The organism is Corynebacterium testudinoris (assembly GCF_001021045.1).
In the GTDB taxonomy this organism is placed as follows: Bacteria; Actinomycetota; Actinomycetes; order Mycobacteriales; family Mycobacteriaceae; genus Corynebacterium; species Corynebacterium testudinoris.
Genome location: NZ_CP011545.1, coordinates 625893 through 855497, shown reverse-complemented (window position 1 = coordinate 855497; position 229605 = coordinate 625893). Strand labels below are relative to the sequence as shown.

Below are 229605 nucleotides of genomic sequence, written 5' to 3'. Positions count from 1 at the left end.
CCGCCTCACCTACTGGGTCGACGCGAGAAGACGCCGCAATCACCTCGTGGCCCGCTGCGATGAGCTCCTGGACCTGCGGGTCGAGCTCGTTCGTGCTGACCAGCACGCCCTCCTCCCCCTCGACGAGGAGGGAATCGAAATCCCAGCGCACGCTAATCGGCACCTCATCGGTGAAGGACACCGGACCTGACAGCCGACCTACCGCATGAAGCGGGATGAGGGTGGGCCAGCGGGCGTCGAGAAGCAGGACGGTCATGGACACATCCTAGGGCGAATTCAGCGGTCGGGAGGAACCGGGCCTAAAGTAAGCGGGTGACATTGAACCGGACCCACACAGTCACTGTGTGGACACTCGTTGCCCTCATCGTCGGCTCCACCGTCGGTTCGGGCATATTCTCCCTGCCCCAGAACGCCGCCTCAGCAGCAGGCCCCGGCGCGATGCTCTTCGGCTGGGTCATCTCCGGCATCGGAATGCTATCGATAGCCTTCGTCTTCCAAGTGCTGGCCACGCGGAAGCCTCACCTCGACTCCGGTGTCTACTCCTATGTACGTGCCGGTTTGGGCGACTACATCGGCTTCACCTCGGGGTGGGGCTACTGGCTCGGTTCGGTCATCGCTCAGGTCGGGTATGCGACGCTGTTCTTCGGCACCCTCGGCCACTACCTCCCGTTCTTCAGTGCCGATAACCGCATCGTGACGGCCGTGTCCGTCTCGGCGATGACGTGGATCATCTTCGCCATCCTCTCCCGGGGCATCAAGCAGGCTGCATTCATGAACGCGGTGACCACGGTGGCGAAACTCCTCCCCATCGCGGCATTCATCATCCTGGTGGCCTTCCTGGGATTCAGTTGGGACCGTTTCACCTGGGATTTCTGGGGTTCCCAGGGATCGACCGGCACCGTGTTTGAACAGGTCCAAGGCGTCATGCTGTTTACCGTGTGGGTGTTCATCGGCGTCGAAGGTGCATCCGTCTACTCCAAGCAGGCCCGTTCGCGTCGCGACGTCGGCCGCGCCACCATCCTCGGCTTCCTCACCGTCCTCGTCCTCCTGGTCACCGTGTCCACTCTCTCCTACGGTGTACTCACCCAAGAGGAACTGGCCGCACTGCCGGACAACTCGATGGCTGCTGTCCTGGAGGCCGTCGTCGGCCCGTGGGGAGGGGCGCTCATCTCGCTCGGTCTGTGCCTCTCCGTGCTCGGCGCCTACGTGTCGTGGCAGATGCTGTGCGCTGAGCCGATCGTGCTCATGGCCGTCGATGGCCTCCTCCCCCGTCGACTCGGGTCGACGAACATCGCCGGCGCCCCCTGGGCAGCTCAGCTTGTCTCCAGCGCGGTCATCCAGGTGACCATCGTCATCTTCTTCCTCAACGAGACTGCCTACATTTCGATGGTCCAGCTGGCGACCGTCCTCTACCTGGTCCCCTATCTGTTCTCGTCGCTCTACCTAGTGCTGTTGACCATCCGCGGTCGGGGCATTACTCACCCCCACGCGGGAACGCGGTTCGACGATTCTGGTCCCGACGTGTCTCCCCTAGATAATCGACGCCACCGCGTCCTGGCGGTAGTCGCTCTCATCTATTCGTGCTGGCTTGTCTACGCGGCGGATCTGACGTTCTTGTTGTTCGGCGCCCTCGCGGTAGTCCCGGGTCTGGTGCCCTATGTGTGGACGCGGCGGAAGGCCGGCGAGCGCGCTTTTAACTCTTTCGAGTGGTGCGTCGTCGCCGTTATTGTCGCGGCCGCTGTCTATGCGGTGTGGGGCCTGACCCAGGGCACGTTGAGTCTTTAGATCAGGGCCGCTGCCGATAGGTTGCGGATGGGGTGTCGGTTGCTTTCTGGTGGCCGTCCGTCTGGTGGGTGGAAGATGACGCCTCCGGTGTCTCGTTCGAGGTGTCCGTTGCGGGGTGGGGCGTGGGGGTCGTCATCGTTGCGGGCGTTGTGGACGCGGCAGGCCATGGTGAGGTTGGTGAGGTTGGTTTCTCCGCCGTTTTTCCAGGCTGTGAGGTGGTGGACTTGGCATTCTTCGGCGGAGGTGGTGCATCCGGGTTGTGGGCAGAGGATGGTTTCGGCGGCGAGGAGGATGCGTTGTTTGTCGTTGGCTAGTCGGCGGGATCGGTAGAGGTTGACGGGGCCTTCGACGGGGTCGTATATCCCGACGAGGTGGTGGTCGGCCATGTGGGTGCGGATGAGTTCGCCGCCGGTGATGGTGGTGCCGTCGGTGATGGCGAAGATGGTGTCGTCGGCGTCGTGGCGGTGGAGGGCGGCCCAGTCTGGCAGGCCGATGACGACGAGTGGGGTGAGTTCTCGGGACACGGGCCCGTCGCTGGGTGTTCCGTTGACGTGGGAGAGGAAGGCGTCGGCCATGGCTTGTTCGTAGCTGAGCATGGGTTGGGCGCCGCGGAGTTTGCTGGCGGTGGTGCGCAGGTGGGACAGGGTGGTGGTCATGAGGCGTTCGGGCAGGGTTACTGTGATGGTGCGTAGGCCTTGGGCGTCGGTGTTTTTGCCGCCTTTGAGGGATCGTCTGCCGAAGGCTTTCTTTTCGGCGTCGGCGACGGCCCGGTTGATCTCGCGGACTCGGGCGGCGGCTTGTCGGTCGATGTCGTCGACGCTGCCGGTGAGGGCGCAGAGTTCGGCGCGTAGTTCCCATTCGCTGAGGGAGGCGTCTTTGAGTAGTTTGCGGGAATGCTTATCGACGACCAGCAAGGCATCAATCGACAATCGTCCCGCTTGGGCGGCCCTCACCGCCTCCGACTGCAGTCGACGCTCACGGACGGGACCGAAGAAGGTGTGGGCGAGGCGGGTCCATTTCCCGGACGTGGTGCCGGTGTGCCCGAGCTCGATGAGGCGCTGGCGGGTGAGGCGGCCGGTCGAGATGGTTTCTAGTATCTCGATGCCCCTGCCTTCCAGTGCTTCCAACGCGCTCAGGATGTCCATGAGTTGGAGGCTAGGGGAAGAGGGTGGGGGCGTCGATTAGCGGCGACCTCAACCTGTGGATAGTGGGAGGTTATCCACAGGTTGGCTGGGATTCGCCGGTGCGGACTTGCGCAACGTCAGGATGAGTGGTCCGTGGGAGGGGCAGCCGGTGGTGCAGGATCCGCAGGATCCGCCGGGGCAGCTGGCCAGGACTTCGGTGTCGAGTTCGCCGGTGCGGGTGAGGTGTTCGAGGATGGCGTCGACAGTTGCGGGGTGCAGGCCGGTCTGCTTGGCGATGAGCACCCTGCCCAGCACTCCCTCGGCGAGGGCGTCGCGGACCGCCCCCAGCGGGTTCACAGTCCCACCAGCTTCAGGAGTTGGAACGCGCCGGTGGCCAGCAACCACGCGAAGGCAAGTTGGACGCCGAAGCCGAACAGTGTCCAGCGCCAGCCAATTTCTCGCTTCTGGGCAGCGATGGTGGCCACGCAGGGGGTGTAGCAGAGCATGAACAGCATGTACGCCCAGACCGCGGCGAGGGCGTGCCCGCCGGACGCCTCATCGAAGTCGCGGGTGACTTCGCGGGCGAGCGGGCTGGCGGCCTGTTCCTCGGGGGCTTCGTCGGTGACGTCCTCGACGGCGTAGGTTTGCGCCCACGTCGAGATGACGGCCTCCTTGGCCACGAACCCGGTCAAGAGCGGGCCGGTGAGGGACCAAGAGCCGAAACCAGCGGGCTCGAAGACGGGGGCGATGGCGTGGCTGACGGCGCCGTAGGCGGATTCCGCGGGGGCGGGGGCCTCTCCCGGGGCGACGGTCGCGCCACCTACCGGGATCGACAACATCAGCCAGACCACGATGACGGTGGCGACGATGATGGTGGCGGCGTCCTTGAGAAAGCCGCGCACACGCACCCAGACGACGGTCGCGGCAAGGCGCGGGGTGGGCCATTGGTAGGTGGGCAGGTCGATGAGCAGTGGTTCGGAGGGCATCGTGCGCCAGAGGGTGTGCCGCAGGACGAGGCCGGTGAGGACGACGAGGGCGATGGAGATGACGTACATCGTGAAGACGACTGTGCCGGCGTGGTCGGGGAAAAACACGGTGCCCAGCATGAGGAAGACGACCAGGCGGGCGGAGCAGGAGGTGAAGGGAATGAGCAGGGAGGTAAGGATGCGTTGGCGCGGGGAGCTCAGCGTGCGGGTCGCGGAGATGGCGGGCACGTTGCAGCCGAATCCGATGACGATCGGGATGAATGCCTTGCCGGGCAGGCCGATCGATCGCATGACGCGATCCGTGACGACGGCCGCGCGGGCCATGTATCCCGAGTCCTCCAGGACAGCCATGCACAAAAACATCAACGCCATGAGCGGCAGGAAGCTGGCGACCATGCCAACGCCGGAGATCAGTCCGTCGACGACAAGGCCGGTGACCAACCAATGGTCGATGCCGAGGAAGGCGAGTCCGGCGCGGGCGGCGTCGGCAGTCGGCCCGGTGAGCAGCCACTCGGCCCACCCCTGGAGGGGCGCGGCGAGGTAGATCGTGATCTGGAAGACGAGCCACATGACGGCGAGGAAGGCGATCGGCCCAAGGACGGGATGCAGGGCGATGCGGTCGATGCGTTCGGTCCAGTTGGTGCGGGCCCCCTCGACGGTGGAGGTGGCGGAGGTGGCGGCGGCGTCGATAAACGCGAAGCGCTCCTCCTCGTCGAAGTGGCGGGGATGGTGGTGCTGATGCGCCGAGAGGACATCCTCGAGTTCCCGCAGTCCTTGCCGGGTGCGGCCATTGACCACGACGACGGGGACACCGAGCTGCTCGGCAAGGGCCTGGGCGTGGACCTCCTCACCCTGGGCGCGGGCCACATCCGTTTTGGTCAACGCGACGACCACGCGGTGGTCCAGCTCCAGGGCTTGGGTCACCAGGTAGAGGCTGCGGCCCAAGGCGGTCGCGTCGACGGCGACGATGACAGCATCGGGGCGTTCGTCGGGTGGGGCGTCCACGAGGAGGGTGCGGGTGAGCGCCTCGTCGGGGCTCAACGGGTTGAGCGAGTAAGTGCCGGGGAAGTCGATGAGTTCGCGGCCTCTCCCCCAGGCGCCGCGGCTGACTGCCACGGAGGTGCCAGGCCAGTTGCCGGTGTGCACGCGGGCACCGGTGAGGGCGTTGAACAGCGTCGACTTGCCGGAGTTTTGCGCACCGACAAGAGCGATGACGGTGGCCCCGGCTTCGGCTGGCTTCGGCGCCGGACCACAGTGGCTGCAGGTGTTGAGCTCGGTCATGACAGCAGGCCGTCGAGGGTACGCCTGTCTAAGGCGTAGCGGACATTGCCCACCGCCACCACGCGCCCACCGCCTGCGGTGGGCTGACCTAGACGGATCGTCGTGCCCGGCCGCAGGCCGAGCTCGTGGAGGCGTTGGCGGAGTTCGGTGGGTGTGGCGGCGGCGTCGCCAAGCACGATGTCGGTGTCCATGATGATCCTCTAGTCAGGGTAGCTATACCTTCGTTTTACTCCCCACCTAAGGCCGTCGACGAACAGTATGAATATTGTCACCTAGTGGAAGCTCATCACCGTGGACTCCACGGGCTTGCCGCTGACGGAGACGTCCGGCAGGTCGAACATCTTGGAGAGGAAGTCGGCGACCCATTGGAGGAGGTCGACGTCGCGGAGGTTGGGTTGGCCGGCGCCGCTGCGGGTTTTGGGGAAGGACACTTGGATGGCTTTGGCGGCGGCTCGGTAGGTGGAGCCGGGGAAGAGGCGTTTGAGGCGGACTTGTTTGGAGTCGGGCAGGTCAACGGGGTGGATCTTGATGCGGGTGCCTTGGACGATGATGTCGCCGACTCCGGCGCGGCGGGCTTGGTGGCGCAGGCGGGCGACGGCGAGGAGGCGGGAGACGGGTTCGGGGATGGGCCCGTAGCGGTCTTCCATTTCTTCGACGACGAGTTGGAGGTCGGTGTCGCCGGTGGAGGAGGCGAGTTTGCGGTAAACCTCGAGACGGAGGCGTTCGGAGTTGATGTAGGACTCGGGGATGTGGGCGTCGACGGGGAGGTCGATGCGGATTTCTTTGGGGCCTTGGTCGGTGGCGTCGGGCATCTCGCCGCGGGCGAGGGCTTTGTAGACCTCGACGGCCTCGCCAACGAGGCGGACGTAGAGGTCGAAGCCGACGCCGGCGATGTGGCCGGATTGTTGGGCGCCGAGAACGTTGCCGGCGCCGCGCATCTCAAGGTCTTTCATGGCGACGGCCATGCCGGCCCCGAGGTCGTTGTTTTGGGCGATGGTGGCCAGCCGGTCGTAGGAGGTTTCGGTGAGTGAGGCGCCCTTGGGGTAGAGGAAGTAGGCGTAGCCGCGTTCGCGGGATCGGCCGACGCGGCCGCGCAGCTGGTGGAGCTGGGACAGGCCCATGTGATGGGCGTTTTCCACGATGAGGGTGTTGGCGTTCGCGATGTCGAGGCCGGTTTCGACGATGGTGGTGCAGACGAGGACGTCGTATTCGCGGTCCCAGAATCCCTGGACGGTGGATTCGAGTTGCTCCTCCCCCATCTGGCCGTGGGCGACGACGATGCGGGCTTCGGGGACGAGGTCGCGGAGTTCGCGGGCCTTCTTCTCGATGTCGGCGACTTTGTTGTGGATGAAGAAGACTTGGCCGTCGCGGAGCAGTTCGCGGCGGATGGAGGCGGCGATCTGTTTTTCTTCTTGGGCGCCGACGTAGGTGAGGACGGGGTGGCGGTCCTCGGGGGGTGTGAGGATGGTGGTCATTTCGCGGATGCCGGCCATCGACATTTCCAGGGTGCGCGGGATGGGGGTCGCGGACATGGTAAGGACATCGACGTTGGTGCGCAGCGCCTTGATGTGTTCTTTGTGTTCGACGCCGAAGCGCTGCTCCTCATCAACGACGATGAGGCCGAGGTTCTTCCAGTGCACGCCCGTCTGCAGGAGGCGGTGGGTGCCAATGACGATGTCGACGGACCCGTCGCCCAGGCCAGCGAGGATCTCCTTCGATTCCTGCCGGGAGGTGAAGCGGGAAAGCCCGCGGATGGTGATCGGAAAGCCTTGCATCCGCTCCTCGAAGGTGGCCAAGTGCTGCTGGGCGAGCAGGGTCGTGGGCACGAGGACGGCGACCTGTTTGCCGTCCTGGACGGCCTTGAACGCAGCGCGGACGGCGACTTCGGTCTTGCCGTAGCCGACATCGCCGACGATGACGCGGTCCATGGGGACGGTCGCCTCCATGTCGGTCTTCACGGCGTCGATGGCGAGCATCTGGTCTTCGGTCTCGACGAAGGGGAAGTTGTCTTCCATCTCCTTCTGCCAGGGAGAATCGGGGGCGAAGGGGTGGCCGGGGGCGGCTTGGCGCTTGGCGTAGAGCTCGACGAGTTCACCGGCGATTTCGCGGACGGCGGCGCGGGCCTTCTTTTTGGTGTTCTTCCAATCGGAGCCGCCCATCTTGGACAGGGTCGGGGATTCGCCGCCGGAGTACTTCGACAGTAGGTCGAGGGAATCCATGGGGACCCACAGCTGGTCGGCGGGCTGGCCGCGCTTGGCGGGGGCGTATTCGAGGACGATGTATTCGCGGCGGCTCTTTTCATCGCCGGCGTTGATGCTGCGTTCGGCCATCTTGAGGAAGCGGCCGATGCCGTGGGTTTCATGCACGACGAAATCGCCGGTCTTCAGGGCGAGGGGGTCGACGCGGTGGCGTCGCCTGGCGGGCCGTCGCTTAGCCCCGGCGATGTCGCCGACGCGGTTGCCGGTGAGGTCGGTTTCGGTGATGACAACTAACGGGAGGGCTTCGGCGTCGCGGTGTTTGCGCACCTTGGGGAATACGACTCCGGCGTGGCTGAACGCCTGGTAGAGGGTGACTTCGCCGGGGGACGGTTCCCACCCGGGTGTGGCCACGCGGGCGGGGATGCCCTGCTCGGCGAAGCGATCCACCATGCGTTTGATCGCGCCCTGGGCGGGGGCGATGAAGGCCGCCCGTCCCCCGGAGGAGGTGTGGGCGAGCAGGAGGGACATCATGGCGGCGATCCCGTCGGCATCGCCACGCGGGGTGGGGCCAGGCTCGAAGTCGAGTGGCAGGGTGTCCCCCTCCGCGCCTTCGAACATGCCGGGCGGGGAGAAGGTCCACCAGCTCAGGCCCGCCTGGCGGACGCTGACCTCGAGCGATTCGAAGGAGCGGTAGGAGGAGGCCGACAAATCGAGGCCCTCGGCGGCGATCGGGCCGGTTGCGCCCATTGCGGCAGCCTCCCAGCCCGCGGCGAGGAACTCGGCGTCGGTGGCTTCCAGGTCGGCGATGCGCCGCCGGATCTTCTCCGGCGCCACAAGCACCACGTGCGTCCCCGCGGGCATGAGCTCCGGCAAGGTCCGCATCTGCTTATCGACGAGCGCGGGGATCAACGCCTCCATCCCATCCGCAGGTATGCGGTCGGAGAGCTTTGTCAACAACTCCACCAAGGTGGCGTTGCCGGGATGCTCGAGGGCGAGCTCCCCGGCACGCTTGGCGATGGCCTCGGTGATGGGCAGCTCCCGGGCCGGATAGATCTCCACCTGGGAGACCTCGGCATCGGGGATGGTGCGCTGATCGGCGACGGCAAACAGACGGATGTCGCTGACCTCGTCGCCCCAGAACTCGACGCGGACCGGGTGATCGGCGGTCGTGGGAAAAATATCTAGAATGCCACCACGGGTGGCGAACTCACCACGCCGAGCCACCATGTCCACGTGGTGGTAGGCGCGGAACACCAACTCCTCGGTGAGGGCGGAAAAATCGTACTCCTGGCCCTGGACGAGCCGAATAGGCTCGCGGCCCTCCGCCGACTCCAGGAGGGGTTGGCAGAACCCGCGGGCGGCGGTGACGACGACGGACACACGGGCGTCGATAAGCTGGTCTAAGACCTGCGCACGACGGCCGATCGTGTCGGCGCCCGGGCTGAGCCGCTCATGCGGGAGCGTCTCCCACGACGGGAACCACGCCACCTTGTCACCGAGCAGCGCCCGCAACTCCGCCGTGAGATCCTCCGCCTCCCGGCCCGTCGCCGTGACAACGAGGACCGGCGACTGCTGCGCCAACGCCCCCACCGCCCACGGCCGCGCCTGATCAATACCCTGCAGATGCAACTGCGGCTCACCACGATGAGCGAGCATGCCCTTAAGCTTCGGATCGGTCGCCGCCACCTTGAGCAGCCCCGCCAACATTGCCGTCACTACTTCTCCCCTGAAAGTTCCTGCATAACCGCCTCGGAGAGTACGGGATGCGGCTCCATTCCCGCCAAACCATTCCAACTCAAATTGACGATGTGCGCCGCCACCACCTCCTTCGCCGGCTCCCGCTCATCCAACCACCACTGCGCAGTCATCGACACCATCCCGACCAATGCCTGCCCATACAAAATCGCCGCATCCGGATCAAGACCCTGACGCTCAAAAGAATTACCCAAAATATGCGACACCTGCCCCACCGCCGTATTCAACAGAGTCGAATAAGACTTATCCTGGCCCGGCACCGAATCACGAACCAAGATCCGGAAACCATCCGTCTCCTCCTCGACATAAGTAAGCAACGCAATCACCGCCTGCTCAATCCGATGCCGCGAACGCCCCTGCGACAACGCCTGCATAATCAACCGCTCCAGGCTGAGCATCTCCCGATCGACCACGACCGCATACAGCCCCTCCTTGCCCCCAAAGTGCTCATAGACAACCGGCTTCGACACCCCCGCACGCTGCGCAATCTCCTCCACGCTCGTGCCCTCGAACCCACGCTCCGCGAAAACAGAACGGCCGATGGAAATCAATTGCTCTCGGCGTTCCTTGCCGGTCATACGCTGTCGAACCATAGCTAACACCCTATCCTGCCGGGCGTTTCGGTTCACAGAACGGTGTCAGGTATCCTAGTCCTGCGAAACAATCGCAATTCCCCATGGTGTAATTGGCAACACTCTGGTTTTTGGTACCAGCATTCAAGGTTCGAGTCCTTGTGGGGAAGCTTTTCGTCACACCCCTGAGCAGCGGTTTAGCGCCGCTGCCAGGGGTGTTAGTTTTTTCGTCACTGTTGCTTGCGGTCAGTTAAGGCCACTTATGGTCACGCTTGTCGTGGGATTGTCGTGGGATTGTCGTGGCGTCCTCGCGACCGGCTGATCGCGACCGGAACGCTTTCCGGGGCCTCAGTCGGACTGAAAGCCCAGGTCGCTTCTCGCCGATGTGGCTAAATGTCGGGAGGAGGAGGTCGCGATCACCTAGTGGGCGTGGCCCTCCATCGCCTGGATATTCGCTTCCCCACCGGGTTCGACGATGACGAACTGGCCCATCATGCCCTGGTCCTCGTGGAGGAGCATGTGGCAGTGATACATGTACGGCATCGTCGGGTCGGGGTACCAGCCGAATTCGACGGCGAGTTCGGCGGTGGCTCCCGGGGGAATGGCGACGGTGTCTTTCCACCCGCTGGTCATGACGGCGTCGGTGTCGGCGCCGTCGATGGACACGACCTTGAACCGGGCGTTGTGGATGTGGAAGTTGTGAGGCCAGTCGGAGTTGCCGTTGGTGACAGACCAGACCTCGGGGCCGAGGTGGTCGATGGTGAGGTCGACGCGGTTCATGTCCATGAGCTGGTCGTTGATGGTGAAGGTGTTGAGGAGGAAGTCGCGGCGCTTCGAGCCGGCGGTGTTGGGGGTGTCGGCGGCGGCGGGGTCGAGAGTGGTGGGCAGGGCGCCGACGGGCGGGGCGTCCTCAGCGGGGCCGGTGAGGCGGAGGAGGGTGAAGCCGTCTTGGAAGCCGAAGTTGGTGTAGTTGTCGCCCTCGGGGATGCCGAAGTTGCCGTCGAGGGGAATGGATTCGAGGTCGAGCTCCTCACCTGGGGAGAGGTCGACGAGGATGTCGATGCGTTCGGCGGGGCTGAGCAGCACGGATTCGACTTCTTCCGGGGCGGGGAGGAGACCGGAATCGGAGGAGATGACGTGGAAGGGGCGGGCGTCGGAAAGCTGTAGGTGATAGAAGCGCATGCTGGCACCGTTGATGATGCGCAGGCGGACGCGGCGGGTGGTAGCCGCGAAGGCGGCGTTGGTGATGCCGTTGACCAGCGGAGTGTCGCCGGTGAGGCCCAAGGTGGGGTCGATGGTTTCGTCGAGGCGGCCGTCGTCGTGGAACTTGGCGTCGGTGATGACGACGGGAATGTCGTCTACTCCATAGGTGCGCGGCAGGTCGAGGGAGTCGCTCACCTCATCGTCGAGGATGAACATCGCGGCGAGCCCGCGGTAGCAGTGCAGGGCGGTGCGTTCGTGGGGGTGCGGGTGGTACCACAAAGTCGCGGCCGGTTGGTTGACCGTCCACTCCGGTGACCAAGTGTCCCCCGGTTCGATCGGCGAGTGGGGGCCACCGTCGGAGGCGGCGGGGAGTTTCATGCCGTGCCAGTGGATGGTGGTCATCTCGTCGAGGTCGTTGGTGATGTCGACGCGGATATCGTCACCCCGGCGGGCGCGGAGGGTGGGGCCGAGGTGCGGCCCGTTGAAACCCCAGGTGGGGGTGGCGGGGCCGTCGGGGAGGATGGCGGATTCGCCGGCCTGCGTGGACAGGGTGAAGGTTCGCAGGCGACCGTCGACACTGCCTTCGTCGATAGGCGGGATCGGCAGGGGCCGAGGGGCGCTGTCGTAGCCGCGGGGCGTGGGCTGGGTCGGCCCCGAGCAGGCCGCCAGCGCCGCCATTCCCAGCAGCACCGCCGTTCCACGGAAGAAGACTCGACGGGACATGCGCAGGCTCGGGGTCATAACGACCAGCCTAACCCCAGACTCGAGCGATCTCAGCGTGATATTTTGCGGTGGTTTCCGGGTGGGCGCGCAGGCGGGACTTGAGGGTGTTGAGGCCGGAGATATCGAAAATCTCTTGGTCATTCATGTCCTTGCCTAACCCCCTGGCCGCTGCGGCGAACTCGGCAGGAAGGTCCACGCGGGGAAAACGGGCATCCAGGTTGGGGGTAAGGAAGAAAGGAATGGAATAGCGGGAGGTGCCCGGCGCGGAGGGAACAACGCGGTGCGGGGTGGCAACGAGGTAGCCGTCGGTGGCGGCCTCGAGGAGCTCGCCGATGTTGACCACGAAGTGATTGGGGATCGCCTCCACGTCAATCCACGATCCGTCCTTGAGCACCTGCAGCCCACCCGATCCGGGCTCCGGCAGCAGCAAGGTGAGCACCCCGGCATCGTGGTGGGCGCCGACCCCCTGGGCCGCCTCCCCATCCGAGGGAGCCGGGTAGTGGGCGAGCTTCATCATGGGGTGAGGATGGTGGAAAATCTCATCAAAATAGGTGGGCTCCTGGCCCAGCGACTCAGCCCACGCCCGCAGCAGCTCCAGCCCGACCTCCGACAATAGGTCCTGCCACTCATTGATCAGCGGCTCCATGCGCGGCACCGCACTCGGCCACGGGTTAGGCCCCTCGAGGATGCGCCATGGGTTCTCCTCCACCCCGTCCACCAGTGCCGGACGGTCGGCCCCGTAGTCGATCTGCTCACGCCAATCGGTCTTACCCTGGGTGAGTTCCTCCCCTAGCCGGGAATAACCGCGGTAGTGGGGATTGTCCGTAAAGGCGATCTCCTCCTTCGCCGCCAAGGGGAGGGCGAAGAACTCCTTGGCTACCTGGAACAGCTCGTCTTGCAACTCCGGCGGCACCCCGTGGTCGGCGAGGTAGAAAAAGCCAATCTCGTGGGTGACCTCGCGTAGCCGGGCGATTTCCCGGTCCCGACTAGCAGCTCCAGAGTCACCGAGAAGAGTCGACAGCGAGATAACGGGCAGGGAGGATTTCGGTTGCGTCATGGGCTGTGTTTTCCTAGGTAGAGGCGAAAAGGGTCCGTGGGAACACAGGCTAGACTAAGCGGTCCATTTCTGAGACTTTTTTATTCACCACCACAAGGGACGAGCCAGCACCGTGGACAACCTCGAAGAACACAATGCCCGCCGATTTATCTGGTCGAATGGCCTGCAAAACGTGGGCGATCAGATCGTCGCGGCGAAGACGGTCCTGCCGTGGCTCCTGCAGGCAGCCGGCACGCCGGGGTTCTTCATTGCCCTGCTCGTGCCCATCCGCGAATCGGGTTCCATGCTCCCCCAGGCGGCCTTCACCCCGTGGGTGCTCACGCAGCGTTCGCGCAAAGGGATCTGGGTGGCGGGTTCGTTGGGTCAGGCGGGAGCGGCGGCAGGCATCGGCGTCGCAGCGCTGACTCTTTCGGGCACGGCCCTGGGTGTGGCGGTTACGGTGCTCCTCGCCATCCTCGCGGTGTTTCGCGCCATGTGTTCCATCGCTTCGAAGGATGTCCAGGGGCGGACGATCTCGAAGGGGCGGCGCGGGCTCATCACGGGTCGGGCGACGGCCGTGGGCGGGGCGGTGGCTCTGGCCGTCGGCCTGTTCCTGGAATATCTGGGCTCTGATATTCCGACGTGGATCCTGGCGGCGCTCATCTTTGCTTCTGCGGGGGCGTGGGTGGTGGCGGGGTTGGTCTTCCAGACCATCAAGGAGCCGGAGGACACCGCGGAGCCGGAGAGCCTGGCCACGTCGTGGTGGGCCGACACCTGGCTGCTTTTTACCCAGGATCGCGATTTCCGCCGCTTCGTCATCGCCCGCTCGTTGTTGCTGGTGACGGCCTTGTCGACGGCGTTTATTGTCACGTTGAGCCAGGAAATTGGGCATGGCCTCACCGGCCTGGGCGCTTTCCTCATCGCCTCGGGGTTGGCGTCGGTGATCGGCGGCCGGATCTCAGGCATCTGGTCGGATGCCTCCTCCCGCAATGTCATGGCCTATGGGGCACTCATCGGCTCGCTACTGGTCCTGGGCCTAGTGGCCTCGGCGCAGTGGCTGCCCCATGGCGTCAACGCGTGGGTCTTCCCGGTGGGGTTCTTCCTGGTCAACCTCACCCACACGGCAATTAGGGTGGCGCGGAAGACGTACATCGTGGATATGGCAGAGGGTGATCAGCGGACTCGCTACGTGGGGGCGGCCAACACACTCATGGGCGTGATCCTCCTGGTCGTAGGCGCATTGTCGGGAATCGTGGCACTGGCGGGGTCCTCGGCGGCACTCATCTTCCTCGCTGTCATTGGCCTGATAGGGGTGGTTGCGTCCCTCCGACTGAGGGAAGTCTCCGCTTAATGTCTGGGTGCGGTTATATGCTGGTTGCGAACGAGCGCCCATTTATTTAGAGGAGACTCCCCCACGTGACTACCTTCACCGACTGCGCCGTCGTCGTCTTGGCGGCCGGCGCTGGCACCCGCATGAAGTCCACGAAACAGAAGACTCTGCACGAGATCGGGGGGAGGTCGCTGCTCTCCCATGCGCTCCATGCCGCCGCGGGGGTGAACCCGCAGCACATCGTCGCGGTGGTCGGCCATCAGCGGGAGCAGGTTGCCCCGGCGGTGAGCACCGTCGCCGAGGTGCTGGGCCGCGACATTCTGCAGGCCGTTCAGGCTGAGCAGAATGGAACGGGTCACGCTGTCCAGTGCGGGCTCGAGCCGATCCCGGGTTTTGCTGGCACGGTCATCGTCACCAATGGGGATGTTCCGCTGTTGACGTCGGAGACGATTCAATCGCTCATTGATGCTCACTCGTCCGCAGCCTCCGCTGTCACCGTTCTCACCATGCGGTTGGCAGATCCCACCGGCTACGGCCGCATCGTCCGCAATGATGACGGTGAGGTCACCGCCATCGTCGAGCAGAAGGATGCCACCGACGCGGAGCTGGAGATCGACGAGGTCAACTCCGGCGTCTTCGCCTTCGACGGGGCCATCCTGCGGGATGCTTTGACCAAGCTGGATTCCAATAACGCCCAGGGCGAGCTGTACCTCACCGACGTGCTCGGTATCGCCCGGAGCCTCGGGCACCCGGTCCGCGCGCACATCGCCCGGGACCCCCGCGAGCTGGCTGGCGTCAACGATCGGGTCCAGCTCGCCGACGCCGGACGGGAACTCAACCGCCGCACCGTCGAGGCGGCCATGCGTGGCGGCGCCACGGTCATCGATCCGGCCAGCACCTTCATCGGCGTTGAGGTACAGATCGGCCAAGATGTGGTCATCCACCCCGGCACCCAGCTGTGGGGCACGACGACGATCGGCGATAATGCCGTCATCGGCCCCGACACCACGCTTAGCAACATGGTCATCGGCGAGGGCGCCTCCGTCATCCGCACCCACGGCAGTGATTCCACCATCGGCGCCAACGCCACCGTCGGGCCGTTCACCTACATCCGCCCGAAGACTGTCCTCGGTGAAGGCGGCAAGCTCGGCGGCTTCGTCGAGGCGAAGAATGCCCAGATCGGGCGGAACTCCAAGGTCCCGCATCTGTCCTACATCGGTGATGCCACCGTCGGGGACGAGTCGAACATTGGGGCGTCGTCGGTGTTCGTTAACTACGACGGTGTCAATAAGCATCACACCACCATCGGTTCGCATGTGCGAACCGGATCGGACACGATGTTTATTGCTCCGGTGACCGTGGGTGATGGCGCGTATTCGGGGGCAGGTACAGTAATCCGGGAGGACGTTCCCCCGGGAGCTCTCGCCGTTTCGGGCGGGCCGCAGCGCAACATTGAAGGCTGGGTCGAGAAGAAGCGGCCAGGCACTCCGGCCGCCGAGGCGGCTGCTCACGCGCGTGCTCAAGACGCGACCACTGACGCAACCAACCAGGAAGGTTAAGCGGCAACCATGACTGCCCACTGGACTGAGAGCCACAAGAATATGATGCTGTTCTCCGGGCGTGCGCACCCGGAGCTCGGCGAAGCTGTGGCTCGTGAACTCAACTACGAGCTCACCCCCACCACCGCCCGCGACTTCGCCAACGGTGAAATCTTCATCCGCTTCGAGGAATCGGTACGAGGCGCAGACTGCTTCGTCATCCAGTCCCACACCCAGCCGTTGAACAAGTGGCTGATGGAACAACTCATCATGATCGACGCCTTGAAGCGCGGCTCCGCCAAGCGCATCACCGCGATCCTGCCGTTCTACCCTTACGCCCGCCAGGACAAAAAGCATCGCGGACGCGAGCCGATCTCGGCCCGCCTCGTCGCTGACTTGCTGGCCACCGCCGGTGCGGATCGCATCGTCTCCGTTGACCTGCACACCGATCAGATTCAGGGTTTCTTTGACGGCCCCGTCGATCACATGCACGCGATGCCGATCCTCACGGATTACATCAGCAGCAAGTACCCCTTGGACAACCTGTGCGTCGTCTCCCCCGATGCCGGCCGCGTCAAGGTCGCCGAGAAGTGGGCCAACACCTTAGGGGCCGCCCCGCTGGCGTTCGTCCACAAGACCCGCAGCGTCGACGTGGCCAACGAGGTCGTGTCCAACCGCGTCGTCGGTGACGTGGAGGGCAAGGACTGCATCCTCCTCGATGACATGATTGATACCGGTGGCACCATCGCCGGCGCCGTCCGCGTGCTCAAGGAAGCCGGCGCGAAGTCGGTCGTCATCGCCTGTACGCACGGCGTGTTCTCCGACCCGGCCCGCGAGCGCCTCTCCGAGTGCGGCGCGGAGGAAGTCATCACCACCGACACCCTCCCGCAGTCCACCGAAGGCTGGAAGAACCTCACCGTGTTGTCCATCGCCCCGCTGCTGGCCAAGACGATCCATGAGATCTTCGAAAACGGCTCCGTAACCACCCTCTTCGAGGGCGAAGCCTAGTCATTTCGCTTATCAACGCCGCGCTGCGTCCCCTCGCCGACCCCGTCCGCGCGGCCGCCATGTCGGCCTACATGCGGGAACGCTTCGCGTTCCTCGGTGTGCCCGCGCCCGCCCGGCGGGCGGCGGTCAAGGAGGTGCTACGGGGGCGTCGACAAGCAGTTGACTGGGACCTCGTCGATGATTGCTGGGCCCGGCCCGAGCGCGAGTTTCAGTACGTGGCGTGCGACCACCTCAAGGTGGTCCCCCTCGGTCCAGATGACGTCGGGCGCCTCAAGGGCTTGGTCACGACGAAATCGTGGTGGGACACCGTCGACGCCCTCGCCACCACAGTCGGGCGGGCGGCGACTGCGGACCACATGCTGGAATGGGCCCGCGACGAGGACTTCTGGGTCCGGCGCGTAGCCATCCAACACCAACTGGGCCGGCGCGAGGCCACCGACACCGCTTTGTTAGACGAGATCCTCACCGCAAACCTGGGCTCGCGGGAATTCTTCATCAACAAATCCCTCGGTTGGGCCCTGCGCGACTACTCAAAAACCAACCCCGACTGGGTTCGCGGCTTCCTGGCCAGGCACGAAGTTTCGGCGCTCACGCGGCGGGAAGCGTCGAAGTATCTTTAGTAGGTATGACCCACATCTACTCCCCGCTGGACATCTACCTCGACACGGAAGCCGACCGGCAAGACGTGTTCACCATGGTGTTTACCTTCAGTTTCTCCGGGAACACGCCACCGCGGTCGTTGCTGCTCAGCCGCGGCCCTTCCGATCCGCCCGGCGAGGTGTGGATCCAGCCCGATGACGAAGAGCACGGATTCCGGGCGAAGAACGTGCAATGGGAGACCCGCGGGCTGTTGCTGACCATCACCCTGTCGGAGGAAGACCGCTTCTACTGGGACAATTCGCGTTCGATGACGATTGAGCTGTTTGAGACCCGCGTCGACGGCATCAATAGCTGCCTGACCTCCATCTTTGAGCCGCCAGTTTTGGAGCCGCCGACGCAACCGTGATAGGGTGGTCGCGTCTCGGCGAGGGCCCCTTGGAGGGCCGTTATCGACGCGATCATGAGGTCTTTTCTAGGCCTGCGATGACTCGACGAGGACAAGTACCTCAGACCAGAGTCGGTCGCGGGCCCTCGGGCTGCGGTCGGCCGTAAAATACCTTTGAAGGAGCTGGAAGCCTCATGGCTCAGTACCCCACGTTGACCGCTGCCACCCGCGAAGAGTTCGGCAAGGGCTTCGCCCGTCGTCTCCGCCGCGCAGGCAAGATCCCCGGCGTCATCTACTCCGGCCACACCGAGAACGTTCACTTCGCTGTGGACCGCCTGGAGTTCACCGCCGTCGTCCGTAACCACGGCTCCAACGCCATCGTCGAGTTCGACATCGATGGCGAGAAGCACCTCACCATGGTCAAGCACATCGATCAGAACGTGCTGACCTTCGACATCGACCACGTCGACATGCTGGCCATCAACCGCGACGAGCGCGTTGAGGTTGAGGTCCCGATCGTCGCCGAGGGCGAGGTCTTCGCCGGTGCCATGCTCATCCAGGAAGCCGACACCCTCCTCGTCGAGGCCGACGTGCTGTCCATTCCGGAAGAGCTCGTCGTGTCCGTCGAGGGCATCGAGGCTGGCAACGTCATCGCCGCTGGCGACATTGCTCTGCCGGAGGGTGTTACCCTGGCCAACGATCCCGAGCTGCTCGTCTTCAACATCACCTTCGAAGAGGTTGCTGAAGTTCCCGAAGAGGGCGAAGAGGGCACCGAGGACGCTGTCGGCGATGCCGGCAAGGACGAGGGCACCGAAGAGGGCTCCGAGAACGACAACTAGTTTCAGCGTGATTACCCCCGCTCAGGCGGGGGTTTTCCCGATTCTAGGGCCGGGTTGTGGTTTGCTGTAGGGCGTGACTGATTCCCCCCTCCTCATCGTCGGCCTGGGCAACCCGGGCGCGCAGTACGCCCCCACTCGCCACAATGTCGGTGTCATGCTTATCGACGAACTCACCTCCCGCACCTCCCCCATGCCCGCCACGTTGGCGGTGCACAAGCGCACTAACACGGAGATCGCCGAGACGCGGTTGGGTGGGCGTCGGGTGATCCTCGCCCGGATGCGGTCGTTCATGAACGTTTCCGGCGGGCCGGTGAAAGCCCTGGCGAATTTTTTCAAGGTGGAGCCTGAGAACCTCGTCGTGGTGCACGATGAGTTGGAGATGGATTTCGGTCAGGTGCGCCTCAAGCTCGGCGGCGGCGATCACGGCCACAACGGATTGAAGTCGGTGTCGAAGTCCTTGGGCACCAAGGAGTACCAGCGGCTGGCTATTGGCATCGGTCGCCCGCCGGGCCGGATGGATCCCGCGAGCTTCGTTCTCAAGCCCTTCACCAGCAAGGAAGCGGCCGAGCTTCCCTTCGTGCTTGGTGATGCTGCGGACGAATTGGAGAGAAGCTTGTAGAAAGGGAACATGCGCCTCGCCACTCTTCGCTCAGACCAAGGTACTTTCGCCGCCCGGATTGAATCTCCGGGCACGGCCATCCCCCTGGACGGCTATGCCGATGTGGGCTCGCTCCTCCAGGAGGCCGAGTGGCGGGAGATCGCCTCGCGGGAGGCTGAACCGATCGCCTTCGCCGAGCGTGACCTGGCCCCTGTCATCCCCCATCCCCGCAAGATCATCTGCGTCGGGGTCAACTACGCCGATCACATCAAGGAGATGGGCCGGGAGACACCGCGGGTGCCCACCCTGTTCATCAAGTTCGCCGACGCCCTCACCGGGCCGTTCGATGATGTCCTCGTCCCCGACTACGCCAGGAACGCCCTGGATTGGGAAGGTGAGCTGGCGGTCATCATCGGCCGGCGCGCCCGCCGAGTGGCGGCAGCCGACGCTTCCGACTACATCGCCGGATACGCAGTGATGAATGACTACACCATGCGCGATTACCAGTACCAGACCTTGCAGTGGCACCAGGGCAAGTCCCTCGAGGGCTCAGCCGGGTTCGGCCCGTGGATGACCACGGCCGACGACTTCGACTTCGGGGACAACCGGCTCACCACTCACCTCAACGACGAGCTGATGCAGGACGCCCGGATCGATGACCTCGTGTTCCAGCCAGCCACGCTCATCGAGCACATCTCACACATCTACCCGCTCGATCCCGGCGACGTCATCGTCACCGGCACCCCGGGTGGCGTCGGCCACGCCCGGGACCCGAAGCGCTATATCAGCGACGGCGATGTGGTCACCATCGCGATCGACAGGCTAGGCCGGATCGCCAACACCACCGTGTTTGAGTAGCGTCAGCGATCCAGTGGGGTAAACAGCCACCAGCGGTAAAGCTCCACGGTGTCGTCCCAGAGGTAGCGCGCCAGGTCTGGGAGCCACGTCATCGTCGAGGATGCTCGGTCGGACGTACCGAAGTAGGTGTCAAACATGTCCCGCAGGGTGACGATGGTGTCTGGATCAGGCATAGCGTTCATCTCCTCTAGCTCAGCTCAGCCGCTTCGATGCGGCGGGGGTAGATCTCCGGGCGGGCCCCGGCGACCTCTTCGACGATGCGCACGACCTGGTTGGAGTAACCGAACTCGTTGTCGTACCAGACGTAGACCACGAGGTGCTTGCCGGAGGCGATGGTGGCCAGGCCGTCAACAATGCCGGCATAGGTGGTGCCCACGAAGTCGGTGGAGACGACCTCCGGGGAGTGGATGTAGCTGATCTGCTGGCGCAGGTCGGAGTGCAGGGAGACCTTGCGCAGGAAGTTGTTTACTTCGTCGCGGTCCACTTCCTTTTCCAGCGTGAGGTTGAGCACGGCCATGGAGACGTCCGGGGTGGGGACGCGGATGGCGTTGCCGGTGAGCTTGCCTTCGAATTCGGGCAGCGCCTTGGACACGGCCTTCGCGGCCCCGGTCTCGGTGATGACCATGTTGAGGGTGGCGGCGCGGCCGCGACGGGTGCCCTTGTGGAAGTTGTCGATGAGGTTTTGGTCGTTGGTGAACGAGTGCACCGTCTCGACGTGCCCGTGCTCCACCCCGTAGCGATCATTGAGCACCTTGAGCACCGGCGTGATGCCGTTGGTGGTGCAGGAGGCAGCCGTGATGATCTTGTCTTCGTCGGTGATCTTGTCGTGGTTAATGCCGTAGACCACGTTGAGCAGGTCGCCCTTGCCCGGCGCGGTGAGCACGACGCGGCCCACGCCCTTCGATTCGAGGTGCTGGGACAGCCCCTCCCGATCGCGCCAGCGCCCGGTGTTGTCGACGACGATCGCGTTGTCGATGCCGTAGGCCGTGTAGTCCACCTCAGCCGGCGAGTTGGAGTAGATGACCTGGATCTTGGTGCCGTTGGCCCAGATCACGTCGTTGTCTTCGTCGATGGTGATGGTGCCGTCGAAGGCGCCGTGGACCGAGTCGCGGCGCAGGAGGGAGGCACGTTTAACCAGGTCGTCATCGCTGTTTTTGCGCACGACGATGGCGCGGAGGCGGCAGCCGCCGTAGGTGGCTTCGCGGGAAATGAGGATGCGGGCCAGCAGGCGACCGATGCGGCCGAAGCCGTAGAGGACGACGTCGGTCGATTCGTTGCTGGAGCGGGTGCCCACGATCTCTGCGAGTTCCTCGTCGAGGTAGGCGCGCAGGTCGGCGCCGCCGGACTTGGCGAAACCGGTGGCCAGGCGCCCGATGTCGATGGAGGCGGTGCCCAGATCCATGTCGGCGAGCTCGCGCAGAACCGGGATCGTCTGGGACAGCGGCATCTCATTGTCGGCGACGCGGCGGGCGTAGCGGTGTGCCTTGATGATGTCGATGTCGGTGGCCCCGACGAGCAGACGTCCGAAAATGGAAACGACGACGTCATGGTTGCGGTGAAGCTGGCCGATGAGCGGCAGCATCTCCTGGGCCAGGGCGATCTTCTCGTTCCAGTTGTTTTGCTCAGCGTGCGCGTTCGCGGTCACTGCGATCCTTCCAAGATGGGGCGGGTGTGCCCGTCCAACCTTAGTAAACTACCCCCTGGTGGGGGCCCAATCGGCGCAAAATCTCGGCCACAGAACCCCCACTGAGCTTTGCGACGTCCGTTCCCACCAGGCAGTAGGCATTTCCCACCGGATCCGCCTTCCGCAGCCCCGAAACCAGGGGTGAAAGATAGGGGTAGATCGCCGGCATATCCTCGTGCGTGCGGGAGAAGTCGGTGGCCAATCCGCGCGCCACTCGGCCCGAGAACGCCCGGCTGGCCACGGACTGCCCGCCCGCGGCGAGCAGTTCCCGGTTCGCGGGTGAGGTACCGGCTTCGTCGGCAAGCAAGAACGCCGAGCCGCACGAGACCGCAACAACGTGCGGCAGCTGCACAAGCTTATCGACGTCCCCCTTCCCCCGCACTCCGCCCGCCGCCACGATCGGCAGGTGCGTGCGCTCAGCTACCGCGCGGATGAGTTCTTCGAGGGGCCTACTGTCTGGTTCTTCCTCGACGGTCCAGGTCGAACGGTGCCCGCCAGCATCCGGCCCCTGCACGACGAGCGCATCGGCCCCCACCTCAGCTGCCGTGACCGCATCCTCGGGAGTGGTGACCGTGATCCACGCTGCGATGTCCCTCTCGTGCAGCGCGTCGATCTCCTCGGGAGCGAACGGCCCAAACGTCGACGACACCACCACCGGCGGATGCTCCGCTGCGAGAATCGCGGCGAACTTGGCGTCCCACTCATTGGAGTAATCCACCTCCGGGAGGGGCTCGCCTGGGGCGAGCTCGGCGGCGACCCGGCGGACGTCGATAAGCGAATCGAAGGGCTTCTGCTTAGCGAACAAGTTCACCCCATAATCCCCCTCCACCTGCGACATCCACCCAACAAGAGTGCTGGCAGGTCCGCCGCCGGGAGCGAGAAAACCCAGCGACCCAGCGCGCGCGGCGGCGCTGACCAACTCCGGGCTCGACGGGCCGCCAGCCATGGGTGCAACGAGAACTGTGGGGATCTTCATGGCTACAGGCTATGTGAGACACTAGCTTCCGTGTTCAACCTCTTTCGCCGCCTCCGCCGCCCCGCCGCCACTCCCCCAGTTGATCTCACCGCCGATTGGATCGTCGTGGGCTTAGGAAATCCGGGCGCCCGCTATGCCGCGACCCGGCACAACGTCGGCTACATGGCGCTCGACGACCTCCTCGCCCCCGGCGGCGATCTCCTCTCACCACTACCCGGAACCCCCGCCGAGGTCGCTCCCCTGAACATCGACGGCCACTCCGTCCTCGCCGTCCGCCCAACGACTTACATGAACCTCTCCGGCGAAGCCATCGCCCCCCTCGCCGAACGCCTCGGCATCGCGGCCGACCACATCATCGTCATCCACGACGAACTCGACCTCCCCGCAGGGAAAGTCCGCCTCAAACTCGGCGGCAACGAAAACGGCCACAACGGCCTGAAATCCACCACCGAGCACCTAGGAACCCGCGACTACCTGCGCATCCGCATCGGCATCTCCCGCCCGCCCGCCGGCATGCCCGTCCCCGACTACGTGCTCGGCACCGTCGACAGCGGCCCCGAACTCGACTCCTCGATCGCCACCGCTGCAGACGCGGTCCGATTGATCATTTCCGAGGGAATGCCGAAGGCGCAGAATGTGATTCACTCGCGCTAATGGGTGTCGGGCTGCTTGACATTCTGTTGGGTTTTTACAACACTTGGTGGCATGAGCCCAATCCGAAGAGGTGAAAAACTACCGATCCACAACCGGATCGGAGTCCTAAGAGCCGAACATGGCCTCAGTCGCGCAGAACTAGCCGAGCGCATCGACGTCAACCGACAGACGATCGGAGCCCTTGAACGAGGAGACCACTACCCCAGCCTCGACCTCGCGTTCCGCATCTGCGAAGAGTTCGGCGTCCCGGTGGAAGCCGTCTTCTCCCGCACTCCGTTCACGCCCATGTCCGCTGAGATCTACCGCAGTTCGCACAGCTAAGGAGAACGCCATGACCACGACAACCCACCTCACCTCGACCGAAGAGAAATTCCAACGGCGCGTCGATCAGCTCTCTCACTCGCTGCCCGCGTGGCGGACTCCCCAACGCCGTCAACTCCTCGTCCGAGGCCTCTGGGCGACGATTATCGCCATGGCCATCACGTCCCTCATCAGCTACTTCTGGTTTCCCATCGCCCTCGCTTGGGTCCCCCTGGGCCTGATGGGGATGGTGCTGTGGACCATGCTGCGCACGGTTATCGACTGCAAGGACACCGCCCCGCTCCGTTTTCTCGACGAATTCGAAGCCGAAGAACTGCTCAAGGCACGGTCCCGGGCGTTCAACTTTGTGTCGGGTGCACTGCTCGTCATGGCGTTCGTCTTAATCTTCGGAGCAGCCTTCACCGTCGGCGACGGTCATCGCCTTGCATTCGCGGTCGGCGGCTTCGGCATCTTCATCTTCATGGCTGGCAGCGTGATCCCGGCGGCTCGGATGGCTCGCCTCATGGACGACGAGGACTAGCCGCGCACGAAAAGTGCAATTCGAGAACCCTCATTAATCGAGTAGCTTCTTCCGCCCACTCGATTAATGAGTGAAGTCAAATCGCACTTTTGGGTCGACCACCCGCCGCCCTACTTGGCCAGCTGCGCAACCAACCCTTCGAGGTCTTCCAGCACCCGGGCGACTTCTTCGGCGCGGCGTTCCTGGGGTGCGAAGCCGTTGTCATCCGCATCGTGGAAGAGGGAGAGGGAGACCTGGTTGCGGACGTCGTACTGCTGGAAGTTGGCGACGATTTGGCGCCATTGTTCGACGGCGCGGACGCCTCCGTCGGCTCCGTAGGCGACGAAGGCGACGGGCTTGCCGCGCCATTCGGCTCCGAGGCTGTCGTAGGCGTTTTTCATGGGGCCGGGGACGCCATGGTTGTATTCCGGGGTGATGAAGACGAAGCCGTCGCAAGCGTCGACGGCCTGGGACCAGGCGGTGACGGCCGGGTCGTCGTACTGCTTGTTCGCTGCGCCGGGGACGGTGGCGGAGGTGAGGAGGGGGACGCCGAAGGCCTTGAGATCGATGAGCTCGTAGGTGGCTGGGCGGGCGTCGGAAAGCTCTTTGACCCAGTGGCCGACGGATTCGCCGAAGCGGCCTTCGCGAATGGACCCGATGACAATGCCTATTTTCATGGAGTTCATCGTACCGAGTTCACCGGCTACGCTGTTCAATCATGAGCACCACCACTACCGAGGCGTCGCGTCGCCGCACCTTCGCCGTCATTGCCCACCCCGACGCTGGTAAGTCGACGTTGACGGAGGCGTTGGCGTTGCACGCGCACATTATTAATGAGGCCGGAGCTGTCCACGGCAAGGGCGGGCGCAAGTCGACTGTCTCTGACTGGATGGAGATGGAGAAGGATCGCGGCATTTCCATTGCGTCGTCGGCGCTGCAGTTTGAGTATGCGCCTGAGGGGCATGTGGGCGAGCCGTACATGATCAACCTGGTGGATACGCCTGGTCACGCGGATTTTTCGGAGGATACCTACCGGGTGCTCACGGCGGTGGATGCGGCGGTCATGTTGATTGATGCCGCGAAGGGTCTCGAGCCGCAGACCCTCAAGTTGTTTCGGGTGTGTAAGGCGCGTGGGTTGCCGATTGTCACGGTGATTAACAAGTGGGACCGGGCGGGGCGGGAGCCGCTGGAGTTGGTCGATGAGATCGTTCAGGAGATCGGTTTGCAGCCGACGCCGCTGTTTTGGCCCGTCGGCATCGCGGGTGATTTCCGGGGCCTGGCGCGCGTGGGGGATGAGGGCGAGGTGGAGCAGTACATCCACTTCATCCGCACTGCCGGTGGTTCGACGATCGCCCCGGAGGAGCTCTACTCCCCCGATGAGGCGCTGGATAAGGAAGAGGAGTACTGGGAGACGGCGGTCGAGGAGACTGAGCTGCTCACGGCCGATGGCGCGGTGCATGAACAGGAGTTGTTCGAGCAGTGCATCACCTCCCCCCTGATTTTTGCTTCCGCGATGCTCAATTTCGGTGTCCACCAGATCCTGGATACCTTGTGCGCGATTGCGCCTGCTCCGCGGGAGCGGACGGGTGACGCGGCGGTGGTGGCGGCGTCGGCAAGCGCGATCGATGAGGTGCGCAAGGTCGACGATCCCTTCTCCGGTGTGGTGTTTAAGGTGCAGGCGGGCATGGATAAGAACCACCGCGATACCCTCGCCTTCATGCGCATTGTCTCCGGTGAGTTTGACCGTGGCATGCAGGTCACGCACGCGCAGTCGGGGCGCAGCTTCTCCACGAAGTATGCGCTGACCGTGTTCGGCCGCACTCGTGAGACGGTCGAGTCGGCCTTCCCGGGCGACATTGTTGGTTTGGTTAACGCCGGTTCGCTCGCCCCGGGCGACACTATTTTCGCTGGCCGGAAGGTGCAGTATCCGCCGATGCCGCAGTTCGCTCCGGAGCATTTCCGGACGTTGCGGGCGAAGTCGCTGGGCAAGTACAAGCAGTTCCGCAAGGCGTTGGAGCAGCTCGATTCCGAGGGCGTGGTGCAGATCCTGCGCAACGATGCCCGCGGCGACGCGAACCCGGTCATGGCGGCCGTCGGTCCCATGCAGTTCGAGGTCATGCAGGCGCGGATGGAAAATGAGTACAACGTGGAAACGCTCGCCGAGCCGATCCCGTACACCGTCGCCCGTCGCACCGATGCGGCCTCGGCGGCGGAGCTGGGTCGCCAGCGCGGGGTGGAGATTTTCACCCGCACCGATGGTGAGCTCATCGCCTTGTTCGGCGACAAGTGGAAGCTCGCTTTCGTGGAGAAGGAGCACCCTGAGCTGACGATGGATCCGATGGTGGCGGATTAACGTGGCGCTGTTTCGGCGGTCCACGCTTGTCGACGTCCCCGCGGGCATCGACCGAATCCCCGTCCCGGGGATTTCGGTGCACACCGCTGAAACAATGGTGGTTCTCACCATTGCGTCGGCCGCTTCCGCCCTGCTTATCGACGCCGTCGTCTCCCGCCGCCCGGCAGCCCTCACCGGGGAGAACGTGGTGGTCAACCTCGTTCCGGTGAAAGACCGGCGACTGAATCCCGCCTTCGACCCGGACCTGGGGTGGATCATCCCGCTCACTCCTGTGGTGGCGGAAGACCTCGCCCGGCAGGTGGCGGGCGGGCCGGGTGGCTACGAGATCGCCGGCCTCAACCTGGGCATCATTGTGGAATAAGGGACCCGCCGCGCAGCTCCATCGCTGCCCGCACCCGACGCTGGGCTAGGGCGCGGGCAGCCTCGTGGGTGGTGGCCCCCGACTCGCTTGCTTCCGCCAGGACGTCGTGCGCGTTGGAGCGCAGTTTCTCCGACACCATAGTGAAGATCTGGTCCGTGGGCGGCCGGAACGGGGAAAAGCGGTGCTCCATGGCGAAGGCCGCGCTGACCACTCCCCCGGCGTTGGCGATGAAATCGGGAACCACGGTCACACCCTTGTCGTGGAGGTAGCGCTGCGCCTCGGGGCTGGTGGGCAAGTTGGCACCCTCGACGATTAATTGGGCGCGCATCTTCCTGGCCACGTCCACGTCGATGACGTCTTGTAGTGCCGCCGGGACGACGATCTCCGCGTCTGCCAGCAGCTCTGCACCGGGATCGATCCTTGTTCCATCGCAATGCTCGACCAGGTCGTCGCCGAATTCTTCCCGCAGGCGGAGGAGCTCGGGGATGTCGAGGCCGCTGTCATCGGCCACGGCGCCCCGGGCGGTGGAGATCGCCACTACCGGGTAGCCGAGGTCGTGCAACCGGGCAGCCACGGCATGGCCGACGGCCCCGAAGCCCTGCACCGCGACCCGGGCCCCAGCCAGCCCCTGGAGGGCCGCTATCTCGTCGACGACTTCGGCGACGCCATAGCCGGTAACCCCCAGCTTGTCGTAGGGTACGCCGTTGAGTTCATAGGGCGTGCCCACCGCGCTGCCGCGACCGAGCTCATCATTGATGATCGCGGCGTCACGTTCCGTTAGCCCCATGTCCAGGCCGAATACGTACTCCTCGGGGACCTCGTTGCGCAGGCGGCGCACGAAGGATCGCAGGATGGCCTCCTTGTGGGGCGAGTTCGGATCAGCCTGGATTCCGGCCTTGGCACCGCCGTAGAAGAGGTCGACGGCGGCCCACTTCCACGTCATCACCCGGGCGAGGCGGGCAACCTCCGGAACCGAGACGGTGGGTTGCATCCGGGTCCCGCCCTTGCCCATACCCCGGGCGGTGTTGTCGATGACCAGCACGCCCTTCATCCCGAGCTTCGGGTCACTGACCGCCACGATCTTCTCAGGGCCCCACTCGTCCATGAGGCTGAACACATCTGCGGTCACAGGAATTTAACTCCCTGGGCCAGCGGCAGTTCTCCGGAGTAGTTGATGGTGTTGGTGGCGCGGCGCATGTAGGCCTTCCAGGAGTCGGAGCCGGATTCGCGGCCGCCGCCGGTTTCCTTCTCGCCGCCGAAGGCACCGCCGATCTCTGCGCCCGAGGTGCCGATGTTGACGTTGGCGATACCGCAGTCCGAACCCGACGCGGAGATGAACACCTCCGCTTCCGCCTGGTCGGTGGTGAAAATCGCCGAAGACAAGCCCTGGGGGACGGCGTTGTGGAGCTCGATGGCCTGGTCGAGGTCGGAGTACGTCATCACGTAGAGGATCGGGGCGAAGGTTTCCTCGCGGACGACCTCGGTCTGGGCGGGCATCCGGATGACGGTCGGCTCGACGTAGAAGGCCTCGGGCGCGTCATCCTCGAGAACGCGCTGGCCACCCACGAGCACCTCGCCGCCCTGCTCCACTGCCTTCGCGATCGACCCCTGCATGCCCTCAAAGGAGGCCCGGTTGATCAGGGGACCGACGAGAACGGACTCATCGCGGGGATCGCCGATGGTCAGGGTGCGGTAGGCGTCGACGATGCGGGGCATCAGCTCCTCGACGACCGATTCGTGGACGAACAGCCGCCGCATGGTGGTGCATCGCTGCCCCGCCGTGCCTGCCGCGGCGAACACGATGCCGCGCAGGGCCAGGTCCAGGTCGGCGCTGGGCGCGACGATCGCGGCGTTGTTTCCGCCGAGTTCGAGGAGGCAGCGGCCAAAGCGCTCGGCCACGCGGGGCCCAACCTCGCGGCCCATGCGCGTGGACCCGGTCGCGGAGACGAGGGCTACTCGCGGGTCCTCGACCAGTACGTTGCCGACGTCGCGCCCGGCGACGACGAGCTGGTGGATGTCCGCGGGTGCCCCGGTATCGGCCACCGCCCGGGCAAGTAGTTGGTGGGCGCCCATCGCGCTGAGGGCACAGAGCTCGGAAGGCTTCCACACCACGGTATCGCCGCACACGAGGGCAAGCGCAGTGTTCCACGAGTACACGGCCACGGGGAAGTTAAACGCGGAGATGATCCCGACCACGCCGATGGGGTGCCAGGTCTCCATGAGGCGGTGACCCGGCCGCTCAGAGGGCATGGTCTTGCCATAGAGCATCCGGGACTGCCCGACGGCGAAGTCGCAAATATCGATCATTTCTTGGACTTCGCCCTCGGCCTCCGACAGGGACTTGCCGGCCTCTGCCTGGACCAAGATGGCGAGGTCGCGCTTGTGCTCGGTGAGCAGTTCACCCCAGCGCTTGACCACGCCACCGCGGACCGGCGCCGGCACGTCCCGCCAGATAAGGAAAGCCTCTTGAGCCCGCTCGATCGCCGCGCGCGCCTGCTCAATGGAGGTCTCCTCTACCTGGATGAGGTTCTCGCCGGTGAGCGGCGATCGGGTCTGCAGCCCCGTGGCTACCTCGGGGGATTCGACCCCACAAGCCTTAAGTGCGGAAAGGACGAGGGTGTGCAGCTGAGAGGTGGTCATGGTGTTCTCCTAGGTGTGGTGGTTAGACGAGGTGGTTGCGAAGCTCGCGCAGTGATTGCTCTTGTTGCTGCTCATAGAGCTCATACGGGTCCGCGATGCGGGTGCCGATGATCTCCGACAGGCTCTCCGGCCCGTAAGCGCTGCCCTGCTGTTCGTTGTCCCTCGTGCCCGCGTCGGTGAGGTTGGACTGGAAGATTCCTGCCGCGGAACGCGGGAGGAAATCCTCGTAGACGATGGGGACGGCGCGGACGACGCGGGCGTCGATAAGCTCATTGAGGGAGCGGTTGTCGGCGGGCTGGGGGTCGCCAACCAGCTCGTAGGTGAAAAAGGCCAGGCCTTGGGCGCGCAGCTCCTCCTCGGTGCGTGGCAGATTTTCCCGCCACACCTCGACGGCGATGTCCACGCGCGTGGTGCCCTCCCCCGCTTCGGCGAGTCGACGATCAGTCTCCGCCAGCATCGCATCGTAGAGGTCACGGCCCTTGCGGGTGAGCGCGATTCCGCGCTGCTCCACCTCGCCGAAGCGTACGCGCAGGGAGCCTTCGCCGACGGTGCCATCGGTGAAGCGGAAGACGCGTTGCTCTTCGAGGGCGCGGAAGGAGGTCTGCCGGAGCAAGACATCCGGGCCTTCCCAGGCTGGCGGGCCTTGGACCTCATCGATCATCGTGATGCCCATGTCGCTCATGCGTCGGTAGAGATCATCGATGTCGAGGACGCGCGGGGTGAGGTGATTGATGTGGGTGGAGCTAATGCCCCCGATGTCGGCGGCGACTGCGGAGATCTTCTCCAGCTTGCGGTACCAGCCCTCGTCGACGGGATCGGTGGACAGCTCATAAGCCCCGGCGGCCAGCTCGACGAGCTTCTCCGCTTCGGTGTCCTCCAGCCCGCCTTCCGCCGCGGCCTTGTCGGCCAGGGCCAGGAGCTCCTCGCTGAACAGGGTCCGGGCAGCGAGGAACTCCCGCAATTCCTGCTGAAGCTCTGCGGTGAAGAACCGAGGGTCATCGACAGTAAGCATTGACGTAAACACCCGAAAGGGGTTGCGGGCCAACTCCTCGGGATCGATGGGCCGAAACGCCGTGGACACGACGGGGACCGAGGAACTGGAAGCCTCCCGCAGATCGTAGAAACCAACCGGGACCATCCCGAAAGCGGCGAACACCCGCGCGGCCTGCGCCAACTCCTCCGGCGTGCCCACCCGAATCGCCCCGTGGCGTTCGGCTGTGACCCGGTCGATGGAACCGAGACGCTCGGCGGTGTCCCCGTGGGCGGCGACGAAGTCCGCGTTCACCGCGGTGGAAACCTCGACGAGGGTGTCATAGGCGGGGACTTCCGTGCCGTACATCTGGGACAAAGCGACGGCGAAGCGGCTTCTCAGCTCCCACGTGTCGATAAAACCCATGCTTTCTTCCTTCCTAAATAATGTTGACTTCACGCAGACCGGAGTCAGCGCAGTTGAAACGATCAGCCGAGAACGGCTTCGGGTCCATGAAGGAGGACTTCCCCTCATACAGGTCCGTCACCAGCTCACCTGCCGCCGGGGCTTGGAGGAACCCATGACCCGAGAACCCAGTGATGTAGAAGAACCCCGGAAGATCGCTGGCCTCGCCGATCAGGGCGTTGTGGTCCGGGGTGTTTTCGTAATAGCCGGACCACCCAGCCTCCAGGTCAGGGTTTTCCAGGGAGGGCGCGCAAATGGAGGCTGCCGCGTCGAACTCTTTGAGCCACTCATAGGAGTACTCGCGGCAGAAGGCGCTCTTTTCCAGGTGGGAAATGCCCAGCAGCAGCCCGTTATAGAAGTTGTGAAAGTACATGGTGGTGGACAGATCGAGGGTGAAGGGGATCTGCGGGTAGGGCGTGGGTTGCTGCCGGGTGAGGCCGATCATCCGGCGGACGGGTTCGACAGGCAGGTCCACCCCCACCATCTCCCCGATGGCGGCGCTCCAGGCCCCGGCCGCGCAAATGACGGAGGAGGTCCGGATCTGACCGCGGTTGGTGATCACCGCGTCCACGCTGTCCCCGGTGCGCTGCACGTCCAGGACCTGGGTGCGATCCAGGATGGTCACGCCCAGTGCCAGGCACGCGCGGGTATATCCTTCGACGACCTTGGCCGGGGCGGCATGCCCGTCATTGGGGGTGAAGGAAGCGCCGGTGAGGGCATTGGCATTGAGGAACGGATTAATCTTGGCGGCTTCGCCGGGGCTGACCACGTGGGTCTCAATGCCGAGGTTCGCCTGGGTGACAGCCGAGGATTCCAGCTGTTCTAACTCTGCGCCGGTCCGCGCAAGGAACAGATAGCCCACTCGGCTGAGTTCGATGTCCACGCCGAAATCATCCTCGAAACGGTAATAGGCCTCGAGCGATCGCTTCCCCAGCAGCACGTTGCTCGGGTCTGAGAAGTTTGCCCGGATTCCACCGAGCGGTTTCGCCGATGAGCCGCTGCCCAAGGTGGACTGCTCGATGACGACGATGTTGGTGATGCCTCGCGCCGCCAGTTGCCACGCGGTGCTCATGCCCATGACCCCGCCGCCGATGATGACGACGTCTGCGGTGTCAGGTTGACGGGCGGTGTAGGTCAAGTCCAGAGGAACCATGATTTGTGCCAAGGTCTCCCTCCCTTCACTGCGTTCAAGAAAGGATTCGTATCTCACCGCTTAGCGGTTATCGATAACCATACGTGACGCGTGACACTTTGTCTCTAGAAATGTGAAAGATGGCGTCTGTGGAGAGGTGCTATGAAGCGACAGTCGGCTTGGCATAGGCCAAGTGACCAGCCATGATCTCCGTTGCGCGCTGCACATCGCGCGACACGATCGCGTCCGCCAGATCCACATGCTCCTGTGCCGTCCGACGCACCATTCCCGCCTCGCGCAGGTGCATATAGAAGCCGTTGATTCGAGACTGATCCCGCAGCCTCTCCACCATGTCCACCCAGCGATGATTCCCCAACAGCTGCACGACGTACATGTGGAATTGGTGATCTGCCTCCAGGTATTCCGACATGGAGCCGCGCTCATCGTCGTGGATGGCATCGACCGTGGCCTGGGCGAGATCACGGAGGCGGGCACCGGCGGCGCCGGAAAGCTGCATGCCAGCCACCCGACGCACCGCTTCCACCTCGATCAACCGGCGCAGCTCGTAGACTTCCAGCCGGTCGTCCACGCTGAGTTCGACCACCCGAAATCCTCGGTTGCGCACCAGCTCGAGCAGCCCCCGCTCGGACAGCGTCATCATGGCTTCCCGGACGGGGCTATTGGAAATCTCCAGGCTGCGAGCGAGGGCGTTGGCGGAATAGACCTCCCCCGGGGACATGACGCCGTCCAACAGGGCGCGGCGAATGAGCATTTCCGCGGAGTCTTTGAGGGTCATCTTCGACAGGCGAATGTCCTCCATGCCGCGCATGACACCCTCACCAACGTCCACCGTGACCACTCCCCTATCCTGTCCAGCACTTTCTGGAACCTTCCTGGGACTATACCGTGAGCGCCGCGATGCCCTCGGCGGCCCCAGGAAACTTTTCCCGTAATTCTACCCTTAGCGGTTATATATAACCTACAATAGGATCCACATCACATAAGGCTAGAACTTATGACCCCACTCACGAGCATCCGCTAAAGATTGCACCCACGAAGGTGCACCGAAGGGAGATCTCCCCTTGAGTACCACCATCACTCTCGCCCAAGAAGGCGCCCAACAAGGTTCCATCGACCAAACTCTCCAAAACGTCTTCGGCCCCATCGTCGACGCCCTCGAAGCCTTCGTATTCTCTGCCATCCCGATCGGCGAGGCAAACGTCCCCATCGTCGTCATCTGGCTCCTCGCCGCTGGCGTCTTCCTCACCGTGTACCTGCGGGTCCGGCCTTTCGGCGATGCCGTGCAAACCGGACGGGTGATCAAAGGGCAGCTGACCAGACGCTCCGATCCAGGTGAGGTGTCCTCCTTCCAGGCGCTGGCCACCGAGCTTTCCGGCACGATCGGCCTGGGCAACATCGCCGGTGTCGCGGTCGCCATCACCATCGGCGGTCCCGGTGCCGCGTTGTGGATCATCATCGCCGGATTGCTGGGAATGGCCGTCAAGCTCGCCGAGGCCACCCTGTCGCAGATGTTCCGCCGAGTAGATGAGAACGGCAAGGTATCCGGCGGCCCGATGTACTACCTCAAGGACGGACTCGCCTCCACAGGGCGGCCCAAGCTCGGATCCGCCTTGGCCTTCGTCTACGCCTTCTGCTTCATGTTCGCCGCACTCGGTGCCGGCAACATCTTCCAGTCCAACCAGCTAGCTGCGCACATCGTCGATACCACCGGCGGCGAGGCCAGCATTTTCGCCGGTCGCACGTGGCTCATCGGTGTCGCCCTCGCCGTGGTCACCGGCTTTGTCATCATCGGTGGCATCAAGTCCATCGCCAAGTGGACCAGCCGCCTCGTGCCCTGCATGTCCGCCATTTACGCCGTCTCCGTCATCATCATCCTCAGTGTGAACTTCACGGCGATCCCCGGCGCGTTCAAGCTGATCGTCACCGGCGCATTCAACCCGGAGGGCGTGGCCGGTGGCATCATCGGCGTGGCCATTATCGGCATCCAGCGAGCTTTGTTCTCTAACGTGGCTGGTGTCGGTACGGCTGGTCTCGCCCACTCCGTGAGTAAGAACCGTCGCCCCACCGAAGAGGGCCTCGTCGCCGCGTGGGAGCCGTTCATTGACTCCGTGATCGTCTGTACGATGACCGCCTTGGCCATTATCGTCACTGGTCAGTACCTCAACACTGATGCCGACGGCGTCGTCCTCACCACCAACGCGTTTGCCACGGTGCATGAGTACTTCCCGCTCCTGCTGTCCATCTGTATCGTCCTCTTCGCCTTCTCCACCATCCTCAGCTACTCCTACTACGGGCAAAAGGCTGCCGGTTACCTGTTCAAGGGCAACGCCAAGGCCGAGTGGGGCTACAACATCCTCTACCTCGTCATGATCATCGTCGGATCCGCTGTTTCCCTCGACACCGTTGTGCGCTTCTCCGATGCGATGTTCTTCCTCGTTGCCATCCCCAACCTCCTCGGCATTTACCTCCTCGCCGGCCCGCTCAAGCGGGAGATCGAGGGTTACCGGGAGGATGCGCGCTGCGGCCGCATCAAGATCGTCGACAAGGAGGACCGGGCTCCCCTGCTCGGGGGTTCTACGACACCGTCATGACACCACCTCTCCCCCGCCACCTGCGGCGCGACATGCCCACCCGCGCCGCGTACAGCTCCGACGCTTCCGTCTACCGCCGAGTTCCCGCTGCCATCGTGGAGCCCGAGTCCGTCGATGATATTCGGACGGCGGTGGTCTATGCCCAGTCACGCGGATGGCCGATCATCGCCCGCGGGGGCGGGTCGTCCGTGGCAGGCAATGCCATCGGGGACGGGCTGATCATTGATACCTCGCGCCACTTCAACCGGATCATGTCCATCGATCCGGAGGCACGCACCGCCACCGTGGAGCCGGGCGTCGTCTGCGACCAGCTTCGCGACGCCGCCGCAACATTCGGCCTCACCTACGGCCCGGACCCGTCCACGCATTCGCGCTGCACCATCGGTGGCATGGCGGCAAACAACGCCTGCGGCTCCCATTCGGTCGCCTATGGCACCTCTGCGGACAATCTCGTCGCCGTCACCCTCCTGCTTGCCGACGGCCGCGAAGTCCAGTTCACAGCCAAAGGCTGCGATGATCCGGGCATCGATGCGCAGTTGCGGAAGCTCGCTGCGGACAACCGTGACCTCATTGCCGCCGAGTTGGGCCGCTTCCCCCGGCAGGTGTCTGGGTACGGCCTGCACTACCTCGCCAGCGATGCGGCGAAGGCCATCGCTGGAAGCGAAGGCACCCTCGGCATCATCACCCAGCTCACGGTCTCCTTGGTGGAAAAACCCCACCACACAGCCCTGGCGGTCCTGGCCTTTGACACGGTGTTCGACGCCGCCCGCGCTGCTGTCCGAGCGCTCCTCCCCGGTGTCGCCACCGTGGAAGGAATGGGCGGCGACCTCCTGGCGGCGTTGCGCTCGAAGAACGGCCAAGAACACGCCGGAGAGATGCTGCCCGGCGGAGAAAAGGCAGGCGGGTGGTTATTTTGCGAGACCTCCGGCGCCACCTTGGCGGAAGCACTCGCCCTGGCCCAGACCGTCACCGATGAGTGCGCGCCAACCGACTCCCTCATCGTCTCGGACCCGAAACAAATGCGGGAACTCTGGTGGATCCGAGAGGCATCCGCAGGCCTGGTCACCCGCCTACCCGACGGCAGCGAAGCGTGGCCCAGCTGGGAAGACTCTGCCGTTCCCCCGGAGCATTTGGCCGACTACCTGCGTGACTTATACGCCCTCATGGAAAAGCACGGGCTTCGCGGCATCCCCTTCGGGCACTTCGGTGAGGGCTGCGTCCACGTCCGGATCAGCTTTGACTTCTCCACCGACGAAGGAGTCCGAGTCTTCCGCCAATTCATGGAGGACGCCGCCGTTCTGGTCACGTCCTACGGCGGATCCCTCTCCGGGGAACACGGGGACGGTCGCGCCCGATCCGAACTTCTCGGCCACATGTACTCCCCCGAGATGTTGGCACTGTTTCAACAATTCAAAGCGATCTTCGACCCCACCCGGGTATTCAACCCCGGAGTGCTCGTCGACCCGGACGCCGTCACTCAAGGAATTCGCCTGGACCAGGGACAGCGGTCTTTGGAGATCACCCCGATCCACGCCCTGAGCCACGACCAAGGCAGCCTCATCAACGCCGTCAACCGCTGCGTCGGGGTATCCGCCTGTCGCTCGGCGAGTGACGCAATGTGCCCCACCTTCCAACTCACCGGCGATGAACTGGACTCCACCCGAGGGCGAGCCCGCGTGCTTTCCGAAGTCTTCCGCGGCGAGAGCGTCGACGTCGACGATGCCATCGAGGCCCTTGACCTTTGCCTTTCGTGCAAAGCGTGCGCCTCCGAATGCCCGGTCAATGTCGACATGGCCACGTACAAAGCGGAACTGCTCCACCATCGCTACGACAAACGCCGCCGCCCCATGGCCCACTACGTCATGGGCTGGCTGCCCATCTCCGCATTCCTCATGCAGAAGATTCCAGGAGCAGCCCGCCTGGTCAATGCGGTGTTCGGCGTTCCACGCCTCGCCCGCACCGTCGCCACCGTTGCCGGATTGGATGCGGGCCGACCCCTCATCCGCTTTGCGAATACTCCACTGCGCCGATGGTCAAAGAAGCGAGCACACACAGGTGGCGGTTCCCGAGTGGTGCTGTGGCCGGATACCTTCAATTCCTCCCTCGACACTGGTGCCTCGACCGCCGCGGTCGAGGTGCTCGAACGCCTAGGATTCGACGTCATCATTCCGCGGGAGTTCGTCTGCTGCGGCCTCACCTGGCACTCCACCGGGCAACTAACCACCGCCCGAAAGGTGCTGCGCCATTCCGCACGGGTCATGCGCCCCTACCTGGACGAAGGATTGCCAGTCATCGGGCTAGAACCCTCCTGCACCGTCATGCTGCAACGCGAAGCAACCGAACTCAGCGATGACGTCGACGTCGCCCGACTATCAGCCGCGGTCATCCCCTTCGCGGACGTGATCGCCCCGAGGATCACTGAACTAGTCGAAGAGGGATTGCTCGAAGCGGGGAACCTATCTGTACTCACTCAGGTCCACTGCCACGAAAGGTCCCTGGGCACTCCCGAGAACACCTCTGCGTTGCTTGACGCGCTGGGAATCAACGAAGAACAAATCCAGACCGGCTGTTGTGGGCTGGCAGGAAACTGGGGATTCGAAAAAGGCCACGCAGAGATGTCCTTCCAGCTCGGCGAACGAGAACTATTCCCCCGCGTCCGTGCCACGGAGGGCGACGTCCTCGCCGACGGATTCTCCTGCCGCACCCACATCGAGCAAGGAACAGGCGCCCAGGCGAAGCACGCAGCCGAGCTCGTCCTGGATGCATTGGTGCGCGCCGGCAGGCAAAAACCGATAGAGCCGCTCTCATTTAGGGCCAGATTATTTTGACTCAGGATTCCCATACGGGCGAGACTTGTCTCCAATCGATGTGACGAGACTCAAGATACATCCGGCCAATATAAACCCGCTGACCTGCATTTGAGTTGCCCAATTCCCGCCATCCCCAACAGTAACCAGGAAAATGGTGAATGAAACTGCAACCAAGCAATGTAAGACGAGACGACTATGTGCTCGTAACCGATGCCTATTTGATGACATAGTCTCCACGGCCCAGTTAAACGCTGAGAGGATGAGGTAGAATGCGACCCCAGCTAAAAATCCAGGCACCATATAAATCATTCTTTTTCCTTTCAGCTAACAGAGCTGAGCGATTTGCTTCAGCACAAGAAACCCTAACATTTCAGGCAGATCACCTCAAGGATTCATCAACTCCTGGGCCGACTCGTTCGGCGCTTCAGTAATAACCTCATCATTCTCGATACCTCTAGTTCCGGATTCCTCGTTCTCAAGATTTTCCAAACCGCCGCCATTGTTATCCTGCGGTCCCGTCTCCATTCTCCGAGATTCTTCCGGAATGGAAATAGAGGAGGGATTTGCTGTTCTGAGATACTCCTCCAATTCAGCATCATCAGTGCCCACCGGAAACAAAGGTACCTTGTTCGTAATTCTGGAGGTGTCTACATTTGCCGGATCAATGACGTCTACCTCTCCCCCGGGGTCGAGTGGGGAGGAAGGTGTCAACTGCGGAGAAATAGCTCGGAATGATTGAGCGGGAGGAGTAAATTTGTCACTAGTGATATAAGTGGTCGACGCGTTGTTGATCCGATTCTGCAGGTTTTTCGAGAAAGTCGACCATGAATACCGAGCAATGGTTTCCGAGTTAAAGGGGCCAAGGTAGGACGCTCCGGACACTGGTCCAGATGCCTGCACTCGAAGACGGATGTTTGTCGCCCCATTGTAGTAATAAGTGGTGAACTTAAAGTTGATCAGACGATCAGCGCCCTCGGGGTGCCCCTCCAAAGAGCGGATGCTAAATCCATCCGCAGAAATTGCTTCGATCCGAATTGGCGAGTCTACACCTCACACTGTCTCTAGGTCGCATTCTGCCCCAACGTAAAGTTGCCCAGGACAACCAGTGAACGTGAAATACTGATTAAAATGTGTTATGACTTCTCTATTTATCGATTGCGGTGTCCAGCGCTCATCCTGGTCAAATAGTAGATACTGCTGGTCGTAGCTCGCATAGCCAGGCCTATATGGAGCGAGCTGCGACGAATTCGAAGGGACCCATTGGAGGTTTTGCCCCTGGAAGCTTTGCTGGATCCCTCCGCCACTAACTTGATATTCTTCGCCCGTAGGAAAGCCGAAACGGCTGTTTTCCCATCCGACCTTTGCCCAATAGTCACGGATTCTCCCTTGGACAGTGTGAGCACCAGTCGCAGCACTCCAATAGATAGAGCCACCCTGAAAATGATTGTATTTTCCTGCTCCGTTAGGGGTAAATCTCTCATCTGTAGTGGGCAATCCGAGTGACCCCGCTTCCCAATCCTTAGTGGCCCAGCGGTCACGGATCGCGCCTTGGACGGTATGCGCACCGGTCGCAGCACTCCAATAGATAGAGCCACCCTGAAAATGATTGAAACGTCCACCCGCGGTGCGAGTTGGGAGTTCATCTGTGGTCGGATATTTTAGATGTCCATGTTCCCAGTTGTAGTCCGCCCATTTGTCTCGAATCTGCCCTCCGATTTGGCGAGCAGTCCCGTTCGATACTGAAGGATGCCAGTAGATCGAAGCGTTGTGCTGAAAATACTGAAATTTCCCGCCGTTAGCAGCATTTCGTTCTTCGGTATTAGCGTTTCCAAAGGTCGTGTAGCCGCCAAGCCTGTTGTAGGTATCGAGAATTCTTCCTTTCACCCAATAGCCGTGAAATTCGTCAGCAGTGGCCACGGAGGTAGCAATCAAAGAAAGCGAAAAAATAACGCTGAGAGCAGATATGACTAGGTACTTAAGCTTCATCATTTTCCTCACATTGGCGTACGGTTGGCTGAATTAGGATCAGCATAGCAGGTCACGGAGAGCATTGCGCGTGGAAAATGGGTGTTGGGCCCGTTTGCTCATTCGATTTCATAGTGTGTTGTTCCAGTCCTGCAACTGATCAAAGGGATTGGGACACTGCAAGATAGAGTTTCTAAGGTTTCGAAATGCGTGGTGTCGCCAGATTTTTAGTGGTCGCGGACCAAGCTGCGCAGGGTTTCACGGTTGAGTCCGAGTTATTCAGCAAACTGACCAGCTGCCCCATGAGCGTTGGTCGGGTCGGATTGGGCGTGGATGACGATTTTGATATCGCTTGGTTCGAATTCGTCCGGGCACTACTTTGACATTGAGAGGTTCGGTGGGATTCGCAGATTTGTCGGCTCCATTAAACACGGCACATAATGCGGCTCATTAGGCGTCTGCTAGCTCTGAGAAAAGTACGTTCCTGACGCATTGTCCATCCTGGTCACGCCGTCCCACCCCAGAGCCAAGTAGCCGTCAATCTCTCGGGAGACTAATCCGCGGGTGCCTCCACCGGCGCCTCGGTGACCACGATGCCGTCCGAATCGGCGTAGAGGATGTGCCCGGGGACGAAGTCGACGCCGCCGAAGGAAACGGTGACGTTTTTGTCTCCGACCCCGTCCTTGGCGGACTTGCGGGGGTTCGTGCCCAGTGCCTTGGTGCCAAAGTTCATGGTGCCGATGACGGCTGAGTCGCGGATGGCTCCCAAGATCACGACGCCGGCCCAGCCGTTGTCTACTCCCGCAGCGGCGATCATGTCGCCCATGAGGGCTGTGTGCACGGACTCCGAGCCGTCGACGACGAGCACGCCGCCCTCACCAGGGCTGTTGAGGGTTTTCTTCACCAGACCGTTGTCGTGGAGGCACTTAATGGTGGTGATCGGCCCGCAGAAGTCGGTTACCCCGCCGAAGTCGCCGAATTGGGTATCGCAGGAGCGGACGTCGTCGCCGATGATGTCAACGAGGTCGGCGGTGGGGATGAAGGTGATGGTCATGATGGGTCTACCTTTCAGCGAGAGTAGGAGAAAGCCAACAGCGGCGTGCGCCGTGATTTCTCACGATGCACGCCGCTGTTGTACCAAGGCTGTTATATCAGGCTAGTTCTTAGTGGAACTGGCCTTCCTCGGTGGAGCCCTTGAGGGCGGTGGTGGAGGATTCCGGGTCAACGGTGGTGGCGATGGTGTCGAAGTAGCCGGCACCGACCTCGCGCTGGTGCTTGACGGCGGTGAAGCCGCGCTCTTCGGCTGCGAGGAACTCACGGTTCTGCAGCTCAACGAAGGCGGGCATGCCTTCGCGGGCGTAGCCGTAGGCCAGGTCGAACATGCCGTAGTTGAGGGAGTGGAAGCCTGCGAGGGTGATGAACTGGAAGGTGAAGCCCATCTTGCCCAGTTCCTTCTGGAACTTGGCGATCTCGTCTGCATCGAGGTGTGCGGACCAGTTGAAGGACGGGGAGCAGTTGTAGGACAGCAGCTGGTCCGGGAACTCCTCGTGGACGCCGTCGGCGAAGCGCTTGGCCAGCTCGAGGTCCGGGGTGCCGGTCTCCATCCAGATCATGTCGGCGTAGGGAGCGTAGGACTTTGCGCGGGCGATGCAGGGCTCGAGGCCGTTCTGGATCTTGTAGAAGCCTTCTGCGGTGCGCTCGCCGGTGATGAACGGCTGGTCGCGCTCGTCAACGTCGGAGGTGATGAGGGTGGCGGCCTCGGCGTCGGTGCGGGCGATGACGACGGTCGGGGTGTTGGCGACGTCGGCAGCCAGGCGAGCGGAGGTCAGGGTGCGGATGTGCTGCTGGGTCGGGATGAGGACCTTGCCGCCGAGGTGGCCACACTTCTTCTCCGAGGCGAGCTGATCTTCCCAGTGGGTACCAGCGGCGCCAGCGGCGATCATGGCCTTCTGCAGCTCGTAGACGTTGAGGGCGCCACCGAAGCCGGCTTCGCCGTCAGCGACGATCGGGAGGAGCCAGTTGTCGACGGAGGTGTCGCCTTCGACGCGGGCGATCTCGTCGGCGCGCAGGAGAGCGTTGTTGATGCGGCGGACAACGTTGGGCACGGAGTTGGCCGGGTAGAGGGACTGGTCCGGGTAGGTGTGGCCGGAGAGGTTGGCGTCGCCGGCGACCTGCCATCCGGAGAGGTAGACGGCCTGCAGGCCGGCGCGGGCCTGCTGGACGGCCATGTTGCCGGTGAGGGCGCCGAGGGAGTTGATGTAGGAACCGTCACGCTTGGAGACCTTGTCCCACAGGATTTCGGCGCCACGACGTGCGAGGGTGTGCTCCTCCACGACGGTGCCCTGGAGCTTCTCCACCTGCTCTGCGGTGTAGTCGCGGGTGATGCCTTCCCAGCGGGGGTTCTCGTCCCAGTCCTTCTGGATCTCAGCTGCGGTACGTGCCTGGCCGGTAGTGGTCATGAAGAGGACTCACTTTCCTGTATTGAGAGCGCCGGTGCCCGTTGGGCTGTCCGGCAAGGGGATGAAGGGTCTCCACCTGCGGTCGATGTCGTCCGTTTTCGGTGGCGTGACTCACAGAGTGCTGCATGGAGTGCGCCACGTCAACGACTTTTCGGGTCCAAATTGTGTGCGGGGGTAACGGGGGTTTTTGCTAATTTTGCAAATCTCACACCCCGCGAAGCCCCCGTGTCCGATTGTTGAAGTTTGCCCCGGCCTGCGGAAATGAAACCAAAAGAAAACCGCAGGTACGGGCCACAAGCCCACGTGAAGTCACATCGCAGGCAAGTGAGACCCTAGACACAGCAGGGGTAGTGAATGGCTAAATCCGCGAAAGCATTTACGCCGTGACGCCAATCACTTAGTGTGGAGTCATCGCAATGACGCGATCCACCCGCATTTTCGTACATCCCCAAGGAGCGACAGATGACTCAGACCGAGTTGAAGGACACCACAGAGCGCATCGAGGTTGCTGGCCTGCAGGTGGACAAGGTTCTCCACGATTTCCTCACCGGCTCCGTGCTGCCCACCGTGGGCATCGACGCGGATGAGTTCTTCACTGGCTTCGCCGAGATCGTCAAGGATTTCACCCCGCGCAACAAAGCACTGCTGGCCCGGCGCGATGAGCTGCAGACCCAGCTCGATGAGCACTTCCGCGCCAACCCGGGGCAGCCTGATCCGGCCGAGCATGAGGCCTTCCTGCGTGAGATCGGCTACCTCGTCGATACCCCGGAAGAGGGAGAGATCCGCACCCGCGGCATCGACGATGAGATCGCCACCATGGCTGGACCGCAGTTGGTCGTCCCGATCCTCAACGCCCGCTTCGCACTCAACGCAGCGAACGCCCGCTGGGGTTCTCTCTACGACGCGCTCTACGGCACCAATGCCATCTCTGAAGACGGCGGTGCGGAGAAGGGTAAGGGGTACAACCCTGTGCGCGGCCAGAAGGTTATCGCCTGGGGTCGGGATTTCCTGGACAAGGCCGTCCCGCTGGAGGGTGCTTCCCATGCTGACGTGGACCGCTACGCCGTCATTGATGGCTACCTTGCTGCTCACGTGGGTGACCAGGAGCATCGCCTCCTGGACAAGGCCGCCTACCGGGGTTTTTCCGGCAACCTGGATGATCCGGCGTCGATCTTGCTGCGCCACAATGGCCTGCACATCGAGATTCAGATTGATCCCTCCCACGTGGTCGGCAAGGACGACAAGGCTGGCGTGAAGGACATTGTTCTCGAGGCTGCAGTGTCCACCATCATGGATTTCGAAGATTCGGTCGCCGCCGTCGATGGTCGGGACAAGGTCGTCGGCTACCGCAACTGGTTCGGCCTTAACACCGGTGGTCTGCAGGAGAAGGTGGCTAAGGGCGATAAGACGATCACCCGCGTCCTCAACCCGGACCGCGAGTTTATCGGCCGCAATGGCACCGATATCCGTCTGCACGGTCGTTCCCTGCTGTTCGTCCGCAACGTCGGTCACCTCATGCAGAACCCGGCGATCATCGTTGATGGGGAGGAGATCTTCGAGGGGCTTCTCGACGCCGTCGTCACCGTCGTCTGCGCCATCCCCGGCTTGGACGTCCGCAACCCGCTGCGTAACTCCCGCTCTGGCTCGATCTACATCGTCAAGCCGAAGCAGCACGGTCCCGAGGAGGTTGCCTTCACCAACGATCTTTTCGCCCGCGTCGAGGACCTGCTGGGCCTCCCGCGCTACACCCTCAAGGTCGGTGTCATGGATGAGGAGCGTCGCACGTCCGTCAACCTGGATGCCTGCATCATGGCCGTCGCCGACCGCCTGGCGTTCATTAACACCGGCTTCCTCGACCGCACCGGCGATGAGATCCACACCTCCATGCAGGCGGGTCCCATGGTCCGCAAGGCTGATATGCAAAAGGCCATCTGGAAGCAGTCCTACGAGGATTCCAACGTCGATGCGGGCTTGGCTCGCGGCTTGTCCGGCAAGTCGCAGATCGGCAAGGGCATGTGGGCGATGACTGAGCTCATGGGTGAGATGCTGGAGGCGAAGATCGGGCAGCCGCGCGAGGGCGCCAACACCGCGTGGGTGCCCTCCCCGACCGGTGCTGTCCTCCACGCCACTCACTACCACGAGGTGGATGTCTTCGCGGTCCAGGAGGAGCTCAAGTCCGCTGGTCGCCGCGACACCTTCACCGGTTTGCTCACCGTCCCGGTGTCCCCCACCACGGATTGGTCAGCGGAGGAGATCAAGGAAGAGCTGGACAACAACTGCCAGTCCATCCTCGGTTACGTTGTCCGCTGGGTCGAGCAGGGTGTGGGATGTTCCAAGGTCCCGGATATCCACGACGTCGATCTCATGGAAGACCGCGCTACCCTGCGTATTTCCTCCCAGCTGCTGAGCAACTGGTTGGTGCACGGGATCGTCACCGAGGAGCAGGTCGTCGAGGCCCTGGAGCGCATGGCCGTGGTCGTCGACCGCCAGAATGAGGGCGATCCGAACTACCTGCCGATGTCGCAGAACTACGATTACTCCATCGCATTCCAGGCCGCGAAGGATCTCATCCTCAAGGGCACGCAGTCGCCGTCGGGTTACACCGAGCCGATCCTACATGCCAAGCGCCGCGAGTTCAAGGATCGCGAGCGTATTTAGTACCCCGGTTGTCACCTGAACGGGCCTGCGTCATTCCTTCCTGGCGCAGGCCCGTTTAGTATTGCCTCATGGTCATGACAGCTCCCACGTCTCTCGCCGATGTCGTCTCGGACGGCGCCCTTGTGCAACCCAACGTTGATGCCGCCTGGCGCGCGCAGTTTGGGGCGTTCACCGATGGGGTGGAGTTCTCCGGCACCCAGGTTCGGTTGCATCGCCACGCTGGTGGGCCGGTGGACCTCGAGGCCATCCCGGTTGCGACTATCTCGGGTGGAGAATGGACGTGGATCTCTCCGCTCGGCGAGGAGCTCGATATCCCGGAGCTCCGCGGCACGGTGCCGGCGAGCGATCAGCTCATCGCCGCTGCCCGCACACTGCATGCCAACTCTCCCGTGCTCCTCGCGCCCACCCCGACGGAGACCCACGTCGTCGCCGTCCGCTTCGCCCCCACCCTGGCGCCCGTCCTGCCGGCTCTGTCGCTCGGGTTCGCTGACATGCCGGAGGACACGGATGTTCGCCGCGCGCTGCGGGGTTTTGCCACCGCTTATGACCTGGACACCGATGAGGCGGACGATGAGGTCACCCTCTCCGACGGCACCAGGGTCACGCTTGTCGATGGCCGCGTCGCCGCCATCTCCGGCGGCATGTCACTGGCGGAGGTGCGGGCCGATGCTTTCTACCTCGCCGTTGAGCACCAATTACTGGTCGAGGGCCGTTTCCCGGAGGGGTTGCGCGTCGAGCCGACCATCGCCCACTCCACCGCCCTGCTTAACGGGTCGATCCCGGCGCAGGCGATTGTCGTGGCCACGGTCACCGATGACGTGTGGACCTGGGGGTGGGCCGACCCGAATCTCCCCCCAACCTCGGCGGCCAACCTCCGCCGCTTTGGCCTTGACAACGGTATTCCCGAGCTTTTCCGCCCGCAGATGCCGGCGATGGAGGCGCATCGCCTGGGACTCGTGGACGCAATCAAGCCCATCCTGGGCTGGTGGACCCATTCGATCGTCCGTCTCACGGAACACACCGTGGGCATCGTGCTTATCGACGCCCCCGAGCTCCATCTCCCCGCCCCCACCGACGCCGCTATCGCGGCGACATTGCAGGCTCCCCTGCCGGTAGGCCTGGATGCGGTGCGGGCCGAGGCTGCCTACCGACAGCGGCGCGGGCTTAGCTAAGCCACTTCCGGTACGACTCTGCCGAGTGCGCAGGGGTGAACTGCGCGTCCTGGGTTTTGTCCACCAGGACAGCGCGGACACCCTCGGCGAAGTCCGGTTCCCGGCGGATAACCTCACCGAGGGTCTGCTCATTATCCAGCCCCTCGCGCAGGGTGGGGGCGGTGCGGTTGGCATCAAACAATTCGGCGGTGGCGACCACCGCGGACGGGGAGGCCTTGGCCATGAGGCCCCGCACAACCTCGACGTAGTCGTGGTTGGGGTGGTTGTTCAAGGCGGCGTCGATAAGCATCCACGAACCTTCGCCGAAGGTGGCATCAATGTCGGGGACCATGTGTGCAAGGGCGGACTCGCCCTTGTGGGAAACGGCGTGCTTGGCAAGGGCGGCGTCGATGCCCACCTCCACCACAGCCTCCGCGAACGCGTCGGGATTGTTCACGAAGTGCGTAGCCAGGCCCAGGTACAGCATGTCGGCGGCGGTGAGACGGTAGCCGGTGAGGCCGATGAACGCGCCGATCGCCGGGGAAGAATCCGGCCACGCGTGCTGGGATGACCAGGAAATGCCAACGTCCGTGACGTAACCAATCGCCATTTCCGGCATGGACGCCCAGGCACGCTCGGTGATGACGCGGTGGGAGCCGTGCGCACTGACGCCCAGGCCACCACCCATGACGATGCCATCCATGACCGCGATATAGGGCTTGGGATACGTGCCGATGAGATTGTTCATCGCATATTCCCGGCGGAAGAACTCATCCACCGGGGCGTGCTCACCCTCCACGATGAGCTCGCGGGCATGCCGCACGTCCCCGCCCGCGCAAAACGCCTTCGGCGAGCGGGAGGTGATAAGCACCTGGGTGACCCGATCGTCATCCCGCCAGCGTTCCAATGCTCCGGCAATGATGTCGATCATCTCCGGGTTGAGGCTATTGAGAGCCTTGGGGCGGTTGAGTTCCAGAACGCCGGTACTGTGGCGAATGGACGCAAGGACGGGAACATCGTTCGGTGTGGTCATAGTCACAAAGTATACGGATGGATGGCATAAGCAATGGAATACCAGTTGATCGCGCTGGACATGGACGGAACCCTGCTCGATGGCGACGGCCATATCCCCGACGGCTTCTGGCCCATCCTCCGCGAGCTGAAAACCCGCGGCGTTGCTGTCGCACCCGCCTCCGGACGCCAACTGGCCACCCTCCGGGATATGTTCGCCGGTGAAGACGACCCGGGCACCTACATCGCCGAAAACGGCACCTGCGTCTTCCACGGCGGTCGCGTCGTCTCCACCACGGAGTTGGACCAGGCCGACGTGCACGCGATCATCGACGCCGCCGAGGGCTTCGACATCGTCGTCTGCACCCCCACCGTCGCCTACATTTCCCCGAACCTCTCCGCACCGTCGTTCGCCGAGATCATCAAGTACTACCACTCCCACGAAGTCGTCGAAGACCTGCACCAGATCGTCGATCGCGGCGTGATCAAGGTAGCCGTGTACACCGACGACGACGCCGAAGCAGTCGCCTACCCCGTCGTCCGCGACGCCGCCCCCGACGCCAACGTCGTCGTCTCCGGCGCCCACTGGATCGACGTCATGCACCCCTCCGCCGGCAAAGGCCGGGCGTTAACCGATCTTGCCCAGGCCCTCGACATTCCCATCGCCCGCACCCTCGCGTTCGGCGACTACCTCAACGACTACGAGCTTCTCGACGCCGCCGGCACCTCCTACGCCATGGCCAACGCCCACCCGGACATCAAAGCCCTCGCCGACCACATCGCCCCGCCCAACACCGAGGCCGGCGTGGTGACGGTGCTGGAGGACATGCTCGGGCCTTAAGTTATCCAGCCACCGATACCAGGACCGCGATGAGTATCCCCGGCAATAGCAACGCCGCTAGGACAACCCAGGCCATCGGCCGGGCGAAATTAAGGGTGAGGTTCGTTCCACCGAGCTGGTCAATGAACACCCGCTCATCGTTGCGGTTGAAGTAGATCACTCCCCCATAAAACCTTTCCTCCGTGGGAGGGTCAGGGTGCTCGTCGTAGATCTGGCGATTGACCCGGCTGCCGGTCCACATCAGCCAGCCGGTCGCCAGGAAAATTGCGGCGAGGGTCCACCAGACGCTCAGCTGGAAATCGCCGAATAGCCCGAAGGACTGGTTGACGGTGAGGGCAATGATGGCCGTGATCAGGAGAATGAAGATCGCCAACGGCTTTTGCATGGCCGCTAACCTGCGGGACGCGACTTCCCGTTCGGCGGTACTACGCTGCGGGTATTTGTCCTTGAGAACGGAGCGCGCTTGGACGCTGATCATCGCGGCGCTGGCAACACCCGACAACAAAATGATGGCCAGGGGCACCACCTGGATCCCGAGGTAAGCCGGGAGGCTTTTGTCGACGATCCCGTCCGCCTCGCCGCTGGCATTGAAATGGATCGGCATCGGGTCCGGTAGTGAATCGTAGGACAACCAGGCCGCCACGAAGGACATGACTGCCATGACGAGTCCCAGTGAGTACAGGAACCAAGGGATGGGGGCGATGTCTCTGGTGGCGGTGGTCATCGGCGAGCCCTACTTCTTCTTTTTCTTATCCTTCAGCCGTTGCGCCTCCAACTTAGAGGCCACATCGGGGACGTAGCGGAACTCTGCACGCGGGGGGCGCTCATAGTTGTCGGAAGAACCGGGGCGCTCGGGGATCTCGGGCAGGGGGCGCTCGATCTTCTCATAGGGAATCGTCGACAGCAGGTGGGAGATGACGTTGATGCGTGAACGCTTCTTGTCCTCGGATTCCACGGTGTACCAGGGCGCGGAGGGGATATCGGTGTGGATGAACATCTCATCCTTCGCGCGCGAGTAGTCCTCCCAGCGGGTGATGGACTGCAGATCCATCGGGGACAGCTTCCAGCGGCGCAGCGGATCTTCCAGGCGGGACTGGAATCGCGCGAGCTGTTCTTCATCCGAGACGGAGAACCAGTACTTGCGCAGCAAGATGCCGTCCTCGACGAGGAGGCGCTCAAAGATGGGGGCCTGGTGCAGGAAGCGGCGGTACTCCTGGGAGGTGGTGAAACCCATGACGCGCTCCACGCCGGCGCGGTTGTACCAGGACCGGTCAAAGATGACGATCTCACCGGCGGTGGGGAGTTTTTCCACGTAGCGCTGGAAGTACCACTGGCCTGATTCGCGGGAGCTCGGGGCCGGCAGGGCCTCGATCCGCGCGGTGCGGGGGTTGAGGTACTGGGTGATGCGCTTGATGGCGGAGCCCTTACCAGCGGCGTCGCGGCCTTCCATGATGATGACCACGCGGGCTCCGGTCTCAACGACCCACTGCTGCATATCCACCAGCTCGGCCTGGAGTCGCTTCAACTCCTTTTCATAGGCCTGCTTGGATAGCTTGGCGGGTTTGACCACGTGTTCGTCGTTGGACTTGTCCTTCTTTCCCATGTATTTGACAGTACCTTGCAGCTAGTCCCACATGGGGCTGAGTGTCACTTCACTTGGAATTCGGCCATCCGGTCCCATTCGGTCTTGCCTTCGATGAGGGTGTTGATGATCTCGGGGGTTTCGGTGAGCACCGTCGGGAACAGTTCCGTCGCGGCGCGGAAGTGCTCGGAGTTGACGTGGGCCTCGGCGGCGTCGTCGTGGAAGGCCTCGAGGAGGATGTACTCGCCGGGGTCATCGGTGTTGCGGGACCAGTCGAAGAAGATGCAGCCGGGCTCTTGGCGGGTGGCTTCGGTGAACTCGGCGACGACCTCACGGAAGTTGTCGGTGTACTCGGGCAGGGGGCGGAATTTCACATTAATAAGGATCATGGCACCCATCCTAACGGCGCTTATGTCCCACCAACGACAGCACCAACAGTTCCGCGCACACCGCCGGGTCGCTCAGCACCACCTCCGCCACCCGCTCCACTGTTTCCAAACGGGTGCGCACCGTGTGGCGGTGGACTCCCAAGGTTTGGGCAGTCACGGCGACACGATTGCCGGAACGAATATAGGCATCGAGGGTGTCCACGAGGTGCCCGTTGTGCTCGGCATCGTGGTCGATGAGCTGCTGATAGGTCTCTGCGAAGCGGGTGGCCAGAGCGTCGTGAACAGCTGGGTTATCCACCCACCGCAGGGTTCGGTTGTCGGGCCCGGCATGGTGGCCGATGCGGAGGGACGCGGCGACCGCGGCGAGTTCCTCCACCGTGCGCATGCTCAGCTCCTGCCAATGCACCGGGTTGCCTAAGGCCAGGCGCAGGTGCGAGGCCCCGATGCCGAACAGCGAGATGATCTCCGCGACTGAGCGGGAGCCCCGGAACAGGACCAAGGCGGTCGTCTCATCCAGGTGGAAGAGGAACATTTGCCGTCCATCGAGCATGAGGCGTTGGTCAAGGCGGTTGAGGTCGCGGCGAAAACGCGCCGGATCATCACCGTCGACGACGACGGGGCGGACCCTGCCGGCGGAATCACTCGCGATAGAAAAGACCCCCACCATGGCCTGTTGGCTTTGTTCCACACCGAGCAGCAAGGACATCGCCAACGTGTTGAGCTCACTGGAGGCTTGCCGCAGGCCAGCGGGTCGCTGGAGGATGATGTCGGCCAACCCCGCGCAGTGTTTAATCAAGCTGCGTTCCTGGGCGCTGAACGGGGAGGGCGATTGCGCCACCAGCAGGTGGTAGCGCTCCCCCTCCCCGCTCATGCGGTGGATGAGTACGTACGCATCGCCGCGGCGGTACGCCGCGCTGCGCCCACCGTTAGATAAGGCGGCGTCGATAAGCGGGGTGAGATCGGCGGTGCGGGCGATGCTGCGCCCGTCATTGTCGGCGACGGCGATGGTCGCGTCGAGGCGTTCGGCGGTGGCGGCGACGAGTTCGCTGACGCCGGAGTCGATGGCGATGTCGTTGAGGAGCTCTTGGGCATCGAGGAGTTGCTGTTGCGCGCGCAGGCGGCGGCGGGCGTATTCTTCCTGCACCGTGGACAGGATCGCGGTGAATGGGGTGCTGCGGGGGACCTCGAAGATGCTGATGTTGTTCGTACGGGCGGCGTCGATAAGCGCGGGCGGGACGGTCGGACTGACCAGGCCCGTGCCGAAACCGATCGCGACGGCCCCGGCGTCTTTGAGGCGGCGGACGTAGGCCTCATAGGAATCGGGGATGACCACGCCGACGGTGAGGATGACCGAATGCGGCTGGACAAACTCGGCGGTATCGACCAATTCGCTCGGCTGGATGATGCGAAAATTGTCGCCGCTGAGGTGCCATGATCGCAGGTCAAGGTCCTTCTGGCGGTAGAGCCAGGTCAAGGAAAGGCCAGAAGCCGCCACACTATGTCCAATCGGGATAGTTTTTGCCCTATTTTTCGCCCCATCGTACATGGCCTAGGTCTCAGTGACACCGCATACTCAGGGCAATCACAACGCACTCTTCAGGAGGACCCATGCAGGATTTCACTTACCGTCTGCCCCAAAAGCGCGAGCTCGTCACCGAGCTGCCCGGCCCCATCAGCGCCGCACTGGCCCAGCGCTGCGAGGCCGCCGTCACCGGCGCCATCAAGCCCAGCCTGCCCGGCTACATCGTCGACGCCGATGGTGGTGTGCTTATCGACGCCGACGGGAACTCCTTCATCGACTTCGCCTCCGGCATCGCCGTGACCAGCGTCGGAGCCTCCAACTCGCGGGTCGTCGACGCCGTGCGCGAGGCCGTGGGCCACTTCACCCACACCTCCTTCCCCATCTCCCCCTACGAGTCCTACGTCGCCGTCGCCGAGAAGCTCAACGAGATCACCCCCGGCACCCACGAGAAGAAGTCCGTGCTGTTCAACTCTGGTGCCGAGGCCGTGGAAAACGCCGTAAAAATCTCCCGCGCCTACACCGGCCGCCGCGCCGTCGTCGTCTTCGACAACGCCTACCACGGCCGCACCAACCTCACCATGGCCATGACCGCGAAGAACAAGCCCTACAAGACAGGCTTTGGCCCCTTCGCCAGCGACGTCATCCGCGTACCCATGTCCTACCCACTGCGCGATCAGCTCTCCGGTGCCGACGCCGCCGCCGAGGCCATCCGCGCCATCGAACTCGAGGTTGGCGCTGAGAACCTCGCCTGCGTGGTCATCGAGCCGATCCAGGGCGAAGGCGGCTTCATCGTCCCCGCCGACGGCTTCCTGCCCGCCATCAGCCAGTGGTGCACCGACAACAACGTCGTCTTCATCGCCGACGAGATCCAGGCGGGCATGTGCCGCACGGGCGCCTGGTTCGCCGTTGACCACGAGGGTGTCGTCCCCGACCTCATCACCACCGCCAAGGGCATCGCCGCTGGCATGCCACTGTCCGCCGTCACCGGCCGCGCCGAGATCATGGACGCCCCCGTCGTTGGCGGGCTCGGCGGCACCTACACCGGCAACCCCGTCGCCTGCGCCGCAGCCCTCGCCTCCCTGGCAGAGATGGAAGAGCATAACCTCTCCGGCCGCGCCCGCGAGATCGAATCCATGATCCGCGAGATCCTCGAGCCCCTGACCAGCGAAGGCACCGTCGCCGAGGTCCGTGGCCGCGGCGGCATGGTCGCCCTCGAGCTTATCGACGCCGCCGGCAAGCCCGCCGCCGCCCTCACCGCCACCGTCGCCGCAGAACTGAAGTCCCAGGGCATCCTCATCCTCACCTGCGGCATGGACGGCAACGTCATCCGCCTCCTGCCCTCGCTGGTCATCAGCGAAGACCTCCTGCGCGAGGGCCTCGACGCCCTCGCCGCTTCGATCCGCGCCAATGCCTAAGCGAGACACCTCCATGATTTATCCCGATTCCCTCCCCCACGACCTGCCCACCGGCGTATGGCTCGGCCTGGACAACCGCCCGGCAGCCTCCGGCGAGACCTTCCCCGTCGAGGACCCTGCCACCGGCTCCGTCATCGCTGAGGTGGCCGACGCGGATTCTGCTGAATGGAACGCAGCCCTCGACGCCGCCGTCACCGCCCAGGATGAGTGGGCCGCCTGGGCCCCGCGCCGCCGCGCCGACGTGCTCTCCGCCATCTTCGCCGAGATCACCCGCCGCGCAGAAGACTTCGCCACCGTCATGACCTTGGAGATGGGCAAGCCTCTCGCCGAGTCCCGCGGTGAAGTCGCCTACGGCGCCGAATATTTCCGTTGGTTCGCCGAGGAAGCCGTCCGCCTCCCCGGCCGCGTCAACCAATCCCCCGGCGGCCTCGGCTACATGAGTGTCACCCGCACCCCCGTCGGCCCCGTCCTAGCGATCACCCCGTGGAACTTCCCACTGGCGATGGCCACCCGCAAGATCGCCCCAGCCCTTGCCGCCGGCTGCCCCGTCCTGGTCAAGCCCGCCATGGAAACCCCCCTGACCATGCTGCTGCTGGGCCAGGTCTTCGCCGAAGTCTTCGCGCGTTTCGACGTCCCCGCCGGCCTCGTCTCCATCATCCCCACCACCCGCGCCGCCGAGATGTCCGCCGAGCTCATGGCCGACCCCCGCCTGCGCAAGGTCACCTTCACCGGCTCCACCCCGGTCGGCCGCCAACTGGTCCGCCAATCCGCCGACAACCTGCTGCACACCTCGATGGAGCTCGGCGGCAACGCTCCCTTCGTCGTCGCCGCCGATGCCGACCTGGACCAGGCCGTCGAGGGCGCCATCATGGCGAAAATGCGCAATGGCGGCGAGGCCTGCACCGCCGCCAACCGCATCTACGTCGACGCTACGGTTGCGGGTGAGTTCACCGAGCGCTTCGCCGCCCGCATGGCCAGCTACCGCACCGGCCACGGCCTCGAAGAAGGTTCCACGCTCGGCCCCATCATCACCGCCAAGCAGCGAGATCGCATCGCCGCGCTTATCGACGCCGCCGTCACCGACGGCGCCACCATCGTCACCGGTGGGCACGCCGTCGACGGCCCCGGCTACTTCTTCGAGCCCACCGTCCTCACCGACGTCCCAGCCGGCGCCGACATCCTCACCCAGGAGATCTTCGGCCCCGTCATCACCGTGACCACCTTCTCCGGGTTGGAAGAAGGTGTGCGCCTGGCCAACGACACCGAATTCGGCCTCGCCGCCTACGCCTTCAGCGGTTCCTTCGAAGGCGCCTCCTACCTCGCCGCCAACCTCAACGCCGGCATGGTCGGCATCAATCGCTTCGCCATTTCTGACCCCGGCGCCCCCTTCGGTGGCATCGGCCAATCCGGCTTCGGCCGCGAGGGTGGGGTGGAAGGCATCGAGGAGTACCTCGACGTCAAATACATCGCCACCCCCAACATTGAGAAAGGTCACCTGTTGTGACTACCACCCCCACCCCAGTAACTAAGGCCGCGCACTCCGCGGGCCTGACTTTCTGGCAGGGCGTCGCCCTCATCTTCGGCACCAACATCGGTGCCGGCATCCTCAGCCTGCCCTACGCTGGCCGCAACGGTGGCTTCCTCGCCCTCGTCGTCGCCCTCCTCATCGCTGGCACCTTGACCACGATCTCCATGCTCTACGTCGCCGAAGTCTCCCTGCGCACCCGCGAACCCTTCCAGCTGTCCGGCCTCGCCGAAAAGTACCTTGGTCAGCTTGGCCGCTGGCTCGTCTTCGCCGCGATCGTGGTCAACGGCGTCGGCGCCTTGATTGCCTACGCCGCCGGATCAGGCATGCTGCTCAACAACATCTTCGGCCTCAACCCCGTCCTGGGCACCTTGATCTTCTACGCCATCGGCTCCCTCATCATGTGGAAGGGCCTGCACGCCACCGGAGTCGTCGAAGCTGTCATCACCATCGGCATGGCCGTGATCATCATCGTGCTCGTCGGCTGGACCATCCTCGGCCCCGGCATCAGCATCACCAACTTGGCAGTGTTCCACCCCTACTTCATCATCCCCATCATGAACCTAGCGGTGTTCACCTTCCTCGCCCAATACGTCGTCCCCGAACTCGCCCGCGGCATGGAACACTCCCCGCAGACCCTCCCCCGCGCCATCATCGTCGGCATGCTCGCCACCGGCGTCACCCTCGCGTTGGTGCCATTTGCGGCCCTCGGCCTCATGGGCACCTCCGTCACCGAAGTGGTCACCATCGCCTGGGGCGAACGCCTCGGCCCGGTCGCCTACTACCTGGCCAACATCTTCGCGCTCGCCGCCATGTTGACCTCGTTCCTCGCCATCGGCTTCACGATGATGCGCAACGTCATGAACATGTTCCACTGGGAAGAGTTCGGCTGGAAACGCGTCGCCGCCCTCGCCCTCACCGTCATTCCCCCGGTCGCGATCGTCTTCGCCGGAATGGGCGGCTTCGTCGCCGCACTGACCTACGCCGGTGGCTTCGCCGGAGCCGTCATGTCTGTTATCCCCGTCCTGCTCCTGCGCGTCTCCCGGAAACACGGCGACCGCATCCCCGTGTGGACCGCCGGCTGGGTATCCAACCCTGCCATCCAATGGACGATCATCGTCGTCTACGTGGCAGCCTTCATCTACTCGGTTCTATCCCTCACCGGCGTCGTCCCGGAGGGTTGGGCATAACCAATTCATCTCCGTGAATAGGTCAGGCTTCGGCCTGGCCTTTTCTGTTCATCAGAATCGTCTAGAAGGGTGGTGGTTCCTCTGGAGGTGGCGGAGGTGGCGGCCCCTCCCGCTCGACCTCCTCCGCCCGCTGGGTCTGAGACTCCGAGCGGATCCTTGCTCTGCGTTTGCTGATGCGCTGAGATACCGTCTGCATCCACCGTCGCTCGCTAGGAGCTAGTGGGCCATCACCTTCAGACTCCGCCCACGACCCATCATCAAACAGAAAATACTTCCGCCTCGTCACCGGATCCAACACATAAGTCACCCGCCGGTCAGTTTTCATCACATGATGCCTCACACACAACGGCGCAAGGTTTGCTGCTGTCGTGGGCCCACCATCAGCATGATTCACCCGATGATCCATCTGCGCCCGATGAGCCGGAATATCACACCCCCCCACCGCACACGTCCCATCAAGACCAACCACCAGGCAACGAATATCAGCAGGGGTGGAATACGCAGACGAAACCTTTTGGGCGATCGCATCAAGATCAATCTCCGCATCCACCCGGTTCAGCAGATCCTCAGTCTGCTGAAGCGTCAGATACCCCACCCCAGACACCCACCCCGGGGCAGTCGGGATATCCGATGCCCGATACAGGTTGAGGGTGACATTCGTTGCCCCCTCCCCCCTGATCAACGCTACGAGTGCGTCCGCCTGGCTGACCCCGTGAATGATCGCATACCTGCGGATACGCAGGTCTATGTCTTGGGCGGTGATCCCATCAAGATCAGCATGCAGCAGACCACGGCCATCCTGGAAGGTTATCGAGACACTATCAACCGGTGGTGGTGCGGGATCCTCAGCAGAGATCGAATCATCAAGCATCGTGATGATCGCGTTCAGACGGTTCTTGATCTTGCCTACCGTCGGCAGAATCTGATTCGCCCGGGTGGGAGTCAAAAACTCCGCTAGTTCAGTATCAATGAGATCGAGGTGCTCTAAGACGGTCGTGTCTGCTTTGCACAGGACACTATCGATGACCTTCAGCCGTGGCAGGTCAAGATGGAAGTGCTGCTCTTGGACTGCCTTTAACTGGGGCAGTTCGTTGAGACGATGGTGGGCACTGATCGCAGACATCAGGAACTGATCCCCACGCCCCAACGAACGCCGCAACCGAGCAAGCACGACGTCGATGTCGTCATCATCACCGGGGAGGACTGATTGCCAGAGTTCGTGGTCCTCGCGTCGCATCTGTGTTCCCCGACGAGCAACAGGATCATCAGGCGAACTGACAGCGTAGTAGTGCTGGGGGCGGGCAAGTATCTCTTTAAGGTGCGCCTCTACCAGTGACGTGCTGGGGTCGAGAGTAAGCGCTCGTGGCTTTCCTGAGTAGACAATCTCAATACTCACGTGCGTTCACCCCCTCCACCCTTCGCTTGCGTGTTCTAACCCCAATGTTAGAACACGCAAGCGATCCACGCAAGAGGTAAAAGCAACTTTCTAGAAAGTTTTCTGAGGTCACGGGCCGGGCAAAAGGCGGAGCACGAGAGCAACCATCCCGTCTTGGCTAGATACACATGCGCAGCACTTCACCTGGGACTTCTGAGGCCGCCACTCGCAAGTCCCAAGTGAACTGCTCCCTACTTCTGGACGTAGTACAGCTGCTTATTCACGAACTCATCCATGCCGAGCGGGCCAAGCTCGCGGCCGTAGCCGGAGCGCTTGACGCCACCGAAGGGGAGTTCGGCGCCTTCACCGGCGGGGGTGTTGACGTTGGCCATGCCCACTTTGAGCTCGCGGGCGATCTTCTCGGCGCGCAGCTGGTCGCGGGAGAATACGGCGCCGCCGAGGCCGAAGGGGCTGTCGTTAGCCACGGCGAGTGCTTCGTCGTCGGAGCTGACGCGGTAGACGACGGCGACGGGTCCGAAAAACTCGACGTGGTGGGATTCCATGTCGGGGGTGATGTCGGTGATGACGGCTGGGGAGAAGAAGGCGGCGTCGCCAAGCACTCCCCCGGCGCGCAATGTGGCACCTTCCTCGATGGCCTTTCGGACCTGCTTATCCAGTCCTTCCGCCGCGGAGCGGGAGGAAAGCGGCATGTAGACGCCGGGACCAGCAGTGTCGGGGGAACCCGGTTCCATTGCTTCGGCGAGGCGGACGAGCTCGGCAACGAAATCATCGTAGATGTCATCCATGACGATGAGGCGCTTATTGGAGTTGCAGGCCTGGCCGGTGTTGTACATGCGCGTGGACCAGGCGAGTTGGGCGGCGGCGGCCACGTCGTCGGTGTCGAGGACAACGTAGGGGTCGGAGCCGCCGAGTTCGAGGACGGCCTTCTTGAGGTGCTTGCCGGCGAGGGCGGCGATGGTGGATCCGGCGCGCTCGGAACCCGTGAGGGAGACGCCCTGGATGCGGGGGTCGGCGATGATGTCGGCGATCTGATCGTGGCTGGCTAAGACATTGACGTAGCCGCCGACCGGGACCCCAGCATCGCGGAAGATGTCTTCGACGGCTTGGGCGGAGGTGGGGCAGATTTCGGCGTGCTTGAGCACAATTGTGTTGCCCAGCATGAGGTTCGGGCCGGCGAAACGGGCGATCTGATAGTAGGGGAAGTTCCACGGCATGATGCCCAGGAGAGCGCCGATGGGAAGGCGCTTGATCATGGCGGTGGCGCCGTCGACGGTGCTGATCGACTGGTCGGCGGTGAACTGGGCACCGTTGTCGGCGTAGTAGCGCAGGATGGCGGCGGAGAACTCGGCTTCCTCGACGCCTTCGGAGATCGGTTTGCCCATCTCGCGTGAGATGATCTCGGCGAGCTCCTGCTTGCGGGCTTCGAAGAGGTCGGCGGCGCGGTGAACCACGGCGGCCCGCTCGGAGATGTCGAGCGCTGACCAGTCCAGGTAAGCCGCATGGGCGGACTCGATGGCCGAGGTGATCTCGGCATCAGTCGCGGTAGCGAAACGCTCCAGTACCTCCCCGGTTGCGGGGTTTTCTACGCGGTAACCAGTTTCCTTGTTGGACATGTTCGGTACTCCTAGAGGTGGTGGGGTTTAGACGAGGACGGGGGTTTCGGGTTGGCGATCAGAGCTTTCCTTCCGCAATGTCTCGCCGCGGAAGAAGGCCGGGTGCCGGAAGCGGGTGAATATCATGAGCACGACGCCGAGTAGCAGGACTCCCATTCCGAGGACGAAGACGGTGCCTACGCCAGCGATGGAGGATCCCGAGCCATAGGACGGATCGATGGAGTCGATGGCGGTGATGAAGAACATCACTAGGAGGAACATGCCACCGAGTCCCGGGCAGATCAGCTTGAACAGGATGTTGCGGGGCGAGCTCAGCAGTTCGTGGCGGAAGTACCACACGCAGGCGAGGGCGGTAACGCCATAGTAGAAGCAGATCATCAGGCCGAGGGCGGTGATGGTGTCCCACAGGGCGTTTTCGGAGAGCAGCCGAGTGACGGTGTAGAAGACGGCGGCGCCTGCGGCAGAAGCGATCGTCGCCACGCTGGGTGAGCGGAAGCGGGGGCTGATTTTGGAGAATACCGGCGGCAGGGCCCGGTAGTAGCCCATGGCCAGCAGGGTGCGGGCCGGGGAGACCATCGTTGATTGCAGGGAGGCAAATGAGCTGGATACGACGGCGATCGACATGAGGATCGCCATCGGGCCGAGCACCGGGTTGGCCAGGGCGGCGAAGATGGATTCCTGGTTGTCGGGGTTGCCCGCACCAAGTCCCTCGGTGCCCGTTCCGGCCCAAGCGATGACGGCGACGGCGGTGAGGATGTAGAAGGTAATGATGATGAGGATGGTCAAGGTGGCGGCACGACCGGGGGTTTTCTCCGGGTCTTTGGTTTCCTCATTCATGGTGAGGGTGACGTCCCACCCCCAGAACATGAAGATGGAGAGGGAGATGCCGGCGGCGATGAGCGAGAAGTCGCCGATGTTCAACGGGTTGAACCAGGAGGCGTGCACCGGGGTGAAGTCGAATCCGCCGTTGTTGTACGCCTGCCAGAGGGCTGAGACATCGAATACTGCCAGGGCGAGCAGCTGCGCGCCGACGAGGATGTACTGGACTCTCTGTGTGGATTCCAGGCCGCGATAAGAGATGTAGGCGGCGAAGGAAATGAGCACGATCGTCGTGGGGATGTTGACCCAGAGGTTGTGGGTGAGGTCGGCGATCTCCGGGCGGCCGGTGATCTGCGCAATGAGGAGATAGAGGAAGTCGACGGCAACGGCCGCGAGGTTGGACAGCACGATGACGGTGGCGGTGATAAGCCCCCAGCCGCCCATCCAGCCGACCCACGGGCCAAACGCCTTGGTGGCCCACGTGAAGGACGTACCCGAGTCGGGCAGCCGGTTGTTGAGCTCGCGGTAGGCAAAGGCCACCAGCAGCATGGGGATGAAGCCCAGCAGGAGGATCGCGGGAACGTATTCACCGACGGCTGCGATGGTGGGGCCCAGGCCCGAAGTCAGCGTGTACGTCGGGGCGATGCAGCTGACACCGATGACAACGGCGCCGATGAGCCCTACTCGGCCCGTGGCCAGGCCCTTCGCGGAGGTTTTCTGTTCGCTCATGGTGTCTCACCTCCTTCGTCGTAGATGTAGCCCGCCGGTACGACGAGCATGGGCACGGGGATGGTGCGCAGGATCTTCGCCGCCGTGGTGCCGATGAAGATGCGGCCATTGGCCGCCATGCGGGAGGAACCCGCCACGACGACGTCGCCTTGTTGCCAGTCGAGCTGCTGCATGGCCTGCTCGATGGACTCACCGGCAGCGATGATCGTCGTGGCAGCGCCCGACTCGACCATCTCCCCCGCCAACTCGGTGAGGCGTGCATCGCCGAGGGCGCGGACGTCGTCAAGCACTGTCGCATCGCTGAGCACGAGGGAGGCCAGGCGCAACGGGACTCCGCGGCGCCGGGCGCGGTCGACGGCGAGACCGACGACGTCGGGGGCGCCAGGTCGGGAACCGAACATGGCGGTGAAGCGGGTGGTGGGGCCGGTGTAATCGAAGCCGGCTGGGGCGAGCGCCACGGGCACGCTGGAGGAATGCAGAAGCGCATTGGCCACCGAGCCGACGCGGAAGCGGCTGAGGATAGCTCCGTCGCGGGCGCCGACGACGATGAGATCGGCTCCCAGATCAAGAGCGGTGCGGTGGAGCGTTTCGGCCTCCGACTCGCCCGCGACGATGCGCCCGGTGGCTGAGATGCCCTCCGGCACGCGGTCGAGGGCGTCTTGCAGCCACTGCGCCATCTGCTCCTCGACGATCGACGCGTAGCCGCGATCGTGCGGATAGATGCCGGAATAGGCGTTGTCGACGGGGACCACCATGACGATGTCGATGTGGACGTCGCGGCCCTGCGCCAGCGAAATCGCCAGGTTGAGCGCGTCGCGGCCGAAATGGGTTGCCACGTAGCCGACGAGGAATCGTCCCTTGGGGGTGCGCATCGCACTCACTCCTGGTCCAGGATGTGCTTTGCGACGCCCTCGCCCATGCGGATGGCACCATCCACATGCTGGTAGCCCTCCCCAGCGATGTCCGAGCAGGCGTAGTGGATCGGTCCGGTGGGTTGGTTCTGCAGGTAGCCCCAACGGGACAGCCCGCCGAGGTCATAGCTGGTGGCGTAGGCGCCGCGGGTCCATTCCTCGGCGGCCATGTCAGAGAGGTAGAAGGCGATGGGGTTTTTTGTCTCCTCGCCCAGGTAGAGCGACATCGCCTCGAGGATGGCGGCCTTGCGCTCCTCGGCGGGCAGGTGCCACATCTGCTCGGCGTAGACGTCGGAGACGAAGCCGACGAGGGTGCCATAGGGGTCTTCCTCGCCGCCGGAGTAGTTGGTGTTGTCATAGACCTCCTGGACCAAACGTCCGCCGCCGAAGCCGGTGCCGGACAGGCCCTTTTCCCGCCAGAAGGGGGTGTCATACACGGCGTGGACCTTGATGACGAGGCCCATGGAGATGTGCTGGTGAGCGATGTGCTGATCGCGGGGCAGCGGCGGGGTGTAGCTGATGCGGCTGTAGAGGTTCGGTGGGATGGCGAGCACGACGTAGCGGGCGTTGACGATGGCCTTGTCCGAGTAGGCGGTGACGTTGCCAGGGCCGCCATTGTTGTCGACGCCGTTGCGAACATCGGCTTTGACCTTGTTCAGCGGGTCGGCGGTGGTGGCATCGGGGGTCGCCCAGGTAAGCGATCGCACCGGGGAACCGAGAATGACGTCGTCGCCCAGCTCATGCGCCATGGTCAGGGAGACGGACTGCATGCCGCCGTCGACGCGGGCATCAAGGATGAAATCTTCATCCACCAGGTTGGAGAAAGAGCCTGCCGACGCCGCCATCAGCGCCGCCTGCAGGGCGGAAAAGGTCCGCGAAGGCTTGGTGAGCATGCCGGAGGCCACGTAGATGGAGACGTTGTCGATCGCCTCTTCGTCGTCGCAGCGCTCGGCGAGCCAGTCGCGGAAGGAAATGGCGTCGAGTTCGGCGGCGCGGGGATGCTCCCACGGCTTAGCCGGATCGATCTCGGCGACGAGCGCGTCGAGGTCCGCGATGAGCTTGTCGGAGGCCTCCCGGGTGGTGCCGGAGGTGGGAAGAACCTCGCCCTCGTATTCGTGGCGGGTGCCATCCGGGGAGACGTAGATGGACTTGCCCTCGCGGTAACGCTGGAAGGTGCTCAGGCCCAGCTCGTCGACCAGCTCAATGAGCCGGGTTTGGTCGGGGGAAATCCACTGGCCACCGAGCTCGATGAAGTGCTCATTGCCCTGAGCATCGGCGACGACGCCGTTCCACGTGCGGCCGCCGACCCGCTCACGGGCTTCGAGGACGGCAACGGACAGGCCGTTTTTCTTGAGGGTGCGGGCGGCCATGAGTCCGGCCGGGCCGGCTCCGATGACGACGACATCTCGGTCGAGAGTCTGAATATCGTTGACGTTCACGATGTCTCCTGTCATTCCCGCGTCTGGCGGGGTAGTGATGTACGACAATGGGGTCTGAACCCCAGGACATAATGAACGGCATTCATTATGTGTTGCCGGTCACTGTATATGATCCACATCACGAAGGGAAGAGTCTGCCCCCAATGAATAAAACCCGGCGACCCCGCGGCCGAGGACGCCCAGCTCAGCCCGCCGTAACCCGCGACACCATCGCCGCGGCAGCCCTTGAGCTCACCCTCGAATCCGGCTACGACAAACTCACCATGTCCGCATTAGCCCGCCACCTGGGTGTAGCCCCCAGCGCCCTGTACAACCACATCGCCAACAAAGCCGAACTATTGGTTCTCCTACAGGACGCCGTCATGGGACTCGTGGATACCGAACCCCTGCTGCGCGCCACCCGCGACGAGATCAGCGTCGCCGATGCCCTGCGCGCCTGGGCCCGCTCCTACCGCGACGTCTTCGCCGAACACACCCCGCTCGTCCAGGTCATCGCCACCCTCCCCGTCGCTGGCGCACCCAGGACACAAGAAATGTACGACGCCGTCGCCGCCGCACTCTTCCACGCCGGCGTCCCCGCCCCCCAGGTCATGCCGCGAGTCGTAGCAATGGAATCATTCATCTACGGATCTGCCTTTGACACCCACGCCCCCGCGCACATCTTTGAAGTCCCCGCCGAAGGAAGCCAGGAGCTACCGGAGTTGCGGCGGGCGACGGAGGCCTTTAAGCCAGGGGCTGCTGGAGCTGCTGGATCGAACCCTTATGCCGAGGAACCCTTCACCGTGGGACTGGATTTGCTGCTGGCGGATTTGTAGACCTCACGTTTGACCCTGCTGCAGCGTTTACTGGGTGACAGCTACTGATGGAGAGGTGATCACAATGGCGACGAGGCACACGCTCGTGCAGACGGCCCTGGGTGAATTGACCGTCGTCGCGGAGGACTCTGGGGTAAGTGGGATCTTCTTCCCCGGACACCGCTACCTGCCGGAAGCATCCACCTTTGGGGCAATGGTGATCGCCGACGAGGACGAGGTGTTATCTCAGGCAGCTGAACAGCTCACCGAGTACTTCGCCGGTGCCCGCCGATCCTTCGATGTGCCCCTAGCGGCTCACGGCGACGAGTTCTCCGAACAGGTGTGGGCGCTACTGCGCGAAATCCCTTACGGCGAAACCACCACCTACGGCGAGTTGGCTGTGCAGCTGGGCAACCGGCACTTGGCGCAGCGGGTTGGCCAAGCCGTGGGACACAATCCCGTCTCCATCATCATCCCCTGCCATCGCGTCATCGGCGCAGACGGCTCCCTGACCGGATATGCCGGCGGACTAGAGCGCAAGCGGTGGCTGCTGGAGCTCGAAGAGCCCGCCGGGCTGCGCTTGTTCTAAGTAGGCTGCGAAAGATGAAAGGTCCATTCGAGCAGGCAGTGCACCAGCACGGGGCCACGGTCCTTCGGGTCTGCCGTACCGTCCTGGGCTACGGTGCCGACGCCGACGACGCCTGGTCAGAGACTTTCCTCGCCGCCCTGCGCTCGTGGCCGGACCTACCCGACGACACGAACGTGGAGGCGTGGCTGGTGCGGGTTGCCCAGCGCAAGGCCATCGACATCACCCGTGCCCGGCGCGCCATCCCGACTCCTGACGTGCCGGAGCGTCCCTCCTCGCGGGGCAACCCCGGCGCGGACGAGGGCATCTGGCAGGACGTGGCCCAGCTTCCGGAACGGCAGCGCCTGGCTATCGCCTACCACTACCTGGGTGGGCTGCCGCACACCGAGACTGCCCGGTTGATTGGCGGGACGGCGGAGGCCGTCCGGCGGGCGTCGGCGGACGGCATCAAGAACTTGCGGAAGAACTATGCGATGGGAGAGCCCTCATGAACCTTGCCTCTTTCCCCATTTCCAGCGCGGACCTCGACCGCCTTCACACCTCACTTGGACGGCTCGCCGCGGCGGACGGGACACTCGACGTCGCTTATCGCACCGTGGATTCCCCCCTCGGCCCGCTGTTGTTGGCCGCCACGAAGAAAGGGATCGTGCGCGTGGCCTTCGAAGTCGAGGGTTTCGACGCCGTCCTGGAGACCATCGCCGCCAAGGTCAGCCCACGGGTGCTGGAGGCTCCCGCGCGATTGGATATGGCGGCCGCAGAATTAGATGAGTACTTCTCAGGCCACCGCCGAGCTTTCGATCTGCCCCTAGATTTCGCCCTCTCCACGGGATTTCGCCGCGAGGTGCACAGCTTTCTTCCCCGCATCACCTACGGAAACACCCGTTCCTACAAGGAGGTCGCGGCGTTGGTGGGCAAGCCGACGGCCATTCGCGCCGTCGGAACCGCCTGCGCCACCAATCCCCTGCCGGTGATCGTGCCGTGCCACCGCGTGCTTCGTTCCGATGGAACCCTCGGCGGATATCTGGGCGGGCTGGAGGCAAAATCGATCTTGCTGGACCTCGAGAAGGGAGAACCCCATGGAACCGCTGTTCGGTGATGACCTCCTCGGGCCTCCTGCGGTGGAGCTCCCCGCGGGTGCACACCATGTGCCGGGCTGGCTCACGATGGAGCAACAGCGGTGGATCGTCGCCCGCTTCCACGAATGGATCCACGGCCCGGTCCCCCTCCACTCCCCAAAGATCCGCGGGCATGACATGAGCGTGCAAACGGTGTGCCTGGGCTGGCATTGGCGCCCCTACGAATACACTCGCAACGCCATCGATGTGAACGGACAACGAGTCCTCGACTTCCCCGAATGGATGGTGCGGCTGGGCCGCCAGGCCCTCATTGCCGCCACCGGCGACCACGACGCCGGTGCCAGCTACACCCCCGACACCGCGCTGGTGAATTACTACTCCGACACCGCCAAGATGGGCATGCACCAGGACCGGGAGGAACGCTCCCCCGCCCCGGTCATTTCCCTCTCCATCGGCGATACCTGCAAGTTCCGCTTCGGCAACACCACCAACCGAAATAAGCCTTATCACGACATCGATCTCGCCTCTGGCGATCTCTTCGTTTTCGGCGGCCCAGCCCGGCTGGCCTATCACGGCGTGCCAAAGATCTATCCGCAGACCGCACCGCCCGACTGCGGGCTGGCGTCGGGCAGGCTCAACATCACCCTGCGGGAAACAGGGTTGACTGGCTAACTGCGCGTCCGTGGCTATCCGTGGGTTAAGGGCACGGGCGTAAAGTAGCTGGGGAACAGATACTTTTCCGCTCTTGGCAACCCGAGGAAAGCCCGTGCATCGGCCCCCAGCAGTCCGCACCGTCCGCCACGACATCAACACGAAGCCGTTCATCGTGATTTGGGAGGTGACTCGAGCCTGCGGCTTGGTGTGCAAGCACTGCCGAGCCGACGCCCAACATGAACCGCACCCCGATCAGCTCACGACGGACGAGGGTAAGCGACTGCTCGATGCCCTGTCCTCCTATGAGAAGCCCCTTCCCCTGGTCGTGCTCACGGGTGGCGATCCCTTCGAGCGGGAAGACCTCGAAGAACTGACTGCTTACGGCACGTCCAAGGGACTCAACGTGTCGCTCTCCCCATCGGTCACTCCCAAGCTCACCCCGGAGCGCATCCGATCACTGCGGGAAGCCGGCGGCAAAGCCATGTCCATGTCGCTGGACGGAGCCACCGCCCAGACCCACGATGCGTTCCGCGGATTCTCCGGCACCTTCGAGCAGACCGTCGAGATGGCTCCCGTGATCAACGAGGCCGGCTATCGCCTACAAATTAACTCCACCTTGACGCGCGACAACATCCACGAGGCCCCAGCGCTGCTGAAGAAGGTCATCGAGATGGGCGCGAAGATGTGGTACGTCTTCTTCCTCGTACCCACTGGCCGAGGAGCAGCACTCAATTGCTTGTCACCGAAAGAGCGCGAAGACGTCCTCAACTGGCTAGTCGACATCTCTGACCGCATCGCCATCAAAACCACTGAGGCCCCGCAGTACCGGCGGGTAGTCCTACAACGCCGCGAGGCCGAGGAGTCCGGCGCACCGAAGTATGAGGGCGGGCCGCTCTACGAGAACCTCACCCAACAGACCACCGCCCTGCTCGGCGAACACGCAGCGAAGCCACGTCCGCCGCGCTCCCCCATGGCAGTGAACTCGGGCTCTGGTTTCGCCTTCATCGACCACGTCGGCGACGTCTACCCCAACGGTTTCCTTCCCCTGCACTGCGGAAACGTCAAAGAGACCAATTTCCCGGAGATCTATACCGAGTCACCCGTATTCAAAGAGCTCCGTGACCCCGACAATTGGCACGGAAAGTGCAGCGTGTGCGGATTCCACACCGTTTGCGGAGGTTCACGGTCAACGGCATTCGCGCTCACCGGTGACTACCGAGCTTCCGATCCAACCTGCGTCTACGTCCCACCTGGGTGGGACACCGATGTTGATGGTGTGGAGCCGGGCGGGCACACCCCGGCGTTGAAACTCACTGTCGTGGAAGATTCGACGTCGGTTTAGGATCGGGTGCACCCTCCAAAGGCTGTTCTACTTCGTGCCTGCCACTATTGAACGAACCGCCATCGCTCGTTGGTCGCCGCATCTACAAGCACCAGTGTCGAAGTATCGGGCTGCTCGACCAAACGTTGACCATTCAATGCTTTTCGCACGTCTTCCTGTGCATTGGTTGTGTCAGGGCAGGCCATGCGGGTCGACCCCAGTAATCCGAATTCGATGGACGCTGGATCGCCGCTCGAGATAACAGCCTCGCCGAAGATCCGGTTGCACGAATCCGTACCGCTCAGCTTGTCGCCCTCGATTCGGAAGCTTGCGTTACGATCCGTTTCTAGGTGCCAGTCAATGTCTGAGATCGATGCTGGTCCGCGGCAGGCCGCCAGCATCACGGGCAGGGCTACCGCTAGCCCGACAACGGTGGCGCCCACCACGAATGACCGTATCCTCATTCCTTCACCTGTCTTTCCTTGGAAGCGCTCGATCGACCGTGGCAAGATTTCATTAATCAGTGCAGGTGGAGAAGTAGTCGCGAGTGACGATGTGAGGCTCTAGCTCACTGCCATCAATATCAATGGTATCGCCGATGAGAACTTCCCCTTCGTTGAGGTTTGCGACGCGATTCCATGTAGTGAGGATGCCCCCAACTTGCGAGTCACCCCATTCCTTAGCTCCAGTAAATCTCACCGTTTCACTATCACTGAATTTCAGCACTACGTCCCCACGAGGGGCCCATGGTTCATCAGCATCCATGAGGTCGACGATAAACTCTCCACCCGGAGGGCTCTCAGTTAGTAGATCAACGTCAGTTCCCTCATTGCCGCCTACAGAGATCCAGTCAATCTTCAATCCACATGGCTGCACAATCACCTCAGGATGCCCGGCTTCATTCCATGTCACGCCGAGGGTTCCGCGAATATCGGTGGTAATGATATTTCCACATGCGGTTAGTAACAGTACTGAACTCAGCATCAAACCGGACGACAATTTGACAGTCGGAAACGTTTTCATTCGTTTAAACAACAGCCAATCCCCTCTCTAATATTTGACTAGCGCGGTTGAAGCATCCCGAAGCCTGGACACTATGATCCGCGGAGGGAGTTTCGTGGCTCCATTCTCAACGAAGCTTTCTCCCAGGATAGCAGCGAAAAACCCAGATTACCGATCAAATGTGTCAGAAGTTGAGATGGTAGGGAAAGCGGCAGGGCAGCAAGCACAAAACAAATCAAAAATTTATCGTGCCAAGATCCGGCCACAGCGCCAGCTTTAAGCCTTCGAGTTGCCTAACCCTCAAGCTTCTCCCCCACCTCGAGCCATTCCATCTCGAGGGCTTCCCGCTCGGCGTGGGCTTCTTGGAGTGCAGCATTGGCGGAGGAGATGAGGGAGTAATCCGGGTCGGCGGCGGAGGAGGCGACGGCCATGTCTTGCTCGAAGGTGGCGATGCGTTCGTCGAGCTTGCTCATCTTCCGTTCGAGGCCGTTGAGCTGCTTTTTTAGCTCGCGTTGCTCTTGGGAGCTCAGGCCCGAAGAATTCACGGAGGCTGCGGCTACTGTCTTTTCACCGAAGTCCAGGGGGCCGGAGCCAGCGGCGGCGGCCATGGCTCGGCGTCGCTCTAGGTATTGTTCGATGCCGCCGGGCAGGTTGGTGAGGGTGCCGTCGCCGAACAGCGCCCAGGTGTTGTCGGCGATGCGCTCGATGAGGTAGCGATCGTGAGAGATGACGACGAGGGTGCCCGGCCAGGAGTCGAGGAGGGATTCGAGTTCTTGGAGGGTGTCGATGTCGAGGTCATTGGTGGGCTCGTCGAGAAGCAGGACGTTGGGTTCGGCCATCAGGACGCGGGTGAGTTGGAGGCGTCGGCGTTCGCCTCCGGAGAGGTCGCCGACGGGGGTGCGTTGGCGTTTGGCGGAAAACCCCAGGCGTTCGGCGAGTTGGGAGGCGGAGATTTCCTTCTTGCCTAGCTGGACGTAGCTGGCGACGTCTTCGACGGCGTCGAGAAGCCGCATGGAAGGGTCCAAGTCGTCGAGTTCCTGGCGCAGCCACCCGAGTCGCACGGTCCGGCCTTCGATGCGCTTACCAGCGCTGAGCTGGTGTTCACCGGCGAGGGTGCGCAGCAGGGTCGTTTTTCCGGAGCCATTGACGCCCACGAGGCCGATTCTTTCGCCGGGGGCGAGGCGCCAGGTGAGGTCGTCGACAAGCAGACGCCCATCGGGCGTTTCCACCCGGGCATCTTCCAGCTCGATGACGACTTTGCCTTGGCGTTGGCGGGAGAATGCGGTGAGTTCGACGCTGTCGCGTGGGTCGGGCACGTTGGCGATGAGGGCCTCGGCGGCCTCGATTCGGTAACGGGGTTTGGAGGTGCGGGCCGGGGCGCCGCGGCGCAGCCAGGCCAATTCCTTGCGGGCGAGGTTCTGGCGGCGCTGCTCGATGGCGTCGGCTTGGCGGGCCCGCTCGGCCCGGGCGAAGGTCCAGTCGTTGTAGCCGCCCTCATAGGCATCAACCTGCCCATCGTGGACTTCCCAGGTGAGGGTGGCAATCGTGTCGAGGAACCAGCGGTCGTGGGTGACCACGACGACGGCGAGTTTCCGGCTGATGAGGTGGTCGGCCAGCCATTGCACACCTTCGACGTCGAGGTGGTTGGTGGGCTCATCGAGGACGATGAGGTCGAGGTCGCGGACGAGCGCGGCGGCGAGGCTGACGCGGCGGCGCTCACCGCCGGAGAGCCCGCCCACCGCGGTGTCAAGGCCGAGTTCTGCCACGCCGAGGCCGCCGAGGACTTCGCGGACACGGGCGTCGGAGGCCCATTCGAAGGTTTGTAGGCCGAGTGGCTTGAGCACGACGTCGGCGATGGAGTCGGTGTCGACGAGCTCGGATCGCTGGGTGACCACGGCCATCCGCAGCTCGGAGTTGTGGGAGACGCGTCCCTCATCGGGTGGCTCGATGCCCGTGAGCACCTCCAGAAGCGTCGTCTTGCCGCCGCCGTTGAGCCCCACGACCCCGATGCGATCGCCAGTTTGTACGCCGAGGCTGACGCCGTCGAGCAGGGTTTTTAGGCCCCACGTTTTGGAAACGTTCTCGAGGTTGATGAGGTTGACCATGCCGGTGAGCCTAGTCGAATGGTTAGTCGAGGACGTACGCGCCCTTGGTCGGGCCGTGTGCGACGGCCCCGGAGTAGAGTCCCTCGGCCAAGAGGTCGTCGAGGAGGTCGCGGGCGTGCAGCTCGGAGGAGCAGAGGAAGGCGCAGGTGGGGCCCGATCCCGACACGATCGCGGCCAATGCCCCGGCTTGTTGGCCCAGCTTCAGGGTGCGGGCAATATCGCTGCGCAGGCTGACGGCCGCGGCCTGCAGATCATTGACCAACAGCGGTGCGAGTTGTTCCGGCGAACCACTCATCAGCGCCTTCGACAGCTCCGTCGTGTCCAGGGAAGGCGGGAGGTCGCGGCCCTGGGCGCGTAGTTCGTCGAGGTGGCCGAACACCCGCGGGGTGGACAGGCCCTTCTTGGAAAACACGAGCGCCCAGTGGTACTGCCCGCGCGAGAGCATGTGGGTCAGCTGCTCGCCCCGCCCGGTGCCCAGCATCGTCCCGCCGCGCAAGGTAAAAGGCACGTCGGAGCCGAGTTCGCCGGCGAGGGCGTCAAGCTCTGTTGGATCGAGGGGCGGGAGGTAATCGCTGAGCAGGGCTTGGGTGGCCACCAGCGCAGCCGCCGCGTCGGCCGATCCGCCGGCCATGCCGCCGGCCGTCGGGATGCCCTTGCGGATGTGGATGCGCACCGAGGGAGCAGATTCGAGCCCCCGGGCCCGGTAAGCATCCACCAGCTTATCGACGCCCCGCCACGCCAGGTTCGTCGGATTGCACGGCACGTACCTCGCGTCGAGGCCGGTCACCGTCAGGTCAGAGACGATGCTGCCCTCGCGCACCTCAACCTCATCATCAACGATCAACGAGAGAGTGTCGTGGAGGTCGAGGGATTGGAAGACGGTGACCAGTTCGTGGAATCCGTCCTCGCGCGCGTCCCCCACCCCGAGGTGGAGGTTGACTTTGCCGTGCGCGCGGGCAACGATCTCGCGCATCGCTACAGCCCAGCCAGCCGGACGAAGTCGGCGACGGAGAGTTTCTCTCCGCGCAGCTGCGGATCGATCCCGGCGGCGTGTAGCGCCGCTTCGGCGGCGGCTCCGCCGCCGTAGTGGCCGGAGAGTGCGGCCCGGAGGGTCTTGCGGCGCTGGGCAAAGGCGGCGTCGATAAGCGGCCACACGCGGGCCCGGGATTCTTCCGTGATCGGCCACGGCGGATTGACGTAGCGATCGATGCGGACCAGGCCCGATTCGATTTTCGGGGCGGGCCAGAAGACGTTCTTGCCGATCGCCCCCGCGCGCTTGACATCGCCATAGAAGGCGGCTTTGACGCTGGGCACGCCGTAGATTTTAGAGCCAGGCGTAGCTGCGAGACGATCGGCGACCTCGGCCTGGACCATGACGAGGACGCGGCGGATCGACGGAAAGGTAGCCAGCAGGTGCAGCAGCACCGGGACCGAGACGTTGTACGGGAGGTTGGCCACCAGGGCGGTTGGTTCCTGCAGGTCATCGGCGGTGATCTTGAGGGCGTCCCGGCCGACGATGGTCAGGCGGGAGGCGTAGGGGGCCGCCCTCCAGGCCACGGTGTGCGGGAGTTCGGCGGCGAGTCGATCGTCGATCTCGACGGCGGTGACCTTGTCCGCCGTATCCAGCAACGCCAGGGTCAACGAACCCAAGCCGGGGCCAACCTCGACGACGTGATCGCTGGGATCCAGCTCCGCGGCCGCGACGATCCGGCGCACCGTGTTCGGATCGTGCACAAAGTTCTGGCCGAGCTTCTTCGTCGGAGTGACGTTGAGCTTCTCCGCCAGAGTGCGGATCTCCACGGGGCCGAGGAGGTCGGCGGGCTGCGCGCTGCTGGAGGTCATAGAGACCAATCTAGTGCACGCCTCAAGCTGCTTAACGCAGGCCCATGCGGGAGGTACACGCGGGCCACGCGCCCCAACCCTGGGAGGCCTGCACCTTCGAAGCGATCTCGATCTGCTGCTCGCGGGTGGCCTGGTCGGCGGTCGCCGCGTACTGGCCGCCACCGTGGGCAGTCCACGTCGACGCGGAGAATTGCAGGCCGCCGTAGTAGCCGTTGCCGGTGTTGATGGACCAGTTTCCGCCCGCCTCACACTGCGCGAGGGTGTCCCACACGGAACCGGACGCGACCGAGGGAGCGGCCTTGGTGCCACGGGAGATGGTGGCCGGGGTCGACGGGGTGATGTCGACCTCCTTGATGATGTCGCGGGCGGTTTCCACGCCGTTGACCGTGGTGATGCGGTGGGTGGTCTCCCGCACGCCCGGCACGGCCGGGGTGACCACGGTTTCCTTGCCCTCCGCGGTCTGCGGATCATCGATGTAGTTCGGCTCGGCTTCGTAATCGCCGGTCTCCGTGGACTCGGTGATATCGATGCGCTGAACATCAACCTTGAGGTTGTTGGTCACGGGCGTGTCCAGGGCCGGGCTGACCTGGTCATGCTTACCCAGGGTGATATCACGAGCGGCGAGCAGGTCCTTGACCGTTGCCGCAGGGACCTCGGTGAACACCGTCTGGCCGCCATCGGTGACCGAAACGATCTTCGGAGTGGTGACCTCGACGCGCATCTGGTCGGTGAGTCGGGCATCAGCGTTGTCCACGTGAGCAGCCGGAGTGACCCCATCCAGCTCTCCCACGAGGTCCTGCACGGTCAGCGCGGTGGAGGTGACGTCGGTCTGCTTGCCATCGATGACCACGGCGACCGGCTTCGCGGTGCGAACGGTGATGGTTTCGCCCTTGGCCAGCGATTCGCTGGGGGCGGGGTAGACGAGATCCTGATCAGCGATGGTGACACCGGCGGCATCCAGAGCGCCAGCCACGTCGCGGGACAAGGTGGTCAGCTCGGTGCGGTCACCGTTGACATCCACCACGACGTCCTTGGCCATCGCGGCGGTGGTGATGCCACCGACGGCGAGCACGCCGACGACTCCGCCAGCTGCGATGCGAGCGGGCAGGGAGATGGTCGAGGGGTTGAGGCGCTTGATCTGGTTGTTGTTATGAAGACCCATGGGGAAATTCAGTCTCGTTTTCTCAGTCTAGTTTTCTCACTGTGGAAAATCGGCCAATGGTCACAGTACGGTAACATTCGCCGATCGTCCAGTATCATTTCCCGTGCGATACCTCTTGAAACACTCAAGCCACATGCGCACCTAGAAATACACAGCGTCGAACGTCTCACTCAGTTCCGCCGCCAATTCCGCCGGCTCCATCCCCCGCGCCGCCGCCACACACAACGCCGTGTGCCCAATTATCGCCGGCTCATTCCTCCCGCCCCGGAACGGCTCCGGCGTCATGTACGGAGCATCCGTCTCAATGAGCAACTGTCCCCGCGGAGCCAACCTCGCTGCCTCCCGCAACTCCTCATTGCGCTTAAACGTCACGTTGCCTGCAAAACTCAGCACATAGCCGCGAGCCAACGCCTCCTCAGCCATCGCCAGCGGCGAAGAGAAACAGTGCAGGATCGTGTACTTCGGCCGCGGCGCATCAGCGAGGACCCGCATGAGCTCCTCATCGGCCTCCCGATTGTGAATCATCAACGCCTTCCCCGACTCCACCGCCAGGTCAATGTGCCAGCGCAGCGCCTCCTCCTGCACCTCCAACGGTGCCGTCGACTCCGGCTCGTGGCGAATCCAATACGTATCTAAACCGGTCTCCCCCACCGCCACGCATCGCGGGTCCGCGGCCATCTCCCGCAAGCGCGCCCGAGCTGCCTCATCGAGCTCGTGGGCCCTCGTCGGGTGAATCGCGCAGGCGGCAAACACCCGCTCGTTGTGCTGGGCGGCGGCCAGCGCCAACTCGGCCTCCGCCAAACCGTCGCCGACGGTACACAGCTTATCGACGCCCGCCCCTACCGCCCGCGCCACCATCGCATCCACCTCTTCCGGGGTCCGGGCCCCCGCCGAGGCGAGGTGCGTGTGCGCGTCGACGATCCCCGGGATCGTTTCTGCGGGGACCGGTACCGGACGGGGCTTCTTCTTCGACATGGCTGTCATTGTAGGGATTAGCGTGGGAGCCATGTTCACTGCCAGCGACTGGGTGTTCCACGATCTCACCCGCCCCCTGCACCCGGACCAGGAACGCTTCCCCACCGACCCGCCAATGTCGGTTCACCTCCTGAGCACCGCCGCCGACGATGGCTTCGAGGTGACCTCTTACCAGGTGGTCGGGCCCACCGGCACGCACGTCGATGCCCCCTCCCACGTCGTGCCAGGCGGGCGAACACTCGAGCAGATTCCCGCATCTCAATCACTCCTGCCGTTGATCGTCCTCGATTCCCCCGATGTCAAGGCCTGGGAGGAACGCCACGGTCGGGTGCCCGCCGGGTGTTTCGCGGCGCTTCGCGGCGGAGGCTGGACCGTGCCCGCGCTGGAAGTCCTCCACTCACGCGGCGTCATCGCTATCGGCCACGACACCCTCAATGCCGACCCAGCCGACCTCGCTGCCGTCGGCTCTTTCCCCGCCCAACGCTGGTGGCTGGAGCATGACCATTGGCAGATCGAGAACCTCCGCCCGTTCACCGGCTTGCCCGCCACTGGCGCCTGGATCATGGCCACCTGGCCCCTCCCCGCCGGAGGCTCTGCCTTCCCGGCGCGCGTCATTGCCCTAACCCCTACTGGCCAGCGCGAGCGGTAGCACCACCTGCCCGGAGATCCTGGCCAAGGCTTCTCCCGCCACAGTCACCGACCACCCGGTATCCACCAGTTCCGTGACCAGCAGGATCGGGCCGTCCACATCGGGCAGGCCTGTGAAGTCCCAGTGTTCCAGGAGGCCCTTCACCCGATAGGCCGAGTTCTGCGCGGTGACCTCTCCGGCACCGGGACGCACGGGCAGGGTCCCCACAAAGTCCATCCGGCCGACCGCGGCCACCGCTTCCGCCAAGGCCGTCACCTGAGCCGTGGCCTCCGGATCGACCGTGCCGAGCGCAATGACGCTGGTGGGCCGTTGCTCCCAATCCCAGTCCGACAACACCGCGACAATGCGGGGCAACCACGTGTCTTCTTGCCACGGCGACGTTGGCCGCCACGCCTTGTTGCCGAGCAATTCCCTCAACGCCGGTCCCCGAGCGATGTCGTTGAGGCGACCAAGAGCTCGACCGGGCTCCACGCCGTGAATTTTCCCCTTGACGCTAATGCCGGTTGGCCATTGCTTGCGCTGGGTCAGACGCACTCCCGGCGCCGTGAGTCGGGAGGAGACCCGGTTGGCCACGGACGCGTCGACGCCTGTGGCCCAGGTACGGCCCGTGCAGTTATCGCAGCGGCCACAGTCACTGGTTGCGGTGACATCATCTAATTGGCGGCGCAGGAACAACAAGCGGCAGCCGGTGGTCCGCTGGTAGTCCACCATGGCGTTTTGTTCCGCGATGCGGGCGGCAGCCAGGCCTTGGTAGCGCGCGGCATCGTAGGTCCATGGTTGGCCGGTGGACACCCAGCCGCTGCGAACCCGGTTGACCGCGCCATCGACGTCGAGGACTTTGAGGACTTGCTCGAGGCGAGAGCGGCTGAGATCGACCTGACTTTCCAGGCGGATCGTCGATTGCGCTTCATCTCCCAGCGCCGAAAGCAGCCGCTGGACTGTCTGCTCATCCGGGAATGACACGGAGGCAAAGTAGCGCCAGATATCGCGGTCTTCCGCACCGGGGAGGAGGATGACCTCGGCCCGGTCAGTGCCACGGCCGGCGCGGCCAATCTGCTGGTAGTAGGAGACCGGGGAGCTCGGCGCCCCCACATGGACGACGAATCCCAGGTCTGGTTTATCAAATCCCATGCCCAACGCGGACGTGGCCACCAGCGCCTTGAGTTCATTGCCAATCAACGCCTGCTCCAGGCGTTCCCGCTCCCCGGCTTCCGTGCGGCCGGTGTACGCCGCAACGTTCCAGCCCGCCGCCTCCAGTGCTTCCGCCAAGTCCTCAGCCGCCGCGACCGTCAAGCAATAGATAACCCCGGAGCCTTCGAGTTCGCTGAGGTGAGAGGCCAGCCATGCCGGACGCTGGGTCGAATCCTCCAGCTGGACCACGGATAAGTGCAGGGATTCTCGATCCAAGCCGCCCCGGAGCAGACCAGTCTCGGCCCCCAGCTGTGCCTGGACATCGGCGACCACGCGGTCGTTGGCCGTCGCTGTCGTGGCCAACACCGGCACTCCGTCCGGGAGTTCAGCCAGAAGTGTGCGGATGCGCCGATAATCCGGCCGGAAATCATGCCCCCAGTCCGAGATACAGTGCGCCTCGTCCACGACCACCATGCCCACGGCCTGGGCGATGTGCGGCAGAACCTCCTCGCGGAAGCCGGGGTTGTTCAGCCGCTCCGGCGAGATAAGCAGGACATCGACCTCACCCGACACCACCTGGGCTTGAATCTCTTCCCATTCGGTCATGTTCGCGCTGTTGAGCGTGGCCGCCGCAATCCCGGCCTTTCGAGCGGCCTCCACCTGGTTGCGCATAAGCGCCAGCAGCGGGGAGATGATGAGCGTGGGGCCCCTCCCCGCCTCACGCAGCAGTTTCGCCGCGATGAAGTACACCGCCGACTTGCCCCAGCCGGTTCGCTGCACCACCAGCATCCGCCGCCGCTGTTCGACGAGTGCCTGGATCGCCGTCCATTGATCATCGCGTAAGTGGGCACCCGCCCCCGCGATTCCGACGAGTAACTCATTTGCCTGGCCCCGAGTAAGCTCCATGAACTACACGCTAGACCATGCCCCCGACATTAGCCCTGAGCTGCTAATTCATCATCAATGAACCCCCGCCGCGCGGCCCGGAAACCCGCCGCTCCCATGAGCGCACACAGCGCCGCCAGGACCGGCAGGATGAGGTCCCAGCCGCCCAGCGCTTCGCGCGCCATGCCTACCGCGAAGGGGCCGACGGCGGCGATGAGGTAGCCGACTGGTTGCACGAAGCCCGACAGTCGAGCGGTGACCATGGGGGCCCGGCTGCGCGCCGGGATGAGCGCGATGGCCATGGGGAATGAGAAGCCACCCACGCCGAGGAGCACTGACCACACCACGGGGGCCGCTGTGGCATCCCACCACAGTCCGAGGTAACCCAGGGCCATGAGGACGGCGAAGAGGATCGGGAGCCATTGAATGTTGCGCCATCGATCGATCACCACGGGCATGACGAGCCCGCCGAGGATGCCGCAGCCCGCGGCGATGGCAAGTGCCACGCTCGCGGCGTTGGTGCTCGCCCCACTGTCCACGAGGATCTTGGGCAGCCATCCCATCTGGATGTAGGCGTTCATGGATTGCAGGCCGAAGAAGAACATGAGGTAGACGGCCGTCGGGGCGCGCCACAGGGAATTCCGCTTCGCCGGGCCGTCATCCGAGAGATCGACTGCCCCCGAGCGGGGCACGTCGCGCCCCACCTTCGGCAGAATCACTAACCACACCAGCAGTTGCACGGCGGCAGGGATCGCCCACAAGAACAACGCCCAGCGGAAGTCGAGCCCCAGCAGCGCGGTCAATGGTCCCAGGGCGCCAGACAGGCCCAGCACTGAGCCGTAGATCGTCATTAAGGCGACGATGTGTCGCCCGCCGTGGTTCTTTATCCATGCGGGGAGCAGTACGTTGCCCAGCGCGATGCCCACGCCGACGCAGGCGGTGAGCAGGATGAACAGCGAGATGGAACCTATCCACGGTCGCAGCGCCAATCCCAGCAGGGTCAGGGCCATGCCCAGCCACAGGGTCCTGGTCAATCCCAGCCGCGTGGCCACCGGGACCGCCACCAGCCCGAAGAGAGCAAAGAGGAGGCCGGGGATGGCGGTGATGACGCCGGCGAGGGTGCCGCCCGCGTTGAAGGCCAGGAGGACGTCGGCAAGCACTGCCCCGAGCGAGGTGATGCCGGAGCGAAGGTTGATTGCCGCGATGAACACCGCGATGAAGAGCAGCGCGGCGGGAAGTGCTTTACTCCTCACCCCGATCAGCTAGCTTTCGCTGAGGATCGGTGCCCATTCCGGGCCGGTCTCGGCGAGCTCGGGGTCCAGTTTTTGGATGAGGGGCTGGGGCTTGTCCAGCGGGGTGCCCGCGACGACATCGATCCGCTTCCACACGGCCTGCTGCGAGGTGTAGTCGCCGGTGATGACGGGGTAGGTCTGGCCTGCTTCGGGCAAGTCGACGCCGACGAGCTCAACCGGCATGTCATCGGTGACTTCCTCGATAACCGGGGTGGCTGCCCACACGCCGTCGCGGCCGAGGGTCTCGTGGACCTGCTGCGCGATGTGCGGCAGGTAGGGGGTGAGCAGGACGTTGCAGTCGGAAACAACCTGCAGAGCGGTCCACAGCACGGTGGCCAGGCGCTCGCGCTGGGTCTCGTCCTTGGCCAGCTTCCAGGGCTCCTGTTCCGCGATGTAGGCGTTGGCTTCGCCGACGACGTGCATGGCGGCGGTGATGCCTGCCTTGAACTTGGAGGCGGCCAAAGCCTCGCCGACGACGTCGAACGTCGAGGCCGCCAGGTCGAGGATCTTCTGGTCTGATTCGGTCAAAGCCCCGGGGGCGGGCACCTCGCCGAAGTTCTTATTCGCCATGGCGACGGTGCGGTTGACCAGGTTGCCCCAGCCATTGGCCAGCTCGTTGTTCACGCGGCGGACGAACTCATCCCAGGTGAAATCGGTGTCGGTGTTCTCCGGGCCTGCGACGGCGATGAAATAGCGCAACGGGTCGGGACCGAACTCAGCGAGGAAGTCCTTGACGTAGATGACCACGCCTTTGGACGAGGAGAACTTCGAGCCGGACATGGTGAGGTACTCGGAGGAGACGACCTCGGTGGGGAGGTTGATCTCGCCGTACTCGTGGAGGGTGCCACCCTTGGATCCCTTGCCGGCGTAACCGAGCAGCTCGGCGGGCCAGATCTGGGAGTGGAAGGTGATGTTGTCCTTGCCCATGAAGTAGTAGCCGGTGGCCTCGGGGTTTTGCCACCACTGCTTCCAAGCGTCGGGCTGGCCGGAACGCCACGCCCACTCGATGGAGGCGGAGAGGTAGCCCACGACAGCGTCGAACCACACGTAGAGCTTCTTGGCGTTGTTGTCCTGCCAGCCCTCCACTGGGATGGGCACACCCCAGTCAATGTCGCGGGTCATGGCGCGGGGGCGCAGGTCGTCGAGGAGGTTGAGGGAGAACTTCAGCACGTTGGGGCGCCAGTCTTCGCGCCCGCGCAGCCACTCGCCCAGCGCGTCGGCGAGGGAGGGCAGGTCGAGGAGGAAGTGCTCGGTTTCGACGAACTCCGGGGTCTCCCCGTTGATCTTGGACACCGGGTTGATCAGGTCGGAGGGGTCGAGCTGGTTGCCGCAGTTGTCACACTGATCGCCGCGGGCTTCGGGGTAGTTGCAGATCGGGCACGTGCCCTCGATGTAGCGGTCGGGCAGGGTGCGCCCGGTCGACGGGGATACCGCGCCCTGGGTCGTCTCCTTGATCATGTAACCGTTGTCGTAGAGGCCCTTGAACAACTCCTGCACCACCGCGTAGTGGTTCCGGGTGGTGGTGCGGGTAAACAGGTCGTAGGTCAGGCCCAGACCGGCCAAGTCTTCGACGATCTGGCGGTTGTAGCGATCGGCGAGTTCCTTGACGGTCACGCCTTCCTTGTCGGCCTGCACCAACAAGGGGGTGCCGTGCTCGTCCGTGCCGGAGATCATGAGGACCTCGTTGCCCACCATCCGCTGGTAGCGGGCAAAGACATCAGAGGGGACGCCGAAACCGGCGACGTGTCCGATGTGGCGGGGGCCGTTGGCATACGGCCAGGCGACGGAGACAAGCACAGACTGGGTCATGCCCTACACCCTATTTCATCGGGTCCCTTTTGTTGATTTTGGCCATCCGCTGCTGACGGCGGGCCTTGTTCCTCGCGGCACGCTGGTGTTCCTGGTGCACCCGACGCTCCCGCGCGAGGCGGGCGGCGAACTCCTGTTGGGATCGGTAGTCGAGGTAGATGACGTCGTTGCGCAGGTCCTTGACCAGGGCGACCATGAGTCCGATGATGACCAGGAGGAAGGGGCTGGCCGCGATGATCGTGATGGATTGGAGGTTGCCCAGCGAGTCCTCCGAGGAGGTGAGCATGACCATGCCAATCGCGGCGGTGAGGATGCCCCACAGCGCGGAGACCCAGGGGGTGGCGTTGCTGCGGCCGTGCTGGGAGAGGGTGCCCATGACGGTGGAGGCGGAGTCCGCGGAGGTGACGAAGAAGGTGCCCAGCAAGATCATGGCCACGACACCCATGATGGTGCCGCCGGGCAGCTGGTGGAGCAGATTGAACAGCTGGGACGGGGCGGAGCCGTCGCCCCAGATGGAGCGGCCTTCCTGCTCGAAGGTGATGGCGGTGCCGCCGAGGATGGAGAACCACACGACGGAGACCAGCGAGGGAACGACGAGGACGCCGATGGTGAATTCACGGATGGTGCGACCGCGGGAGATGCGTGCGAGGAACATGCCCACGAAGGGTGACCAGGAGATCCACCAGGCCCAGTAGAAGATGGTCCAGGAGTTAAGCCATTCGCCGGCGGTGCCGTCTGCGGAGACTCCGGTGCGGCCGGCCATCTCGAAGAACTGGGAGAAGTAGCTGGCCATGGAGGTCGGCATGAGGTTGAGCACGGCGACGGTCGGGCCCATGATGAAGATGAAGATGGCCAGAATGGCCGCGATCACCATGTTGGTGTTGGACAGGTACTGGATGCCCTTGCCCACGCCCGAGAGCGCGGAGACAATGAACGCCAGGGTGAGCACGAGGATGATGCCGATGATGGTCCAGGTGCCCGGATCATCAATAATCCCCGAGGCGGACAGTCCCGCGCGGATCTGCAGCGCTCCCACACCCAAGGAGGTGGCGGTGCCGAAGACGGTGGCGATGATCGCCAGGATGTCCACGAGCTTGCCCCAGAATCCGCGGGCACCCTTTTCACCCAGCAGCGGCACGAAGGCCGAGGAGATCAGCTGCGGGCGGCCGAGCCGGAAGGTGGAGTAGGCAATCGCCAGGCCCACGACGGCGTAGATCGCCCAGGGGTGGAGGGTCCAGTGGAACAACGAGGAGGCCATGGCGGCCCCGACCTCGTGCTCGGAGCGACCCGGGACGCCATCGCGGTAGAAGGTCAGCGGTTCGGTCGCGCCGTAGAACATGAGGCCAATGCCCATGCCGGCAGCGAACATCATGGCGATCCAGGAGACGGTGCGGAATTCTGGTGCCTCGTCGCTGGCCCCCAGTTTGATTTGGCCGAACTTGCTCGCGGCGATGATGATCATGAACGCCACGAAGACGGTGCCAAACAGCACGAAGGCCCACCCGAGGTTGTTCACCACCAGGCTCAGGGCGGAGGAGGCAAAATTGGCAAAGCTGTCGGGGCTCAACAGGCCCCACAAAACGACGGCGACGATGACGCCGGCGGTGGGAAGAATAACCGCCCAGTCAAAGCTGGGCTTGTCGTCCTCCTCGTGCCGGTCAACGGCGTCGGAGGTTTCATCGAGGTGGCCGCCGATGAGCTCAGCGTCCGACATCATCGATGCCAGCTGTTCAGTGGCGGTGCTGGGTTCCGCCTGCTCAGGATTGGTCATGGGTATAACTGTTGAGCATTCGTGTGTACGTCACCAACTGCGCGCCCACCGTCGCGCTCCCTGAAAACAGCGTATCGACGCCCCCGTTACCTCCCCGTAACACCCATCACCGCAGGTGAGTCCCCCAAGGGGACCATGAGATCACAAAAGCATAACCATTTCTTTTCGTATGATCTATCTCGCGTTCAGCACGGCCTCATACAAGTCACGGTTGGACACCCCGCGCCCCGCGGCTACCTGGCGGCAGGCCTCTTTCAAGCGCACCCCATCGGCCACCATCGCCTCCACCACGGCAACGAGCTCCTCCACACTCACCTCGGCGGCGCTGCCGCCTTCGATGACGACGGTAATCTCGCCTTTCACTCCCTCAGCCGCCCACTCGGCCAGCTCTGAAAGGCTGCCGCGGCGGACTTCCTCGTAGGTCTTGGTCAACTCGCGGCACACCGCCGCCCGGCGCTGCTCCCCCAGCACGTCGGCTGCCACCTCGAGGGTGTCGGCCAGGCGGTGCGGGGATTCAAAAAAGCACACGGCCCGCGCCTCCGCCCGCAGGGATTCCAACCACGCCCGGCGCGGCCCACCCTTGCGTGGGGCGAAGCCATCAAAAATGAACCGCCCCACCGGCAGGCCCGACAGGGCCAGGGCGGTGGTCACGGCCGACGGGCCGGGCAGACAGGTGACGGGGACGCCGGCAGTGTGCGCGGCGTCGACAAGCGAGAACCCGGGGTCGGACACCAACGGCATGCCCGCATCGGTGACGACGAGGACGGTGCCGGTCCGGGCGGCGTCGATAAGCTGACGGGCGCGGCCGACCTCATTGTGATCGAAATTGGAAATCACCCGGCCGGATATCTCCACCCCGAGCGCCGCCGCCAAGTTGCGCACGCGGCGCGTATCCTCCGCGGCGATGACGCCCGCGGTGGCCAGGGCGTGGGACAACCGGGGCGAGGCGTCGCCGATATTGCCCAGCGGAGTTGCGGCAAGAACCACACCATGGGGAAGAGATTCGACCTGAGACATGCCTTGTACCTTAGACTCTGTGCCGTGAGCACCGCCATCGCCGCCGGGTACCCCGGCCCCCGGTTTGCGCCCTCGGTGCGCCCCATCCTCCCCCGCCCTGCGGCGTGGACCCGCCAGGACACCTGGTCGGTCCTAGTCATTGGCATTCTCGCGCTGTTTACCCGCTTCGTCGGCCTCACCAGCGCGGTAGCCTCCGGCACGCCCGTCTTCGACGAGAAGCACTACGTGCCGCAGGCGTGGGACATGGTGCGCTCCCAGTTCAATCCGCTCATCGGCGGCATCGAATCCAACCCCGGCTACGGGCTCGTGGTGCACCCGCCGCTGGCCAAGCAGATCATTGCGCTCGGCGAATGGGTCTTCGGGTACACCCCGTTGGGCTGGCGCTTCATGGTGGCACTCTTCGGCGCCGGGACCGTCGTGATGACGATGTTGCTGGTCCGCCGCCTCGCCGGCACCTGGCAGGTCGCCTTCTTCGCCGGGCTGCTCGCCGTGGTTGATGGCGTGTTGTTGGTCAGCTCCCGCTTCGGCATGCTCGACATCTTCCAGGTGTTTTTCATCGTGTCCGCCGCCTGGGCCCTGGCCTGCGACCGCGAGCAGATGCGCGCCCGGATGCACGACGCCTACACCCACGGCATGCTCGGCACCTCGCCGTGGGGACCGCGCCTGGGCTTTCGCTGGTGGCGGTTTGTCGCTGGCGTATTCCTCGGCCTCGCCCTCGGGGTGAAATGGTCGGGCCTGTACTACATGGCGTTTTTCGGGATCATGAGCGTGGCACTGGACTGGGCCCTGCGCCGCCGCTACGGCGTGCGTCGCCCCTTGCGCGGCATGCTGCTTCGCGACGCCCTCCCGGCCTTCGCCTCCCTCGTCATCGTCCCGGTCCTGCTGTACTTCTGGTCCTGGCGGGCCTGGTTCGCCTCCGAGACCTCCGTCTACCGCCACGCCGTCAAAGACGCCATCCTGCCCGATTCCCTGGGCTCCTTCTTCCTCTACCACCGGTCCGTCCTGGAATTTCACGCCTCCCTGACCACCTCTGGCGGGCATTCGCACCCGTGGGATTCCAAACCGTGGTCATGGCTAGCGGGCACCCGACCGGTGCTCTACTTTTCCTCCACCGACATCTCGTGCCTGGGCGGCACATGCCGACGCATGATCTACCTCTTCGGCACCCCGGCCATCTGGTGGCTGACCGTCCCGATCCTGCTGTGGGGTCTGTGGAGCCTCATCATCCGCCGCGACGATCGCTTCCTCATCCCCCTCGTCGCCTTCGCCGCCGGCTTCCTCCCGTGGCTGGCGGGGTATGACCGGCAGATGTACTTCTTCTACGCCACCGCCCTGGCGCCGTTTACCATCGCGCTCATCGCCCTCACGCTGGGGCAACTCCACGGCCGAGGAAAGCTCGTGACATGGCGGTGGCTGAGCATCCTCGCCGGCGGTCCCCTGAGATCAGGCACCCTCGCCGTCATCGTCTACCTGTCGGTAGCGGTGGCGATGTTCCTCTACTTCTCCCCGATTCTCTACGGCTACATGATCCCGGACTCGTGGTACTACGGGCTCATGTGGCTGCCCAGCTGGAGTTAGATCGGGCTCGCGCCCAACTCCCGCCACCCGGTGCGCAAGAGCAAAAACCCGTGGTGGTTCAGCCACGCCCACACCAAGGCGATGAGGGTGAGCAGGAGCAACCCCAGGCCCAAGACCTGACCCTCGCTGACCGTCCCCAGCACCATGTCACGCACGAGGAACCCACACTTAAACATCCACAACGCGCCCATGATCGGCACAACCCCGGACGTCACGCCCGGCTTCCAAGCCACGGCGAACAGTCCGAAGGCGAAGGCGAATCGGACAGCGGCAGCATCGACGAGGAGATCCGCGGTACGCGGATCCGAGTCGACGCTCAACGTGGAGCCATCGGCGGAGATCTGGGTGAGCCCACCGGCATCGCCAAGCAACTGCACTCCCCACACCACCCACGCAACACCTGCGAGAATAAGCAACGTCCGGGCAAGGACAAGGCCGATGGCCCGGGCATTGGCGGTACGCCGCCACTCCGGCTCCACACCCGCGATGATCACCGCCGACAAATCCGGCGGCGACATTCCACCATCAGCAGGCTCGGCGAAATTGAGCTGCCGACTCAACACCAACGAGTTCTCCCAGAACTCCCGGCACTGCTGGCACCCGGCAACATGCGCATCAACGACATCATCACTCAACGGCGCCGGTTCCCCATCAATGCGCGCGGACAGCGCAGCCTGAACCTGATCATGGCTAATCACGAACCAACACCCGGTCCAAGCTCGCCCGACCCGCCCCAAACACCACGACCATGCCCAGCGCAGCAATGAGGACCACGGGGTACTCCACTCCCCCATCACTGACAAAGAACCCCTGGGGGACGTGCACGAACCACAGTGCAGCCGCCATGAGCAGGGCGAGGATCCCCGCCACGAGGGTGGTCAACAGGCCCACCACCAGCATCGCCCCGCCGAGCAACTCCACGACCATCACCGCGTATGCCGACAACTTGGGTTGGGGAACCCCCCACGCACTGAACTGGCCGGTGGTCTCCGTGAGCCCCGTGATGAGCAATTTGTCCCACCCGTGCGCCACAAACACGGTGCCCAGGACCACACGCAGCAACAGCAACGCAGCATCCCTCACAGCCGGTTTATCCATGTGGATAGACTACCCCTAAGCATTCAACGGGAGGAGTTCATGGTGATGCCTACGCGCCGGGGAACCGGAAGAAGCCTGGCGGAGTCCAATAGACCATGACTGACTCACCTGATCTCATCATCGGAGCCGATGGCCTCGCCCGCCCCCGCTGGGCCGCCTCCTCCGACCTGCTCCGCACCTACTACGACACCGAGTGGGGCATGCCCGTCCGCACGGAGCAGGGGGTCTTCGAACGCCTCTGCCTCGAAGGCTTCCAGGCCGGCCTGTCGTGGGAGCTCATCTTGCGGCGGCGGGAGAATTTCCGGGCGGCCTTCCGTGGCTTCGACGTCGACGCGGTAGCCGAACTCAGTAGCGCCGACGTGGATCGCCTCATGGAGGATGCGGGGATTATCCGGAATCGGCGCAAGATTGAGGCCACCATCCGCAACGCCCAAGCAACGATTCGGCTGCGAGAGAAGGATGGCCTCGCGGAGTTCGTGTGGTCCTATCAGCCCACTCAAACCCCAGCGCCCCGGACCGCGGCGGAGGTGCCCTCCCACTCACCCGAGTCAGCAGCGCTAGCGAAGGCCCTGAAGAAGGAGGGGTTTTCCTTCGTCGGGCCGACGACCATTTTCGCGCTCATGGAAGCGATCGGGGTTGTTGATACCCACCTGGTGGGATCGTGGCGGCGCGGTTCCTCCGGGGTGTGGGACTTTTAGAGTTAGCCCACGCGGCGGCTGTCGTGGCCACCGTGATTGTCGGGGCGACGGAACGGGCGGCGGCGCGCCGGGGCAGAATCCAGCTCCTCATCGAAGTGGGCTTCCGTCACGGGAAGGTAAGCAAAGTCGGGGGATTCATCATCCAGCTCCAGCACGAGGGCGCCCGGGCGACGGAGGTTACGCGGAATGGATAGTTCTTCATCGACGACGCTGCGCACACCCAACCGGGCGCGGCGGAGCTGCTGGATCCGGCGGCGGCGCAACGCTTCCTCCTGCCGGGTCTGCGTGCGCAGAGCCGCCAGGTACACGGCCGTAGCCAGGGCAGCAACGCCAGGCAGGGCCCATGACCATCCGCCGAGGAAGAAACCGGCCACCAGAGTGACCACGACGAGCGCGACTAGGCCCAGGAGGGTGCGCTGGCGGCGCTGGTAACGGGTGGTGGAGTGCTCAGCATCGGCGACAGGGTCGTAGCCACCGCGGCCGCGTCGGCTTTCGGCGAACTCGATCTCTTCGTCGGTGAGATCCTTATCTTCGTCACTGAGGTCCTCGTCCACGGCTTCGAGGGCGGTGTCGTCGTCGACCGGCTCGTCCTCCAGCACCTCAACGACGGCGTCGTCCGGGTACATGAGGTCGGCCGGGGAGGTGTAGGAGTCGTCGTAGGCGTACGTTGCTTCGCCATCGTCATAGTCATCGTCGTAGTAGAAGTCGTCGACCTCATCCACGGGCTCCTCGACGGTGTCGGACGCGGCAGCGAGTTCGTGGACGACGGCGCCGTCGATGATCTCCGCTGGTTCTTCATCAGCCGCGTCGCGGCGGGTGAACATGCCCAGGAATGGGCGGGAGGGGCGGGCATCATCAAGCAAGACGTCTTCCGCGGGGACTTCCTCGTAGTCGTCGATATCTTCCGACTGGTTGCTCACCTGCGGCAGCTTCGGGCGACGGCGCATGCTGCCCAAGAGTCGGCCGGAGCCGCCCTCGTAGAGCACGCGGGTGTCGTCGAAGGCTTCGCCCGCCTTGCGGATCGGCTTTTGACCACGCAAAAGAAGAGGTGCCAGCACAAAGAGCCACACCACGATGATCAGGACAATGATCAGGCTTCCGGACACGCGTCGTGCCACCTTCCTGGGGACGGGGACGTCGAATGCTCTCAGACTAATCCGGCAGTTGAGCGTCACTGCCCTGCCACGCCGCCGAGGTGACGGGCAAGTTTGTCTACAGCAGGCGCCCTTGTTCCCGCAGGCGGGAGACGCACGTGCCGCGGTGATCCTCGCGGTTTTGGGCGACCAGGTGGTGGTCCTGCCAGCGGCCATCGATGTGGAGGTTGCCATGGAGGAAGCCCGCCTGGCGGAAGCCGTTGAGGGCTAAGACTCGACCGGAGGCGGGGTTATCGGGCAGGTAGGTGGCGGTCACCCGGTGCAGCCCGATGCGGAGAAACGCATGGTCTGTCCCTAAGGCGCAGGCGGCGGTGGCCACCCCGCGCCCCATGAAGGCGGAATGGACCCAGTAGCCGATCCAGCAATCGGAGATGCTGCCGTGTTGAATACTGCCGAGGGTGACTTGCCCGGCGAAGGCACCATTGAGCTCGATGGCAAACGGGACGACTTGACCGCGCTGGGCGGCGGAACGCAAGCCGGTGAGGAAACGCCAAAAGGCGGAGGGCGAATGGGCTATCTCCCACTCCTCGGGCATGGTGGGTTCCACCGGTTTGAGGAACGACTCGTCGAGGGTGCGGTACTCGGACCAGTCGCGGCCGTCGCGACGCATGAGGGGGCGCAAGCGCAGGCGGGAGCCGTCAGGCAGCTGGACCACCGGGGTCGATTCGGGCCAGCCGGGGTGGACGAGGTCGCGCGGGCCGGAGCCAGGACGGCTCACGCGGCGATAGGACAAACCAAGCGGGTCGAGCACTAGCTGCCCTGCGATAAGAACATGACGTCAACGACGTCGCCGGGGCGGATCTCCGTGACCTCCTCGGGCACGCGGATCATGGCGTTGGCCTCAGCGAGTCCCGCCAACAAGTGGGCGGGGGCGCCGGTCGCGCCACCGAGACCCTCCACCAGATAGTCGTGGGTATCGGCATCGCGCATGAGGCGGGCGCGGACGAACCCGCGGCGCCCCTCCCGCGAGGCGACGTGGTTGACGGCGCGGGCCCGGACCACACGGCGCTGGGCATTACGCTTGCCCAGGGTAAGGCGGATGAGCGGGCGGATGAACACCTCAAAGGTGACCAGAGCCGAGACCGGATTAGAAGGGAGGAGGAAAACGGGAATCTGTTCTTCCCCGAGCAGGCCGAAGCCCTGGACGGAGCCGGGGTGCATGGCCACGCGGGAGGTATCGATGGACCCGAGTTCCTCGATGACGGTGCGGAACATCTCGGACCCTTGCCCGCCCACGGCGCCGGTGATGACGATGACCTCGCTGCGCAGGATCTGCGCCTCGATGATCTCCTTCAGCCGTCGCGGCTCACCGATGGCGATCCCGACGCGGAACACATCCGCCCCGGCCTCTTTGCCAGCGGCGGCCAGCGAATAGGAGTTGACGTCGAAGATTTGGCCCAGGCCGGGGTCTCGGTCAATGTCCACGAGCTCGCGGCCCACGGAAATCACCGAGAGGCGCGGGCGCGGGTACACCAGGACCTTGGAGCGGCCGACGGCGGCCAGCAGGCCGATCTGGGCGGGGCCCAGCACCGAACCGGCGGTGACGGCAACATCACCCGGTTGGATGTCATCGCCCGCGCGGCGGACGAAGTCACCGGACCGGACGACGCGGTGGGCAGTGACGCGCCGACGTCCGCGATCGGTCCATTCCAGGGGTAGGACGGCGTCGGCAAGCGTGGGCAACGGTGCGCCAGTGTGGACGCGGACGGCCTGCTTGGGCTGCAGACGCAGAGGCTGTTGGGAGCCTGCGGCGACCTCGCCGACGACGGGGAGGGAACGCTCGATCGGTTCGACGGGCGCCTCCGGGTCGGGCTCGGGCACCCCAAGACCCCGTTCTCCGCCGACGTCAACGGCGCGGACGGCGTAGCCATCGATGGCGGCCTGCGGGAAGCCCGGTAAGGAGCGGGTGGCCTGGACTTCTTCGGCGCACATGAGGCCCAAGGCGTCGGCAATCGCGATGCGGACCGGCTCAGGGGACACCGTGGCTTCGGTAACCAGGGCAAGCTGTTGCTCCACGGAACGCATGGCGAACTCCTTATCGGTCAGGCTGGCAAGGACAGTCGTGGTCAGTCTTGAGCTGTCAGGGCCTCGCCGGCATCATGCTCCGCGAGGATCTGCGTGATCGCTCGGCGCAGGGCAGGACCATACGTCGGGTTGCCCAGACCAAAATCAACGCACGCCGGAATGTAACCGGCGGGATTGCCCAGGTCGTGGCGTTTGCCCTCATGGATGACGATGTGGACGGGGTGGCCCTCCTGGATCATCAACTCGATGGCGTCGGTGAGCTGGATTTCGCCGCCCTTGCCCGGCGGAGTGCGGCGCAGGGCATCAAAAATAGCGCGGTCGAGGAGGTAGCGGCCAGTGGCCACCAAGGTCGAGGGCGCGTCTTCGACGGCGGGCTTTTCCACCATGCCGACCACGCGCTTGACCTCGCCCGCCGGGAGCGGACAATCGGCGGGAATCTCCTCCACGTCGAAGACTCCGTAGTTAAAGACCTCGCTGCGAGAGACGTTGAAAGCACACAGGACGGTGCCACCCAGCTCAGCGCGCACGGCGGCCATCTTCTCGAGAGCACCGACGGGCAAGACGAGATCATCGGGCAGCATGACCGCCACGACGTCCTCATCCTCATCGAGCACAGATTCCGCCAGACCAACGGCGTGACCCAAGCCCAGGGGCTTTTCCTGCTCCACGGCCACGGGGGAAATCAGCTGGCCAGCGCGCTGCACCTTGGCCACCTGCTCGTCCTTGCCCCGCTCACTGAGGGTTTCCACCAGACCGGGGAACTCCCCAAAGTGACGCATCACGTCCTGCTTGTCGGGGGCCACAATGATGGCCATCCGCGAGGCCCCGAGCGCGGAAGCCTCCTCCGCGATCAGCTCAATACCCGGGGTATCAACCACGGGGAGCAGCTCCTTGGGGACGGTCTTGGTTGCCGGCAGAAAGCGGGTACCCATGCCCGCGGCAGGGACAATGACCGTCTTCACCCCGTGGGGGTGTTGGTGAGATGACAAGCTCATAACAGCTCATCCTACCTTCCGCCATCGGGTGGTTGAGCGACCCCCGCCGCGGTTAGGCTGGTGCCCATGGACACCCGGGAGAGTAAGGCACGCTTACGCGAACTTCTGCAGCAAGCCCGCCGCGACATGTCTGTCGAGGAGACTCACCGGGAAAACTCCGCCCTCATTGCGCACGCCGCCGCGTTGCTGCGCTCCCTCTCCCCCGCCGATACGGCGGTCGCCGCCTATTCTCCCCTCGCCGGTGAGCCCGGGGGAAAACTGCTTCTCGACGCCCTGCATGGCGAGGCATCCTCGCTCCTCCTGCCGGTCTCCCTCCCGGGCGGACAATTGGATTGGGCCCGCTATGAAGGCCGCCTCGCGTTGACCCCCGGCGCGCTGGGCATCGCCGAGCCGACGGGCGAGCGCCTGGGCGCGGACGCATTGAAGTTCTGCAGCATCGTTTTCGTGCCCGCTCTCGCGGTGAGTCCGCGCGGCATTCGTTTGGGCAAGGGCGGCGGATTCTACGACCGCGCGCTATCAGCGCTGCGCGATGCCGACAACCCGCCGCGCACGGCAGTACTGCTATATAACGGTGAGATTCGGGATGATGTCCCCGCCGAGGACCATGACATGCCCGTCGACCTCGCCATCACGCCCACGGGGGTACGCACGTTCCGTTAGCTCAAGCGGGGAACCCTGCACGCCTGTGGGCAGTCCAATAGGACATGGTGCCCATTCGCGAAGTCTTGCTCACGCCCGGCTGGCGGCGCAGCCTCCTCCTGCGCCGCACCCTCGCCGCCGCCCTCCTCGTGGCCGCCCTCGTGGTCTCCATCATGGAAGTCGCTCACCGGGACCCACCGGCGGTGGTCTTCATCCGTGATGTCGAGGCGGGCACAACGCTGTCGCTTGATGATGTCGCGGTGGCGAACGTCCCCGCCCATCTACTCCCCCGCACGGCACTGGTCGATGTGGCCGAAGCCGCGGGCCAAGTCGTGGTTGCTGCCGCCGAGGCCGGAGAGGTAGCAACCACGGCCAAATTCGTCGATGTGGCCTTCTCTGGCAGCCCTGTGGGTGAAATCACCAACATAGTTCCGGTGCGTCTCGCGGAACCCGAGATCGTTCCCCTGCTGCGCCACGGCGACACCGTCACCATTGTCACTCACCGCGGCGATGAGCTCACCCCAGACATCGTTGCCGCAGGTGGCAAGGTCCTTCTCGCGACCACCGACGCCACCCCCAACACGTTACTCATTGCGTTGCCCCACGATGCGGCCCGCGCGGTCGCGGCGGCTTCCCTGTCCACACCACTGGCGGTTGTGTTGACAGGAGACCGCGCACATTTGAGCGCTATGGACTAAAGTTTATGTGTCCTCATTTTCAAGCATTCAAGGAGAACTCACCATGCTGCAAGGCTTCAAGGACTTCATCATGCGCGGTAACGTCGTGGACCTGGCCGTTGCCGTGGTCATCGGCGGCGCTTTCACCGCCATTGTTACCGCCTTCTCTGACAACCTGATCAACCCGCTCATCGCCGCCCTCGGTGGCTCTGACGTGAGCGGCCTCGGCTTCCACGTCATCTCCGGCAACCCTGCCACCTTCCTCGACTTCGGCGCTGTCATTACCGCCGCGATCAACTTCCTCATGATCGCCGCCGTCGTCTACTTCGTCATCGTCATGCCGATGAACAAGATGAAGGAGCTGCAGGAGCGTCGCCGCGGAATCGAGAAGGAGGAAGAGGCTCCGGCCCCGACCGACGTCGAGCTGCTCACCGAGATCCGCGACCTGCTGCAGAAGTCCTAAGATCTCACTCGTAGTGCGGAGGGCGCTGCTCGCGCCAAAACTCCTCATCTACTAAAGATTCCTCGGCCTCCGGGTCGAGGATGACCTCCCGCTGCTCGTCAGCGGGTTTTTCTTTGCCCAAAAATGCACTCGGGGAATCCGCCGTGCGGTCATAATCCACGGCGTCAGACGGCCGGTGGACCCGCCGCCTTTTTCTACTCAACGCTGTACTTTTGCAGCTGATCAATGAGGTGGTGCACTAATGGCGTCAGCGTCGCCATTCCATCGCGCACCGCCGAACGGGAAGCCGCGAGGTTAACAATCACCGTCGACCCGGACACCCCGGCGATGCCGCGCGAGGTGCACGCATCCACCGCCCCACAGGCCAGGCCGGAGGACCGCAGCGCTTGGGCAATGCCCGGCACCATCTGATCCAGCAACACCCGGGTGGCTTCCGGGGTCTTGTCGCGCGGGCCCACCCCGGTACCACCAATGGTGAGAACGAGGTCCACGCCCCCGACCACGCCGGTCTCTATTGCCTGACGGATCTGCGACTTCTTGGATTTCACCGCCACCACGGCATCCACGGCGAAGTCTGCCTCAACGAGCAGCTCGGCGACGACCCGATCCGTGTCCTCCCCCGAACCGATGGCGTGATCGGAGACCAGGACCACGAGGGCCCGGCGCTGCGCTTTCCGCCGTTCCTCCTGTTCAGAGGCGAAGAGGAACTCCTCATCCGGCTCCCCAACATCGAGCAACGTCGAAGAACGCGACACATCCGGGGATGAAATCATCATTGTCTATCCATCCTGCAATTCATAAGTGGTGGGGCGTGAGTGGGGGCTAGTGGAGCTAAATCTACTCCGAGGTCAGCGTAACCTCTACCGTGCGGGTCTGTCCGGTATCTGATTGAACAACCTCAAGTGTGACCGTATCCCCAAACCCCTGCGAACGCACGGCAGCAATGAGCGCATCGGGGTTATCGATCCTGCGATCGTTGAGGCGGGTCACCACGTCACCAGTAGCCAGCCCAGCTTGAGCGGCCGGACCATTCGGCTCCACGGACGCGATGAGCGCCCCATCAACATCGGTGCGGGCGGCCACCTGCACACCCAGCAAGGGCTGCGTTGCCTCGCCGGTGCTGATCAGCTGATCCGCCACCCGCTTGGCAAAATTCGACGGGATAGCGAAGCCCAGGCCGATGGAACCGGCCTCCCCACCACTGCTCATAGAGGCAATAACGGAGTTCATGCCGATGAGATGGCCATCCATATCCACGAGCGGCCCACCGGAATTGCCCGGGTTGATAGCGGCATCCGTCTGGATGGCATCAATGAGTGAGGATTCCCCGCCACTGTCAGAGGCTCGCACCGGGCGGTTCATCGAAGACACAATGCCCGAGGTCACGGTGGAGCTCAATCCCAGCGGCGAGCCAATGGCCACCACTTCCTGCCCCACACTGAGCGAGCTGGAATCGCCGAATTGGATGGTGGGCAGACCGGAGACATCCCGCATCTTGATAACCGCGATGTCGGTCGCGGCGTCGGAGGCGACGTAGTCGGCGGGGACGACGCGGCCGTCGTTAAGCGTGACCTGGATCTGTCCACCATTCTCCCCACCGGAAACGACGTGGTGATTGGTCATGACATAACCGTCGGAGGAGATGATCGAGCCAGAACCTTCGCTCTGGCTGGTGCGGGTGGCGATTTGAATGGACACCACCGTCGGCAGGACCTCGGCGGCCACCCGCTCCACGCCACCGGCGGGCGCGGAGGCAGCGGGCTGGCTGGGCTCCCGCAGCGAATTAACCACCTCGGTGGAACCATTGTCCGCCAGGTTGGTGGCAACCACCCCTGTGATGCTGCCGGCGGCGACCGAACCAACCAGCATGAGCGCTAGCGCGGTGCCCAGGCCAACCGTGCGCTTGGGCTGCGGTTCGGGTGCCTCGGGCGGTTCGGGCGTGTCCTGCGGCGGTTCGGGTTGCTGGCCCCACGAAGAATAAGGTGAGCGGGCCGTTGGCCCATTAGTGGGAGTGGTCTCGTCGTTCATGGTGCCTCATTGTTCTCTTGTCCACTGAGGGAGCGCTGGAGTCAATCTGTACGTTACCTGGGTGACTCTACTTCTGCCTAGGTCAATTATTCGCCCGGCCAGGAAGCACCAGCCGCATATCAGTCCCACTGCTATCCGAGGACTCCACCCGAATACTGCCACCATGACGCTCGCTGACCTGCTTGACAATGGCCAACCCTAAACCGGAACCGGGCAATGCGCGGGCCTCGGGGGCGCGGTAGAAGCGTTCAAAGACGCGATCGTGGTTTTCCGCCTTGATGCCGGGGCCAGAATCGACGAAAGAAATCTCCACATTCTCCCCCACCTGGTGCATGGTGATGACCACCGTGCCGTCCGGCGGGGACCACTTGGCGGCATTGTCCATGAGGTTGACCACGGATCGTCCCAGCGCGAACGGGTCGCCGCTGAGCGTCCACGGCATCGTGTGCAGCTCAAACGTGACGTCGGGGCGGCGGCGCTTCACCCGCTCCAGCGAAGAATCGATGATCTCCTCCATATCCACCTCTTCGGTCACGGCACCGGGGGCATCCTCGCGGGCCAGATCGACCAGATCTCCGATGAGGGTGGACAGCTCCTCCATCTGCGCGATGACGTCACGTTCCAGATCTTGGCGGTCCTGCTCGCTGAGCCGGTTGGGTTCGCCGGGGCGGTTGAGCATCATGAGGAACTCAATATTCGTCCGCATGGACGTCAGTGGGGTCTTGAGCTCGTGCCCGGCATCGGCCACGAGCTGGGCTTGGCGCACCCTCGATTCCTGGAGGGTCGCCAGCATGGCGTTGAAGGAGCGGGTGAGGTGGGCCAGCTCGTCATTGCCCACGACCGCAATCGGCCGCAGGTCATCCGTGCGGGTGACGTAGTCCACCGCCCGCTGCAACCGCCACAGCGGTGTGAGCCCGGCCGTAGAAATGACAACACCCGCGGTGATAGCAACGAGCACGCCAATCAACGAGATCACCAGCAGCACCACGCCCAGCGACGTAATGAGCTGGTGAGTTGGATCCATATTCTGGGCGACAACAACGGTGGTGCCCAGGGAGTCGTAGCGGGCGAGAATGCGTTCGCCGGCGACCGTCCGAATGGACTGAATCGAGGCGTCCCCCATGACCTTGAAATCACCACCGATGGGAATAGTGTCGCCCGTGCTAAACGTCCACCCCGGCGGCGAGATAGACACGCGCGTATCGGGGTTGAACTGTTTGAATTGCTCTAGGTCCGACTTCAAGTAGGGCAGGCGCAACGGATCAGTGGCCTGTTGCATCAAGATGCCCGCCTTGGCCTCTAGCTCCCGATCGACGGAGGCGGTCAAGGCGGAGGACACCGTCCAATAGGCGATGATCGAGATCGTGCCCACGGCCAAGGCGACCATGGCGGCCGTGAAGACCGCCAGGCGCATCTTCAGCGTGGCTCGTTGGGACCAGGATCCGCGGGGACCGGCGGCCGCCGACGCTGGCGTCTCCTTTTCAGGGGATGCTGTCTCAGCGTTGATGGCCAGACGGCGCAGGATCACGGAGCGGTCTCCCGGAGGACGTAGCCGACACCGCGGACTGTGTGAATGAGGCGGATCTCGCCATCAGCTTCCGTCTTGCGGCGCAGGTAGCCAATGTAGACCTCCAACGCGTTGCCCGACGTCGGGAAGTCATAGCCCCACACCTCCTCGAGGATGGTGTTGCGGGAGAGCACGCGGCGAGGGTTCTGCATGAGCAGGCGCAGCAGCGAGAACTCAGTGCGGGTGAGGCTGATGCCGCGCTTGGCGCGCATCACATCACGTGTCTCCGGGTCCAGGGTCAGATCCTCGAACTCGAGCTTCTTCGTGTCTTCCATCTGCGGGGCAGCCTCCACGGCGGCCCGGCGCAGGAGGGAACGAACGCGGGCAAGCAGCTCTTCCAGGGCGAAGGGTTTGGGAAGGTAGTCATCCGCACCCGCGTCGAGCCCGGCCACTCGGTCAGAGACCCCATCACGAGCGGTCAGCACGAGGATCGGGCGGTCATACCCAGAGCTGCGCAGATTGCGGCACACTTCCAAGCCATCCATCCGCGGCATCATGACATCGACGATGATCAGATCTGGCAGGGCGCGAGGGATTTCTTCGAGGGCCTCCACGCCATCTTCGGCCAGCACGACGTCATATCCATTGAACGCCAAGGACCGTCGCAGAGACTCACGCACGGCCTGTTCGTCATCGACTACAAGAATCTTCATAAGAGCCATTATGTATCACGCGGAAACAAAAACACCGGTTGCCCACGTTTAAACGTGTAAACAACCGGTGCAATCGCTTGCATAGATCCTGGTGAAGGAACTAGCGCTTTAGAACTGCTCAACCTCAACGAGGCCGAGCTGTGCAGCCTTGACCAGACGACGCGGAACGCGAACAGTCTGACCATCGATCTTCACCTCTTGGAGGGCGACGTTGTCGGCCTTCCACTGGGAGCGACGCATGCGCGTGTTAGCGCGGGACTTTTTAAACTTCGGAACTGCCATGGTTCTTTACCCTCCTTAGGCCTTCTTCTTGCGACGGGCCATGCCGCCGAAACGCTTTTCAAACTTCTCAACGCGGCCAGCGGTGTCCATGACACGCTGTGCGCCGGTCCAGAACGGGTGAGACTCGCTGGTGACGTCAACGACGATCAGCGGGTACTCATTACCGTCTTCCCAGGTCACAGAGCGCTCGCTCTTGACCGTGGAACGGGTCAGAAACTGGAAGCCGGTGCCGGCGTCCTGGAAGACCACCGGGTGGTAGTCGGGATGGATATCCTTCTTCATAAATTCTCGATTCCCTCAGGATGGAACATCAGGTCGGTTCGCGGCGTGGTGAACAGAGGCCACGATCGTGCCTGAGTTGGGTTGGAGATTGACAACTCGGAACATGATACCCCTGAGCGAGCGATTTCTGAAATTACCTGCTATGACTCCTCGACCAAAGCCACAGGATGCCCGCGCCCACAATCGCCTGGGTGACTCCTAACGTCACCCACGTCGCGCGCCCCAGTTCCAAGGGATAGACCGCGGAGGCGATGGCCATCCACAGGTGAAAGCCTCCGTGGGTTCCTACCGCCCACCACAGGCCCCGCCACAAGACAACGGCCCCTGCCAGCAGACCCATGCCCAGGGGAACGAGGAGATAGATGACATGATCGCCGAGGTTTTCCTGCCCGCCGGAAGAACTGAGGTGAATGATCGTGAAGGCGGCGGTGGTCCAGGCGAGGGTGAAGAGCGGCCGGGATCGGGTGACCTGGAAGAGCCAGCCGCGGAAGATGAGCTCCTCGGGCAGGCCCTGCAGGATGAAGGCGCGAACGACCACGAAGAGCAGAACCAGGATGACGTTCTCCTCTCCCATGCCGTCGAGGGAGGATGTGGGGGTACGGGCGGCGTCGATAAGCGCGAGCACCGCCCAGCCGACGACAACGGCGAGGCCGACGATGACAATGCCCCCTGCCAGGCCGGGGAGGGCGGCCCGGAGGGGCAGCACCCCCGTGGCTCGGAGCGGGGCCCGCTCGACCCACCGCATCCACGCCGCCACCGCCGCGATGGCGACGACGGGAGTCAGGAGAAAGATGACGGTCGTTGCAGCGAGAAGGGAGTTGGCGTTGGTGAAGGTCGCTTCGGCCCAGTGGTGAAGTGGGAGCCGGACGAGGTTGGCCGCGAGGATAAGGAGCGTTGCCAGCAACACCCGAAGTACCAATCCCCACCAGGTGGCCGGTAGTAGAGGTCGCGGAGTAGTCGAGTTCTGGGTCATAACTGCGACGTTATGGCCCTCCCCACCAAGGAAGAACCCCCGTCGGTCATGAAAAGTCATGACCCGAGTCATGGTTGGTCGTCGGTAGCGTGGGGGCATGGACCGCAAGCTCCTTGGCTTCTTCTTCGGCATCGCCATGTTCTTGTTTCTCAGCGCCGTCCTCTCCGAGAATCGTCCGGTGGCCTGGCAGCTCGGTGGAGTGGTCACCGCTGTCATCCTTCTGGTGGCGTGGCTCGCGTGGATCCACCAGCCCCGGCGCAGCACCGCGCTGGTGTTCGCCGTGGTCTCTTTCGTCTCCTTCATCGTCGCGGATTCGATGGTGAGCATCGGCATACAGTGGGTCACGCTGGTGGTCGTGTTGTTCAGCCTCGGGAGGGCCTGGGCCGTGGGCTATGGAGTGTTAGTGGTGGTGACTACGTTGTTGGCCCACATCAGCATTCGCAGCCCGCTCGACCGCATATTGTTGGAAACCATCGCGGCTATCCTTATTGCCGCCGCGGGGCTGGCGCTGGCCGAGCTGTTTCAACGCAACCAACGCATGCTCCATGAGTTGGAGGACACCAACAAAATGCTGCGGGACAGCCTCCGGGATTCCACGGAACTGGCCTACGCCCACGAGCGCGAGCGAATCGCAGCGTCCCTCCATGACGGCCTGGGGCATCGACTCACCACCATTGGCCTGGGATTGGATTACTCCGCCCGCATGATCGACCGCGATCCCCATCGTGCCCGCGAAGAGGTTCAGCGGGCCAGACAATCCACCACCGAGGCACTGAATCTGATGCGCGCCACCGTTCGCGCGATGCGCCCCGTCACCATCAGCACCATCGGCACCGGGAGTGAGGCAGACCCAGCGCTGGCGGAAACACTGAGGGAGTTTGCCGCCACCTTCGATTCCACGAGTTTGGCGGTCACTGTCGTAGACGAGACAGGCGACGATAGACCGTCCCCCGCCCGGAGCGCCTTCATCGTGCGCTTCGTGCAGGAGGCTCTGACCAACGTCCTCCGCCACTCGGGCGCCGATCGAGCGGTCATCACCTTGGTCGGTCAGGACATCTCGGTATCCGATAACGGCCACGGCAATGAGGCCGATCCCAGCTTCGGCCTGAGCCACCTCCAACAATCCGCCCCGACTCACGGGTACCGCCTGGAGATCTCGCCCCACGGCGGCATCGATGGCGGCAGCCGCCTGAGCCTCATCACCGCTGAGGCATCATGAGCGCCACCATCAAAGCATTGCTTATCGACGACCACCTCATGCTGCTTCGCGGTCTATCACTGCTTTTTGAGACGATCGAGGGCATCGACATTGTCGCCACCACCACCGATGGCTCCCAGGCGATGCACCTGGCACGCACCCACGGCGTCGACATCATCATCACCGATGCCGCCATGCCCGGCACCGACGGCCTCGCCGTGGTGACCGCATGCGCACCGCACCTGCCCACTCTCGTGCTCACCACCTTCGACGACGCCGCACTCGTCGACCGGCTGATCGCGGCCGGCGCCGCGGGCTACCTTCTCAAAGACGTCTCCCCTGATGACCTCGCCGATGCCATCCGCGCCGCCGTGGACGGCGGCCTGGTCCTGGACCCGCGCATTGCGCGACACGCGTGGGCGTCGAAAAGCACCAACCGGGAGGGGGAGCTGGCGGTGCTCACCCGCACCGAACGGGTCGTGGCGAAGCTAGTGTCGACGGGGCTTAATAACCAGGAAATTGCCGCCGAACTCCACCTGGCCGAGGGCACCGTGAAAAACCACGTCTCGGCCCTGTTACGCAAGCTGCAGGCCCGCGATCGGACGATGCTGGCGCTGCGGCTATCGAAGGCTTTCGGGCAGTGAACGCGGGATTAGGATTTCGGGCCGAAATTCTGTAGGGTTGTCCCTTGCTGTTGTCGAAAGTATACGTCTACGCCCCGTCAGCTGGCTGTTCGATGGCGCCCCAACCCTTCTACGTTGGTGCGGCGCAATCAGATTGCTGTGATGTGGGCGGCTAGGAGAAAGAAAGTCCATGTCGGCTATTTGCCAGGTCACGGGACGCAAGCCGCAGTTCGGCAAGTCCGTCTCGCACTCGCACCGCCGCACTTCGCGCCGTTGGAACCCCAACGTGCAGCGTCGTCGGTATTTTGTGCCCTCTTTGGGCCGTACCATCACCCTGACTGTTTCCACCAAGGGAATCAAGATCATCGATCGCGATGGCATTGAGTCCGTTGTCGCCAAGATTCGCGCACGTGGGGAGAAGATCTAAGTAATGGCACGTAATGACATTCGTCCGATCATCAAGCTGAAGTCTACGGCTGGCACGGGTTACACCTACGTCACTCGTAAGAACAAGCGCAACAACCCCGATCGCATCTCGCTGATGAAGTTTGATCCGGTCGTCCGCAAGCACGTCGAATTCCGCGAGGAGCGATAATCTATGGCTAAGAAGTCCAAGATCGCCAAGAACGAGCAGCGCAAGGAAATCGTCGCCCGCTACGCGGAGCGTCGCGCTGAGCTCAAGGCCGTCATCAACAACCCGAACACCAACGACGAGGATCGCCTGGAGGCTCAGTTCGAGCTGAACCGCCAGCCCCGCGACGCCTCGCCGGTGCGCGTCCGCAACCGCGATGCTCACGATGGTCGCCCCCGCGGCTTCCTCCGCAAGTTCGGCCTTTCCCGTGTCCGCATGCGCGAGATGGCTCACCGCGGTGAGCTCCCGGGCGTCCGTAAGTCCAGCTGGTAAGAGAGGGTGGCAAACATGAAGCAGCGCACCAACCACAAGAAGGCGCGGATCGAGCAGTCCCGCCGCCCGAAGAAGAACCCCCTCAAGGCTGAGGGAATTGAGAAGGTGGACTACAAGGACGTCAAGACCCTTCGTCTGTTCATCTCCGACCGCCACAAGATCCGTTCCCGCCGCGTCACCGGCCTGACCCCGCAGCAGCAGCGTCAGGTCGCCACCGCAGTGAAGAACGCACGCGAAATGGCACTCCTGCCGTTCACCAGCCGCTAAACCGGCTGTAGGGCACAACAGCGCACTTTTGCCGCTGCCCCTTTGTGTGACACGGTAAAAGAACCTCCAACCCGCCTCCCCCGAATTTCGGGGAAGGCGGGTTGTTGCATTCCCAGGGTCCGGGCGCTGGTAATTTCTACTGATAATTCCACGTGCCACACCAGTTACCCGCCCGCCAGGAGGCTGCCCGTGCTTCACCCGTCCCTGACCGACCTCACCGAGCAGGCGCTCACCAGCCGCTCGCCCGCCATGGTCCGCGGCGTGCTGGCCGAGTCCAAGGACCTCCTCCGCAACGCCCTCTCCCACCAAGAGCCGGTCGGCGACCTCACCGCGTGGTACTCGCGGACCATTCTCGCGGCGCTGTCCAGCCCCGCCGTGGCATCTCTGCTTTCCGGGGTGACCGTTCGCCCCATCGGCGCCCTCGGCCGCCACGAAGCCCTCCCCACTGACCCCGTCGGGTGGATCCTCATCGGCACCTCCCCGGCCGCGAACTCCGCCCTGACGGAGCTCTTCCTCGAAGCCGGCCTGCCCGTCTTTGGCACCCACGACCCCGCCACGGAAACCCAGTGGTCCGAGCGGGCAGCGTCCGCCACCGATGCCGCTACCGCCGGCATGCTTATCGACGCCCACCTGCTCACCACCAGCCGCCCCCTCCCCGCTCTGCTCGAACGGGCCATCGCGCACCGCCCTCCGGCGGTCCGCCTCACCGAAGGCCGACCGGACTACGACACGGACGTCAACATCCACGCCACCCTCATGGATCCCGCCGTCGACGTCGCCCGCTGGGCCGGACTCCTCGCCTCCTCAACGGGGACGACAACCCGCGCCCGTCTCAGCGATGCCCTCGCCGCGGGCATCCTCACCGCCGATGAGGCCGATTCCCTCACCCAAGCCTGGAACACCGGCGCCGCCCTGGAAATGAATCGCTGGTACGACAACCTCCCCGGCGACACCACCCTCATCGCCAACCTATCCGCAGTCGACCGCAGCGCCTACGGAGCCGCCGCCCGCCTCGTCGCCAGCGCCCTCAGGTCCCTCGCCGCCCGACACAACATCTCCCTCGACGAAGGTCGCGAGCAGTGAGCTCGCCAACTGTGGTTATAATTCTTGGACCAAGCACCTTTTGGTCAATAGAAAGGAGTTGAGGGAACGTTGGCAGGAGCAGTAGGCCGTCCCCGCAAAAACAGCCCCCGACGCCGCGGTTCAACGGCCCGGGAAGAAATTCTCGACGCCTCCGCCGAGCTATTCACCACCAAAGGCTTCGCCACCACCTCCACCCACCAAATCGCCGACGCCGTGGGCATCCGCCAAGCCTCCCTCTACTACCACTTCCCGTCCAAGACCGAGATCTTCTTGACGCTGCTGAAGTCCACCATCGAGCCCTCCTCCCAACTCGCCACCTCCCTCGGCGAATCGGACGTCTCCCCCACCCTGCGACTCTGGGCGCTAGTCGCCGCCGAAGCCCGCCTCCTGCTCTCCAGCCGCTGGAACGTCGGCCGCCTCTACCAACTCCCCGTCGCCGCCTCCGAAGAATTCGCCGACTACCACGCCCAACGCACCGAGCTCAACGACATCTTCCGCTCCCTCGCATCCGCCATCGTCGGCGCCGACGACCCCCGCATCGACCTCCCCTTCCACATCGCGCTATCCGCCATCGAGATGCGCCCCAACGACGGCACCATCCCCGAGCCGCTGTCTACCTCATCGTTGCCGTCGACGGCCGTCATGCTTGCCGACGCCGCCCTCGACGTCCTCCACGCCCCCCTCCCCGACGACCGCGAAGCCCGCACCTTAGAGCTCATCGCTCAGGTCGGCGCCCCAGACAGCGTCTAAACGTCGGAGGCACACCGGCGGGGTACATAGATTCTCTAGAATGCGCGCGAGCGCTTGACGTTTCCCCAGGTCGCGGCCCGGCTGGATTTGCATTCTAGAGAATTCTTGTACGCGCTCCCCTGACAGATGACATCAGCTTGCCCAGTTGTTGCGACGGGCAAGCATTGGCTTCCCATGCCCGTCTCCTCCGGCAGCCGAATGCGCAATAATTTACCTTTTCGTATTGCCCCAGCCTGGCGACGTTTTCCGCAAAACCGCACAGCAATTGTGCGCAAGTTGGGCGGCTCAAACTATTACTTAACTCTCTGTTAGAGCAGAAGATGATGCACATCACATACGGCTCCGTGAAGGAAATCTCCAGAAAGGTGCATCATGTCATCTCTATCTGCCGCTCCACCGCCCACTTCCACCGACACCGTGGACCGCAAAGGACTCCGCCAAGTCGTCGGCGCCTCGATGGCTGGAACAATCGTCGAATGGTATGAGTTCTTCCTCTACGCCACCGCGGCCACGCTGGTCTTCAACAAGATCTTCTTTCCCCATTCAGACAACCCTTACGACGGAATTATCGCAGCCTTCGCCACGTACGCAGTCGGCTTCGTAGCGCGCCCCCTGGGCGGCATCATCTTTGCCCATTTCGGCGATCGCTTTGGACGAAAGCACCTCCTCCAGGTGGCAATTATCCTCGTCGGCGCCTCGACATTCCTTATGGGCTGTCTTCCCACCTACGGCCAAATCGGATACTGGGCCCCGGCCCTCCTCGTCGGACTCCGCTTCATTCAAGGCATCGCAGTCGGCGGTGAATGGGGTGGCGCAGTGCTGCTTGTCGCCGAGCATGCACCTAAGAACGAAAGAGGATTCTGGGCTAGCTGGCCCCAGGCTGCACTTCCGCTCGGCAATCTCCTGGCTACCGTAGTTCTCCTCGTACTTTCTGCGACTTTGACCGATGAGCAGTTCCTCAGCTGGGGATGGCGAGTCGGCTTCTGGCTCTCCATTGTCATCGTCGCCATTGGCTACTACATCCGCACCAAGATCCAGGATGCTCCCATTTTCCAGGAGACCAAAGCCCGCATCGAAGCAAATGACGAGACTCGGTACGGAGTATTTGAGGTGCTGAAGAAGTACCCCAGGGGCGTTCTTACAGCGATGGGCATCCGTTTCGGGGAAAACGTCCTCTACTACATGGTTGTCACCTTCTCCATCACTTATCTTTCAGTGTGGGTCGGGATGGACACCAGTAGCATCCTCGGACTCATCTTGGTCGCGCATCTCCTGCAGTTCTTCATGATTCCGATCGTCGGACGGCTGACTGACACTTTCGGCCGGAGACCAGTGTCGATAGTGGGCTCCCTCCTCGCAATGGCGTGGGCATTCACCGCATTTCCGCTCCTCAACACCGCCGAGCCCCTTGTGGTTCTCCTCGCAATCACCTTGGGCTTGCTAGCCCACTCAGTGATGTACGCCGGCCAGCCTGCTGTCATGGCGGAAATGTTTCCTACCCGCATGCGATACGCCGGAGTGTCATTCGGCTACCAGGTCACATCAATCGTCGCAGGATCCGTGGCACCCATCATCGCGACGACCTTGTTGAGCCACTATGGATCCTGGATTCCCATCGCGATCTACATTTCCCTGGCGGCTTCTATCACCCTGGCCGCTTCGTTGGTTCTCCGTGAAACCAAGGGGGTCGCCCTCGCCGACATCGACGCCGACGACCATCAACGCCACCTGCTCAACGTCTAGAAACGTCGCCAGCTTCAGCTCGGGGATCAGATCACGTCAGTTCCCCGGGCTTTGTGCTGTTCCATGGTGGCCTTTTCCAGCTCTGCCGCCTCCAGCTCGAGCATTTTCAAGCAGGCTCGAACTGCTGGGTTTCGATTGTTCTCTTCACGGACAACTGCCCAATACGTCACTTTGTGGATGAACTGCGAGGGAAGAAGTCTGACCAACCGAGGATCATTGCCAAGGTAGTCAGGCAGCAGTCCGAAACCAGCTCCTGACAGTGTGGATGCCATGTGAGCAAACACGCTGGTCGAGCTGATGCCGTCCTTAAAGGCCGGAATACGTCTCGCGCCGAGGTCCAAATCGTCGACCTGCAGCGCAGACTCAATGTAGTAATTCAATCGATGGGTCGCCAGATCCTCCAACGTCGTGGGTGTCCCCATCCAGTTGAGGTACTCATTTGTGGCGTATAAGCAGAGGTTGTAGGACATCAATCGCCGGGTCAGTGCCTTATTCACTTTCGGATGCCCGATCACGACCTCGATATCTACTCCCGAACGTCGTTGTCGAACCTGCTGGGTGGCAGTCATAATTTCAATGCCCAGACCTGGCTCTGCCCGCTGCAACTTCGCGAAAGCCGGTACGGCCACGTTGGTAGTGAACGCGTCTGGAGCGGCAACCCTGACGACACCGGTTAGCTGCGTTGAGTCCTTGTCACTATTGAGGGAGTGGAGCTCCTGGAGTGATTTTTCCGCAGTCTCGGCTGCCACCATCGCCCGCGCACCAAACTCCGTAAGCTCCCAGCCATTGTGGCCACGCGTTAAGAGCTTTTCCCCGAGAGACTTCTCCAGGTCAGCCAGCCGCCTCGAAACGGTTGAGTGGTTGACACCCAACGTTTCTGCCGCAGCTGTGAAGCGTCCCAGCCTCGCCACCGTCAGAAAAGTGAGAAGCGCCTCCAAGTGGCCTGTCTCTATTCGCGACACCATGCCCAGAATTGTGCATTATTGCAGACCAGTGGTGCAAGAATCGCCCCGCTTAACCCATTGATGCACAATTGACAGCCCCATAGTATGAGGTGCAGATCACATTCACTCTGGAAGTGACTTAAGGAGAGGAAATCAAAATGGCTACCATCGGATGGATTGGCCTCGGCAACATGGGCGGGCCGATGTCCACAAACCTTGTTAAGGCAGGACATGTTGTCCGCGGCTTTGATCTCAACCCTGATGCCGCGACTCGTGCTGCGGCAGCAGGCGTCACCGTCGTCGAAAGCATCGCAGCGGCGTGCGAGGGCGCAGACGCCATTTTCACCATGCTGCCCAAGGGTGAACACGTCCTGGGAGTATTCGGAGCCCCCGGCGGAATCTGGGAGAGCGCTTCCCACAACGCGATCCTCATCGATAGCTCGACTATCGACATAGCGACCTCACAGAAGATTCACGATGCCTCTATCGATCAGGGGTTTTCCTTTGTCGATGCTCCTGTCAGTGGCGGAACCAGCGGCGCTGCAGCAGGGACGTTGGCTTTCATGTTGGGCGGAGCACCAGGCGACATTAAAAAGGCAGCATCCTTCATCGAGCCCATGGCGGGAAAAATCTTCGAAGCCGGTGGCCCAACCATGGGCCTCGCTGCCAAAATTGCCAACAACATGATGCTGTTCATCACCATGCTGGCCAACTCTGAAGGATCTCAGCTAGCTGAGCAACTTGGGCTCGACCCACAGGTCTTTTGGGAGATTGCCAGCGCGTCATCTGGCCGATCCTGGTCTCAACAAACGTGGTATCCCGTTCCCGGCATCATTGACAGCGCAGCAGCCAACAACAATTTCAATGCCTCTTTCGCTGTGGACCTCGCACGCAAGGACGTGGGATTGGCACTCGATGCTGGGCGAGATGCTGGCATCAACCTGCCAGCCGCGACTCTCATTGCTGAACAGTTCGACCGACTCATTGAAGAAGGCTACGCGGATCGGGACTGCACCCTAGTTACCAAATTCGTGAATCCGGATGAGTCCTTGCGGGGTTGGAATCCCGAGCTCTGACGGTCCCACCTCATCCTCCTTCGAAAGGCACATTCCCACTATGACAACAGCAACCGTCTCCCACGTCGTCGGCGAGAAGCACATTGACACTGCGACACGTTCGCTCAAGGTATTCAATCCGGCCACTGGCCAGGCTATTCGGCAAGTTCCGATGGCCGACCTCGACTTCCTCAACGACGCGGTATCGATAGCCGCCGAGGCTCAGAAGCAGTGGCGCGAGACCGGCATTGCCAAGCGCAGCCGTGTCTTCTTCGAACTAGCGTCCATCATCCGACGTGACCAAGAGGAACTTGCGCGCATCATCAGTGAGGAGAATGGAAAAACGCTCCCAGATGCCGCAGGAGAAATTGCTCGCGGCCTGGAAAACGTCGAGTTTTGCGCTGGAGCCCTCAACCACCTCAAGGGGGAACACCTGGAGCAGGCCTCCGGCGGCATCGACGTCACTCAGCTCAAACAGCCACTCGGCGTCGTCGCCTGCATCACGCCATTCAATTTTCCGGCAATGGTGCCACTCTGGATGGTCTCCACGGCGATTGCGGCCGGCAATGCAGTCATCCTCAAGCCTTCGGAGAAAGTTCCCTCGTCGGCAGTGTGGCTTGCCGAAGCATTCCACAAAGCCGGGCTACCCGCAGGAATCCTCAATATCGTCCATGGGGATAAAGAAGTGGTCACCGGGATCCTTGAGCATCCCGACATCAAAGCTGTTTCCTTCGTGGGATCAACTCCCATCGCAAAGCACGTTTACACTACGGCGGCCGCACATGGGAAGCGCGTCCAGGCATTGGGTGGAGCGAAAAACCACATGGTCGTCATGCCGGATGCGGATCTAGACGGTGCCGCCGATGCAGCTATCTCCGCCGCATTCGGGGCGGCCGGTCAACGGTGTATGGCTGTATCAGTTCTCGTTGCAGTCGGTGATGTCGCAGATCCGCTGCTGGAGAAGATCCAAGACCGCATGACCGGACTTACTCTCGGTGATGGGGCACGTGAGGGGACTGACGTCGGCCCGCTCATCACAGCTGAGGCGCGGGACCGAGCACACCGGATCCTTGGTAGTGCTGCGGATGAGGGAGCCACCATTGTGGTCGATGGAAGGCCCGCCGCCGAGGGGATGGATGGGTTCTTCATCGGTCCGAGCTTGGTCGATAACGTTCGCCCGGGCATGCAAGTCTATGACGAGGAGATTTTTGGACCAGTGCTATCAGTGGTTCGCGTCGACTCATTCGACGCCGCCGTCTCACTCATCAATGCAAGTCGCTTTGCCAACGGAGTTGCCTTGTTTACCCGTGATGGCCGCTCGGCTCGGCAGTTCCAACTCGAGATCGAGGTGGGCATGGTCGGTATCAACGTCCCTATCCCGGTACCAATCGGAGCCTTCTCCTTTGGAGGGTGGAAGGACTCACTCTTCGGTGACACCCACATGTATGGGCCGGAGTCATTCAACTTCTACACCCGCAGGAAGGTGGTCACTACTCGCTGGCCGCTGCCTAGCGAGTCTCAGATCGAGCTGGGATTCCCTACAAACTAGGGGCTAGGAACTGGACCCCGCCGTGATGTTCACCGGCGGGGTACATAGATTCTCTAGAATGCGCGCGAGCGTTGCCCGTTTTCCCAGGTCGCGGCCCAGCTGGATTTGCATTCTAGAGAATTCTTGTACGCGCTCCCCCGCGGGAGCGCGTGCAGTGCTGACTAGTGGGCGAAGTGACGTGCGCCGGTGAAGTACATCGTCACGCCCGCCTTTTCTGCGGCGGCGATGACTTCGTCGTCGCGGATGGAGCCGCCGGGCTGGACGACGGCTGTGACACCGGCGTCGGAAAGCACTTCGAAGCCATCGGCGAAGGGGAAGAAGGCGTCGGAGGCAGCAACGGAGCCCTTGGTCCGGTTCTGATCGCCGGCGAGGGTGTTGGCGCGTTCGACGGCGAGCTTGGCGGAGTCGACGCGGTTGACCTGGCCCATTCCTACTCCGACGGTGGCGCCGTCGCGGGAGATGAGGATTGCGTTGGATTTGACGGCGCGAACGGCGGCCCAAGCGAATTGGAGGTCGGCCAGGACCTGGTCGGAGGCGGCGCGGCCGGCAACGAGGGTCCAGTTGGCGGGATCGTCGCCCTCGGCTTGGAGGGCGTCGCGCTCTTGGACGAGGACGCCTCCGGAGATCTCGCGGCGTTCGAGTCCGGTGCGGGTGAGGGGCCCGGCGAGGAGGACGCGGATGTTTTTCTTGCGGGCGAGGACATCGACGGCTCCGGCGGCGTAGGACGGGGCGATGATGACTTCGGTGAAGATGTCGGCGACCTGTTCGGCCATGGCGACGGTGACTTCGCGGTTGGCGGCGATGACGCCTCCGAAGGCGGACATGGGGTCGCTGGCGTGGGCGCGGCGGTGGGCGTCGGCGATGGAGGTGTCAGAGACGGCGATGCCGCAGGGGTTAGCGTGTTTGATGATGGCTACGCAGGGGCGTTCGTGGTCCCAGGCGGCGCGCCAGGCGGCGTCGGCGTCTTGGTAGTTGTTGTAGCTCATCTCCTTGCCGTGCAGCTGGGTGGCATTGGCCAGCCCGCCAGCACCCTTGTCGGCGTAGAGAGCCGCTGCTTGGTGGGGGTTTTCGCCGTAGCGCAGGGTGTGGGAGAGGTCGTGGGAGGAGCCGATCCAGGCGGGGAAATCGCCGCTGTCGTCGGCTTGTTCGCCGAGCCAGGTGGCCACGGCGACGTCGTACGCTGCGGTGTGGCGGAAGGCGTCGAGGGCGAGGCGGGTGCGCTGGGGGCGGGTGAAGCCGCCGTCGGAAAGCGCGACGGTGACGTCGGCGTAGCGGGACGGCGAGACAACGACGGCGACGGACGGGTGGTTTTTCGCAGCGGCGCGGACCATGGAGGGCCCGCCGATGTCGATTTGCTCGACGCACTCATCGAAGGAGGCGCCGGAAGCGACGGTCTCGGAGAAGGGGTAGAGGTTGACCACGACGAGCTGGAAGGGCTCCACACCAAGGTCGGCGAGCTGTGCCAGGTGATCGTCTTTGCGCGTGTCGGCGAGGATGCCGGCGTGGACCTTGGGGTGCAAGGTTTTGACGCGCCCTTCGAGGCATTCGGGGAATCCGGTGAGCTCTTCGACGGGGGTGACGGGGATGCCTTGCTGGGCGATGGTCGCCGCGGTAGAGCCAGTGGAGACAATTTCCACGCCGGCCTCATGGAGTGAAGCGGCGAGCTGTTCCAGCCCTGTTTTGTCGTAGACGCTGATCAGTGCGCGTTTGATTACCTTGCGATCATCGCTCATGGATGAACTTAACCTTCCTGGTGGTCTGGTCTATGGTCGCCGCCCTCAGCACCGAAACGATGAGTTGGCGTTCGATCTGCTTGATTCGCTCGTGGAGGGAGCCTTCATCATCCCCCGGTTCGATGCTCACCGCTTGCTGCGCGATGATTGGGCCCGTGTCCACTCCGGCATCGATGAAATGGACGGTCGAGCCGGTGACTTTCACCCCATGGGCGAGGGCGTCGCGGACGGCGTGCGCTCCCGGGAATGAGGGAAGCAGGGCCGGATGGGTATTGATGATGCGACCACCGAAGCGATCGAGCACGCCCGCGCCGAGGATTTTCATGAATCCGGCCGAGACGATGAGGTCCGGGTTGGCCTCCGCTATCGCGTCGGCGAGTGTGACGTTCCAGGCTGCACGGTCGCCGTCGAGCTCAACAACATGCGTATCGACGCCCGCCCCTACCGCACGTTCCAATGCCGGGCACTCAACGTCAGCGATGACGCGAGAGACCCGAAAAGAATCATCCTGGTTATCCAGAAGCGACTGCAACAGGGTGCCGCTTCCGGATACCAGGACGACAACGTTGAGCCGGGTATTCGCGGGAGGAAAAGTCACGCGTTTGATACTAGCCCGTGGGCGGCTCTTTCTCGTCGTCTTCTCCCCCATCTTCGGTGACCGGAGTGTCCTCTGTTATTACAGTGTCTTCTGAGTCTTCTGTTTCTTCTGAGACGACCTCTCCCTCGAGGATTTCTTCCTCCTCTTCGGGTTCTGGGCTCGGCTCCGGTTCTGGTTCGGGTTCTGGTTCCGGCTCGGCGACCACCACGGCTGGCGCCCGACGATCCGCAATCATCCCGACGGCCGCTGCCACGAGCCCAATGCCCGCGATCCACACGAAAGCCAACCCGACGGTCATCCACAACATCGGGCCGACGTGACCGAAGTAGCCCACTTGCCCCGACGTGAGATAGCAGGCGACGAGGGTGAGCCCCGCGGCAATGGCGCCTGAGGCCAATGCCTGACGAAACCCAGGGCGCACCCGCCCGTGCACATACGCGCACACCGCCGCCACGATGAACAACAACCCGATGGCCCAGTCATGGACGCTCCCCGGGATGAGGGCAAGCAGGGACAGCGGAGGGAGCTGGACCAGATCAATGGCGTAGAGCGAGACGGAGGCTGCGCCGAAGTGAAACTCCGAACCCAGCAGGACGGCAATTGACCAGATGAGTGCATTCGGCAGATAGAGCAGGCTGACAATCACCATGCCAATGAAGCCGCCGGCACCCTGGTAGACCTGCGCGACCTCAACCTGGCGCGACCACCCCGTAACCAGGAGGATGAGGAACAGCACCAACGAGGCGATCGCCAGCCAGGTGAAGATGCGGACGGCGACCACGGCGGCGTCGACAAGCCATTCCGGCGCGCCGTAGCGGCCGAGCAACGCCCGCCACAGCCGACCGCCCATCCCGATGACTACCGCGAGGCCATGCACGAGCACGGTGCGGCCGATGGCATGGCCGAGGGGCGGCGGCCCGACGTCGAAGACACGGCCGGCATCCCACATCATCCCGGCGGCAATGAGGGTGAGCACGACCGGGATAAGCAAGGCCGCCGTAACCAAGACAATAAGGTCGGCGATGCTCACCCGATCGCGGACCGCCCGATGGATGCGGCGGGCCATGAAGGCGATGAGGCCGATGGTGGGCAGAAGCGGCAGCACGCCAATGGTGATTCCCCCGGCGTTGACCGGCACCAGATTGAGCAGCAGCCACAGCTGCGCGATGGTCGCCGAGAACGCAGTGAGGGACAGGCCCGTAATCATGAGGCCGGACAGGCCCACCACAATGAGCCCCAACACGAGGATGGCCAACGGGATAGCGACGACAGGAACATAACGACGCACGCGCCCCACAGTCGTCGTGGGTGCCTGCGGGGCAGCATCCGGGGTGCGGCTCGGGCGAGACGTCGTCTTGCTGCCCACACGAAGGTTGCGCAGGCGCCGGCCCGGACGCGACTGGGGACTGGTCTTTTTGCTCATCATCGTCCACTGTGCCACGATGGCCAATCGGAAAACGGATGGCGCGTCCGATGCCCGCGGGGAATGTAACACTCCTGGGAACTTTTACGAATACTTAAGGTTTTTTCTTAATCCAGTTGCCTTGAGGCAATCGAGACGCTATCGTTACCGTTCGTAGATAACAAGATTGTCACAATCCCATAACCCAAATGGGACGTGGCGAAATGGAAGAGGGCTTCATGCGACAGACGACTCAGCGGTCAGCTCGAGGTAGGCACCGCAAGATCTCCACCTCGCAGACGACCAAAGGTCGCATCGCACTCGTGGCAGTAGCCACCGGTGCGGTATCCACTGCAGGTATCGGCGGCGCCGCCGCTGCCTCCCTGCACAACCAGGACGCACCCGCCGGCAACGACATTGAGCTCGCTGCCAACGCAGGCGACCTCGCCGGCGCCCTCAACGCATCCCCGCAGATCCTGGCAATCGCCGAGTTCAAGCCGGTCGTCAACATCCAGGACCAGCTCAACAAGGCTATCGAATACAACGTTAACCGCGTCCAGGCCGACCTGGCCCAGCGCGGCCCCGCCGTGGTCAAGCCCGCCGAAGGTGCATTCACCTCCGGCTACGGCATGCGCTGGGGCGCCCTCCACGCGGGCATCGATATCGCCAACGCCATCAACACCCCGATCCTGGCAGTCATGGACGGCACCGTCATCGACTCCGGCCCGGCCTCCGGCTACGGCAACTGGATCCGCATCCAGCACGCTGACGGCTCCATCTCCGTCTACGGCCACATGGAGACCCTCAACGTCGCCGTCGGCGAGGTTGTGCACGCTGGCCAGCAGATCGCCGGCATGGGTAGCCGCGGTTTCTCCACCGGCTCCCACCTCCACTTCGAGATCCACCCCGCTGGTGGCGGAGCAATCGATCCGGTTCCGTGGTTCGCGGAGCGCGGCATCGTCATCGCCTAATTTGCTTTCTTCCAGAAGGACTCGACCGGGGTGGTCGGGTCCTTTTCTTATGTCCGACGCGTGATCCCGACCCCCTGATCGCGACCGGAACGCCTCCGCGGGCGATTAAGGGCCAACAAACAACACATAATGCGCTAAAAGTCGGGGTCAGCCCGTCGCGATGACTATTCAGCCGAGCCTGCCTGGCCCTTTTTCATGGCTTGCGTGATCCCGACCTCCTGATCGCGACCGGAACGCTTTCGCGGGCGATTAATAGCCAGCACACAACACATAATGCGCTAGAAGTCGGGGTCAGCCCGTCGCGATGACGATAACAGCACCCGCCACCCATTGACGCCCTTCAGATTACCCAGTAACCTGAACCACGAAGGTTACTCAGTAACCTCCGTCTCCCACAAAGGACGCCACCATGTCGATCAAATACTCCATACTCGCACTCCTGGCGAAGGGCCCGTGCTCCGCCAGCCAACTGCAGAACCAGTTTCGGCAGGTTACTGATGAATTTTGGCCACTGAACATCGGCCAGGTCACCCAGACGATCTCCCGACTGGAACGCGATGCCCTCATCGAGCCCGCCGAGCAAATCATTGGTGCCAACGGCCACCCCACGGACACCTACCGGCTCACTGACCAAGGCCGCGCGCTCCTGGCCACGTGGTGGACCGAGCCCGTGATCCGCCCCAAGGCTGAGCGCGATGAGTTGGTGATCAAAGTGGCTCTGGCCGCGCATTTCGATGAGGTAGATCTCATTGCGCTCCTCGATAGGCAGCGCCGCGCCGCCATCGCTGATCTGCGCGCGCTCACTATTACTTCCCGCGATTTGCCCGATACGCGCACGGCCGAACGCCTCCAGGTTGAGCGCCGGATTCACGATTTGGAGTCCGAGGTTCGCTGGCTTGACCGCGTTGAGGCTCTTTCCCGTCCAGGTACCCACCCCGCAACCAAGGAGGCATGACCCATGTCACCCACGTCCCCTTACCCCATTGAGCTCCAGAACGTTTCCTGCGTGTACGGGCAGGGTCCCCGTCAGGTCGTCGCCCTCGACGATGTGTCGTTGGCGGTGTCTCCCGGCGAGCTCGTGGCCGTCATGGGTCCGTCCGGCTCGGGCAAGTCCACGTTGCTCAACGTTGCGGGGCTGCTGCAAACTCCGACCTCCGGTCGGGTGCTTATCGACGGCGCCGATGCCGCCGATCTCTCCCCGTCCCGGTCCGCCCAGCTGCGGCGAAGCCGCATCGGCCTGGTCTTCCAGCATTACAACCTTGTTCCCACTCTCACCATCGGCGAGAACGTGACGCTTCCCCTCGAACTGGACGGGGTCTCCCCCGCTCAGTGCCGGGACGCTGCGGAGATCGCTTTGGCCGAGGTCGGTCTCGAGGGCCTGGCAGCGCGTTTCCCCGATGAGATTTCCGGCGGGCAGGCCCAGCGCGCGGCCATCGCCCGGGCGCTCATCGGTGAGCGCCGTGTGCTGCTTGCCGATGAACCCACCGGCGCCCTGGATACCACCACTGGCGACGCCGTCCTGCGCATCCTGCGCGAGCGCGTCGACTCCGGGGCCGCTGGCCTGTTGGTGACCCACGAGCCGCGCCTCGCCGGCTGGGCTGACCGAGTTGTCATGGTGCGCGACGGGCGGATCTTTGATGAGGATGATCAGCGATGAGCACCCTCCTAGCCGCCACCCGACCTACCCGGCGCGACATGGTCAAACACCCTTGGCGCTTGTTTGCTGCCATGTTGCTCGTCGCCCTGCCGGTATTCCTGATCGTCTCTTTGGCCACTTACGAGTCATCTTCAAACAACGTGCTGCGGGCCACCGAGGTTCATTCCACGACGTGGAAGGGCGGGGGCGCGTCGTGTGTCCAAACTGTCTCTGGCTCTAACTCTGAGTGCACCGGCACCGCCAGCACTGGGAATGAGCGTGAGGAGCTGGAGCGGGCCCTACCATCGGGCTTTCGCACGGAACTGAGCGTCCTCCTCCCGGGTGAACTTCGGGCCGACAACAATCGGACCGTTTATTCCTCGATTCAGCAGCTTCCGGCGGAGTCGCTACCGCATAACCTGCAACCGCGCACCGGCACCCTGCCCGCCTCTGGCGAGATCATGATTTCTCCGAGCATCGCGGACCAACTACAAGTCTCCGTCGGGGACTCCATCACCTTCACTTCTCCCGATCACGAGGGAGCCTCCGGTCCGCTCCGCATTTCTGGCACGATGCCGGGCGCCTGGCCCCTGACCATCCAACCCACCTTGTTCTCCCCGGAATCGGTCTCCACGGAGTTTGAGGGCTTCGGCTCGGGCATTTCGTGGGTAATCTCCGGAGATCGGAAGTTTACCTGGGAGGACGTGCAGGCTCTCAACGCCGCAGGCTTCGTGGTCAACTCCTTGGATGTCAAGGCCAATCCGCCCACGGAGGAAGAACTCGATCCGGCGATGCGTGGCCTCGAGCCCATCTATCCTGACCAGTCTCTGAATTTCTTCCTCTCCATCATGGTCCCCAGCATCATGCTGGTCGGCATGCTCATCCTCCTCATCATTTCACCGGTGTTCACCATCGCGGTGTCCCGCCAGACGAAGGTTTTCGCCTTGATGAGTTCCCAGGGAGCGACGCCTCGTCAGATCCGCTGGGCAGTCCTCGCGTATGGCCTGGGCGCCGGTCTGGTTGGTGCGACCCTCGGCGCGGCTATCGGCCTTGCCACCGCCACCGGCTGGTGGATGTATCGCTACCCCGGATGGCCGATGAATGTCCCGTGGCAGATTGTTGGTGCCGCCTGGGTGACGGCGGTGATCGGCTCGGTCGTCGCGGCATTCTTGCCAGCGGTTTTGGCATCGCGGGCGTCGATAAGCGCCGGCATCGCCGGGGCCGCTCCTGACCGTATGATGCGCTGGCGACCGTGGATGGCGGTTGGTCCCGTCGTTCTTGTGCTGACTCTGGCGTTTCTCGGGGTGATGCGAGAGTTCATCCCTGACTGGTACATGTTTTATGAGTCCTTTGGCAGGCTAGTTGTCATTGCTGCACTAGCTGCTTCGGCACCGGCGCTGGGATGGTTGATCGCCCGACTCGGTCGAACTGCTCCTCTGACGCTGCGGCTCGCCGTTCGTGACGCCGGACGGCAGATGATGAAAACGGCTCCGGCTCTCGCCGCGATCATGGCGATATCATTTGTGGCGGTTTCCGTGTGGACGAGTGCTGAGACCTCGAATAACCGTCAGCTCACGGAGACCGCGGAGGTATATCAATATGACACCGCCACGATCATGTCGTCTGGTTACCTGCCTCAGGAACTCAAAAAAGAGGAGCTGCAAAGCACCCTCGACAGCGTCAAAGCGATAACCGGTCCGGCGAAGGAGGTAGACCTTTACGGCATGCCTATGACCCTCGTCACTGGGGACCCTCACCCAACTCTCTCGATTAAGTACCCTGACTGCCGTTGGCCAGAAGAATTAGAGTCAGAAAAATGCTCCGCACTGACCAACAGCGGATGGGTAGGGGGTCCGTTCAGAGCGGGCATGGCAAGCACAGTCTTCGGCGGCCCCGACTTGCTGGAGATGTTTGCCCTTGATGATTCAGTTCGGCAAGAAGCGAGTACCGCTCTATTACGGGGTGTGGTTCTCATTCCGACTTCTCAAGCGATTCTCGTCGAGGAAGATGGAACAGCCACCTTCGAACTCCTGACAGGTGACATCGCCGAGCCCATCCAATTGCCAGCAATGGCGGTCTTACCTGCAGGCGGAGGGGCAACCATCATTCCGCGCGAGGTAGCGGGGCAGCTCGGTCTCCACTACGAGTATGTGGGCACCACGTTGATGCCTTTGAACAAGCTCACTTACGAGCAGCGCACAGAGATAAGCGATTCACTCAAAGAATCGGCAATCGGGCTCAATGCGACCTTTACTCCAACGTTCGGTGTTAGCTGGAAGTACACTGCACCGCTACTTGCAGGCATTCTTGCCCTGATCGTGGTCGTGGTTGTTGCGCTGGTCCTGGCCTTGTCGATGCAGACGTCGCGCCGTCACTTCGCGCTTATCGACGCCCTCGGAGCCTCACCCTCACTTCCCTCCCGGGCCACGGCCCTCTTCGCTGGTGGTCTGACCCTCGCCGGCACCCTCACGGGTAGCGTCATCGGGCTGCTGTTTACCTGGCTGACACTGCAAGCGGATTATCACAATTACTTCTCCGGCGAGATTGAAAGGCTGGGAGATGTTCAGTTCTTCCAGATCAACTGGTACCCCATCATCGCGCTGGTGGTAGTAGCCCCGCTCCTGGCCGCTGGGGTGGGCTCGTTGTTCCATCGCCGCCGCGCGGAGTTGGAGTATCGGGAGACGTAAGGTTCTTCATCCGTGAACCCCATCCAGGTGTTGCTGGGTGGGGTTTTCTCACGCCGGTTGGGGCGGGCAAGCTCCTTTTCTACCCCCAACCCGGTGCACCACTAGTTAATTTTAGTCACATTAGTAACATAGGAAACATGGCTCTGACCTGCGCTTTTCCAGGGCGTCGAGTAGCGAAAACCCCTCTACCTGCAGATTTATCCGTTGATCCTGCGGAGGATTGCAGGTAGCTTTAACTCGTTCCCAATCACGAGAAGGTTGACGCATGTTCACACGCTTCGGAGGCAAGGCTTTTCTTGCTGCCACCGCCATCGCCACCATCGGAATCACTTCCACCCTGGTTGCCCCTTCCGCCTCCGCCCAGGAGGCTTCTTTCACGGTCAATCAGAACGGAGTCAGCGGCTTCGACGCCGATGACGCCAGCACCGCTCTGAAGGCGATCATCCGACTCGCGGAGGCCGCCAACAACGGCAAGGTCGGTGCTGCGGTTGATCCCAAGGCCGATGCTGGCAATGCAGGCAGTTCGGACTCCAACGTCATCATCGACCCGCTCATGCTCCTCCTCGGCAGCTCCGGCCCCGACATCCTGCCGAAGGACCTCAGTGATCTCCTCGGGGTCACCACCACCATGCGCCCCGTCCGCGGCCAAACCGCCGACGGCCGGACGGTCGTGTTCCCCACCAGCGGTACCTTCACGTCGGGCTACGGCTCCCGTTGGGGCGCGACCCACGAGGGCATTGACATCGGCAACTCCGTCGGCACCCCGGTCCTCGCAGTCATGGATGGCACGGTCATTGACGCTGGACCGGCCCAGGGCTTCGGCAATTGGATCCGTATCCGCCACGACGACGGTTCGATTTCCGTCTACGGCCACATGAACACCTTGGACGTCAACGTCGGCGAGCGAGTCACTGCCGGTCAGCGCATCGCGGGCATGGGCAACGAGGGCCAGTCCACCGGCCCCCACCTCCACTTCGAGATCCGGCCCGATGGCGCAAGCCCGGCCGACCCCACCGCGTGGTTCGCGCGGAACGGGATCACCGTTCGCTAAAGCTTCTCCATAGGCACGCCGCCGATGAGCATGAGGCGCACCTTGCCGGATGATCCGAAATCGATGGTCACCGTGGCACGGGCACCCGAGCCGTCGGCGGCGATGACCGTTCCCAGGCCATATTTGTCGTGGTTGACCCGGTCTCCCACCGCCAATTCCAGATTGTTGTTGCGGGACGCCTTCGGCAGGCCCGGCTTCTTCTTCGGGGCACTTGGCCGCTGATAGCCGTACATGCCGCCCCCACCGCCGGAACTCATCCCCCACGAATCGGAGAAGGAATGCTCCGGCTCCTCTCGGCGCCAATCGATGAGCTCCGGGGGGATTTCCGCCAGGAAACGGCTCGGCGGGTTGGTCACCGAGTTGCCCCAGGAGGAGCGCAACATGGCTCGGGTGATGTAAAGCTGCTCACGGGCACGAGTGATACCCACGTAAGCCAAGCGTCGTTCCTCCGCGAGCTCCTTCGGGTCCCCGAGGGCGCGCAGGTGCGGGAACTGGCCGTCCTCCCATCCGGTGAGGAACACGACGGGAAACTCCAGGCCCTTGGCAGTGTGCAGGGTCATGAGCGTGACCACGCCCTGTTCATTGTCGGGGATCTGGTCGGCGTCGGCCACCAGCGAGACCTTTTCCAAAAAGGCCTGGAGAGAGCCCGGTTGAGCCTCACCTTCCTCCGGCTCGAATTCATCCCCATCCATCTCGGCATAGGCCACCTGGTTCGCCGCCTCCGAGGAAAACTCCCGGGCCACGGACACGAGCTCGTTGAGGTTGTCCAAGCGAGCCCCGTCTTGCGGATCATTGCTCGCTTCCAGTTCACCGCGATAGCCCGTGATGTCGAGGACGCGGCTGATCAACTCACCGAGATCCGGCATTCCCGTGACCTCGTTGGTCATCGATGGCATCTCCGCGCGGACCGCGTCCATCATCTCGTTGAACTTCGCAACCGCATTGCGCCCACGCGCACCAAGGAAGTCGACCTTGTCCCCCGCGGCGTCGATAAGCGCCTGTCCGAAGGACTGATTGTTGTTTTCCGCGTGCAACGCGATGAAGGCCTGCGCCCGGTCGCCGATGCCGCGGCGCGGGGTATTGATGATGCGCCGCAGACTCACCGTGTCATCCGGATTGTCCAGGACCCGCAGGTAGGCGACTAGATCGCGGATCTCACGGCGCTCATAGAAGCGCGTGCCGCCGACCACCTTGTAAGGAATTCCGGAGCGGATAAAAATATCCTCCAATGCGCGGGAAGCATTGTTCGTGCGGTACATCACCGCCACATCGGCATAGGTCTTTCCCTTATCGACGATCGCGTCAATCTCCCCGGCGACAAACCGCGCCTCATCGTGCTCATTGTCCGCCACGTAGCCGATGATCTCTTGCCCGTTCCCCAGCGCCGTCCACAGCTTCTTCTCCCGGCGGCCATCATTGCGGGAAATGACCGAGTTCGCGGCATTAAGAATCGTCTGGGTCGAGCGGTAATTCTGCTCCAACAGAATCGTGCGCGCCTGCGGATAATCCCGCTCAAACTCCTCGATATTGCGGATCGTCGCCCCACGGAAGGCATAAATCGACTGATCCGAATCGCCCACCACACACAATTCCGGGGCATCTGGCCCATCCCCAACCAACCGGGCGATGAGCATGTACTGCGCGTGGTTGGTGTCCTGATATTCATCGATGAGGACGTGGCGGAAGCGACGCCGGTAGTAATCCGTCACCGCCGGATGCTCGGTGAAAATCCGCACGACCTCACCGATCAGGTCATCGAAGTCCACCGCATTGGCCGACCGCAGCCGCCGCTGATAATCCTTGTACACCTGCGCAACCGTGATCTCGAAGGGATTGTGAGTCGCCTCCGCATCCGCGATAGCTTCCTCCGGCCCAATCAACTCATTCTTCAAATTAGAAATCGCACCGGCCAACACCCGCGCCGTGAAACGCTTGAGATCCAGGGAATGATCCTTAGCGATCATGCTGAGCAGACGGCGCGAATCATCCGAATCATAGATGGTGAAGTTGGTGTTCAACCCCGGCACCAACTGGGCCTGCTGGCGCAGAATTCGCACGCACACCGAGTGGAACGTGGACACCCACATCCGCTCCGCGACTGGGCCCACGAGGGCGGCGACGCGCTCCTTCATCTCAGCGGCAGCCTTGTTGGTGAAGGTAATGGCTAAGATTTCAAAAGGCGAGACACCCCGCTGGCTCATCAAATAGGCAATGCGGCGGGTCAGCACGGCGGTTTTACCAGAACCCGCTCCGGCAACGATAAGAAGCGGGGAACCCGCGTGCTCAACGGCAGCGCGTTGCTGCTCATTGAGACCGAGAGTGAGATCCTGGGAAGAAGGCTGAGGGCGCTGAGGGCTAGGCGTAAACGGCGATTCCATGATGACTAACAACCTACTCGTAGGTCCCGACACAACCCCCGTGGCACAATGTGGGACATGAACGATGCTGCTGAGAACCAGTTTGAAATCCGGATGCCTTCCGGCACCGAGGACCCATTGTCGGACGCGGAAATTCAGCAGTACCGCCAAGAAATCGACCGCCTCGACCGAGTCATCCTCGACTCGGTCAAACGCCGCACCCAAGTATCCAAGGCGATCGGTAAGACACGCATGGGCTCCGGGGGCACCCGCCTCGTCCATACCCGCGAACTAGCCATCATCAATCAGTTCCGTGAGGAACTGGGCCCGGAGGGCCCAGAGATTGCCTCCGCACTGCTGAAGATGGGGCGGGGACGGTTGGGGTAAACGCGGACGTCGATAAGCGACTTTCTAGTCAGTCGTGTCGAAGACGACCTCAAACTCGAGGAGTTCCGCACCAGTGGCGACGGGCTTGCGGGCCTCGCCGCTGTGGGCCTTGCGCGCATCCCCATCGCGCCACGCGACGTAGGACTCCTCATCGGCCCAGCGGGTGACCACGAAGTAGCGGTCTTCGCCGGCGACGGGGCGCAAGAGCTGGAACCCTTCGAACCCGGGGGAGGAATCGACGGCGTGCTTGCGGGCGGCGAAGCGGGCCTCCAGCTCGGATCCGGCGTTCTCGGGAACAGTGATGGCGTTGATCTTGACGATGCTCATGTGATCATTGTGCCTTTTATTTCCCTCCGGCGGCGGGATGGTCGGTTCTTCACTAGATTCGGGGTAGATACGCAATTTGTCCATCAATTTAGGAGCCCACGACATGGCTGACATCACCCTCTCCGCCGAATGGAAGAACCTGGAGGCCGTGTACGAGCGGACTCAGGCGACCACGCTGCGGGAGTTGTTCGCCGCCGATCCCGAACGCGCACATGCCCTCACCTTCGATGCTGCGGGTCTGCACGTGGATCTCTCCAAAAACCTCATTGATGAGGAGACGGTGGAAGCTCTCATCGCCTTGGCCAAGGAATCAGAGCTCACCGACTCCATTGAGGCGATGTTCACCGGCGCCCACCTCAACAACACGGAGGACCGCGCGGTACTCCACACCGCACTGCGTTTGCCTGTGGACCAGGACCTGGAGGTCGACGGCCAAGATGTCGCCGCTGATGTCCATGAGGTGCTCGGTCGCATGCGCGATTTCGTTTCCGCGCTGCGTTCCGGCAAGTGGCAGGGTCACACGGGCCACACCATCAAGAAGATCGTCAACATTGGTATCGGTGGCTCTGACCTCGGGCCCGCGATGGCCACTCTCGCGCTGCGCCCCTACGCCACCGCGGGCATCACCGCTGAGTTCGTCTCCAATGTTGATCCGGCGGATATGACGGCCGTCCTGGACAACCTTGATGCGGATTCGACGCTGTTCATCGTTGCCTCCAAGACGTTCACCACCCAGGAAACCCTGGCCAACGCCCACGCCGCCAAGCGCTGGCTGCTGAAGAAGTTCGATGGCGATGAGTCGGCCGTGGCCAAGCACTTCGTCGCTGTGTCCACGAACGCCGAGAAGGTCGCTGAGTTCGGGATCGATACGGCCAACATGTTCGGCTTCTGGGACTGGGTCGGCGGCCGCTACTCCGTGGACTCCGCCATCGGCCTGTCGCTCATGGCGGTCATCGGCCCCCACGACTTCATCCGCTTCCTTGAGGGTTTCCGCGCGATGGATGAGCACTTCCGCTCGACTCCCTTTGAGAAGAACGTTCCTGTTCTCATGGCCCTGTTGGGTGTTTGGTACTCGAACTTCCATGGTTGCGACACCCACGCGGTGCTCCCCTACTCCCAGGATTTGGCCCGCTTCCCTGCCTACTTGCAGCAGCTGACCATGGAGTCCAACGGTAAGTCCGTGCGTCGCGACGGTGCGCGGGTGTCATACTCCACCGGAGAAATCTACTGGGGCGAGCCGGGTACCAACGGCCAGCACGCCTTCTACCAGCTCATGCACCAGGGAACCCGCGTCATCCCCGCCGATTTCATCGGCTTTGCCCGCCCAAAGGATGACCTGCCGACTGCCTCTGGCGAAGGCTCCATGCACGACCTCCTCATGGGCAACCTGTTCGCCCAGTCCAAGGTCCTGGCCTTTGGCAAGAACTCCGAGGAAATCGCCGCGGAAGGTGTTCCCGCGGAGCTCGTGGAGCACAAGGTCATGCCGGGTAACCGCCCCTCCACCACGATTCTCGCGGAGGAACTGACCCCGGCTGTGTTGGGTGCGCTCATCGCCCTCTACGAGCACATCACCTTCGTCCAGGGTGCGATCTGGGGCATCAACTCCTTCGACCAGTGGGGCGTGGAGCTGGGTAAAGCCCAGGCCAACCAGCTGGCGGCCGCCGTGTCCGGTGAGGAAGAGGTCAACTCCGGGGACTCCTCCACCGACTCACTGATCCGCTGGTACCGGTCGAAGCGCTAGGTAGATCCGCTTTCTGCACCACGAGCGTGCGCACCGAGCCCAGCCGGTTCGGGGCGCACGTTTTTGCCTATCTTGGTCCAGCGGTTGACCAAGCGCGGGAAACCCTCAGGAATCTTTTCCCATAAAACCGTATGCCAGCAGCGGAAAGTATGGTTATCTCAACGTCATGGGCGAAGCCATTTCCTCCGAGAATTACACCCCGAGCCAGCGGACCAGGTACCGCCAGAGCCTCGGGGCTGACCTGGAGATTTTTGATGCTCACCTCCAGTCCGCGGAGTTTGAGAACAAGGGCACCATCGGCCTGGAGCTAGAGCTCAATCTCGTCGATGACAACATGCAACCGGCGCTGGTTAATGGTCAGGTGCTCACGCACCTGGATGAGGAGTATCAGTCGGAGATCGGCGCCTTCAATGTGGAGATGAACCATCCCCCACTGTCCGTCGAGGGTGACGGCCTGCAGAAGATGCATGATGGCATCGCATCGAGGCTTGACCAGGTTCGCGCGGCGGCGAAGGCGGCGGGCGCCCAGGTGGCGATGATTGGCACGCTTCCCACCGTCACCCGGGAGTTGCTTGAGGGCCCGGAGTGGATGACGCCGGAGAACCGCTACCGGGCGTTGGGGAACACCATCATGGAAACCCGCGGCGAGCTCATTCACATTGATGTCTCCGATCGGGAGTATTGCCGCCTCGATTTCGTCAACATCGCCCCCGAGGCGACGTGCACGTCGATGCAGCTGCACTTGCAGGTGGCTCCGGAGCGTTTCCCGGCGGCGTGGAACGCCTCGCAGGCTATCGCGGGCATTCAGGTGGCGCTGGCTGCCAATTCCCCGCTGTTCCTGGGGCGAAAGGTATGGCACGAGTCCCGGATTCCGGTGTTCACCCAATCCATTGATACGCGGACCCCGGAGTTGGTCAACCAGGGGGTGCGCCCCAGGGTGTGGTTTGGGGAGCGGTGGATTACCAGCGTGTTCGACCTCTTTGAGGAAAACGTCCGCTACTTCTCCCCACTCATCGCCGAGCACAAGGAGGCGACAGACGCCCCCGCCACCCACAGCAGCCCGACCCTGCACTACCTCAACCTGCACAACGGCACGGTGTGGCGGTGGAACCGGCCGATTTACGCCCCTGGCACCGAAAAGGCCCACCTGCGGGTGGAAAACCGCCTCCTCCCGGCGGGCCCCACAGTGTCGGACATCATCGCCGATTCCGCCTTCTATTACGGGATGGCCAAATACCTCGCGATGGAGACGCGTCCCGTGTGGTCGCGGCTGACCTTCGCCGATGCGGAGGCCAACTTCCAGGTGGGAGCCCGGGCGGGCATGTTTGCCCGGATGACGTGGCCGACATTGGGCAAGATCGACGTCGCCACGCTGGTGAGCGAGCACCTGCTACCACAGGCGAGGCTCGGGCTGGAGGCACTCGACGTCGATAAGCATCTCATTGACCGCTACCTTGGCATCATCGGTGAGCGAGCTCGAACGCGACAGAATGGCGCGATGTGGCAGTTGCGCACGCTCGACGCCATCCACCCCGGCGGCACGGTCCCGGATTCACCTGCCCGGCGCGAAGCCCTGGCGAGCATGCTCCGGCTGTACCTGGAGCATCAGGCGACGGACGAGCCCGTGCATACGTGGACGATCGGCGCTTAGAGCTTGACCATCGGTTCGTAGCCAAAGGGGATGCGGTCCGAGGGGACAATCTCTTTGCCGAAGGGGAAGCAGGTCACGGGGATCATCTTGACGTTGGCGATGGCCAGCGGGATACCGATGATGGTGATGGCCTGCGCGGCGGCGGTGGTGATGTGGCCGATGGCCAGCCACAGGCCCGCGATGAGGAACCAAATGACGTTGGTAACGGCGGAGAGGCCGCTCCCGCCGCCCTTTTTCTGCACCACGGTGCGGCCAAACGGGGCGAGCGCGTAGTTGGCCATGCGGAAGGAAGCGACGCCGGCGGGGATGGTGACCACGAGCAGGCAGGCGAGGATGCCGAAGAGGAAGTAGCCCGCCGCGAGAAAGAATCCGCCGAAAATAAACCAAGCGATGTTGAGGAGGAGGTTCATAGCCCCAATTTAGCGCCTTCACTACGATAAATGGCATGGACGAGAACCTGCGGCTGTCAGACAACGATCGCATCAACGCGCTGCAAGCGCTCGCATCGCATTACGCCGAGGGACGCCTTGACTATCAGGAGTTCGATGAGCGCACGGCGGCAGCAAGCACTGCCCGCATCAACGCTGATTTGCGGCCGCTGTTCGAGGACTTGCCGGGCGGGATCGAGGAGGCGTTGACGCCGACGCGCACCACGGCCATCGCGAACACCCAGGACAGCGAGCTGGAAGAGCTGGCCACCATCAAGGAGAAAGGCAAGCGCGTCGAGATGCTCGATGGGGCGATCTTCTCCGTGACCCTGGCGTCGTTTTTCATCCTCATGTTTGTCTTCAACGTCTCCCACGCCTGGGTGGTGTGGCCCGTGATGGCCGGCGTCATGGTGATCCCCCGCCTGCTCAGCGGCTTTTCGGATGCGGACGAGGAAGCCTACGAGGAATTAAAAGAGATTGAGAAGAAGGAACGCGAACTGCGGCTCAAGCAGGCCACTGACAGGTTGCGCGAATTGGAGTAACAGCTCCCGCTCGGGCTATCCGGGGTAGTCTTCCGACATGCTGAATTCGATCGTCGATTGGGTCGTCTCCCTCATGGAGTCGCTCGGCGCCCCGGGCGTGGGTATCGCCATCCTCCTGGAGAGCCTCTTCCCGCCCATCCCCTCGGAGGTGGTGCTGCCGCTCGCCGGCTTCACCTCGACCCAGGGTCAGCTCAATGTCTACGCCGCCTTCCTCTTTGCCACGCTGGGTTCCGTGCTCGGCGCGTACCTGCTGTATTGGCTGGGGGCGGCGGTCGGCGCACAACGGCTGCGGCAGGTCGCAGACCGCATGTGGTTGGTCGACCCTGAGGATGTGGATAAGTCGCTTGCTTTCTTCGATCGCTACGGCAAGGTATCCATCCTGCTGGGCCGCCTCATTCCGGGCGTTCGCTCCCTCATTTCCATCCCGGCGGGCATTGACCGCATGAGCCTGCTCACCTTTGGCGCGCTCACCACGGCTGGCTCCGCGGTCTGGAATGCCCTTCTCATCTGGCTCGGCGTCCTGCTCGGCGAGCGCTACCACCTCGTCGAGGTCTACATCGGCAAATATGCCGTCGTCATCTATGCCCTCGTCGCCCTCGCCCTGGCCGGGGCCCTCATCTATCTCATCCGCCGGGATCGCCTGCGCAAGCGGGCTACACCGCCGGTTGGCAGCGCGGACACCACCAGATGACCCGTTCCAGCTCATCGCGGCCATTGCCCAGCATCGCCTTCTCGATCGGGGTGCCGCACCGTCGGCAAGGCTTGCCGTTGCGCCCAAACACATAGGAACTCTCGCCCGCGCGCTTGACCCCTGTGGTCACCCGCACGGGCGAATCCCGATTCGCCCACATGATCCGCCGCGTCACGTCGAGCACGTGCCCGACGTCGACCTGGCCAACCGGGGTCGCGGGATGAATCCCGCAGAGGAAACACGCCTCGGCCCGATACTCGTTGCCCACTCCGGCCAGGTTCTGCTGGTCCAGCAAAGCTGTCCCAATGCTTCTCGACGCCCGCCCCATCACCCGCCGGTACGCCTCCTCCCGGTCCCATTCTTCCGCCAGGACATCCGGCCCGAGGTAGCCCATTTTTTCGTGGTAGTGATCTGTGGGAAACACCTCGACCAGACCGAGCGAGTGCCCCACGACCTCAATGGGTCTCGGGTGCGGGGCGCCGGCCAGTTCCAGCACGACCCGCGCGGTGTGGCCCGGTTTCCGCCAGCGGTCACCGGCCAGGTGAATCGCCCAGGTGCCCTCCATTTTCAGGTGGGTGTGCAAAATCCGCTCGCCGAACTGCATGAACAGGTGCTTGCCGTAGGGCCACACCCGATCGACGGTCTCTCCGGAGAAATCAACCAGCGCCACCGACGGCACTCGCAATGAGCAGGCCACGACCTCGCGGCCGGTCATGAACTGCAGGCGGTGGGATAATTGGAGAACTGAATCACCTTCGGGCACGGGACTAAATCTACTCCCGCTGCACGGGGCGCGTTTCCCGCCGCCACCAACCCCCCGATTGTGTATCCCAGTGCGACGGCTGTGGGTGTGAGTCGCGCCCCGTGCCGCTGCCGATTATGCCCATACCTTTTGCTCCCTAGCCAAGCAGCTTTGCCCACCGCAGTGGGAATCAGAGATCATCCAGCGCCTGCGACATTGTTCGCCCCCTAACGGGGGTGCGTGGCGCGGAGCTGCGTCCCCCGATCCGCGCCCCCTTGGGGCTGATCTGCGCCCCTGCCTCCCGCAACGTCGCCAGCAGCGGCGAACTGAACACTGGTTCACCATTGAGCTTTTCCACCGTCAACGCGTGCGTGCTCGCCGCCGCCAAGGCATCGACGATGATCCCCAGGTGCTCCGGGTGAAAGACCGTGAGCGTGCGGCCACCCCTGGTCAGGTGCGCCAGCAGCACGCCATCGGCGATGACCACCATCGCACCCGCCGCCCGGCTCGGCCCCGTCTCCGGCCACGGGAGCGCGGCACCATAAGGGTTGGCGGGATCAGCGGCGGCCAGGACGTAGACGTCCGGGTCGGTCGTGCCCGACGGCCACCCCTCGACGTCCGTGGAATCATCGCAGCCACGCAGCCGATCGATAACCGCCGGCGTGGAAAACTGCGAGGCGCCGAGCCCCTCCACGAGGTAGCCGCGCATCGCCTTGCCCGACTCCTCGAAGCCACTGAGCACTTTGTAGGCCAAGGCAAACCCGCCGAGGACGTCCTCGGCGACGATGCTGCCGCGGGTGACCACCCCGTAGCGGTCGAGCCACGTCTCCCCCAGTGCCACCGAGCGCGTCGTCGCGTTGTGCTCCGCCCGGGTACTCATAGCCCACCGCCCGGCCATGTCCAGGGGTGGGCCGAGGCGGCGGCGCGTCCGGTTCGGTCGGCGACGAGCCCGATGGGCCGTGGTCCCGCCAGTCGACGCCAGCCGAGCTCGCAGCGGACCAAAACTATCCGGGCTAACCAAGCCAAAGTCCACCAGGCCCCACAGGGCTTCGCGCAGCTGCTCCGCCGTCACCAGGTCCGTCAGTTCCGTAGACAGATCGCCGAATAGGAACCCGCCACCGCGGTGCAAGATCGACATCACCTGTTCCTGAATAAACGTCAATCCCTCCGGCTCGACGTCCGGGACGAGCTCCGGGGCAATGTCCGTGGGCAGCAGCATGATCCACGGGTCACGGGCCGCCGCCGTTCCTGCCCCGTGGATGACTACCTCGCCGTTGGCCGTGAGCTCATCGAGCATGCTGGGCTGGTAGTCGCCTACCCGCCCGGGCAGCACCAACGATTCCCAGGCGCTGGCGGGCAATCGAACCCCAGCGAGCCTCTCGATGACCGCGTAGACCCCATCCGCGCCGCGCAGCGCCGGTCGCTTCCCCACGGGGGCGACCTGCTGCCAGTCGGCCAGGAAGCGCGCCAACGCCGTCTGCGAGACCGGCTGGGTGGCCGCGCGGGCGGCGGCCAACGAGCGACGCCGCAGGATGGTGAGGACCTCGGCCGAGCAATACTCCTGCTCATCGACGCCTTGGCGGAAGCGACCGTCGATGACGCGGCCGTCGGAAAGCAAATTCTGTAGCGCAGAGTGAGCGGCGCTAGCCCCCAGCCCAAAGGCGCTGGCCACATCCCGAAGGACGAAGGGGCCGCGGGTGCGGACCCAACGGGAAAGCAACTGATCGAGCGCATCGAGGATGGTGGCTTGCTGCGCGGCGACGCCGGGTGGAACGGGGATACCGAGGGCATCACGAAGCAACGGGGCATCGAGCGCCTGCGCGATGTGCGGCACTCCCCCGATGCGCACCTCCATGACGCGATCATCGAGCGGCGCCGGCCAGGGGAACGTCACCTTGTCCGGCACAGAATCGGTCGGAATGGGGCCGAGCAGCCGAAGGATGTCGTAGAACTCCTCGGGGCTGCGCGCCCGCCGGTCCGCGGCGGAGCGCTGCAACTGCGCGTGAACCTCCGCGATGATCTCCGGATCGAGTAACTCCCGCAGTTCAACGGTGCCCAGCAGCTTGGCCAGCAACCCGGGGTCCAACGCCAGGGCGGCGGCGCGCTTTTCCGCCAGCGGGCTATCGCCCTCGTACATGAACGCGCCGGTGTAGTTAAACAACAAAGAGGAAGCGAACGGGCTCGGCTGATCAGTGGTGACCTCGGCGATGCGGATCCGGCGACTACCCAGGTCAGCGCACACCTGGGTCAACGAAGGCAGGTCGTAGACATCCTGGAGGCATTCCCGCACCGTCTCCAAGATGATGGGGAAGCTGGGGTACTTGCGCGCGACGTCGAGAAGCTGGGACGCGCGCTGACGCTGCTGCCACAACGGCGCCCGCTTGCCGGGATTGCGACGCGGGAGCAGGAGCGCGCGGGCGGCGCACTCGCGGAAGCGGGAGGCAAACAGGGCGGAATTGCCGACCTGATCGGTGACGATGTCGCCGATATCCTCGGCGTCGATAAGAAACATCGACGCATCCGGCTCCGACTCACCCTCCGGCAGGCGCAAGACAATGCCATCATCACCGGCGACGGCCTGGACATCCATGTCAAAGCGCGACCCGACGGCCAGCGCCCACGCCGCGTTGACGGGACGGCCGAAGGGGGTGTGCAGGACGACGCGCCAATCCCCCAGCTCATCCTTAAATCGTTCCAGGACGAGGGTCTTCTCATCTGGGATGATGCCCGTCGCCTCGTTCTGCTCTTCGAGGAAGGCGAGGAGGTTGGTGCGGGCATTCGCGTCGAGATCGAGGGTATCGGCGATCGTGGGATCGGTGTGGACCTCGCGGCGGAACTGGCCCAGGGCCACGCCCAACTCGAAGGGGCGGCCCGCGGCATCGCCCGTCCAAAACGGCAGCCGCCCGGTGTGCCCCGGCGCGGGGCTGACCAGGACCTGATCGCGGGTGATGTCCTCGATGCGCCAACTCGACGCCCCCAGGGTAAACACGTCACCGACCCGGGACTCGTAGACCATCTCCTCATCCAGCTCCCCCACCCGGCGCGGGGCGCCCTCCCCACCGAGGAGAAAGACACCGAACATGCCCCGATCCGGAATCGTGCCCCCGGAGGTCACCGCCACGCGCTGCGCTCCGGGACGAGCCTGCAGCTGGCCGGTGATCCGATCGAAGTGGACCTTGGGGCGCAGCTCCGCGAAATCCGTCGATGGGTAAACGCCGCTGACCAGGTCAATGACCGCATCGAACACGTCGCGGGAGAGGTCGCGGTACGGCCAGGACCGCCGGACCGTGGCGTACCATTCCTCGACATCCCAATCACTGACCGAGACCGCCGCGATGGTCTGCTGCGCCAACACATCCAACGGCGAGGTGGGCACGTGGAGCTCCTCAATGAGGCCCGCCCGCATGCGCTGCACAGTGACCGCCGATTGCAGCAGATCCGAGCGGTGCTTGGGATAGAAAGCACCGTGGCTGACCTCGCCCACGGAGTGCCCGGCGCGGCCGACGCGCTGCAGGCCAGACGCCACGCTCGGCGGCGACTCCACCTGAATGACCAGATCCACCGCGCCCATGTCGATGCCCAACTCGAGGGAGCTCGTAGACACGACGGCCTTGAGGGCGCCCTCCTTGAGCAGGCGTTCCGTCGTGGCGCGTTCATCCTTGGACACGGACCCATGGTGGGCGCGGGCGATAACCGGGGGCGCCTTGCCCGCCTGCAGCGACGGCACCATGAGTTGGGCGGGCGGACGCCGCAACTCCGGGGACAGTGAGTCAGGATCGTGGATCTCGGCGTAAATCTCGTTGAGCCTGCTGGTCAGGCGCTCGGCGGAACGCCGGGAATTGACAAAGACCAGCGTCGAGCGGTGCGCCATCACGTCCTCGTAGACGTCACGCTCGATGAAAGGCCAGATGGAGCGTTGCTGACCAACGACCGGTTCGCTGCTCTCCCCCGGCGGACCCGTCAGGCCCAGGGGATCATCGATGGTCGCCTCGCCGATCGTCGAGCCGATCTCGGGTACCGGCAGATCCGACATGTCCTCCACGCCCACGTGGACGTCGAACTCCCATTGCTTCTCCGCCGGCGGGGCGATGATCTCCACCGGGCGATCGCCGCCGAGGAAGTTAGCCACGGTCTCCAGGGGACGCACAGTGGCGGAGAGGCCGATGCGTTGGAAACCACCCGTCAGCCGGGCCAGGCGCTCCAGGGTCAACGACAGATGGACGCCCCGCTTCGTGCCCGCCAACGCGTGGATCTCATCGATGATGACCGTGTCCACCGTCTTCAAAATGCCCGCCGCTTTGGAAGTGAGCATGAGATACGCCGACTCCGGCGTCGTAATGAGGATATCCGGGGGCTTGCGCACCTGCCTGGCCCGCTCCGCCACCGGGGTATCGCCCGAGCGCACGCCGACGGAAATATCCGGCAGGTCGAGGCCAAGCCGATCGGCCACCCGACTAATCCCCGTCAGCGGGGCCCGCAGATTGTTCTCCACATCCACACCGAGGGCCTTCAATGGTGAGATGTAGAGCACGCGCACGCCGCCATGACTGGCCTTCGGGTCGGACACCGGCAGAGCCGTCTGCCCCGGTCTTTCCACGAGGGAATTGAGCGCCCACAGGAAGGCCGCCAGCGTCTTTCCCGAGCCAGTTGGGGCCACGACCAGCGCATTGTCCCCATCCGCGATCGCCTGCCACGCGCGCTCCTGGACCGGGGTGGGCGCGTCAAAAACCTCCGTGAACCAGGTGGCCACCTGGGGGCGGAAACGCTGGAGGATGTCCTTGGCCATGCCCAACCTTAACCCGCGCGGTAATGTCGGTTGCATGACAGCTCAGCTTGACGACGCCCGCCTCACCCGCCTCCTCGCGCAAGGCACGGGTGAGATCCTCAAGGGAGTCCGCAACGTCGGCGTGCTGCGGGGCCGCAATCTCGGTGATGCAGGCGATGACCTCGCCCAAAACTGGATCGCCCGCGTCCTTGAGCAGCACCGCCCCGACGACGGCTTCCTCTCGGAGGAAGCGGCCGATAACCCGGAGCGCTTGGACAAAGACCGCGTCTGGATCATCGACCCACTCGACGGCACCAAGGAATTCGCCACCGGCCGCTCCGATTGGGCGGTGCACATCGCCCTCGTGGAAAAGGGCATTCCCACCCACGCCGCCGTCGGTCTGCCCGACCTCGGCGTGGTGTTCCACTCCGATGAGGCCCGCGCGGTCGGCGGCCCCTACGCCAAGAAGATCGCGATCTCCCATAACCGCCCCCCGAAGGTCGCCCTCCATATCGCCGACGAGCTGGGTTTCCAGACCGCGGCCATCGGCTCCGCCGGCGCCAAGGCCATGCACGTCCTGCTCGGCGACTATGACGCCTACGTCCACGCCGGCGGCCAATACGAATGGGATTCGGCGGCTCCCGTCGGCGTGGCCAAGGCCGCTGGCCTGCACTGCTCCCGCCTCGACGGATCCGAGCTGACCTACAACCACAAGGACACCTTCCTGCCGGATGTGCTCATCTGCCGCCCCGAGATGGCCGAGGAAATCCTGGGCATCGCTGCCGCCTTCCTGGCGGAGAACGGCCGCTACTAGTCACTGCTTATCCCAGCGGTATGGTGGAGCGCATGACAGACTCCGCCATTGACACTCCCTACGAAGATCTCCTCCGGGACATCGTGGACCAGGGTACCCAGAAAGGTGATCGCACCGGCACGGGCACCCTCAGTGTGTTCGGTAGGCAACTGCGCTACAACCTCGCCGAGTCCTTCCCCCTGCTCACCACCAAGAAGGTGCACCTGCATTCCGTCGTCGGCGAACTGCTGTGGTTCCTCCGCGGCGAATCCAACATCAGCTGGCTCAAGGACAACAGCATCCGCATTTGGAACGAGTGGGCCTCCGACGATGGCGAACTCGGCCCGGTGTACGGCGTGCAGTGGCGTTCCTGGCCAACCCCCGATGGCGCCCACATTGACCAGATTTCCGGGGCTTTGGAGTTGCTCCAGTCCGACCCGGATTCGCGCCGCAACGTCGTCTCCGCGTGGAATGTCAGCGAACTGGACAAGATGGCGCTTCTGCCCTGCCACCTGCTCTTCCAGCTCTACGTCGTCGACGGCACACTATCCATGCAGGTCTACCAGCGCTCCGCCGACATGTTCTTAGGCGTTCCCTTCAACATCGCCTCCTACGCTCTGCTCACGCACATGTTCGCGCAGCAGGCAGGCCTGAAGGTTGGCGAGCTCATCTGGACCGGCGGCGATTGCCACATTTACGACGACCACTTGGCCCAGGTCCGCGAGCAACTCTCCCGAGATGCGCGCCCCTACCCGCAGCTTAAGCTGCGGAAAGCCCCATCGCTGTTTGACTACACCTTCGACGACATCGTGGTGGAGGGCTACGACCCGCACCCCACGATTAAGGCCAAGGTGTCGGTGTAATGTCACCGCTCGGGGCCATCTGGGCGCAATCCCTCGACGGGATCATCGGTGACGGCCAGTCCATGCCCTGGCACCTTCCCGAGGACCTTGCCCACTTCCGCGAGGTCACCACCGGGCACCCCGTCATCATGGGCCGCCACACGTGGCTGAGCCTGCCTCCGACGGTGCGCCCCCTGCCGGGCCGAGACAACTACATCCTCTGCTCCCGGGAACCCGGCCAATGGTCGGCCGGCGGCCAGGTCATCTCCTCTTTGACCTACCCCGACCGTGAAGCGTGGGTGATGGGTGGGGGCCAGGTCTACGCCGCCACCATCGACGACGTCGACGTCCTCGAAGTCACCCTCATCGGCGCCCACCTGGGAGATGCTCTCGGCGAGCGTGCCGTCTTCGCCCCCGATATCCCCGCCAGCTTCGGGTTAGTCTCCGACACAGACTGGCTGATCTCGGACAAGGGCCGGCTCACCCTGGATGGTCACCGCAGTGATCTGCCCCTGCGGTACCGTTTCTTGCGGTACGAACGAAAGGAAGCCGCATGACCACCGACCCCGCGCACGTCACCATCTACGCCACTGACTGGTGCCCCTACTGCCACAACCTCATCAGCCGCCTCAACCGGACGGACACACCCTACGAGCTTATCGACGTCGAGGCAGACGCCGATGCCGCCACCTGGGTCGAATCCGTCAACAACGGCAATCGCGTCGTCCCCACCGTCAAGTACTCCGACGGCACGCACGCCACCAACCCCGAAGCCTCGGCCGTGCGCCGCAAGCTGGAGGAACTCACCGCTTAAGGATTGTCGGGGGTATTAATCGTCGTCGTCCTCGCCGAACAGCTCCGCCATATCCGCCGGGGACAACGACGAATTCAGACCAGACAGCTCCAGCGAATACACCTGCTTGAGGTAATTATCCAGCACCTCCGAGAGCTGCTTGGCATCAATCTTGTTGAGCAACAAGATGCGTTTCGACGACCCACCCGGCACCTGCTTATCGATCGACAACACCGGCACACCGTCCTTCGTCACAATCTCGACGACAATGTCACGGCGCTGGACATCAGTAAAGGTGGGCTCGTTCTGGGCCACGGCTGTGGTCCTTTCTCACATCTTCAGGTGGGGGTGCACAAGGTTCTACGTACAGACTAGTGGGCGCCCCGCGAGTTTCCGACTCCTCCCCCATATGCGCTAACCTAGTCACGTCCAGCCCTAGTAGCTCAGTGGATAGAGCACCGCTCTCCTAAAGCGGGTGTCGGAGGTTCGATTCCTCTCTGGGGCGCTTTTTCATGTCTTGAAACATCATTCCGCTCAGGCCCTTGGGCTCCCGGTGCATCTCCATGAGGCACTTTCGAGCAGTGCGATCTGGAGGGTGCCAAAATTCTCTAGAATGAATGGTATTACTTTGCGTTTCCGCAGGTCGCAGAGAATCGGGTTTTACATTCTAGAGAATTTTGGCCCTCGCGACTTCCTGATCGCGACCCCAGACCCGAAGCGGTGCACAAACTGGTCAGCCTTGGCCCGGGGAGAGCAGTCACATGATCGCGATTGACAGCTCCCCGCCATTTACCAAAGAGCACCATCACGTCGACCCAAATCGGCCAGGCTTTTGAAGGCGACACGTCTCACCTTGGTGGGTGCGCCAAAAGGGCAATTCGAGGAGACCCATCAATCGAGTAGCCGGGTGTCGCCACTCGATTAATGGGTGAAGTCAAATCACCCTTTTGCCGACAGGCCTCCACTCGTCCCCTAGCCCATTGAGGCAGATGTTGCTACTGTGGCCATTGTGAAGAATGTGTCTGTTAGCCGTCGCACCTTCCTACGCACCGCCGCTGTTGCCGCCGCCGTAGGAACCGTGGGCGCCAGCGTCCCCCAAGCCCATGCCCTGGGTCCCGTCCTGGGCACCGTCATCGACTATGCGGCGGGGGTTCCCTCGGGTGCATCCGTGAAGGCGGCCGGTCACCTCGGCGCTGTGCGCTATGTGTCGCAGCGTCGTCCGGATGCGCAGTGGATGGTGGGCAAGCCGGTGTTGCTGAATGAGACGCGTGATTTCGCCGCGAACGGCCTCTCCACCGCCTCGGTGTATCAGTTCGGCCGGGCTAATACCGCCGACTGGCTCCAGGGTGCGGCCGGTGCGGGCGTGCACGCCCCGCAGGCAATCGCGCTGCATCGCGCAGCGGGTGGCCCCAATGGCCGTCCGATCTACGTCGCCATCGATGACAACCCGACGTGGGATCAGTACAACCGTCAGATCCGCCCGTACCTCCAGGCCTTCCAACTGGCACTGGGTGCTGCGGGCCTGCAGACCGGCGTATATGGCAACTACAACGTCATCGAATGGGCATCAAAGGACAACATCGGCACCTTCTACTGGATGCACGATTGGGGTTCCGGTGGAAAGATCCACCCGCGCACCACGATTCATCAGCTTCCGGTGTCGCGTCAGCGCAAGATTGGCAATCTGACGGTCGATATTAACAACGTCTACGCCCACGACTGGGGCCAGTGGATGCCAGGCCAGGCTCCGTCCGCCCCCGCGGCGTCGAGCCCCAGCATTCCGGGCATTCCGAACATCCCGGGTCTGCCGAACATTGATCAGAACCAGATCAACCAGATCGTGAAGACGGTCCAGGGCCTGTCCAGCTAGCAGCTAGTTCACTCGTGCGGCCTCATCGACCTCGTCGGTCAGTTGGAATTCGACGAGATCGGTGAGGTCGTTTGACGTTCCGGTCACGGCTGCCGCTACGACGAAATTCTCGCCGAAGGAGACGGAGGAATGCAGATCACCGGCGTCGGACCAGCCCCACTTGGTTCCGATGACCTCGGGAAGCGTTGAGGTGCCAAAGTCCTGCCCGTAGCCGTCGGCTGCGACGGGACTGGCCTCGGCCATCGCGACGAGGATGGGGTGCGTCGGGTCCTTCTTCATCAGTTGCGCGATGAAACTCACGACGTCATAGGTGGAGGTGACGGAGTAGCCCCACTGGTCGTCCGCGCGCGTGGCGGTGAGCCCGTACTTCTGAGCAACCTCGGTGATCGAGGTGGGGTATTTCTCGTAGAGGTCATCGGCGGAGAGGTCGTCGGAGGAACTGATCATCTCGATCGCTTCGTATTGCTCCGTGAGGGAGCCGTGCTCGAGGACGTAGTCGGCGATGTAGAGCTTGCTCAGGCTGAGCGCAGGGCGCGCGAAACGCTCGGTGGCGGTGCCGGTGCGATGGCCGTCAGAAAGCCGGTAGAAGCTCACCTGGGAGCCCAAGACGTAATCCTCAAACGCCGAAGCATCGGGCCCGATGGGCGCCGCGGATTCCGAGAGCTGGACTGAACCCCCGGATTCGACACCGTCGACATTCCCCGCCCCATCGTCGCTCGTTCGATCGAAGAGGAAGACAATGGGCACCGCAATGAGCACTGTGATGACGACGATGGCGAGAACGATCGTCGTCAAGCGACCTTTAATTGAAGACACATCTACAAATAGTAATGCCACCGCCGCGATGACTATCGCGACGGTGGCATTTTTGCTCTACAGAGCGGTCAGACTAGTGGTCGACCGGGGCCTCCACACCAACTCCGGTGAGGGAGCGGACTTCCATTTCAGAAGCGAGGTGGTCGAGGTTGTCTGGCTTGGTAGCCAGGGTGACCACAATACCCACGAGGAAGGCCAGCGGGATGGACACGATGCCCGGGCTGGTCAGCGGGAAGATCGACCAGTCGTGGTTCGGGAACATGGCGGACGGAACGCCCGACACTGCCGGAGACAGGAAGATGAGGATCAGGGCGCTGAAGGTACCGGTGTACATGGAGGCGACGGCACCGGAGGTGTTGAAACGCTTCCAGTACAGCGAGAACAGGATGGTCGGCAGGTTCGCAGAGGCGGCCACGGCGAAGGCCAGGGACACCAGGAAGGCGACGTTTTGCGACATGGCCAGGATGCCCAGGATGATGGAGATGACACCGAGGACAACAACCGTGATGCGGGAGACGCGGACCTGCTCAGCCTCGGAGGACTGACCATCGCGGAAGACGGCATCGTAGACGTCGTGGGCGACGGAGGCAGACGCCGTGATGGCGAGTCCGGCGACGACCGCGAGGACGGTAGCGAAGGCAACTGCGGAGATCAGGGCCATGAAGATGCTGCCACCGAGTTCGAGTGCCAACAGCGGTGCCGCAGCATTCGCGCCACCTGGGGCGGCGAGGATGCGGTCCGGGCCGACGAGTGCGGCAGCGCCGTAGCCGAGGACCAGGGTCATGAGGTAGAAGGCACCGATGAGGACGATGGCCCAGGTGACGGACTTACGTGCTTCACGAGCGGTCGGGACCGTGTAGAAGCGCATGAGGACGTGGGGCAGACCAGCAGTACCAAGCACCAGGGCGAGGCCCAGGGAGATGAAGTCCAGCTGCTTGATGAAGGTGCCGCCGTACTTGAGACCCGGCTTCATGATGTCGGTGGCCTCGTAGCCAGCCTTCTGGATGGTCTCCGAAGCGGCGTGCGTTGCCACAGCATCGTGGAACAGGGTGGAGAAGCCGCCGCGGATGGCGACGAAGACGAGGATGGTCATGACGGCCACGCCACCGACGAGCAGGACAGCCTTGATCATCTGGACGTAGGTGGTGCCCTTCATGCCGCCGATGAGGACGTAGGCGATCATGATGACGCCGACGATCGCGACGACGATAGCCTGCTCCGCGGTGCCGTGGAGGTCCAGGAGCACGGAGACCAGCGAGCCGGCGCCGGCCATCTGAGCGATGAGGTAGAAGAGAGAGACCGCGAGGGTACCAACGGCGGCGGCCACACGGACCGGCTTCTGGCGCAGGCGGAAGGAGAGCACGTCAGCCATGGTGAAGCGGCCGACGTTACGCAGCGGCTCAGCGACGAGCAGCAGGGCGACGAGCCAGGCGACGAAGAAGCCGATGGAGTAAAGGAAGCCGTCGTAGCCGGAGATCGCGATGGAGCCGACGATACCGAGGAAGGAGGCGGCGGAAAGGTAGTCGCCTGCGATGGCCAGGCCGTTCTGGGTGCCGGTGAAGGATGCGCCGCCGGTGTAGAAGTCGGCTGCTTCCTTGGTGGACTTACCGGCGCGCATGACCACGGCCATGGTGACGACGATGAAGACAACGAAGACCGCAATATTAAGGATCGGGTTGCCGGTGTTGGAGGATTCCTGAGCAAGGTATGCAGTGGTCATGTTCTAACCCTCCATTGCTTCGCGAATGGCGGCCGCTTGCGGCTCGATGTTCTTGTTGGCGTACCGCACGTAGACCCAGGTGATCACGAAGGTGGTCAGGAACTGGAGGAGTCCGAAGACGATGCCGATGTTAAAGCCGCCGCCGATCTCGGTGCCCATCCAGTCCGCAGCGAAGGTCGCTACGAGAACGTAGAGGATGAACCAGACGAAGAAGGCCACAGACATGGGGAAGGTGAAGGACCGGTAGGTCCTCCGCAGCTCTTTGAACTGCTCACTGTTTTGCATGTCGATGAAGTCCTGGGAGGTCGGCTCGCGCCGTCCATCCGGGCGGACCACTGGAGTTGCACTCACGTTGATCTCTCTTTCACTTGGCCCCAGGAAGTTCTGGGGGTCAATCTTGTGGTGGCCTCTGCCACGGGAAGGACTCCCTGTGCCAGTGATCACACCGCGTGCTGCAAATTGAAGTTACCTGCCTCACAATGCAACGACGAAGCGAAACAGAAATCTTTTACCGATTAGGTCCACGCTCCACCCCCGGCCCTCCCCTTGGCCTGCGATTTTATCGGCGCCTCCTTTACCCCCAGATTCCCAACCCCCGGCCCCAGCTAACTTTGCAAAGCAATTGTTAGCTACATTCCAGATATTAGCAAGCCTTGCCAATCCCTCGCACCGCGCTTAACTCACTTAGCCAATCAGCTGACAACAAGCAGGTCAGCGCGGTGACGTGGGGGCTAGCTAGTCTTCACTGGGGTAGGTACGCGGGTCATCGAAAATCCGCCCGAATCCCTCGGCCTCATCGAGGGAGCTAATAGCAGCCATCTGATCGGAATTCAGGGTGAAGTCCGTGACCTCGAGAATCTTCCCCAACCGCTCACGGTTGGTGGACTTCGGAATGACGGAGCAGCCCAGTTGCATCTCCCAGCGCAAGGCCACCTGAGCTGTCGTCTTCCCCACGTCCCGAGCCACGGCGTCGAGGACCGGGTCCTGCAGGATGGCGCCGCGGCCGAGCGGGGACCACGCCCCGGTGAGGATGCCCAGCTCTTCGTGGACCTGGCGCAGCGGCGCCTGGGAAAAGCCCGGGTGCAGCTCCACCTGATTGACGGCGGGGGCGGTACCCGTGGCGTCGATAAGCTCCTGAAGAACTTCTTCGTAGAAGTTCGAGACACCGATGGACTGGATGACTCCGAGCCCCTGCAGGCGGGCGATGGCCTCGTAGCTTTCCAGGTACTTCCCCAGGGAGGGGGCGGGCCAGTGCACCAAGTAGAGGTCGAGGTATTCCAGGCCGAGGCGGTGCAGCGACTCCTGGAAGGCGGCGGGCACGCGGTCCTCGCCCTGATCGTCGTTCCACAACTTGGAGGTAACGAACAGCTCCTCGCGGGTGACATCTCCAGCGGCGATGGCCTCCCGGATCGCCCGGCCGACTTCTTCTTCGTTGTGATAGATCGAGGCGGTATCTATATGGCGGTAGCCCATGGCGATGGCGTCGCGGATGATGCGCGCGCCATCATCCCCGGTGAGGTTCCATGTTCCCAGCCCAATCTGGGGCATCTCGGTTCCATCATTGAGGGTGACGCTGGGCACGTTGGTTGGTTTCGACGTAGTCATGCCACCCATTGTGCCCTTTATTACTGTCCATGTGTGCCCGATTGGGTCCTCATCACACAATAGGATGGTCCTTATGACTGACCCGCGTAGTCCCCACGCCCATCACATTTCTGAACTCTCCCATGATGAGATTTTCGCCGCGCACGAAGGCGGGAAGCTGTCCATCCACACCGCCCGCCCCCTGAAGACCCAACGCGATCTGTCCATTTCCTACACTCCGGGCGTGGCCGAGGTGTGCACCGCCATCTCTGAAAACCCGAAGCTGGCCCACCGCTACACCGGCATTGGGCACACCGTGGCCATCATCTCCGATGGCACTGCTGTCCTCGGGCTGGGCGATATTGGCCCGCAGGCCGCCCTGCCCGTCATGGAAGGCAAGGCCCAGCTTTTTGATCGTTTCGCCGGGCTCAACGCCTTTCCCATCGTGCTCGATGAGAAGGACACCGACGCGATCGTCGCCACGATCACGGCCATCGCCCCGTCCTTCGGCGCGATCAACCTGGAAGACATCTCAGCCCCACGCTGCTTCGAGATCGAACGCCGCCTCATCGAGGCGCTGGACATCCCCGTCATGCACGACGATCAGCATGGCACCGCCGTCGTCATCACCGCCGCGCTGGGCAATGCGTGCCAGCTGCTGGACCGCACCATGCAGGACCTCAAGGTCGTCATCTCCGGTGCGGGTGCTGCCGGGGTAGCGTGTGCAAAGATGCTTATCGACGCCGGTGTCACCGACATCATCATGCTCGACTCGCGCGGCACCATCCACGCCGGGCGCGACGACCTCAATGAGATCAAGCAGGACCTCGCCGCCACCACCAACCCCCGCGGGGTGGCCGGTTCGGTCGCCGACGCCCTCGCTGGCGCGGATTGTTTCATTGGGCTGTCCCGCGGGCACGTGTCCGAGGACGCTCTTAAGGGCATGGCGCCCGAGCCGATCCTCTTCTCCTTGGCCAACCCGGACCCGGAAATCGATCCGGAGCTGGCGCACCGCTACGGCGCCGTGGTGGCGACGGGGCGCTCAGACTTCCCGAACCAGATTAATAATGTCCTGGCGTTCCCCGGTATTTTCCACGGGGCGTTGCAGGCCGGAGCCACCAGGATCACTCCGGCCATGAAGTTAGCGGCGTCCCGAGCTATTGCCAAGGTCGCGGAGGAGCACCTCGATGTGGAATACATCGTGCCCTCCCCCTTGGACGCCCGCGTTGCCCCTGCTGTGAGCAAGGCGGTCGCCGCCGCGTGGGAAAACGCTCAGTAACTTTTCCGACGAACTATCCGACACTGAGCAGGTCGATGACGAACACCAGGGTGCGGCCGGACAGCGGGTGTCCCCCACCCGCCGGGCCGTAGGCCAGCTCCGGCGGGATGGTGAGCTGGCGACGCCCGCCCACCTTCATGCCGGGGATGCCTTCTTGCCAGCCGGCGATGAGCCCGTTGAGCGGGAACTCGATGGCTTCCCCGCGGTCCCAAGAGGAGTCAAACTCCTGGCCGGACTCGAAGTCAACGCCAACGTAGTGCACCTTGACCAGGCCACCGGGCTGGGCCTCATCGCCGTCACCGACGACGAGGTCAACGGCGACCAATTCTTCGGGGGCAGGTCCGGACTGGGTGTCAATCTGTGGCTTTTCCATGTGGAAATGTCTCCTTAAGAAATAAACGAGCCGGGCACAACGGGCCCCATTATAGAGAGGTGTCGTCGTGCCCGGCTGAGTTAGGCGCAGCTTAGCTGCGTCTTAGCGCTCTTCGCGGGGGATGAGGGTGCGCAGGTTCTGGCCGGTGTAGATCTGGCGCGGGCGGTTGATCTTGGTGGAAGTCTTGAGCTGCTCACGGTAGTGAGCGATCCAGCCCGGGAGACGACCAATGGCGAACAGGACAGTGAAGAAGTCCGTCGGGAAGCCCATGGCGCGGTAGATGAGACCGGTGTAGAAGTCCACGTTCGGGTAGAGCTTGCGGGAGATGAAGTACTCGTCGTTGAGGGCGATCTCTTCCAGCTTCATGGCCAGGTCGAGGAGGTGATCGCCGCCCAGGTGCTCCAGGATCTCGTGCGCGGTCTCCTTGACGATGGCTGCACGCGGATCATAGTTGCGGTAGACGCGGTGTCCGAAGCCCATGAGGCGGACACCCTTCTCCTTGTTCTTCACGCGGTTCATGAAGTCGGTTGCGTCGCCGCCGTTGGCGTCAATCTCCTCGAGCATCTCGAGGACTGCCTGGTTTGCGCCGCCGTGCAGCGGGCCGGAGAGGGCGTTGATGCCACCGGCGATGGAGACGAACATGTTGGCGTGTGCCGAACCGATCATGCGGACGGTGGAGGTGGAGCAGTTCTGCTCGTGGTCAGCGTGCAGGATGAGCAGCTTGTCCAGGGCCTTGACCATGATCGGGTCAACCTCGTAGGGCTCGGTCGGGTAACCGAACATCATGCGCAGGAAGTTCTCGCGGGCATTGAGGGAGTTGTCCGGGTACATGTACGGAGCGCCCTTGGACGCGCGGTAGGCGTAAGCGGCCAGCATGGGCACCTTGGCCATGAGGCGGACGGTGGCCTTGTCCAGGTGCTCTTCGTTGAGCGGGTCGAGCTCGTCCTGGTAGTACGTCGACAAAATGTTGACGGAGGAGGCGAGCACCGACATGGGGTGCGCGTTGCGGGGGAAGACGTTGAACTGCGACTTGAAGTCCTCATCCAGCAGGGTGTGGTGGCGGATATCATCGTTGAACTTGTGCAGTTCTTCGACGGTCGGCAGCTCACCGTTGATGAGCAGGTAGGACACCTCGTTGAAGGTGGCGTTTTCCGCCAGATCAGCGATGTCGTATCCACGGTGGCGCAGGACGCCATTATCACCGTCAATGTAGGTGATCTCAGATTCGCAGGAACCGGTGGAGACGTAGCCCGGGTCGAAGGTCACCAGGCCGGTGTCAGCCAACATCTTGCCCAGGACAACACCATCATTGCCTTCTGTGGCCTTGATGATGTCCATTTCGAACTCGCCGCCCGGGTAGTGGAGTACGGCCTTGTCATTGTTGTCAGTAGCCACTGTGTACCTTTCAGACTTCTCTAGTCGACCTTGCCCCGCGTCGAGGGTTCAACCGCCGATGGGGACCATATGGAGGTGTGATGCCCACCGTAGTCCCATCATGACGGTGAGTCATGTATCAGCTTAGGTGACGCTTTCACGTTGAGCGTGCCGCCTGTCAGCCCCTTTCCTCCCCGTTGATGGGAGGGTGGGGCCGAGCTGACGACACATGGAAGTTGTGCTCCCACCACAAGGCATTTCAGCTCCGAGAATTGAAGCTGGCTGCCCCGCTTAAGGTGGATCAGAGCACAGTTTAGCAAATTATGTGATGGGGGCAACATGATTCTTCGATACAGGTCACACCCGGTGACTTTGCCACGTTGTGGTACCCCCGCCCCCTGGAAATTACCCCCATCACCCTTGTTCACACCAGTCGTGAGGATAGGTCGAGGATAGGTCTATGTGTTGAGCAATAAGAGACTAGAGTGATGGTCGGTCCAGCCCCCAACTCCCCTCCCCGATTGATGAAAGGGACAACTTCCCTATGAGTGAGTTCCCCACCCTTCCTACCGACCTCATCCCCGCTGACGGCCGCTTCGGCTGCGGGCCTTCCAAGGTCCGCCCTGCTCAGATCCAGGCAATCGTCGACGGCGCCGAGACCATCATTGGCACGTCTCATCGCCAGCCCGCCGTAAAAAATGTCGTCGGTTCGATCCGCGAGGGCCTGTCTGACCTCTTCTCCCTGCCGGAGGGCTATGAGATTATTTTGTCCCTGGGTGGGGCCACCGCCTTCTGGGATGCCGCCACGTTCGGGCTCATTGAGAACAAGTCGGGACACCTCTCTTACGGCGAGTTTTCTTCCAAGTTTGCAAAGGCCGCCAAGCAGGCCCCGTGGCTGGCAGATCCCACCGTCATCGAAGCCCCGGCCGGTGACGCACCCGCTCCGCAGGCGATGGAGGGCGTCGATGTTCTTGGTTGGGCTCACAATGAGACCTCCACTGGCGCCATGGTGCCGGTCGTGCGCCCTGAGGGCTCGGACGGCTCCCTCGTCGTCATTGATGCCACCTCCGGCGCCGGCGGCCTGCCGGTCGACATTTCTCAGACGGACGTCTACTACTTCTCCCCGCAGAAGTGCTTCGCGTCCGACGGCGGAATCTGGTTGGCTGCGATGTCTCCGGCGGCCATCGAGCGCATTGCCAGGATTAAGGAGTCGGGTCGGTTCATCCCGGCGTTCCTTGATCTGCAGACGGCTGTGGAGAACTCGCGGAAGAACCAGACCTACAACACTCCGGCCGTGTCTACGCTGCTCATGCTGGAGGATCAGGTGTCGTGGATGAATGCCAATGGTGGCCTCGACGGGATGGTTGCCCGCACTACCGCTTCCTCGAATGCCCTGTACGACTGGGCCGAGGCGCGGGAGGAGACGACGCCGTACGTGTCGGATCCGGCCAAGCGCTCCCTCGTGGTTGGCACCATTGACTTTGCTGATTCGGTCGATGCCACGGTCCTGGCCAAGGTGTTGCGCGCCAATGGCATTATCGATGTCGAGCCGTACCGCAAGCTGGGCCGCAACCAGCTGCGTATCGGCATGTTCCCGGCCATTGATGCCGCGGATGTGGAGACGCTGACCAAGGCCATCGACTTCGTCCTCGACTCGGGTGTCGCTCAGGCTTAAGCCCGTTGACCCGCATCAACATGCGCCGGACCTGCCACGGTTCGGCGCATGTCTGCGTTAGGGTGGACGCATCAGTCCCGCAGGCCCGAAGGAGAACTCATGCGCGAGCTGTTCCTCGTCAATGAAGATTCAACCGATAGCTCCTTGGTGTTGCGCGCCGAGGATGGCGAACAGTTCTTCATTGCGGTCGCTTCGCTTGACGACGCCGCACGTGCCTCCCTCCTGCCCCCTGCCGCGGAAGAAGCTCCGGCGGAGCCGGAGCCCGAGGAGCCGGTCGTTGAGGTTGAGCGCTCCATTCCCGCCCCGGATCCCCTGCTGACCACCCCGTTGACCATGCGCCCCCGTGATATCCAAGGGCGTATCCGCAGTGGGGCGAGCATCGCTGATCTCGCCGAAGAAATGGGTGTGGCCGAATCCCGCGTCGAGCCTTTTGCCCACCCCGTCATCTTGGAGCGTCAGCGCATGGCGGAGCTGGCTAAGCAAGCCCACCCCATCCGCGAGGACGGCCCAGCCAAGCTGACATTGTGGGAGGTCCTCGCCACTGCTTTTGCCGCGCGCGGACAATCCGTCGCGGATAGTTCGTGGGATGCTTATCGCGAGCCCACCGGCAAGTGGGTCGTGCGCGTGAGCTGGGCTGCGGGTCTGTCGGACAATGAGGCCGAATGGACCATCAGCAACCACGCCTCTTCTGCCTCCACGGCTGAGGCTCGCAACGCCATTGCCGCCGACCTCACCGACCCGGACTTTGTCCAACCCGTGCGCACCCTCACCTCCGTTGGGCGGGGCAACCGCTACGAAGAAGAGCACGAGCCGGAAGAACAGGACTTCGACGGCGACGGAGTCGCCGAGGGCGAGGAATTCCTGCGCCACCCCGACCCGGAGGACAAGCCGGCGGCGACGACGAAGCGACGTCGTAAAGCAGTAACCCCCCATTGGGAAGATGTCCTGCTTGGGGTGCGGACCAACACGAAGCGCCCACGCGGATAGCGATGGAGTCCGTGTGCACCCTCTGGTTCGTCACAGCTGCCGAACCAGCCACCATCATCGAGGCGGAGCCCAAGGCCGACCGAGGGTATGGGCGCAAGTATCTCGCCCAACTCAACCCGGCGTGGCCCATCGTGCCCATCGGGCAGTTCCCGCTGAACCGGTCCGCCCCTGCCTCCTCGGGTGAGTTTTATATCGCCGGTTTCCCCGGCATCACCATCGTGCAGACGGTGATCACGGACGTCCCTGTCCTCTCCGAGATCAGCCCCCGCCTGCTCGACTCCGTGCCCGCCGCCGAGGTCTACGCCTTCGCGCAGGGGCCAGGCGGCTACGGAGGATTCGCGCATTGGCGCGGCGGGGTGCTGAAGCGCTCGCTGTGTGCCACCCGCACGCGCACCTACGAGGACGTGGGCTTGCCGGAGCCTTTCGAGTCACCCTTTTGGGCCGGCGAGCGCGCGGAATCCATGGGCGGAATCTCTTTGCCTTTTGAGCCGCTCGACCTGGTGGACGAAGCTCAACGACACTGGATCGGCGTCGACGTCTCCCCCACGGGCCCGGACATCCAGGTGGTGGCCTATGCCGTTGACGGGCGGCCGGAGCCGAAGTTCAACGATGCTCCCCAGGGGCGGGTCATCCCGCCTCCCGCGCCGGAACCCGCCGAGGGCGACTACGACGATTATGAGGAGCACAAGGAGCAGTCAGACTCTTTCGTTCGCTTCGCCGATTCCTCCGCGGAGGCGGTTCAGAGCTTCCGTGGGTCGGTGAGCCGCCGGTGGCGCAGCGCCCGCGCCTACCTCGCCGAGAAACTCCGCCACACCGATCGCGGCTAGGGCCACCACCCTGCCTGCCTAACGCAGGCTGCGATCGCGCTCGTAGAAGGCAATCGCCGCAGACGTAGCCAAGTTGAGGGAGTCCGTGCCCGCCCCCATGGGGATCCGGGCGCGGACGTCGGTGGCGCGCATTGCGTGTTCGGTGAGGCCGGGGCCTTCGGAGCCGACGAGGAGGGCGACTTTGGGGTGGGGGTTCCCGGCGGCGTCGACAAGCGCGTCCGCGAGGTGGGTGGCGGCGGGATCGGGAGTGAGCGACACCAGATGGAAACCGGCCTCACGCAGCTGCGACAGAGAGCGCTGCCACGTGGTGTAGGTGCCTTCTAAGTGGGCGTAGGGGGTGCGCAGGACGTGCCCCATGGATACGCGGACGACGCGGCGGTAGAGCGGATCGGCGCAGCCGTTGCCGAAGAGCATGGCGTCGGCGCCCATGCCCGCGGCGTTGCGGAACAGCGAGCCGATATTCTCGTGGTCCCCCACGCCTTCGAGGACGACGATGGTCGAGGCGGAGGCGAGGATGGACTCCACGGAGGGCTCCGGCGCGCGATCGGCGGCAGCGAGCAGGCCACGGTGCATGTCGAAGCCAGCAACCTCGGTGAGCATGTCGCGGGTGACCTCAAAGATGGGGATGGAGTCATCGACCTCGTGGGATTCGAGGAAGGTGTCGAGCTTGCGGGCGTAGCCGACGATGCTGCGCACCGGGAACCGTGACTCGAGTAGCCGGCCGACGACGAGGGGGCCTTCGGCGATGACGAGTCGGCGGGAGGGGCCGTCGGATTTCTTGAGGTCGCGGACATCATCCAGCCGGGGATCGGCGGGGTCCTCGATACGAATGCGCATGGGTTAGTTAAGGGCCTGGAGGATCGGGTCCATGCCGAAGAAGAGCACAAACAGGGCGGAGACGAGCCACATGATCCAGTGGACGTCCTTGGCTTTGCCCGCCGCGACGGCCATGACGGAGAAAGCGATGAAGCCGACGCCGATGCCGTTGGCGATGGAGTAGGTAAAGGGCATGATGACGATCGTGAGGAAAGCCGGGAGGGCGATGTGGAACTTGGACCAGTCGATATCGGTGACCTGGGCGATCATCATGGCGCCGACGATGACGAGCACGGGGGCGGCGGCCTCGATGGGCACGACTTCGTACAGCGGGGTGAGGAACATGGCCAGGAGGAACAGCACGCCGGTGACAATGTTGGCCAGGCCGGTGCGCGCGCCGTCGGCGATGCCGGCGGAGGAGTCGGCGTAGACGGTAGCCGACGAGGTGGAGGTGCCGCCGCCGACGATGGCGCCGAAGCCTTCGACGACGAGGGCGCGTTTCATGTCCGGCAGCACGCCGTCCTCGCCGACGAGGTTGCCCTGCTTGCCCAGCGCGGTCATGGTGCCCATGGCGTCGAAGAAGTTGGCCAGGACGAGGGTGAACACCAGCAGCGAGGCGGCCAGCACGCCGATGCGGGTGAAGGCGCCAATGAGGTCGACGGCGCCGACGAGGGAGAGATCCGGCAGGCCACCGAAGCTGTCCGGGATCAGGGGGACGGCCAGTGACCAGCCGGTGGGGTTGGGCTGGCCGTCTTCGAAGGAGGCGCCGGAATGGGTGAGAGCCTCGACGATCATCGCGATGACGGTGGTGGCGACGATGCCGAGGAAGAGGCCACCGCGCACGCGGCGGACAACCATGAAGCCGCAGATGATGAGGCCGAGGACGAAGGTGAGGGTGGGCCAAGAGGCGACGGAGCCGTCGATACCCAGGCCGACGGGGACGGTGGTGCCGGCGGCGTCGGGGATGCGGCGAACAAAGCCGGCGTCAACCAGCCCGATCATGGCGATGAACATGCCAATGCCCACGCCCATCGCGGCCTTCATCGACTGCGGGATGGCGCGGAACACGGCGGTGCGGAAGCCGGAGACGGCGAGCACGACGATGACGATTCCGTCGATGACGACCAGGCCCATGGCCTCGGGCCAGGTGAGGCCTTCGCTGGCGACGAGGGTGACCGCAACGAGCGTGTTCAGGCCCAGGCCAGCGGCGATGCCGAAGGGATAGCGGGCGATGAGGCCGAAGGCGATCGTCATCACGCCGGCGGTCAGGGCGGTGGCGGCCGCGACCTGCGGGATGCCCAGGGTGTTGCCGTTGACGTCTTCGACGGTGCCGATGATCAGCGGGTTGAGGATGACGATGTAGGCCATCGCGAAGAAGGTGACCACACCGGCGCGGATCTCGGTGCCGACGGTGGATCCTCGTTCCGAGATGTGAAAATAGCGGTCCAAAGCGCTGCTGTTTTGGGCCGTGTGCACGCCAGCGGTCATGGTGTGGTTCCCCTGTTCAAAAAGTGATGATTCCAAGGCCTGATTTTGGACTCAATCGCGTTTCCACACAACTTCGCCTAGATTCATGGGCGATATCCCAAGGAGCTGAGCTACGTGTACGCCACAACTTTCCTCATGCGTGACGGTCGGGTGGCCAACCTCGACGCCCACCTGCGTCGGCTGCGCACTGAGACGACTTTTCACCCTTCCGCCGAGGAAGAAGTGTTGGCTACGTTGCGCTCGGCCGGCCCCGGAGTGTTCCGCCCGCACATCGAGGTGGTGGGGTCTACCGTGTCCGTTGACTTGCGCCCGGCGGTCATGCCGAATGATGATGTGGTGGTCGATGCGGAGGGCATTCGTGATGAGCGTCGCCGCCCGACCCGCAAGGGCCCGGACTTTGGGTGGCAGGTGCATCAGCTTCAGCGGGTGCGTAATCAGGGGGCTGATGCTGGGCTGCTTGTCGACGACCGCGGCAACATCATCTCCGGCATCTTCTCCAGCGTCCTCTACCTCAGCGGGGGTACCGCCCACGTTTCGGCGCACCCCCGCGCCGCGCAGTCCATCACGTTGGACGCCACCTTGGCCATGCTTATCGACGCCGGGGTTGACGTCGTCGAGCATCCCCAAGGTCTGCCCATGCATCAGCTTCGGACCAAAGAAACGTGGCTGATGAGTTCCCTCGAAGGGGTCCGCAACGTCACCGGCTGGATGGAGTACGGTTCCACCCTTCCTCCGCAGATCACGGGCCTGCCGCGGGGTGGCGCCCCCACCCACCGCGAGATCAACGAGCGGATGTGGGCGTCGGCGAGCAGCGTCTAGAAGATCAAGCCTTCGTCGTCGTAGGCATCGGGGGCGTCGACAAGCGAGTCAGCGGGGGTGCGGGAGTGCGCGCCGCAGCCGTACTTGGCGTGGACGAGGTGGCCGTCGGCGGAGTACTCGTTGACGCAGGCACCGAAATTGGGGCCGATGACATCGCCCACGGGGACGAAGAACGCGCACGTCGTGCAGTCGAGGGTGGCTTTTTCAGCGAACTCGCTCGTCGGGCCGTAGTCGCCGGTGCGCCAGCGCTGCATGGCATCACGCAACCCCTGGTCGCTGAGCTGACCGTCCGCATCGAGGCGCGGATCGTCGGGCTCCGGCGGCATGAGATCACCTGGGCCCAAATCGCCGGGCCGAATGCGATCGGCCCACGGCACCCATTCGGGGGCTTGGAGGGCTTCCCCGCTCGGCGCCGGGACCAGCGCTACTTCGTTGATGGTGACGTGCCTGGATCCGGAGGCGCAGGCCAGGACCGCATTCCATTCCCAGCCGCTGTAACCGGGGACATCCGCCGCGAAGCGGTGGTTGGCCACGTTATGCCCCACCACCTGGACCCCGATGTGGTCGCCGACCCCGCCGTCCCCGAGCTCCTCCAGTGCGGTACGTGCGAGGTCGACTGCGCGGGCGTCGAGAAGCGGGCTGGTTTTCCGGCGGCGATTGCTTGGGGACACGCCCCTCATTATGGGCCATCTGGGGCAGAATGTTGGTCATGAGCCTCCGAGTCGTCGCTTCCGCCTTCTCTTTAATCCTGGTTCCCGCCCTTGCCCTTGGCGCCTGCGCGGCACCGAAGGAGAAGGCCGGCCTGGCCGTTGAGCCGCTGGAAGTCAACATCATTGACTCCTATCCTTTCGACGTCTTGAGCTACACCCAAGGCCTAGAGATGGAGGACGACGGCACGCTCCTCGTGGGCACCGGCATGTGGGACGAATCGCGCATCTATCGCCGCGATATGGCGGGCACCGAGCTCGCCTCCGCATCGCTCGAGCCCCGATTCTTCGGCGAAGGCATCACCCGGCACGGCGACATCATCTGGCAATTGACCTGGCGCAACGGCATCGCCATCAAACGCGACGCCGAGACGCTGGCCGAACTCGACCGGGTCACCTACCCCGGCGAAGGCTGGGGGCTGTGCTCCTTCGAGGACGAGCTCATCATGTCCGACGGCACCGACGAGCTGCGCCACCTCGACCCCGACACCTTCGAGGAACGCTCCCGCACCGTGGTCACCCGCGCCGACCGCGACGTCTCCGAACTCAATGAGCTCGAATGCGTCGACGGGGAGGTCTACGCCAACGTGTTCCTCACCACCGACATCCTGCGTATCGACGCCGCGACCGGCCACGTCACCGGCACCATCGACGCCTCCGGGCTCCCCGACAACTCCTTCCCCGACCCCAACAACGTCCTCAACGGCATCGCGCACATTCCCGGCACCGATCATTTCCTACTCAGTGGCAAGCGCTGGCCCGACCTGTATGAGGTCCAGTTCCTGCCCCAACGGTAGGATAAGGACCCATGGCCACCCGTAAACAGGCGCGGCAGAAGTCCCTGCTGCAGATCCTTGCTCTCCTGATTGCCGTTGTTATCCTGCTGGTCGGTGGTGTCTTGCTGCAGAACTGGTGGAACAATCGCCCCGGCCCGCAGCCCCAAGAGGTGTCCATTACGGCCACGGTCGGCGACGCATCCCTCGAGATCTCCCCGTACCTCGTGTGCGAGCCGGGCGTGGACTGCCCCGAGGGTGAGGTCCCCAACCTCGCCGTCGGCCCCGACGACACGCTCGTGCTCGACATCCCGGAAGCGATCTACGACCACGACTGGCAAGTCCTCATGATTTATGATGACCCGGCCGCCAACGACCAACAACTCCACGCAGCCAATGATGCGCAACAGGTGGAAATCCCCGGTTCCACCGACCCCATCGGCGAGAACACCGAGCGCCCCCGCCTCATGGTCGTCGAAGTCTCCTCGGTGATGCTCGGCCACAACGACGCCGGGGAGGAAACCCCTTATACAACGGTGTGGTCCTTGAGCACCATGAGCTAGCCAGCAGTGAGCCGGGTTTAGGCGTCGAGCTCCTTGGCCACAGCGCGGAGGATCTCAGCGACCTGGCGGCCGACCTTACGGTCCGGGTAGCGGCCAGCGGCCAGGCCGGGCTGGACATCGCTTTCCAGCAGGGTGAGCAGGTCCGAAATCATGCTGGATAGCTCTTCGGGCTTGTGCCGGTGGGCGGGGCGGCGGCGCGGGGAGTCTAGAATTTTGACGCGCAGGGCTTGCGGGCCGCGGCGTCCAGCGGCGAAGTCAAACTCAATGCGCTGACCAGCGACTAACTCCTCCACGCCTTCGGGCAGTACCTGCTTGCCCACGTAGACATCTTCATCCCCCGGGTTGGAGACGAATCCGAAGCCCTTTCCGGCGTCGTACCACTTCACCTTGCCGATCGGCACGATCCTCACCACTTTCTTTTGCTTAACACGTGAAGGCACGAGTATACCCCGCTGTCGGCGTTGATCACGCGCGCTCCACTACCCGTTGGCATGGCCGACGCAACACAATGAGACGCACGTCACATTGTCCGGGTTTGGCGGGGCTGGCCTGGGAAAAAACCTTTGCAGGACCCCCGCAACTGAAAAAATTAGAGCCGACTTGTGAGTCGAGCGTGACTAAACCGTTATAAACCGTTACTCTGCATGGCAGGCACAGCGTCGGTCACCACCCCTCGCCTCCCACGCCGAATCCTGTCCAGGATGGCGAGAGACCACGTCAGTCGTGCACCACAAACGTGAATAATTCCATGTGGACAGGAGCGGGGAAACCACCGCGGACCTCTATTAAGCCAGAGTTTCGCAACGGGCATCCGCCCTCGGGGTGAAGCCACAAACGTGGCCGGGCACAGTGATCCTCCGCCCGAACCCGACAGCTCACTTCGCAGGCGTCAATATGAGAGGAACACTTCTTTTAACATGGCACGTCATTCCCGCAAGACCGCGTCCATCGGCACCAAGTTCGCCGCCACCACCGTCGCTTTCGGCGCAGCAGCCGCCCTGCTCTCCCCGACCGCGTCCGCTGCCCCCGACTCCGATTGGGACCGCCTCGCACAGTGTGAGGCCGGCGGCAACTGGCAGATCAACTCCGGCAATGGCTACCACGGCGGCCTGCAGTTCTCCCCGGCCACCTGGCGCGCATACGGTGGCGCTGAGTTCGCTCCCGTCGCCTACCAGGCCACCCGTGAGCAGCAGATCGCCGTCGCCGAGCGCACCCTCGCCGGCCAGGGCTGGGGCGCATGGCCGTCCTGCTCTGCACGTCTGGGCCTGAACTCCGCTCCGACCCCGCGCAACATTGCCGCCGACGCCCCGGCCGCTGTCCAGCAGATCGTCGAGCAGGCCGGCGCTTCCTCCGAAGCCCTCGCTGTCGACGCCGTCTACAACGCCATCCAGGCCAACCTCGCCCAGTTCGGTGTGCAGGTCCCCTCCGGCCTGGAGGCTGCCTACAACGCCAACCGCGGCAACTTCGATGCTTTCTACGGCGCCAACCGCCACATCATCGATCCGGCCCTGGGCCTCTAAACTCCCCCAGACGCCTGACAAGCCCCCGCACCACTGGTGCGGGGGCTTCGTTTTGCCAAGCCCGGGCAGCTCCAGGCGGACCCCGAAACCCGCACTCGCTAACAACTCTGGCATCTCACCAACTTCCGAACCCCCGAAATTGTTAGCGAAAGCGGGTTTGCCCGCCACCATCGATCAACAGCGAGACGCAGACACGCCAATCCCCCGCACCCTAGCCAGCACAAACGTGCCTGGGGTGCGGGGGATCCGCGTTGAGAGAAAAGAACGCTTAAGTGTTGTAGCGGGTGTACGGGTGGACGTAGCCGAGCTGCTCGGCCGGGACCGGAAGCACGGTGTCGTCGCCGAAGGGGCTGGACGCGCCAGCCAGCTTGGAGATCAACTCAGTCACCACGTGACCGTCTTCAGGGATATTCTTCGGCCAGGCCGGATCGACGTAGCCCTTCTTCTCAACGTTTGCCATGCCGTCCATTCTTGCAAACCTGGGGACAAAAAGTAACTTGAACTGCCATTAAACTCGTCCACACCATGACATCTACCCCCGATCGCCCCGATTTCCGCACCTGGCTGGCTCAGCGCAGTGATGATGAGCTGAGTTTCCTCCTCGCGGCGCGCCCCGACGTCGTCTTGCCGCTCCCCCCAGGGATTACCCCCTTGGCGGCGCGTTTGCAGTTGCGGGCGTCAGTGGGGCGGGCATTGCGAACGGTCACGGCGCTGGAGTTGGCACTGGTTGAGGTGGCCGCTGAGCTCGGGGCGGAGCTGGAGCCGATCAGCTCCGCGGCGCTGGGTGCGGAGGCCACTCGTCGGATCCCGAGTGCCACCCCAGCCCAGGTTGGGGAAGCGACGGAGAGGCTGTTCGCCCTCGCCATCTTCTTCGGTAGTGCCGAAGCCCTGCTCCTGGTCACCGAGGCCATGCCGTCGCTGCCGCAGGATTGGCAGCTGTTGGACAATGAGACTCCCGCGCTCCCGGAGGATCTCCCGGCTCAGCAGCGCGCCATTGTGGATACGTTGCTGCATTCCGGCGGCGTCGGCACGACGAAGCATGCCGCCCCGGATGCTGATCCCGCTCATCCCATCCCGCAGCTCCTGGCAGCTGGCCTGCTCACCCGCGTCGATGCGGGCACGGTGCGCTTGCCGCGCCGCATTCGCGCCGCTCTCCTCGGCCGTCCCCACGTTGCCCGGCCGCTGGTCCCGTCACCTCGGGTGCTCGGCGAATCGCTTATCGACGTCCGCGGTCAAGACCGCACCGACACCATCGGCGCCGGCGCGGGGCTGGAGGTCGCCCGCCACCTGCGCCAACTGCTGGATGTGCTGGGCGAGCACCCTGTGGAACTTCTCAAGGATGGCGGCGTGGGTGTGCGGGTCACGGCCTCCCTCTCCCGCCAGCTCGGGGTGTCCGAGGTCGACATCAATCGGCTCGTTTTCTTGGGCACGGCCGCCCGGCTGCTGAGCCGGGGCGAGGAGGGGCTTGGTCCTACGCAGGCGGCCGATGAGTGGCTGGAGGCGGAGCTTGGCACGCAATGGCTCACTCTCCTGCGCAGTTGGCTTGACTCCCCGTGGGCTCCTTGGCTGGTGGGCGACAAGGATGAGAAGAAGCTTCCCATTCGTCTGCTCTCTGAGCAGTCTCATCGCCCGCAGCTGCCTGAGCACCGCCAGCTCATTTTGTCCCAGTTCACTCGGCCTGCCCCGGGGGTGGAGATCAGTGATGAGGAGATGTTCGATGATTTCTTCTACACCCACCCCATCCCCGCGACTCTCCTGCCGGCGTGCACCGTGGAGGAGATTCTTTCCGAGGCCCGGTGGCTCGGAGCCCTAGCCGGGGGCACCGCCACCTCCCTGCTTCGCGCCCTGCTCGATCCCACTGCCGATGCCGAGGCCGTCGCCGCCGATGTCACACCCGGGACCGTCGAGCGGGTCATCGCGCAGGCGGATATGACGATTCTTGCCCCCGGCCCGCTCCCCCGCGCCGTGCAGGCGGAGATGGAGCTCCTCGGGGATCTCGATTCGGGAGGTCTGGCTAGCGTCTACCGGGTCACCGAGCATTCCGTCCGCCGTGCTTTGGATACCGGCCGCACGGCGGAGGAGCTGAAGACCTGGCTCGCGGACCACGTCCTCGGGGAGGTCCCGCAGTCCATCACCTACCTCATCGATGATGTCGCCCGCCGCCACGGGACCCTCCGTGGCGGCCCCGCGTTGAGTTACGTGCGGTGCGATGACCCCGCGCTCCTGCTCGAGGCCGCTCGCACCCCCGCCGCCGACGACGTCGCGCTGCAGATCATCGCCCCAACCGTCGCCATTTCCCAGGCACCCCTCGTCCGGGTCATCGATGCACTGCGGGGAGCGGGTTTCCAGCCGGTAGCGGAGGATGCGTCGGGGGCGGCGCTCGATATTCGCCCGAAGCCCCTCCGGCTGCCCACGCCCGATGCGGCGCCGGAACGATTGACGACGATCCCCGCCGAGCGGATTGCCGCGGCCGTCTCCGCCATCCGCCGGGCGGATGATAGCTCCGAAAAGGTACCCGCCGAGAGCGGTAAGACGCTCGCCGTGTTGCAGGCGGCGGCGCGGGGCGGGCGGACGGTGACGCTCGGGTTCGTCGATAAGCATGGACTCGCCGTGCACCGGGTGGTCACACCGCTGACGGTGAGCGGCGGGCAGGTCGACGCGCTCGATGAAGTGTCCGGTGACGTGCAGCGATTCATGCTCCACCGCATCACGGAGGTGCTGTTGGACTGACGTGCCATAATGGCGTCCATGGCTTTTGGCGACGGACCCCTCATCGTGCAATCGGACAAGACGGTCCTGCTGGAGATTGATCACCCACTGGCGGATGAGGCCCGCGCCGCGCTCGCGCCGTTCGCTGAGCTCGAACGCGCCCCCGAGCACGTGCACACCTACCGCATCACCCCGCTCGCGCTGTGGAATGCGCGCGCCGCGGGGCATGACGCCGAGCAGGTGGTCGACGTCCTGGAGCGTTTCTCGCGCTTCCCTGTCCCCCAGGCCCTGCTTATCGACGTCGCTGAGACGATGTCTCGCTACGGTCGCGTGCGGTTGCACAAACACCCGGCCCACGGCCTCGTCCTGGAATCGGCCGAGCCGGCGATCCTCGCCGAGTTGGAACGGCACAAAAAGATCCGGCCCATGTTCGGCGAGCGCATCGACGAGGAGACCATCGCCGTGCACCCGTCCGAGCGTGGGCGGCTGAAGCAGGAACTGCTCAAGGTCGGGTGGCCGGCCGACGATCGTGCCGGTTACGTCGATGGCGAGGCCCACCCCATCGCCTTGTCCACCGCCAATGAGCAGTGGGAGCTGCGCGATTACCAGCGCTACGCCGCCGACTCCTTCTGGGAGGGCGGCTCGGGAGTCGTCGTGCTGCCCTGTGGCGCGGGTAAAACCATGGTGGGTGCGGCGTCGATGGCGCGCGCCCAGGCGACCACGCTCATCCTCGTCACCAACACCGTCGCCGGCCGCCAATGGCGCGATGAGCTCCTTCGACGCACGACCCTCACGCCGGAGGAGATCGGCGAATACTCCGGGGAGCGCAAGGAGATCCGCCCGGTGACCATCGCCACGTATCAGGTGGTCACCCGCAAAACGAAGGGCGAATACCGGGCGCTGGAGCTTTTTGATTCCCGCGACTGGGGCCTCATCATCTACGACGAGGTCCACCTTCTCCCCGCGCCCGTGTTCCGCATGACCTCCGATCTGCAATCCCGCCGCCGTCTCGGCCTCACCGCCACCCTCGTGCGCGAGGACGGCCGCGAGGGCGACGTTTTCTCCCTCATCGGCCCGAAGCGTTATGACGCCCCGTGGAAGGACATCGAAGCCCAGGGCTTCATCGCCACCGCTGAATGCGTCGAAGTGCGGACGACGATGAGCGAGGCGGAACGGATGACCTATGCCACGGCCGAGACCTCGGACCGCTACCGCCTGGCGGCGAGCGCGGAGGCGAAGATGCGGGTCGTCGATAAGCTCTTGCACCGACATGCCGGGCAGCCGACGCTCATCATCGGCGCCTACCTTGACCAACTCGAAGAGTTGTCCGAGCGTTTCGATGCCCCGCTCATCGAAGGCCGCACCTCCACCAAACGCCGCCAGGAACTTTTCGATGCCTTCCGCTCCGGCGACATCTCGGTACTAGTGGTGAGCAAGGTGGCTAACTTCTCCATCGACCTGCCTGAGGCGGCAGTGGCCATCCAGGTCTCCGGCACGTTCGGCTCCCGGCAGGAAGAGGCCCAACGCTTGGGCCGATTGTTGCGGCCCAAGGCCGACGGCGGCGAAGCCCACTTCTACTCCGTCGTCTCCCGGGACACCCTCGACTCCGAATACGCCGCCCACCGGCAACGCTTCCTCGCCGAACAGGGCTACGCCTACCGCATTATTGACGCCGACGACCTCGATTAGGATGAGAGCCCATGAAGGTATTTAAGTTTGACGTCGACGAGGCTTTTGCCAAGAAGAACAACGAGATGCTCAAAGATTCTCGGCGCCTCCAACTCTCGGCAGCCGTCTTCGGCCTCATTCTCTTGGTCCTCGCGGGGGCCGTGTACTTCTGGTTCGGCGCCGGTCAGGCGTGGGGCCTCGTGGCTGGGATCATCCTCTTCACCTTCGCCCTCGTCTGCTTCTTCCTCGTGTTCGTCGTTCCGCGCCAGGTCGGCTCCGCCCAGGACCTCTACGACAAATACCCACTCGCCCCGGCCATCATCGTCGAAGTCAACGAACGCGACTTCGTCATCATGGCCCTCGTCAACACCAACGTCGATCCGGCACTGCCCCCACGCTGGGGTGCCGCACTGCGCACCGTGACCCGCATCAACGGCATCAAGGACCCCAAGCTAGGAACCCGCTTGCCCGTCGCCGCCGTCTCCGGCCGCCGCACCGTCCGCAATCAAGAACACTGGGACGAGATCTCCCCCATGCCCATCGCCTGGGGCACCCCCGATGCGAACGTGGTAGACATTGCCCGCAAATCCATCCCCGACGACCAGTGGAACCGCCTAGAAAAGGCCCGCAAGCGGCTCAGCGACGTCAAAGCCACCGACTTCAACCTCCTGGTGCTGTCATGAGCGGCAGAGAAGTCACCCGCCTGCAGCCCTTCGGGGAAACCGTCTTCGCCACGATGACCGAACTGGCTGTCACCCACGACGCTATTAACCTCGGCCAGGGCTTCCCGGATTCCGATGGCCCCGCCGCGATGCTCGAACTCGCCTGCGCGGAGATCTCCTCCGGCAACAACCAATACGGCCCCGGCCGCGGCTTTATGGGATTGCGTTCCGCGATCGCCCGGCAGCGCCAGCGCGACTACGGGGTGACCTACCACCCCGAGGCGGAAGTATTGGTCACCGTCGGCGCCACCGAGGCGATCTCCGCTACCGTCCTCGGGCTCGTCGAGCCGGGGTCCGAGGTCATCGTCCTCGAGCCCTACTTCGACGCCTACGCCGCCGCCATTGCATTGGCCGGGGCGACCCGCGTAGCCGTCCCCCTGGTGTCCGCCGGTGATACCTGGACCGTCGACGTCGACGCCGTTCGCGCCGCGATCACCCCGCGAACCGCCATGGTCATTATCAACTCCCCGCACAACCCCACCGGGTCGGTATTCTCCCGGGAGGTCTTGACCGAGCTGTCCGCTGTCTGCGTGGAGAACGACCTCCTCGTGCTGTCCGATGAGGTCTACGAAAACCTCGTCTTCGATGACACCACGCACACCGCCCTCGCCGCTCTGCCGGGCATGTGGTCCCGCACCATCACCGTCTCCTCCGCCGCGAAGAGCTACAACGTCACCGGCTGGAAAATCGGCTGGGCCCTCGCCCCCGCCCCGCTTCTCGACGCCGTCCTCAAAGCCAAGCAATTCATGACCTACGTCGGCCCCACCCCGTTCCAACCGGCCGTGCACTACGCCCTGGACCACGAATCCGCCTGGCTTGAGGACATGGTGAGCGGCCTGCAGTCCAACCGGGATTTGCTTGGCGATGCCCTCCGCACCGCCGGCTTCCCCGTCTCCTCCACCGCCGGAACCTACTTCACCGTGGTTGACATCGCTCCCCTGGGCTTTAGCGATGGCGTTGAATTCTGCACCGCCCTCCCCCAGCAGATCGGCGTGGCCGCCATCCCGGTCCAGGTCTTCTGCGACGACCCCGAACCGTGGCGCACGAAGGTCCGTTTCGCGTTCTGCAAACAGCCAGCAACCTTGGCCGAAGCCGCCCGCAGGATTACCCAGTTAGGCGCCTGACCTTCTCACTCGTTTCGCGTGATCTCACGCTGTCGAAAGGGCTCCTTTCACCCGCTCTAGTGCCGGTGAAAGGAGCCCTTTCCACATGGTGATTTCACGCCCCAGCACCCATGGCATCCTTGAGGGCATGACTGATGAGTGGGACGACAGAATTACTGCCTTCTGGGCCGCAGCGGACGAGTCCCGCCCCGAGGAGATGATGCGCAGCATGCGCGCCCTCGTCGACGAACGCCCCGCTGATGATCCAGATGCCCTCTACGAATGGGCTTCGATCCACGATTTTCTTGGCAGCGAACGCGAGGCTGTGCCGCTCTACCAGGCGGCGCTCGAGAACGGCCTAGCCGGACCGAGACGCCCTCAAGCTGTCATCCAGCTCGCGAGCTCATTGCGCAACATTGGCGACGCCAATGGCGCTATCGCACTCCTGGAAAACCATCCGAGTGACGACATAACCGGTGATGCAGCGCAAGCTTTCCTAGCCCTGGCCCTGCGGGATGCCGGCCGCACTGACGAGGCTCTCCGCGTCGCCCTCCGGGCCCTGGCCCGCACTCTTCCGCTCTACTCCCGGGCCGTCGAGAAGTACGCGATGGAGCCACCGAAGCTTCACGGATGACACTCCCTGGAATCGCGTGTAGGCCCTGCCCACCCAACCCCCACCAAAGGGGGCCAGATGAACAAGGCCTACACACATCAAACAAAATGTTAAGTTTTTAGTGTCGGCGGTAACCTACTCTCCCACACCCTCCCAGGTGCAGTACCATCAGCGCAACCAGGCTTAGCTTCCGGGTTCGGAAAGGGACCGGGCGTTTCCCTGCTGCCATCAACCACCGACACACCCACCAGAACAACACCCACCACCCACACAAGATGATGGACTGTTTCGTTCTGTGACACGGGTGTGCTGTGTCAGACACTGCATAATGGACGCGAACCACCAACCACCCCAACAAGGGAGTGACCATGTGATCTTATTTTTTTGTTACGTTGCGTAAAAAACACCCACCAACCACCACAGCAGTCAAATGTGTGTGTGTTTTGTTGGTCTATTAGTACCAGTCACCTCCACACCTTACAATGCTTCCAGATCTGGCCTATCAACCCCGTCATCTACAGGGGACCTCACACGAAACCTCATCTCGAAACAGGCTTCCCGCTTAGATGCTTTCAGCGGTTATCCCTTCCGTACGTAGCCAACCAGCCCTGCCCCTGGCGGAACAACTGGCACACTAGAGGTACGTCCGTCCCGGTCCTCTCGTACTAGGGACAGCCTTCCACAAGTTTCTACGCGCGCGGCGGATAGAGACCGAACTGTCTCACGACGTTCTAAACCCAGCTCGCGTGCCGCTTTAATGGGCGAACAGCCCAACCCTTGGGACCTACTCCAGCCCCAGGATGCGACGAGCCGACATCGAGGTGCCAAACCATCCCGTCGATATGGACTCTTGGGGAAGATCAGCCTGTTATCCCCGGGGTACCTTTTATCCGTTGAGCGACACCACTTCCACAAGTAGGTGCCGGATCACTAGTCCCGACTTTCGTCCCTGCTCGAGTTGTCACTCTCACAGTCAAGCTCCCTTGTGCACTTACACTCACCACCTGATTACCAACCAGGCTGAGGGAACCTTTGGGCGCCTCCGTTACATTTTGGGAGGCAACCGCCCCAGTTAAACTACCCACCAGGCACTGTCCCCAACCCAGATCATGGGCCAAGGTTCAGGTATCCAATCCGATCAGAGTGGTATTTCAACAACGACTCACACACAACTAGCGTCACATGATCACAGTCTCCCACCTATCCTACACAAACCGAACCGAACACCAATACCAAGCTATAGTGAAGGTCCCGGGGTCTTTTCGTCCTGCCGCGCGTAACGAGCATCTTTACTCGTACTGCAATTTCACCGGGCCTGTGGTTGAGACAGCAGGGAAGTCGTTACGCCATTCGTGCAGGTCGGAACTTACCCGACAAGGAATTTCGCTACCTTAGGATGGTTATAGTTACCACCGCCGTTTACTGGGGCTTAAATTCTCCGCTTCGACCCCCACAAGGGAGATCTAACAGGTCCTCTTAACCTTCCAGCACCGGGCAGGCGTCAGTCCGTATACCTCAACTTCAACGTTTTCGCACGGACCTGTGTTTTTAATAAACAGTCGCTTCCCTCTATTCTCTGCGACCACCACCAGCTCAAAAACGAAATGTTCTATCACCAACAGTGGCCCCCCTTCTCCCGAAGTTACGGGGGCATTTTGCCGAGTTCCTTAACCACAGTTCACCCGAACGCCTTAGTATTCTCTACCTGACTACCTGTGTCGGTTTAGGGTACGGGCCATATACATACATCGCTAGAGGCTTTTCTCGACAGTACGGGATCACCACATTCACCCACAAAGGGCTACGCATCACGCCTCACACACAATGAGGGGCGGATTTACCACTCCCCTCGTGCCACACGCTTACACCACAATCCAATAAGTGGCGCGGCTACCCCACTGCGTCACCCCATCACTTGGCTACTACCAGATCAGGCCCCACGCACTCCCACCACCAACCACAGCAAAACTGCAGTCCAATGATGATCGCGGGTGGTTAGTATCACTGATTCACACATGGGCGCACATACACGGGTACCAGAATATCAACTGGTTGTCCATCGACTACGCCTGTCGGCCTCGCCTTAGGTCCCGACTCACCCTGGGAAGACGAACTTGACCCAGGAACCCTTAGTCATCCGGCGGATGAGATTCTCACTCATCAATCGTTACTCATGCCTGCATTCTCACTCGCACACACTCCACGCCCCCTCACGGTAACGCTTCACAGCAGTGCACGACGCTCCCCTACCCAACACCCACCCCAAAGGATGGGTTGTTGCCGCGGCTTCGGCGGTGTACTTGAGCCCCACTACATTGTCGGCGCAGAACCACTCGACCAGTGAGCTATTACGCACTCTTTCAAGGATGGCTGCTTCTAAGCCAACCTCCTGGCTGTCTTCGCGATCCCACATCCTTTTCCACTTAGTACACGCTTAGGGGCCTTAGCCGGCGATCTGGGCTGTTTCCCTCTCGACTATGAAGCTTATCCCCCACAGTCTCACTGCCATGCTCAACTTAACTGGCATTCGGAGTTTGGCTGACATTGCTAAGATTGTCGTCCCGCTCAACCAACCAGTAGCTCTACCTCCAGCAAGCAACACACAACGCTGCACCTAAATGCATTTCGGGGAGAACCAGCTATCACGGAGTTTGATTGGCCTTTCACCCCTACCCACAACTCATCCCCTCAGTTTTCAACCTAAGTGGGTTCGCGCCTCCACAAAGTCTTACCTCTGCTTCACACTGGCCATGGGTAGATCACTCCGCTTCGGGTCCAGGACATGCCACTAACAACACCCTCGTTAGGATTCGCTTTCGCTACGACTACCCCACACGGGTTAACCTCGCGACATGCCGCTGACTCGCAGGCTCATTCTTCAAAAGGCACGCCATCACACACAAGAGGTGCTCTGACGGATTGTAAGCACATGGTTTCAGGTACTATTTCACTCCCCTCCCGGGGTACTTTTCACCATTCCCTCACGGTACTATCCGCTATCGGTCACACTGAGTATTTAGGCTTACCGGGTGGTCCCGGCAGATTCACAGCAGATTTCACGAGCCCGCTGCTACTCGGGAAAAACACCAACACACACCACAAGCTATTAACGTACGGGACTCTCACCCACTCCGGTAGGCCATCCCAGACCACTCCCGCTCAACTTGAGGTAATGCGCGATGAGGTGACAGCCCCACCAAGATGCATCCCACAACACCGCATGCGCAACCCCTGTCAGGTATCACACACACACGGTTTAGCCTCATCCACGTTCGCTCGCCACTACTAGCGGAATCATTATTTATTTTCCTCTCCTGCGGGTACTGAGATGTTTCACTTCCCCGCGTCAACCTCCACCACGACTATGAATTCATCGTGAGGTGACCACCCATAACGATGGCCGGGTTTCCCCATTCGGACATCCTCGGATCAACGCTTAGTTGTCAACTCCCCGAGGCTTAACGCAGACTCACACGTCCTTCATCGGCTCAGCATGCCAAGGCATCCACCATGCGCCCTTACACAAACACACACCCCACACACCACACACCCACCCCAAAAAGGCAAGCACGCAGCATGCGGAGCATAAAAAACACAACACTATAAGCCCATAGACTCACAGCACAACAAAAAATAAAGATGCTCGCGTCCACTATACAGTTCTCACACAACACACCACCCACCCATCCACCACCCACCCCACAAAAGAGGCACAAGGGAAGTAAACAACATGGATGATCACAGTCGAAACAACAATGTTGTCCCAGACACCCAACAGCATGCCAATGCACAAAAACCTTCAACGCTTGCGACAACAACCACACCATCAACCACACGTGGCATGCGATCCACCCGATTAATAAAACGGCAGCGGGTCAACACTCGTGACCACCAACCACCACCCCACACACCACAACCAGGTGTCAAGCAACAACCACAACTGTGACCATCACCCACACCAACCAGTGCGCGGGAAAAAAATACTTAAGCTCCTTAGAAAGGAGGTGATCCAGCCGCACCTTCCGGTACGGCTACCTTGTTACGACTTCGTCCCAATCGCCGATCCCACCTTCGACAGCTCCCCCCACAAGGGTTGGGCCACTGGCTTCGGGTGTTACCAACTTTCATGACGTGACGGGCGGTGTGTACAAGGCCCGGGAACGTATTCACCGCAGCGTTGCTGATCTGCGATTACTAGCGACTCCGACTTCATGGGGTCGAGTTGCAGACCCCAATCCGAACTGAGGCCGGCTTTCAGCGATTAGCGCACCCTTACGGGCTGGCAACGCGTTGTACCGACCATTGTAGCATGTGTGAAGCCCTGGACATAAGGGGCATGATGATTTGACGTCATCCCCACCTTCCTCCGAGTTGACCCCGGCAGTCTCTCATGAGTCCCCACCATAACGTGCTGGCAACATAAGACAAGGGTTGCGCTCGTTGCGGGACTTAACCCAACATCTCACGACACGAGCTGACGACAACCATGCACCACCTGTATACGAACCACAAGGGAAACCACATCTCTGCGGCGATCTCGTATATGTCAAGCCCAGGTAAGGTTCTTCGCGTTGCATCGAATTAATCCACATGCTCCGCCGCTTGTGCGGGCCCCCGTCAATTCCTTTGAGTTTTAGCCTTGCGGCCGTACTCCCCAGGCGGGGCGCTTAATGCGTTAGCTACGGCACAGAAGTCGTGGAAGACCCCTACACCTAGCGCCCACCGTTTACGGCATGGACTACCAGGGTATCTAATCCTGTTCGCTACCCATGCTTTCGCTCCTCAGCGTCAGTTACTGCCCAGAGACCTGCCTTCGCCATTGGTGTTCCTCCTGATATCTGCGCATTTCACCGCTACACCAGGAATTCCAGTCTCCCCTACAGCACTCAAGTATTGCCCGTATCGCCTGCACGCCCGGAGTTAAGCCCCGGAATTTCACAGACGACGCGACAAACCACCTACGAGCTCTTTACGCCCAGTAATTCCGGACAACGCTCGCACCCTACGTATTACCGCGGCTGCTGGCACGTAGTTAGCCGGTGCTTCTTATCCAGGTACCGTCACCACCCCCAAAGAATGGCTTCGTCCCTAGCGAAAGAGGTTTACAACCCGAAGGCCGTCATCCCCCACGCGGCGTCGCTGCATCAGGCTTGCGCCCATTGTGCAATATTCCCCACTGCTGCCTCCCGTAGGAGTCTGGGCCGTATCTCAGTCCCAATGTGGCCGTCCACCCTCTCAGGCCGGCTACCCGTCGACGCCTTGGTAGGCCATTACCCCACCAACAAGCTGATAGGCCGCGGGCTCATCTCGTACCGACAAAACTTTCCACCCCCCACACTAAAGGAAGGTTATATCCGGTATTAGACCCAGTTTCCCAAGCTTATCCCGAAGTACGAGGCAGATCACCCACGTGTTACTCACCCGTTCGCCACTCGAGTACCCTGCAAGCAGGGCCTTTCCGTTCGACTTGCATGTGTTAAGCACGCCGCCAGCGTTCGTCCTGAGCCAGGATCAAACTCTCCATAAAAAAATTTCAGAAGAAACAATTCCAGGCAGAGCCCAAATTCCCAACCAAAAAACAAACAACCAACGATTTTTACAAAAAATCATCAACTGCTCACACCCACCCCCACACCCGACGGGGCAAAAAACAGGGGCAGGCTTAAAAAATATACGACAACGATTCACATCACTGCACGCACCGGACACACTCACCACCCACACACCCCCACCACAAAAGCAAGAGTCATGCACATGGCGCGTTATTTACCGTGGCACCCGATCCAAAAAAAGGTACCACCCGGCACACACCAACCACACCCACCAACAACACGCCGGCAGGTACAGCTGGCCAACAGCACAATCATCATCACAAACAAAAGTACATTGGCACACTATTGAGTTCTCACACAACATCCGTACACCCTCTGCTGCGGCCTTGCGACCCGCTCGGAGCGACTTGTTTGAACTTACGCTAGCGGACTGACACTGTCAAATCCGGGCTATGAAGTTCATTTTCTGTCTGCCGCCTTGCAACCTCTCGGCTGCTCGTTGGCAACGTTGAATACTATACGAAGATCTGTCCCGATAAGACAAATCCGCCGGTCACGACGTGTAAACGTCGGGACCGGCGGGCGTCGATAAGCAGCTTGTTAGTGGTACGTAGCGATCGGACCGTTGGGACCTTCAATGACCTGAACCGGGGTGTTGAAGATGCCCGTGAGGACCTCATCGCACATGATCTCGGCAGACGGGCCGAACTCCACGATCTCCCCACCCTTCACCGCGCAGATGTAATCGGCGTACTGGGCGGCGAAGTTGATGTCGTGCAAGACAACGATGATGGTGCGGCCGAGCTCGCGAGCGGCCTGATGAAGATGACGCATCATCTCCACAGAGTGAGCGATGTCGAGGTTGTTGAGCGGCTCATCAAGAAGCACATAATCAGTTTCCTGGCACAGGACCATCGCCACATACGCGCGCTGGCGCTGACCGCCGGACAGCTGGTCGAGGTAGCGATTCTCCAAATCAGTGAGGTGGAGGAAGTCGATGTAGCGCGAAATAATCGCCTCATCCTCCTTGGTCAGCCGCCCACCCGAGTAGGGAAAACGGCCAAAACCGACGAGCTGGCGGACCGTCAACTTGGTGATGAAGTGATTCTCCTGGCGCAGGATCGAGATGATCTTGGCCAAATCCTTCGACTTAGTGGTGGACACGTCGTACTGCGCCACCTTGATATCACCATCATCGAGGGCAAGGAGGCGACCAATCATGGTCAACAACGTCGACTTACCAGCACCATTAGGCCCAACGAGGGCCGTGATTCCGCCGGCCGGGATCTCCAAATTCACCGGACCAATGGAGACCTCACTGTTGTACTCCTTGCGGACGTTGTTCAGCGTAATCACAGCCGGCCCTTTCTGAGGATGACGTACAGGAACACCGAGCCGCCGATCAGCTCAATGATGATGGAGACCACGCCCTGCGCATAGAAGACGTGATTCATGATGAAGTATGCCCCGGTGAGGACCAAGAATGCCAGGCCCGCTGCCATCGGGAACAGGAAACGGTGATCATAAGTATCGGCAAATTGGTAGGCCAGCGTGGCCACGAGGAAACCGAGGAAAGTCATCGGGCCAACAAGCGCCGTGGACACCGCCATGAGGACCGACACCAAAATCAGCGTGTAAATCGCGAGGCCTTTATATTGCAGCCCCAAGTTGGTTGAGGTGTCGCGGCCGAGCGCAATGATATTGAGTTTGCGGGAATTGAGGTACATGAGGAACGTGGCGCCCGCCACCAGCGAAATCGCGATGGGATAGTACGACGCATCGGCGTTGTTCACCGAACCGAAAAGGCGAGCGGTGAGGACGTCGAAGTCCGAAGGCGTGAGCATGCGCTGCATGAACGTGGAAACGGAGCCCAAGCCGCCACCAATGACGATGCCCACGAGCAACATGGCGTGCATGTTGGAGTGCTTCCCCGTCAGCAGCCACGAATAGAGAATGAGCGAGAGCCCCACCATGAGGACGAGCTGCAAGAGGAAGGTCGTGAGGTTGCGCGCCTGGATGAGGCCCGCGGCGCCGAAGAAGTAGATAGTAGAGGTATGGATCGCGGTATACAGCGATTCGAAACCCATGATCGACGGCGTGATGATGCGGTTGTTGGTCACGGTTTGGAACGCCACGGTGGCCACCGCCTGGCAGACGGCGACGATGATCATGGCGATGACGGCGTCGGCACGCCGCTGCGCGATCAGCCAGAAGGTGTCACTACCGAAGGGCATCGGGTTTCCCCACGCCAACAGCCCGAAAGCGAAGAGCAGGCCGAAGCCGTAGACGGCCGTGAGAATGATCCAGTACTTACGCGCCGCAGCGCGGGACTGGAAGGTACCGGCCGTGCGGCCGTGCTGCGGCGAAGGAGCCTGCTGCGCGGAAGGAGCGTGCGGTGGCCAGTTCTCTTCGAGTTGTTCCTGGCGGGCAGCCTCGGCCGTTTCATCGCCCAAGAAATTCTCCACACCCGCGGAATCGGGCCGCTCCACCATGTCTTCTACGTAGCGTTTCTTATCCACGGCGCTGCCTCACAATCAGGAAGACGAAGACAACGGCGCCGATAATGCCGAGAATAACGGAGACCGGGATCTCGAAGGGGGCGATGATCGTGCGGCCAATGAGGTCGCACACGGTGACAATGCCAATACCGAGCAATGCCACCCACGGAAGGTTGGAGCGCAGATCGTCGCCGCGGAACATCGAGACGATATTGGGGACGATGAGGCCCAGGAATGGCAAGTTGCCCACGACGACGGTGACCACGCCCGTCGCCACCGCAATGAGGCCGGTGCCAATGAGCAGCATCCGGTTGTAATTGAGGCCCACGTTGGTGGCTACCTCTTCACCCATGCCGGCCACGGTGAGGCGATCGGCGAAGATGAAGACTGCGACAACGACGATCACCACGATCCACAGCGCTTCGTATTGGCCGCGGAAGATGTCAGTGAAGGAGCCCGCGAACCACACGCCCAGTGATTGCAGCAGGTTTGTCTGCAGGGCGAAGAACGTGGAAATCGAGCTCACGACCGCGCCGAGCATGATGCCGATGATCGGCACGATGAGACTGGAGCGCAGGGACACGCGGCGCAGGAAGAGGAAAAAGACCATGGTGCCGATGAACGCGAAAAACACCGCGCCGAACATCCGGTCCAGCAGGGACGCAGCGGGCACGAAATAGGTAACGGCCAACAGACCAAGCCCGGCCCACTCGGTCGTGCCGGTCGTGGTGGGTTCAACGAAGCGGTTCTGCGTAAGCAGCTGCATCACCAGGCCGGACATAGCCATCGCGGCGCCAGAGAGCACCAGCGCAATAGTCCGGGGAATGCGAGTGGTGGCGAACATGTCCCAGCCATCACTGGTGGAGAGAATGTCGTATTCACCTACCGACAACGAAGCGGCGAGCAATCCGAGGACTACCGCCAATCCGAGGAGTAGCTTCCAATCGAAGAGTTTTTTCCTCGTGCGGGCGTCCCGGCTGTTCGCCGCTTTCGCTGTCGTCATGAATTTCTTACCCTACTGTGGTCGAGCTGACAGTCCTAGTTGTTCTGAGCCTCGAAGGCATCAGCGATGTCATTCAGGATCTCGGTGTAGGTGATGATGTTTTCGTTGGTGTAGGTGTCCTGCGGAGCGTAGACAACGTTGCCTTCCTGGATGGCGACGACGTTCTTCAGCGGCTCGGAACCTTCGATGACGTCGGTGGCTGCGATGTAGCCGGGCTCGTTGCGGGAGCTGGTGCCACCGTCACGGTCGAGGACGAGGATCCAGTCGGGGTTGGCGGCAGCGATGGCCTCGACGGAGATGTCGTCGCCCTGGTGGTTCTGGGATGCATCATCGACCTCGAGGGCCGGGGTGAGGTTGAGCAGGTCGAAGATCGGTCCGTAGGTGCGGCCGATGCCCGGTGCGATGAAACCGATGGTGCCACCGGAGACGTTGACTGCCATGACCTTCTTGGTGGGGTCGTAGGCGGCCTTGGCGCGCTCGAGGGCGGCGTCGAAGTCAGCGACGAGCTTGTCAGCTTCGGCTTCCTTGTCAAAGATCACACCCAGCTCGGTGGCCTGGCGCTTGAGTTCTTCGTCCAGCGGCTTGTCGTCGCGGGGGGAGAAGTCAACGACGGCTGCTTCGGGGACGAGCTTGACGATGTCCTCGCGGTACTGCGTGAAGCGCTGGCCGTTGACGACGAGGTCGGGCTGTGCTGCGGCGAGTGCTTCCAAGTTCGGCTCGCGGTGGTTGCCCAGGTCAACGATGTCGGCGTTGTCCTTGTAGTCTGGCACGGTGGCGGGCACGAGGGACTTCGGGACGGCGACGGGGACGATGCCCCATTCGTCGAGGATCTCGAAGGAGCGGTTGTCGGTGATGGCGACGCGCTCGATCGGCTGAGCGATCTCTTCGGTGCCGAAGTTGTCTTCCACCGTGATGGTGGTGGTGCCGTTGGCTGCGGTGGTCTCGTTGCTGGAGGAGGATTCCCCGTTTCCGCAGGCGGTCAGCACGAGGCTCGCGGCGGTGACGGCTGCGACGAGCGAGTAACGAATCTTGGCCATGATGTCCTTAACATGAATTTGGCGGGGTGTTGAGCCCCGGAGGATAGGTCACAATGAACTCGGATAACGTTCGCAGGAAACTATACAAGGACACCCTTAGTAAGCAAAGCCTTATTTAACTTCCCCCCTCGGCCGCCTACCCCGTTTTCTGAAAAACAACTGGCAGAGCGGGCATTTCCCCCCAGGAAGACCCGAGTGGGCGGAATTTTCTACCCCGGTCGAATTTGCCCCCGCGAGACCACTTGCGCGACCTATTGTGGAAGCACAAGTTACCGTCCCCAGGAGTGCCTCTATGACCACCACATCCCAACCCATCGTCGTCCCACCCGCCAGCGCGGCCGTCCTCCTCGTGCTCAGTCTCAAGGAGGGCTCCGAAGATACCGTCCGTAGTCTGCTTGCCGACGTCCCCGGTCTCATCCGCTCCGTCGCCTTCCGCGCGAAGGAAGACCGCCTCACGGCGGTCGTCGGCATCGGTTCCGATGCATGGGACAAGCTTTTCGACGGACCCCGTCCCGCCAACCTCCACCCCTTCCGGGCCGTCGAGGGCGCGATCCATCAGGCCCCCTCCACCCCGGGCGACCTTATCTTCCACATCCGCGCCCAGCGCTTCGACCTGTGTTTCGAGCTCGCCCGCCAGTTCATGGCCCGCCTCGACGGCTATGTCACCGTCGAAGACGAAACCCACACTTTCAAGTACTTCGACGAGCGCGATCTCCTCGGATTCGTGGACGGAACCGAAAACCCAGAAGGCCTCGCCGCCATCGATGCTGTGACCGTCGATTCCTCCGACCCGGACTTCGCCGGAGGTTCCTACCTCATCGTGCAGAAGTACTTCCACGACCTCAGCTCGTGGAACCGCGAGACCGTCGAAGAGCAGGAAAAGGTCATTGGCCGCACCAAGCTCGATGACATCGAACTGCCCGATGACATCAAACCCAGCAACTCCCATGTCGCCGCCAACACCATCACCGATGATGACGGCAATGACCTCCAGATCGTTCGCGAGAACATGATCTTCGGCGAAGTCACCGCCGAGGAGTTTGGCACCTACTTCATTGGCTACGCCAAAGATCCTGCTATCACCGAGAAAATGCTCGATAACATGTTCATCGGCTCCCCTCCCGGCAACTACGATCGCATCCTCGACTTCTCTACCGCCGCCACCGGGACGCTCTTCTTCATCCCGACGGTCGACTTCCTCGAGGACTGCGATTCTTAAGTGCTGGGTAGTATGGACTAGTCCCAACCGTTAGACACGACGGGCCGCATCGGCGTTGATCCGTTGTTGTCTCTCCCCCGAGAGAATCACACATGCAACTACCTTCCTTGGGAATCGTCCAACGATTACGCACCGAATCGGGCAGTGCGCTCCTCCTCGTCGCCGTCACCATTGTGGCGTTGGTGTGGGCAAACTCCCCCTGGTCCCCCTTTTACACTGAGCTGTGGGAAACACACATGGGAATTTCCCTGGGTGAATTCTCCTTGGATCTCAGCCTGCACCACTGGGTCAATGACGGCCTCATGGTCATCTTCTTCTTTGTGGTTGGTCTGGAGGTCCGCCAAGAGCTAGCGGTTGGCTCCCTCCGGGACAGGCGCAAAGCACTCGTCCCCCTCATCGCCGGCACCTTTGGTGTCGCCATCCCCGCGGTGATTTACCTCGTCGTCGCCGGTCGGGAGAATCCCGCGGGCTGGGGTGCCGTGGTCGGCACGGATACCGCCTTCCTCTTGGGCGCACTGGCGTTGGTCGGTCCCCGGATGTCGAACCAGCTGCGGGTATTTTTGCTCACCCTCACCGTGGTGGATGATTTCCTCGCGGTGTCGATCATCGGCATTTTCTACACCGATGACGTCAAGCTCATGCCCCTCGCAGTCGCGCTTCTGTGTCTGGTTGCTTTGTATCTCTTGGGCCGGACCGGTCAGTGGCGCAGTGCTCCCTACGTCGCTGTCGTCGTGGTGTTGTGGCTGGCCACGATCGAGTCGGGCATCCACCCCTCGCTCGCCGGAATGGTGGCTGGTCTGCTCGTCCCGGCCTACGCCACCCACCGCGGAACGGTGGAAAGTGCCGGCGAGCTGTTCCGGGACTACTGGCAGTCGCCGGACGCAGGCGTGGCGCGGAATGCCTCCTTGGGATTGTCCCGCTCCATTTCGGTCAACGAGAGGCTGCACATCGCACTCCGCGGCACGTCCTCAATGGTGATCGTCCCGATCTTCGCCCTGGCCAATGCGGGCGTCAACCTCGGCGGGGATACCCTCAGCACCGCGATGACCTCTCCCATCACGTGGGGCATCGTCGCTGGTCTCGTCTTGGGCAAGCTCATCGGCATTTCCCTGGGCACGTGGGTGGCCATCCGCATGGGCTTGGGCACCCTCCCCGATGGGGTGGGCCCCGGATCGGTCATGGGTGGAGCGGCCCTGTCCGGCATCGGATTTACCGTCTCCCTGCTGGTCATCGGTCTGGCGTTTACTGATCCCGTCCAGGTCGACTCCGCCACCGTCGGTGTCTTGCTGTCCATGGTCCTCGCCTGGGCGCTGGGTTGGGCGATCTTCAAGTTTGCCCGCGTCAAGCTGGGTGAAACGTCCGCCGATCTCCCCGTGACGCTCACCCCACCGATTGACCAGGAGCGCGACCACACCTACGGAGCTCCGTCGCGGTTCACCGTCGTCGAGTACATGGACTACGAATGCCCCTTCTGCGCCAGCACCACCGGCATGGGCATGGATCTCCTCGACCACTTCGGGGACCGCGTTCAATTCGTCGTTCGGCACTTGCCCATCGAAGACCGCCACTCGCATGCTTATCGTGCTGCTTGTGTCGCCGAGGCTGCGTCACGTCAGGGCAAATTCTGGAAGATGCACCGGTTGCTCTTTGAAAACCAGAATGACCTCAATGACGAGAAGTATCAGAGCTTTGCCGAAGACCTAGGCCTGGACATGGAGCAGTTCTGGGCCGATGTGGACTGCGAGGATGTCGCCGAGCATGTCCGCTCCGACGAGGTCAGCGCCTTCGAGTCGGGTGCTCGCGGCACCCCGACGTTCTTCCTCAATGGCTCCCGCCACCTTGGCTCCCATGACGCGCGCACCATCATCGCCGCCATGGAGGAGCAGATGGCACTCGAGCAAGAAACCCCCAGCCGTCGCCGCTCCTAATCACTAAAGGGCATTCCCCGCGGGGAATGCCCTTTGTTGTGCTTATCGACGCCCCGCTACGTCCTTGTCTCCGCCGCCCGCAGTTCAGCGAGGTGGGCGTGGATCAACGGCAACACCGACGCGCCTTCACCTGCGGCGGAGGCGACGCGCTTCATTGACCCGGAGCGGACGTCGCCCACGGCGAAAATGCCCGGCACCGTGGTCTCGAGGTTCGCCGGCGGGCGGCCCCGGGTCCACGCCTCGTACGGCACGTCCCGACCGGTGAGGATATAGCCCTTCTCATCGAGGGCAACCCCACTGGGCAACCAGGAACAATCCGGCTCGGCGCCCAACAGGCAGAAGAGACCCTCGATGGTGTGGCGCTCGACTTCACCCGTATCAATGTGCTCGAAGTCGAGCCATTCCAACGCACCGTCGCCGCCACCATCGACGACTCGAGTGAGGCTGCGAATGGTGACATTGGGGATAGCTTCCAACTCGCGGATGAGGTAGGCCGACATCGTCTCCTCGAGGGAAGTTCGCCGGACGGCAATGGTCACGTGCTCGGCAAACTTAGCCATGTGCACAGCGGCCTGACCAGCAGAATTTCCGCCGCCGACCACACAGACCCGCTTCCCCACCATTTCTCGTGCCAACGAGGTGGCGGCACCGTAGTACACGCCGACGCCGACGAAGCTGTCCACGGAGGGGACACCGAGGCGTCGATAGTTGACACCCGTGGCAACGACCACCGTTCGGGCGCACAGGTGGGTCTCCCCCACAAAGACGTGATGGTGCGGCGGCTCATCCTCCGGCCCCGGCTCCAGGAACGTCACCGCTCGGCCGGTGAAGAACCGGGCCCCAAAGCGACCCGCCTGGAAACGCGCCCGCTGGGTCAGTCGCATTCCCGACACTCCGTTGGGGAAGCCCAGGTAATTACGGATCATGGAGCTGGTTCCTGCCTGCCCACCGACGGCCTCCGACTCGATGACCACGGTGTCTAGCCCCTCGGACGTCGCATAGACGGCCGCGGCCAGACCGGCGGGGCCTCCGCCGACCACGGCGACGTCGACAACCGTGCCCTCCGGGATGTCATCAAATCCGCCGTAAATGCTCTCCGCGATGGCGTTGGCCGTCGCATTTTCGATGATCGACCCTGCGACCGTGCGAACAACCGGAAACTCCGGCGCCCCAGGAAGCTGATCGAGGATCTCCAGCGCCTCCGGCTCATCCCCCTGCAACACGCGATTGGGAACACCCATCCGCTCCAGCACATCCCGGATCCCATACGCCTCACGCCCGCGCGAACCGACGATGATGTCCACCACCGTCACCTCAGGAGTAGCAACAGTCCAGCCCCACTCCGACAGCAGATCAGTGAGCGCCGCGTGAAACTCCTCATCCCGCGCACCACGCGGAATACCCGTAAACGTATCGATGACCCGCGCGCTCAACGCCGCGTGAATCGCCTCCAACCCCTGCGCGTAATCCTCCCGGTCAAGGAGAGCAACCCGCCGTGCCGTCGGACACAGCGTCCGGACCTCCGCGAGCAACTCCAAGCCCGGCCGATCATCTAGAGTCGTTTCACTGGCCACCATTGCCAGCGGCACCCCAGCCTCAACCAGTTGATGAATTCGCTGCAACGCATTCTCTGCGCCCGACACCGCCTCAACCTGATAGTCCCGGCTGTAGCGAGCGGCAAACTCCTCCGCCACCCGATCGTGACTATTCCACGTAACCAACAGAATGACAGGGTTCTGCGAGCCCATGCTCGTGACATCTTCCATAGCCGCATTCTAGCGACGCCCCACGAACCAGCGCAGGAAAAGACCTCGCGGCGCCGGCTGCCCTTTCCATCACAGACACTTTCGTGAGCGATGACACGTAAAATAAAGGACACAATGTCGCCGACTCCCCAGCTGCATTCCAAGAGCCACCAGCAACTGCCGCGCACCATCTGCAGTTTCTAGGTACCGTCACCACACCATGGAGGAGGATTACGATGGGCGGTTCAATGCCTGTGTGGGGAGCGGTGGTCCTCACCATTTCGGTCGCTATCTTGACCCAATTCGCGTCCTACTTCATCCAGTATCGACAACACAAACACGATCACGAGCGGCGCCGCACCGAAGAATGGCATCGCAATCTCCGATGGGCAGTGGAACTCATCGCCGACAACAACGACACCTCAGTCACCCTCGGGGTGTTCGCCCTAGATGCCCTGGATAACAACGAGGTTTCCGACCACGATCAGCATCTCATCGACGCGATTCTGCTGGCTATTATCGGCGACGACTCGGTAGCACCAACGGCCACCGCCGGGCAGGTCGCGGCCGCGCGTCTGCTGGTGAAGCGGGAGCGAGAAGGAAAAGTCACTGGCCCACTTGCCACCACAATTCACACCCTTGCCGAACGAAAACAATCCCCCAGTTAGAAACTTGCCGGGCAGGGCTTGGTGGTCAGGCACATCGGCAACAAGCGGTACGCGGTGCGGGATGAAAAGCCCTAGATCCGGCCGCGCCGCCAGGCCCACACTGAACAGACCGCGCCAACAAGGAGCGCAACCGACGTAGTCAACCACTCGGCACCACTATGCGGAGGGTGAAGATGCATCTGCTGGAACTGCTCATTAGACAGAAACTGCACACCGGACTCTTCGCTTTGCGCCTGATACATCGCCCAGCCAAGGCCTGGCACCGACGCGAAGTTCACCACCATCGACAACAACGACGCAGCCGAGAAAACCGTGATCGGGAACGCAACCCAGAACCAAGGAAAACGCCTCGCTTGACCGTCAACTGGTGCACGCAAGGCCGAGAAGGCAACCAGAATTGCCACAACGATGGCGGTGGCGAGGTAAAAGTTCATTTCTCGGTCTCCCGTTCAGATTTATCGATGTCGCCTATTGGTCCAGAACCCTCGTGCTGGGAGTTTAATCCTCGGCTACCGAGTTACACCACTCTAAGGGGCACGACTCCACGGCAAGAAGTTCGCGGTGCTCGACGAGCAACTCAAAACCGGCACTTCCTAACAACTTCGGGGTCAGACCCCCTTCCAAGCCGGCTAAGTTGTTAGGAAGTGGCATGAACCGGTATTGGTATCGGGTGCGTGCCGGCCCTTGGGGTCGTTAGGCCTTCAGTTTTATCGAAAGGTAGAAACACCACTCCCGCGGACTTGACCAAGCGACGCAGGTCTCCCTACCGGAACCTCCAGGTCATGGGGAGCCTAACCTCCACCACGCAGAAGAAAGGAGCCAGGCGGATTGTTATGTCCCTTAACCCCCTTAACCCGAACCGGCGGCATAAAAATAACCCCCCACCTGCGTTAACAGGTAGGGGGTACGGTGGAGCTGCCGGGAATTGAACCCGGGTCCTCCGTTAACTCGCCAGGGCTTCTCCGTGCGCAGTTCGCGCATGATCTCTGCTTGACCCTCCGGCTCGGACGAACTCGTCCCGGATGATGGGCCCAGTCAGCGGTAAGGTGTCCCGCTCAGCCCCGCTGACGCGGCTGAGCAGCAAGCCTCTTAGTCGATGCCAGGGTCCGGGTCAGAGACAAACCCGGTCTGACAGACACGCGGTCGCTTGCTTAGGCAGCGAGGGCGTAGTCGCGCTGAGTGTTCTCGGCGCTTATCAGTTTGCTGCGACGCTTACGGTGGTCCTCAGCCTGCACCGGCACGCTTCCCCTGGCTCACTATACGAAGTCGAAACCAAAATCAGCCCCGTAGTTCTGCGGCGGGATCATGCAATCTTTCCGCAGGAAGCTCGACATTAGCGCAAGCCTGAGCGAATGGCAAGTGTCTATCGCAGGCCGCTGGGGCGGACGGAGATTTCTTGGACGACGGCGTCGTCGGTGGCGTCGACGGCGAGTCGGACGGCGGCGGCGATGGAGGCGGGTTGGACGTAGAGGTTGCCGTCGTAGTCGTGGTTGCCGCCGTGGGCTTGGAGTTGGATTTGCATGTCGGTGTCTACGCGGCCGGGGTGGACGGAGGTGACGCGTAGTCGGCCGAGTTCTTCTTCGCGGAGGGCGTCGGTGAAGGCGCGGAGGGCGAATTTGCTGCCGGAGTAGACCGCGCTACCCGCGCCGGAGTGGTGTCCGGATCCGGAGTTGATGGCGACGATGGTGCCGCGGGTGGCGCGCACTGCGGGCAGGAGCAGGCGGGTCAGTTCGGCGACGGCGAAGACGTTGAGGGCGAAGACGTCGTTCCATTGGGTTGGGGTGAGTTCTTCGACGGTGCCGAGGGTGGCCACGCCAGCGGAGTGTACGAGCACATTGAGGCTGTCGATGCCTTCGACCGCTGCAGCCAAGGCTGCAGGGTCAGTCAGATCGACAATGAAGGCTTCGGCGCTAGGGAGCTTATCGACGACCGCCCGTGCCCCCTCTTCGCTCGTAGCTCCCACCAATACATGGTGGTCACGGCCCAAGTCGTGGGTGATGGCGGCGCCGATGCCGCGGCTAGCTCCGGTGACTAGTGCGGTTTTCATCCGGTGATCCCCTTCACGCGGCGGCCGAGTTCGCGGGTGATTTCTCGTTCTTCGGTTCGACGCTTGATGTCTTGGCGCTTGTCGTAGTCCTGTTTACCTTGGGCCAGGCCTAGTTCGAGCTTGACTCGGCCTTCTTTCAAGTACAGCTGCAGCGGGATGAGGGTGCGGTTGCCATCGCGGACTTTGCCCATGATGGAGTCGATTTCTCGGCGATGCAGCAGGAGCTTGCGGGTGCGCTTCGGGGAGTGATTGGTCCAGGAGCCCCGGGAGTATTCGGGGATGTGGAGGTTGCGCAGCCAGACCTCGCCGTCGTCGACGGTGGCGAAGGCGTCAGTGATCGATACCTTGCCTTCCCGGAGCGACTTGATTTCAGTGCCGACGAGCGCGACACCGCACTCGAAGGTTTCAAGGATGTGGTAGTCGTGCCGGGCCTTGCGGTTGCTAGCCAGGACGACACGGTCCTGGGGTTTCTTTTTCTTGGCCATAACTTTTCCCATGGTACAGGCCGTGTCTAGGTCAAGAACAGCACTGTCCAGCCGACCACGATGCTCACGGCGATCGCCATCGTGATGAGGAGAGGCCAGGCCCGGCGCGGTCCCACCATGAGGGAGCTGCCGAGCCGGGTGGTCGACATCAGCGAGGTGGGAGTCGGGGTATTGAGAGCGAGGGCGGCGAGGGCAGGCCGTTCGACGATCTGGGGAGCATAATCACGGGCCGCAAGATGGTAGCGGTCACGGACTTCGGGGTGACCAGTGAGGAAGACGCGAGTGTGAACGGGGTCGTCGGCGACGTAGCGGGCGAGGGTGTCGGCGTCGAAGGGTGCGGTCCGCGGGAGGCGGCCGATGAGGAGGTCCCGGTCGGCGTCGATAAGCAGTGCCCGCGAGGTGATGGAGGATTCGAGGACATCGATATCACTACGCATCTCCACGGCCTCGGGGTCGAGCCCGGCGGCGGCGAGATCGCCGACGTAGCGGCCGAGTTCGCGGACGGAGATTCCCGTCGCATGGACGAGGACGACGCGGCGGGGCTGGTGCGAGGGCGCGGCGTTAAACGCGGAGGTAACGCAGCGGGCGATGGTGGGGAACATGCCGAGCAGATGTGTCTGCCCCTCTGCCAGAGATATGGCCACGCCGAATCCACCCGGGCCGGCGGATAAGCCCATGTCCCATTCCATGCTTACCTAGAAGAGGAAAGACACACCGAGAATGATGGCGGCGGCCACCACCAAGATCAGCACGAGATTGCGGGTGTTGCGGTCCTTGGTGTCGGTTGGTTCCACCTCCGGGGTGGATTCGGGGATGGTGACAATGGATTCCGTCGTCGGGTGAAGCAGCGCCAACCGGGCGAGATCTTGACGGTCGATGACCTCAGGAGCCAGGTCGGCGAAGGCGTCGACCACCCCGCCGCGAGTGTCGGGGTGCCCGATGAGGATCGGGCGGACCGCGGGATCGGCGTCGACGATCTCGGATGCGCGACCGAAGTGGATGGGTTCGCCGCCGGTGGCGGGCGGGGGCACCATGATGTCCCGGTCGACGTCGATAAGCACCACCGCACTGCCGTACGCAGTGCTGAGGACCTCAATGTCCGTGCGGACCTGCACCTCCCGGGCGGGGATTTTCTCGATCACCAGCTCCCCCAAATACCACTTCAACTCGTAGGAGGGGATGCCCACCTCCGTGATGAGGACCGTGTGGCCAGGTAGTTTACTGCTCTCGCCCTGGGCGGCGGCACGGACAGCCCGGTCGATGTCGGAGAAGAAACCGACGGAAGTGGGGGTGCCGGTGGCGCCGAGTTTCGCGGCGCCGATGCCGGTGGGGGTGGCCGCGAGGGCAAGGGTCCAGGTCATGGCTCTACTTTCTCACATAACTACGCAGCGCCACCTGTGCGGTGATGCCAGAGAAGACGACACCGATGATCGCGACAATCGGGGCAACCAGCCAGATATCCGCAGTCGTGACCGGGGCGATGAGCTGCGAGTCATAGAGCCCACGCAGGGCCTTGTCGATGACGAACTCCTTGCCCAAAAACAATCCGGCGGTGGCCAAGATGGCTCCGACGAGGGTGGCAAAGACGGCCTCAAGGACGAACGGTGCCTGGGTGTACCAGCGGGAGGCGCCAACCATGCGCATGATCGCCATCTCATCCCGACGACTAAAGGCAGCGATCTGGACCATGTTGGCGATGAGGAAGATGGCAGCAATTGCCTGCACAGCCGCCACGAGGAAGGTGGCGTTACGGACCGCATCGAGATTGTCCGTGGCGCCGCGCAGATCATCAACCTGATCGACGACAGTGTCCACCTGCGGCAGGTCGCGCACCGGCTCCAGAGCCGACTGGTCGAGGGGATCTTCGAGGCGGACGTGGAGGGCGGCGGGCAGCGCATCCGGGGACGTCTCGGCCGCGAGCTGCGGGTCGGTGTCCTGGAAAACCTCAAGGAAGCGTTCGTAGGATTGCTCGCGGGAACGATAAGTCACAGACTCGACGCCGTCAGCGCCTTCGACGAGGTTGCGCACCTCCTGGCAGCCGGCGGAGGAACAGTCGGCATCGTTGGCAGAAATCTCCTCATCGAACTGGATCATCACCTCCACGCGATCGAGGTAGATGTTCTTGGTGTCCTCGGTCATGTTGGTCACGAGGAAGCCCGTGGCCAGCAGCGCCAAAGAAATGGCCGTGGTGATGATCAGCGCGATCGTCATGGTGACGTTGCGCCCCAGGCCGCGCAGGGCTTCTCGGAAAACGAATCCAGGTTTCATCAGGTACTCCTACCGCTTTCTGTAACTATCGGGATTCGCCGTAGACGCCGTGCTGGTCATCCCGCACGAGGCTTCCGAGGTTGAGTTCAATGACCCGGCGGCGCATGTCATCGACCGCGCGGGCGTTGTGCGTGGACATGATGACCGTCGTGCCACCCCGGTTGATCTGGCTGAGCAGCGTCATGATGTCGTCGGAGGTCTCCGGGTCAAGGTTGCCGGTGGGTTCGTCGGCGAGGAGCAGCAACGGGCGGTTAATAATGGCGCGGGCCACGGCGACTCGTTGCTGTTCACCACCAGAGAGTTCGTTGGGCATGCGGTTGGCCTTGGCAGCCAGACCGACCATCTCCAGGGCGTTGGGAACGGCCTTGGCAATGTGCTTTTTATTCTTGCCAATCACCTCAAGTGCGAAGGCGACGTTGTCGTGCACGTTGAGCTTGGGCAGTAGCCGGAAGTCCTGGAACACGTACCCGATGCGCTGGCGCAGCTGGTTGATCTGGCGCCCCTTCAAGGCGTTCACGTGGAAATCAGCGAAGTGGATATCACCTGAAGTGACGTTCTCCTCCCTGACCAGCAGCTCCAAGAAGGTGGACTTGCCGGAGCCCGAGGGGCCGATGAGGAAGGCGAACTGACCCTTGTCAATCGTGAGGCTGATGTTGTCCAGGGCAGGCCGCGTCGAGGTTTTGTAGACCTTGGTGACTGATTCGAAGGTGATCACGTCCCTCACTGTAGCCAACCACCCGTGACGCGTGAAACAAAAGTGGCAGAAGTTGTAGAAGTGGTGATGAGAAATCCGCAGGCCGAAACCCCCGGGCTTGAAGTGGCCTAGACCCTAGCCGTCAGATATGGTCAGGAAATTATGAGTCAACCGACATCAACCAGACAGCAGCCGACATCCGACAGGGCATCCGGTTTCCTTGGGATCGTCGAAAGGCTTGGCAACAAACTCCCCGACCCCTTCTGGCTCTTCGTCATTCTTGCCGGACTGGTGGCCGTGGCCAGTTGGATTGGCTCCACCATCGGGATGTCCGCCGTCAAACCGGACACCGGGGAGACCATCGACGTCACCAACCTGCTCAACCCCGAAGGCCTGCAACGCATGGTCTCCGAAGCAGTCTCCAACTTCACCGACTTCCCGCCACTCGGGGTCATCCTCACCGTCATGCTGGGCGTGGCAGTGGCCGAGTACTCCGGACTTCTCTCCGCCCTCGTGCGCGCCATGGTGTCCAAAGTTGGCCCCCGCATGCTCACCTTCGCCCTCGCATTGGCGGGCGTCACCGGCTCCGTCGCCTCCGACGCCATCTACGTCATCCTCATCCCGCTGGGCGCGATGGCCTTCCACGCCGTTGGCCGCTCCCCCATCGTCGGCGCCATGGTCGCCTTCGCCGCCTCATCCGCCGGCTTCAACGCCTCCCTCATCCTCAACATCACCGACCTCTTGCTCGCCGGCCTGTCCACCTCGGCCGCCCAGATCATCGACCCCGATTACGTCGTCTCTCCCCTGGCCAACATCTTCTTCGTCATCTTCTCCGCCATCATCTTGGCGCTCATCGTCACCGCCGTCACCGAGCTCTTCGTTGACCGCAAGGCCCGCGAATTGGTCGATCACGACAAAATCGATTACTCCGAGCTGTCCTTCAATGAGGACGACGACGATGATCTCTCGCTCACCCCCACCGAAGCCAAAGCCCTCGGCATCACCGGCATCGCCCTCGTCGGATACCTGGCCATCTACTTCGCGCTGCTGTTCGTCCCCGGCTCGCCCATGGTCACCGACGAAGGTGTGATGAACAGCCCGCTCATCCGCGCCGTCGCCGTCCCCATCTCCTTAGCGTTCTTCTTCCTCGGGCTCGTCTACGGGATCGCGGCCAAGACGATTGAGAGCGCAGGCGACATTCCGCTTTTCATGGCCCGCGGTATGAAATCTCTGCTGCCCATGCTCGTCCTCTTCTTCGCGGTGGCCCAGTTCCTCGCCTGGTTCAGCTGGTCCAACCTGGGCGTGTGGACAGCCATTAAGGGCTCGGAGCTCCTCCAAACCTGGGATCTGCCGCCGCTGCTCATGTTCGCCGGGCTGGTCCTCATGGTGGCGCTGCTCAACCTGTTCATCACGTCTGGTTCGGCGCAATGGGCCCTCATGGCGCCAGTGATCGTGCCCATGATGATGCTGGTCGGCGTGTCCCCCGAGGTTTCCCAGATGCTCTTCCGCATCGGCGATTCCCCCACCAACATCATCACGCCGATGAGCCCCAATTCGCCCTCGCGCTGACCTTCCTGCAGCGCTATTACAAACCGGCGGGCGTGGGCACGCTCATGTCGCTGGCCCTGCCGTTCGCAATCTCCATGCTCATCGGCTGGTTCCTCGTCTTCGCCGTGTGGTACAGCCTGGGCATCCCGCTCGGCCCCGGCACCCCGATGGACTACGTCGCGGGCTAAGCCTGCTGCTCTGCCATCCGCCAGCGGATGCCAGCCTCGAGGAAGCCGTCAATGTCCCCGTCCAAAACCTTGGTGGGGTCATTGACTTCGAAGTTGTTCCGCAAGTCCTTGACCATTTGGTAGGGGTGCAGAACGTAGGAACGCATCTGGTTACCCCACGAGGCGTTGCCGCCAGCGCCAAGGGCATCCATTTCAGCTCGCTCTTCCTGGCGTTTGCGCTCCAACAGCTTCGCCTGGAGCACGCGCATGGCGGAGGCCTTGTTCTGGATCTGAGATTTCTCGTTCTGACAGGTCACCACAATGCCGGTGGGAATGTGGGTGAGGCGGACCGCGGAGTCGGTGGTGTTCACGGACTGACCACCCGGGCCGGAGGAACGATAGACATCGACCCGAATCTCCGAATCGGCGATCTCAATCGAGTCGGTTTGCTCCACCACGGGCAGAACCTCAACCTCAGCGAAGGAGGTTTGCCGGCGGCCCTGATTATCAAAAGGGCTAATGCGCACGAGGCGGTGTGCACCCTGCTCCACCGAGAGCGTTCCATACATATAGTCACCGTGCACGACGAACGTCGCGGACTTGATGCCCGCCTCCTCGGCGTAAGAGATGTCATAGACGTCGACCTTGTGGCCGTTCTTCTCCGCCCACCGGGTGTACATGCGCATGAGCATTTCCGCCCAGTCCGCGGCGTCAACGCCACCGGCACCGGAGCGGATGTTGATCACCGCTTCACGCTGGTCATACTCGCCCGACAACATCGTTGTCACTTCGAGCGCTTCGACCTGGGTGCGCAGGTCCTTCAGCTCGTCGTCGACCGTACCGTCGTCCTCGCCCTCTTCCTCGGCGAGTTCGTACATGATCGGCAGATCATCCAGCCGCTGGCGCAGTTCCGTCAGTTTGCGCAGCTTGCCCTGCACGGCGGAGAGCTCAGAAGTCACCGTCTGCGCGTGATCGGGGTTGTCCCACAACGAGGGGTCGGCTGCTTGTTGCTCCAATTCCCTCACCCGGGCGGACATCTCCTCCGGGTCCATGACCTTTTCGATGGTGGAGAGAGTGGAATCAATGTCGTCCAACGCAGCAGATATTTCCGGTCGCATAACCCGTTAGTCTACGTGGCTAGTCTACGTGGCTCCGATTGCTGGACACCCGTGCGATCGCCGCTACCAACACCAGGCCCGCAGCGGTTCCCACGTTGAGCATGAACAGTCCCACGGCGGCTTGCCCCGTCTCGTCCGGCAGGACCGCCGTGATGAAAAAGCCGATGCCCAGGCCAAAGGAGGTCGCCCACGCCCCCACCAGCGCCTTGCCCGATACCTTGAGGGTCAACCACACCACCGCAACAATGGAGGCAATCGCGCACGCCGCGATCTGCAGCGGGTGGTATTCACCTCCATTGAGCATCGTCCACATCGTGGCGAACCAGATGATCACTCCGCCCGCGATGCCGAGGCCGCGGGCTTTCCACGCGCGCCTGGCGTTTCCGGCGAAGGCCATGCCAACGATCTGCGGAACACCGAAGAGCACCACTATGGTCAACAAGCCAATGATGTTCATTAACATTCACCCACTCTACCCGGACAGTCTCGGCGCGAGGAGGCACAATGGACCCCATGACTCAACCAGCCTCCACCCTTGATGACATGATCGCCGCCATTACTAAGACCTTCGCCGTGGCCCACGAGACGGATTCCGATGAAGCCCTGGCGCAGGCCCTGGTCTACAACGCCGGCCGTTTGGCGTGGCGGATGCGGGAGCAGGGGGTGGAAAGCGAGCAGAAGACATCTGTCTCGGACGTGGTTACGGCGGCGGATCGCGCCGCGGAGGATTTCATCGCCGGGGTCCTGGAGATCCTGCGCCCGAACGATGGCCTGCTCGGTGAGGAAGGCGCGTCGCGTGAATCTACTTCGGGCCGTACCTGGGTCGTCGATCCAGTAGACGGTACCTATAACTTCACGTCCGGTTCGGATTATTGGTGTTCGGCCCTCGCGCTCGTCGAGGGCGACCCGTCCCACCCGCAGGCCCTGCTGTTCGGGGCTGTCCATCGCCCGGCAATGGGATACACGTGGTTCGGTGGCCCGGGGATTGCGACGACGCGGGACGGAGTGGGCGTCGATAAGCTCACTGACCAGCCGGCCGCCGCGGTGAGCCTGTCCACCTACCTTCATCCCACGTTCTTGGCGCAGGATGCGGTGCGCGCCGCGTGGGTGCGCGTGGCCACCCAGTTCGCGACCCTGCGCATGTTCGGGGCAGGGTCGGTCGACCTTGCCTCGGTGGCCGATGGTTCGCTCGGCGCATGGATGCAACATTCTGTCGCCGATTGGGACTGGCTGCCCGGCAAGGCCCTCGTCGAGGGCGCGGGCGGAGTCGGCGTCAAGGTGGAGGCCGGGGGCGTCACGTGGTGCGTGGCCGGAAATGCGCTGGCTGTGGAGCAGGCCACCGATGCGCTGACTAGGATGTCAGCATGAGCAATTATGCCGATGACCTTGCTTTAGCCCTCGAACTCGCGGACCTCGCCGATGCGCTGACCTTCGATCGATTCGAGGCCACCGACCTCCACGTCGACTCCAAGCCGGACCTCACGCCCGTGTCCGACGCGGATCTGGCGTGCGAGGAACTTCTGCGCACCAAGCTCGCGGATGCCCGCCCATCGGATGCCATCCTGGGCGAGGAATTCGGCGGCGACGTCACCCATGCGGGCCGCCAATGGATCATTGATCCCATCGATGGCACCAAAAACTTCGTCCGCGGCGTGCCCGTGTGGGCGACCCTCATCGCCTTGCTTGTCGACGGCCGCCCTGTCGTCGGCGTCGTCTCCGCCCCGGCGCTCACGCGCCGCTGGTACGCCGCCGAAGAATCCGGCGCGTGGCGCTCGTTCAACGGTGGCTCCCCCAAGAAACTGTCCGTCTCCGGCGTCACCCAGCTTTCCGACGCCTCCGTGTCTTTCTCCTCCCTCACCGGCTGGGACGAGCGCGGATTAAGGGACAACTTTTACTCCCTGTCCGAGAACACGTGGCGCCTGCGAGGCTTCGGCGACTTCTTCTCCTACTGCCTCGTCGCAGAAGGGGCCGTCGATATCGCCGCCGAGCCCGAAGTATCCCTCTGGGACCTGGCCCCCCTGGCCATCCTGGTCACTGAGGCCGGCGGCCGATTTACGTCACTAGCTGGCGAGGATGGCCCCCACGGCGGCGACGCCGTGGCAACCAATGGGCTGCTCCACGACGCCGTCCTTTCCACCCTGCGTTAATTAATCCGCATTAACTACTCAGCGAGCTGGAACCCAGCTCCCACGCCCCCGCGGGCATCAAGATCCTGCACGACGTTGTCCATCGAGGTGGACACCGTCGGCATGAACAGCGGGCCCTGCAACGGGGTGCGGCAGGCCAGCTCCGGGAAGGGCAACGACCCGCCCGAGATCATGCCGACCATCCGATCGCCCGCCATGACCGGACCACCAGAATCGCCCATCATCGCGCAGACCTGGGAGACCTGCGAGTAGGAATCAGCACTCCACACATTGCCACAGGTGTTGCCCGTGGCCACGCCCTGCTTGCACAGCAACTGCCCCGGAGAGACCGGCCCGCCGACCGAATTCACCGTGACCCCGTTGTAGCTACGGGTGATCTCAGCATTGGAACCAAGCTCAATGACGGAATAATCATGCAGGTAGTTCGACGCCACCACGGTGCCTGTCGGCCCCACCTGCCAAGAATCCGCAGAAAAGACCTTGTCTCCTGCCTTGCCACAGTGCCCTGCGGTCAGTCCGACCTTGCGGCCTTCCGAGTCCGTACCCACGACACCGAGAGTGCACATCATGTTCCCACCGATGTACACCGGCGTTCCCGGGCCATAGAGCGAGGCATCCTGGTTCTGAACAACCATGGACTCCTCCGGAATACGGGGAGCATCAAACCACGAGCCGGGCACTCGATGAAGAATGAACTCTGAAGTCGGCTTACCAGCCATCGCCTTGGACACCGGGTCCATCTGCCAACGGTAATTCGGATCAAGCGGAACGAATTCCTCCGACACGAAACGCTCACGGATCTCCGGGGTGACCTCCACCGGATCAGCAAACGGCGCCGCCGGGTTCCACGCCAAAAACTCCTGCGGAACAACATCCGTAATGGTCTTGTCCACCGCATCAGTGATCGACTTATCCACCGGAGCAGTCGGGATACCCACCGACGCCAGATCAGCGCGCACCTGATCCACCAGCTGCGCCGAATCAACCCCCTGCGCGTTCGCCAACGACGGCGAAGCTGCGAGCACCGCCCCCATCATCACTGTGGACATCAAAACACTTCGAACGCGGGACAGCCGTCGCATTGTGGGGGATTCTCTTCTCTTGTCGTACCCGGAAACTTTCTGTGGTCATCATGCCACGCCAACACCATTCCCGACGGACGAAATACGGACCGTGTCCAAATGGTTATCAGCCTCCCAGGATGAGGCCGAGGAATACACTCAAAGCAGTCGATCTGATGAAAGGACCTGTCCCATGAGCAGTGCATCTCCCTTCGACGGCCTCGCCGAAGACTACGACCGCGAACGCCCCCGCTACCCCCGTTCAGCGTTCGAGTGGATCTCCTCAAAGTGCGACCTCGCCTCCGCCACGACCGTCGTCGACGTCGGTGCCGGAACCGGAATCGTCCTCGAAGGGCTCCTCCCCCATCTGCCCGCCGACTGCCGAGTCGTCGGCATTGACTACTCCCACGACATGATCCAGGTGGGCAGCAAGAAGTTCCCGGACGTCGAGTGGATCCAGGGAGAAGCCGAAACCCTTCTCGCACCCCTCGCCCCCATCGACCTGATCACCGCCGGCCAGTCTTACCAGTGGCTGGACCGGGAGCGCTTCCTTGCCGAGGCGTACGCCTCACTGAACTCGCGGGGCGGATTGGCCATCATGCAAAACAACCGCGACTACCACTCCGGCGGCTTCGCCGATGCCTACGAGACCCTCCTAGAGACGTTTTCCCCGGGGTACCGGCGCGACTACCGGAAGATCGATGTCCAAGCCGAACTGCGCACCACCTTCCCCACGGTCAACCTCAAGCAGTTCCGCTGGACCCAAGAGAAGACCCCCGAGCAGTTCATGGGGATGAGCGCCTCCTCGACCCAATCACAAGCAGCCCTGCACGCCCGCGGGACTGAGTACACCGCCGCCCTCAAAGCCCTGACAGCAGAGTGGAGCAGCGCTGACGGTCTGTTGACGATCCCCTATGTCACCGAGGTCTACCTCGGCCAGAAATAGGGACGAGCCTCGCTGTCGAGAACACACTTTGAGTCAACCGATCTGACGTTGCCCTCCCGTGGGGCCCCAAAACCCGCACTTCCTAACAACTCCGGGGTCACTCCGTCTTCCACACCCGCCAAGTTGTTAACAAGTGCGGGTTTCGCCGACTACCACCACTCCCTGGAGACACGGCAAGGATGGGTCGGCCGCTGGCCCCAAAAAGTGCGATATCACTTCACCTATTCATCGAGTGCCCGGATCGCGCCACTCGATTGATGGGTGAACTCGAATTGCCCTTTTGGCGCCCCTCGCGATATCGCCCAAGCCAGACACACATTTTGCCACTTAACCCACCCCGATCTCCGGGGCCGACAACGCAGAAACCCTCTCAACCGAAGTTGAGAGGGTTTCTGGTGAATTGGTAGCGGGGGCAGGATTCGAACCTACGACCTCTGGGTTATGAGCCCAGCGAGCTACCGAGCTGCTCCACCCCGCGTCGGGTGATATTCAATTTCACCTCGCCGTGACTTTCTGTTTTAACAGGCTGTCTCGGCGACAAGATGAAACTATACCCAGACGCGAGGAGGAACCCAAATCGCCAGGTCACTAGCGATTATTGCCCTGCGGTGAGGGACTGGTAGTTCTTCACTGCTTCGTCCAACTTGTCCAAAGCTCGACCGTATTCCTCGTTGGTTCCGGTGCGGGCCTTTTCGACGTCGCTGAGGGCCTGGTTGATCCTGGCGATTGCCTCGCCCTCGGCGCCCGTTCCGCTGGCTGGCGGGGTCGGGGTGGTCGTCGGCGTGCTGTCGGGCGTGGAGCCCTCTTCCGTGGTCGGTGGGGTCGGAGTGCTGCCGGAGCCTCCGTCGACTACCTCAATGTCTTGAGCTGCGCTCGGGTCGATGCCCACCTGAGACAGTGCCTCGGCGATGGTCGGTGCGTATCCCACGCGGCCCTTGTAGGAGACGAGCATGCGCAGGAGCTTCGGGAAGGCGGACTCTTGATCCTTGCGCTGCGAGTAGATCGGCTCCGCGTAGAGGATCTCTCCCCCACCGACCGGCAGGGTCAGCAGGTTGCCGAAGTGCAGGTCATTCGTGTCCTGCCAGAGGGCGCGGTCACGAGCGACCTGGTCGGAGGACTCCAGGGCGTCCTGGGCCTGCTTCGGACCCTGCTTTTGGGTGTTGGTCGGCAGCACGCGGACGGTGATGCGACCGTAGGTCTCCGGATCGGAGCTCACAGCCATGTGCGCGGCCAGGAACTGGCGGTTAAGGCCACGGAAGGGCGTGATCAGCTGGAAGCTGGAACGCTGGGTTTCAGGATCAGCTGCGACGACGTAGTACGGGGGCTGGTTAAGAGCCCGGCTGTTTTCGGCCGCAGTCGGGTCTTCCGGTACGGACCAGAAGGCGTCGTTGGTGAAGAAGACTCCGGGATCGTCGACGTGGTAGCGGGCGAGTAGTTCTCGCTGGACCTTGAACAGGTCCTCCGGGTAGCGCAGGTGCTCCCTCAGCTCCGGGGTGATCTCGCTTTCAGATTTGACGGTGTCCGGGAAGATTCCCTGCCACGCCTTAAGAACCGGATCTTCGGTGTCGAATTCGTAGAGCTCGACGGTGCCGTCGTAGGCATCAACCGTTGCCTTAACGGAATTGCGGATGTAGCCAACGTTGTCAGAGATCAAACGCTGGTTGGTGCCCTGCGGGTTGAGGGCGTCGGTGGTGGTCTCCGTGAGGGAGGTCTGCTGGGAGTACGGGAGGCCGCTCAGCGTGGTGTAGCCGTCGACGATCCACTTCACGCGGCCATCAATCACCGCGGGGTAGGTCTTGGAGTCGGTGGTCAGCCACGGGGCGACCTTTTCCACGCGGGAGCGCGGGTCGCGCTCGAAGATCACCTTCGAGTCGCCGCCAACACGATCCGAGAGGAGGAAGTTCATCTCCTGGTAGCGCAGCGCGAAGGCGGTGCGGTTGAACAGGTTGCCGATTCCGACGCCGCCGGAGCCGTCGTAGGTGAAGGTGCTGGTGTCGGTGTCATACTCCACGGCGCCCTGCCCGCTATCGCCGACGATGGCGTAGTCAGCGTTGCCGGTGCCGGACGCGATGACGGGACCGAAGTAGATACGGGGCTGGTCGACCTTGATGCCCAGTTCCTCGGCGCTTTCGGCTTCTTCGCGTGCCGCGTTGGTCTGCAGGTCAGAGACAGTGAAGACGGGGAAGCCACCACGGGTGGATCCGGCATCACGGGCAGCCTCGTCGACGGTGTTGGCCTGGGCGGCGATGAAGCCATTGCCGTGGGTGTACACCGTGTGGCGGTTGATCCAGTCCTGCTGGTTTTCACGCAGGGAGTTGGGGTTGAGCTCGCGGGCTGCGACGACGAAGTCGCGCATCTCGCCGTCAACTTCGTAGCGGTCCACCGAGAGGTGCTCCGGGAAGCCGTAGAAGTTACGCAGCTGCTCCATCTGGGTGAAGGTGGGCGACAGGATCTCCGGGTCCAGGAGACGGATGTTGGAGATCGTAGCCACGTCCGCGGCGACGGCTTCGTCGCTGACTTCAGTAGAACCCCAGTTATCCAGGTAGGTCACGTCGTCATCGGTGAGGCCGTAGGCCTGTCGGGTCGCCTCGATGTTGCGGGAGATGTATTCGGCTTCTTTGGCTGCGCGGTTCGGCAGGACAGAGAAGCGTTCCATCAGCTGCGGCCATGCGAAACCGATGGCGAAGGAAGACAGGAGCATAAGCACGACGGCCAGGGCCGGGATGCGCAGGTCCTTGAGCACGATGGCGGAGAAGAAAGCGATCGCGACGAACACGGCGATGATCATGAGGATGATCTTGGCGGGCAGGACGGCATGAATATCCGTGTAACCGGCGCCGGTGAAAGTGTCCTGGCGGAGGAAGAGGAGATCGTAGCGATCAAGCCAGTAGGACACGACCTGCAGCAGCATCCAGATGCCCGCGGTGACGGACAGTTGCACGAGGGCGGGGCGAGCGATGTTGCCCTTGACGCCCATGGCTTGGTTGCCGATCTTGATGCTGCCGAGGAGGTAGTGCCCGATGAGCGCCACGAGGAAGGCGACGACGATGAGCATCGACAGCGTTTCGACGATCAGGCGAAGCGCCGGCAGGGAGAAGGCGTAGAAGCCTAGGTCGAGGCCGAACTGCGGATCGTCTATGCCGAAGGATTCACCGTTGAGGAACATCATCACCGTGCGCCAGGAGCCCTGACCGATGAAGCCGGCCAGCAAAGCAATGACGACTGGAATGCCGATGAGCAGCGCGCGAACGGACTTATCTAAGGCACGGCGGTACTGATGAACCGGCGAGTTGAGATCCATGTGCTCGAGGCTGTCGGGCCGATTGCGCCACGTGAAGTAGCCAGCCAGCCAGGTGATAAAGCCCGCGATGAGAGCGAACACGAAGAAGAGGATGATGCGCACCACGATGACCTTGGTGAACACCCCTCGGAAATCGACTTCGCCGAACCAAAGCCAGTCGGTGTAGAAGCCGACGGCCATGGGAGCAAGGATGAACAAAAGTCCAACGATGCCGATGGTCCAAGTCAAGACCTTTGGCGGTCGGCTCAGGGACGGGGAGGGTTGTGAGAGGCCGGTGGCCAATTCCTTACTCCTAAATTGTTAATTAAACCTGCAGGTGTACTGTCCTAGCCTAGAGAAATTCCCCCCTTCGTGACCAAAAGGATGAACGATGAGTGCACCCGATTCCGCCACTCCGGCTCTCAACGCCGCGATGCTAGAGGCCGTCGAGTTCGTGCATGCAGAAGGTTGGGATGCCCCGCCGACGCTGTTCGCGCTGGTCCCCACAGCGCTGCTGGCCGACCAATTAGCCGACCCCGATGAGGCGTCTCCGCTGACCCTGGTGGTGCAGGATCTGCCGTCCCACATCCTCCCCGGCTCCGACGAACTGGGGGACTACCTCTCCCGTTTGGCCTGGCCGACTGAGGTGGAAGGGGTAATCCTGGCCCAGGAGATCACGTTCCGGGACACCGCCGATGCCGATGAGGACAGTGAGGTGGCTCCCCGCCCCGCGCGCCTCTACTCCGGTGTCCTGCGCGCCGAAGGAGTGGAGCTGACGCTGCTGCAAATGCGGCCCACCGAGGAAGAATTAGCGGAGGGCGATCCCTTCGCGGAGGACCGAATAAATCTCCGCGGCGGCCCGGGCGTCGCCCCGGGAGTGCTCCTGGCATTGCGATATGGCCTTGAGCAGGACCCGGAAGCAGTCGACTAGACTAGCCGGGACGTCTTAAGAACAGCCCTGAGGAGTAACACCGTCGTGCGCCACTCTCCCACTGCCCGCCTCTCTGCTCTCGCCGCTTGCGTTGCGTTGAGTGCGGGGTTAGTCGCGTGTGGCAACAACAATGACGAAGGCGACCCCACGCCTGCTCCTTCAGAGACAACATCGACCACCACACCTGCGGAATCCACCGAGACGACGACCACCTCGACAGAGGTGGAGGATGCAGGGGATTCGACGGCGTCGGCAAGCACGACGGCGACTTCGGCGAAGAATGGGATGCCCAAGGATGTAGCGGAAGCGAAGAAGCTGTTTGGTTCGCTCGCCCCGGCGTCGCTGTTTGAGGATTTTGACTCATGCAATCCGAGCGGGATCAATGACGCCTATGAGTGCTCCGGCGCCGAGGTTGGTCAGTTCCAATTCTTCGATTCGCAATCGAAAGCCGCGTCCACGACGCAGCTGCTGACAGAACTGCGTAGCTCCCGCGTAGTGGAAGACACCGGCTCCCGCGTGGTTGGTTGGTCGACGTTGGGGACAACGGCGGTGATCACGGTCGTGGACAATGACAAGGGCCTGGTCATGCAACAAATGGTGTCATCTGACCGCGAAGACCCGGAAAAGAAGATCTACGAGCTCGGCCTGGCGTCGCGCACCTCGTCGGCCCCGGCGGAGCCGACCGAAGACGCCTCCTAAGAACAGGTAGCGACGTCGCGCCCAGCGGCGAAGTCCGACATGGCGGCGATGGCGTCGTCCAGGGTGGACACCTTGGCAATGACCATGTCCCCGTGGTCGCGGCTGACAGCCTCGGAGCAATTGACGGCGGGGGCCAAAAATAGCTCGGCACCATCGGCCTCAGCGGCCTGTACTTTATGCACGATGCCGCCAATGGGACCCACTGTCCCATCCTCGGAGATGGTGCCGGTGCCAGCGACGTGGCGTCCACCGTTGAGCTCGCCGGGGGACAGCTTGTCAATGACCGCCAGGGAGAAGATCATTCCGGCGCTTGGGCCGCCGACGTCCTGAAGGTTGTAAGAGACGTCAATGCCATCGGTCGGTTCGGAGTTCATGAGGATGCCGAGCATGGGCACGGCAGCGTCGCGGGGATTTTCCCCCAGCGTCACCGTGACGTTCTCCGGCTGACCATCGCGCACCAACGCCAGGTCCACCGAGTCGCCCGGCTTCTTCGCTCGCACCTGGTCCTGCACCTGTCCAGGGCGATCGACGGGTTGGCCATCCACTCCCACGATGACATCCCCGCTTTCCAGGACATCTTCGGCTGCGGAGTCTTCCACGATGTCGGCCACCACTACCTGCACGGGGCGGCCGAGGTGATTCATCGCCGCCACCGTGGCGGACGCCTCCGAGGAGCTAAACGCCTGCCGGTTCGACTGCTCCACCTCTTCCTGGGACAAGTCGGGCGGGAAGATCTGCTCGATGGGCACGAGGGTGTCGTCCGTGGTCAGCCAGCGGCCAATCGCTTGAGACAAGGTCATATTGGTACGCACGGACACCGTAGTCATCTGCAGCTGACCGGCGGTATCGTCGACCGGCTCCCCTGCGCCATCGATCTCGACGACGGGGACCCCCTCGACATCGCCAAGCGTGTCAAAGATCGGACCCGGACCTTCCGCCGCGTAGGGCACGGTCAACGAGATCTCAGTGCCGGGGACGTGATCCAGGGAGACGAGCGCGAAGAGAGCGAGCACCGGAATGGATCCCCAGGCGAGGGTGCGGAGGCGACGAGGAGGACGGTTCACGGTGAGCCAGATTACCTGTGTTCGCTGTCAGCGTTGCTACCACCATGGCCGATAGCGGGTGAGCGCCGGTAGATTGGGGACATGAATACAGGCGGATTTGGCTTTAATTTTGGTAATTCCAACGACGACGATGACGATGAGAAGCGGCGCCGCGAGCAAAACCCCTTCGAGGCTTTCGGGTTTGGCACCCCTGGTGACCCCAGTAGTTCGGGGCAGGGTGCTGGCGGCCTGGGCGACATGCTCAACCAGTTCGGCCAGATGCTCTCAGGCATGGGGTCCACGATGAACTCTCCCGAGAACTCGGATCCGGTAAATTACAAGCTCGCCGAGCGCATCGCCCGGCAGCAGATCGGCGCGCAGTCTCCGGTTCGGGACCAGGATGCTAACGCCGTGCAGGAAGCTGTGCGGCTGGCTGACTTGTGGCTGGATAACTCCACGGACCTCCCCGCGTCGGGTGGTCGCGTCCTGGCGTGGAACTCAGAGGATTGGCTCACCCAGACGCTGCCGATGTGGAAGCGCCTGGTCACCCCGGTCGCGGAGCACATGAATGAGGCGCAGATTGAGTCCCTGCCGGAGCAGGCCCGCGAGATGGCTGGCCCAATGTTGCAGGTGATGAATTCGCTCTCCGGCATGAACTTTGGCATGCAGCTGGGCAACGCCCTCGGCGATCTAGCCTCCCAGGCACTTACTGGCTCGGACTTTGGTTTGCCCGTCGCCCCGACGGATGTCACGGCGCTGCTGCCGGCGAATATTTCTTCCGCGGCGAAGGATCTAGATATCAAACCCCAAGAGGTGATCGTCTACGTTGCGGCCCGCGAATCGGCCCGGCAGCGTTTGTACCGCCACGTGCCGTGGTTGGTGGAGCGGATCGTCGCCTCCGTCGAGGAATACGCAGCTGGCCTGGTCATTGATACCTCCCACATCGAGGAAGCCACCCGCGAGCTCAACATTGAGACCGGCGATCCGGCGGCCCTCCACGATGCCATGCAGCGCCTGCAGGGCATGGACTTGTCCCCCCGCATCTCTTCCCGCAACGCGGCAGCGGCCTCCCGGCTGGAGACTCTCCTCGCGCTCGTCGAAGGCTGGGTGGAGTACGTGGTCACTGAGGCGCTGGCGGAGCGCATGCCGGCGACGGTGCCAATGACGGAAGCTTGGCGCCGTCGCCGGGCGTCCGGTGGTTCGGCCGAGCAGGCCTTTGCCAAGATCGTCGGCATCGAGCTCAACGCCCCGAAGATCACCGAGGCCGTGGAGCTGTGGCGCCGCGTCGACGTCGCCGTGGGTCAACAGCGCCGCGACAAGATCTGGGAGCACCCGGATTTCATGCCGCTGGCCGAGCACCTGGACAACTCCGCCGAGTTCATCGACGGCCTGCTCGATGAGGGCGGCGACGATAGCTTTGATGAGGAGTTTGCCAAGCTGGAGGAGATGCTCCGCGGTGAGGCCGACAAGGACGATACCGAAGATAAGGACTCTTAAGCCGTCCCCGTTAGCCGCTGGTACGCCTCGAGGTAACCCTTGGCCCGCTCGGCCTTGGGCGCCTTATCCGCCCACACCCAAAACTCCGGCCCATGGCCGGGGATGAAGGTGTGGGTTAATTCGTGGACGAGGACGGCATCGAGCACGTAGTCGGGGACGTCTTTGAGGCGGTCGCTGATGCGGATGTCCCCGGTGGAGGGGGTGCATGATCCCCAGCGTCGTTGTTGGTTAGACACCCAACGTATCGATCCGACCTGCGCTTGGCCCGCCAGGATGTCCTCGTTGAGTGCCATGGCCCGGGCATGGAGGTCCTCATCCGAGGTCCGCGAACTCGTGGTCTTGCGCCGCAGCCGCTCGACGATGCTGGCCACCGCTTTCTTCTCCTCGGCGGCGCTCATGCGGGCGGGAATGCGCACGATGATCTTCTCCCCCACCTGGCGTGCCTGGACCGTGCGGGTGCGTCGGGCGGAGCGGATGACTTCGATCTCGGCGAACTCTCTGGGCATGACAGCGCATTGTATCTGTGGTCGAATGTGCGGAAGGGGGAAGGGGAAACTGACATGTCGGAGATGAGGGTGCGGCTGGCTCCGGGAGCACATGTGTTTCTGCGCGGGCAGCGGGCGGTCCAGTTTGGGCTCGATGCCACCCGTTCGGGGGTCGTGGAGCTGAAACAGGCGCCGTTGGTCGTTTCGGAGTTGCTGAAAACTCGCACGCCGCACACCGTGGCGCAGATGGTTGAGGGGCTGAGCACGTTGGGGTTATCTCTGGCTGCGGCGCGAAGTCTCGTGGATGATCTTATCGCGTTCGATGTGCTCGTTCCGGTTCGAACCGAGACGGTGGTGCTCATCGGACGGGGATCGTTGGCAATGACGACGGCGTCGCTGTTGGAGGAATCGGGGGTGCGGGTGCGCGCTCCCATGCGCGGCGAATCGGAGTTGTCCTACCTTGCCACGCTCGACATTGATGCCCCGGTGCTCGTGGTGGATCGGTTGGCGCATGCGCGGGCGTTGGCGCCCGCATTGGCGCGCTGTGTGGGCAGGTGGGTGAGTGGGGCGATCGTCGATAAGCGTGGGGTCGTGGGCCCGGTGCGTATGCAGAACCTCGGGGCGTGCCCCTTGTGCGTCGACCTGCACCGCACGGATCAGGATGAGTTTTGGCACCGCGTGGTCACGCAGCTGCCGGGCGGGCCGGTTGCCCCGGACCCGGTGGTGGTGACGGCAACGGCGGTGCGGCTGGCCGTGATCACCCTCGATATCTTGCGCGGGATGGCGCCGCCACCCGGGCACACCGTCACTGTCGATCCCTATGGTTCGGACGAGGAAAAAGTGTGGGGCACGCACCCACGATGCCCCATCTGCTTTTAGCGGAAGGAATCCAGCAGGGAGAGCAGGTCCGCGCCGAATCTTTCGGCCTTGACGGGGCCGATGCCGGGGACATCAAGCAGCTCCGGTTCATCCCGCGGCGCTGCCTCGGCGACGGCCATGAGGGTGGCGTCGGAGAAGATGAGGTAGGCGGGGACATTGTTCTCCCGGGCCACCTCGGAGCGCCAGGCGCGCAATGTGTCAAACACCGCCTCATCGGCCCCCGAAGGACAGTCGTCGTGGCGGCCCAGGACCCTCTCCGCTGGGGTATCCAGCGGTTGGCCGCAGACCCGGCACCGTTTCGGTCGCACGGTGCGCGCGGGAATCTTCTCGATGTCCAACTCGGGCACAATCCCGTCGAGGAAGCGGGTGCGGGTGCGGGATTTGCGCCCACCTTCCTGCCGCGCCAGCGCCCACGACAGGTGGAGGTGTTCCCGCGCACGGGTGATGCCGACGTAGAACAGGCGGCGTTCCTCTTCGATCTGGTGCTCGCCGGCTTTGATGGCGTGGCTGATGGGCAAGGTGTTGTCCACCAGGCCGACGAGGAACACCGCATCCCATTCCAGGCCCTTGGCCGCGTGCAGGCTCGCCAGGGTGACGCCCTCCACGGTCGGTGGGTGCTTGGCGTCGGCGCGTTGGCGCAGAGCCCCGAGCACGCCCGTGAGGTCGAGGTCGGGGGTCGCGCGGACGATCTCTTCGATGAGGTCGACGAGTGCCTGGAGCGATTGCCACCGCTCGCGGGCTTGGGCACCTTCCGGTTCGGTTGGCGTCAGCCCCAAGGGAGCGAGGGCGGCGCGGGAGACGGCCACCGGGTCGTCGGGCAGGTCGGTGCGCTGGGCTGCGCGGACGAGCTCGCTGATGGCTTGGCGGATCTCATTGCGGTTGAAAAAGCCCTCGCCACCGCGCACCTGATAGACAATCCCGGCATCGGCGAGCGCTTGCTCGAAGGCTTGGGATTGCGCGTTGATGCGGTAGAGAACGGCGATCTCGCTCGCGGGCACGCCCTGGTTGAGCAGGTTGAGGATCTGCCCGGCGACCTCGCGGGCCTCGGTCGGTTCGTCGTCGTAGGCGTTGTACGTGGGCTGTGGCCCCGGCGCCCGCATGCCCTCCAATTCCAGGCGCGTGCCGGCCACCCGCCCGGTGGCCTTCGAAATGACGGTGTTGGCCATTCCCGTCACCTGCGGGGTGGACCGGTAGTCCCGCTGCAGCTTGACGACGGTCGCGTTGTCATAGGTCCGTGAAAAGTCCAGCAGATAACTGGGCGTTGCCCCGGTGAAGGAATAGATGGTCTGGTTGGCGTCCCCGACGACGGTGAGGTCATCGCGCTCCCCCAGCCACGCTTGCAACACGCGCTGCTGCAAGGGGGTGACGTCCTGATATTCGTCGACGACGAAGGTTCGGTACTGCTCACGGAACTCCTCAGCCACGCCGGGGGCATTTTCTAAGGCGGCGGCGACGTGCAAAAGGAGATCATCGAAGTCGAGGAGGATTCCCTCCTCGGTCGATTTGGACGCCTCGTAGCGCCGATAGACCTCGGCGACCTTCTCCGCTGGCACCGGCGGGGTGCGATCGGAGTTGGCCGTGAACTCCACATACTGATCAGCGCTGATGAGGGTGGCTTTCGCCCACTCGATCTCACTGAGCAGGTCGCGGACGTTTTCCTTAGAGGACTCGACGCCGACTGACCGTGCCGCCCGACCGACCAAGGGGAACTTGTTATCCAACAGCCGCCACGGCAAAGACCCAGCGACCTGGGGCCAGAAGTAGGACAGTTGCCGGCGGGCGGCGGCGTGGAAGGTGCGTGCTTGGACGCCGCCGATGCCCATGAGGCTGAGGCGGTGGCGCATCTCCCCCGCGGCCCGGGAAGTAAACGTCACCGCCAGGACCCGGTTGGGGCTAACAAAACCCTGGTCAATAAGGTGGGCGATGCGATAAGTAATGGTGCGGGTCTTGCCCGTCCCGGCACCGGCGAGGATACACACGGGACCGCGGGGGGCGGTGGCGGCAACTCGTTGGTCATCATCCAAGTCCTGCAGGTTGATCATGAGTTCCTCCAATCGGTGATCATCGCGTGGGCAATCGACCCCGGAGGGGCCAGGGGCAGATCGGCAAGCTGATCGCGGGATACCCAGCGGGTTTCCACGATCTCGCCATCGGTGTCGCCCACCGGATCGCGGTCGGAGGTCACCGCCGTGAAGCCCACCATGAGCGAGCCGCTGATCGCCCAGGGCTGGCTCCCCCAATACGTCACATCCGAGACGCGGCGACCGACTTCCTCCCACACTTCGCGGCTCAACGCTTCCTCGAGGTTTTCTCCGGCGTCGACGTACCCGGCGATGAGCGAGAAGTAGCTGCCCCGGGTGGCGTTGCGGCCCAGCAGAATCCGCTCGGCGCCCGCGAGGTGCACCATGCCGATCACGGCCGGGTCGACGCGCGGAAACACCTGCCGCCCGGATTCCCCGACGGCGCGGATACCGTCTGCATCAAAGGTCAGCCGACTGCCGTCTGCGGGATCGAACCAGTAGCCGTCGCGGTGGCGCAACAGAGCGATCGCCCGGGAGACCTCCCGGTCGTAGCCGAAGAACCGGGCGTCACGCACCGACTCCCCGAACGGCGACACGTCCGCAACGCGGACGGCCCACCGCCCACCGCCTAGGTGGACGGCCGGGCCGGAGGGAGAAGGCGACGTCGATAAGCGAACGGGACGGTCGGCAGCATTGACGGGGACGTGCCCGGATGGGTCAACGGGAAGGTAGTCCCTCACGGACGCTTCACGTCCTCCCCGGTCACGCGGCGGATATAGAGCAGGCGATCGCCCGGCTCCACGGTCTCAGCCTCGGGAGAATCAATGCGGTAGAGCTCGCCGGAACGAACCAGACCGAGGACAATGTCCGCGAGGTGGCGGGGATTCGCGCCCACCTCATCCTCACCGACGGGGCGCTCCGCGACGGAGAATCCCTCGTCGGGGCTGAGCAGGTCCTCCATCATTTCCACCACGGTCGGCGTCACGGTAGCCAGGCCCAGGAGCCGGCCGGCGGTCTCGGAGGAAATCACCACCGAATCGGCGCCGGACTGCTCCAGCAAGTGCTGATTTTCGGATTCGCGCACGCTGGCAACAATCATCGCCGACGGGGCAATCTCCCGGACCGACAGGGTGACCAGCACGGCCGTGTCATCGGAGTTCGGCGCAACGACGACCGCCCGGGCGCGGGTGACGCCAGCGATCTTGAGCACCTCGGCCTTCGTGCCATTGCCGGACACGGTGACCAGGCCCTGCTGCTCGGCGCGGGCCAAGGACGCCTTGTCGGTGTCGATGACGACGATCTGGGCGGCGGGAACACCGTCAGCCAGCAGGGCAGACACGGCGGAGCGGCCTTTCGTGCCGTAGCCAATGACGATGGTGTGGTTACGCACGGTTCTCCTCCAACGTTGGATCTGCAGCGTCTTGCGGGAATTCTCCGTGAGCACGGACAGCGTCGTGCCGACCAGGAGGATAACGAAGGCGATGCGGATCGGGGTGATGATGATGATGTTGATCAGCCGGGCCGACTGCGTCACGGGCGTGATGTCGCCATAGCCGGTGGTGGACAGCGACACCGCCGAATAATAGAAGGCATCGATGAAGGTGAGGCTTTCGGAATAGCCCCCGCGATCGACGTAGACGATACCGGCCACCACGAATAGCAACGCGAGGGCGTAGAGAATGCGCCGACCGATGAGCAGCCAGGGGCTCGCCGCGATCTCGCCGGGAATATTGATAATGCCCAACAAGGTGTGGTCGGGCATCTTGCTCAGCTCAGCGTCGCCGCTGAACTTGTCCCGTATCCGTCCCGGCATGTTTACTCCTTGCCCACATCTGTCTCTACCGCGCTAACCCTAGTCGTTTCCACCGGTCGATGAGACCAGCAGTGCCTCCAGCCTGGCCCGATCCGGCAGATCGCGCGGTTCGAAGGTCTCCCCGGTGGCAACGTAATGGAATGCCGCGCGAATCGGCTCCGTCGTCCCGGTGATACGCGCCCACGCCTCCCGGTAGACCGCCAGCTGGATGATGGCTGCCTGCCGGTCCTCGCCCGTCGGCTTTCGGCCTGTCTTCCAGTCCACGATCATCCACCCGTCCGGGTCATCAGGGTCCCGGAATACCGCGTCCATTCGCCCGCGCACGACGGTATCGCCGATGCTCACTTCGAAGGGTTGCTCCACCTGCTCCGGTGTCCGTTCGGCCCACTCGCTCCGGGCGAAAGCCTCCTTGAGATCATCCAGTTCCGCCGAATCGACGTTCTCCTCGTCGATGCCCGGCAGCTCATCCTCATCCAGCAGCGCCGTCGCGCCGAAGCGGTCCTCCAACCACTGGTGGAAGGCCGTGCCCCGCTTGGCAAAGGTATTCGGCTTGAATGGCACCGGGCGGCGTTGGCGCTTTGCAAATTGCTGCGCATCCGACCGCAGAGCCACCAGGTCAGAGGCCGTGAGCTCGCCGGGTAGTTCCACCTCCACCGTCGGGGCGAGCAACGCCTCCTGCTCCTCAATGAGCGCGGCCGTTTCCCGCTCCCAGAAGTCGAAAGTCTCACCCGGGGTGAGCGGCGGCAGCTCATCCATCGCCGCCCGCACCAACTCCGCGCCCGCCACCGCGTTGGGCTCCGCGCGGAGGTAGGGGAATGTCCCCGTCTCGGCCGGCTCCGCCGGTTGCTTATCGACGTCCCCCTCCCCCACCTCCCAGGCCAACACATCCACTGTGACTTTGTCTTTCGTGTCGTTCAGGCCTTTCAGGCCTTCCAGGTGCTCATAGGGTCCCGGCCGTTGCCCACTGGGAGAGGCCGTGATGATGAGGTTGTGTTCGGCTCGCGTGAGGGCCACGTAGAACAGGCGAGCATTCTCCTCCGCCAGCTCGGCTTTCTTTTCTTCCCGGTATTCCTCAAAGAGCTTGGAAAACTGGGAGCGGTTCTCCGCCTCGCTCGTGTCCACCTCGGCGTCGGGCACGCGGGAAGATTGGGTGAGAAACGTCTCCGTATTACCCCGGTAGGTGTTCTTATCGGCGTGGAGGACGCTGACCGTGCCCCACTCCAGGCCCTTGGCTTTGTGGACGGTCATGATCTGCACGCGGTCCTCCTTGACCACGGCGTCACCCGGCGCGAGGCCATCCTCGTGTTGGCGGGCCAGCTCGAAGTAGTCGAGCAATCCGGCGAGGCTGTCCCCGGGATAGGAGGCAACCGAGTCGAGGAAGGCATCGAGGTGCACGGGGCCCACCGTGTTCGGCCGTGCCAGCACCTCCGTGCGAATCCCGAAGACCTCGACGATGTCACCGAACAGGTCGGGCAGGGATTTGCTCAGGCTGTGCGTGCGCAGGGCGCGCAACCGGCTGCTCAGCATCTCGAGGCGGCGGACGCCCTCGGCGGAGTAGCGGGAACGCTCACCCAGGTCCGCCACCGCGTCGGTCAGGCCGGCGATCTGCTCCGGCGGGTCCGCCAGGATCGCGTCGACCTGGGCGCGCAGCCGATCTTCCGGCAGCACGTCCTCTCCCAGGCGGAGTCGGCGTTGATCGTTGTCCGCCCCGGCGGTGAGATTGCGGGCGCGGTCACGCAGGGCAACGAGATCGGCCAGGCCGAGCCCCACGCTGGGGCCAGCGAGGATCCTCAACGCCGCCGGAGTGTTTTGCGGCCGGATGAGCATGGTGGCAATAGCCACAAGATCAGCAATCTCCGGCAGCGACAGCAATCCGCCGAGCCCAAACACCTCGTAGGGCACTCCCCGGTGTTCCAGGGCGCGGGCGATCTCGGCGGTGTGTTTGTTCTTGCGCACGAGCACGGCGGCGGTGAACTTCTCGCCCTGCGAGCGCAGGTACTGCTCGTTGAGCAGGTCGGCGACGGCGTTGACTTCATCCTCGGCGGTGGCGAAGTAGCCGATGGATACGTGCCCTTGCGGTGCCCCATCCCGCGGTGTCAGCTCCTCCACGGGGCGATCGGGGCCCCTGCCCAAGAGCTGATCACTGACGTGGTTGGCCAGTGTGAGCACTTCGGCGGGGTTGCGCCAGGAGGTGGTCAGCTGGCGTTTCGGCGCTGGTGTGCCCGTGGCGGGATCGAGGGGGAAATCGTGGACAAATTCCTTGAGGTTGGCAGAGGTAGCCCCGCGCCAGCCGTAGATCGCCTGCATGGGATCACCGACGGCGGTGACTGTGACATCGGTGTGCCCGCCGAAGAGGCTGGTCAACAACACCCGCTGGGAATGGGAGGTGTCCTGGTATTCGTCCAACATGACGACCTTGAAGCGCCGGCGCTGGGACTGCCCCACCGAGGCATGCGTTGACGCGAGGCGGGCCGCCACCGACATCTGCTCGTTGAAGGTGGTCACCCGCAGGTTCGCCAGTTCCTGCTGCAACTGCTCCACGAGGGGGAATTGATCGATGCGCTCCTGCTGCGCCTTCATCCACCTCTGCTGGTCCTTGGTGAAGTACTCCGGGGGCTTTTTGCCGTACGGCGGTAGGGATTCCAGCTCCTTGATAAACGCGCGAGATTCCTCGATGACGTCTTCCGGGGTGGCCAGGCTGTTGCCCATGTCGGTGATGAGCCTGAGCAGCCTCTCGGTGACCGTCCCCGCCTGGCCGGTGGCGGAATGCCGACCGCGATAATCCTTGACCACCTGGTAGGCGATGCCGTGGAGCTCCGCAGCAGTGATCATCCGGCTGGCGGGCTCGACCGGCACGAGGAGCCCGTACTCCCGGACCAGTTGTGCGGCGTAGGCGTCATAGGTGGAAACGGTCGGCGTGAGGTTGACCACATCATCGGCGAGGGTGCCGCTCGGGTCGAGGTCACGGATCTTCGGAGTTCCCGCCAAGGTCTGCAGCCGACCGCGGATGCGGGCGCTGAGCTCCTGGGCGGCCTTGCGGGTAAACGTCAATCCCAGAATCTGGTCGGGAGTAACAATCTGGTTCGCAATCAACCAGACCACGCGGGCGGCCATCGTCTCGGTTTTGCCCGCACCGGCACCAGCCACGACGAGCAGTGGCCCTGGGTCGGCGCCAATGATGTCGGACTGTTGCTTGGTCGGAGTGTGTTCCTGCCCCAAAACCTTGGAGAGAAGCTCCGGGCTGATCGCATTAGGCATCGATGGTCAACTTCCCTTCGGGCTGGACGGGGCAGATAGCTCTGATCTGGCAGGAAGAGCAGTGGTCATTGACTCGCGCGGTGAGCAACGGGCCGGTCATCTCTGCCAACAACGGGGGAAGCAAGGCGGCGAACTCCGCCAACTCCTCCTCCGTGCGGGCTACTTGCTCCAGATCGGTGATCTTGACGGTGTCGGTGCCGGGATAGAGCAGCACCCCGGAGGCGACGTGGAGGGCATCATCGGGCGTGGGGGCATCGACCACCTGGCCGTCCACCAGCGCCCCCTTCCCTAACGCGAGCTCATAGGCAAAGAGCTGAGCGTGCTCCGCCAGCTTCTTCTTGGTGATGGCGGTCCGAGCCGTCTTCAAATCGACGACCTTGACGCCGCCGTCCTTTTCGCGGCTGAGCAGATCCATGCGTCCGGCAATGCGCACGCCGTCGACGGCCTCGACGTCGAGCGGCACCTCAACCCCGACGAGGTCGTGGGCCCCGCGGTGGGCGTCCAACCACTGCCGGGTCCGCAGCAACAGGCGAGTGAAATCCTCCTCAGCAGTATCCCGGCGCCATTCCGGATCATCGAGGATCTGGGCAAAACCGGATACCACCAGCTTCTGGGCGACCTCCGGATCCACTCCCCGCCCCAGCGCCTCCAGGTAATAGTGGGCCAGGTTGCCGCGCGTGAGGGCGATGGGTGATTCTTCTTCGTCCCAGAGCTTGCCCACGACCTCGCGCAGCGGGCAGGTGAGCAGGCCTTCGATGCGCGACGGGGACAGTGCCCGGGCGCTGGGCAGCGCCTGGGCTGTGGAGGGCTCCGTCGTGGTCCACCAGTGTTCCGGGTCGGCTCCGGGGACTCCGGCCTGCGCGAGTCGGGCGAGTTGGCGGGCAGCTTGCTGGCGGACGTCGCTGCGGGCGGTGGGATCACACACGGCGCGGCGTAGTTCGGCGAGGAGTGCCGGGCTCGACAGCAGGCGCACGTGGAGGGGCTCGTAGTCTTTTCCGGAGGCTGCGGGGTCGCTGGCGTAGCGCTGCACCTCCAGTTTGTGAGCAGTGCAGAACTCTTCGAGGAAGCGGGACGGCTCCGTGACCTCGTCGGCGTCGGGGGCATAGATTCCGGTGAGCAACAGCGAGTGGGTGGCGCGGCTGGTGGCGACGTGGAATAGCCGACGCTCTTCCTTGAGGCGGTCGGCGGTGTGCGAAATCGGCAGGTTGGGGTCAACATCGGCGTCGAGGAGATCCACGAGCTCTTCTTGGTCAAACAACGAACCCGTCTCGCCGAGCGACGGCCATGCTCCTTCTTGCGCCCCGGCGACGACGACAGTGTGCCACTGATTGCCCACGGTGCCGTGGGCGGTGAGCAGGGCAACGGCCTCGGGCACTGCCGAGCGCCGGTCGCGGACTCCGGTGGGCAGCTCCTGCTCCGTGATGGTGGTGATGAAGCTGTGGAGGCTGCCGGTGGGGCGGCGCTCGGCATAGTCACCAGCGGCATCAAAAAGCGACATGACGGCATCAAGATCGCGATCGGCCTGGGAGCCGGTGACGCCGCCGCGCAGCGACGCGGCGAGCAGGTGATCCGACAAGCCGGTGGCGTACCACACGGCCCACAACACCTCTTCGACGCTGCCGTGGGCATCGAGCGCCGCGCGCCCAGCGTCGAGGACCCGACGGATGCGCAGAAGGATGTGCTGCTCACGTTCGGTGAGCAGGGTGCCAAAGTCGGGCAGCTCCGCCTCCGGGGCGAGGAGGTCGATGAGGGTGTCCTTGCCGCGCTTGTCCGGATTGAACCGGCGCAGGCCGCGGATGAGGCGCCGCAGCGTGACAGGATCGGCGCCGCCGATGGGGCCAAGAACCAGATCATCGACTTCGGTGGGGCTGAGGGATTCCGTGAGCGCCCGGATGCCCAGGACGAGGCTGGCGACGATGCGTTGTTCCGCCAACACCACATCGGTCGGGTTGAGATGCACCGGCACGCCCGCCCCGAGGAGCGCGCGCCGAACAGCCCCGATCTGACCTGTGGAGCGAACGATGACGGCCATCTCCGACCACGGCACCCCATCGAGGAGGTGGGCGCGGCGAAGTGTATCGGCGATGAGATCGTGCTGGGTGGTGCGGGTATCGACGATAACGACTTCCCGCTGGGGGGCGCGCCGACTAGCCCCCACATCGAGTTCATGCTCGGCGGGGAACTCCCGGAGGAAAGCGGGGGAAGCGCCGCGGAAATGGAAAATCGACTGCTCCGGGTCGCCCCCGATCACAACCAACTCCGTGCCCGGGACGAGCTGGCTCAACAGCGAGGCCGACGTGGGGTCGAGGTGCTGGGCATCATCGACGATGAGGGTGTGCCACCGTGAGCTCACCCCCTTGTCCAGCGCCGCCCCCACGAGCTCGGAGGCGCTGTAGCTGGTGTAACTCGAGGCCGCCGACAGTGCTTGGGTTTGCTCATACTCCCTGAGGAACTCCCCCGCCGCCGACCACATCGGACGCCCATGCTGGGCACCTAAGGATTCCAGGCGTTCCGGGGACAGGCCCCGCTCCGCCGAACGCAGAAGGAAGTCGCGCAGTTGACGGGCAAAGCCGACGAACGTCAACGCGGGGCGAATCTCCGCTGGCCAGCTCCCGCGCGCATCATCGGCCTGACCCTGCAGCAGCTCGCGAATGACGGTGTCCTGCTCCGCGCCGGTGATGAGGCGAATGGGTTCCTCGGAGGCATCCCGCAGCAACGCGAACGCCAAGGAGTGCACAGAGCGGACGAGGGGGGCCTGGGACGCGAAGTCCGTCCCCGCCAGGCGATCATTGAGCTCCCGGCGGATGCGGGCACCCGACTCCTTGGAGGCGGCCACGACGAGCACCCCGGACGGGTCGACTCCGGCGGTGGCCAAGCGCGCGACGACCGTGTCCACGAGCAGGCTGGTCACCCCGGACCCTGCCTGTCCGGTCACCCGCCACGTGCCGGTGGCGGGTAGGTCGAAGGGCCAGTCCCGGTCCGGCAGATCCAGGCGGCGGGGGACCAAACGGACCTTGGGGTCCACGGCGTACATCGGGGCAGGAGTCGACATGCCCTATAGTGTGTCAGCCAGCTTCAACATGAGGACATCCTCCACCCGTCGAATATGGGAACGCGCGTTCGATGTTGCGTCGGGGTGCAGGTCATTGAGGTGGCGTCGATAAGCAACTGCCCGCAGGAGAAGCTGATCGATGTCGGGAATGTGCCGGAAACGGTCGACGATGGCGTCGTCGACCGCACCAGCGATGAGCCCATCGACCATGACCAAAGCGGCGGTGTAGCCATGCGGACGCGGGGCCCCGCACGGAATGATGTCCGTGATCGCCGGCGCCTGCGTGCCGTGATAGATCGTGGACGCCAGCAAATCGGCGTGCCCCACCTGGAGCGGAACATCCAGCGGGCGGTACTCCTCCGCGGTCTCCTCCCACGCCCGGCGGTCAGCGAGAACAAAGGGGTCTTCCACCTCCGGGGCGGGCGGCGGAGCCTGCCCGGCCAACGCATCCGCCAGGCGCACGGCGACGCCAACGGTCTCATCGACCCGGCGCGCCAACTCCCCGTCGATCCAGGTGGAGGCATTCCACCCAGCCACGACGAAGCGACCGTCGGTGGAACGCACTGGGCGGGCGATGCGTACCCCTTCCACCTGCAGGGTTGTGCGCAGCTTCGCCGACCAGCCGGTGGACACCCGACCGGACCGGGCGTAGACGATGGAACCGATCCGCCACCCGTTGTCCCAGGCATGCCCGGCGCGCTCGGCCCGGCCTTCCTTTCCCTGAAATGCCGAGATGACGTGGGAAGGTACGACTTCCGCGTGCTCCCCGGTCACAGGACCGCCGGCCTTGGGTAGGGCCACGGATTGAAGACGCAGGTATCGGAGTTGTCTGGGTAGACCTCGTCGGGGTTGAAGCTATGCAGCTCGCGGTTATTCAGGCTCAGGGTTTGCTGCATCATGATCGGGGCGAGCTCACCGTTGCTGCCGCAGGCCTCATGGGCCGCGTAGCCAATGCCATGTCCCACTTCGTGGTTGAGCAGGTATTGGCGATACGAGCCGAGGTCGCCGTTGTACGTCGTCGCGCCCCGCACCCAGCGGGATTCATTGATGACGACATGGCTGACCCCGTCGAGATTAATGTGGCAGCTGGTTTCCATCTCCAGGTCACTACCGCACATGGCGTGGGTGGTGTCGACGCTGGTCAGCTGGATGCGCATATCCGGCTCCTGGTCAGCAGCGACGTGCACGAAACGGAAACGAGGGTCGTTGGTCCAGCCCTTGGGGTTAGACAAGGTGGCGTCAACGAGCGCGGAGAGGGCATCATCGCCGCCGGAGCCGGCGGTATCCACGCCGTTTTCCACCTCAACGACATAGGTGACGGTCTTCTCGCGCCCCTCGCCCGCCTGCATGCCTGGCGTGCCGACGACGCGGTAGGTGCGGTCACCCCGTTCCGCATAGGGCCCGCCCGGCGGAAGCTCCGTCGGCGGAAGGGCCTGGGCGGGGGAATCCGCCGGGTTAGGCCCGGAGTTTCCGGGGGTCTGCGCCGAGCCGGAACCCACGGTCGGGGTGAGGTCCCCATCGGCCGTGATCTCCCCCTCCGGCGCACCACTAAACACGTCCACCAACACCCAGATGGTGATGACGATGAGAACGGGGATGGCGTAGGCGCGCCAACCCAGTTCGCGAGCCAGGCTCACGAACAAGGTGTCACGGGAACGCTTCGCCATGGACTATTAGGCTCCAGCGAAACCGACGGAGCGATGGGTCGGGGTACCGACCTCGACGTAAGCAATGCGGGAGACAGAAATGATGTACGCACGGTCCTTCGAATCGACCAGGTGCAGGGTGCGAGCGTCGCCGTTGAGGGCCTCATTGACCTGGGCAACCACCGCTTGCTGGTCCGATTCGAGGTTGATTACTAGTTCGCGGGGAGAATCTACAAAGCCGATCTTGATATCCATGCGGTCCATCATAGACGGGAGGCCGTAGTATCTAAGGTGTGTCTGCATCAAACTCCTCTCCGACCTTCGCCGAGCTCGGCGTGGCTGCGGAGATCTGCGAGGCGCTGGCCTCCCAAGGGATCACCCATACCTTCGCAATCCAGGAGCTGACGCTTCCGCTGGCGCTCGATGGGGTTGATCTCATCGGCCAGGCCCGCACCGGCATGGGCAAGACCTTGGGCTTTGGTGTTCCCCTCCTGGATCGCGTCTTCGATTCGGCTGAGGTGGAGGAACTCGACGGCACCCCGCGCGCGCTGGTCATCGTCCCGACGCGTGAGCTCGCCGTCCAGGTGGGGGAAGATCTGGAGCGCGCGGCCGCCAAGCTGCCGGTCCGGATGGTCACCATCTATGGCGGTCGCCCGTACGAGGAGCAAATCTCCGCCCTGGAGGAAGGCGTCGACGTCGTGGTGGGCACCCCTGGCCGCCTCATTGACCTCTACAATCGCGGCGAGCTGCACCTGGACCAGGTGGCAGTGCTCGTGCTCGATGAGGCCGACGAGATGCTTGACCTGGGGTTCTTGCCCGATATTGAAAAGATCCTCCGGGCGCTCACCCACGAGCATCAGACGATGCTGTTCTCAGCGACGATGCCTGGGCCGATCATCACTCTCGCCCGCAGCTTCCTCACCAAGCCCGTGCACATCCGCGCCGAGGAGGTGGGCTCTGCTCAGACCCACTCGACCACTCGTCAGGTGGTGTTCCAGGCGCACCGCATGGACAAGGCGGCTGTTACCGCCCGCATTGTCCAGGCCACCGGGCGCGGCAAGACCATCATCTTTGCGCGCACCAAACGCACGGCCGCAGAAGTGGCGGAGCAGCTGGCGGAGCGCGGCTTCGCGGTCGGCGCCGTCCACGGCGACATGGGCCAACCAGCCCGCGAGAAGTCGCTCAACGCTTTCCGCCAGGGCACGATCGATTTGTTGGTGGCCACCGATGTCGCCGCCCGCGGCATTGACATCGACGACGTCACCCACGTCATCAATTATCAGACTCCGGATGATCCGATGACCTACGTGCACCGAATCGGCCGCACCGGTCGCGCGGGTCATTCCGGCACCGCCGTCACCCTCGTGGGCTATGACGAGCTGCCGAAGTGGCAGGCCATCAACGATGAGCTGGGGCTCGACATCCCGGAACCGCCGCAGTGGTTTTCCACCTCCCCCGAGCTCCTTGAGGCCCTGGACATTCCCACCGGAACGAGCGAGACCGTCGGGCCTGCCCGGAAGGTGTTGGGCGGTGGAGCCGTCACCCGTCCCGCGCGTCCCAATCGGACCCCCAACCGTGGCGGAAGGCCCCGCCGTCGATGAGCGCCCCCCTGCGCCGAACACGCGGAGACCTCATTGCCACCGGCGCCATCACGGCTGTGTGCCTGATGGCCGTGGGAGGAGTGTGGGCGACCGCGCCGATCCGTTCCTCTCACCTCACCCCCGCCGCCACCGAGTACGTCAACCCCGGCCCCCGCACCAGCGTCCCGGATCAGCTCTCCCCCGCGTGGAGCCGTCCGGACGTTCCGCTGCCCGGTTCGCGGCAACCGTTGGTGGTGGACGGTCTGGTCATCAGCGTCGAGGATCGCTCCCTCGTGGCGGTGGATCCCAGCGGCTCTGAGGTATGGCGCTACGATCGCGACCTCGACGTCTGCGCCGTTGCTGCGGCCTGGGGCGAGGTCGTGGCCACGTATCGTTCCAACGCCGGTTGCGGTGACGTCGTGTCCATCAAGGCCTCGACCGGCCAGTACGACGACACGCGCAGTTCGCTTGCCCCGGATGAGGTCGTCGGCATCTCCTCCAACGATCGGGTGGGCACAGTCGCTCCTGAGCGCCTCGAGCTGTGGCGCTCCGATCTCGTGCGCACCGTCGAGTACGGCGAGGTCGAGGGCATCCAGGAGCCGAATCTCCAACCCAACCCGGGGTGCCAGATCACCTCGGCGCTCACCCGGACGGAGCTGCTCGCCATCACCGATTTTTGTGATGGCAGCACGTGGCTTCGCCTACTTGATGCCACGCCCGAGGAATCCCGCAAGCCCGAAGTCCTCCACGAGACGTTGCTCAGCTCCCCCGGCGCCCGCGTCATCGCCGTCGCCCAGGAGGCCGCCGCCGTCTACGTGCCGGGCGATACTCCCCGCCTCATCGGCGTGGACAAGGAGGGAACTAAGTTGTGGGATCGGGACGTGCCCTCCTCCCCGCTTATCGACGCCGCCGCAGACAGCACCGCAGCCATCGCACCGGTGGTTGCGGATTTGCCGCACCACATGACGTGGTTCGATGGCGAGCGCCTCTACCTGCTCCAACCCTCCACCCTCGAGGTTGCCTTCATCATCGAAGAAGCCATTGGCCCCGGTGTCGCCGTCGGCGATCGGCTCCTCGTCCCCGTGGACGACGGCATCGCCGTCTACGACTGGGAGGCAGGAGCAATGGAAAAAACCATCCCGGTTGACCGTGGGACGGTCGACGGGATGGTGTCGCTCAACGTGGCGGGAGACGCGGTCGTCGAGAAGCGAGGCGACAGCCTCGTGGGTCTGAACTAGCGGCCGTAGGAGGCAGCCACCCAGTCCAAGGACTGGCGGTTAAACAGGCACGCCAGCGCGACAATCGCCGAGATGGCAGAAATCGCTGCGGCCGCAGCTGCGCCCTCGGTGAACATGTAATAAGAGATGGGAAGCAGGATCATTTCCCACATGGCCACGGGGCCTCGGCCCCACTTGCGGCCGCGCATCATGGAGATCGCGGCGGCGATGATCGCGCCGAAAATGATGATGAGGTAGATCGCGGTGCCGGTGCCCACCCAGCCGATGTTGCTGTTCTCGCTGATCAGGGACGTCTGCTCGGCATCGGTGACGTCGCGGTAGATAAGGAAAGCCGCAAAGCACAGCACGAGGACGGACTGCACAATGGCGATGGTGCCCGCCCAACGCAATGGAGCGGGTGGGAGGGGGCGCTTATTCTCTATCGGCTTCTCTTTCGTCACGCTGACTGAGTCTATAGGGGTCCATGGGAGCGCGACAGCACCGTGGGCCCCTTCGGCGACACCACCGGGCCGGAAAATCTTCCCACCCAAGCGATCCGGTTCCTGAGAATTTGACGTTTCCAGGAGAAAAGTGCTTTAGCAAGCATCAGCGTTATTGCAGGTCAGCGGATTTGTTGCAACGACCTCAAATCGTAGCAAGCACCCCCTCGCCGAGTTAACAACACATATTATTCTGTGACGTCTCGCACAATTTGACGTTTACCCCTAGCGCACATTCCGTTCACGTGTCATTATTCCTGGGTAGCAAAAACAGCCGACACCTTAACCGGCCATTAACTCTGACACATCACAGGGTTAAGGCCACGTGAACCGAGGCGGAGTCTGCATTGACTCAGAGCCCGACACCGTGGCTAACGCAAGAATGTTGACCGCCCCAAGGCGGTCTATTCATGATGTGCGCTCATGACAGACGTTTAACAAACTTTTAAAGGAGAATTTCCCATGGATTGGCGCCACGAAGCAGTTTGCCGCGACGAAGACCCCGAGCTCTTCTTCCCCGTCGGCAACTCCGGCCCCGCACTTACCCAGATCGCAAAGGCAAAGGTTGTCTGCAACCGCTGCCCCGTTACCTCCATGTGCCTGAAGTGGGCCCTCGAGACCGGCCAGGACGCCGGCGTCTGGGGCGGCATGTCCGAGGACGAGCGCCGAGCGCTCAAGCGTCGCAAGAACCGTGGACGCGGTCGCGCCCGCGTCGCTGTCTAGCACAGACCGGGCCCAGCTCGACAGCCTCTGATCACCCCCAGCAAGGCTAAATTTCTCGCGACGAACCCCGACCGCTACAGTTGACGTTTAAGTTGACATCCAAACCACCAAGGAGAATCACATGAGCAAGCGTGGTCGTAAGCGTAAGGACCGCCGCAAGAAGGGCGCTAACCACGGTAAGCGCCCCAACTCCTAAACTAGGACGTTAAACGGCGAAAAAGACCGCCCTCCCCCGAGTGGGGAGGGCGGTCTTGTCGATTCAGGGCCACAGCGCGTGCGCCCCCGAACCCAGTGAGTCGAGCAAAACCCGCACTTCCTAACAACTTCGCGGGTCGGGAAGGGGGATTGACCCCGGAGTTGTTAGGAAGTGCGGGTTTCGGCCCCTGCCCCAACGCCGGCCCCACTTCCGGCGCCAGCCCTGGGTAACGGGTGTGTCCCCGAACCCGATCGCGACGCCCTCCTCGCGACTTTTAGGCCATTTTCCGGCCCCCGCCGAGCGCCACCTGGGGTTTCCGGTGCCCGGCCAGCGTTCCGGTCGCGATCAGGGCGTCGCGAGGAGTCAGCCGAAGCGCGTCACCCGGATCTCCATGGTGATCCGCTGCCGCAACGTCACCGGAGCAGCCTCGGCCGTGCAGCACTTCTTAAGTAGCGCCCGGATCTCGTGCTCAGACTGCAAACGCCCGGCGCAGTCGGGGCACGACGAGACGCGTGAGAGGATCGCGTGGGCTTCTTCGCGGGTCGTGGCCGGGTCGAAGAGGGCACACAGATTGGACTGCATGTCCTCACAGTTACAGTCACAGCTCTCGCTGCTCCGCTGGGGATCTGCGTTCATCGGGTGCTCGCTTCCGTGTCTTTCTGGGCGTCTTGCTTGTCAGTCATATCGGGATGATCAAGACCAATCCCTTGCTCGTGCGCTACTTCCTTTAACGCCTCGCGCAGTTGTTTTCTTCCACGGTGGAGCCGCGACATCACGGTTCCCAGCGGGGTGCCCATGATCTCGGCGATTTCTTTGTAGGCCAGACCTTCCACATCGGCGTAGTAGACGGCCATGCGGTAGTCCTCCGCGAGCTGGTTCATGGCGTCGGCGATTTTGCCGTCGGGCATGTTTTTCAGCGCTTCCACTTCGGCGGATTCCAGGCCGGTGGAGTCGTGGGAGCTGGTCGTGTACAGCTGGTGATCCGAGATCTCTTCGTCCCAGCTCTGCGCAGGTTGGCGCTGTTTTTTGCGGTAGGTGTTGATGTAGGTGTTGGTCATGATCCGGTACAGCCACGCCTTGAGATTGGTGCCCGGTTTGAATGAATCAAACGCCTTGTATGCCTTGAGGAAGGTTTCCTGGACGAGGTCTTCCGCGTCGGTGGGGTTACGGGTCATGCGCAGTGCACCGCCGTAGAGCTGGTCGAGCAGGGGCAGGGCCTCTTCCTCGAAACGGGTGGCGAGCTCTGTTTCTGTCATGGGAACCATTCTAGGGCAGCGGTGCATAATGGCAGACATGGCCAAGAAGAAGAAGGCGAGCGCCCCTACCGCCGCAGTTCAGGTCCTCATCGACGCCAGCATCCCCCACCAGCTGCAGCGTTTCGACGCCGGGCATGATCATTTCGGTGAGCACGCTGCCGCCGCCCTTGATGTCGATCCGGGCCTCATCCTCAAGACCCTGGTCGTGGATACCGGCTCCGGCCTGGGCGTGTGCTGCGTGCCCGTGACGGGGAAGCTGTCGTTGAAAAAGGCTGCCGCGGGTTTCGGCGTCCCCAAGGTAACCATGGCTGATCCGGCGAAGGCGCAGCGCTCCTCCGGGTACATTCCCGGTGGTATTTCTCCCATCGGTCAGCGCACCGCCCTGCCCACGCTTATCGATGCCTCGGTGGCGAACGCCAGCACCGTCTACGTTTCCGGGGGTCGCCGGGGCCTCGACATTGGCGTGGCGCCGGGTGATCTCGCGCAGGTCACGGGCGCGAGCTTTGTCGATCTAGCTGCCCAGTAGCTCGGCGTAGTCGTTGCGCACGTTGCCCACGGCCTTATCCACCGGGCGTACGGTGAGCTGCTCGAGGTAGTCCACGGGGGTGGGGTGGAGAAGTTCGGCGGCTTGCTCTGGGGTGCCCTGCGTCCATTGGTCGATCTCCTCTTCCGTGAGCAAGCGGGGCAGGCGGTTGTGCAGCCAGGCTAGGGGATCAACGGCCTCGGTGGTGACGATCGTCGAGGACAACTGGTTAACGCCGGTGGCCCACAGCGCGGCGGCCCACATGATCGTGCCGGAGCTGACGAAATGGGGTACTTTTCCCTCCCCACCGTCGTGCCACTCGTAGTAGCCGTCCATGGGGATGAGACCACGCTGGTGTCTGAAGGCGTCGCGGAAGCTCGGCTTGGACGCGACGGTCTCTCCCCTGGCGTTGAACAATGGTGGGCCGGTGTTGTCCTTTTTCCACGCTGGCAAAAGTCCCCATCGGGAGGGATCGATCTGGGCGAAGGATTCACTGAGCCGAACCAGGGGCACGACCTGGGTCGGGGCGATGTTGTAGCGCGCCGTCGGGGTACCTTCCGGCGCATGGACTTCCCTCACTCCGGGCAGGGCACCGACCTGGGTGAGGAGGGATTCACCGGTGGTGAAGAGAACAAATCGTCCGCACATGCCGTCCATTATGGAGGAACCTCTATTATGAAGGCCATGACTGCCAACTGGACCGCGCCGACCGCACACGGACCGATCCGGTGGACCCAGCACATCCCCGGTTCCAAATCGATTACCAATCGTGCCTACATTCTCGCAGCCTTGGCCGCTTACCCTTCGGCTATTCACGGGGCCCTGCATTCTCGCGATACTGCTCTCATGGCGGATGCTCTCCGCGCGATGGGCACGGGTATTCGCGATACGGAGGGGGTCGTCTACGTCGATCCGGCTCCGTTGCATGGCACGAAGGTCGAGTGTGGCCTCGCGGGCACGGTTATGCGTTTTGTCCCGCCGGTCGCCGCGTTGGCCAGCGGGCCCGTGCTTTTTGATGGTGATGCTCAGGCCCGCACCCGCCCCATGAGCACGATCCTCGATGCTCTTCGCGCGTTGGGTGTTTCTATCACGGGCGATACCCTTCCGTTCACGGTGGAGAGTTCGGGCATCCCGGTGGGCGGCACCGTCGAGATCGATGCTTCCGCGTCATCCCAGTTCGTCTCCGGCTTGTTGCTTGCGGCGCCGCGCTTTGCCAAGGGCATCACGGTTCGCCACGTGGGAGCGAAGCTCCCCAGCCTGCCGCACATTGAGATGACGGTGGCCATGTTGCGTCAGGCCGGGATCACGGTGGATGAGTCGGAGAACCAGTGGCAGGTGCACCCCGGCCCGATCCAGGGCCGCACCTGGGTCGTCGAGCCCGATCTGTCTAATGCCACACCTTTCCTCGCCGCGGCGGCGGTCACGGGGGGTTCCGTCACCGTGCGCAACTGGCCCCTGGATACTACCCAGCCGGGCGATGCCATTCGGCTCATCCTGGAGCGGATGGGCTGCCAGGTCGACCTCATCACCGCCGCCTCTGGCCCCGGGTATGACCTGCAGGTCACCGGCCCGAAGCCCGGGAAGCTCAATGGCGTCAACCTGGATATGTCAGATATCGGGGAGCTCACGCCCACCGTCGCGGCGCTCGCCGCTCTCGCCTCCGAGCCATCCATCCTCAGTGGCATTGCCCACTTGCGGGGGCACGAGACCGATCGCTTGGCCGCGCTGAGCACGGAGATCAATCGGCTCGGCGGGCATTGCCAGGAGTTGCCCGACGGCCTGCTCATCACGCCCGCCCCGCTCCATGGCGGCGTGTGGCATTCCTACGCCGATCACCGCATGGCCACTGCCGGTGCCATCATTGGCCTCGTGGTGGAGGGAGTTGAGGTGGAAGACATCCAGACCACCTCTAAGACGTTGCCCGGTTTCGAAACCATGTGGGCGGACATGGTTCATGGCTAAGCGGAATTGGGACGAGTCTGATGTCCGCGTGCGGCCGTCGAAAAGCTCCCGGCCCCGCACGAAGGACCGGCCTTCGCACGAGGACGCGGAGTTCGGCATGGTGGTGACTAAGGACCGCGGGCGGTGGGGCGTCGTCCTCGACGGCCACACCGAACCCGTGGTCACGATGCGGGCCCGCGAGTTGGGCCGCACCCCCATTGAGGTCGGCGATCGGGTCGGCGTTGTCGGGGATACGTCGGGGAAGAAGGACACCCTCGCGCGGATCGTCAAGTTGGAGGAACGCACCTCGGTGTTGCGGCGCACTGCCGATGACACAGATCCTTATGAGCGCATTGTTGTTGCCAACGCCGATCAACTGCTCATCGTCACCGCCGTCGCCGATCCCCCGCCGCGCTCTGGCTTCGTCGAGCGCGCCCTCATCGCTGCCTTCGTGGGTAACCTGCACCCCATCTTGTGCCTGACCAAGTCCGACCTCGCGGATCCGAGCGAGTTCGCCGCTGAGTTCACCGACCTCGACGTCACGGTGGTCACCGCCGGCACCGAGGATCCGCTCACCGAGGTCCAAGAGCTTATCGACGGCCACGTCACCGCCTTCATCGGCCATTCCGGCGTGGGTAAGTCCACCCTGGTCAACCGCCTTATTCCTGATGCCCATCGCGAGACGGGCGAGGTGTCTGGCGTGGGCAAGGGCCGCCACACTTCCACCCAATCGGTGGCGCTGCGGCTGCCCGATGGCCACGGCTGGATCATTGATACCCCCGGCATCCGCTCCTTCGGCCTCGCCCACGTCGACGCCGACACCGTCGTCGGCGTCTTTGAGGATCTAGCCGCCGCCGCCGAGAACTGCCCGCGGGGCTGCACTCACTTGGGTCCCCCAGCGGACCCGGAGTGTGCGCTCGACCTGTTCGCGGAGGACTCGGCCTCCGCGCGGCGTCGAGAAGCAGTGCGCAAGCTGCTGGAGGCATTGCGCACCAACAACGACTGGGAGATGTAACTCCCAGGCGCTTTAGGCGCTGACGGCGACCTTGGCCCGCCACTCCGGCGTGCGACCGGAGAAGTTGAGGATCGCTTCCTTGACCGTGGGGCGCAGCTTCTGCAGCAACGGCAGCGCCGTGCGCAGACCCGCGCGGTGACCCTCCTCGTTCGCCCCGACCCACAGCTTCTCGGCGACCTCGGGGTACTTGGCAAAGGCCACGTTGGAGCGCACCTCTGGGGCATTATCCCGATCAGCGGCGAGGTACTTGTTGGGCAAGGTCAGCTTGAGCAGGGTCTTTTGCACCTTGAACAGCTGCGCCGGGAAGGAATCAGTGTTGTAGGGCAGGTCGAAATCGTTGCAGATGGCGCGGACGCGCTCGCCGATGGACGCCAGGCGGTTCGACGGCATGTCCGGGAAAAGGTGGTGCTCGATCTGGTAGTTGAGGTTGCCGGACAAGATGGTGAGGATCTTGCCGCCGTGGAAGTTCGCGGACCCCAGCATCTGGCGGAGGTACCACTCTTCGTGGGTCTCGTTCTTCCACTGCTCCTTGGTGAAGGTCTCTGCCTCATCGGGGAAGTGGCCGCAGAAAATCACCGCGTAAGCCCAGATGGAACGCACCAGGTTGGCGGTGGCGTTGGCGGTGACGGTGTGCTTAAAGTTCGGGCCCGTCAGCGCCGGGTAGAGGACGTAGTCACGCAGTCCCTGGGTGCCGGCTTTGCGCGCGGACTCCCAGAACTTGGGGGAAATCTCTTTCCACTCGGCGCGGCCGGCGGCAACCTTGCCCAGCTCGACGTCGTAAAAGCCCACGGCCCATTCGAACAGGGACGCCAGCGTGAGGTTGATCACCGGCTGGAAGGTGTGCAGCGGGGTCCACTTGCGGTCGCGGGTGACGCGCAGGACGCCGTATCCCACGTCGGTGTCCATGCCGAGGATGTTGGTGTACTTGTGGTGCGCGAAGTTGTGAGTGTGCATCCACTGTGAGGAGGGGCAGACGTTGTCCCACTCCCAGGTGGTGGAGTGGATCTCTGGGTCATTCATCCAGTCCCACTGGCCGTGCATGACGTTGTGGCCGATCTCCAGGTTCTCCAGGATCTTCGACAGCGAGAGCAGGCTTACTCCGGCGATCCAGAAGGGCTTCCGATTGGAGAAGAACAGGGCGCCACGCCCGGCGATCTCGATCCAGCGCTGCACGCGGATAAGCGTCTTGATGTAGCGGACGTCTTGTTCGCCGAGGTCGGCTTCGAACTCTTCCTTGATGGCGTCGAGGCGACGACCGATCTCGAGGATGTCCTCGTCGGAGAGGTGGGAATAGGCCTTGATGTTGTCGATTGCCATGAGGGTAGCTCCTAGACGTCGATGGTGATGTCGCCAGCGGCTACGCCGACGCAAGTACGGATGCGTGTTCCGGGTTCGTGGGTTTGGCCAGTGCGGAGGTCGAGCACGAAGCCGTCCGACAGCTCTCGGACGCAGGTCTGGCAGATGCCCATGCGGCAGCCAAACGGCATCTGGACGCCCGCCTCTTCACCGGCCTCGAGAATGGTGGTGGCGCCGTCAGCCTCGACGCTCACGCCGCGGTTGCCGAAGGTGATCGTGCCACCCTTAGCGTCGGAGGCGCGGTCGAGGGTGAAGCGCTCCACGCGGATCTCTACCCCGTTTTCATCGGCCCACGTTTCCAGCTCGTCGAGCATGGTGGCTGGGCCACAGGCGTAGACCACGCGATCGGCGAAGTCCGGCACGAGCTCTTCCAACACCGTCGGCGAGACTCGGCCATCCTCGGAGGTGACCTGGATATGAGCGTCGTAGTCCTTGAGCACCTCCTCGAAGATGAGGTCTTCGCGCTTGCGCACGGAATGCACGACCGCAATGTCGACGGCCTGGCGCTTGGACTCCAGCGAACGCAGCATCGCGATGACGGGCGTGACCCCGGATCCCGCGGTGACGAAGAGCAGCTTCGGCGGCATGGGATCGGTGAGGTGGAAATCGCCAGCGGGGGCCGCCAAACGGACGTTGATGCCCGGGCGCGCGGTGCCAACCAAGTGGTTGGACAGTTTGCCCTTCGCCACCGCGCGGACGGTGATGGCGAACAGCCCATCGCGGGTCTCTGGGGAGTTGGTCAATGAGTAGCTGCGCCAGGTGAAACGGCCCCCCACGCGGAGGCCGATGCCGATGTACTGGCCAGCCTCGAAGTGAACGGGCACGCCCCAGCCGGGACGGATCACGAGGTGGATGGTGTCATCCGGGAAGCGCTCAACGCTTTCGATCTTTCCGCGGAGCTCACGCTTGGACCACAGTGGGTTGACCAAGCTGGTGTAATCGTCGGGAAGCAGTGGCGTGGTAAAACGTCGCAAGACGCCACGGACACCGGCGAGACCATCGGGTGACGTAGACATCGACCCCTCCTTTTGCTGACAAATGTTACGATGTCGAAGCCTACGGGAGCGTAACTACGGTGTCCAACAACACGCGGGGCGTGTCAAAGCAATTCCACCAAAAAGGGCAGTTCAGTCGGGTCATAGAACGCCATGAAGTTATCTTGGGCATCACCGACCACCAATTCAGCGTCGATGTCACCCAAATCAGAGGCATCAACCGCATCAATCGCAGCCCTGGTCGCTGCTTCCGACTCCTCAATGTCGATGTGGATGGCGGCGAGGTTATCCACCGTCACCTGCGGCGGGTGCAGCTTGACAATGCTCTCCCCCAGGTCCGGCTGCATCTCCACCACCGAATCATCAACATCCACGGAAATGACCACCCGGCGGTTGGGGAACGTCTCCTCATCCCCGATCGCGAGCAGGCGCAGCGAGGCTTCCGCCGCGTCGAGGAAAGCCGCGTGGGCAATCTCCTCCTCATCCCCGGCGGTGTAGAACTCCACCAGGGCCGGAGTGACGGCAAACCCCCACCCCGACCTGGCCGTCAGAGTGCCGGTCTCATGGAAATTGGCCAGCATGCCAAAGGTAGCGGGCAGATAGACGCGCACTTAGAACTCGCCCTCGATGTCAAAGATCGAACAGATCTCAATGACCGCGCGATCAAAGACCTGGTAGAGCACACCCACGAGACCCGCTTCGACAGCGCCGCGCACATTGAGGATCGAATCATCCACCATGACGCAGTCATTCATCGGCAAATCAATGGCAGCAGCGGCCGCGGCGAAGGCCGCCTCTTCCGGCTTCTCCGCCCCGATCTCCCCGGAGAGCAATACCGCGTCGACGACGCCGCGGAACTCCCACTCACGGATGTGCTCCGCGCCGGGGCCGCCCGGATCGTTGGACAAGATGGCCGTAGCCACGCCGTTGGCCTTCGCCGCGCCGAACAGATCACGCCAGCGCTTTTGGTCCTCCTCCGTCCCGTCCAGCACACCTACATAGTCGACGATTAGTCCACGCACTCTTTAGCTCCCTTTTCATATCCCATAAACGGGCTTGACGTGTCACAATAGTACCCAGCCCACGTCGCGTCTGCCCTGATGAACTCACCAGGAGCCAGAAGCCCATGTTGATGCCCATTCCCGGACTCACACACTTGAAGTTGTTGGTCCCCTCCACCCCGCTTATCGACGTCCGCGCTACCCCACCCCGCACCATTCCCACCGCAGACAGCACACAGCTGTCCACCTCCCTCGTCGTCATCGCCCTCGAGGCAGCCTTCGGGATGCGTCGTGCCTCCCAACTCAACGCCACCCGCTTCGGCATGTCCGTGCGCACCCACATTGCCGCCCGCCAACGCTCGGGCCTACGGCCCGAGCCCGTACGCATGGGCGCGCTCCACCTCCAAGACGACGGCGAACTCTTTGGCACCGCCCACGCCGGCGGACGGGCCTATGCGTTTACTGGGTGCGTGGACAAGCAACGACTTCTTAGCTTTCGGGTGCTGTCTGGCCCTACTCCGAACTACCCTGGCACACAGCACGCGCCCCCACCGATCTAAGGAGCTTTCTATGACCGTGAATATTGATGACCTGCTTGCGAAGGTGCCTACTGGCTTGCTTATTGGCGGGCAGTGGCAAGAATCCTCCGATGGTTCCACCTTTGACGTGGAAAATCCTGCAACTGGGGAGGTTCTCCTGACGTTGGCGTCCGCGACCTCCGATGATGCTCGGGCTGCGCTGGATGCGGCGTGTGAGGTCCAAGATGAGTGGGCCCGTACGGCGCCGCGTGAGCGGGCTGAGTTGCTGCGCCGTGGTTTTGATTTGGTGCAGCTGCGCAAGGAGGAGTTCGCGACTCTGATGACGTTGGAGATGGGCAAGCCGTTGGCGGAGGCTCGCGGCGAAGTGGCCTATGGGGCTGAGTACTTGCGGTGGTTCTCCGAGGAGGCGGTGCGCGATTATGGTCGGACGTTCCCAGCTCCTGAGGGCACGTTGCAGATGTTGACGCGTCGGAAGCCGGTGGGTCCCTGTTTGCTCATCACTCCGTGGAATTTCCCCTTGGCGATGGCGACCCGCAAGATTGCGCCTGCTATCGCGGCTGGCTGCACGATGGTGTTGAAGCCGGCGAAGCTCACGCCTTTGACCTCGCAGTATTTCGCCCAGACGATGCTGGATGCGGGGCTGCCCGCGGGCGTGCTCAATGTCGTGTCCGGGTCCTCGGCGTCGGCGATTTCTGAGCCCATCATGTCCGACCGCCGCCTGCGCAAGATTTCCTTCACCGGCTCCACTGCGGTGGGCAAGTCGTTGCTCAAGGCGGCTGCCGATAATGTCTTGCGCACCTCGATGGAGCTTGGCGGCAACGCGCCGTTCCTCGTCTTCGACGATGCTGACATTGACCAGGCGGTCGAGGGCGCGATGGGCGCCAAGATGCGCAACATTGGTGAGGCGTGCACCGCTGCGAATCGTTTCATCGTGCACGAGTCAGTTGCGGAGGAGTTTTCCACGAAGTTCGCCCGCCGTATCGCCAGTCTCACCCTGGGCAATGGGCTCGACGATGGTGTGACCTGCGGTCCCCTCATCGACGAGAGCGCCCGCCAGTCGGTCACAGAGCTTGTCGACGACGCCGTTTCCCAAGGCGCCCGTACCCTCACCGGTGGCACCCCCGGCCAGGGTGCCGGCTACTTCTACACCCCGACAGTGCTTGTCGACGTCCCCCGCGACGCCCGCGTCGCCCAAGAGGAGATCTTCGGCCCCGTCGCCCCGGTGATTACCTTCCGGGAGGAGAAAGAGGCCCTCGAGATCGCCAACGACACCGAGTACGGCCTGGCTTCCTACGTGTACACCGAGTCCGTGGATCGCCTGTGGCGTCTTTCCGATGCCCTGGAGTTCGGCCTCATGGGCGCCAACGTCGGAGTCATTTCCAACGCCGCCGCCCCCTTCGGTGGCGTGAAACAATCCGGCATGGGCCGCGAAGGCGGCGCAGAGGGCCTGGCCGAGTACACCACCTTGCAGTACATCGGCATGCGCAACCCCTACGCGGCGGGCTAGGCTTCGGCGGCCTCTGGCTGCTGCTCAGCGAACTGCTTACGCAGGAGGAAGAGGTTGCGCACCGTTTCCTCCTGGATGGCGTCCTTCATGGCGTTGAACATGTCGCCGCCTTCCTTCTGGTATTCCACCAGCGGATCGCGCTGCGCCATGGCCCGCAGGCCGATGCCCTCCTTGAGGTAATCCATCTCGTAGAGGTGCTCGCGCCACTTGGTATCAATCACCGGAAGGATGACCATGCGCTCGATGTTGCGCATCTGCGCCTCGCCACCGATGGCGGAAACGCTGGCCTCCAACTCGTCGTACTGGTTCTGCGCATCCTTGGTCAGGGCCTCGGTGAGCTGCTCCGCCGTGATCTCTCCGGCGGAGCCGTACTCGGTGCCCTCAACGAGGCTCTGCCAGGTGAAGGTCGGGCCGTAGAGAGATTCCAGGGCATTCCACAGCTCGTCCAGATCCCAATCCTCCACGAATCCGACGGCGGTGGCGCCATCGACGTAGGCAGCGATGGTCTCGTCGATCATGTGCCGGATGTTGGTGGCAATGTCCTTGGATTCGAGGATCTCACGGCGCTCGGCGTAGATGACCTTGCGCTGCTCGTTGAGGACCTCGTCGTACTTGAGCACGTTTTTGCGCATCTCAAAGTTCTGGTTCTCCACCTGCGCCTGCGCGCCCTTGATGGAGTTGGTGACCATCTTGGCCTCGATCGGAACATCATCCGGGACGTTGAGGCGGTTCATCATGTTTTCCATGGACTGTCCCACGAAGCGGACCATGAGATCGTCGCGCATGGAGAGGTAGAAGCGGGTCGAGCCCGGGTCACCCTGGCGGGCGGAACGGCCACGCAGCTGGTTATCAATGCGGCGGGACTCATGGCGCTCAGTGCCCAGCACGTAGAGGCCACCCGACTCGCGGACCTGATCGCCCAGGCGAGCCGACTTGGCCTTCACCTTGGGCATCTCCTCTTCCCAGGCAGCCTGGTAAGCCTCTTCATCCTCGAAGGGATCAAGGCCGCGCTCGCGCAACTTGATGTCACAGATGACGTCCGGGTTGCCGCCGAGCACGATGTCAGTACCGCGACCGGCCATGTTGGTGGACACGGTCACCGCGGCAGGCAGACCAGCCTGGGCGATGATCTCACCCTCCTGCTCATGGTGCTTCGCGTTGAGCACCTTGTGGGCAATGCCGCGCTTCTGCAGCAACTGCGAGAGATACTCGGAGCGCTCCACCGAGGTGGTACCCACGAGGATCGGCTGGCCGTTAGCCACGCGTTCCTGAATATCGTCGGCGACGGCCGCGAACTTCGCCTCCTGCGTCTTGTACACGCGGTCGGTCATATCGTCGCGGATGTTGTCCCGGTTGGTGGGAATAGCGACGACGTCGAGCTTGTAAATCTGGTGCAGCTCGGCGGCCTCGGTCTCGGCGGTACCGGTCATGCCGGCCAGCTTGTCGTAGAGGCGGAAGTAGTTCTGGAGGGTAACGGTGGCCAGCGTCTGGTTCTCGTTCTTGATCTCCACCCCTTCCTTGGCCTCAATGGCCTGGTGCATGCCCTCGTTGTAGCGGCGACCAGCCAAGACTCGGCCAGTGAAAGCATCAACGATAAGGACCTCGCCGTTGCGGACGATGTAATCCTTATCGCGAGTGAACAGCTCCTTGGCCTTCAAAGCGTTGGTGAGGTAGCTGACCAGCTGGGAATGCTCCGAGGCGTAGAGGTTGTCAATGCCGAGCTGGTCCTCGACATAGGCCACGCCGTCCTCGAGCACACCGATGGTGCGCTTGCGGTGGTCTACCTCGTAGTGGATGCCTTCCCGCATGCGGGGAGCGAGCTGGGAGAAGACGTTGTAAAACTGCGAGGATCCGTCGACCGGGCCGGAAATAATGAGCGGTGTACGGGCCTCATCGATGAGGATCGAGTCGACCTCATCGACGATGGCGTAATTGTGGCCACGCTGCACCAAATCGGCGAGGCTACGCGCCATGTTGTCGCGGAGGTAATCAAAGCCCAGCTCATTGTTCGTGCCGTAAGTGATGTCGGCGTCATAAGCAGTGCGACGCTCCTCCGGGCGCATCTCGGAGAGAATAACGCCCACCTGCAGTCCGAGGAAGCGGTGAATACGGCCCATCATCTCTGCGTCACGGCGCGCGAGGTAATCATTGACCGTGACGATGTGGACGCCCTTGCCCTCCAGGGCGTTGAGGTAAGCGGGCAGGACCGAGGTCAAGGTCTTGCCCTCACCGGTCTTCATCTCGGCGACGTTGCCAAAGTGCAAGGCCGCACCGCCCATCACCTGGACGTGGTAGTGCTTCTGCCCCAACACGCGCCAGGCGGCCTCACGGACGGTGGCAAAGGCTTCCAACAGAATGGAATCGAGGTCTTCCCCCTCGGCCAGGCGGGTCTTGAATTCCTCGGTCTTGGCCTTGAGTTCTTCGTCGGTGAGGGCGGCGTACTCGTCGTCTAGCTCGAGAACGCTATCGGCGATCTTGCTCAGACGCTTGACGGTACGTCCTTCACCGGCCCTAAGCAGCTTGGACAATCCAAACACGTGCTGTCGTCCTTAATCTGTTGTGGAACTGGAATAGTCGGTGCCATTGTACTCACCATGAAAAAGCACCGCCCTTTTCGCCTGGGCGAAGAGGGCGGTGCTGCTAAGAAGCTGCCAGCAAACTACTAAGCTTCGTCGCCAACGAGGGAGATCAGGCCGTAGTCAAAAGCGTGGCGGCGGTACACCACGGACGGACGCTGGGTCTCTTCGTTGATGAAGAGGTAGAAGTCATGTCCGACGAGCTCCATCTCGGAGAGAGCATCATCCACAGACATCGGGATGGCGGTGTGCTCCTTGGAACGCACTACCTGGCCGGGCACGACATCCTCGACGGAATCCGCGTAGGGGTCCACATCGTACTTGCCCTGATCGGCGCGTACCTTCTCTGCCTCAGCGGCCAGCTCGGCGGCGACAACGCCGGCGGACTGGGGAGCGCGGTGGCCGGAACGAGAAATGGAACGACGTGCCTTGACCTTGCGCAACGAGCGCTCCATGCGGGCCAGAGCGGTCTCAAGTGCGGCGTAGAAGCTGTCCTCCTTGGCCTCGGCGCGGGCGATGTGGCCCTTGCCGGTAGCGGTGATCTGGATCCGGTCGGACTCAGACTCACGGCGCGGGTTCGGCTCGTGCTGGAGCTCCACGTGGAAGAAGGTCAACGTGGGGTCGAGGCGCTCAATCTTGGCGAGCTTTCCATTGACTCGCTCAGCGAAATGCTCCGGGACCTCAACATTGCGGCCGGTGATGGTGACCTGTGCTTCGGGGCTCAGGATGTCGGTGTTTTCAGCAGGTGATGTCATCTGCTTCCTCCCTACAGTTGGTGGGACAACTCGTACACTCATCGTACATCTGCTCCAGACTCAGCGGCCATCAGCCCCGGCGTTTTATGCGTGCGACAGCACGAGTCCACCCACTACCTGGCACCCCGCCGCCAGCAGTACCTCGGTGCTGGCCGCGAGGGTAGAACCCGTGGTCACGACGTCATCGACAAGCAAAACCGGCCCCGTGGGGATGCTGCGTAGCACGAGGGAACCTGCCAAATTACTGCGACGTTGCTGGGCGTCTAGGCCCACTTGATCGCGTACCCCCGCGCCGTGACATAAAGCCACAACAACGGGCATTCCAGATGCCCGACATACCCCCGCCACGTGATCACCCCCGCGCAAGCGCGCGGAGCGCGGCCGGGTGGGCGCGGGGACGAGCACGGGGGCCTCGATAAGCTCTCCTCGGACCTGCAAGTGCCGGATGGCGGCTGCCAGCACGGGACCGAGGATGCCGCGCACGGCGCGGTTGTTGCGCTCCTTCATGGCGAGGATGACGCCGCGGTGGGCGCCGGCGTAAGGCCCGAGCGACCAGAGTGGCACGTGGGGGTTGACCGGCGTGACAATGCGCTGGGGAACCTGCCGCAACCGAGTCTGGCACTCCGGACACAAGTGATGCCCGGGCATCCGGCAACCGGCGCAGGACTGCGGCAGCAGCAGTTCCATGTCAGTTGGCGATCACCGCGGCCGAACGCACGCCCTGGAGGCCTGCGACTTCTCGCCAGAAGGCATTGTCCCCGCCCGTGGTGGGCATCTGCCGCACCGCGAGGGCGTCGGTGAGGTAGATCGTTGTCGAAGAAGCCGCGACGGCAACGACGGGTGCCGTGATGTTGCCGGACGGCAGGGAGGTCGCGGCCGACCCGTCCTGCTCCACTCGCCAAATCGGGGTCTCAGGAGTTGAGGTGCCCACGATGAGTGAGCCATCGGGTTGCCAGTCCAACGACAGCGCCGTGGCTCCCAGCTGCGGGGCCAGCTCGTGGACGTTGACCACGCGCCGCTGACCGGGGCCCGGGCGGCTGACCACGCCGGCGTAGACCCGGCCATCAACAATCATGGCCACGCGGGCGCCCGTGCGAGACAGGCGCAGGACGGAAATATCGCCGCCCATGGCATCGAGAGCGCTGATGTCCACCTCGGTGCGGGAGACGCCGCCGACCACACCAGAGATGACGATCCGCTCGACGGTGCGGCCATCGATGACGGCCCACAGCGCGGAGGGGTCAAGCTCAAAGGTGGGCCGAGAAATCGTCTCCGCCTTGAGCACCGGCTCCAGGTTTCCGTCCAAATCCCCGACGTAGAGTTCAGATTCGTTGCCGACCTTGCGCACGGCCGCCGCCGCTCCTTCGGTGATGATGTCCACGGAAGTCACGCCACCCATGGTTCCCAAATCCCCCTCTACCGGCGTTACCGCGGTGGCGGAGACTCGGTGAACCACGCCATCAGTCAGTGCGAACAAGGGAGTGTTGGCCACGTTGGTGACCTGGGGATTGAACTTGGCAAAATCATCAGTGGTCAGCTCGCCATAGCCCGGAACAATGGGCGCTCCGTCCACCTGGACCGAGTAGGGCTCGGGCACATTCGCGCTGGCCAGGGTCCACACGAGTTGGGCGGCGAAGCGCAGGCGGGCATCGGCATCCATACCGGTAAAGCCAGTGAATTGGTAGATACCGTCGTTGATGCCGGCGAAGGTCGCCTCCGCAGGCAGGTCATTGTTCACCGCTGGAGCCAACAGGCGTGACGGGCCCTCCATGATGAGGGAAATGAGCACCGCGTCGAGCGACTCATGGCCGCTGTAGATCCACCGGCGGTCCATCACCAGCGCCTGATTCGTCGGCTCGAAGAAGTAGACCAGCTGCGGCTGGAATTGATTACGCATCTCAGTGCGCTCGAGGACGATCCCGGCGGGCAGAGAACTGATCCGCCACTCGCCGGAGGTATTGCGCGCCATCTCAATGGTCGCTTCGTACACGCCGTTTTCCGGCTCATAAGAACCTCCGGCGGCAATCCGGCCGATGACGGCGCCCCGGACACTGAAGGTGCGCTTGTCTGACGTCGAGCCCGGCTGGGTATTGAGGTCGATGCGATCGACCACCAGCAGCGACTCTTGGGGATTCCACTGCTCAGCGGTCTCCGGCATGAGATAGGAACGGGCGGCGAAGTAATCCTGGGTGGGCTGCGCAGAGGAGGTGTAGAAGTCGCGCAGGAGGAGGTCGGGCTCGCGGCCCGGCTCCGGACCCCGGTTGGTAGCGGATTCGGTGGGGACGTCGAAGGAGCGCAGAGCCTGGGGCTCGGTATTCGAGGGCAGTGTCGTGCAGCCAGCGGTGAGCAGGGCGCAGGACACGGCGGCCAGCAGGGTGCGAACGGGACGGGGCTTTCGGGTGGATGTCATGAGACCGGAGCCTCCAATTCCAATGGGCTTTCGGTGTAGGGGAAGCCGGGCTCCCGGGGCAAGGTGACGCGGAATTGCGATCCCACGCCGAAGTTGCCCACGGCGTCGAGCTGTCCGCCGTGGAGGGCGACGTCTTCGCGGGCGATGGCGAGGCCGAGGCCGGTGCCGCCGGAATGGCGGCGCCTGGAGGCATCGGCCCGCCAGAAGCGGTTGAATACCAGCTCCTCTTGCCCCGGTTTGAGGCCCACGCCGTGGTCAGAAACGGTGATGGCGATGGCGTCGTCGTTGGCCGCCAACGTGACGTCGATCGGGTTTCCTTCGGAGTGATCGATGGCGTTGGCGAAGAGGTTGCGCAGGACGCGTTCGATCCGGCGGGAATCGGCGGTGATGTAGATCGGCTCGTCGGGGACGTCGAAGTTGACCACGACGTCGAGCTTGCTGGCCAGGTGCTCGACGGATTCCCAGGCGGCGGTGATGCACGAGCGGGCATCGATACGCGCCTCGGAGAGGTCGGCCATGCCGGCGTCGTAGCGGGAAATCTCCAGCAGATCGGCGAGCAATTCTTCGAAGCGGTCGAGCTCGCGGATCATCAGTTCCGAGGCGCGGCGGGTGTGCGGTTCGAGGTTGTCCGGATCGGAGGCGATCATGTCTGCCGCCATGCGCACGGTGGTCAGTGGGGTCCGCAGCTCGTGGGAGACATCCGAGGTGAATTGGCGTTGCAGGTTGCCGTATTCCTCCAACTGGTGGATCTGCTTCGACAGTTTCTCCGCCATATCGTTGAAGCTCAGCGCCAGGCGGGCCATCTCGTCCTCCCCGTCGACGATCATTCGCTCCCGCAGGTGCCCGGCGGCGAGGCGCTGGGCGATCCGGGAGGCCGAACGCACCGGGGCGGTCACCTGCTGGGTGGCCAGCCAGGCGATACCGACGAGGAGGACCACGACGACGACGCCGGCGGCGGAGAGCAGCCCGCGCATCATCGCCAGGGTCGATTCATCCGATTCCGCCGAGAGGACGAGGTAGACCTGCAGATTGGGGATGTCCGTGTTGGTGGGGGTGCCAATGACCAGGGCGTTGTAGCTCGACCCATCCGCCCGGTCGATGTCGGCGAATTGGTAGGACACCTGCCCTTCCGAGACGAAGCGGCGCAGCTTCTCCGGGATGCGGTAGCCCGAGGGCGAGGTGGTCGTCGTGCCGTTTTGGTCGGTGACCACGATGACCGGCTCATACGCCGTCGAGGACTCCCCCGGTTGGGCGCTGCGCTGCGTCAGGGACGCTCGCGCCGAGTTGATCCGCACCTGCAGGGTGTTCGACGTGCCGGTGGCATCGATTTGCTGCTCCACTGCGACCCGCGCCCGCTCAATCTCGGAGGTAGCGACCTCGAGTTTGGCGTCGACGAGCTGGGAGGTGACCACAGAAACGAGGACACC

Annotated in this window: 210 protein-coding genes, 2 tRNA genes, 3 rRNA genes, 1 other RNA gene, 1 pseudogene and 1 riboswitch (2 of these 218 running past the window's edge); of the genes and pseudogenes, 94 read left to right on the top strand and 123 right to left on the bottom strand. The window is 63.3% G+C overall.

From position 1 onward, the window contains the following. On the bottom strand, positions 1-256 hold the beginning of the coding sequence (locus CTEST_RS04175; protein ID WP_047252676.1) for a MazG nucleotide pyrophosphohydrolase domain-containing protein. 368 nt of this gene lie to the left of the window's left edge; only the first 256 of its 624 coding nucleotides appear in the window; its start codon is at positions 254-256; its stop codon lies beyond the left edge, outside the window. Between the two features lie 56 nt (positions 257-312). On the opposite strand from CTEST_RS04175, the gene CTEST_RS04170 reads away from it, so the two are divergent. Continuing rightward, on the top strand, positions 313-1785 hold the full coding sequence (locus tag CTEST_RS04170) for an amino acid permease (RefSeq protein ID WP_047252675.1): 1473 nt from the start codon (positions 313-315) through the stop codon (positions 1783-1785). Here the strand turns inward: CTEST_RS04170 and CTEST_RS04165 are convergent. From CTEST_RS04165 to CTEST_RS04125, 8 genes are all read right to left on the bottom strand, one after another. After that, positions 1782-2930: an HNH endonuclease signature motif containing protein gene (locus tag CTEST_RS04165; RefSeq protein WP_047252674.1), complete on the bottom strand. Its 1149-nt coding sequence runs from the start codon at positions 2928-2930 to the stop codon at positions 1782-1784. The genes CTEST_RS04170 and CTEST_RS04165 overlap by 4 nt on opposite strands. A 48-nt stretch (positions 2931-2978) precedes the next feature. Then, the gene (locus CTEST_RS04160) at positions 2979-3266 is read right to left on the bottom strand and encodes a FeoC-like transcriptional regulator (protein ID WP_047252673.1); all 288 of its coding nucleotides are present in this window, start codon (positions 3264-3266) and stop codon (positions 2979-2981) included. Then, positions 3263-5176, bottom strand: coding sequence for a ferrous iron transport protein B (feoB, locus tag CTEST_RS04155; RefSeq protein WP_047252672.1), 1914 nt, complete (start codon positions 5174-5176; stop codon positions 3263-3265). Before feoB ends, CTEST_RS04160 begins: the two co-directional genes overlap by 4 nt. Further along, positions 5173-5367, bottom strand: coding sequence for a ferrous iron transport protein A (locus CTEST_RS04150; protein WP_047252671.1), 195 nt, complete (start codon positions 5365-5367; stop codon positions 5173-5175). The genes feoB and CTEST_RS04150 overlap by 4 nt, the downstream gene beginning before the upstream one ends. 81 nt (positions 5368-5448) lie before the next feature. Then, positions 5449-9081 (bottom strand): transcription-repair coupling factor, encoded by a 3633-nt coding sequence (gene mfd / locus CTEST_RS04145; RefSeq protein WP_047252670.1) that lies wholly within the window; start codon positions 9079-9081, stop codon positions 5449-5451. A gap of 8 nt (positions 9082-9089) precedes the next feature. Beyond that, positions 9090-9722 (bottom strand): TetR/AcrR family transcriptional regulator, encoded by a 633-nt coding sequence (locus tag CTEST_RS04140; RefSeq protein ID WP_047252669.1) that lies wholly within the window; start codon positions 9720-9722, stop codon positions 9090-9092. Between the two features lie 399 nt (positions 9723-10121). Further along, entirely contained in the window at positions 10122-11645 is a 1524-nt protein-coding gene (locus CTEST_RS04130) for a multicopper oxidase family protein (RefSeq protein WP_047252668.1), read from the bottom strand. 10 nt (positions 11646-11655) lie between these two features. Then, a complete protein-coding gene (locus CTEST_RS04125) occupies positions 11656-12684 on the bottom strand; it encodes an isopenicillin N synthase family dioxygenase (RefSeq protein WP_047252667.1) in 1029 nt (342 codons plus the stop codon). 112 nt (positions 12685-12796) lie between these two features. Here CTEST_RS04125 and CTEST_RS04120 point away from each other — a divergent pair, with 112 nt between their 5' ends. The 8 genes from CTEST_RS04120 to CTEST_RS04085 all read left to right on the top strand — a co-directional run bounded on the left by CTEST_RS04120 (position 12797) and on the right by CTEST_RS04085 (position 19819). After that, complete coding sequence (locus CTEST_RS04120; RefSeq protein WP_047252666.1) at positions 12797-14014, top strand: MFS transporter; 1218 nt, start codon at positions 12797-12799, stop codon at positions 14012-14014. Between the two features lie 65 nt (positions 14015-14079). Next, entirely contained in the window at positions 14080-15552 is a 1473-nt protein-coding gene (glmU, locus tag CTEST_RS04115) for a bifunctional UDP-N-acetylglucosamine diphosphorylase/glucosamine-1-phosphate N-acetyltransferase GlmU (protein ID WP_083985420.1), read from the top strand. A gap of 9 nt (positions 15553-15561) precedes the next feature. Continuing rightward, positions 15562-16539, top strand: a complete 978-nt coding sequence (locus tag CTEST_RS04110; protein ID WP_047252665.1) for a ribose-phosphate diphosphokinase — start codon at positions 15562-15564, stop codon at positions 16537-16539. Between the two features lie 2 nt (positions 16540-16541). Continuing rightward, the gene (locus tag CTEST_RS04105) at positions 16542-17159 is read left to right on the top strand and encodes a DNA alkylation repair protein (protein ID WP_047252664.1); all 618 of its coding nucleotides are present in this window, start codon (positions 16542-16544) and stop codon (positions 17157-17159) included. Positions 17160-17164: 5 nt separating this feature from the next. Beyond that, a complete protein-coding gene (locus CTEST_RS04100) occupies positions 17165-17545 on the top strand; it encodes a hypothetical protein (protein ID WP_047252663.1) in 381 nt (126 codons plus the stop codon). 173 nt (positions 17546-17718) lie between these two features. Then, positions 17719-18363, top strand: coding sequence for a 50S ribosomal protein L25/general stress protein Ctc (locus CTEST_RS04095; RefSeq protein ID WP_047252662.1), 645 nt, complete (start codon positions 17719-17721; stop codon positions 18361-18363). A 73-nt stretch (positions 18364-18436) separates the two neighbouring features. Continuing rightward, positions 18437-18982 carry an aminoacyl-tRNA hydrolase gene (pth, locus tag CTEST_RS04090; RefSeq protein ID WP_047252661.1) on the top strand — a complete coding sequence of 182 codons (546 nt, stop codon included), beginning with the start codon at positions 18437-18439 and terminating at the stop codon, positions 18980-18982. 9 nt (positions 18983-18991) lie between these two features. Next, on the top strand, positions 18992-19819 hold the full coding sequence (locus CTEST_RS04085) for a fumarylacetoacetate hydrolase family protein (RefSeq protein ID WP_047252660.1): 828 nt from the start codon (positions 18992-18994) through the stop codon (positions 19817-19819). A gap of 2 nt (positions 19820-19821) precedes the next feature. On the opposite strand, the gene CTEST_RS13655 is transcribed toward CTEST_RS04085, so the two are convergent. From CTEST_RS13655 to CTEST_RS04075, 3 genes are read right to left on the bottom strand one after another with little or no spacing between them, the layout of a single operon-like run. Then, positions 19822-19992: a hypothetical protein gene (locus CTEST_RS13655; RefSeq protein WP_158408146.1), complete on the bottom strand. Its 171-nt coding sequence runs from the start codon at positions 19990-19992 to the stop codon at positions 19822-19824. 14 nt (positions 19993-20006) lie between these two features. Further along, on the bottom strand, positions 20007-21464 hold the full coding sequence (locus tag CTEST_RS04080) for a glyceraldehyde-3-phosphate dehydrogenase (protein ID WP_047252659.1): 1458 nt from the start codon (positions 21462-21464) through the stop codon (positions 20007-20009). A 40-nt stretch (positions 21465-21504) separates the two neighbouring features. Further along, positions 21505-22479 (bottom strand): nitronate monooxygenase, encoded by a 975-nt coding sequence (locus tag CTEST_RS04075; protein ID WP_047252658.1) that lies wholly within the window; start codon positions 22477-22479, stop codon positions 21505-21507. Between the two features lie 99 nt (positions 22480-22578). Here CTEST_RS04075 and pth (CTEST_RS13525) point away from each other — a divergent pair, with 99 nt between their 5' ends. The 3 genes from pth (CTEST_RS13525) to CTEST_RS04060 are packed head-to-tail and all read left to right on the top strand — an operon-like array spanning position 22579 to position 23974. Then, positions 22579-23133: an aminoacyl-tRNA hydrolase gene (gene pth, locus CTEST_RS13525; protein WP_236686161.1), complete on the top strand. Its 555-nt coding sequence runs from the start codon at positions 22579-22581 to the stop codon at positions 23131-23133. A 51-nt stretch (positions 23134-23184) separates the two neighbouring features. Further along, entirely contained in the window at positions 23185-23454 is a 270-nt protein-coding gene (locus CTEST_RS13260) for a helix-turn-helix transcriptional regulator (protein ID WP_083985417.1), read from the top strand. Between the two features lie 10 nt (positions 23455-23464). After that, positions 23465-23974, top strand: a complete 510-nt coding sequence (locus CTEST_RS04060) for a hypothetical protein (RefSeq protein WP_047252655.1) — start codon at positions 23465-23467, stop codon at positions 23972-23974. A 110-nt stretch (positions 23975-24084) separates the two neighbouring features. Here the strand turns inward: CTEST_RS04060 and CTEST_RS04055 are convergent, their stop codons facing one another. Next, on the bottom strand, positions 24085-24630 hold the full coding sequence (locus tag CTEST_RS04055) for an NADPH-dependent FMN reductase (protein ID WP_047254206.1): 546 nt from the start codon (positions 24628-24630) through the stop codon (positions 24085-24087). Positions 24631-24671: 41 nt separating this feature from the next. Here CTEST_RS04055 and CTEST_RS04050 point away from each other — a divergent pair, with 41 nt between their 5' ends. Both CTEST_RS04050 and CTEST_RS04045 read left to right on the top strand, forming a co-directional pair. Further along, entirely contained in the window at positions 24672-26306 is a 1635-nt protein-coding gene (locus tag CTEST_RS04050; RefSeq protein WP_047252654.1) for a peptide chain release factor 3, read from the top strand. Position 26307: 1 nt separating this feature from the next. After that, positions 26308-26667, top strand: coding sequence for a hypothetical protein (locus CTEST_RS04045; protein ID WP_052844292.1), 360 nt, complete (start codon positions 26308-26310; stop codon positions 26665-26667). Here CTEST_RS04045 and CTEST_RS04040 read toward each other — a convergent pair. From CTEST_RS04040 to CTEST_RS04020, 5 genes are all read right to left on the bottom strand, one after another. Continuing rightward, complete coding sequence (locus CTEST_RS04040) at positions 26654-27784, bottom strand: Glu/Leu/Phe/Val family dehydrogenase (protein ID WP_047254204.1); 1131 nt, start codon at positions 27782-27784, stop codon at positions 26654-26656. The genes CTEST_RS04045 and CTEST_RS04040 overlap by 14 nt on opposite strands. A gap of 8 nt (positions 27785-27792) precedes the next feature. Then, entirely contained in the window at positions 27793-29307 is a 1515-nt protein-coding gene (gene amaB, locus CTEST_RS04035; RefSeq protein ID WP_047252653.1) for an L-piperidine-6-carboxylate dehydrogenase, read from the bottom strand. 22 nt (positions 29308-29329) lie between these two features. Continuing rightward, positions 29330-30703, bottom strand: coding sequence for a 2-oxoadipate dioxygenase/decarboxylase (hglS, locus tag CTEST_RS04030; protein ID WP_083985416.1), 1374 nt, complete (start codon positions 30701-30703; stop codon positions 29330-29332). Between the two features lie 13 nt (positions 30704-30716). Next, entirely contained in the window at positions 30717-31907 is a 1191-nt protein-coding gene (locus CTEST_RS04025; protein ID WP_144413216.1) for an NAD(P)/FAD-dependent oxidoreductase, read from the bottom strand. 127 nt (positions 31908-32034) lie between these two features. Beyond that, a complete protein-coding gene (locus CTEST_RS04020; protein ID WP_236686135.1) occupies positions 32035-32724 on the bottom strand; it encodes a GntR family transcriptional regulator in 690 nt (229 codons plus the stop codon). A 232-nt stretch (positions 32725-32956) separates the two neighbouring features. Between CTEST_RS04020 and CTEST_RS04015 the strand changes: the two genes are divergently transcribed. Both CTEST_RS04015 and CTEST_RS04010 read left to right on the top strand, forming a co-directional pair. Further along, positions 32957-34486, top strand: a complete 1530-nt coding sequence (locus tag CTEST_RS04015; protein WP_047252651.1) for an alanine/glycine:cation symporter family protein — start codon at positions 32957-32959, stop codon at positions 34484-34486. Further along, on the top strand, positions 34483-37314 hold the full coding sequence (locus CTEST_RS04010) for an FAD-binding and (Fe-S)-binding domain-containing protein (RefSeq protein WP_047252650.1): 2832 nt from the start codon (positions 34483-34485) through the stop codon (positions 37312-37314). Before CTEST_RS04015 ends, CTEST_RS04010 begins: the two co-directional genes overlap by 4 nt. Before the next feature lie 366 nt (positions 37315-37680). Here the strand turns inward: CTEST_RS04010 and CTEST_RS13815 are convergent, their stop codons facing one another. From CTEST_RS13815 to aceA, 4 genes are all read right to left on the bottom strand, one after another. After that, positions 37681-38286: a hypothetical protein gene (locus tag CTEST_RS13815; RefSeq protein ID WP_236686134.1), complete on the bottom strand. Its 606-nt coding sequence runs from the start codon at positions 38284-38286 to the stop codon at positions 37681-37683. A gap of 60 nt (positions 38287-38346) precedes the next feature. Next, positions 38347-39285, bottom strand: coding sequence for an LGFP repeat-containing protein (locus CTEST_RS13810; RefSeq protein WP_236686133.1), 939 nt, complete (start codon positions 39283-39285; stop codon positions 38347-38349). A 529-nt stretch (positions 39286-39814) separates the two neighbouring features. Then, complete coding sequence (gene rraA, locus CTEST_RS04000) at positions 39815-40315, bottom strand: ribonuclease E activity regulator RraA (RefSeq protein ID WP_083985413.1); 501 nt, start codon at positions 40313-40315, stop codon at positions 39815-39817. A gap of 109 nt (positions 40316-40424) precedes the next feature. Beyond that, positions 40425-41720: an isocitrate lyase gene (gene aceA, locus CTEST_RS03995; RefSeq protein WP_047252648.1), complete on the bottom strand. Its 1296-nt coding sequence runs from the start codon at positions 41718-41720 to the stop codon at positions 40425-40427. Between the two features lie 462 nt (positions 41721-42182). Here aceA and glcB point away from each other — a divergent pair, with 462 nt between their 5' ends. Beyond that, entirely contained in the window at positions 42183-44378 is a 2196-nt protein-coding gene (gene glcB, locus CTEST_RS03990; protein WP_047252647.1) for a malate synthase G, read from the top strand. Positions 44379-44446: 68 nt separating this feature from the next. After that, a complete protein-coding gene (locus CTEST_RS03985; protein ID WP_047252646.1) occupies positions 44447-45550 on the top strand; it encodes a DUF6882 domain-containing protein in 1104 nt (367 codons plus the stop codon). Here the strand turns inward: CTEST_RS03985 and CTEST_RS03980 are convergent. Beyond that, the gene (locus CTEST_RS03980; protein WP_047252645.1) at positions 45543-46562 is read right to left on the bottom strand and encodes an enoyl-CoA hydratase/isomerase family protein; all 1020 of its coding nucleotides are present in this window, start codon (positions 46560-46562) and stop codon (positions 45543-45545) included. The two genes, CTEST_RS03985 and CTEST_RS03980, sit on opposite strands and share 8 nt — an antisense overlap. 33 nt (positions 46563-46595) lie before the next feature. Between CTEST_RS03980 and CTEST_RS03975 the strand changes: the two genes are divergently transcribed. Continuing rightward, on the top strand, positions 46596-47381 hold the full coding sequence (locus CTEST_RS03975) for a Cof-type HAD-IIB family hydrolase (RefSeq protein ID WP_047252644.1): 786 nt from the start codon (positions 46596-46598) through the stop codon (positions 47379-47381). Between the two features lies 1 nt (position 47382). Here CTEST_RS03975 and CTEST_RS03970 read toward each other — a convergent pair whose 3' ends face one another. Genes CTEST_RS03970 through CTEST_RS03955 form a run of 4 tightly spaced genes read right to left on the bottom strand, consistent with a single transcriptional unit; the run spans position 47383 to position 50847 of the window. Next, positions 47383-48105: a DUF1648 domain-containing protein gene (locus tag CTEST_RS03970; RefSeq protein WP_047252643.1), complete on the bottom strand. Its 723-nt coding sequence runs from the start codon at positions 48103-48105 to the stop codon at positions 47383-47385. A gap of 9 nt (positions 48106-48114) precedes the next feature. Then, positions 48115-48984 (bottom strand): polyphosphate kinase 2, encoded by an 870-nt coding sequence (gene ppk2 / locus CTEST_RS03965; protein WP_047252642.1) that lies wholly within the window; start codon positions 48982-48984, stop codon positions 48115-48117. Positions 48985-49028: 44 nt separating this feature from the next. Beyond that, a complete protein-coding gene (locus CTEST_RS03960) occupies positions 49029-49352 on the bottom strand; it encodes a putative quinol monooxygenase (RefSeq protein ID WP_047252641.1) in 324 nt (107 codons plus the stop codon). A gap of 10 nt (positions 49353-49362) precedes the next feature. Beyond that, complete coding sequence (locus CTEST_RS03955; RefSeq protein WP_047252640.1) at positions 49363-50847, bottom strand: PucR family transcriptional regulator; 1485 nt, start codon at positions 50845-50847, stop codon at positions 49363-49365. Positions 50848-50960: 113 nt separating this feature from the next. Here CTEST_RS03955 and gabT point away from each other — a divergent pair, with 113 nt between their 5' ends. Genes gabT through CTEST_RS03940 form a run of 3 tightly spaced genes read left to right on the top strand, consistent with a single transcriptional unit; the run spans position 50961 to position 55004 of the window. Continuing rightward, positions 50961-52289 carry a 4-aminobutyrate--2-oxoglutarate transaminase gene (gene gabT / locus CTEST_RS03950; protein WP_047252639.1) on the top strand — a complete coding sequence of 443 codons (1329 nt, stop codon included), beginning with the start codon at positions 50961-50963 and terminating at the stop codon, positions 52287-52289. Further along, positions 52282-53793, top strand: a complete 1512-nt coding sequence (locus CTEST_RS03945; protein ID WP_083985411.1) for an NAD-dependent succinate-semialdehyde dehydrogenase — start codon at positions 52282-52284, stop codon at positions 53791-53793. Before gabT ends, CTEST_RS03945 begins: the two co-directional genes overlap by 8 nt. After that, complete coding sequence (locus CTEST_RS03940) at positions 53790-55004, top strand: aromatic amino acid transport family protein (RefSeq protein ID WP_047252637.1); 1215 nt, start codon at positions 53790-53792, stop codon at positions 55002-55004. Before CTEST_RS03945 ends, CTEST_RS03940 begins: the two co-directional genes overlap by 4 nt. 61 nt (positions 55005-55065) lie before the next feature. Here CTEST_RS03940 and CTEST_RS03935 read toward each other — a convergent pair whose 3' ends face one another. The 5 genes from CTEST_RS03935 to CTEST_RS03915 all read right to left on the bottom strand — a co-directional run bounded on the left by CTEST_RS03935 (position 55066) and on the right by CTEST_RS03915 (position 61896). Continuing rightward, positions 55066-56241: an HNH endonuclease signature motif containing protein gene (locus CTEST_RS03935; RefSeq protein ID WP_052844291.1), complete on the bottom strand. Its 1176-nt coding sequence runs from the start codon at positions 56239-56241 to the stop codon at positions 55066-55068. A 389-nt stretch (positions 56242-56630) separates the two neighbouring features. Continuing rightward, positions 56631-58013: an NAD-dependent succinate-semialdehyde dehydrogenase gene (locus CTEST_RS03930; protein WP_047252636.1), complete on the bottom strand. Its 1383-nt coding sequence runs from the start codon at positions 58011-58013 to the stop codon at positions 56631-56633. 27 nt (positions 58014-58040) lie between these two features. Then, complete coding sequence (locus CTEST_RS03925; protein WP_047252635.1) at positions 58041-59561, bottom strand: APC family permease; 1521 nt, start codon at positions 59559-59561, stop codon at positions 58041-58043. After that, entirely contained in the window at positions 59558-60433 is an 876-nt protein-coding gene (locus CTEST_RS03920) for a universal stress protein (protein WP_047252634.1), read from the bottom strand. The genes CTEST_RS03925 and CTEST_RS03920 overlap by 4 nt, the downstream gene beginning before the upstream one ends. A 5-nt stretch (positions 60434-60438) precedes the next feature. After that, complete coding sequence (locus tag CTEST_RS03915; protein ID WP_376701794.1) at positions 60439-61896, bottom strand: flavin monoamine oxidase family protein; 1458 nt, start codon at positions 61894-61896, stop codon at positions 60439-60441. A 158-nt stretch (positions 61897-62054) separates the two neighbouring features. On the opposite strand from CTEST_RS03915, the gene CTEST_RS03910 reads away from it, so the two are divergent. The 6 genes from CTEST_RS03910 to CTEST_RS03885 all read left to right on the top strand — a co-directional run bounded on the left by CTEST_RS03910 (position 62055) and on the right by CTEST_RS03885 (position 66363). Then, complete coding sequence (locus tag CTEST_RS03910) at positions 62055-62726, top strand: TetR/AcrR family transcriptional regulator (protein ID WP_047252632.1); 672 nt, start codon at positions 62055-62057, stop codon at positions 62724-62726. A gap of 64 nt (positions 62727-62790) precedes the next feature. Next, positions 62791-63294, top strand: coding sequence for a methylated-DNA--[protein]-cysteine S-methyltransferase (locus CTEST_RS03905; RefSeq protein ID WP_047252631.1), 504 nt, complete (start codon positions 62791-62793; stop codon positions 63292-63294). A 14-nt stretch (positions 63295-63308) separates the two neighbouring features. Next, positions 63309-63782, top strand: coding sequence for an RNA polymerase sigma factor (locus tag CTEST_RS03900; protein WP_047252630.1), 474 nt, complete (start codon positions 63309-63311; stop codon positions 63780-63782). After that, positions 63779-64387 carry a methylated-DNA--[protein]-cysteine S-methyltransferase gene (locus CTEST_RS03895; RefSeq protein WP_047252629.1) on the top strand — a complete coding sequence of 203 codons (609 nt, stop codon included), beginning with the start codon at positions 63779-63781 and terminating at the stop codon, positions 64385-64387. The genes CTEST_RS03900 and CTEST_RS03895 overlap by 4 nt, the downstream gene beginning before the upstream one ends. Then, positions 64368-65039 carry an alpha-ketoglutarate-dependent dioxygenase AlkB family protein gene (locus CTEST_RS03890; protein ID WP_047252628.1) on the top strand — a complete coding sequence of 224 codons (672 nt, stop codon included), beginning with the start codon at positions 64368-64370 and terminating at the stop codon, positions 65037-65039. The genes CTEST_RS03895 and CTEST_RS03890 overlap by 20 nt, the downstream gene beginning before the upstream one ends. Before the next feature lie 73 nt (positions 65040-65112). Then, positions 65113-66363 carry a TIGR04053 family radical SAM/SPASM domain-containing protein gene (locus CTEST_RS03885; protein WP_047252627.1) on the top strand — a complete coding sequence of 417 codons (1251 nt, stop codon included), beginning with the start codon at positions 65113-65115 and terminating at the stop codon, positions 66361-66363. A 44-nt stretch (positions 66364-66407) separates the two neighbouring features. On the opposite strand, the gene CTEST_RS03880 is transcribed toward CTEST_RS03885, so the two are convergent. The 7 genes from CTEST_RS03880 to CTEST_RS03850 form a co-directional block, all read right to left on the bottom strand. Further along, positions 66408-66788, bottom strand: a complete 381-nt coding sequence (locus CTEST_RS03880) for an META domain-containing protein (RefSeq protein ID WP_236686132.1) — start codon at positions 66786-66788, stop codon at positions 66408-66410. A 70-nt stretch (positions 66789-66858) separates the two neighbouring features. Beyond that, positions 66859-67365 (bottom strand): hypothetical protein, encoded by a 507-nt coding sequence (locus tag CTEST_RS03875; RefSeq protein WP_144413213.1) that lies wholly within the window; start codon positions 67363-67365, stop codon positions 66859-66861. 272 nt (positions 67366-67637) lie between these two features. Further along, entirely contained in the window at positions 67638-69449 is a 1812-nt protein-coding gene (locus CTEST_RS03870) for an ABC-F family ATP-binding cassette domain-containing protein (protein ID WP_047252624.1), read from the bottom strand. A gap of 22 nt (positions 69450-69471) precedes the next feature. Continuing rightward, positions 69472-70422 carry a 4-(cytidine 5'-diphospho)-2-C-methyl-D-erythritol kinase gene (locus CTEST_RS03865; RefSeq protein WP_047252623.1) on the bottom strand — a complete coding sequence of 317 codons (951 nt, stop codon included), beginning with the start codon at positions 70420-70422 and terminating at the stop codon, positions 69472-69474. Positions 70423-70424: 2 nt separating this feature from the next. Further along, positions 70425-71291 carry a 16S rRNA (adenine(1518)-N(6)/adenine(1519)-N(6))-dimethyltransferase RsmA gene (gene rsmA / locus CTEST_RS03860; protein ID WP_047252622.1) on the bottom strand — a complete coding sequence of 289 codons (867 nt, stop codon included), beginning with the start codon at positions 71289-71291 and terminating at the stop codon, positions 70425-70427. Positions 71292-71322: 31 nt separating this feature from the next. Then, positions 71323-72453 (bottom strand): resuscitation-promoting factor, encoded by a 1131-nt coding sequence (locus CTEST_RS13945; RefSeq protein ID WP_047252621.1) that lies wholly within the window; start codon positions 72451-72453, stop codon positions 71323-71325. A 141-nt stretch (positions 72454-72594) separates the two neighbouring features. Beyond that, positions 72595-73428 carry a TatD family hydrolase gene (locus tag CTEST_RS03850; protein ID WP_047252620.1) on the bottom strand — a complete coding sequence of 278 codons (834 nt, stop codon included), beginning with the start codon at positions 73426-73428 and terminating at the stop codon, positions 72595-72597. A gap of 31 nt (positions 73429-73459) precedes the next feature. Between CTEST_RS03850 and CTEST_RS03845 the strand changes: the two genes are divergently transcribed. Continuing rightward, complete coding sequence (locus CTEST_RS03845; protein WP_047252619.1) at positions 73460-74077, top strand: cyclase family protein; 618 nt, start codon at positions 73460-73462, stop codon at positions 74075-74077. Here CTEST_RS03845 and CTEST_RS03840 read toward each other — a convergent pair. The 5 genes from CTEST_RS03840 to rsmI form a co-directional block, all read right to left on the bottom strand. Continuing rightward, positions 74048-76114 carry a RecQ family ATP-dependent DNA helicase gene (locus CTEST_RS03840; protein ID WP_047252618.1) on the bottom strand — a complete coding sequence of 689 codons (2067 nt, stop codon included), beginning with the start codon at positions 76112-76114 and terminating at the stop codon, positions 74048-74050. The genes CTEST_RS03845 and CTEST_RS03840 overlap by 30 nt on opposite strands. A 29-nt stretch (positions 76115-76143) precedes the next feature. Further along, the gene (locus CTEST_RS03835) at positions 76144-77346 is read right to left on the bottom strand and encodes an MFS transporter (RefSeq protein WP_047252617.1); all 1203 of its coding nucleotides are present in this window, start codon (positions 77344-77346) and stop codon (positions 76144-76146) included. A gap of 9 nt (positions 77347-77355) precedes the next feature. Next, positions 77356-79194: a methionine--tRNA ligase gene (gene metG, locus CTEST_RS03830; RefSeq protein ID WP_047252616.1), complete on the bottom strand. Its 1839-nt coding sequence runs from the start codon at positions 79192-79194 to the stop codon at positions 77356-77358. Positions 79195-79204: 10 nt separating this feature from the next. Then, positions 79205-80965: a BCCT family transporter gene (locus tag CTEST_RS03825; protein ID WP_047252615.1), complete on the bottom strand. Its 1761-nt coding sequence runs from the start codon at positions 80963-80965 to the stop codon at positions 79205-79207. A 174-nt stretch (positions 80966-81139) separates the two neighbouring features. After that, positions 81140-81982: a 16S rRNA (cytidine(1402)-2'-O)-methyltransferase gene (gene rsmI, locus CTEST_RS03820; protein WP_047252614.1), complete on the bottom strand. Its 843-nt coding sequence runs from the start codon at positions 81980-81982 to the stop codon at positions 81140-81142. Here rsmI and CTEST_RS03815 point away from each other — a divergent pair. Continuing rightward, positions 81956-83560 carry a dolichyl-phosphate-mannose--protein mannosyltransferase gene (locus tag CTEST_RS03815; RefSeq protein WP_047252613.1) on the top strand — a complete coding sequence of 535 codons (1605 nt, stop codon included), beginning with the start codon at positions 81956-81958 and terminating at the stop codon, positions 83558-83560. The genes rsmI and CTEST_RS03815 overlap by 27 nt on opposite strands. On the opposite strand, the gene CTEST_RS03810 is transcribed toward CTEST_RS03815, so the two are convergent. Then, positions 83557-84258: a zf-HC2 domain-containing protein gene (locus CTEST_RS03810; protein ID WP_047252612.1), complete on the bottom strand. Its 702-nt coding sequence runs from the start codon at positions 84256-84258 to the stop codon at positions 83557-83559. The genes CTEST_RS03815 and CTEST_RS03810 overlap by 4 nt on opposite strands. Continuing rightward, complete coding sequence (locus CTEST_RS03805; RefSeq protein ID WP_047252611.1) at positions 84251-84658, bottom strand: DoxX family protein; 408 nt, start codon at positions 84656-84658, stop codon at positions 84251-84253. The genes CTEST_RS03810 and CTEST_RS03805 overlap by 8 nt, the downstream gene beginning before the upstream one ends. Before the next feature lie 95 nt (positions 84659-84753). Between CTEST_RS03805 and CTEST_RS03800 the strand changes: the two genes are divergently transcribed. Continuing rightward, the gene (locus CTEST_RS03800) at positions 84754-85356 is read left to right on the top strand and encodes a DNA-3-methyladenine glycosylase I (RefSeq protein WP_047252610.1); all 603 of its coding nucleotides are present in this window, start codon (positions 84754-84756) and stop codon (positions 85354-85356) included. A gap of 2 nt (positions 85357-85358) precedes the next feature. Here the strand turns inward: CTEST_RS03800 and sepX are convergent, their stop codons facing one another. The 4 genes from sepX to CTEST_RS03780 all read right to left on the bottom strand — a co-directional run bounded on the left by sepX (position 85359) and on the right by CTEST_RS03780 (position 89530). Beyond that, on the bottom strand, positions 85359-86462 hold the full coding sequence (gene sepX / locus CTEST_RS03795; protein WP_083985408.1) for a divisome protein SepX/GlpR: 1104 nt from the start codon (positions 86460-86462) through the stop codon (positions 85359-85361). Between the two features lie 106 nt (positions 86463-86568). Beyond that, a complete protein-coding gene (locus CTEST_RS03790) occupies positions 86569-87261 on the bottom strand; it encodes a GNAT family N-acetyltransferase (protein ID WP_047252609.1) in 693 nt (230 codons plus the stop codon). Beyond that, complete coding sequence (gene glp / locus CTEST_RS03785) at positions 87261-88535, bottom strand: molybdotransferase-like divisome protein Glp (RefSeq protein WP_047252608.1); 1275 nt, start codon at positions 88533-88535, stop codon at positions 87261-87263. The genes CTEST_RS03790 and glp overlap by 1 nt, the downstream gene beginning before the upstream one ends. 41 nt (positions 88536-88576) lie before the next feature. Next, a complete protein-coding gene (locus CTEST_RS03780; protein ID WP_047252607.1) occupies positions 88577-89530 on the bottom strand; it encodes a UTP--glucose-1-phosphate uridylyltransferase in 954 nt (317 codons plus the stop codon). A 66-nt stretch (positions 89531-89596) separates the two neighbouring features. Here CTEST_RS03780 and CTEST_RS03775 point away from each other — a divergent pair, with 66 nt between their 5' ends. The 3 genes from CTEST_RS03775 to mscL are packed head-to-tail and all read left to right on the top strand — an operon-like array spanning position 89597 to position 91309. Beyond that, entirely contained in the window at positions 89597-90190 is a 594-nt protein-coding gene (locus tag CTEST_RS03775) for a 5-formyltetrahydrofolate cyclo-ligase (RefSeq protein WP_047252606.1), read from the top strand. 44 nt (positions 90191-90234) lie between these two features. After that, a complete protein-coding gene (locus CTEST_RS03770; RefSeq protein WP_047252605.1) occupies positions 90235-90867 on the top strand; it encodes an SAF domain-containing protein in 633 nt (210 codons plus the stop codon). Between the two features lie 43 nt (positions 90868-90910). Continuing rightward, positions 90911-91309 (top strand): large-conductance mechanosensitive channel protein MscL, encoded by a 399-nt coding sequence (gene mscL / locus CTEST_RS03765; RefSeq protein WP_047252604.1) that lies wholly within the window; start codon positions 90911-90913, stop codon positions 91307-91309. Between the two features lie 4 nt (positions 91310-91313). Here mscL and CTEST_RS03760 read toward each other — a convergent pair whose 3' ends face one another. From CTEST_RS03760 to CTEST_RS13010, 8 genes are all read right to left on the bottom strand, one after another. Further along, positions 91314-91511 carry a hypothetical protein gene (locus tag CTEST_RS03760; protein ID WP_047252603.1) on the bottom strand — a complete coding sequence of 66 codons (198 nt, stop codon included), beginning with the start codon at positions 91509-91511 and terminating at the stop codon, positions 91314-91316. Then, entirely contained in the window at positions 91504-92085 is a 582-nt protein-coding gene (locus CTEST_RS03755; protein WP_047252602.1) for a MogA/MoaB family molybdenum cofactor biosynthesis protein, read from the bottom strand. The genes CTEST_RS03760 and CTEST_RS03755 overlap by 8 nt, the downstream gene beginning before the upstream one ends. A gap of 61 nt (positions 92086-92146) precedes the next feature. After that, on the bottom strand, positions 92147-93337 hold the full coding sequence (locus CTEST_RS03750) for a S1C family serine protease (protein ID WP_083985407.1): 1191 nt from the start codon (positions 93335-93337) through the stop codon (positions 92147-92149). An 82-nt stretch (positions 93338-93419) separates the two neighbouring features. Further along, entirely contained in the window at positions 93420-94865 is a 1446-nt protein-coding gene (locus tag CTEST_RS03745) for a sensor histidine kinase (protein ID WP_047252601.1), read from the bottom strand. After that, positions 94862-95557: a response regulator transcription factor gene (locus tag CTEST_RS03740; protein ID WP_047252600.1), complete on the bottom strand. Its 696-nt coding sequence runs from the start codon at positions 95555-95557 to the stop codon at positions 94862-94864. The genes CTEST_RS03745 and CTEST_RS03740 overlap by 4 nt, the downstream gene beginning before the upstream one ends. A 108-nt stretch (positions 95558-95665) precedes the next feature. After that, a complete protein-coding gene (gene rpmF, locus CTEST_RS03735; protein ID WP_047252599.1) occupies positions 95666-95839 on the bottom strand; it encodes a 50S ribosomal protein L32 in 174 nt (57 codons plus the stop codon). A gap of 15 nt (positions 95840-95854) precedes the next feature. Then, the gene (locus CTEST_RS03730; protein ID WP_047252598.1) at positions 95855-96121 is read right to left on the bottom strand and encodes a type B 50S ribosomal protein L31; all 267 of its coding nucleotides are present in this window, start codon (positions 96119-96121) and stop codon (positions 95855-95857) included. 133 nt (positions 96122-96254) lie between these two features. Continuing rightward, positions 96255-97094, bottom strand: coding sequence for a CPBP family intramembrane glutamic endopeptidase (locus CTEST_RS13010; RefSeq protein WP_158408145.1), 840 nt, complete (start codon positions 97092-97094; stop codon positions 96255-96257). 97 nt (positions 97095-97191) lie between these two features. Between CTEST_RS13010 and CTEST_RS03720 the strand changes: the two genes are divergently transcribed. From CTEST_RS03720 to CTEST_RS03680, 9 genes are all read left to right on the top strand, one after another. Then, complete coding sequence (locus CTEST_RS03720; protein ID WP_047252597.1) at positions 97192-98313, top strand: sensor histidine kinase; 1122 nt, start codon at positions 97192-97194, stop codon at positions 98311-98313. After that, entirely contained in the window at positions 98310-98936 is a 627-nt protein-coding gene (locus tag CTEST_RS03715; protein ID WP_047252596.1) for a response regulator, read from the top strand. The genes CTEST_RS03720 and CTEST_RS03715 overlap by 4 nt, the downstream gene beginning before the upstream one ends. 169 nt (positions 98937-99105) lie before the next feature. Further along, complete coding sequence (gene rpmB, locus CTEST_RS03710; protein ID WP_047252595.1) at positions 99106-99342, top strand: 50S ribosomal protein L28; 237 nt, start codon at positions 99106-99108, stop codon at positions 99340-99342. Positions 99343-99345: 3 nt separating this feature from the next. Beyond that, positions 99346-99510, top strand: coding sequence for a 50S ribosomal protein L33 (rpmG, locus tag CTEST_RS03705; protein WP_006822996.1), 165 nt, complete (start codon positions 99346-99348; stop codon positions 99508-99510). 3 nt (positions 99511-99513) lie between these two features. Continuing rightward, positions 99514-99819 (top strand): 30S ribosomal protein S14, encoded by a 306-nt coding sequence (gene rpsN, locus CTEST_RS03700; protein ID WP_047252594.1) that lies wholly within the window; start codon positions 99514-99516, stop codon positions 99817-99819. Between the two features lie 15 nt (positions 99820-99834). Beyond that, positions 99835-100086 (top strand): 30S ribosomal protein S18, encoded by a 252-nt coding sequence (gene rpsR, locus CTEST_RS03695; protein WP_047252593.1) that lies wholly within the window; start codon positions 99835-99837, stop codon positions 100084-100086. Between the two features lie 189 nt (positions 100087-100275). Beyond that, positions 100276-101169, top strand: coding sequence for a putative nucleotidyltransferase substrate binding domain-containing protein (locus CTEST_RS03690; protein ID WP_052844289.1), 894 nt, complete (start codon positions 100276-100278; stop codon positions 101167-101169). 69 nt (positions 101170-101238) lie between these two features. After that, positions 101239-101919 (top strand): TetR/AcrR family transcriptional regulator, encoded by a 681-nt coding sequence (locus tag CTEST_RS03685; protein WP_047252592.1) that lies wholly within the window; start codon positions 101239-101241, stop codon positions 101917-101919. Between the two features lie 372 nt (positions 101920-102291). Then, complete coding sequence (locus tag CTEST_RS03680) at positions 102292-103662, top strand: MFS transporter (protein ID WP_047252591.1); 1371 nt, start codon at positions 102292-102294, stop codon at positions 103660-103662. A gap of 26 nt (positions 103663-103688) precedes the next feature. Here CTEST_RS03680 and CTEST_RS03675 read toward each other — a convergent pair whose 3' ends face one another. Continuing rightward, complete coding sequence (locus CTEST_RS03675; RefSeq protein ID WP_047252590.1) at positions 103689-104627, bottom strand: LysR family transcriptional regulator; 939 nt, start codon at positions 104625-104627, stop codon at positions 103689-103691. Between the two features lie 137 nt (positions 104628-104764). Between CTEST_RS03675 and mmsB the strand changes: the two genes are divergently transcribed. Then, positions 104765-105682 (top strand): 3-hydroxyisobutyrate dehydrogenase, encoded by a 918-nt coding sequence (mmsB, locus tag CTEST_RS03670; RefSeq protein ID WP_047252589.1) that lies wholly within the window; start codon positions 104765-104767, stop codon positions 105680-105682. 40 nt (positions 105683-105722) lie between these two features. After that, positions 105723-107210 carry a CoA-acylating methylmalonate-semialdehyde dehydrogenase gene (locus CTEST_RS03665; RefSeq protein ID WP_144413212.1) on the top strand — a complete coding sequence of 496 codons (1488 nt, stop codon included), beginning with the start codon at positions 105723-105725 and terminating at the stop codon, positions 107208-107210. A gap of 161 nt (positions 107211-107371) precedes the next feature. On the opposite strand, the gene purH is transcribed toward CTEST_RS03665, so the two are convergent. The 3 genes from purH to CTEST_RS13650 are packed head-to-tail and all read right to left on the bottom strand — an operon-like array spanning position 107372 to position 110982. Then, entirely contained in the window at positions 107372-108943 is a 1572-nt protein-coding gene (purH, locus tag CTEST_RS03660; RefSeq protein WP_047252588.1) for a bifunctional phosphoribosylaminoimidazolecarboxamide formyltransferase/IMP cyclohydrolase, read from the bottom strand. Then, positions 108933-109592 carry a phosphoribosylglycinamide formyltransferase gene (gene purN / locus CTEST_RS03655; RefSeq protein ID WP_052844288.1) on the bottom strand — a complete coding sequence of 220 codons (660 nt, stop codon included), beginning with the start codon at positions 109590-109592 and terminating at the stop codon, positions 108933-108935. Before purN ends, purH begins: the two co-directional genes overlap by 11 nt. Further along, positions 109552-110982 carry a cell division protein PerM gene (locus CTEST_RS13650; RefSeq protein WP_158408144.1) on the bottom strand — a complete coding sequence of 477 codons (1431 nt, stop codon included), beginning with the start codon at positions 110980-110982 and terminating at the stop codon, positions 109552-109554. Before CTEST_RS13650 ends, purN begins: the two co-directional genes overlap by 41 nt. A 200-nt stretch (positions 110983-111182) precedes the next feature. On the opposite strand from CTEST_RS13650, the gene CTEST_RS03645 reads away from it, so the two are divergent. The 5 genes from CTEST_RS03645 (at position 111183) to CTEST_RS03625 (ending at position 117288) form a co-directional block, all read left to right on the top strand. Continuing rightward, on the top strand, positions 111183-111914 hold the full coding sequence (locus tag CTEST_RS03645; protein WP_047254193.1) for a M23 family metallopeptidase: 732 nt from the start codon (positions 111183-111185) through the stop codon (positions 111912-111914). 409 nt (positions 111915-112323) lie between these two features. Next, positions 112324-112869 (top strand): PadR family transcriptional regulator, encoded by a 546-nt coding sequence (locus CTEST_RS03640; RefSeq protein WP_047252587.1) that lies wholly within the window; start codon positions 112324-112326, stop codon positions 112867-112869. Between the two features lie 3 nt (positions 112870-112872). Beyond that, on the top strand, positions 112873-113571 hold the full coding sequence (locus tag CTEST_RS03635) for an ABC transporter ATP-binding protein (RefSeq protein ID WP_047252586.1): 699 nt from the start codon (positions 112873-112875) through the stop codon (positions 113569-113571). Then, complete coding sequence (locus CTEST_RS03630) at positions 113568-116237, top strand: ABC transporter permease (RefSeq protein WP_047252585.1); 2670 nt, start codon at positions 113568-113570, stop codon at positions 116235-116237. Before CTEST_RS03635 ends, CTEST_RS03630 begins: the two co-directional genes overlap by 4 nt. 265 nt (positions 116238-116502) lie before the next feature. Next, positions 116503-117288, top strand: a complete 786-nt coding sequence (locus tag CTEST_RS03625; RefSeq protein WP_047252584.1) for a M23 family metallopeptidase — start codon at positions 116503-116505, stop codon at positions 117286-117288. On the opposite strand, the gene pcrA is transcribed toward CTEST_RS03625, so the two are convergent. Continuing rightward, positions 117285-119666: a DNA helicase PcrA gene (gene pcrA / locus CTEST_RS03620; RefSeq protein WP_047252583.1), complete on the bottom strand. Its 2382-nt coding sequence runs from the start codon at positions 119664-119666 to the stop codon at positions 117285-117287. The two genes, CTEST_RS03625 and pcrA, sit on opposite strands and share 4 nt — an antisense overlap. A 57-nt stretch (positions 119667-119723) precedes the next feature. Between pcrA and CTEST_RS03615 the strand changes: the two genes are divergently transcribed. Next, complete coding sequence (locus CTEST_RS03615; RefSeq protein WP_201774818.1) at positions 119724-120032, top strand: chorismate mutase; 309 nt, start codon at positions 119724-119726, stop codon at positions 120030-120032. Between the two features lie 24 nt (positions 120033-120056). Here CTEST_RS03615 and CTEST_RS03610 read toward each other — a convergent pair whose 3' ends face one another. Continuing rightward, entirely contained in the window at positions 120057-120359 is a 303-nt protein-coding gene (locus CTEST_RS03610; protein WP_047252581.1) for an antibiotic biosynthesis monooxygenase family protein, read from the bottom strand. A 103-nt stretch (positions 120360-120462) separates the two neighbouring features. On the opposite strand from CTEST_RS03610, the gene pgi reads away from it, so the two are divergent. Further along, positions 120463-122100: a glucose-6-phosphate isomerase gene (gene pgi, locus CTEST_RS03605; RefSeq protein WP_047252580.1), complete on the top strand. Its 1638-nt coding sequence runs from the start codon at positions 120463-120465 to the stop codon at positions 122098-122100. 166 nt (positions 122101-122266) lie between these two features. Continuing rightward, positions 122267-123751, top strand: coding sequence for a glutamate-cysteine ligase family protein (locus CTEST_RS03600; protein ID WP_047252579.1), 1485 nt, complete (start codon positions 122267-122269; stop codon positions 123749-123751). Here the strand turns inward: CTEST_RS03600 and CTEST_RS03595 are convergent. Continuing rightward, positions 123748-124161 carry a YccF domain-containing protein gene (locus CTEST_RS03595; RefSeq protein WP_047252578.1) on the bottom strand — a complete coding sequence of 138 codons (414 nt, stop codon included), beginning with the start codon at positions 124159-124161 and terminating at the stop codon, positions 123748-123750. The genes CTEST_RS03600 and CTEST_RS03595 overlap by 4 nt on opposite strands. Before the next feature lie 35 nt (positions 124162-124196). Between CTEST_RS03595 and CTEST_RS03590 the strand changes: the two genes are divergently transcribed. After that, complete coding sequence (locus CTEST_RS03590) at positions 124197-124721, top strand: DUF1707 SHOCT-like domain-containing protein (protein ID WP_047252577.1); 525 nt, start codon at positions 124197-124199, stop codon at positions 124719-124721. A 37-nt stretch (positions 124722-124758) separates the two neighbouring features. Then, positions 124759-125412, top strand: coding sequence for a DedA family protein (locus CTEST_RS03585; RefSeq protein ID WP_047252576.1), 654 nt, complete (start codon positions 124759-124761; stop codon positions 125410-125412). Here CTEST_RS03585 and CTEST_RS03580 read toward each other — a convergent pair. Both CTEST_RS03580 and CTEST_RS03575 read right to left on the bottom strand, forming a co-directional pair. After that, positions 125375-126175: a DNA-formamidopyrimidine glycosylase family protein gene (locus CTEST_RS03580; protein WP_047252575.1), complete on the bottom strand. Its 801-nt coding sequence runs from the start codon at positions 126173-126175 to the stop codon at positions 125375-125377. The genes CTEST_RS03585 and CTEST_RS03580 overlap by 38 nt on opposite strands. A gap of 169 nt (positions 126176-126344) precedes the next feature. After that, positions 126345-130940: an ATP-dependent helicase gene (locus tag CTEST_RS03575; protein WP_052844287.1), complete on the bottom strand. Its 4596-nt coding sequence runs from the start codon at positions 130938-130940 to the stop codon at positions 126345-126347. 34 nt (positions 130941-130974) lie between these two features. Here CTEST_RS03575 and CTEST_RS03570 point away from each other — a divergent pair, with 34 nt between their 5' ends. From CTEST_RS03570 to CTEST_RS03555, 4 genes are read left to right on the top strand one after another with little or no spacing between them, the layout of a single operon-like run. Then, positions 130975-131733 carry a 3'(2'),5'-bisphosphate nucleotidase CysQ gene (locus CTEST_RS03570; RefSeq protein WP_047252573.1) on the top strand — a complete coding sequence of 253 codons (759 nt, stop codon included), beginning with the start codon at positions 130975-130977 and terminating at the stop codon, positions 131731-131733. A gap of 32 nt (positions 131734-131765) precedes the next feature. Continuing rightward, the gene (locus CTEST_RS03565; protein WP_047252572.1) at positions 131766-132575 is read left to right on the top strand and encodes a thymidylate synthase; all 810 of its coding nucleotides are present in this window, start codon (positions 131766-131768) and stop codon (positions 132573-132575) included. Continuing rightward, entirely contained in the window at positions 132575-133111 is a 537-nt protein-coding gene (locus tag CTEST_RS03560) for a dihydrofolate reductase (protein WP_047252571.1), read from the top strand. The genes CTEST_RS03565 and CTEST_RS03560 overlap by 1 nt, the downstream gene beginning before the upstream one ends. Further along, complete coding sequence (locus tag CTEST_RS03555) at positions 133108-133368, top strand: mycoredoxin (protein ID WP_047252570.1); 261 nt, start codon at positions 133108-133110, stop codon at positions 133366-133368. The genes CTEST_RS03560 and CTEST_RS03555 overlap by 4 nt, the downstream gene beginning before the upstream one ends. A 15-nt stretch (positions 133369-133383) precedes the next feature. Here the strand turns inward: CTEST_RS03555 and CTEST_RS03550 are convergent, their stop codons facing one another. Beyond that, a complete protein-coding gene (locus CTEST_RS03550; protein ID WP_047252569.1) occupies positions 133384-133662 on the bottom strand; it encodes a hypothetical protein in 279 nt (92 codons plus the stop codon). 117 nt (positions 133663-133779) lie between these two features. On the opposite strand from CTEST_RS03550, the gene CTEST_RS03545 reads away from it, so the two are divergent. Together CTEST_RS03545 and CTEST_RS03540 are read left to right on the top strand one after the other, a co-directional pair. Beyond that, positions 133780-133852, top strand: a tRNA-Arg gene (locus tag CTEST_RS03545). A gap of 513 nt (positions 133853-134365) precedes the next feature. After that, positions 134366-135217, top strand: coding sequence for a DUF1906 domain-containing protein (locus tag CTEST_RS03540; RefSeq protein WP_047254192.1), 852 nt, complete (start codon positions 134366-134368; stop codon positions 135215-135217). A gap of 3 nt (positions 135218-135220) precedes the next feature. On the opposite strand, the gene CTEST_RS03535 is transcribed toward CTEST_RS03540, so the two are convergent. The 4 genes from CTEST_RS03535 to CTEST_RS03520 all read right to left on the bottom strand — a co-directional run bounded on the left by CTEST_RS03535 (position 135221) and on the right by CTEST_RS03520 (position 139358). Continuing rightward, a complete protein-coding gene (locus CTEST_RS03535; protein WP_236686129.1) occupies positions 135221-136033 on the bottom strand; it encodes a hypothetical protein in 813 nt (270 codons plus the stop codon). 73 nt (positions 136034-136106) lie between these two features. Further along, positions 136107-137753: a solute symporter family protein gene (locus CTEST_RS03530; RefSeq protein WP_047252567.1), complete on the bottom strand. Its 1647-nt coding sequence runs from the start codon at positions 137751-137753 to the stop codon at positions 136107-136109. 3 nt (positions 137754-137756) lie between these two features. Further along, positions 137757-138038, bottom strand: coding sequence for a DUF485 domain-containing protein (locus CTEST_RS03525; protein ID WP_083985677.1), 282 nt, complete (start codon positions 138036-138038; stop codon positions 137757-137759). 450 nt (positions 138039-138488) lie between these two features. Next, positions 138489-139358, bottom strand: a complete 870-nt coding sequence (locus CTEST_RS03520; RefSeq protein ID WP_047252565.1) for an aldo/keto reductase — start codon at positions 139356-139358, stop codon at positions 138489-138491. A 73-nt stretch (positions 139359-139431) separates the two neighbouring features. On the opposite strand from CTEST_RS03520, the gene CTEST_RS03515 reads away from it, so the two are divergent. Next, a complete protein-coding gene (locus tag CTEST_RS03515; RefSeq protein ID WP_047252564.1) occupies positions 139432-140616 on the top strand; it encodes an NAD(P)-dependent malic enzyme in 1185 nt (394 codons plus the stop codon). A 13-nt stretch (positions 140617-140629) separates the two neighbouring features. Here CTEST_RS03515 and CTEST_RS03510 read toward each other — a convergent pair whose 3' ends face one another. Further along, the gene (locus tag CTEST_RS03510) at positions 140630-140989 is read right to left on the bottom strand and encodes an FKBP-type peptidyl-prolyl cis-trans isomerase (RefSeq protein ID WP_047252563.1); all 360 of its coding nucleotides are present in this window, start codon (positions 140987-140989) and stop codon (positions 140630-140632) included. Positions 140990-141091: 102 nt separating this feature from the next. Continuing rightward, on the bottom strand, positions 141092-142384 hold the full coding sequence (locus CTEST_RS03505) for a citrate synthase (protein WP_083985405.1): 1293 nt from the start codon (positions 142382-142384) through the stop codon (positions 141092-141094). Positions 142385-142907: 523 nt separating this feature from the next. Here CTEST_RS03505 and serC point away from each other — a divergent pair. The 3 genes from serC (at position 142908) to CTEST_RS03490 (ending at position 145852) form a co-directional block, all read left to right on the top strand. Then, complete coding sequence (gene serC, locus CTEST_RS03500; RefSeq protein ID WP_047252562.1) at positions 142908-144038, top strand: phosphoserine transaminase; 1131 nt, start codon at positions 142908-142910, stop codon at positions 144036-144038. Between the two features lie 99 nt (positions 144039-144137). Continuing rightward, the gene (gene sepH, locus CTEST_RS03495) at positions 144138-145025 is read left to right on the top strand and encodes a septation protein SepH (RefSeq protein WP_047252561.1); all 888 of its coding nucleotides are present in this window, start codon (positions 144138-144140) and stop codon (positions 145023-145025) included. 2 nt (positions 145026-145027) lie between these two features. Then, positions 145028-145852: a DUF6928 family protein gene (locus CTEST_RS03490; protein WP_047252560.1), complete on the top strand. Its 825-nt coding sequence runs from the start codon at positions 145028-145030 to the stop codon at positions 145850-145852. Between the two features lie 18 nt (positions 145853-145870). Here CTEST_RS03490 and CTEST_RS03485 read toward each other — a convergent pair whose 3' ends face one another. Together CTEST_RS03485 and CTEST_RS03480 are read right to left on the bottom strand one after the other, a co-directional pair. Beyond that, complete coding sequence (locus CTEST_RS03485; RefSeq protein WP_047252559.1) at positions 145871-146689, bottom strand: TrmH family RNA methyltransferase; 819 nt, start codon at positions 146687-146689, stop codon at positions 145871-145873. A gap of 3 nt (positions 146690-146692) precedes the next feature. Next, on the bottom strand, positions 146693-148156 hold the full coding sequence (locus tag CTEST_RS03480) for an NCS2 family permease (protein WP_047252558.1): 1464 nt from the start codon (positions 148154-148156) through the stop codon (positions 146693-146695). Positions 148157-148270: 114 nt separating this feature from the next. Between CTEST_RS03480 and CTEST_RS03475 the strand changes: the two genes are divergently transcribed. Beyond that, positions 148271-148975: an aminotransferase class IV gene (locus tag CTEST_RS03475; RefSeq protein ID WP_052844286.1), complete on the top strand. Its 705-nt coding sequence runs from the start codon at positions 148271-148273 to the stop codon at positions 148973-148975. On the opposite strand, the gene CTEST_RS03470 is transcribed toward CTEST_RS03475, so the two are convergent. After that, positions 148972-149655: a DUF3027 domain-containing protein gene (locus CTEST_RS03470; protein ID WP_047252557.1), complete on the bottom strand. Its 684-nt coding sequence runs from the start codon at positions 149653-149655 to the stop codon at positions 148972-148974. The two genes, CTEST_RS03475 and CTEST_RS03470, sit on opposite strands and share 4 nt — an antisense overlap. 20 nt (positions 149656-149675) lie before the next feature. On the opposite strand from CTEST_RS03470, the gene CTEST_RS03465 reads away from it, so the two are divergent. After that, positions 149676-150479: a glutaminyl-peptide cyclotransferase gene (locus tag CTEST_RS03465; RefSeq protein WP_047252556.1), complete on the top strand. Its 804-nt coding sequence runs from the start codon at positions 149676-149678 to the stop codon at positions 150477-150479. Positions 150480-150490: 11 nt separating this feature from the next. Beyond that, positions 150491-151018, top strand: a complete 528-nt coding sequence (locus tag CTEST_RS03460) for a DUF2771 domain-containing protein (RefSeq protein ID WP_047252555.1) — start codon at positions 150491-150493, stop codon at positions 151016-151018. 17 nt (positions 151019-151035) lie between these two features. On the opposite strand, the gene CTEST_RS03455 is transcribed toward CTEST_RS03460, so the two are convergent. Next, positions 151036-151419, bottom strand: a complete 384-nt coding sequence (locus CTEST_RS03455) for a cold-shock protein (RefSeq protein ID WP_047254189.1) — start codon at positions 151417-151419, stop codon at positions 151036-151038. Positions 151420-151745: 326 nt separating this feature from the next. Then, a riboswitch (cyclic di-AMP (ydaO/yuaA leader) is annotated at positions 151746-151924 on the top strand. An 11-nt stretch (positions 151925-151935) separates the two neighbouring features. On the opposite strand from CTEST_RS03455, the gene CTEST_RS03450 reads away from it, so the two are divergent. Further along, entirely contained in the window at positions 151936-152538 is a 603-nt protein-coding gene (locus CTEST_RS03450) for a resuscitation-promoting factor Rpf1 domain-containing protein (protein ID WP_047252554.1), read from the top strand. Positions 152539-152806: 268 nt separating this feature from the next. Here the strand turns inward: CTEST_RS03450 and CTEST_RS03445 are convergent, their stop codons facing one another. Further along, positions 152807-152998, bottom strand: coding sequence for a hypothetical protein (locus CTEST_RS03445; protein WP_047254188.1), 192 nt, complete (start codon positions 152996-152998; stop codon positions 152807-152809). Between the two features lie 65 nt (positions 152999-153063). Here CTEST_RS03445 and CTEST_RS03440 point away from each other — a divergent pair, with 65 nt between their 5' ends. The 5 genes from CTEST_RS03440 (at position 153064) to CTEST_RS03420 (ending at position 159374) form a co-directional block, all read left to right on the top strand. Further along, a complete protein-coding gene (locus tag CTEST_RS03440) occupies positions 153064-155268 on the top strand; it encodes a helicase-associated domain-containing protein (RefSeq protein ID WP_047252553.1) in 2205 nt (734 codons plus the stop codon). Between the two features lie 18 nt (positions 155269-155286). Further along, entirely contained in the window at positions 155287-156936 is a 1650-nt protein-coding gene (locus tag CTEST_RS03435) for a DNA repair helicase XPB (RefSeq protein WP_047254187.1), read from the top strand. An 11-nt stretch (positions 156937-156947) separates the two neighbouring features. Beyond that, the gene (locus tag CTEST_RS03430) at positions 156948-157598 is read left to right on the top strand and encodes a DUF3239 domain-containing protein (protein ID WP_047252552.1); all 651 of its coding nucleotides are present in this window, start codon (positions 156948-156950) and stop codon (positions 157596-157598) included. Further along, complete coding sequence (locus CTEST_RS03425; protein WP_047252551.1) at positions 157595-158761, top strand: pyridoxal phosphate-dependent aminotransferase; 1167 nt, start codon at positions 157595-157597, stop codon at positions 158759-158761. The genes CTEST_RS03430 and CTEST_RS03425 overlap by 4 nt, the downstream gene beginning before the upstream one ends. Positions 158762-158846: 85 nt before the next feature. After that, a complete protein-coding gene (locus tag CTEST_RS03420) occupies positions 158847-159374 on the top strand; it encodes a tetratricopeptide repeat protein (RefSeq protein ID WP_201774817.1) in 528 nt (175 codons plus the stop codon). 101 nt (positions 159375-159475) lie between these two features. Here CTEST_RS03420 and rrf read toward each other — a convergent pair. From rrf to CTEST_RS03385, 7 genes are all read right to left on the bottom strand, one after another. Then, positions 159476-159593: ribosomal RNA gene (gene rrf / locus CTEST_RS03415) — 5S ribosomal RNA — on the bottom strand. 194 nt (positions 159594-159787) lie between these two features. After that, positions 159788-162885 (bottom strand): 23S ribosomal RNA (locus tag CTEST_RS03410). A 465-nt stretch (positions 162886-163350) separates the two neighbouring features. Further along, positions 163351-164880: ribosomal RNA gene (locus CTEST_RS03405) — 16S ribosomal RNA — on the bottom strand. Together the 16S, 23S and 5S rRNA genes form the textbook arrangement of a ribosomal RNA operon. A 625-nt stretch (positions 164881-165505) precedes the next feature. After that, entirely contained in the window at positions 165506-166261 is a 756-nt protein-coding gene (locus CTEST_RS03400) for an iron ABC transporter ATP-binding protein (protein ID WP_047252550.1), read from the bottom strand. After that, positions 166258-167370, bottom strand: a complete 1113-nt coding sequence (locus CTEST_RS03395) for an iron chelate uptake ABC transporter family permease subunit (RefSeq protein WP_376701808.1) — start codon at positions 167368-167370, stop codon at positions 166258-166260. The genes CTEST_RS03400 and CTEST_RS03395 overlap by 4 nt, the downstream gene beginning before the upstream one ends. Positions 167371-167416: 46 nt before the next feature. Continuing rightward, positions 167417-168406 carry an ABC transporter permease gene (locus tag CTEST_RS03390; RefSeq protein ID WP_047252548.1) on the bottom strand — a complete coding sequence of 330 codons (990 nt, stop codon included), beginning with the start codon at positions 168404-168406 and terminating at the stop codon, positions 167417-167419. Positions 168407-168441: 35 nt separating this feature from the next. Then, positions 168442-169443 (bottom strand): siderophore ABC transporter substrate-binding protein, encoded by a 1002-nt coding sequence (locus tag CTEST_RS03385; protein ID WP_047252547.1) that lies wholly within the window; start codon positions 169441-169443, stop codon positions 168442-168444. A 292-nt stretch (positions 169444-169735) separates the two neighbouring features. Between CTEST_RS03385 and CTEST_RS03380 the strand changes: the two genes are divergently transcribed. Together CTEST_RS03380 and nhaA are read left to right on the top strand one after the other, a co-directional pair. Further along, positions 169736-170662: a Dyp-type peroxidase gene (locus CTEST_RS03380; RefSeq protein WP_047252546.1), complete on the top strand. Its 927-nt coding sequence runs from the start codon at positions 169736-169738 to the stop codon at positions 170660-170662. A gap of 92 nt (positions 170663-170754) precedes the next feature. Next, positions 170755-172590, top strand: coding sequence for a Na+/H+ antiporter NhaA (nhaA, locus tag CTEST_RS03375; protein WP_047252545.1), 1836 nt, complete (start codon positions 170755-170757; stop codon positions 172588-172590). Positions 172591-172646: 56 nt separating this feature from the next. On the opposite strand, the gene CTEST_RS03370 is transcribed toward nhaA, so the two are convergent. Next, a complete protein-coding gene (locus tag CTEST_RS03370) occupies positions 172647-174356 on the bottom strand; it encodes an FAD-dependent oxidoreductase (protein ID WP_047252544.1) in 1710 nt (569 codons plus the stop codon). A 227-nt stretch (positions 174357-174583) separates the two neighbouring features. On the opposite strand from CTEST_RS03370, the gene CTEST_RS03365 reads away from it, so the two are divergent. After that, complete coding sequence (locus tag CTEST_RS03365; protein ID WP_144413209.1) at positions 174584-175003, top strand: hypothetical protein; 420 nt, start codon at positions 174584-174586, stop codon at positions 175001-175003. A gap of 71 nt (positions 175004-175074) precedes the next feature. Here the strand turns inward: CTEST_RS03365 and CTEST_RS03360 are convergent, their stop codons facing one another. From CTEST_RS03360 to ftsE, 8 genes are all read right to left on the bottom strand, one after another. Continuing rightward, positions 175075-175437: a hypothetical protein gene (locus CTEST_RS03360; RefSeq protein WP_052844284.1), complete on the bottom strand. Its 363-nt coding sequence runs from the start codon at positions 175435-175437 to the stop codon at positions 175075-175077. 473 nt (positions 175438-175910) lie between these two features. Further along, positions 175911-176289, bottom strand: a transfer-messenger RNA (tmRNA) gene (gene ssrA, locus CTEST_RS13250). A 77-nt stretch (positions 176290-176366) separates the two neighbouring features. Further along, positions 176367-177050 (bottom strand): SDR family oxidoreductase, encoded by a 684-nt coding sequence (locus CTEST_RS03355; RefSeq protein WP_047252542.1) that lies wholly within the window; start codon positions 177048-177050, stop codon positions 176367-176369. Further along, complete coding sequence (gene smpB, locus CTEST_RS03350) at positions 177047-177535, bottom strand: SsrA-binding protein SmpB (RefSeq protein WP_047252541.1); 489 nt, start codon at positions 177533-177535, stop codon at positions 177047-177049. The genes CTEST_RS03355 and smpB overlap by 4 nt, the downstream gene beginning before the upstream one ends. Positions 177536-177561: 26 nt before the next feature. Beyond that, complete coding sequence (locus tag CTEST_RS03345; RefSeq protein WP_047252540.1) at positions 177562-178212, bottom strand: hypothetical protein; 651 nt, start codon at positions 178210-178212, stop codon at positions 177562-177564. Between the two features lie 18 nt (positions 178213-178230). Beyond that, positions 178231-178896: a hypothetical protein gene (locus tag CTEST_RS03340; RefSeq protein ID WP_047252539.1), complete on the bottom strand. Its 666-nt coding sequence runs from the start codon at positions 178894-178896 to the stop codon at positions 178231-178233. Positions 178897-178900: 4 nt separating this feature from the next. Next, positions 178901-179803, bottom strand: coding sequence for a permease-like cell division protein FtsX (gene ftsX / locus CTEST_RS03335; protein WP_047252538.1), 903 nt, complete (start codon positions 179801-179803; stop codon positions 178901-178903). 25 nt (positions 179804-179828) lie between these two features. Further along, positions 179829-180518, bottom strand: a complete 690-nt coding sequence (ftsE, locus tag CTEST_RS03330; protein ID WP_047252537.1) for a cell division ATP-binding protein FtsE — start codon at positions 180516-180518, stop codon at positions 179829-179831. A gap of 141 nt (positions 180519-180659) precedes the next feature. Between ftsE and CTEST_RS03325 the strand changes: the two are divergent. After that, positions 180660-182233 (top strand): annotated as a pseudogene (locus CTEST_RS03325) (AbgT family transporter). On the opposite strand, the gene prfB reads toward CTEST_RS03325, so the two are convergent. Next, the gene (prfB, locus tag CTEST_RS03320; RefSeq protein ID WP_047252536.1) at positions 182230-183330 is read right to left on the bottom strand and encodes a peptide chain release factor 2; all 1101 of its coding nucleotides are present in this window, start codon (positions 183328-183330) and stop codon (positions 182230-182232) included. The pseudogene CTEST_RS03325 and the gene prfB overlap by 4 nt on opposite strands. A gap of 19 nt (positions 183331-183349) precedes the next feature. Further along, a complete protein-coding gene (locus CTEST_RS03315; protein WP_144413208.1) occupies positions 183350-183793 on the bottom strand; it encodes a hypothetical protein in 444 nt (147 codons plus the stop codon). Between the two features lie 50 nt (positions 183794-183843). On the opposite strand from CTEST_RS03315, the gene CTEST_RS03310 reads away from it, so the two are divergent. Both CTEST_RS03310 and hisN read left to right on the top strand, forming a co-directional pair. After that, positions 183844-184698 carry an inositol monophosphatase family protein gene (locus tag CTEST_RS03310; RefSeq protein WP_047254184.1) on the top strand — a complete coding sequence of 285 codons (855 nt, stop codon included), beginning with the start codon at positions 183844-183846 and terminating at the stop codon, positions 184696-184698. After that, a complete protein-coding gene (hisN, locus tag CTEST_RS03305) occupies positions 184695-185477 on the top strand; it encodes a histidinol-phosphatase (RefSeq protein WP_047252534.1) in 783 nt (260 codons plus the stop codon). The genes CTEST_RS03310 and hisN overlap by 4 nt, the downstream gene beginning before the upstream one ends. Before the next feature lie 14 nt (positions 185478-185491). Here hisN and CTEST_RS03300 read toward each other — a convergent pair whose 3' ends face one another. Beyond that, entirely contained in the window at positions 185492-186559 is a 1068-nt protein-coding gene (locus CTEST_RS03300; protein ID WP_047252533.1) for a S1 family peptidase, read from the bottom strand. Positions 186560-186731: 172 nt separating this feature from the next. Between CTEST_RS03300 and CTEST_RS03295 the strand changes: the two genes are divergently transcribed. Further along, complete coding sequence (locus tag CTEST_RS03295; RefSeq protein ID WP_047252532.1) at positions 186732-187484, top strand: class I SAM-dependent methyltransferase; 753 nt, start codon at positions 186732-186734, stop codon at positions 187482-187484. Between the two features lie 401 nt (positions 187485-187885). Here the strand turns inward: CTEST_RS03295 and CTEST_RS03290 are convergent. Beyond that, positions 187886-187962: transfer RNA gene (locus CTEST_RS03290), tRNA-Met, on the bottom strand. A 117-nt stretch (positions 187963-188079) separates the two neighbouring features. Next, complete coding sequence (locus CTEST_RS03285; RefSeq protein ID WP_047252531.1) at positions 188080-191067, bottom strand: UPF0182 family protein; 2988 nt, start codon at positions 191065-191067, stop codon at positions 188080-188082. A gap of 88 nt (positions 191068-191155) precedes the next feature. On the opposite strand from CTEST_RS03285, the gene CTEST_RS03280 reads away from it, so the two are divergent. Further along, positions 191156-191695 (top strand): PPA1309 family protein, encoded by a 540-nt coding sequence (locus CTEST_RS03280; protein ID WP_047252530.1) that lies wholly within the window; start codon positions 191156-191158, stop codon positions 191693-191695. A gap of 45 nt (positions 191696-191740) precedes the next feature. Then, entirely contained in the window at positions 191741-192394 is a 654-nt protein-coding gene (locus tag CTEST_RS13245; RefSeq protein WP_144413207.1) for a hypothetical protein, read from the top strand. On the opposite strand, the gene CTEST_RS03270 is transcribed toward CTEST_RS13245, so the two are convergent. Continuing rightward, the gene (locus CTEST_RS03270; protein WP_047252528.1) at positions 192391-193458 is read right to left on the bottom strand and encodes a YlbL family protein; all 1068 of its coding nucleotides are present in this window, start codon (positions 193456-193458) and stop codon (positions 192391-192393) included. The two genes, CTEST_RS13245 and CTEST_RS03270, sit on opposite strands and share 4 nt — an antisense overlap. 81 nt (positions 193459-193539) lie before the next feature. Here CTEST_RS03270 and CTEST_RS03265 point away from each other — a divergent pair, with 81 nt between their 5' ends. Further along, on the top strand, positions 193540-194934 hold the full coding sequence (locus CTEST_RS03265; RefSeq protein WP_047252527.1) for a zinc-dependent metalloprotease: 1395 nt from the start codon (positions 193540-193542) through the stop codon (positions 194932-194934). Here the strand turns inward: CTEST_RS03265 and CTEST_RS03260 are convergent. Further along, positions 194931-195440 (bottom strand): M48 metallopeptidase family protein, encoded by a 510-nt coding sequence (locus tag CTEST_RS03260; protein ID WP_047252526.1) that lies wholly within the window; start codon positions 195438-195440, stop codon positions 194931-194933. The two genes, CTEST_RS03265 and CTEST_RS03260, sit on opposite strands and share 4 nt — an antisense overlap. A gap of 54 nt (positions 195441-195494) precedes the next feature. Between CTEST_RS03260 and CTEST_RS03255 the strand changes: the two genes are divergently transcribed. Continuing rightward, complete coding sequence (locus tag CTEST_RS03255; protein WP_052844283.1) at positions 195495-196298, top strand: hypothetical protein; 804 nt, start codon at positions 195495-195497, stop codon at positions 196296-196298. Here CTEST_RS03255 and CTEST_RS03250 read toward each other — a convergent pair. The 8 genes from CTEST_RS03250 to CTEST_RS03215 are packed head-to-tail and all read right to left on the bottom strand — an operon-like array spanning position 196295 to position 208343. Further along, positions 196295-198340 carry an ATP-dependent DNA helicase UvrD2 gene (locus CTEST_RS03250; RefSeq protein ID WP_047252525.1) on the bottom strand — a complete coding sequence of 682 codons (2046 nt, stop codon included), beginning with the start codon at positions 198338-198340 and terminating at the stop codon, positions 196295-196297. The genes CTEST_RS03255 and CTEST_RS03250 overlap by 4 nt on opposite strands. Further along, positions 198337-199059 (bottom strand): NAD(+) diphosphatase, encoded by a 723-nt coding sequence (locus CTEST_RS03245; RefSeq protein ID WP_047252524.1) that lies wholly within the window; start codon positions 199057-199059, stop codon positions 198337-198339. Before CTEST_RS03245 ends, CTEST_RS03250 begins: the two co-directional genes overlap by 4 nt. Next, on the bottom strand, positions 199056-200132 hold the full coding sequence (locus tag CTEST_RS03240; protein WP_047252523.1) for a potassium channel family protein: 1077 nt from the start codon (positions 200130-200132) through the stop codon (positions 199056-199058). Before CTEST_RS03240 ends, CTEST_RS03245 begins: the two co-directional genes overlap by 4 nt. A gap of 39 nt (positions 200133-200171) precedes the next feature. Next, the gene (locus tag CTEST_RS03235) at positions 200172-203390 is read right to left on the bottom strand and encodes an ATP-dependent helicase (protein WP_047252522.1); all 3219 of its coding nucleotides are present in this window, start codon (positions 203388-203390) and stop codon (positions 200172-200174) included. Then, positions 203383-206442: an ATP-dependent DNA helicase gene (locus CTEST_RS03230; RefSeq protein ID WP_047252521.1), complete on the bottom strand. Its 3060-nt coding sequence runs from the start codon at positions 206440-206442 to the stop codon at positions 203383-203385. The genes CTEST_RS03235 and CTEST_RS03230 overlap by 8 nt, the downstream gene beginning before the upstream one ends. Before the next feature lie 3 nt (positions 206443-206445). Further along, entirely contained in the window at positions 206446-207243 is a 798-nt protein-coding gene (locus CTEST_RS03225) for a TIGR02569 family protein (protein WP_236686127.1), read from the bottom strand. Further along, the gene (locus CTEST_RS03220) at positions 207213-208109 is read right to left on the bottom strand and encodes a DUF3152 domain-containing protein (RefSeq protein WP_047252519.1); all 897 of its coding nucleotides are present in this window, start codon (positions 208107-208109) and stop codon (positions 207213-207215) included. Before CTEST_RS03220 ends, CTEST_RS03225 begins: the two co-directional genes overlap by 31 nt. 6 nt (positions 208110-208115) lie before the next feature. Continuing rightward, positions 208116-208343 carry a DUF3107 domain-containing protein gene (locus tag CTEST_RS03215; protein WP_047252518.1) on the bottom strand — a complete coding sequence of 76 codons (228 nt, stop codon included), beginning with the start codon at positions 208341-208343 and terminating at the stop codon, positions 208116-208118. A 38-nt stretch (positions 208344-208381) separates the two neighbouring features. Here CTEST_RS03215 and CTEST_RS03210 point away from each other — a divergent pair, with 38 nt between their 5' ends. Together CTEST_RS03210 and CTEST_RS03205 are read left to right on the top strand one after the other, a co-directional pair. Continuing rightward, on the top strand, positions 208382-209689 hold the full coding sequence (locus CTEST_RS03210) for a DEAD/DEAH box helicase (RefSeq protein WP_047252517.1): 1308 nt from the start codon (positions 208382-208384) through the stop codon (positions 209687-209689). Continuing rightward, complete coding sequence (locus CTEST_RS03205) at positions 209686-210906, top strand: Rv3212 family protein (protein ID WP_047252516.1); 1221 nt, start codon at positions 209686-209688, stop codon at positions 210904-210906. The genes CTEST_RS03210 and CTEST_RS03205 overlap by 4 nt, the downstream gene beginning before the upstream one ends. Here CTEST_RS03205 and CTEST_RS03200 read toward each other — a convergent pair. After that, positions 210903-211346, bottom strand: coding sequence for a hypothetical protein (locus CTEST_RS03200; RefSeq protein ID WP_236686126.1), 444 nt, complete (start codon positions 211344-211346; stop codon positions 210903-210905). The genes CTEST_RS03205 and CTEST_RS03200 overlap by 4 nt on opposite strands. A 501-nt stretch (positions 211347-211847) precedes the next feature. Between CTEST_RS03200 and CTEST_RS03195 the strand changes: the two genes are divergently transcribed. Together CTEST_RS03195 and CTEST_RS13960 are read left to right on the top strand one after the other, a co-directional pair. After that, positions 211848-212108, top strand: a complete 261-nt coding sequence (locus tag CTEST_RS03195; RefSeq protein WP_047252515.1) for a WhiB family transcriptional regulator — start codon at positions 211848-211850, stop codon at positions 212106-212108. 121 nt (positions 212109-212229) lie between these two features. Further along, entirely contained in the window at positions 212230-212304 is a 75-nt protein-coding gene (locus CTEST_RS13960) for a 50S ribosomal protein bL37 (protein ID WP_096877815.1), read from the top strand. A 363-nt stretch (positions 212305-212667) separates the two neighbouring features. On the opposite strand, the gene CTEST_RS03190 is transcribed toward CTEST_RS13960, so the two are convergent. After that, positions 212668-212886 carry an anti-sigma factor gene (locus tag CTEST_RS03190; RefSeq protein WP_236686125.1) on the bottom strand — a complete coding sequence of 73 codons (219 nt, stop codon included), beginning with the start codon at positions 212884-212886 and terminating at the stop codon, positions 212668-212670. Between the two features lie 50 nt (positions 212887-212936). Continuing rightward, positions 212937-213560 carry a sigma-70 family RNA polymerase sigma factor gene (locus tag CTEST_RS03185; protein WP_162488751.1) on the bottom strand — a complete coding sequence of 208 codons (624 nt, stop codon included), beginning with the start codon at positions 213558-213560 and terminating at the stop codon, positions 212937-212939. A 37-nt stretch (positions 213561-213597) separates the two neighbouring features. On the opposite strand from CTEST_RS03185, the gene ybaK reads away from it, so the two are divergent. Beyond that, positions 213598-214086: a Cys-tRNA(Pro) deacylase gene (gene ybaK / locus CTEST_RS03180; protein WP_047254181.1), complete on the top strand. Its 489-nt coding sequence runs from the start codon at positions 213598-213600 to the stop codon at positions 214084-214086. Here ybaK and CTEST_RS03175 read toward each other — a convergent pair. Further along, positions 214072-214731 (bottom strand): SOS response-associated peptidase, encoded by a 660-nt coding sequence (locus CTEST_RS03175; RefSeq protein ID WP_047254180.1) that lies wholly within the window; start codon positions 214729-214731, stop codon positions 214072-214074. The two genes, ybaK and CTEST_RS03175, sit on opposite strands and share 15 nt — an antisense overlap. 27 nt (positions 214732-214758) lie before the next feature. On the opposite strand from CTEST_RS03175, the gene aroA reads away from it, so the two are divergent. Both aroA and rsgA read left to right on the top strand, forming a co-directional pair. Continuing rightward, the gene (aroA, locus tag CTEST_RS03170; protein ID WP_047252512.1) at positions 214759-216045 is read left to right on the top strand and encodes a 3-phosphoshikimate 1-carboxyvinyltransferase; all 1287 of its coding nucleotides are present in this window, start codon (positions 214759-214761) and stop codon (positions 216043-216045) included. Then, the gene (gene rsgA, locus CTEST_RS03165) at positions 216038-217039 is read left to right on the top strand and encodes a ribosome small subunit-dependent GTPase A (RefSeq protein ID WP_047252511.1); all 1002 of its coding nucleotides are present in this window, start codon (positions 216038-216040) and stop codon (positions 217037-217039) included. The genes aroA and rsgA overlap by 8 nt, the downstream gene beginning before the upstream one ends. A gap of 12 nt (positions 217040-217051) precedes the next feature. Here rsgA and CTEST_RS03160 read toward each other — a convergent pair whose 3' ends face one another. From CTEST_RS03160 to CTEST_RS03145, 4 genes are all read right to left on the bottom strand, one after another. Further along, positions 217052-218356, bottom strand: a complete 1305-nt coding sequence (locus CTEST_RS03160; protein ID WP_047252510.1) for a fatty acid desaturase family protein — start codon at positions 218354-218356, stop codon at positions 217052-217054. 11 nt (positions 218357-218367) lie between these two features. Then, positions 218368-219411: a ferredoxin reductase gene (locus CTEST_RS03155; RefSeq protein ID WP_047252509.1), complete on the bottom strand. Its 1044-nt coding sequence runs from the start codon at positions 219409-219411 to the stop codon at positions 218368-218370. An 83-nt stretch (positions 219412-219494) separates the two neighbouring features. Further along, positions 219495-220001 (bottom strand): DUF6912 family protein, encoded by a 507-nt coding sequence (locus CTEST_RS03150; protein ID WP_047252508.1) that lies wholly within the window; start codon positions 219999-220001, stop codon positions 219495-219497. Continuing rightward, positions 220002-220412, bottom strand: coding sequence for an HAD-IA family hydrolase (locus tag CTEST_RS03145; RefSeq protein WP_047252507.1), 411 nt, complete (start codon positions 220410-220412; stop codon positions 220002-220004). It abuts the gene before it with no gap. A 104-nt stretch (positions 220413-220516) separates the two neighbouring features. Here CTEST_RS03145 and CTEST_RS03140 point away from each other — a divergent pair, with 104 nt between their 5' ends. Both CTEST_RS03140 and CTEST_RS03135 read left to right on the top strand, forming a co-directional pair. After that, entirely contained in the window at positions 220517-220951 is a 435-nt protein-coding gene (locus CTEST_RS03140) for a hypothetical protein (protein WP_047252506.1), read from the top strand. A gap of 10 nt (positions 220952-220961) precedes the next feature. Beyond that, positions 220962-222437, top strand: a complete 1476-nt coding sequence (locus CTEST_RS03135) for an NAD-dependent succinate-semialdehyde dehydrogenase (RefSeq protein WP_047252505.1) — start codon at positions 220962-220964, stop codon at positions 222435-222437. Here CTEST_RS03135 and secA read toward each other — a convergent pair. The 5 genes from secA to mtrB all read right to left on the bottom strand — a co-directional run. After that, the gene (gene secA, locus CTEST_RS03130) at positions 222434-224974 is read right to left on the bottom strand and encodes a preprotein translocase subunit SecA (protein ID WP_047252504.1); all 2541 of its coding nucleotides are present in this window, start codon (positions 224972-224974) and stop codon (positions 222434-222436) included. The genes CTEST_RS03135 and secA overlap by 4 nt on opposite strands. A 125-nt stretch (positions 224975-225099) precedes the next feature. Then, on the bottom strand, positions 225100-225768 hold the full coding sequence (gene hpf / locus CTEST_RS03125) for a ribosome hibernation-promoting factor, HPF/YfiA family (RefSeq protein ID WP_047252503.1): 669 nt from the start codon (positions 225766-225768) through the stop codon (positions 225100-225102). Between the two features lie 84 nt (positions 225769-225852). Next, a complete protein-coding gene (locus CTEST_RS03120; RefSeq protein ID WP_047252502.1) occupies positions 225853-226455 on the bottom strand; it encodes a ComF family protein in 603 nt (200 codons plus the stop codon). 1 nt (position 226456) lies between these two features. After that, positions 226457-228178 (bottom strand): MtrAB system accessory lipoprotein LpqB, encoded by a 1722-nt coding sequence (gene lpqB, locus CTEST_RS03115; RefSeq protein ID WP_047252501.1) that lies wholly within the window; start codon positions 228176-228178, stop codon positions 226457-226459. Next, positions 228175-229605: the 3' portion of an MtrAB system histidine kinase MtrB gene (mtrB, locus tag CTEST_RS03110; RefSeq protein WP_047252500.1), read on the bottom strand. It continues 78 nt past the right edge of the window; 1431 of the gene's 1509 nt are visible here — the last part of the coding sequence; the start codon falls outside the window, past its right edge; the stop codon is at positions 228175-228177. Before mtrB ends, lpqB begins: the two co-directional genes overlap by 4 nt.

Bases quoted from the DNA above. Each gene is read 5' to 3' on its own strand.
- CTEST_RS04165 (WP_047252674.1), bottom strand. From the start codon at position 2,930: ATGGACATCCTGAGCGCGTTGGAAGCACTGGAAGGCAGGGGCATCGAG.
- feoB (WP_047252672.1), bottom strand. From the start codon at position 5,176: ATGACCGAGCTCAACACCTGCAGCCACTGTGGTCCGGCGCCGAAGCCA.
- CTEST_RS04150 (WP_047252671.1), bottom strand. From the start codon at position 5,367: ATGGACACCGACATCGTGCTTGGCGACGCCGCCGCCACACCCACCGAA.
- mfd (WP_047252670.1), bottom strand. From the start codon at position 9,081: ATGTTGGCGGGGCTGCTCAAGGTGGCGGCGACCGATCCGAAGCTTAAG.
- CTEST_RS04140 (WP_047252669.1), bottom strand. From the start codon at position 9,722: ATGGTTCGACAGCGTATGACCGGCAAGGAACGCCGAGAGCAATTGATT.
- CTEST_RS04130 (WP_047252668.1), bottom strand. From the start codon at position 11,645: ATGACCCCGAGCCTGCGCATGTCCCGTCGAGTCTTCTTCCGTGGAACG.
- CTEST_RS04125 (WP_047252667.1), bottom strand. From the start codon at position 12,684: ATGACGCAACCGAAATCCTCCCTGCCCGTTATCTCGCTGTCGACTCTT.
- CTEST_RS04110 (WP_047252665.1), top strand. From the start codon at position 15,562: ATGACTGCCCACTGGACTGAGAGCCACAAGAATATGATGCTGTTCTCC.
- CTEST_RS04100 (WP_047252663.1), top strand. From the start codon at position 17,165: ATGACCCACATCTACTCCCCGCTGGACATCTACCTCGACACGGAAGCC.
- CTEST_RS04095 (WP_047252662.1), top strand. From the start codon at position 17,719: ATGGCTCAGTACCCCACGTTGACCGCTGCCACCCGCGAAGAGTTCGGC.
- CTEST_RS04085 (WP_047252660.1), top strand. From the start codon at position 18,992: ATGCGCCTCGCCACTCTTCGCTCAGACCAAGGTACTTTCGCCGCCCGG.
- CTEST_RS13655 (WP_158408146.1), bottom strand. From the start codon at position 19,992: ATGCCTGATCCAGACACCATCGTCACCCTGCGGGACATGTTTGACACC.
- CTEST_RS04075 (WP_047252658.1), bottom strand. From the start codon at position 22,479: ATGAAGATCCCCACAGTTCTCGTTGCACCCATGGCTGGCGGCCCGTCG.
- CTEST_RS13260 (WP_083985417.1), top strand. From the start codon at position 23,185: ATGAGCCCAATCCGAAGAGGTGAAAAACTACCGATCCACAACCGGATC.
- CTEST_RS04060 (WP_047252655.1), top strand. From the start codon at position 23,465: ATGACCACGACAACCCACCTCACCTCGACCGAAGAGAAATTCCAACGG.
- CTEST_RS04055 (WP_047254206.1), bottom strand. From the start codon at position 24,630: ATGAAAATAGGCATTGTCATCGGGTCCATTCGCGAAGGCCGCTTCGGC.
- CTEST_RS04050 (WP_047252654.1), top strand. From the start codon at position 24,672: ATGAGCACCACCACTACCGAGGCGTCGCGTCGCCGCACCTTCGCCGTC.
- amaB (WP_047252653.1), bottom strand. From the start codon at position 29,307: ATGACCACCTCTCAGCTGCACACCCTCGTCCTTTCCGCACTTAAGGCT.
- hglS (WP_083985416.1), bottom strand. From the start codon at position 30,703: ATGGGTTTTATCGACACGTGGGAGCTGAGAAGCCGCTTCGCCGTCGCT.
- CTEST_RS04010 (WP_047252650.1), top strand. From the start codon at position 34,483: ATGACACCACCTCTCCCCCGCCACCTGCGGCGCGACATGCCCACCCGC.
- CTEST_RS13810 (WP_236686133.1), bottom strand. From the start codon at position 39,285: ATGATGAAGCTTAAGTACCTAGTCATATCTGCTCTCAGCGTTATTTTT.
- rraA (WP_083985413.1), bottom strand. From the start codon at position 40,315: ATGACCATCACCTTCATCCCCACCGCCGACCTCGTTGACATCATCGGC.
- aceA (WP_047252648.1), bottom strand. From the start codon at position 41,720: ATGACCACTACCGGCCAGGCACGTACCGCAGCTGAGATCCAGAAGGAC.
- glcB (WP_047252647.1), top strand. From the start codon at position 42,183: ATGACTCAGACCGAGTTGAAGGACACCACAGAGCGCATCGAGGTTGCT.
- CTEST_RS03985 (WP_047252646.1), top strand. From the start codon at position 44,447: ATGGTCATGACAGCTCCCACGTCTCTCGCCGATGTCGTCTCGGACGGC.
- CTEST_RS03980 (WP_047252645.1), bottom strand. From the start codon at position 46,562: ATGACCACACCGAACGATGTTCCCGTCCTTGCGTCCATTCGCCACAGT.
- CTEST_RS03975 (WP_047252644.1), top strand. From the start codon at position 46,596: ATGGAATACCAGTTGATCGCGCTGGACATGGACGGAACCCTGCTCGAT.
- CTEST_RS03970 (WP_047252643.1), bottom strand. From the start codon at position 48,105: ATGACCACCGCCACCAGAGACATCGCCCCCATCCCTTGGTTCCTGTAC.
- ppk2 (WP_047252642.1), bottom strand. From the start codon at position 48,984: ATGGGAAAGAAGGACAAGTCCAACGACGAACACGTGGTCAAACCCGCC.
- CTEST_RS03960 (WP_047252641.1), bottom strand. From the start codon at position 49,352: ATGATCCTTATTAATGTGAAATTCCGCCCCCTGCCCGAGTACACCGAC.
- gabT (WP_047252639.1), top strand. From the start codon at position 50,961: ATGCAGGATTTCACTTACCGTCTGCCCCAAAAGCGCGAGCTCGTCACC.
- CTEST_RS03945 (WP_083985411.1), top strand. From the start codon at position 52,282: ATGCCTAAGCGAGACACCTCCATGATTTATCCCGATTCCCTCCCCCAC.
- CTEST_RS03935 (WP_052844291.1), bottom strand. From the start codon at position 56,241: ATGCGACGCGAGGACCACGAACTCTGGCAATCAGTCCTCCCCGGTGAT.
- CTEST_RS03930 (WP_047252636.1), bottom strand. From the start codon at position 58,013: ATGTCCAACAAGGAAACTGGTTACCGCGTAGAAAACCCCGCAACCGGG.
- CTEST_RS03925 (WP_047252635.1), bottom strand. From the start codon at position 59,561: ATGAGCGAACAGAAAACCTCCGCGAAGGGCCTGGCCACGGGCCGAGTA.
- CTEST_RS03920 (WP_047252634.1), bottom strand. From the start codon at position 60,433: ATGCGCACCCCCAAGGGACGATTCCTCGTCGGCTACGTGGCAACCCAT.
- CTEST_RS03910 (WP_047252632.1), top strand. From the start codon at position 62,055: ATGAATAAAACCCGGCGACCCCGCGGCCGAGGACGCCCAGCTCAGCCC.
- CTEST_RS03905 (WP_047252631.1), top strand. From the start codon at position 62,791: ATGGCGACGAGGCACACGCTCGTGCAGACGGCCCTGGGTGAATTGACC.
- CTEST_RS03900 (WP_047252630.1), top strand. From the start codon at position 63,309: ATGAAAGGTCCATTCGAGCAGGCAGTGCACCAGCACGGGGCCACGGTC.
- CTEST_RS03895 (WP_047252629.1), top strand. From the start codon at position 63,779: ATGAACCTTGCCTCTTTCCCCATTTCCAGCGCGGACCTCGACCGCCTT.
- CTEST_RS03890 (WP_047252628.1), top strand. From the start codon at position 64,368: ATGGAACCGCTGTTCGGTGATGACCTCCTCGGGCCTCCTGCGGTGGAG.
- CTEST_RS03875 (WP_144413213.1), bottom strand. From the start codon at position 67,365: ATGAAAACGTTTCCGACTGTCAAATTGTCGTCCGGTTTGATGCTGAGT.
- CTEST_RS03870 (WP_047252624.1), bottom strand. From the start codon at position 69,449: ATGGTCAACCTCATCAACCTCGAGAACGTTTCCAAAACGTGGGGCCTA.
- CTEST_RS03865 (WP_047252623.1), bottom strand. From the start codon at position 70,422: ATGCGCGAGATCGTTGCCCGCGCGCACGGCAAAGTCAACCTCCACCTC.
- rsmA (WP_047252622.1), bottom strand. From the start codon at position 71,291: ATGACCTCCAGCAGCGCGCAGCCCGCCGACCTCCTCGGCCCCGTGGAG.
- CTEST_RS13945 (WP_047252621.1), bottom strand. From the start codon at position 72,453: ATGGGTCTTCATAACAACAACCAGATCAAGCGCCTCAACCCCTCGACC.
- CTEST_RS03850 (WP_047252620.1), bottom strand. From the start codon at position 73,428: ATGTCGAAGAAGAAGCCCCGTCCGGTACCGGTCCCCGCAGAAACGATC.
- CTEST_RS03845 (WP_047252619.1), top strand. From the start codon at position 73,460: ATGTTCACTGCCAGCGACTGGGTGTTCCACGATCTCACCCGCCCCCTG.
- CTEST_RS03840 (WP_047252618.1), bottom strand. From the start codon at position 76,114: ATGGAGCTTACTCGGGGCCAGGCAAATGAGTTACTCGTCGGAATCGCG.
- metG (WP_047252616.1), bottom strand. From the start codon at position 79,194: ATGACCCAGTCTGTGCTTGTCTCCGTCGCCTGGCCGTATGCCAACGGC.
- CTEST_RS03825 (WP_047252615.1), bottom strand. From the start codon at position 80,965: ATGACCAATCCTGAGCAGGCGGAACCCAGCACCGCCACTGAACAGCTG.
- CTEST_RS03815 (WP_047252613.1), top strand. From the start codon at position 81,956: ATGGGGAAGAGATTCGACCTGAGACATGCCTTGTACCTTAGACTCTGT.
- rsmI (WP_047252614.1), bottom strand. From the start codon at position 81,982: ATGTCTCAGGTCGAATCTCTTCCCCATGGTGTGGTTCTTGCCGCAACT.
- CTEST_RS03805 (WP_047252611.1), bottom strand. From the start codon at position 84,658: ATGGATAAACCGGCTGTGAGGGATGCTGCGTTGCTGTTGCTGCGTGTG.
- CTEST_RS03800 (WP_047252610.1), top strand. From the start codon at position 84,754: ATGACTGACTCACCTGATCTCATCATCGGAGCCGATGGCCTCGCCCGC.
- glp (WP_047252608.1), bottom strand. From the start codon at position 88,535: ATGCGTTCCGTGGAGCAACAGCTTGCCCTGGTTACCGAAGCCACGGTG.
- CTEST_RS03780 (WP_047252607.1), bottom strand. From the start codon at position 89,530: ATGAGCTTGTCATCTCACCAACACCCCCACGGGGTGAAGACGGTCATT.
- CTEST_RS03775 (WP_047252606.1), top strand. From the start codon at position 89,597: ATGGACACCCGGGAGAGTAAGGCACGCTTACGCGAACTTCTGCAGCAA.
- CTEST_RS03770 (WP_047252605.1), top strand. From the start codon at position 90,235: ATGGTGCCCATTCGCGAAGTCTTGCTCACGCCCGGCTGGCGGCGCAGC.
- mscL (WP_047252604.1), top strand. From the start codon at position 90,911: ATGCTGCAAGGCTTCAAGGACTTCATCATGCGCGGTAACGTCGTGGAC.
- CTEST_RS03755 (WP_047252602.1), bottom strand. From the start codon at position 92,085: ATGATGATTTCATCCCCGGATGTGTCGCGTTCTTCGACGTTGCTCGAT.
- CTEST_RS03750 (WP_083985407.1), bottom strand. From the start codon at position 93,337: ATGAACGACGAGACCACTCCCACTAATGGGCCAACGGCCCGCTCACCT.
- CTEST_RS03740 (WP_047252600.1), bottom strand. From the start codon at position 95,557: ATGAAGATTCTTGTAGTCGATGACGAACAGGCCGTGCGTGAGTCTCTG.
- rpmF (WP_047252599.1), bottom strand. From the start codon at position 95,839: ATGGCAGTTCCGAAGTTTAAAAAGTCCCGCGCTAACACGCGCATGCGT.
- CTEST_RS03730 (WP_047252598.1), bottom strand. From the start codon at position 96,121: ATGAAGAAGGATATCCATCCCGACTACCACCCGGTGGTCTTCCAGGAC.
- CTEST_RS13010 (WP_158408145.1), bottom strand. From the start codon at position 97,094: ATGACCCAGAACTCGACTACTCCGCGACCTCTACTACCGGCCACCTGG.
- CTEST_RS03720 (WP_047252597.1), top strand. From the start codon at position 97,192: ATGGACCGCAAGCTCCTTGGCTTCTTCTTCGGCATCGCCATGTTCTTG.
- CTEST_RS03715 (WP_047252596.1), top strand. From the start codon at position 98,310: ATGAGCGCCACCATCAAAGCATTGCTTATCGACGACCACCTCATGCTG.
- rpmB (WP_047252595.1), top strand. From the start codon at position 99,106: ATGTCGGCTATTTGCCAGGTCACGGGACGCAAGCCGCAGTTCGGCAAG.
- rpmG (WP_006822996.1), top strand. From the start codon at position 99,346: ATGGCACGTAATGACATTCGTCCGATCATCAAGCTGAAGTCTACGGCT.
- rpsN (WP_047252594.1), top strand. From the start codon at position 99,514: ATGGCTAAGAAGTCCAAGATCGCCAAGAACGAGCAGCGCAAGGAAATC.
- rpsR (WP_047252593.1), top strand. From the start codon at position 99,835: ATGAAGCAGCGCACCAACCACAAGAAGGCGCGGATCGAGCAGTCCCGC.
- CTEST_RS03680 (WP_047252591.1), top strand. From the start codon at position 102,292: ATGTCATCTCTATCTGCCGCTCCACCGCCCACTTCCACCGACACCGTG.
- CTEST_RS03675 (WP_047252590.1), bottom strand. From the start codon at position 104,627: ATGGTGTCGCGAATAGAGACAGGCCACTTGGAGGCGCTTCTCACTTTT.
- mmsB (WP_047252589.1), top strand. From the start codon at position 104,765: ATGGCTACCATCGGATGGATTGGCCTCGGCAACATGGGCGGGCCGATG.
- CTEST_RS03665 (WP_144413212.1), top strand. From the start codon at position 105,723: ATGACAACAGCAACCGTCTCCCACGTCGTCGGCGAGAAGCACATTGAC.
- purH (WP_047252588.1), bottom strand. From the start codon at position 108,943: ATGAGCGATGATCGCAAGGTAATCAAACGCGCACTGATCAGCGTCTAC.
- purN (WP_052844288.1), bottom strand. From the start codon at position 109,592: ATGGGGGAGAAGACGACGAGAAAGAGCCGCCCACGGGCTAGTATCAAA.
- CTEST_RS03645 (WP_047254193.1), top strand. From the start codon at position 111,183: ATGCGACAGACGACTCAGCGGTCAGCTCGAGGTAGGCACCGCAAGATC.
- CTEST_RS03640 (WP_047252587.1), top strand. From the start codon at position 112,324: ATGTCGATCAAATACTCCATACTCGCACTCCTGGCGAAGGGCCCGTGC.
- CTEST_RS03635 (WP_047252586.1), top strand. From the start codon at position 112,873: ATGTCACCCACGTCCCCTTACCCCATTGAGCTCCAGAACGTTTCCTGC.
- CTEST_RS03630 (WP_047252585.1), top strand. From the start codon at position 113,568: ATGAGCACCCTCCTAGCCGCCACCCGACCTACCCGGCGCGACATGGTC.
- CTEST_RS03625 (WP_047252584.1), top strand. From the start codon at position 116,503: ATGTTCACACGCTTCGGAGGCAAGGCTTTTCTTGCTGCCACCGCCATC.
- pcrA (WP_047252583.1), bottom strand. From the start codon at position 119,666: ATGGAATCGCCGTTTACGCCTAGCCCTCAGCGCCCTCAGCCTTCTTCC.
- CTEST_RS03615 (WP_201774818.1), top strand. From the start codon at position 119,724: ATGAACGATGCTGCTGAGAACCAGTTTGAAATCCGGATGCCTTCCGGC.
- CTEST_RS03610 (WP_047252581.1), bottom strand. From the start codon at position 120,359: ATGAGCATCGTCAAGATCAACGCCATCACTGTTCCCGAGAACGCCGGA.
- pgi (WP_047252580.1), top strand. From the start codon at position 120,463: ATGGCTGACATCACCCTCTCCGCCGAATGGAAGAACCTGGAGGCCGTG.
- CTEST_RS03600 (WP_047252579.1), top strand. From the start codon at position 122,267: ATGGGCGAAGCCATTTCCTCCGAGAATTACACCCCGAGCCAGCGGACC.
- CTEST_RS03595 (WP_047252578.1), bottom strand. From the start codon at position 124,161: ATGAACCTCCTCCTCAACATCGCTTGGTTTATTTTCGGCGGATTCTTT.
- CTEST_RS03590 (WP_047252577.1), top strand. From the start codon at position 124,197: ATGGACGAGAACCTGCGGCTGTCAGACAACGATCGCATCAACGCGCTG.
- CTEST_RS03585 (WP_047252576.1), top strand. From the start codon at position 124,759: ATGCTGAATTCGATCGTCGATTGGGTCGTCTCCCTCATGGAGTCGCTC.
- CTEST_RS03575 (WP_052844287.1), bottom strand. From the start codon at position 130,940: ATGGCCAAGGACATCCTCCAGCGTTTCCGCCCCCAGGTGGCCACCTGG.
- CTEST_RS03570 (WP_047252573.1), top strand. From the start codon at position 130,975: ATGACAGCTCAGCTTGACGACGCCCGCCTCACCCGCCTCCTCGCGCAA.
- CTEST_RS03565 (WP_047252572.1), top strand. From the start codon at position 131,766: ATGACAGACTCCGCCATTGACACTCCCTACGAAGATCTCCTCCGGGAC.
- CTEST_RS03560 (WP_047252571.1), top strand. From the start codon at position 132,575: ATGTCACCGCTCGGGGCCATCTGGGCGCAATCCCTCGACGGGATCATC.
- CTEST_RS03555 (WP_047252570.1), top strand. From the start codon at position 133,108: ATGACCACCGACCCCGCGCACGTCACCATCTACGCCACTGACTGGTGC.
- CTEST_RS03530 (WP_047252567.1), bottom strand. From the start codon at position 137,753: ATGACCACTGCATACCTTGCTCAGGAATCCTCCAACACCGGCAACCCG.
- CTEST_RS03525 (WP_083985677.1), bottom strand. From the start codon at position 138,038: ATGCAAAACAGTGAGCAGTTCAAAGAGCTGCGGAGGACCTACCGGTCC.
- CTEST_RS03520 (WP_047252565.1), bottom strand. From the start codon at position 139,358: ATGACTACGTCGAAACCAACCAACGTGCCCAGCGTCACCCTCAATGAT.
- CTEST_RS03515 (WP_047252564.1), top strand. From the start codon at position 139,432: ATGACTGACCCGCGTAGTCCCCACGCCCATCACATTTCTGAACTCTCC.
- CTEST_RS03510 (WP_047252563.1), bottom strand. From the start codon at position 140,989: ATGGAAAAGCCACAGATTGACACCCAGTCCGGACCTGCCCCCGAAGAA.
- serC (WP_047252562.1), top strand. From the start codon at position 142,908: ATGAGTGAGTTCCCCACCCTTCCTACCGACCTCATCCCCGCTGACGGC.
- sepH (WP_047252561.1), top strand. From the start codon at position 144,138: ATGCGCGAGCTGTTCCTCGTCAATGAAGATTCAACCGATAGCTCCTTG.
- CTEST_RS03490 (WP_047252560.1), top strand. From the start codon at position 145,028: ATGGAGTCCGTGTGCACCCTCTGGTTCGTCACAGCTGCCGAACCAGCC.
- CTEST_RS03485 (WP_047252559.1), bottom strand. From the start codon at position 146,689: ATGCGCATTCGTATCGAGGACCCCGCCGATCCCCGGCTGGATGATGTC.
- CTEST_RS03480 (WP_047252558.1), bottom strand. From the start codon at position 148,156: ATGACCGCTGGCGTGCACACGGCCCAAAACAGCAGCGCTTTGGACCGC.
- CTEST_RS03470 (WP_047252557.1), bottom strand. From the start codon at position 149,655: ATGAGGGGCGTGTCCCCAAGCAATCGCCGCCGGAAAACCAGCCCGCTT.
- CTEST_RS03465 (WP_047252556.1), top strand. From the start codon at position 149,676: ATGTTGGTCATGAGCCTCCGAGTCGTCGCTTCCGCCTTCTCTTTAATC.
- CTEST_RS03460 (WP_047252555.1), top strand. From the start codon at position 150,491: ATGGCCACCCGTAAACAGGCGCGGCAGAAGTCCCTGCTGCAGATCCTT.
- CTEST_RS03450 (WP_047252554.1), top strand. From the start codon at position 151,936: ATGGCACGTCATTCCCGCAAGACCGCGTCCATCGGCACCAAGTTCGCC.
- CTEST_RS03445 (WP_047254188.1), bottom strand. From the start codon at position 152,998: ATGGCAAACGTTGAGAAGAAGGGCTACGTCGATCCGGCCTGGCCGAAG.
- CTEST_RS03440 (WP_047252553.1), top strand. From the start codon at position 153,064: ATGACATCTACCCCCGATCGCCCCGATTTCCGCACCTGGCTGGCTCAG.
- CTEST_RS03435 (WP_047254187.1), top strand. From the start codon at position 155,287: ATGGCTTTTGGCGACGGACCCCTCATCGTGCAATCGGACAAGACGGTC.
- CTEST_RS03430 (WP_047252552.1), top strand. From the start codon at position 156,948: ATGAAGGTATTTAAGTTTGACGTCGACGAGGCTTTTGCCAAGAAGAAC.
- CTEST_RS03425 (WP_047252551.1), top strand. From the start codon at position 157,595: ATGAGCGGCAGAGAAGTCACCCGCCTGCAGCCCTTCGGGGAAACCGTC.
- CTEST_RS03420 (WP_201774817.1), top strand. From the start codon at position 158,847: ATGGTGATTTCACGCCCCAGCACCCATGGCATCCTTGAGGGCATGACT.
- CTEST_RS03390 (WP_047252548.1), bottom strand. From the start codon at position 168,406: ATGACGACAGCGAAAGCGGCGAACAGCCGGGACGCCCGCACGAGGAAA.
- CTEST_RS03385 (WP_047252547.1), bottom strand. From the start codon at position 169,443: ATGGCCAAGATTCGTTACTCGCTCGTCGCAGCCGTCACCGCCGCGAGC.
- CTEST_RS03380 (WP_047252546.1), top strand. From the start codon at position 169,736: ATGACCACCACATCCCAACCCATCGTCGTCCCACCCGCCAGCGCGGCC.
- nhaA (WP_047252545.1), top strand. From the start codon at position 170,755: ATGCAACTACCTTCCTTGGGAATCGTCCAACGATTACGCACCGAATCG.
- CTEST_RS03370 (WP_047252544.1), bottom strand. From the start codon at position 174,356: ATGGAAGATGTCACGAGCATGGGCTCGCAGAACCCTGTCATTCTGTTG.
- CTEST_RS03365 (WP_144413209.1), top strand. From the start codon at position 174,584: ATGCCTGTGTGGGGAGCGGTGGTCCTCACCATTTCGGTCGCTATCTTG.
- CTEST_RS03360 (WP_052844284.1), bottom strand. From the start codon at position 175,437: ATGAACTTTTACCTCGCCACCGCCATCGTTGTGGCAATTCTGGTTGCC.
- CTEST_RS03355 (WP_047252542.1), bottom strand. From the start codon at position 177,050: ATGAAAACCGCACTAGTCACCGGAGCTAGCCGCGGCATCGGCGCCGCC.
- smpB (WP_047252541.1), bottom strand. From the start codon at position 177,535: ATGGCCAAGAAAAAGAAACCCCAGGACCGTGTCGTCCTGGCTAGCAAC.
- CTEST_RS03345 (WP_047252540.1), bottom strand. From the start codon at position 178,212: ATGGGCTTATCCGCCGGCCCGGGTGGATTCGGCGTGGCCATATCTCTG.
- CTEST_RS03340 (WP_047252539.1), bottom strand. From the start codon at position 178,896: ATGACCTGGACCCTTGCCCTCGCGGCCACCCCCACCGGCATCGGCGCC.
- ftsX (WP_047252538.1), bottom strand. From the start codon at position 179,803: ATGAAACCTGGATTCGTTTTCCGAGAAGCCCTGCGCGGCCTGGGGCGC.
- prfB (WP_047252536.1), bottom strand. From the start codon at position 183,330: ATGCGACCGGAAATATCTGCTGCGTTGGACGACATTGATTCCACTCTC.
- CTEST_RS03315 (WP_144413208.1), bottom strand. From the start codon at position 183,793: ATGTTAATGAACATCATTGGCTTGTTGACCATAGTGGTGCTCTTCGGT.
- CTEST_RS03310 (WP_047254184.1), top strand. From the start codon at position 183,844: ATGACTCAACCAGCCTCCACCCTTGATGACATGATCGCCGCCATTACT.
- hisN (WP_047252534.1), top strand. From the start codon at position 184,695: ATGAGCAATTATGCCGATGACCTTGCTTTAGCCCTCGAACTCGCGGAC.
- CTEST_RS03300 (WP_047252533.1), bottom strand. From the start codon at position 186,559: ATGCGACGGCTGTCCCGCGTTCGAAGTGTTTTGATGTCCACAGTGATG.
- CTEST_RS03295 (WP_047252532.1), top strand. From the start codon at position 186,732: ATGAGCAGTGCATCTCCCTTCGACGGCCTCGCCGAAGACTACGACCGC.
- CTEST_RS03280 (WP_047252530.1), top strand. From the start codon at position 191,156: ATGAGTGCACCCGATTCCGCCACTCCGGCTCTCAACGCCGCGATGCTA.
- CTEST_RS03265 (WP_047252527.1), top strand. From the start codon at position 193,540: ATGAATACAGGCGGATTTGGCTTTAATTTTGGTAATTCCAACGACGAC.
- CTEST_RS03260 (WP_047252526.1), bottom strand. From the start codon at position 195,440: ATGCCCAGAGAGTTCGCCGAGATCGAAGTCATCCGCTCCGCCCGACGC.
- CTEST_RS03255 (WP_052844283.1), top strand. From the start codon at position 195,495: ATGTCGGAGATGAGGGTGCGGCTGGCTCCGGGAGCACATGTGTTTCTG.
- CTEST_RS03250 (WP_047252525.1), bottom strand. From the start codon at position 198,340: ATGATCAACCTGCAGGACTTGGATGATGACCAACGAGTTGCCGCCACC.
- CTEST_RS03240 (WP_047252523.1), bottom strand. From the start codon at position 200,132: ATGCCGGGACGGATACGGGACAAGTTCAGCGGCGACGCTGAGCTGAGC.
- CTEST_RS03235 (WP_047252522.1), bottom strand. From the start codon at position 203,390: ATGCCTAATGCGATCAGCCCGGAGCTTCTCTCCAAGGTTTTGGGGCAG.
- CTEST_RS03230 (WP_047252521.1), bottom strand. From the start codon at position 206,442: ATGTCGACTCCTGCCCCGATGTACGCCGTGGACCCCAAGGTCCGTTTG.
- CTEST_RS03220 (WP_047252519.1), bottom strand. From the start codon at position 208,109: ATGGCGAAGCGTTCCCGTGACACCTTGTTCGTGAGCCTGGCTCGCGAA.
- CTEST_RS03215 (WP_047252518.1), bottom strand. From the start codon at position 208,343: ATGGATATCAAGATCGGCTTTGTAGATTCTCCCCGCGAACTAGTAATC.
- CTEST_RS03205 (WP_047252516.1), top strand. From the start codon at position 209,686: ATGAGCGCCCCCCTGCGCCGAACACGCGGAGACCTCATTGCCACCGGC.
- CTEST_RS03195 (WP_047252515.1), top strand. From the start codon at position 211,848: ATGGATTGGCGCCACGAAGCAGTTTGCCGCGACGAAGACCCCGAGCTC.
- CTEST_RS03190 (WP_236686125.1), bottom strand. From the start codon at position 212,886: ATGCAGTCCAATCTGTGTGCCCTCTTCGACCCGGCCACGACCCGCGAA.
- CTEST_RS03185 (WP_162488751.1), bottom strand. From the start codon at position 213,560: ATGACAGAAACAGAGCTCGCCACCCGTTTCGAGGAAGAGGCCCTGCCC.
- ybaK (WP_047254181.1), top strand. From the start codon at position 213,598: ATGGCCAAGAAGAAGAAGGCGAGCGCCCCTACCGCCGCAGTTCAGGTC.
- CTEST_RS03175 (WP_047254180.1), bottom strand. From the start codon at position 214,731: ATGTGCGGACGATTTGTTCTCTTCACCACCGGTGAATCCCTCCTCACC.
- aroA (WP_047252512.1), top strand. From the start codon at position 214,759: ATGAAGGCCATGACTGCCAACTGGACCGCGCCGACCGCACACGGACCG.
- rsgA (WP_047252511.1), top strand. From the start codon at position 216,038: ATGGCTAAGCGGAATTGGGACGAGTCTGATGTCCGCGTGCGGCCGTCG.
- CTEST_RS03160 (WP_047252510.1), bottom strand. From the start codon at position 218,356: ATGGCAATCGACAACATCAAGGCCTATTCCCACCTCTCCGACGAGGAC.
- CTEST_RS03155 (WP_047252509.1), bottom strand. From the start codon at position 219,411: ATGTCTACGTCACCCGATGGTCTCGCCGGTGTCCGTGGCGTCTTGCGA.
- CTEST_RS03140 (WP_047252506.1), top strand. From the start codon at position 220,517: ATGTTGATGCCCATTCCCGGACTCACACACTTGAAGTTGTTGGTCCCC.
- CTEST_RS03135 (WP_047252505.1), top strand. From the start codon at position 220,962: ATGACCGTGAATATTGATGACCTGCTTGCGAAGGTGCCTACTGGCTTG.
- hpf (WP_047252503.1), bottom strand. From the start codon at position 225,768: ATGACATCACCTGCTGAAAACACCGACATCCTGAGCCCCGAAGCACAG.
- CTEST_RS03120 (WP_047252502.1), bottom strand. From the start codon at position 226,455: ATGGAACTGCTGCTGCCGCAGTCCTGCGCCGGTTGCCGGATGCCCGGG.
- lpqB (WP_047252501.1), bottom strand. From the start codon at position 228,178: ATGACATCCACCCGAAAGCCCCGTCCCGTTCGCACCCTGCTGGCCGCC.